The sequence below is a fragment of the Pantoea jilinensis genome, from assembly GCF_019104105.1.
In the GTDB taxonomy this organism is placed as follows: Bacteria; Pseudomonadota; Gammaproteobacteria; order Enterobacterales; family Enterobacteriaceae; genus Pantoea; species Pantoea eucalypti.
Map to the genome: position 1 here is coordinate 2,581,464 of NZ_CP077746.1, position 230,686 is coordinate 2,812,149.

General features: G+C 54.8%; 218 protein-coding genes, 5 tRNA genes and 2 pseudogenes (2 of these 225 only partly in view). 88 read left to right on the forward strand and 137 right to left on the reverse strand.

Annotation, left to right across the window (positions count from 1 at the left end):
- The 5 genes in view from KTJ90_RS12150 to flgB are tightly spaced (at most 26 nt apart) and all read right to left on the reverse strand, a layout consistent with a single transcriptional unit that may run on beyond the window.
- Positions 1–498 carry the 5' portion of a flagellar basal body rod protein FlgF gene (locus tag KTJ90_RS12150; protein WP_008925926.1) on the reverse strand. The gene continues 258 nt to the left of window position 1, outside the view, so the window shows 498 of its 756 coding nt (coding positions 1–498); its start codon is at positions 496–498; the stop codon falls past the left edge of the window.
- Positions 499–518: 20 nt separating this feature from the next.
- Positions 519–1,775, reverse strand: coding sequence for a flagellar hook protein FlgE (flgE, locus tag KTJ90_RS12155; protein WP_499024756.1), 1,257 nt, complete (start codon positions 1,773–1,775; stop codon positions 519–521).
- Between the two features lie 26 nt (positions 1,776–1,801).
- A complete protein-coding gene (gene flgD / locus KTJ90_RS12160; RefSeq protein WP_003849885.1) occupies positions 1,802–2,476 on the reverse strand; it encodes a flagellar hook assembly protein FlgD in 675 nt (224 codons plus the stop codon).
- 12 nt (positions 2,477–2,488) lie between these two features.
- Positions 2,489–2,893 carry a flagellar basal body rod protein FlgC gene (flgC, locus tag KTJ90_RS12165; RefSeq protein WP_003849888.1) on the reverse strand — a complete coding sequence of 135 codons (405 nt, stop codon included), beginning with the start codon at positions 2,891–2,893 and terminating at the stop codon, positions 2,489–2,491.
- 2 nt (positions 2,894–2,895) lie between these two features.
- Positions 2,896–3,309: a flagellar basal body rod protein FlgB gene (gene flgB, locus KTJ90_RS12170; RefSeq protein WP_003849889.1), complete on the reverse strand. Its 414-nt coding sequence runs from the start codon at positions 3,307–3,309 to the stop codon at positions 2,896–2,898.
- Between the two features lie 154 nt (positions 3,310–3,463).
- On the opposite strand from flgB, the gene flgA reads away from it, so the two are divergent.
- The 3 genes from flgA to flgN all read left to right on the forward strand — a co-directional run bounded on the left by flgA (position 3,464) and on the right by flgN (position 4,974).
- Positions 3,464–4,123 carry a flagellar basal body P-ring formation chaperone FlgA gene (gene flgA, locus KTJ90_RS12175; RefSeq protein WP_008925924.1) on the forward strand — a complete coding sequence of 220 codons (660 nt, stop codon included), beginning with the start codon at positions 3,464–3,466 and terminating at the stop codon, positions 4,121–4,123.
- A gap of 105 nt (positions 4,124–4,228) precedes the next feature.
- Positions 4,229–4,537 carry a flagellar biosynthesis anti-sigma factor FlgM gene (flgM, locus tag KTJ90_RS12180; RefSeq protein ID WP_003849894.1) on the forward strand — a complete coding sequence of 103 codons (309 nt, stop codon included), beginning with the start codon at positions 4,229–4,231 and terminating at the stop codon, positions 4,535–4,537.
- 5 nt (positions 4,538–4,542) lie between these two features.
- A complete protein-coding gene (gene flgN / locus KTJ90_RS12185; RefSeq protein ID WP_003849895.1) occupies positions 4,543–4,974 on the forward strand; it encodes a flagellar export chaperone FlgN in 432 nt (143 codons plus the stop codon).
- A gap of 308 nt (positions 4,975–5,282) precedes the next feature.
- Here the strand turns inward: flgN and murJ are convergent, their stop codons facing one another.
- From murJ to rimJ, 4 genes are all read right to left on the reverse strand, one after another.
- A complete protein-coding gene (gene murJ, locus KTJ90_RS12190) occupies positions 5,283–6,821 on the reverse strand; it encodes a murein biosynthesis integral membrane protein MurJ (RefSeq protein WP_003849898.1) in 1,539 nt (512 codons plus the stop codon).
- A gap of 121 nt (positions 6,822–6,942) precedes the next feature.
- Positions 6,943–7,863, reverse strand: a complete 921-nt coding sequence (locus tag KTJ90_RS12195) for a Gfo/Idh/MocA family protein (RefSeq protein WP_033761815.1) — start codon at positions 7,861–7,863, stop codon at positions 6,943–6,945.
- A gap of 1 nt (position 7,864) precedes the next feature.
- On the reverse strand, positions 7,865–8,503 hold the full coding sequence (locus tag KTJ90_RS12200) for a DUF480 domain-containing protein (RefSeq protein WP_008925922.1): 639 nt from the start codon (positions 8,501–8,503) through the stop codon (positions 7,865–7,867).
- A 16-nt stretch (positions 8,504–8,519) separates the two neighbouring features.
- On the reverse strand, positions 8,520–9,110 hold the full coding sequence (gene rimJ / locus KTJ90_RS12205) for a ribosomal protein S5-alanine N-acetyltransferase (protein ID WP_003849899.1): 591 nt from the start codon (positions 9,108–9,110) through the stop codon (positions 8,520–8,522).
- 299 nt (positions 9,111–9,409) lie between these two features.
- Between rimJ and grxB the strand changes: the two genes are divergently transcribed.
- The 9 genes from grxB to KTJ90_RS12250 all read left to right on the forward strand — a co-directional run bounded on the left by grxB (position 9,410) and on the right by KTJ90_RS12250 (position 15,795).
- Positions 9,410–10,057 (forward strand): glutaredoxin 2, encoded by a 648-nt coding sequence (gene grxB / locus KTJ90_RS12210; RefSeq protein ID WP_003849902.1) that lies wholly within the window; start codon positions 9,410–9,412, stop codon positions 10,055–10,057.
- A 115-nt stretch (positions 10,058–10,172) separates the two neighbouring features.
- Positions 10,173–10,736 (forward strand): lipoprotein, encoded by a 564-nt coding sequence (locus KTJ90_RS12215; protein ID WP_003849904.1) that lies wholly within the window; start codon positions 10,173–10,175, stop codon positions 10,734–10,736.
- A 134-nt stretch (positions 10,737–10,870) separates the two neighbouring features.
- A complete protein-coding gene (gene pyrC / locus KTJ90_RS12220) occupies positions 10,871–11,914 on the forward strand; it encodes a dihydroorotase (RefSeq protein ID WP_003849906.1) in 1,044 nt (347 codons plus the stop codon).
- Positions 11,915–11,976: 62 nt separating this feature from the next.
- The gene (gene dinI, locus KTJ90_RS12225; protein WP_003849907.1) at positions 11,977–12,222 is read left to right on the forward strand and encodes a DNA damage-inducible protein I; all 246 of its coding nucleotides are present in this window, start codon (positions 11,977–11,979) and stop codon (positions 12,220–12,222) included.
- A 144-nt stretch (positions 12,223–12,366) separates the two neighbouring features.
- The gene (locus tag KTJ90_RS12230) at positions 12,367–12,639 is read left to right on the forward strand and encodes a hypothetical protein (RefSeq protein ID WP_003849909.1); all 273 of its coding nucleotides are present in this window, start codon (positions 12,367–12,369) and stop codon (positions 12,637–12,639) included.
- 246 nt (positions 12,640–12,885) lie between these two features.
- The gene (bssS, locus tag KTJ90_RS12235; RefSeq protein WP_003849911.1) at positions 12,886–13,140 is read left to right on the forward strand and encodes a biofilm formation regulator BssS; all 255 of its coding nucleotides are present in this window, start codon (positions 12,886–12,888) and stop codon (positions 13,138–13,140) included.
- 94 nt (positions 13,141–13,234) lie between these two features.
- Positions 13,235–14,347, forward strand: a complete 1,113-nt coding sequence (gene solA, locus KTJ90_RS12240; RefSeq protein WP_457171753.1) for an N-methyl-L-tryptophan oxidase — start codon at positions 13,235–13,237, stop codon at positions 14,345–14,347.
- Positions 14,348–14,642: 295 nt separating this feature from the next.
- Entirely contained in the window at positions 14,643–15,218 is a 576-nt protein-coding gene (locus tag KTJ90_RS12245; RefSeq protein ID WP_003849915.1) for a cytochrome b, read from the forward strand.
- Position 15,219: 1 nt separating this feature from the next.
- The gene (locus KTJ90_RS12250; protein WP_078804271.1) at positions 15,220–15,795 is read left to right on the forward strand and encodes a YceI family protein; all 576 of its coding nucleotides are present in this window, start codon (positions 15,220–15,222) and stop codon (positions 15,793–15,795) included.
- A 39-nt stretch (positions 15,796–15,834) separates the two neighbouring features.
- On the opposite strand, the gene trhO is transcribed toward KTJ90_RS12250, so the two are convergent.
- Positions 15,835–16,884, reverse strand: coding sequence for an oxygen-dependent tRNA uridine(34) hydroxylase TrhO (gene trhO, locus KTJ90_RS12255; protein ID WP_003849918.1), 1,050 nt, complete (start codon positions 16,882–16,884; stop codon positions 15,835–15,837).
- 253 nt (positions 16,885–17,137) lie between these two features.
- On the opposite strand from trhO, the gene KTJ90_RS12260 reads away from it, so the two are divergent.
- The 3 genes from KTJ90_RS12260 to KTJ90_RS12270 all read left to right on the forward strand — a co-directional run bounded on the left by KTJ90_RS12260 (position 17,138) and on the right by KTJ90_RS12270 (position 19,398).
- A complete protein-coding gene (locus KTJ90_RS12260; RefSeq protein WP_008925917.1) occupies positions 17,138–18,061 on the forward strand; it encodes a Kdo(2)-lipid IV(A) acyltransferase in 924 nt (307 codons plus the stop codon).
- A 537-nt stretch (positions 18,062–18,598) separates the two neighbouring features.
- Positions 18,599–18,865, forward strand: coding sequence for a hypothetical protein (locus KTJ90_RS12265; RefSeq protein WP_182630174.1), 267 nt, complete (start codon positions 18,599–18,601; stop codon positions 18,863–18,865).
- A 131-nt stretch (positions 18,866–18,996) separates the two neighbouring features.
- Complete coding sequence (locus KTJ90_RS12270; protein WP_003849925.1) at positions 18,997–19,398, forward strand: MysB family protein; 402 nt, start codon at positions 18,997–18,999, stop codon at positions 19,396–19,398.
- On the opposite strand, the gene KTJ90_RS12275 is transcribed toward KTJ90_RS12270, so the two are convergent.
- The 3 genes from KTJ90_RS12275 to KTJ90_RS12285 all read right to left on the reverse strand — a co-directional run bounded on the left by KTJ90_RS12275 (position 19,389) and on the right by KTJ90_RS12285 (position 23,837).
- A complete protein-coding gene (locus KTJ90_RS12275; protein WP_033743162.1) occupies positions 19,389–19,628 on the reverse strand; it encodes a YceK/YidQ family lipoprotein in 240 nt (79 codons plus the stop codon). The two genes, KTJ90_RS12270 and KTJ90_RS12275, sit on opposite strands and share 10 nt — an antisense overlap.
- 128 nt (positions 19,629–19,756) lie before the next feature.
- Positions 19,757–22,309, reverse strand: coding sequence for a glucans biosynthesis glucosyltransferase MdoH (gene mdoH / locus KTJ90_RS12280; protein WP_182630173.1), 2,553 nt, complete (start codon positions 22,307–22,309; stop codon positions 19,757–19,759).
- Entirely contained in the window at positions 22,302–23,837 is a 1,536-nt protein-coding gene (locus tag KTJ90_RS12285; RefSeq protein WP_175501468.1) for a glucan biosynthesis protein G, read from the reverse strand. Before KTJ90_RS12285 ends, mdoH begins: the two co-directional genes overlap by 8 nt.
- 268 nt (positions 23,838–24,105) lie before the next feature.
- Here KTJ90_RS12285 and mdoC point away from each other — a divergent pair, with 268 nt between their 5' ends.
- Entirely contained in the window at positions 24,106–25,239 is a 1,134-nt protein-coding gene (gene mdoC / locus KTJ90_RS12290; protein WP_003849931.1) for a glucans biosynthesis protein MdoC, read from the forward strand.
- Positions 25,240–25,535: 296 nt separating this feature from the next.
- Here the strand turns inward: mdoC and KTJ90_RS12295 are convergent, their stop codons facing one another.
- Positions 25,536–26,996 (reverse strand): phospholipase D family protein, encoded by a 1,461-nt coding sequence (locus tag KTJ90_RS12295; RefSeq protein WP_003849932.1) that lies wholly within the window; start codon positions 26,994–26,996, stop codon positions 25,536–25,538.
- Between the two features lie 156 nt (positions 26,997–27,152).
- Here KTJ90_RS12295 and KTJ90_RS12300 point away from each other — a divergent pair, with 156 nt between their 5' ends.
- Positions 27,153–28,310, forward strand: a complete 1,158-nt coding sequence (locus tag KTJ90_RS12300) for a glycoside hydrolase family 1 protein (protein WP_078804269.1) — start codon at positions 27,153–27,155, stop codon at positions 28,308–28,310.
- Here KTJ90_RS12300 and KTJ90_RS12305 read toward each other — a convergent pair whose 3' ends face one another.
- The 23 genes from KTJ90_RS12305 to KTJ90_RS12415 form a co-directional block, all read right to left on the reverse strand.
- Complete coding sequence (locus tag KTJ90_RS12305) at positions 28,311–28,484, reverse strand: hypothetical protein (RefSeq protein ID WP_003849936.1); 174 nt, start codon at positions 28,482–28,484, stop codon at positions 28,311–28,313.
- Between the two features lie 39 nt (positions 28,485–28,523).
- A complete protein-coding gene (locus KTJ90_RS12310) occupies positions 28,524–28,667 on the reverse strand; it encodes a hypothetical protein (RefSeq protein ID WP_003849938.1) in 144 nt (47 codons plus the stop codon).
- 131 nt (positions 28,668–28,798) lie between these two features.
- Positions 28,799–30,034 (reverse strand): beta-ketoacyl-ACP synthase, encoded by a 1,236-nt coding sequence (locus KTJ90_RS12315; protein WP_008925911.1) that lies wholly within the window; start codon positions 30,032–30,034, stop codon positions 28,799–28,801.
- Complete coding sequence (locus tag KTJ90_RS12320) at positions 30,031–30,762, reverse strand: 3-ketoacyl-ACP reductase FabG2 (protein WP_105099323.1); 732 nt, start codon at positions 30,760–30,762, stop codon at positions 30,031–30,033. Before KTJ90_RS12320 ends, KTJ90_RS12315 begins: the two co-directional genes overlap by 4 nt.
- Entirely contained in the window at positions 30,759–31,235 is a 477-nt protein-coding gene (locus KTJ90_RS12325; protein WP_078804268.1) for a hotdog family protein, read from the reverse strand. Before KTJ90_RS12325 ends, KTJ90_RS12320 begins: the two co-directional genes overlap by 4 nt.
- Positions 31,225–32,385 carry a beta-ketoacyl-[acyl-carrier-protein] synthase family protein gene (locus KTJ90_RS12330; protein WP_078804267.1) on the reverse strand — a complete coding sequence of 387 codons (1,161 nt, stop codon included), beginning with the start codon at positions 32,383–32,385 and terminating at the stop codon, positions 31,225–31,227. Before KTJ90_RS12330 ends, KTJ90_RS12325 begins: the two co-directional genes overlap by 11 nt.
- Positions 32,382–32,954 (reverse strand): DUF3261 domain-containing protein, encoded by a 573-nt coding sequence (locus KTJ90_RS12335; protein WP_499024780.1) that lies wholly within the window; start codon positions 32,952–32,954, stop codon positions 32,382–32,384. Before KTJ90_RS12335 ends, KTJ90_RS12330 begins: the two co-directional genes overlap by 4 nt.
- Positions 32,951–35,257: an MMPL family transporter gene (locus tag KTJ90_RS12340; protein ID WP_499024783.1), complete on the reverse strand. Its 2,307-nt coding sequence runs from the start codon at positions 35,255–35,257 to the stop codon at positions 32,951–32,953. The genes KTJ90_RS12335 and KTJ90_RS12340 overlap by 4 nt, the downstream gene beginning before the upstream one ends.
- The gene (locus KTJ90_RS12345; protein WP_003849945.1) at positions 35,244–35,852 is read right to left on the reverse strand and encodes a LolA family protein; all 609 of its coding nucleotides are present in this window, start codon (positions 35,850–35,852) and stop codon (positions 35,244–35,246) included. The genes KTJ90_RS12340 and KTJ90_RS12345 overlap by 14 nt, the downstream gene beginning before the upstream one ends.
- Complete coding sequence (locus KTJ90_RS12350; protein WP_003849946.1) at positions 35,846–36,259, reverse strand: acyl-CoA thioesterase; 414 nt, start codon at positions 36,257–36,259, stop codon at positions 35,846–35,848. The genes KTJ90_RS12345 and KTJ90_RS12350 overlap by 7 nt, the downstream gene beginning before the upstream one ends.
- Positions 36,252–37,901 carry a glycosyltransferase family 2 protein gene (locus tag KTJ90_RS12355; protein ID WP_499026517.1) on the reverse strand — a complete coding sequence of 550 codons (1,650 nt, stop codon included), beginning with the start codon at positions 37,899–37,901 and terminating at the stop codon, positions 36,252–36,254. Before KTJ90_RS12355 ends, KTJ90_RS12350 begins: the two co-directional genes overlap by 8 nt.
- 53 nt (positions 37,902–37,954) lie before the next feature.
- Positions 37,955–38,302, reverse strand: a complete 348-nt coding sequence (locus KTJ90_RS12360; protein WP_003849948.1) for an ApeI family dehydratase — start codon at positions 38,300–38,302, stop codon at positions 37,955–37,957.
- Positions 38,289–39,608, reverse strand: a complete 1,320-nt coding sequence (locus tag KTJ90_RS12365) for an AMP-binding protein (RefSeq protein WP_182630168.1) — start codon at positions 39,606–39,608, stop codon at positions 38,289–38,291. The genes KTJ90_RS12360 and KTJ90_RS12365 overlap by 14 nt, the downstream gene beginning before the upstream one ends.
- Positions 39,605–40,168: a COG4648 family protein gene (locus tag KTJ90_RS12370; RefSeq protein WP_457171757.1), complete on the reverse strand. Its 564-nt coding sequence runs from the start codon at positions 40,166–40,168 to the stop codon at positions 39,605–39,607. Before KTJ90_RS12370 ends, KTJ90_RS12365 begins: the two co-directional genes overlap by 4 nt.
- Positions 40,169–40,174: 6 nt before the next feature.
- Positions 40,175–40,429: an acyl carrier protein gene (locus KTJ90_RS12375; protein ID WP_003849951.1), complete on the reverse strand. Its 255-nt coding sequence runs from the start codon at positions 40,427–40,429 to the stop codon at positions 40,175–40,177.
- A 16-nt stretch (positions 40,430–40,445) separates the two neighbouring features.
- On the reverse strand, positions 40,446–40,703 hold the full coding sequence (locus KTJ90_RS12380; protein ID WP_003849953.1) for a phosphopantetheine-binding protein: 258 nt from the start codon (positions 40,701–40,703) through the stop codon (positions 40,446–40,448).
- A 13-nt stretch (positions 40,704–40,716) separates the two neighbouring features.
- Positions 40,717–41,517 (reverse strand): lysophospholipid acyltransferase family protein, encoded by an 801-nt coding sequence (locus KTJ90_RS12385; RefSeq protein WP_003849954.1) that lies wholly within the window; start codon positions 41,515–41,517, stop codon positions 40,717–40,719.
- Positions 41,510–42,241 carry a beta-ketoacyl synthase chain length factor gene (locus tag KTJ90_RS12390; protein WP_039660992.1) on the reverse strand — a complete coding sequence of 244 codons (732 nt, stop codon included), beginning with the start codon at positions 42,239–42,241 and terminating at the stop codon, positions 41,510–41,512. Before KTJ90_RS12390 ends, KTJ90_RS12385 begins: the two co-directional genes overlap by 8 nt.
- A 228-nt stretch (positions 42,242–42,469) precedes the next feature.
- On the reverse strand, positions 42,470–42,736 hold the full coding sequence (locus KTJ90_RS12395) for a hypothetical protein (RefSeq protein ID WP_008925902.1): 267 nt from the start codon (positions 42,734–42,736) through the stop codon (positions 42,470–42,472).
- A gap of 389 nt (positions 42,737–43,125) precedes the next feature.
- Entirely contained in the window at positions 43,126–44,508 is a 1,383-nt protein-coding gene (locus KTJ90_RS12400; RefSeq protein ID WP_033743179.1) for an efflux transporter outer membrane subunit, read from the reverse strand.
- Entirely contained in the window at positions 44,508–45,602 is a 1,095-nt protein-coding gene (locus KTJ90_RS12405; protein ID WP_003849960.1) for an HlyD family secretion protein, read from the reverse strand. The genes KTJ90_RS12400 and KTJ90_RS12405 overlap by 1 nt, the downstream gene beginning before the upstream one ends.
- Positions 45,599–47,284: an MFS transporter gene (locus KTJ90_RS12410; protein ID WP_008925900.1), complete on the reverse strand. Its 1,686-nt coding sequence runs from the start codon at positions 47,282–47,284 to the stop codon at positions 45,599–45,601. Before KTJ90_RS12410 ends, KTJ90_RS12405 begins: the two co-directional genes overlap by 4 nt.
- Before the next feature lie 2 nt (positions 47,285–47,286).
- A complete protein-coding gene (locus tag KTJ90_RS12415; protein ID WP_003849964.1) occupies positions 47,287–47,718 on the reverse strand; it encodes a MarR family winged helix-turn-helix transcriptional regulator in 432 nt (143 codons plus the stop codon).
- Between the two features lie 145 nt (positions 47,719–47,863).
- On the opposite strand from KTJ90_RS12415, the pseudogene KTJ90_RS12420 reads away from it, so the two are divergent.
- The 4 genes and pseudogenes from KTJ90_RS12420 to KTJ90_RS12435 all read left to right on the forward strand — a co-directional run.
- A pseudogene (locus KTJ90_RS12420) lies at positions 47,864–48,545 on the forward strand (AraC family ligand binding domain-containing protein); the annotation flags it as partial.
- Positions 48,534–48,617 (forward strand): annotated as a pseudogene (locus KTJ90_RS12425) (DUF2000 domain-containing protein); the annotation flags it as partial. The pseudogenes KTJ90_RS12420 and KTJ90_RS12425, both read left to right, overlap by 12 nt.
- Before the next feature lie 392 nt (positions 48,618–49,009).
- Positions 49,010–49,270, forward strand: a complete 261-nt coding sequence (locus KTJ90_RS12430) for a biofilm/acid-resistance regulator YmgB/AriR (RefSeq protein WP_003849968.1) — start codon at positions 49,010–49,012, stop codon at positions 49,268–49,270.
- A 137-nt stretch (positions 49,271–49,407) separates the two neighbouring features.
- Positions 49,408–50,913: a SulP family inorganic anion transporter gene (locus tag KTJ90_RS12435; protein WP_457171758.1), complete on the forward strand. Its 1,506-nt coding sequence runs from the start codon at positions 49,408–49,410 to the stop codon at positions 50,911–50,913.
- A 35-nt stretch (positions 50,914–50,948) separates the two neighbouring features.
- Here KTJ90_RS12435 and KTJ90_RS12440 read toward each other — a convergent pair whose 3' ends face one another.
- Entirely contained in the window at positions 50,949–51,149 is a 201-nt protein-coding gene (locus tag KTJ90_RS12440; RefSeq protein ID WP_003849972.1) for a DUF6404 family protein, read from the reverse strand.
- Positions 51,150–51,342: 193 nt separating this feature from the next.
- On the opposite strand from KTJ90_RS12440, the gene KTJ90_RS12445 reads away from it, so the two are divergent.
- The gene (locus KTJ90_RS12445; protein ID WP_003849973.1) at positions 51,343–51,537 is read left to right on the forward strand and encodes a hypothetical protein; all 195 of its coding nucleotides are present in this window, start codon (positions 51,343–51,345) and stop codon (positions 51,535–51,537) included.
- 31 nt (positions 51,538–51,568) lie between these two features.
- Here the strand turns inward: KTJ90_RS12445 and KTJ90_RS12450 are convergent, their stop codons facing one another.
- The 7 genes from KTJ90_RS12450 to uvrY all read right to left on the reverse strand — a co-directional run bounded on the left by KTJ90_RS12450 (position 51,569) and on the right by uvrY (position 56,257).
- On the reverse strand, positions 51,569–52,414 hold the full coding sequence (locus tag KTJ90_RS12450) for a substrate-binding domain-containing protein (protein ID WP_457171760.1): 846 nt from the start codon (positions 52,412–52,414) through the stop codon (positions 51,569–51,571).
- 301 nt (positions 52,415–52,715) lie between these two features.
- Positions 52,716–52,802: transfer RNA gene (locus tag KTJ90_RS12455), tRNA-Leu, on the reverse strand.
- Positions 52,803–52,812: 10 nt separating this feature from the next.
- Positions 52,813–52,886: transfer RNA gene (locus KTJ90_RS12460), tRNA-Cys, on the reverse strand.
- A 40-nt stretch (positions 52,887–52,926) separates the two neighbouring features.
- Positions 52,927–53,002 (reverse strand) — tRNA-Gly (locus KTJ90_RS12465).
- A 152-nt stretch (positions 53,003–53,154) separates the two neighbouring features.
- Positions 53,155–53,703, reverse strand: a complete 549-nt coding sequence (pgsA, locus tag KTJ90_RS12470) for a CDP-diacylglycerol--glycerol-3-phosphate 3-phosphatidyltransferase (protein WP_008925896.1) — start codon at positions 53,701–53,703, stop codon at positions 53,155–53,157.
- A gap of 69 nt (positions 53,704–53,772) precedes the next feature.
- On the reverse strand, positions 53,773–55,605 hold the full coding sequence (uvrC, locus tag KTJ90_RS12475; RefSeq protein WP_039660976.1) for an excinuclease ABC subunit UvrC: 1,833 nt from the start codon (positions 55,603–55,605) through the stop codon (positions 53,773–53,775).
- Positions 55,598–56,257, reverse strand: a complete 660-nt coding sequence (uvrY, locus tag KTJ90_RS12480; protein WP_039660975.1) for a UvrY/SirA/GacA family response regulator transcription factor — start codon at positions 56,255–56,257, stop codon at positions 55,598–55,600. Before uvrY ends, uvrC begins: the two co-directional genes overlap by 8 nt.
- 431 nt (positions 56,258–56,688) lie before the next feature.
- Between uvrY and KTJ90_RS12485 the strand changes: the two genes are divergently transcribed.
- Entirely contained in the window at positions 56,689–56,913 is a 225-nt protein-coding gene (locus KTJ90_RS12485; protein ID WP_003849983.1) for a DUF2594 family protein, read from the forward strand.
- 32 nt (positions 56,914–56,945) lie between these two features.
- Here KTJ90_RS12485 and KTJ90_RS12490 read toward each other — a convergent pair whose 3' ends face one another.
- From KTJ90_RS12490 to KTJ90_RS12500, 3 genes are all read right to left on the reverse strand, one after another.
- On the reverse strand, positions 56,946–57,557 hold the full coding sequence (locus KTJ90_RS12490; protein WP_003849985.1) for an acyl-homoserine-lactone synthase: 612 nt from the start codon (positions 57,555–57,557) through the stop codon (positions 56,946–56,948).
- A gap of 122 nt (positions 57,558–57,679) precedes the next feature.
- A complete protein-coding gene (locus KTJ90_RS12495) occupies positions 57,680–58,402 on the reverse strand; it encodes an autoinducer binding domain-containing protein (RefSeq protein WP_003849987.1) in 723 nt (240 codons plus the stop codon).
- 1,143 nt (positions 58,403–59,545) lie between these two features.
- Positions 59,546–60,241 (reverse strand): extensin-like domain-containing protein, encoded by a 696-nt coding sequence (locus tag KTJ90_RS12500; protein WP_154926041.1) that lies wholly within the window; start codon positions 60,239–60,241, stop codon positions 59,546–59,548.
- 285 nt (positions 60,242–60,526) lie between these two features.
- Between KTJ90_RS12500 and cycA the strand changes: the two genes are divergently transcribed.
- Positions 60,527–61,921 carry a D-serine/D-alanine/glycine transporter gene (gene cycA / locus KTJ90_RS12505; protein ID WP_499024797.1) on the forward strand — a complete coding sequence of 465 codons (1,395 nt, stop codon included), beginning with the start codon at positions 60,527–60,529 and terminating at the stop codon, positions 61,919–61,921.
- 44 nt (positions 61,922–61,965) lie between these two features.
- Here cycA and KTJ90_RS12510 read toward each other — a convergent pair whose 3' ends face one another.
- Positions 61,966–62,940: a metal-dependent hydrolase gene (locus KTJ90_RS12510; RefSeq protein ID WP_499024799.1), complete on the reverse strand. Its 975-nt coding sequence runs from the start codon at positions 62,938–62,940 to the stop codon at positions 61,966–61,968.
- A gap of 38 nt (positions 62,941–62,978) precedes the next feature.
- Entirely contained in the window at positions 62,979–63,614 is a 636-nt protein-coding gene (rutR, locus tag KTJ90_RS12515; RefSeq protein ID WP_003849991.1) for an HTH-type transcriptional regulator RutR, read from the reverse strand.
- Positions 63,615–63,920: 306 nt separating this feature from the next.
- Between rutR and rutA the strand changes: the two genes are divergently transcribed.
- Genes rutA through rutG form a run of 6 tightly spaced genes read left to right on the forward strand, consistent with a single transcriptional unit; the run spans position 63,921 to position 68,860 of the window.
- Entirely contained in the window at positions 63,921–65,012 is a 1,092-nt protein-coding gene (rutA, locus tag KTJ90_RS12520; RefSeq protein ID WP_003849992.1) for a pyrimidine utilization protein A, read from the forward strand.
- The gene (rutB, locus tag KTJ90_RS12525) at positions 65,012–65,725 is read left to right on the forward strand and encodes a pyrimidine utilization protein B (protein ID WP_033743177.1); all 714 of its coding nucleotides are present in this window, start codon (positions 65,012–65,014) and stop codon (positions 65,723–65,725) included. Before rutA ends, rutB begins: the two co-directional genes overlap by 1 nt.
- A gap of 20 nt (positions 65,726–65,745) precedes the next feature.
- On the forward strand, positions 65,746–66,141 hold the full coding sequence (gene rutC, locus KTJ90_RS12530; RefSeq protein WP_003849994.1) for a pyrimidine utilization protein C: 396 nt from the start codon (positions 65,746–65,748) through the stop codon (positions 66,139–66,141).
- Complete coding sequence (rutD, locus tag KTJ90_RS12535; RefSeq protein WP_008925889.1) at positions 66,141–66,950, forward strand: pyrimidine utilization protein D; 810 nt, start codon at positions 66,141–66,143, stop codon at positions 66,948–66,950. Before rutC ends, rutD begins: the two co-directional genes overlap by 1 nt.
- Positions 66,951–66,969: 19 nt before the next feature.
- Positions 66,970–67,485: an NADH-dependent FMN reductase RutF gene (gene rutF, locus KTJ90_RS12540; RefSeq protein ID WP_140033546.1), complete on the forward strand. Its 516-nt coding sequence runs from the start codon at positions 66,970–66,972 to the stop codon at positions 67,483–67,485.
- A gap of 46 nt (positions 67,486–67,531) precedes the next feature.
- The gene (gene rutG / locus KTJ90_RS12545; protein ID WP_008925887.1) at positions 67,532–68,860 is read left to right on the forward strand and encodes a pyrimidine utilization transport protein G; all 1,329 of its coding nucleotides are present in this window, start codon (positions 67,532–67,534) and stop codon (positions 68,858–68,860) included.
- On the opposite strand, the gene KTJ90_RS12550 is transcribed toward rutG, so the two are convergent.
- Complete coding sequence (locus KTJ90_RS12550) at positions 68,861–69,775, reverse strand: DMT family transporter (protein ID WP_008925886.1); 915 nt, start codon at positions 69,773–69,775, stop codon at positions 68,861–68,863. It lies immediately after the preceding gene.
- 97 nt (positions 69,776–69,872) lie between these two features.
- The gene (locus KTJ90_RS12555; RefSeq protein WP_003850002.1) at positions 69,873–70,046 is read right to left on the reverse strand and encodes a con-10 family general stress protein; all 174 of its coding nucleotides are present in this window, start codon (positions 70,044–70,046) and stop codon (positions 69,873–69,875) included.
- Positions 70,047–70,339: 293 nt separating this feature from the next.
- Here KTJ90_RS12555 and wrbA point away from each other — a divergent pair, with 293 nt between their 5' ends.
- From wrbA to KTJ90_RS12570, 3 genes are read left to right on the forward strand one after another with little or no spacing between them, the layout of a single operon-like run.
- Positions 70,340–70,939, forward strand: coding sequence for an NAD(P)H:quinone oxidoreductase (gene wrbA / locus KTJ90_RS12560; protein WP_003850004.1), 600 nt, complete (start codon positions 70,340–70,342; stop codon positions 70,937–70,939).
- A 19-nt stretch (positions 70,940–70,958) separates the two neighbouring features.
- Positions 70,959–71,189, forward strand: a complete 231-nt coding sequence (locus KTJ90_RS12565) for a YccJ family protein (RefSeq protein ID WP_003850006.1) — start codon at positions 70,959–70,961, stop codon at positions 71,187–71,189.
- Between the two features lie 54 nt (positions 71,190–71,243).
- On the forward strand, positions 71,244–72,617 hold the full coding sequence (locus KTJ90_RS12570) for an NAD-dependent succinate-semialdehyde dehydrogenase (RefSeq protein WP_192377507.1): 1,374 nt from the start codon (positions 71,244–71,246) through the stop codon (positions 72,615–72,617).
- A 66-nt stretch (positions 72,618–72,683) separates the two neighbouring features.
- On the opposite strand, the gene agp is transcribed toward KTJ90_RS12570, so the two are convergent.
- From agp to KTJ90_RS12585, 3 genes are all read right to left on the reverse strand, one after another.
- Positions 72,684–74,339 carry a bifunctional glucose-1-phosphatase/inositol phosphatase gene (gene agp, locus KTJ90_RS12575; protein ID WP_154926035.1) on the reverse strand — a complete coding sequence of 552 codons (1,656 nt, stop codon included), beginning with the start codon at positions 74,337–74,339 and terminating at the stop codon, positions 72,684–72,686.
- 270 nt (positions 74,340–74,609) lie between these two features.
- A tRNA-Ser gene (locus KTJ90_RS12580) sits at positions 74,610–74,697 on the reverse strand.
- Between the two features lie 68 nt (positions 74,698–74,765).
- Positions 74,766–74,853 (reverse strand) — tRNA-Ser (locus KTJ90_RS12585).
- Positions 74,854–75,088: 235 nt separating this feature from the next.
- On the opposite strand from KTJ90_RS12585, the gene yccA reads away from it, so the two are divergent.
- Together yccA and tusE are read left to right on the forward strand one after the other, a co-directional pair.
- Positions 75,089–75,742: an FtsH protease modulator YccA gene (gene yccA, locus KTJ90_RS12590; RefSeq protein ID WP_003850014.1), complete on the forward strand. Its 654-nt coding sequence runs from the start codon at positions 75,089–75,091 to the stop codon at positions 75,740–75,742.
- A 105-nt stretch (positions 75,743–75,847) separates the two neighbouring features.
- Entirely contained in the window at positions 75,848–76,174 is a 327-nt protein-coding gene (gene tusE / locus KTJ90_RS12595) for a sulfurtransferase TusE (protein WP_457171763.1), read from the forward strand.
- On the opposite strand, the gene yccX is transcribed toward tusE, so the two are convergent.
- Entirely contained in the window at positions 76,175–76,453 is a 279-nt protein-coding gene (yccX, locus tag KTJ90_RS12600) for an acylphosphatase (protein ID WP_003850019.1), read from the reverse strand.
- An 85-nt stretch (positions 76,454–76,538) separates the two neighbouring features.
- On the opposite strand from yccX, the gene rlmI reads away from it, so the two are divergent.
- Together rlmI and hspQ are read left to right on the forward strand one after the other, a co-directional pair.
- Complete coding sequence (gene rlmI / locus KTJ90_RS12605) at positions 76,539–77,729, forward strand: 23S rRNA (cytosine(1962)-C(5))-methyltransferase RlmI (protein ID WP_003850021.1); 1,191 nt, start codon at positions 76,539–76,541, stop codon at positions 77,727–77,729.
- Between the two features lie 73 nt (positions 77,730–77,802).
- Positions 77,803–78,120, forward strand: coding sequence for a heat shock protein HspQ (gene hspQ, locus KTJ90_RS12610; protein WP_010246651.1), 318 nt, complete (start codon positions 77,803–77,805; stop codon positions 78,118–78,120).
- A 33-nt stretch (positions 78,121–78,153) separates the two neighbouring features.
- On the opposite strand, the gene KTJ90_RS12615 is transcribed toward hspQ, so the two are convergent.
- The gene (locus KTJ90_RS12615) at positions 78,154–78,567 is read right to left on the reverse strand and encodes a CoA-binding protein (protein ID WP_003850025.1); all 414 of its coding nucleotides are present in this window, start codon (positions 78,565–78,567) and stop codon (positions 78,154–78,156) included.
- A gap of 176 nt (positions 78,568–78,743) precedes the next feature.
- Here KTJ90_RS12615 and KTJ90_RS12620 point away from each other — a divergent pair, with 176 nt between their 5' ends.
- Complete coding sequence (locus KTJ90_RS12620; protein WP_008925883.1) at positions 78,744–79,385, forward strand: YccT family protein; 642 nt, start codon at positions 78,744–78,746, stop codon at positions 79,383–79,385.
- Positions 79,386–79,454: 69 nt separating this feature from the next.
- Positions 79,455–79,913: a methylglyoxal synthase gene (gene mgsA, locus KTJ90_RS12625; protein ID WP_003850029.1), complete on the forward strand. Its 459-nt coding sequence runs from the start codon at positions 79,455–79,457 to the stop codon at positions 79,911–79,913.
- Position 79,914: 1 nt separating this feature from the next.
- On the opposite strand, the gene helD is transcribed toward mgsA, so the two are convergent.
- Positions 79,915–81,969, reverse strand: coding sequence for a DNA helicase IV (gene helD, locus KTJ90_RS12630; protein ID WP_033743159.1), 2,055 nt, complete (start codon positions 81,967–81,969; stop codon positions 79,915–79,917).
- 123 nt (positions 81,970–82,092) lie between these two features.
- On the opposite strand from helD, the gene KTJ90_RS12635 reads away from it, so the two are divergent.
- On the forward strand, positions 82,093–82,533 hold the full coding sequence (locus tag KTJ90_RS12635; protein ID WP_003850033.1) for a YccF domain-containing protein: 441 nt from the start codon (positions 82,093–82,095) through the stop codon (positions 82,531–82,533).
- Positions 82,517–84,676, forward strand: a complete 2,160-nt coding sequence (gene yccS / locus KTJ90_RS12640; RefSeq protein ID WP_008925881.1) for a YccS family putative transporter — start codon at positions 82,517–82,519, stop codon at positions 84,674–84,676. The genes KTJ90_RS12635 and yccS overlap by 17 nt, the downstream gene beginning before the upstream one ends.
- Here the strand turns inward: yccS and KTJ90_RS12645 are convergent.
- Positions 84,673–85,302 carry a TfoX/Sxy family DNA transformation protein gene (locus tag KTJ90_RS12645; protein WP_003850036.1) on the reverse strand — a complete coding sequence of 210 codons (630 nt, stop codon included), beginning with the start codon at positions 85,300–85,302 and terminating at the stop codon, positions 84,673–84,675. The two genes, yccS and KTJ90_RS12645, sit on opposite strands and share 4 nt — an antisense overlap.
- Before the next feature lie 210 nt (positions 85,303–85,512).
- Here KTJ90_RS12645 and sulA point away from each other — a divergent pair, with 210 nt between their 5' ends.
- The gene (sulA, locus tag KTJ90_RS12650) at positions 85,513–86,004 is read left to right on the forward strand and encodes an SOS-induced cell division inhibitor SulA (protein ID WP_003850038.1); all 492 of its coding nucleotides are present in this window, start codon (positions 85,513–85,515) and stop codon (positions 86,002–86,004) included.
- A 350-nt stretch (positions 86,005–86,354) separates the two neighbouring features.
- On the forward strand, positions 86,355–87,425 hold the full coding sequence (gene ompA / locus KTJ90_RS12655; RefSeq protein WP_008925879.1) for a porin OmpA: 1,071 nt from the start codon (positions 86,355–86,357) through the stop codon (positions 87,423–87,425).
- 97 nt (positions 87,426–87,522) lie between these two features.
- On the opposite strand, the gene matP is transcribed toward ompA, so the two are convergent.
- On the reverse strand, positions 87,523–87,990 hold the full coding sequence (gene matP / locus KTJ90_RS12660; protein WP_008925878.1) for a macrodomain Ter protein MatP: 468 nt from the start codon (positions 87,988–87,990) through the stop codon (positions 87,523–87,525).
- Between the two features lie 53 nt (positions 87,991–88,043).
- Between matP and KTJ90_RS12665 the strand changes: the two genes are divergently transcribed.
- Both KTJ90_RS12665 and fabA read left to right on the forward strand, forming a co-directional pair.
- Positions 88,044–89,915, forward strand: coding sequence for an AAA family ATPase (locus KTJ90_RS12665; RefSeq protein WP_052250658.1), 1,872 nt, complete (start codon positions 88,044–88,046; stop codon positions 89,913–89,915).
- 68 nt (positions 89,916–89,983) lie between these two features.
- Complete coding sequence (fabA, locus tag KTJ90_RS12670; RefSeq protein WP_008925876.1) at positions 89,984–90,502, forward strand: bifunctional 3-hydroxydecanoyl-ACP dehydratase/trans-2-decenoyl-ACP isomerase; 519 nt, start codon at positions 89,984–89,986, stop codon at positions 90,500–90,502.
- A 68-nt stretch (positions 90,503–90,570) separates the two neighbouring features.
- On the opposite strand, the gene rmf is transcribed toward fabA, so the two are convergent.
- From rmf to rlmKL, 6 genes are all read right to left on the reverse strand, one after another.
- A complete protein-coding gene (gene rmf, locus KTJ90_RS12675) occupies positions 90,571–90,738 on the reverse strand; it encodes a ribosome modulation factor (protein WP_008925875.1) in 168 nt (55 codons plus the stop codon).
- 279 nt (positions 90,739–91,017) lie between these two features.
- Positions 91,018–91,587, reverse strand: coding sequence for a membrane integrity-associated transporter subunit PqiC (pqiC, locus tag KTJ90_RS12680; protein WP_008925874.1), 570 nt, complete (start codon positions 91,585–91,587; stop codon positions 91,018–91,020).
- Positions 91,584–93,227 (reverse strand): intermembrane transport protein PqiB, encoded by a 1,644-nt coding sequence (pqiB, locus tag KTJ90_RS12685; protein WP_008925873.1) that lies wholly within the window; start codon positions 93,225–93,227, stop codon positions 91,584–91,586. The genes pqiC and pqiB overlap by 4 nt, the downstream gene beginning before the upstream one ends.
- Complete coding sequence (gene pqiA, locus KTJ90_RS12690; RefSeq protein ID WP_008925872.1) at positions 93,214–94,482, reverse strand: membrane integrity-associated transporter subunit PqiA; 1,269 nt, start codon at positions 94,480–94,482, stop codon at positions 93,214–93,216. Before pqiA ends, pqiB begins: the two co-directional genes overlap by 14 nt.
- A gap of 14 nt (positions 94,483–94,496) precedes the next feature.
- Entirely contained in the window at positions 94,497–96,413 is a 1,917-nt protein-coding gene (locus tag KTJ90_RS12695) for an ABC transporter ATP-binding protein (RefSeq protein WP_140915854.1), read from the reverse strand.
- 6 nt (positions 96,414–96,419) lie between these two features.
- On the reverse strand, positions 96,420–98,534 hold the full coding sequence (gene rlmKL, locus KTJ90_RS12700) for a 23S rRNA (guanine(2445)-N(2))/(guanine(2069)-N(7))-methyltransferase (RefSeq protein ID WP_499024819.1): 2,115 nt from the start codon (positions 98,532–98,534) through the stop codon (positions 96,420–96,422).
- Positions 98,535–98,644: 110 nt separating this feature from the next.
- On the opposite strand from rlmKL, the gene KTJ90_RS12705 reads away from it, so the two are divergent.
- Complete coding sequence (locus KTJ90_RS12705; protein ID WP_499024821.1) at positions 98,645–99,754, forward strand: YcbX family protein; 1,110 nt, start codon at positions 98,645–98,647, stop codon at positions 99,752–99,754.
- On the opposite strand, the gene KTJ90_RS12710 is transcribed toward KTJ90_RS12705, so the two are convergent.
- From KTJ90_RS12710 to KTJ90_RS12725, 4 genes are all read right to left on the reverse strand, one after another.
- Positions 99,755–100,297 carry a cell division protein ZapC gene (locus KTJ90_RS12710; protein WP_008925868.1) on the reverse strand — a complete coding sequence of 181 codons (543 nt, stop codon included), beginning with the start codon at positions 100,295–100,297 and terminating at the stop codon, positions 99,755–99,757.
- A gap of 152 nt (positions 100,298–100,449) precedes the next feature.
- Entirely contained in the window at positions 100,450–101,460 is a 1,011-nt protein-coding gene (gene pyrD / locus KTJ90_RS12715; RefSeq protein WP_008925867.1) for a quinone-dependent dihydroorotate dehydrogenase, read from the reverse strand.
- A gap of 134 nt (positions 101,461–101,594) precedes the next feature.
- Positions 101,595–102,896 (reverse strand): flippase, encoded by a 1,302-nt coding sequence (locus tag KTJ90_RS12720; RefSeq protein ID WP_039660951.1) that lies wholly within the window; start codon positions 102,894–102,896, stop codon positions 101,595–101,597.
- Positions 102,897–102,997: 101 nt separating this feature from the next.
- Positions 102,998–103,978, reverse strand: a complete 981-nt coding sequence (locus KTJ90_RS12725; protein WP_008925865.1) for a glycosyltransferase family 2 protein — start codon at positions 103,976–103,978, stop codon at positions 102,998–103,000.
- 749 nt (positions 103,979–104,727) lie between these two features.
- On the opposite strand from KTJ90_RS12725, the gene ssuE reads away from it, so the two are divergent.
- Genes ssuE through ssuB form a run of 5 tightly spaced genes read left to right on the forward strand, consistent with a single transcriptional unit; the run spans position 104,728 to position 108,992 of the window.
- Positions 104,728–105,279 (forward strand): NAD(P)H-dependent FMN reductase, encoded by a 552-nt coding sequence (ssuE, locus tag KTJ90_RS12730; protein ID WP_499026521.1) that lies wholly within the window; start codon positions 104,728–104,730, stop codon positions 105,277–105,279.
- A gap of 11 nt (positions 105,280–105,290) precedes the next feature.
- Positions 105,291–106,244 (forward strand): sulfonate ABC transporter substrate-binding protein, encoded by a 954-nt coding sequence (locus KTJ90_RS12735; protein WP_039660948.1) that lies wholly within the window; start codon positions 105,291–105,293, stop codon positions 106,242–106,244.
- 12 nt (positions 106,245–106,256) lie between these two features.
- Entirely contained in the window at positions 106,257–107,405 is a 1,149-nt protein-coding gene (ssuD, locus tag KTJ90_RS12740) for an FMNH2-dependent alkanesulfonate monooxygenase (RefSeq protein ID WP_039660947.1), read from the forward strand.
- Between the two features lie 10 nt (positions 107,406–107,415).
- Positions 107,416–108,207 (forward strand): aliphatic sulfonate ABC transporter permease SsuC, encoded by a 792-nt coding sequence (ssuC, locus tag KTJ90_RS12745; RefSeq protein ID WP_008925861.1) that lies wholly within the window; start codon positions 107,416–107,418, stop codon positions 108,205–108,207.
- Positions 108,204–108,992 carry an aliphatic sulfonates ABC transporter ATP-binding protein gene (gene ssuB, locus KTJ90_RS12750; protein ID WP_039660944.1) on the forward strand — a complete coding sequence of 263 codons (789 nt, stop codon included), beginning with the start codon at positions 108,204–108,206 and terminating at the stop codon, positions 108,990–108,992. Before ssuC ends, ssuB begins: the two co-directional genes overlap by 4 nt.
- 73 nt (positions 108,993–109,065) lie before the next feature.
- On the opposite strand, the gene pepN is transcribed toward ssuB, so the two are convergent.
- Positions 109,066–111,681, reverse strand: a complete 2,616-nt coding sequence (gene pepN / locus KTJ90_RS12755) for an aminopeptidase N (RefSeq protein ID WP_105099342.1) — start codon at positions 111,679–111,681, stop codon at positions 109,066–109,068.
- A gap of 243 nt (positions 111,682–111,924) precedes the next feature.
- On the opposite strand from pepN, the gene pncB reads away from it, so the two are divergent.
- The 4 genes from pncB (at position 111,925) to KTJ90_RS12775 (ending at position 117,535) form a co-directional block, all read left to right on the forward strand.
- Positions 111,925–113,130, forward strand: coding sequence for a nicotinate phosphoribosyltransferase (pncB, locus tag KTJ90_RS12760; protein ID WP_008925858.1), 1,206 nt, complete (start codon positions 111,925–111,927; stop codon positions 113,128–113,130).
- A gap of 156 nt (positions 113,131–113,286) precedes the next feature.
- On the forward strand, positions 113,287–114,687 hold the full coding sequence (asnS, locus tag KTJ90_RS12765) for an asparagine--tRNA ligase (protein WP_008925857.1): 1,401 nt from the start codon (positions 113,287–113,289) through the stop codon (positions 114,685–114,687).
- A gap of 299 nt (positions 114,688–114,986) precedes the next feature.
- Positions 114,987–116,111: a porin OmpF gene (gene ompF / locus KTJ90_RS12770; protein ID WP_039660940.1), complete on the forward strand. Its 1,125-nt coding sequence runs from the start codon at positions 114,987–114,989 to the stop codon at positions 116,109–116,111.
- 233 nt (positions 116,112–116,344) lie between these two features.
- On the forward strand, positions 116,345–117,535 hold the full coding sequence (locus KTJ90_RS12775; protein WP_008925855.1) for an amino acid aminotransferase: 1,191 nt from the start codon (positions 116,345–116,347) through the stop codon (positions 117,533–117,535).
- 65 nt (positions 117,536–117,600) lie between these two features.
- On the opposite strand, the gene KTJ90_RS12780 is transcribed toward KTJ90_RS12775, so the two are convergent.
- From KTJ90_RS12780 to cmoM, 7 genes are all read right to left on the reverse strand, one after another.
- Positions 117,601–118,230 (reverse strand): MBL fold metallo-hydrolase, encoded by a 630-nt coding sequence (locus KTJ90_RS12780; RefSeq protein WP_110411571.1) that lies wholly within the window; start codon positions 118,228–118,230, stop codon positions 117,601–117,603.
- A gap of 39 nt (positions 118,231–118,269) precedes the next feature.
- Positions 118,270–118,818 carry a peptidoglycan L,D-endopeptidase MepK gene (mepK, locus tag KTJ90_RS12785; RefSeq protein WP_003849393.1) on the reverse strand — a complete coding sequence of 183 codons (549 nt, stop codon included), beginning with the start codon at positions 118,816–118,818 and terminating at the stop codon, positions 118,270–118,272.
- A gap of 185 nt (positions 118,819–119,003) precedes the next feature.
- Positions 119,004–120,815 (reverse strand): murein L,D-transpeptidase, encoded by a 1,812-nt coding sequence (gene ldtD, locus KTJ90_RS12790; protein WP_499024830.1) that lies wholly within the window; start codon positions 120,813–120,815, stop codon positions 119,004–119,006.
- A 147-nt stretch (positions 120,816–120,962) separates the two neighbouring features.
- Complete coding sequence (mukB, locus tag KTJ90_RS12795; protein ID WP_140033561.1) at positions 120,963–125,450, reverse strand: chromosome partition protein MukB; 4,488 nt, start codon at positions 125,448–125,450, stop codon at positions 120,963–120,965.
- Positions 125,447–126,172: a chromosome partition protein MukE gene (gene mukE, locus KTJ90_RS12800; RefSeq protein WP_008925852.1), complete on the reverse strand. Its 726-nt coding sequence runs from the start codon at positions 126,170–126,172 to the stop codon at positions 125,447–125,449. Before mukE ends, mukB begins: the two co-directional genes overlap by 4 nt.
- Positions 126,153–127,475: a chromosome partition protein MukF gene (gene mukF, locus KTJ90_RS12805; protein WP_003849384.1), complete on the reverse strand. Its 1,323-nt coding sequence runs from the start codon at positions 127,473–127,475 to the stop codon at positions 126,153–126,155. The genes mukE and mukF overlap by 20 nt, the downstream gene beginning before the upstream one ends.
- Positions 127,472–128,257, reverse strand: coding sequence for a tRNA uridine 5-oxyacetic acid(34) methyltransferase CmoM (gene cmoM, locus KTJ90_RS12810; protein WP_003849381.1), 786 nt, complete (start codon positions 128,255–128,257; stop codon positions 127,472–127,474). Before cmoM ends, mukF begins: the two co-directional genes overlap by 4 nt.
- 125 nt (positions 128,258–128,382) lie before the next feature.
- On the opposite strand from cmoM, the gene elyC reads away from it, so the two are divergent.
- Positions 128,383–129,165 (forward strand): envelope biogenesis factor ElyC, encoded by a 783-nt coding sequence (gene elyC, locus KTJ90_RS12815; RefSeq protein ID WP_003849380.1) that lies wholly within the window; start codon positions 128,383–128,385, stop codon positions 129,163–129,165.
- Here the strand turns inward: elyC and KTJ90_RS12820 are convergent.
- The 12 genes from KTJ90_RS12820 to serC form a co-directional block, all read right to left on the reverse strand.
- Entirely contained in the window at positions 129,145–130,038 is an 894-nt protein-coding gene (locus KTJ90_RS12820) for a phosphotransferase (RefSeq protein WP_003849378.1), read from the reverse strand. The genes elyC and KTJ90_RS12820 overlap by 21 nt on opposite strands.
- Before the next feature lie 111 nt (positions 130,039–130,149).
- Positions 130,150–130,899 carry a 3-deoxy-manno-octulosonate cytidylyltransferase gene (gene kdsB / locus KTJ90_RS12825; RefSeq protein ID WP_003849376.1) on the reverse strand — a complete coding sequence of 250 codons (750 nt, stop codon included), beginning with the start codon at positions 130,897–130,899 and terminating at the stop codon, positions 130,150–130,152.
- Complete coding sequence (locus KTJ90_RS12830) at positions 130,896–131,078, reverse strand: Trm112 family protein (RefSeq protein WP_003849374.1); 183 nt, start codon at positions 131,076–131,078, stop codon at positions 130,896–130,898. Before KTJ90_RS12830 ends, kdsB begins: the two co-directional genes overlap by 4 nt.
- Before the next feature lie 105 nt (positions 131,079–131,183).
- Positions 131,184–132,398 (reverse strand): winged helix-turn-helix domain-containing protein, encoded by a 1,215-nt coding sequence (locus KTJ90_RS12835; RefSeq protein WP_008925847.1) that lies wholly within the window; start codon positions 132,396–132,398, stop codon positions 131,184–131,186.
- Between the two features lie 39 nt (positions 132,399–132,437).
- Positions 132,438–133,424 carry a tetraacyldisaccharide 4'-kinase gene (lpxK, locus tag KTJ90_RS12840; protein ID WP_140033564.1) on the reverse strand — a complete coding sequence of 329 codons (987 nt, stop codon included), beginning with the start codon at positions 133,422–133,424 and terminating at the stop codon, positions 132,438–132,440.
- The gene (msbA, locus tag KTJ90_RS12845) at positions 133,421–135,169 is read right to left on the reverse strand and encodes a lipid A ABC transporter ATP-binding protein/permease MsbA (RefSeq protein ID WP_003849365.1); all 1,749 of its coding nucleotides are present in this window, start codon (positions 135,167–135,169) and stop codon (positions 133,421–133,423) included. The genes lpxK and msbA overlap by 4 nt, the downstream gene beginning before the upstream one ends.
- A 34-nt stretch (positions 135,170–135,203) precedes the next feature.
- Entirely contained in the window at positions 135,204–137,459 is a 2,256-nt protein-coding gene (locus KTJ90_RS12850) for an MBL fold metallo-hydrolase (RefSeq protein ID WP_499024836.1), read from the reverse strand.
- 204 nt (positions 137,460–137,663) lie between these two features.
- Positions 137,664–137,948, reverse strand: a complete 285-nt coding sequence (gene ihfB, locus KTJ90_RS12855; protein ID WP_003849360.1) for an integration host factor subunit beta — start codon at positions 137,946–137,948, stop codon at positions 137,664–137,666.
- Positions 137,949–138,030: 82 nt separating this feature from the next.
- Positions 138,031–139,704 (reverse strand): 30S ribosomal protein S1, encoded by a 1,674-nt coding sequence (gene rpsA / locus KTJ90_RS12860; protein WP_003849352.1) that lies wholly within the window; start codon positions 139,702–139,704, stop codon positions 138,031–138,033.
- A gap of 108 nt (positions 139,705–139,812) precedes the next feature.
- Positions 139,813–140,499, reverse strand: coding sequence for a (d)CMP kinase (cmk, locus tag KTJ90_RS12865; protein ID WP_105099345.1), 687 nt, complete (start codon positions 140,497–140,499; stop codon positions 139,813–139,815).
- 200 nt (positions 140,500–140,699) lie between these two features.
- On the reverse strand, positions 140,700–141,986 hold the full coding sequence (aroA, locus tag KTJ90_RS12870; protein ID WP_003849347.1) for a 3-phosphoshikimate 1-carboxyvinyltransferase: 1,287 nt from the start codon (positions 141,984–141,986) through the stop codon (positions 140,700–140,702).
- Positions 141,987–142,067: 81 nt separating this feature from the next.
- Positions 142,068–143,153: a 3-phosphoserine/phosphohydroxythreonine transaminase gene (gene serC / locus KTJ90_RS12875; RefSeq protein ID WP_003849345.1), complete on the reverse strand. Its 1,086-nt coding sequence runs from the start codon at positions 143,151–143,153 to the stop codon at positions 142,068–142,070.
- Positions 143,154–143,466: 313 nt separating this feature from the next.
- On the opposite strand from serC, the gene ycaO reads away from it, so the two are divergent.
- The 4 genes from ycaO (at position 143,467) to pflA (ending at position 149,720) form a co-directional block, all read left to right on the forward strand.
- A complete protein-coding gene (gene ycaO / locus KTJ90_RS12880; RefSeq protein ID WP_003849343.1) occupies positions 143,467–145,230 on the forward strand; it encodes a 30S ribosomal protein S12 methylthiotransferase accessory factor YcaO in 1,764 nt (587 codons plus the stop codon).
- A 370-nt stretch (positions 145,231–145,600) separates the two neighbouring features.
- Positions 145,601–146,452: a formate/nitrite transporter family protein gene (gene focA, locus KTJ90_RS12885; RefSeq protein ID WP_499024840.1), complete on the forward strand. Its 852-nt coding sequence runs from the start codon at positions 145,601–145,603 to the stop codon at positions 146,450–146,452.
- Between the two features lie 79 nt (positions 146,453–146,531).
- Entirely contained in the window at positions 146,532–148,814 is a 2,283-nt protein-coding gene (gene pflB / locus KTJ90_RS12890; protein ID WP_033761664.1) for a formate C-acetyltransferase, read from the forward strand.
- Between the two features lie 165 nt (positions 148,815–148,979).
- A complete protein-coding gene (gene pflA / locus KTJ90_RS12895) occupies positions 148,980–149,720 on the forward strand; it encodes a pyruvate formate lyase 1-activating protein (protein WP_008925842.1) in 741 nt (246 codons plus the stop codon).
- Between the two features lie 51 nt (positions 149,721–149,771).
- On the opposite strand, the gene KTJ90_RS12900 is transcribed toward pflA, so the two are convergent.
- From KTJ90_RS12900 to lrp, 6 genes are all read right to left on the reverse strand, one after another.
- Positions 149,772–150,923 (reverse strand): MFS transporter, encoded by a 1,152-nt coding sequence (locus tag KTJ90_RS12900; RefSeq protein ID WP_003849339.1) that lies wholly within the window; start codon positions 150,921–150,923, stop codon positions 149,772–149,774.
- Between the two features lie 318 nt (positions 150,924–151,241).
- Positions 151,242–152,534, reverse strand: coding sequence for a serine--tRNA ligase (gene serS, locus KTJ90_RS12905; protein ID WP_008925841.1), 1,293 nt, complete (start codon positions 152,532–152,534; stop codon positions 151,242–151,244).
- A 92-nt stretch (positions 152,535–152,626) separates the two neighbouring features.
- Positions 152,627–153,970 (reverse strand): replication-associated recombination protein A, encoded by a 1,344-nt coding sequence (locus KTJ90_RS12910; protein WP_003849336.1) that lies wholly within the window; start codon positions 153,968–153,970, stop codon positions 152,627–152,629.
- Positions 153,971–153,977: 7 nt separating this feature from the next.
- Positions 153,978–154,589: an outer membrane lipoprotein periplasmic chaperone LolA gene (lolA, locus tag KTJ90_RS12915; protein WP_003849334.1), complete on the reverse strand. Its 612-nt coding sequence runs from the start codon at positions 154,587–154,589 to the stop codon at positions 153,978–153,980.
- Between the two features lie 178 nt (positions 154,590–154,767).
- Positions 154,768–158,307: a DNA translocase FtsK 4TM domain-containing protein gene (locus KTJ90_RS12920; RefSeq protein ID WP_008925840.1), complete on the reverse strand. Its 3,540-nt coding sequence runs from the start codon at positions 158,305–158,307 to the stop codon at positions 154,768–154,770.
- Positions 158,308–158,425: 118 nt separating this feature from the next.
- Complete coding sequence (gene lrp / locus KTJ90_RS12925) at positions 158,426–158,920, reverse strand: leucine-responsive transcriptional regulator Lrp (protein ID WP_006118610.1); 495 nt, start codon at positions 158,918–158,920, stop codon at positions 158,426–158,428.
- Between the two features lie 520 nt (positions 158,921–159,440).
- Here lrp and trxB point away from each other — a divergent pair.
- The 5 genes from trxB to infA all read left to right on the forward strand — a co-directional run bounded on the left by trxB (position 159,441) and on the right by infA (position 165,342).
- Positions 159,441–160,409: a thioredoxin-disulfide reductase gene (gene trxB, locus KTJ90_RS12930; protein ID WP_003849329.1), complete on the forward strand. Its 969-nt coding sequence runs from the start codon at positions 159,441–159,443 to the stop codon at positions 160,407–160,409.
- Between the two features lie 143 nt (positions 160,410–160,552).
- On the forward strand, positions 160,553–162,322 hold the full coding sequence (cydD, locus tag KTJ90_RS12935; protein WP_375150641.1) for a heme ABC transporter permease/ATP-binding protein CydD: 1,770 nt from the start codon (positions 160,553–160,555) through the stop codon (positions 162,320–162,322).
- Positions 162,322–164,052, forward strand: a complete 1,731-nt coding sequence (cydC, locus tag KTJ90_RS12940; RefSeq protein WP_499024846.1) for a cysteine/glutathione ABC transporter ATP-binding protein/permease CydC — start codon at positions 162,322–162,324, stop codon at positions 164,050–164,052. Before cydD ends, cydC begins: the two co-directional genes overlap by 1 nt.
- 33 nt (positions 164,053–164,085) lie before the next feature.
- Positions 164,086–164,778 carry a leucyl/phenylalanyl-tRNA--protein transferase gene (gene aat / locus KTJ90_RS12945; RefSeq protein ID WP_187512720.1) on the forward strand — a complete coding sequence of 231 codons (693 nt, stop codon included), beginning with the start codon at positions 164,086–164,088 and terminating at the stop codon, positions 164,776–164,778.
- Positions 164,779–165,123: 345 nt separating this feature from the next.
- On the forward strand, positions 165,124–165,342 hold the full coding sequence (gene infA / locus KTJ90_RS12950) for a translation initiation factor IF-1 (RefSeq protein ID WP_002211347.1): 219 nt from the start codon (positions 165,124–165,126) through the stop codon (positions 165,340–165,342).
- Positions 165,343–165,430: 88 nt separating this feature from the next.
- On the opposite strand, the gene clpA is transcribed toward infA, so the two are convergent.
- Complete coding sequence (gene clpA / locus KTJ90_RS12955) at positions 165,431–167,707, reverse strand: ATP-dependent Clp protease ATP-binding subunit ClpA (RefSeq protein WP_003849320.1); 2,277 nt, start codon at positions 167,705–167,707, stop codon at positions 165,431–165,433.
- Between the two features lie 52 nt (positions 167,708–167,759).
- A complete protein-coding gene (clpS, locus tag KTJ90_RS12960) occupies positions 167,760–168,080 on the reverse strand; it encodes an ATP-dependent Clp protease adapter ClpS (protein ID WP_003849318.1) in 321 nt (106 codons plus the stop codon).
- A gap of 316 nt (positions 168,081–168,396) precedes the next feature.
- On the opposite strand from clpS, the gene cspD reads away from it, so the two are divergent.
- Positions 168,397–168,621 carry a cold shock-like protein CspD gene (gene cspD / locus KTJ90_RS12965; protein WP_003849316.1) on the forward strand — a complete coding sequence of 75 codons (225 nt, stop codon included), beginning with the start codon at positions 168,397–168,399 and terminating at the stop codon, positions 168,619–168,621.
- A gap of 87 nt (positions 168,622–168,708) precedes the next feature.
- Here cspD and KTJ90_RS12970 read toward each other — a convergent pair whose 3' ends face one another.
- Positions 168,709–170,346, reverse strand: a complete 1,638-nt coding sequence (locus tag KTJ90_RS12970; RefSeq protein ID WP_078804219.1) for an ATP-dependent nuclease — start codon at positions 170,344–170,346, stop codon at positions 168,709–168,711.
- 128 nt (positions 170,347–170,474) lie between these two features.
- Between KTJ90_RS12970 and KTJ90_RS12975 the strand changes: the two genes are divergently transcribed.
- From KTJ90_RS12975 to ltaE, 3 genes are all read left to right on the forward strand, one after another.
- Positions 170,475–171,374 (forward strand): LysO family transporter, encoded by a 900-nt coding sequence (locus tag KTJ90_RS12975; protein ID WP_003849311.1) that lies wholly within the window; start codon positions 170,475–170,477, stop codon positions 171,372–171,374.
- 130 nt (positions 171,375–171,504) lie between these two features.
- A complete protein-coding gene (gene poxB, locus KTJ90_RS12980) occupies positions 171,505–173,226 on the forward strand; it encodes a pyruvate oxidase (protein ID WP_499024852.1) in 1,722 nt (573 codons plus the stop codon).
- Between the two features lie 71 nt (positions 173,227–173,297).
- Positions 173,298–174,299: a low-specificity L-threonine aldolase gene (ltaE, locus tag KTJ90_RS12985; RefSeq protein WP_003849308.1), complete on the forward strand. Its 1,002-nt coding sequence runs from the start codon at positions 173,298–173,300 to the stop codon at positions 174,297–174,299.
- Positions 174,300–174,303: 4 nt separating this feature from the next.
- Here ltaE and KTJ90_RS12990 read toward each other — a convergent pair whose 3' ends face one another.
- Entirely contained in the window at positions 174,304–175,128 is an 825-nt protein-coding gene (locus KTJ90_RS12990) for an N-acetylmuramoyl-L-alanine amidase (protein ID WP_499024855.1), read from the reverse strand.
- Positions 175,125–175,445: a heavy metal-binding domain-containing protein gene (locus tag KTJ90_RS12995; protein ID WP_003849304.1), complete on the reverse strand. Its 321-nt coding sequence runs from the start codon at positions 175,443–175,445 to the stop codon at positions 175,125–175,127. The genes KTJ90_RS12990 and KTJ90_RS12995 overlap by 4 nt, the downstream gene beginning before the upstream one ends.
- A gap of 105 nt (positions 175,446–175,550) precedes the next feature.
- Between KTJ90_RS12995 and KTJ90_RS13000 the strand changes: the two genes are divergently transcribed.
- The 6 genes from KTJ90_RS13000 to artJ (KTJ90_RS13025) all read left to right on the forward strand — a co-directional run bounded on the left by KTJ90_RS13000 (position 175,551) and on the right by artJ (KTJ90_RS13025) (position 180,027).
- Positions 175,551–176,090: a lipoprotein gene (locus KTJ90_RS13000; RefSeq protein ID WP_003849298.1), complete on the forward strand. Its 540-nt coding sequence runs from the start codon at positions 175,551–175,553 to the stop codon at positions 176,088–176,090.
- Positions 176,091–176,313: 223 nt separating this feature from the next.
- Positions 176,314–177,042: an arginine ABC transporter ATP-binding protein ArtP gene (gene artP, locus KTJ90_RS13005; RefSeq protein ID WP_499024862.1), complete on the forward strand. Its 729-nt coding sequence runs from the start codon at positions 176,314–176,316 to the stop codon at positions 177,040–177,042.
- A 15-nt stretch (positions 177,043–177,057) separates the two neighbouring features.
- The gene (gene artJ, locus KTJ90_RS13010) at positions 177,058–177,789 is read left to right on the forward strand and encodes an arginine ABC transporter substrate-binding protein (RefSeq protein WP_003849295.1); all 732 of its coding nucleotides are present in this window, start codon (positions 177,058–177,060) and stop codon (positions 177,787–177,789) included.
- A 6-nt stretch (positions 177,790–177,795) separates the two neighbouring features.
- The gene (artQ, locus tag KTJ90_RS13015; protein ID WP_003849293.1) at positions 177,796–178,512 is read left to right on the forward strand and encodes an arginine ABC transporter permease ArtQ; all 717 of its coding nucleotides are present in this window, start codon (positions 177,796–177,798) and stop codon (positions 178,510–178,512) included.
- A complete protein-coding gene (gene artM / locus KTJ90_RS13020; protein ID WP_003849291.1) occupies positions 178,512–179,180 on the forward strand; it encodes an arginine ABC transporter permease ArtM in 669 nt (222 codons plus the stop codon). Before artQ ends, artM begins: the two co-directional genes overlap by 1 nt.
- 115 nt (positions 179,181–179,295) lie before the next feature.
- Positions 179,296–180,027, forward strand: a complete 732-nt coding sequence (gene artJ, locus KTJ90_RS13025; RefSeq protein WP_485522317.1) for an arginine ABC transporter substrate-binding protein — start codon at positions 179,296–179,298, stop codon at positions 180,025–180,027.
- Between the two features lie 20 nt (positions 180,028–180,047).
- Here artJ (KTJ90_RS13025) and rlmC read toward each other — a convergent pair whose 3' ends face one another.
- From rlmC to KTJ90_RS13075, 10 genes are all read right to left on the reverse strand, one after another.
- Positions 180,048–181,178 (reverse strand): 23S rRNA (uracil(747)-C(5))-methyltransferase RlmC, encoded by a 1,131-nt coding sequence (gene rlmC / locus KTJ90_RS13030; protein ID WP_078804217.1) that lies wholly within the window; start codon positions 181,176–181,178, stop codon positions 180,048–180,050.
- Between the two features lie 41 nt (positions 181,179–181,219).
- A complete protein-coding gene (locus tag KTJ90_RS13035; RefSeq protein WP_008925827.1) occupies positions 181,220–181,687 on the reverse strand; it encodes a YbjO family protein in 468 nt (155 codons plus the stop codon).
- Positions 181,688–181,762: 75 nt separating this feature from the next.
- On the reverse strand, positions 181,763–182,608 hold the full coding sequence (potI, locus tag KTJ90_RS13040; protein WP_078804216.1) for a putrescine ABC transporter permease PotI: 846 nt from the start codon (positions 182,606–182,608) through the stop codon (positions 181,763–181,765).
- Positions 182,605–183,567: a putrescine ABC transporter permease PotH gene (gene potH / locus KTJ90_RS13045; RefSeq protein ID WP_003849283.1), complete on the reverse strand. Its 963-nt coding sequence runs from the start codon at positions 183,565–183,567 to the stop codon at positions 182,605–182,607. Before potH ends, potI begins: the two co-directional genes overlap by 4 nt.
- A gap of 9 nt (positions 183,568–183,576) precedes the next feature.
- Entirely contained in the window at positions 183,577–184,710 is a 1,134-nt protein-coding gene (gene potG, locus KTJ90_RS13050) for a putrescine ABC transporter ATP-binding subunit PotG (protein ID WP_003849280.1), read from the reverse strand.
- A 123-nt stretch (positions 184,711–184,833) separates the two neighbouring features.
- On the reverse strand, positions 184,834–185,943 hold the full coding sequence (gene potF, locus KTJ90_RS13055; RefSeq protein ID WP_003849278.1) for a spermidine/putrescine ABC transporter substrate-binding protein PotF: 1,110 nt from the start codon (positions 185,941–185,943) through the stop codon (positions 184,834–184,836).
- Positions 185,944–186,327: 384 nt separating this feature from the next.
- Positions 186,328–186,807 carry a YbjN domain-containing protein gene (locus KTJ90_RS13060; protein ID WP_003849273.1) on the reverse strand — a complete coding sequence of 160 codons (480 nt, stop codon included), beginning with the start codon at positions 186,805–186,807 and terminating at the stop codon, positions 186,328–186,330.
- Between the two features lie 87 nt (positions 186,808–186,894).
- Positions 186,895–187,797 carry a 30S ribosomal protein S6--L-glutamate ligase gene (gene rimK / locus KTJ90_RS13065; protein WP_003849271.1) on the reverse strand — a complete coding sequence of 301 codons (903 nt, stop codon included), beginning with the start codon at positions 187,795–187,797 and terminating at the stop codon, positions 186,895–186,897.
- A gap of 20 nt (positions 187,798–187,817) precedes the next feature.
- The gene (gene nfsA / locus KTJ90_RS13070) at positions 187,818–188,540 is read right to left on the reverse strand and encodes an oxygen-insensitive NADPH nitroreductase (protein ID WP_003849269.1); all 723 of its coding nucleotides are present in this window, start codon (positions 188,538–188,540) and stop codon (positions 187,818–187,820) included.
- A gap of 16 nt (positions 188,541–188,556) precedes the next feature.
- Positions 188,557–188,808: a DUF1418 family protein gene (locus KTJ90_RS13075; RefSeq protein ID WP_003849267.1), complete on the reverse strand. Its 252-nt coding sequence runs from the start codon at positions 188,806–188,808 to the stop codon at positions 188,557–188,559.
- 255 nt (positions 188,809–189,063) lie between these two features.
- Between KTJ90_RS13075 and KTJ90_RS13080 the strand changes: the two genes are divergently transcribed.
- Complete coding sequence (locus KTJ90_RS13080) at positions 189,064–189,327, forward strand: GrxA family glutaredoxin (RefSeq protein ID WP_003849263.1); 264 nt, start codon at positions 189,064–189,066, stop codon at positions 189,325–189,327.
- Between the two features lie 88 nt (positions 189,328–189,415).
- Here the strand turns inward: KTJ90_RS13080 and ybjM are convergent, their stop codons facing one another.
- Positions 189,416–189,781, reverse strand: a complete 366-nt coding sequence (gene ybjM / locus KTJ90_RS13085) for an inner membrane protein YbjM (RefSeq protein WP_003849260.1) — start codon at positions 189,779–189,781, stop codon at positions 189,416–189,418.
- A 258-nt stretch (positions 189,782–190,039) separates the two neighbouring features.
- Here ybjM and KTJ90_RS13090 point away from each other — a divergent pair, with 258 nt between their 5' ends.
- Together KTJ90_RS13090 and ybjG are read left to right on the forward strand one after the other, a co-directional pair.
- Positions 190,040–191,728, forward strand: coding sequence for an aspartate:alanine antiporter (locus KTJ90_RS13090; RefSeq protein ID WP_003849258.1), 1,689 nt, complete (start codon positions 190,040–190,042; stop codon positions 191,726–191,728).
- A gap of 303 nt (positions 191,729–192,031) precedes the next feature.
- Positions 192,032–192,637, forward strand: a complete 606-nt coding sequence (gene ybjG / locus KTJ90_RS13095; RefSeq protein ID WP_003849253.1) for an undecaprenyl-diphosphate phosphatase — start codon at positions 192,032–192,034, stop codon at positions 192,635–192,637.
- Between the two features lie 418 nt (positions 192,638–193,055).
- Here the strand turns inward: ybjG and KTJ90_RS13100 are convergent, their stop codons facing one another.
- On the reverse strand, positions 193,056–194,258 hold the full coding sequence (locus tag KTJ90_RS13100; protein WP_039659304.1) for a serine hydrolase: 1,203 nt from the start codon (positions 194,256–194,258) through the stop codon (positions 193,056–193,058).
- A gap of 272 nt (positions 194,259–194,530) precedes the next feature.
- On the opposite strand from KTJ90_RS13100, the gene KTJ90_RS13105 reads away from it, so the two are divergent.
- Positions 194,531–195,187: an HAD family hydrolase gene (locus KTJ90_RS13105; protein ID WP_003852323.1), complete on the forward strand. Its 657-nt coding sequence runs from the start codon at positions 194,531–194,533 to the stop codon at positions 195,185–195,187.
- A gap of 138 nt (positions 195,188–195,325) precedes the next feature.
- Here KTJ90_RS13105 and KTJ90_RS13110 read toward each other — a convergent pair whose 3' ends face one another.
- From KTJ90_RS13110 to KTJ90_RS13145, 8 genes are all read right to left on the reverse strand, one after another.
- Positions 195,326–196,462: a PQQ-dependent sugar dehydrogenase gene (locus KTJ90_RS13110; RefSeq protein ID WP_499024886.1), complete on the reverse strand. Its 1,137-nt coding sequence runs from the start codon at positions 196,460–196,462 to the stop codon at positions 195,326–195,328.
- 118 nt (positions 196,463–196,580) lie between these two features.
- A complete protein-coding gene (locus tag KTJ90_RS13115) occupies positions 196,581–197,216 on the reverse strand; it encodes a carbonic anhydrase (RefSeq protein WP_003852320.1) in 636 nt (211 codons plus the stop codon).
- A gap of 395 nt (positions 197,217–197,611) precedes the next feature.
- Positions 197,612–198,061, reverse strand: coding sequence for a DUF4385 domain-containing protein (locus KTJ90_RS13120; protein WP_003852318.1), 450 nt, complete (start codon positions 198,059–198,061; stop codon positions 197,612–197,614).
- Complete coding sequence (gene gsiD, locus KTJ90_RS13125; protein ID WP_003852316.1) at positions 198,058–198,963, reverse strand: glutathione ABC transporter permease GsiD; 906 nt, start codon at positions 198,961–198,963, stop codon at positions 198,058–198,060. Before gsiD ends, KTJ90_RS13120 begins: the two co-directional genes overlap by 4 nt.
- Positions 198,960–199,889, reverse strand: coding sequence for a glutathione ABC transporter permease GsiC (gsiC, locus tag KTJ90_RS13130; RefSeq protein ID WP_003852314.1), 930 nt, complete (start codon positions 199,887–199,889; stop codon positions 198,960–198,962). The genes gsiD and gsiC overlap by 4 nt, the downstream gene beginning before the upstream one ends.
- Before the next feature lie 46 nt (positions 199,890–199,935).
- Positions 199,936–201,471 (reverse strand): glutathione ABC transporter substrate-binding protein GsiB, encoded by a 1,536-nt coding sequence (gsiB, locus tag KTJ90_RS13135; protein ID WP_140033576.1) that lies wholly within the window; start codon positions 201,469–201,471, stop codon positions 199,936–199,938.
- 54 nt (positions 201,472–201,525) lie between these two features.
- Positions 201,526–203,382 (reverse strand): dipeptide ABC transporter ATP-binding protein, encoded by a 1,857-nt coding sequence (locus tag KTJ90_RS13140; RefSeq protein ID WP_105099360.1) that lies wholly within the window; start codon positions 203,380–203,382, stop codon positions 201,526–201,528.
- Between the two features lie 9 nt (positions 203,383–203,391).
- A complete protein-coding gene (locus KTJ90_RS13145; protein ID WP_003852309.1) occupies positions 203,392–204,351 on the reverse strand; it encodes an isoaspartyl peptidase/L-asparaginase family protein in 960 nt (319 codons plus the stop codon).
- Between the two features lie 256 nt (positions 204,352–204,607).
- Between KTJ90_RS13145 and moeA the strand changes: the two genes are divergently transcribed.
- Both moeA and moeB read left to right on the forward strand, forming a co-directional pair.
- Positions 204,608–205,843 (forward strand): molybdopterin molybdotransferase MoeA, encoded by a 1,236-nt coding sequence (gene moeA, locus KTJ90_RS13150; protein ID WP_078804211.1) that lies wholly within the window; start codon positions 204,608–204,610, stop codon positions 205,841–205,843.
- The gene (gene moeB / locus KTJ90_RS13155) at positions 205,844–206,602 is read left to right on the forward strand and encodes a molybdopterin-synthase adenylyltransferase MoeB (RefSeq protein WP_039659275.1); all 759 of its coding nucleotides are present in this window, start codon (positions 205,844–205,846) and stop codon (positions 206,600–206,602) included. It begins immediately after the preceding gene.
- Between the two features lie 526 nt (positions 206,603–207,128).
- Here moeB and KTJ90_RS13160 read toward each other — a convergent pair.
- From KTJ90_RS13160 to mntR, 7 genes are all read right to left on the reverse strand, one after another.
- Positions 207,129–208,721: an ABC-F family ATPase gene (locus KTJ90_RS13160; protein WP_008925818.1), complete on the reverse strand. Its 1,593-nt coding sequence runs from the start codon at positions 208,719–208,721 to the stop codon at positions 207,129–207,131.
- Positions 208,722–208,899: 178 nt separating this feature from the next.
- Positions 208,900–209,301 carry an H-NS family histone-like protein gene (locus KTJ90_RS13165; protein WP_003850507.1) on the reverse strand — a complete coding sequence of 134 codons (402 nt, stop codon included), beginning with the start codon at positions 209,299–209,301 and terminating at the stop codon, positions 208,900–208,902.
- Positions 209,302–210,157: 856 nt separating this feature from the next.
- Positions 210,158–211,687 (reverse strand): efflux transporter outer membrane subunit, encoded by a 1,530-nt coding sequence (locus tag KTJ90_RS13170; RefSeq protein WP_003850508.1) that lies wholly within the window; start codon positions 211,685–211,687, stop codon positions 210,158–210,160.
- Position 211,688: 1 nt separating this feature from the next.
- Complete coding sequence (locus KTJ90_RS13175) at positions 211,689–213,257, reverse strand: DHA2 family efflux MFS transporter permease subunit (protein ID WP_003850509.1); 1,569 nt, start codon at positions 213,255–213,257, stop codon at positions 211,689–211,691.
- Positions 213,254–214,399, reverse strand: coding sequence for an HlyD family secretion protein (locus KTJ90_RS13180; RefSeq protein WP_003850510.1), 1,146 nt, complete (start codon positions 214,397–214,399; stop codon positions 213,254–213,256). Before KTJ90_RS13180 ends, KTJ90_RS13175 begins: the two co-directional genes overlap by 4 nt.
- 149 nt (positions 214,400–214,548) lie before the next feature.
- Positions 214,549–215,658, reverse strand: a complete 1,110-nt coding sequence (locus KTJ90_RS13185) for an SLC13 family permease (RefSeq protein WP_286866546.1) — start codon at positions 215,656–215,658, stop codon at positions 214,549–214,551.
- A 20-nt stretch (positions 215,659–215,678) separates the two neighbouring features.
- Positions 215,679–216,137 (reverse strand): manganese-binding transcriptional regulator MntR, encoded by a 459-nt coding sequence (gene mntR / locus KTJ90_RS13190; protein ID WP_003850512.1) that lies wholly within the window; start codon positions 216,135–216,137, stop codon positions 215,679–215,681.
- A 252-nt stretch (positions 216,138–216,389) separates the two neighbouring features.
- On the opposite strand from mntR, the gene KTJ90_RS13195 reads away from it, so the two are divergent.
- Positions 216,390–216,581, forward strand: a complete 192-nt coding sequence (locus KTJ90_RS13195) for a hypothetical protein (protein ID WP_283543394.1) — start codon at positions 216,390–216,392, stop codon at positions 216,579–216,581.
- Positions 216,582–216,817: 236 nt separating this feature from the next.
- On the opposite strand, the gene ompX is transcribed toward KTJ90_RS13195, so the two are convergent.
- Complete coding sequence (ompX, locus tag KTJ90_RS13200; protein ID WP_008925816.1) at positions 216,818–217,330, reverse strand: outer membrane protein OmpX; 513 nt, start codon at positions 217,328–217,330, stop codon at positions 216,818–216,820.
- A 368-nt stretch (positions 217,331–217,698) separates the two neighbouring features.
- Here ompX and rhtA point away from each other — a divergent pair, with 368 nt between their 5' ends.
- From rhtA to glnQ, 5 genes are all read left to right on the forward strand, one after another.
- Positions 217,699–218,613, forward strand: a complete 915-nt coding sequence (rhtA, locus tag KTJ90_RS13205; RefSeq protein WP_003851733.1) for a threonine/homoserine exporter RhtA — start codon at positions 217,699–217,701, stop codon at positions 218,611–218,613.
- Positions 218,614–218,938: 325 nt separating this feature from the next.
- Positions 218,939–219,442: a DNA starvation/stationary phase protection protein Dps gene (gene dps / locus KTJ90_RS13210; protein WP_003851735.1), complete on the forward strand. Its 504-nt coding sequence runs from the start codon at positions 218,939–218,941 to the stop codon at positions 219,440–219,442.
- A 319-nt stretch (positions 219,443–219,761) separates the two neighbouring features.
- Positions 219,762–220,508, forward strand: a complete 747-nt coding sequence (gene glnH / locus KTJ90_RS13215; RefSeq protein WP_003851738.1) for a glutamine ABC transporter substrate-binding protein GlnH — start codon at positions 219,762–219,764, stop codon at positions 220,506–220,508.
- A gap of 78 nt (positions 220,509–220,586) precedes the next feature.
- Positions 220,587–221,246 (forward strand): glutamine ABC transporter permease GlnP, encoded by a 660-nt coding sequence (gene glnP / locus KTJ90_RS13220; protein ID WP_003851740.1) that lies wholly within the window; start codon positions 220,587–220,589, stop codon positions 221,244–221,246.
- Positions 221,243–221,965 (forward strand): glutamine ABC transporter ATP-binding protein GlnQ, encoded by a 723-nt coding sequence (glnQ, locus tag KTJ90_RS13225; protein ID WP_003851741.1) that lies wholly within the window; start codon positions 221,243–221,245, stop codon positions 221,963–221,965. Before glnP ends, glnQ begins: the two co-directional genes overlap by 4 nt.
- A gap of 75 nt (positions 221,966–222,040) precedes the next feature.
- Here glnQ and rlmF read toward each other — a convergent pair whose 3' ends face one another.
- Entirely contained in the window at positions 222,041–222,973 is a 933-nt protein-coding gene (gene rlmF / locus KTJ90_RS13230) for a 23S rRNA (adenine(1618)-N(6))-methyltransferase RlmF (protein ID WP_105099366.1), read from the reverse strand.
- A gap of 141 nt (positions 222,974–223,114) precedes the next feature.
- Here rlmF and KTJ90_RS13235 point away from each other — a divergent pair, with 141 nt between their 5' ends.
- Entirely contained in the window at positions 223,115–223,747 is a 633-nt protein-coding gene (locus KTJ90_RS13235) for a flavin reductase family protein (protein WP_039659265.1), read from the forward strand.
- Between the two features lie 3 nt (positions 223,748–223,750).
- Here KTJ90_RS13235 and hutH read toward each other — a convergent pair whose 3' ends face one another.
- The 7 genes from hutH to hutI all read right to left on the reverse strand — a co-directional run.
- On the reverse strand, positions 223,751–225,256 hold the full coding sequence (gene hutH, locus KTJ90_RS13240) for a histidine ammonia-lyase (protein ID WP_039659302.1): 1,506 nt from the start codon (positions 225,254–225,256) through the stop codon (positions 223,751–223,753).
- A gap of 8 nt (positions 225,257–225,264) precedes the next feature.
- The gene (locus tag KTJ90_RS13245) at positions 225,265–226,059 is read right to left on the reverse strand and encodes an ABC transporter ATP-binding protein (protein ID WP_003851746.1); all 795 of its coding nucleotides are present in this window, start codon (positions 226,057–226,059) and stop codon (positions 225,265–225,267) included.
- Positions 226,052–226,792, reverse strand: a complete 741-nt coding sequence (locus KTJ90_RS13250; RefSeq protein ID WP_008925091.1) for an ABC transporter permease — start codon at positions 226,790–226,792, stop codon at positions 226,052–226,054. The genes KTJ90_RS13245 and KTJ90_RS13250 overlap by 8 nt, the downstream gene beginning before the upstream one ends.
- A gap of 8 nt (positions 226,793–226,800) precedes the next feature.
- Complete coding sequence (locus KTJ90_RS13255; protein ID WP_003851749.1) at positions 226,801–227,520, reverse strand: ABC transporter permease; 720 nt, start codon at positions 227,518–227,520, stop codon at positions 226,801–226,803.
- A 12-nt stretch (positions 227,521–227,532) separates the two neighbouring features.
- Positions 227,533–228,381, reverse strand: a complete 849-nt coding sequence (locus KTJ90_RS13260; protein ID WP_008925090.1) for a transporter substrate-binding domain-containing protein — start codon at positions 228,379–228,381, stop codon at positions 227,533–227,535.
- Between the two features lie 307 nt (positions 228,382–228,688).
- On the reverse strand, positions 228,689–229,480 hold the full coding sequence (gene hutG / locus KTJ90_RS13265) for an N-formylglutamate deformylase (RefSeq protein WP_008925089.1): 792 nt from the start codon (positions 229,478–229,480) through the stop codon (positions 228,689–228,691).
- On the reverse strand, positions 229,477–230,686 hold the 3' portion of the coding sequence (gene hutI / locus KTJ90_RS13270; RefSeq protein ID WP_039659260.1) for an imidazolonepropionase. 8 nt of this gene lie beyond the right edge of the window; the window shows 1,210 of its 1,218 coding nt (coding positions 9–1,218); the start codon falls outside the window, past its right edge — the gene reads right to left on this strand; the stop codon is at positions 229,477–229,479. Before hutI ends, hutG begins: the two co-directional genes overlap by 4 nt.

Genomic DNA, 230,686 nt, shown 5'->3' on the forward strand with positions numbered 1-230,686 from the left:
TGCCCTGACCAGCTTCAGCTTGCCCAGCTGGACCGTGGCGTTCGGGGAATCACCGGCATTCAGCCCGGTGATCGAACCGTCAGCAGCAATGGTGATTTCAGTGCCCTGCGGGATCACAATCGGACCGCCATCGCCCATCACAGGATTGCCCTGAACCGTCAGCGTACCGGTCGGACTGATTTGCATATTGCCGTTACGCGTGTAGGCTTCGCTGCCGTCAGCGGTGCGTACCGCCAGCCAACCATCCTGCTGCACCGCCACATCAAGCGGACGCTCGGTGTAATCCATCGCGCCCTGACTCATGTCGGCGCCGGGTGTAGAGGCGGCGACCAGCGTACGGGTCGGCAGCGACCAGCCACTCACCGGCACTGCGCGCAGCGCATTCAGCTGCGCACGAAAACCCGGTGTAGAGGCGTTGGCGAGGTTGCTGGCGGTCACCGCCTGCTGATCCAGCGTCTGGCTGGCCGCGCCCATCGCGGTATATATCGCGTGATCCATATGGCAATCCTGTTAGCGAATTAACGTAAGTTAACCAGCGTGTTGAGAATCTGGTCCTGAGTTTTGATGGTCTGCGCATTCGCCTGATAGTTACGCTGCGCCACGATCATGTTCACCAGCTCTTTACTCATGTCGACGTTGGAAGATTCCAGTGCGCCGGCGGTCAGTGAACCAAAGGTGCCGGTGTTAGCCAGACCAATGGCTGCCTGACCGGATGCGCTTGACGCCTGCCAGACGTTATCGCCTTTCGACTGCAGACCTTCCGGGTTCGAGAAGCTTGACAGGACGATCTGACCCAGCAGCTGGGTTTTCTGGTTTGAGTAGCTGCCAGTGATGGTGCCGTCATTATTGATCGCGTAGCTGGTCAGATCGCCAGGGGCATAACCATCCTGGGTCGGGCTGCCAAAGTTGGTGGCGCCGGTGTTCTGCTGCAGGCTGCCCAGCATGCTCATAGTGATGGGCTGATTGGCGACCGCGCCATTGGCACCGCCCACGTTCAGCGTCAGGCCAACAGTGCCATCGGTGGTGGTGCTCGCTACCGTACCGTTTGCATTCAGTTTAGAGACGCTGGTCAGCTTACCGCTGGTGTCAAACGCCATTCTGAAATCGCCCGCTGAAAGGCCGGTATTGCCATCAATGGTGCGCACGGTCCAGCTGTTGCTGGCGGTGTCTTTCGCGAAATACATGTCGAGCGCGTGGTCATTACCCTGCGAGTCGAACACGGTTGCCGTGGTTTTCTTGTTGTAGCTGTCTGCGTTCGCCGTCGAGAAGGTAGGCACGGATGGCGTGGTATCCGTTGAGTTCAGGTTGGCAACCAGACCGGCGGTGGTAGTCGCGCGGGCGGGCATCTGCTCAGTAGGAATACGCAGTGCAACCGGGTTAGCACCTGCCTGGATGGTAGCCGGTGAACCGCTGGCCGGATAGCCGGTCACGTTCAGACCCTGGGTGTTGACCAGGTTACGGTTGGCATCCAGCGTTAACTGGCCATTGCGTGAATAGAAGACGCCGCCGCTGCTGTCGGTCATACGGAAGAAACCGTTACCGCTCAGCGCAACGTCCAGGCCACGGCTGGTGGTGGTGGTCGCGCCATCGTTAAAGTTCTGGATTACCGCAGCGACTTTGGTGCCGAGGCCGACGTTAGAACCGGCAAACATATCGGCAAACGCGATGGTGCTCGATTTAAAGCCCGCAGTGGCGGAGTTAGCAATGTTGTTACCGATGACATCAAGGTTACTTGAAGCAGCACCAAGGCCGCTGACCGCTTGGGAAAATGACATGTGTTTGTTTCCTGTCTACAGGTTAATCAGAGAATCTGACGTACGTCGTCAAGGGTGGCGGAGCCCATGGTGCCGAGATCCAGTTTTGTGGTGTTGTTCGCTGTACTCACCCCATTGACGTAGGCGTAGTTAAGCGGTTGTGCCACCAGTTGTGTGTTGCCATTGCTTGCGGCAATCGCAACGCTGTATTTACCATCTGGCGCAACGGAGCCATCGGTGAGCTTGCCGTCCCACGAGAAGGTGTGCACGCCCGCGCTCAGCGCGCCCAGATCGACGGTGTTGATTACCGAGCCATTGGCATCTGTAATGGTGGCGGTTGCGCCGGTTGAGGCAGAGGCCAGTTCAACGCCAAATGGCGTCGTGGTGCCTTTGCCGACCAGAATCTGTCCGCCATTGACCATTACGCCATGCCCAATCAGCGTGGAGCTCTGCAGTGACTGGCTGGTGTTGATCTGGCCGGAGATCGATCCCAGCGTGGTATTCAGTTTTTCAATGCCGCTCAGGGTATTGATCTGTGCCAGCTGCGTGGTGAGCTGGCTGTTATCCATAGGATTCGTAGGATCCTGGTTCTTTAACTGCGTCACCAGCATGGTCAGGAACTGGTTCTGCAGATCCTGTGCATTGTTGCCCGTGCCACTGGTGTTAGAAGAGCTAAGAACCGTGGGGTCCAGCTTGTCGTTAACGCCTACCGCGATAGCCATAAATTTTCTCCGTTATTGCCCAAGGGTCAGGGTTTTCATCATCATCGACTTCACGGTGTTGAGCACTTCAACGTTGGCCTGGTAACTGCGTGACGCCGACATGGTGTTGACGCTTTCAGAAACCACATCCACGTTCGGCATCTTCACGTAGCCTTTGGCATCAGCCATGGGATTGCCCGGGTCATACACCAGCTTCGCGGGTGTGGGATCATCCACGACCTTTGCCACTTTCACACCGCCGGTGGCGGAGCCGGGTGCCGCATCGGTCTGGAAGACCACCTGCTTAGCAACATAAGGCTTACCATCTGGGCCGGTGACGCTGTCGGCGTTCGCCAGGTTACTGGCACTGACGTTTAATCGCTGTGATTGCGCGGTCATCGCTGAGCCGGCAATGTCAAAAATATTCAGCAAGGCCATAATTATTGCCCTTGTAACACGCTCATCATGCCTTTGATCTGGCTACTGATGAGGGTGAGGTCGGTTTGATATTTCAGGCTGTTATCCGCGAACTGCGTACGCTCACGGTCCATATCTACGGTGTTGCCGTCGGCAGAAGGCTGATCGGGAATGCGATAAAGCATATCCATCGATGGTGCGCCGTTTGTCTGTGCTTCAATGTGCCGGGCTGACGTGACTTTTAGCGCCATGCTGCTGCCTTCCGCACGACCATTGGACATCACCCGACTCAGCTCGCTTGCAAAGTCGATATCCCGGGCCTGATATCCAGGGGTATCGGCGTTGGCAATATTTGACGCCAGGATCTCCTGACGTTGAGCACGCAGGTTGAGGGCCTCCGTACCAAATTTCAGCGCCGCATCCAGTTTGTCGAGCATGTTTCCTCCGCGTATGAGAATTTCGAGCTCGCAGCTTAATTTGAAAAAGCAAGACGTCATCGTCTGAATAGCGACTTAAATGGCCGCTATTTTGACAATTGAGGATTTTTCTTAAAGGTTACACTCGTCGCCATCATCAGTGAGGAAATGCACAATGCGTCGATATCTGACCCTGCTGACCAGTCTGCTGGTCGTGATTGCCCTGCCAGCTTCTGCCGGGGATCTCAATGCACAACTGAATCAATTTTTTAAAGCGCGTGACGCCCAGCATGCTGCTGGCATGGTCGTAGTGGTTCGCACGCCGAAAGAACAGTGGCCAGCCTGTGAGGCGCCACAGTTCACGCTGCCCGGCAACAGCCGGTTGTGGGGCAATATGAGCGTGGCGGCAAATTGCGGTGAGAATCGCCGTTATATCCAGGTACAGGTCCAGGTCACCGGCTCTTATCTGGTGGCGAACCGGCTGCTGAGTCAGGGCAGTAGCGTTAGCGAGAGTGATTTCACGCTGCAGACCGGCCGCCTGGACACCCTGCCCGCCCGCGCCCTGCTGAATGCGGACTCGGTCGCCGATGCTGTGGTGCTGCGCGATATCCAGCCCGGACAGCCGATTAATCCGTCCACGCTGCGTCAGCCGTGGCGGGTTAAGGCGGGTCAGAATGTGATGGTGATTGCCAGCGGTGATGGATTTGACGCCAGCGGTGAGGGCAAGGCGCTGAACAATGCCGCCCGTTCGCAGTCGGTCCGTGTCCGGATGGGAAATGGCCAGGTTGTCAGCGGTAAGGTCCGGGAGGATGGGAATATTCTTATAACGCTGTAAAGTGTTAAAGAAGCCCTAAGTGCTGCCGATAGAAGAATCAACAAAGCGATAACGCTATTATGATTCAGGTGGCAGACTTCCCCCTGACCGTACAGGAGCCCGAATATGAGCATTGACAGAACGCAACCGCTGAAACCCGCCAGCACCGTACAGAGCCGCGATAGCAGTGAGTCCGGTAACAGCAAAGTGCGCCAGAGCGCCAGCCCGGTGGCAGCCGCCACGACCCCTGCAGCAGCCCAGGTCAGCCTGAGCAGCGCGCAGGCGCAATTGATGCAGCCGAGCAGCAAAGATATTAACGTCGAGCGCGTTGAACAACTGAAAACCGCCATTCGTAATGGCGAACTGAAGATGGATACCGGCAAAATCGCCGATGCGCTGATTGCCGACACCAAGGCGTATTTAGAGGGTAACTAATTCCCATGAGTAATTTGCAGACCACATTAGATAAGATGCAGGACGTGCTGGCATCGCTGTCAGCCGTGCTGGAAGAAGAGCAGCAGCAGCTGGCAGCTGGCAGCATTAACAGCAACCTGCTGCAGCGTATCACCGAAGATAAAAGCGCGCTGCTCAGTACGCTCAACTATCTGGATGAGATGCGTCGCGCCGCTGAACAGAGTCAGGCGACATCAGCACCTTATCGTGGTCAGAACGACATGGCTCGCCGCTGGGATACGATCCAGCAGCATTCCCGTCGTCTGCAGGATGCCAATGTCCACAATGGCCTGCTGCTGCAACATCAGATTCGTTACACCGAAAATGCACTTGAAGTGCTGAAGCCGCATCAGACGCAGGCCTTTTATGGCCCGGATGGGATGGGTAAAGGCCAGGCGACGTTAAGCCGTAAAGCCTGAGTCGAAAAGTAGCGTAAAAAATCCCGCCAGGTGCGGGATTTTTTTATTGGTGCGTTATTTTCTTTATCACGATTCGCTTTGAGATTGTGCCTGTACAGGGAACCGGGTCAGATCGGAAAGACGCAAAAGCTGTCATCCATGACACGCTCGGCCCACGCGATTACGCACCTCATCCCTGAGGTGCGCCCGTTGCCGGGCCAACGCTTCGCGTTGTTCAAAAACGCTCCCGGCGTTTTTGTCCATGGCGTGGGACGCTTTCCTCCTATGCCCCCGTTCCCTGCACATTGAATTTCTCATGGCTGCAAACCTTACACAGTCGTGCGCCGAGCATAGTCGCGCAACCGGAAGCCCAGCAGCCCCAGCGCCAGGAAATAGGCCCCGCCGCCAACTGCACAGACCGCCGCCAGACGCAGCAGTCGCCACAGCATCGGGCCCTGCTCCCATGCGGGCATCCACTGCAGCATGGCGAACAGTGCACCAGCCATGACCACCACCGCGACCAGCAGGCGGATCAGGAAGCTGCTCCAGCCTGGCTGCGGGTTAAAGATATTCTTCTTACGCAACTGCCAGTAAAGCAGCGACGCATTGAGACAGGCTGCCAGACCAATCGACAGTGACAGACCGGCATGTTTCAGCGGACCAATAAACGCCAGGTTCATTACCTGCGTCATGATCAGAGTAATAATCGCGATTTTAACCGGCGTTTTGATGTCCTGACGGGAATAGAAGCCCGGTGCCAGCACTTTAACCACAATCAGTCCCATCAGGCCGACAGAGTAAGCAATCAGGGCACGCTGCGTCATCAATGCATCAAAAGCGGTAAATTTACCGTACTGAAACAGTGCCACGGTCAGCGGGCCGGAGAGCATACCCAGGGCTACGGCGCTGGGCAGGGCCAGCAGGAAGCACAGGCGCAGACCCCAGTCCATTAGTCGGGAATATTCATCATGGTTGCCACTGGCAAAACTTTTAGCCAGCGATGGCAGCAGAATAGTGCCCAACGCCACGCCGAGCACACCAGAGGGAAACTCCATCAGACGGTCAGCATAGTACATCCAGGAGACTGAACCTGAGACCAGGAACGAGGCGAAAATGGTATTGATGATCAGGGAAATCTGGCTGACAGAAACGCCCAGAATGGCAGGCCCCATTTGACGCATAACCCGCCAGACACCCGCATCACGCAGATTCAGGCGGGGAAGCACCAGCATCCCCAGCTTCTTCAGGTGCGGCAGCTGATAGCCAAGTTGCAGTACGCCGCCAGCCACCACGGCCCAGGCCAGCGCCATCACCGGTGGATGGAAGTGCGGCGCAGCAAACAGCGCAAAACCAATCATACTCACGTTCAGCAGAGTCGGCGCAAAGGCTGGCACCGAGAAACGGTTCCAGGTGTTGAGTACCGCACCCGCCAGCGACGCCAGCGAAATCAGCATAATGTAGGGGAAGGTTACCCGCAGCAGCGAGCTGGTCAGCGCGAACTTATCGGGACTGTCAGCAAAGCCGGGCGCCGTGACCATGATGACCCAGGGCGCAGCGATCATGCCCGCCACGGTGACCAGCGCCAGCGCCAGCGTCAGCAGACCCGAGACGTAAGCCAGGAAGAGTCTGGTCGCCTCTTCGCCCTGCTTACTTTTGTATTCAGCCAGAATCGGCACGAAAGCCTGAGAAAATGCACCTTCAGCAAAAATACGCCGCAGCAGATTGGGCAGTTTAAACGCAACAAAGAACGCATCGGTCGCCATTCCGGCGCCAAACACCCGCGCCACAATGGCATCACGGGCAAAGCCCAGTACGCGGGAAAACAGGGTCATAGAACTGACCGCTGCCAGCGATTTCAACAAATTCATAATTGACGGCGCATCCTGAAAAGAATCAGCAAAAAAGGAAAATTAGCGCGGGCACCTGAGGATGCCCGGCGACAGTCTACTGCCACAGAGGGAAATGACCAGCACGGAGTGTTACAAGGCGTTATTCGCGGGTGGCCTCGCGCCACAGTTTTTCCACGACACGCTGCGCCATCAGCGCCTGTTCACCGCTGGTTTCAGGCTTCGTCTGATTTTGTACACAGTCAATGAAATGGTGCGCCGCGCCGCTGAAACCGCGCTGAGCAAGATGGCTCTGCCAGGCGGGTGGCTGCGTAATTATCAGGCCATCACTCTGCTCTTCGTGCCAGTCGCGCATCTCGCTGATGTCGATGCATTTACCGTCACATACCGCACTGACCCGCTCGCGCTGACTGCCTGCGCGGCGGTGCATGCTGGTGGAGATCGTTAATCCTTCAACATTGAAATGGTGCTCAGCATAGAGCATCTGTCCCTGTTCGTTGGTGTCGATACGTCCCTGAACCTGGCGAAACGGTTTGCCGCCCAGCCAGAGTGCGGTGTCCACCACATGCAGGTAATCGTCGAGCAGGGTAAAGCGAAGATCCTGTGGCCCGACGCTATCGCTGCGATGCTTTTCAATCCGCAGAGAGGCAGCGTCGGTCATCTTCGCCCGCAGCTGCTGATAGCGCGGCGCGAATCGACGGTTAAACGCCACCATCAGTTTACGCTGACGTTTTTCCGCCAGCGCCACCAGCGACTCAGCCTGCTCCAGAGTTTCAGCCAGCGGCTTGTCCACACAGACATCTTTTCCGGCCAGCAGCAGTGCCCTGACCACGTCGTAATGCGTAGCGGTGCTGCTGTGGACAAAGACCGCGTCGCAGGCAGCCGCTAAATCATTTAACGAACCAAAATTTGAGATGCGATAACTGTCGCAGATTGGGCGGGCTTTGGCCTGATTCGGGGAGAATGCGCCCACCAGCGTCCAGTCTGTTGCTGCAGAAAGCACAGGCAACCAGGCTTTCTGCGCGATACCGCCTAATCCCACCACACCAATACGTAGTGTCATTTCAGCGCTCCGTTTGCAGCAGTTGGGTGAGTTGGGCCTGAAGCGCCGCGACCTGCTGCTCCAGCAGGGTAATGCGCGTCGCCAGGTCGCCCTGCTCTTCCGGCGCGTCAGCGGCCTGCGGCTGATCGCTCTCATCACTCAGCAGATGCATAAAGCGGCTTTCACGCTTACCCGGCTCTCGCGCCAGGCGCATCACCTGTGCACTGTCGTCACGCTGCATCAGGCCTTCCAGCGTCTGCTCGACCTCGCTGACGTCACTGAACTCATGCAGACGACCGCTGCGGGTACGCAGTTCGCCAGGTGTTTGTGGCCCGCGCAGCAGCAGCAGCGTCAGCAGGGCGACTTCCGCGCTGTTGAGCTTCAGCGCACCAAACGCAGAGTTACAGAAACGCTGCTCATATTTCACTACCCGTTGCCCGGCGGCGCTGCTGGCGGTGATCAGATGCCGTTTTTCCAGCAGATCGAGCTGATTCTGAACCTCGCTTTCGCTTAGCTCCATGACCGGATCGCGATTCGATTTCTGATTACAGGCAACCACAACACCATTCAGTGACAGCGGATACTGCTCCGGCGTGGTGACCTGCTTCTCCAGCAGACAGCCCAGTACGCGCAACGCCTGCGCCGATAAAACCATCTTCATGCTCGCATCCTCATCATTATCCACGCCGGTCAGGCGTCCATTCCCGCAGAGTTAACGCTGTCAGCACGTGATCCTGCCAGCGCCCATCAATTAGCAGATAATCTTTCGCGTATCCCTCTTTCTCAAAACCCAGTCGCGCCAGAAGATCGCCGCTGCGCTGGTTGTGCGGCATGTAGTTCGCCATGATGCGATGAATATGCTGCTGGCGCTGCATATAGCGGATAGCCGCCTGCAACGCCTCAAACATCAGCCCTTGTCCCTGCCACTTTTCACCCAGTGAATAGCCAAGGTAACAGGCGTGAAACGATCCGCGCAGCACGTTGCTGAAATTTGCCACGCCCCGCACCTCGGTTTCATCGCTGTCCATGAGAATAAAATAGAAGGCGGAACCCTGCTTATGCATGTCCGAAATCAGTCCGAGCCTTGCCTGCCACCCTGAGGGATAGCAGTGGCTGTCATCGCGCACCGGTTCCCAGGGTTTTAAAAACTGGCGATTTTCCGAATAGTAATCTGCCATTCGCCAGGCATCACGTTCGTGAACCAGACGGACCACCAGTCTATCGGTGGTTAATCGCACCCTGGGCGCGGCAGAACGATAGCCAAACATCCTGACTCCTGAAATCAATGGCTGATGAAGATGAGCCGTCATTAACCGGCTTTCACTATAACCGTCGCCTGGGCTGCGGTAAAACGTTACAGCTTTTTCGCCATAAAGAGGTTGATTTTGCTCTGTTATCACCGCTTTCATTCATCAGAATGGCTGGTTTAAGCGGCGGTTCCTGTGATGCCTCTGCCAGGTGAGTTTGCCCTGTTGAGTAATCTCTTCCATACTTTTCACACGCCCGAAAACAGAAAGAATTGATTCGTTCTGTTTAACAATAACCCTCTGAAACCCGGGAGATCAGGATGAAGCTCTATATCTATGACCACTGTCCTTTCTGCGTTAAAGCGCGAATGATTTTTGGCCTGAAGAACAAACCGGTTGAGCTGGTGGTGATGCTAAACGACGACGAGGAGACGCCGAACCGGCTGATTGGGCAGAAAATGGCGCCGATTCTGCAGAAGCAGGATGGCAGCGCGATGCCTGAGAGTATGGATATTGTGCATTATGTCGATCAGCAGGATCGCGAGCCGCTGATTACCGGCGCGCTGAATCCGGCAATCGCTGACTGGCTGCGTCATATGAATAGCTATGTCAACAAACTGCTACTGCCGCGCATTGCTGAGTCGGCGTTTGCCGAATTCGCTACCCCGGAGGCGCGTGACTATTTCCGCACCAAAAAGCAGGCAAGCATCGGTGATTTTGACGCGCTGAAAAGTCACTCGGCCGGGCTGATTAAAAATGTCAGCCAGGATCTGCGCAAGCTGGACAAATTAATCGAACAGCCCAATGCGGTGAACGGCGAGCTGTCAGAAGATGATTTTAATCTCTTTCCACTGCTGCGCTCACTGACGCTGGTGGCGGGTATCGACTGGCCAGCACGGGTCGCTGACTACCGCGATAATATGGCTAAACAGACCCAGGTAAATCTTCTCTCTTCAATATCCCACTAACCCTGCCGCGATGAGAGACGCTGCGGCGTTTCTCATCCCTTTCCTGATGACACCCGCCCCGCATTCAGGCAGGCTATAGCCTGTTTACTGGCTCTGATATTCAGGATAAAGATCGATGAAAAAGGCATTTTTCGGGCTGACGGCCCTGTTGATTGCGCTGCTGGTGAGCGGATGTAATCAACTGACCCAATACACCATCAGCGAACAGGAAGTGAATCAGGCGCTGCAGAAGCATAACAACTATGAGAAAGACATTGGCGTATCCGGACTGGTTAACGCGCATATTGTGCTGAACAACCTGACCAGTCAGATTGGGCGCGAAGAGCCAGGAAAGGTGACACTTTCCGGCAATGCAAAAATTAACGTCACCTCACTGTTTGGTCCTCAGCAGGCCGATATGCAATTGAAGATGCGTGCTCAGCCGGTTTATGAGCCGCAGCAGGGCGCCATCTATCTTCGCGATCTGGAGATTGTCGATACGCAGGTTGCCCCGGAAAAAATGGCGTCAATTATGAAGACGCTGACGCCATACCTGAATCAGTCACTCAAAAGCTATTTTGATCAAAATCCTGCTTATGTACTGAGTGCTGACCGCAGTAAAGGCGAGTCGCTGGCGAAGAAATTTGCCAAAGGACTGGAAGTGAAACCGGGAGAACTGGTCATTCCGTTCACACAGTAATCCCGATCTCCGCGCCTTATGGCGCGGATTTTCTTTATCGACATAAAAAGCAGGTGCAAACGGTTGCCTGAATCCTTATGCTTAGACCCCGGCCAAAACATGCCTTTTGTTTCCCTTCTGCCGGAGCTTCACTGATGACAGCACAACCTCAGCAACTTACCCTGCGTCGCCCTGACGACTGGCATATTCATCTGCGTGATGATGAGATGCTCAACACGGTCCTGCCCTATACCAGCGCGGTGAATGGTCGTGCCATTGTCATGCCGAACCTGGTGCCGCCGGTAACCAGCGTGGCGGCAGGTGAAGCGTACCGCGATCGTATCCTGGCGGCGCTGCCCGCCGGGCACGCTTTTACGCCGCTGATGACCTGCTATCTGACCGACTCACTGGATCCTGATGAGCTGGAGCGCGGTTTTACCTCGGGGTTGTTCACCGCGGCCAAGCTCTATCCTGCGCACGCCACCACCAACTCCAGCCATGGCGTCACCAACATCGCGTCGATTGCCCGCGTGCTGGAGCGTATGCAGAAGCTCGGTATGCCGCTGCTGATCCACGGTGAAGTTACCGATGCACACGTTGATATTTTTGACCGTGAAGCCCGGTTTATCGAAACCGTAATGGTGCCGCTGCGCAGCCAGTTTCCGGCATTGAAGGTGGTGATGGAGCACATTACCACGCAGGACGCCGCTGACTATGTCGCCGCCGCCGATGAGACGCTGGGCGCAACCATTACCCCGCAGCATCTGATGTTTAACCGCAACCATATGCTGGTGGGCGGTATTCGTCCGCACCTCTACTGCCTGCCGATCCTTAAGCGCAACGTGCATCAGGAAGCGCTGCGTAAGGTGGTAGCAAGCGGAAACCCACGATTCTTCCTCGGCACTGACACTGCGCCGCATCTGCGCCATCTCAAAGAAGCCAGCTGCGGCTGCGCTGGCGTGTTTAATGCGCCAACGTCATTGCCCGCTTACGCCACCGTTTTCGAAGAGCTGAACGCGCTGGAACATTTCGAAGCGTTCTGTTCTGAGAATGGGCCGCGTTTCTACGGCCTGCCGCTGAATGAAGGGACGATTACGCTGGTGCGTGAGCCCTGGCAGGTGCCTGAATCAATCGCGCTCGGCAGCCACGCTCTGGTGCCGTTCCTGGCGGGTGAAACACTGAACTGGCGCATCGCATAATTTTACTTGCCTCCGGCCCGCAGATACTGTAAATATATACAGTATCTTAACCGGAGGCTATTATGCGCGTTGAAATTACCGTATCCAATACCCGACCTCTTCCTGCAGGCGCGATTGAAGCGTTAAGCGATGAATTATCGCGCCGCATTGATGAACAGTTCCCTGACTCGACCAATCACGTCAAGGTACGTTACGCCAGTGCCAATAATCTCAGCGTGCTGGGCGGTGGAAAAGAGACGCGCGACCAGATCAGCGAAATCCTGCAGCAGACGTGGGAAAGTGCTGATGACTGGTTCATTACTGATTAACCGCCACTGTGCTTTTTTTCCGGGTGTCGCCACCCGGTTTTTTTATCTTTTCTTCCCTCTCGCACTTCCCCCTCTCTGCATCTAGACTCTTAATGATCAATGCCCTATCCTTGCGCTCGTCACGCATAACAGGAGGTGCGCACCATGACTACTGATAAACCGGAAGAGGCGATGACCTTTGGTGAGTTGTTAGCACTGATTGGTGATCAACAGCGTCGTTTGACGGTGCTGGAAAATGCCTTTTCCAGTCTGATTTTCTGTCTTGACGATCGCGCCAGTCAGCTGCTGGTGCACAATCTGTCGCTGGAAGCCCAAAATCAAAACCATGATGAACAACTTCAGCAGCACTTTGCCCGTCTGGCAGAAACACTGCAGAAACGCGGCGGCGGCATCGTGCCAGAAAGCCCGACACTTTAAGCAGGCTCACGTGGCTGAAGCCACTTTTTGCCTGCCCAATGAATAGTGATTAAAATGCCTGCCTGCCAGGCATTTTATTTTTTCCTCCGCGCCTTTCAAACGCAAATATTCTGTGAGAAGCTGACTCACGGCCTTTTAAAAGTCATGATTCCCTGGTTTACTGTTATAATAGTTTCGCTATTGGAATAAAAAAGCCGCATTGAACCTCACCATGCACTTCGTTTAACGAGTAATAAGGAGGTTATAATGGACAGAAGAAAAGACGTTATTCAGACTCATCCGCTGGTGGGCTGGGATATCAGTACCGTTGATAGCTATGACGCCATGATGATCCGCCTGCACTCGCTGTCGTCGCAGGATCAAAAAGAAGAAGAAGCGGATGTTGGCCCTACTTACTGGCTGACAACGGATGTGGCAAGGCAGTTTATCTCGATACTCGAAGCGGGCATCGCCAAGATAGAATCAGCCGAGCAGATAGAACGACTCCTCAATAAGCATTAATCTCTGCCGCATCAAAGAGGCGCCCTCAGGGGTGCCTTTTTCGTTTCTGTTTCTGGTATTCTTTTGATTATCTTACTCTTAGAGCACAGTTATCATGATTTATGATCTTATCGTCGTCGGCAGCGGCTCAGTGGGCGCGGCGGCAGGCTACTATGCTACCCAGGCGGGTTTATCGGTGCTGATGATCGACAGTGCACATCCTCCCCACAATCAGGGCACGCATCACGGCGAAAGTCGATTGATCCGTCACGCTTATGGCGAAGGCGAACGTTACGTTCCCCTGGTCCTGCGAGCGCAGACGCTGTGGGATGAACTGGAACAGCGCGCCGGTGAGCGCATTATGCATCGCAGCGGCGTACTTAACCTTGCGCCAATTCAGTCACCTTTTATTCAGAACGTCATCGACAGCGCCGCTCGCTGGCAACTCAACATTGAGGTAATGCAGCCCGATGACGTGCGAAAGCGCTGGCCGCAAATTAACGTGCCTGAGGGTTATCTGGGCGTCTTTGAGCCGGACTCCGGCTATCTGAAGTGCGAACAGGCGCTTCGCAGCTGGATTCAGCTGGCGGAGCAGGCGGGCTGTGCACAGCTGTTTAACTGTCCGGTCACCGAGCTGGGACGTGATGGCGATCTGCAGCAGGTCACCACCCTGGACGGTATCTATCGGGGTCGCAAAATGCTGGTCAGTGCCGGCACCTGGGTCGGTAAATTAGTTCCTGACCTGCCAGTGGCCCCCACCCGAAAAGTGTTTGCCTGGTATCAGGCTGATGGTCGCTACAGCGAAAACAATAAGTTTCCCGGCTTTACGGTAGAAATGACGAATGGCAGCCAGTTCTATGGCTTCCCGGCGGATAATAACGCGTTGAAGGTGGGGCGTCATGATGGCGGACAGCCGATGCAGCAGCCAGAGGATCGTAAACCTTTTGGTGCGGTCGCGGCCGATGGCAGTGAAGCCTTTGGTTTCCTGCGTCAGTTTTTACCCGGCGTGGGTGTCTGTCTGCATGGTGAAGCCTGCAGCTACGATTTCAGCCCGGATGAGGACTTTATTATTGATACGCTGCCAGGTGAACCTGACCGTTTATTGATTACCGGACTCAGCGGACACGGGTTTAAATTTGCCAGTGTATTAGGTGAACTGGCTGCAGAATTTGCTCAGAAAAAACCGTTCTCATTTGATCTGACCCCTTTCCGCCTTTCGCGCTTCTGACGCTGAAAATGGGTGGCATCAAGTGGGCGCCACCCATTGACATTAACTGACGTAAACTGAATTTTGCTGACATAATGACACGGTTTTATTCCGCACTTCAGGTTAATTCGCCGCCTTATTCGTTGACGAGCCCTTTGCCACAAATAACTCATTCAGAAATATTGCGCATCTTCACCTCCTTTTATTCAGCCATTTCATATTAAAAAATAAAATTTATAGAAACGTAAGGGCAATTGCTTTTATATTTCATAATGTAGATTCTTATTTCATATTATTTCTTTTTTGAAACGACATCATGTTATTACGCAATTCATCTCATCAGTTTGGACTGATTGCCGTGCTGCTGCACTGGTGTATGGCGCTGGCGATTTATGCCATGTTTGCGCTGGGGTTATGGATGGTCGGCCTGGGCTACTACGATAGCTGGTATCACGACGCGCCGGAAATTCATAAAAGCATTGGCGTGATGCTGCTGCTGGCGTTGATTGTTCGTCTGGTGTGGCGTGTTATTTCGCCGCCGCCAAAACCGCTGAGCAGTTATTCCCCGCTGGTGCGTATCAGTTCAATGGTTGCGCACCTTTTGCTGTACACCCTGCTGCTGACCATTTTAATCAGTGGCTATCTGATCTCAACCGCCGATGGCAAACCGATATCTGTATTTAGCTGGTTTACCCTGCCTGCGCTGTTCAGCGGTGCAGGCGCGCAGGCTGACCTGGCGGGCGACATTCACCTCTGGCTGGCCTGGACGGTTGTGATCCTCTCGGTACTGCATGGTCTGGCTGCGTTAAAACATCATTTTATCGATCGTGATATCACCCTAAAACGGATGTCAGGTTTACGCATCCCTTCTCCCTCTGAAAAGGATAAATAATATGTTCAAAAAGACTCTGCTGGCGATGACCGGTGCCAGCCTGCTGCTCAGTTCGATGACCGCCAATGCTGCAGACTATAAAATCGATAAAGAGGGCCAGCACGCGTTTATTCAGTTCCGTATTCAGCATCTGGGTTACAGCTGGCTCTACGGCACCTTTAAAGATTTCGATGGCAGCTTCACTTTTGATGAGAAGAACCCTGCAGCAGACAAAGTCGACGTCACCATTAACACCAGCAGCGTCGATACCAATCACGCTGAACGTGACAAGCACCTGCGCAGCGCTGACTTCCTGAACACCAGTAAAAACCCGCAGGCCACGTTTACATCCACAGAGGTAAAAAAAGAGGGTGATGAGCTGAAGATTACCGGCAATCTGACGCTGAATGGCGTGACGAAACCGGTGACGCTGGAGGCGAAAATGCTGGGTGAAGGTAAAGATCCGTGGGGCGGTTACCGCGCTGGCTTTGAGGCCGAAGGGGAAATTGCACTGAAAGATTTCAACATCACTAAAGATCTGGGGCCCGCTTCGCAGAAGGTGCAGCTGATGATCTCAGTTGAAGGTGTACGTCAGTAAAACAACACGCCGCCTGAAGCTCACTTCAGGCGGCCACGTTTATTTCTTCACTGGCGAAGGAATAGTCATATTTAACAGGCCACGTGACTTGTTAAAGATCTTATTGCCATTCTCACGTCCCGCCCGGCGAGCGCGCTGCTCTTCCGGAGAGAGTTTTGCTTCTTCCTGACAGATTGGGCTGCAGCAGTTCTCAAACTTCTCTGCGCAGCTTTTGCACTGAATAAACAGCAGATGACAGCCGTCATTGACGCAATTGACGTGGGTATCACAGGGTTCGCCGCACTGATGACAGTTCGACAGCACGTCGTCAGAAATACGTTCACCCATCCGCTCATCAAAGACAAAGTTTTTGCCTTTGAAGCGTACCGGTAACCCCTGCTCACGCGCGCGGCGGGCATACTCGATGATCCCGCCTTCAATGTGATAGACATCCTCAAAGCCGTTGTGCCGCATCCAGGCGCTGGCTTTTTCACAGCGGATCCCGCCGGTGCAGTACATTACGATCTTTTTGTCTTTCTGATCCTGCAGCATATCAACCGCCATCGGCAATTGATCGCGGAAGGTGTCAGCAGGCACTTCCAGCGCATTATCAAAACGCCCCACTTCATATTCGTAGTGGTTTCGCATATCCACGAACAGCGCGTCAGGATCGTCCAGCATCGCGTTAACGTCTGCTGCTTTAAGATACTGACCCACATTGCTGGCATCGAAACTGCTGTCTTCAATACCGTCTGCAACAATGCGATCACGCACTTTCAGACGCAGCACCCAGAACGATTTTCCATCATCGTCCAGGGCAATGTTCATGCGAAGATTATTCAGCGCCGGATCAAAGCTATAGAGCCACGCTTTCATCTTTTCATACTGACTGGCGGGCACGCTGATTTGCGCATTAATCCCTTCGTGCGCCACATAGACGCGGCCAAACACCTTGAGTGCTGTCAGGCCAACGTAGAGCGCATCACGGAATGCTTTTGGATCGGCAATCTGGAAATATTTGTAAAAAGAGACAGTGGTGCGCGGCTCAGTTTCAGCCAGCATGCGCGCCTTCAGCTCTTTATTGGAAACGAGGTTATGTAACACTGGCATGGTGTTCTTTCCTGTTATCAATAGGAGAATTTTAGCGGGCACATGATACCTGATTTCAGCAGGATGCAAAGGCCAGTGTAAGAACCGATCATCTTGTGCTGTTTTTTCCGCCAATATCTGGAGAGTTTACATCCGCCTGCAGTAGCCTGTTCCGTCAGTGATATTTATACGCTCGATAAAAACTGGCACAATGGCAGAAATTAATGAGATATCAGCACCGCACGGTGCGCGACGCAGGAAAATTAACCTTCATATGACCCAGTTGCCTCAGTTTTCACGAGAACTGCTTCACCCGCGCTATTGGTTGACCTGGGTGGGTGTCGCTTTTCTTTATCTTTTGGTGCTACTTCCCTATCCCCTGCTTTATGTTCTCGGCTGCAATATTGGTCGTATCGGGATGCGTTTTATGAAGCACCGCGTCAGTGTCGCCCGACGTAATCTGGAATTATGTTTTCCGGAAATGCCGATCAATGAACGTGAAGCGATGGTAAAACACAATTTCGAATCGGTTGGCATGGGATTGATCGAGACCGGGATGGCATGGTTCTGGCCTGACTGGCGCATCAATAAATGGCATAAGCCTTCAGGTCTGGAGCATATTCAGCAGGCGCGGGATAGTCAGCGTGGTGTCCTGCTTATTGGCATGCACTTTCTGACACTGGAAATTGGGGCGCGCATGTTTGGTATCCATAATCCAGGCATTGGCGTCTATCGCCCTAATGACAACAAATTGATCGACTGGCTGCAGGTTAAAGGCCGGATGCGTTCAAATAAAAGTATGATTGACCGCAAAGATCTTAAAGGAATGATTCGCGCGCTGAAAAACGGCGACATTATCTGGTACGCACCCGACCATGATTATGGCCCACGCAGCAGCGTTTTTGCGCCCTTCTTTGCTGTGGAAAAAGCGGCAACCACGGTGGGCACCCATTTGCTGATTCGTACTGGTAAACCGGCGGTTATTCCCTTTGTGCCGCGTCGTCTGCCTGGTGGTCGTGGTTATGAACTGATGATACTGCCTGACATCAGCGACGAATTTACGCTGGAGAGCGATGTTGTCACCGCTGCCAGAATGAACAAAGTGGTTGAAGAAGGCGTGTTGCTGGCACCGGAACAGTATATGTGGCTTCATCGTCGCTTTAAAACCCGCCCCGAAGGCGAACCCTCCCGTTATTAATCCTTTCGCGCTAAATGTCTTTCTGGCATTTAGCGCTTTTCTTACTCTATGCTCTGCTGAATAAATCAGTCGCTCGTGGCGGGTTCATCGTTTCATCGAATTTTCAGGACCGTTAATTAATCAACCATGAAGTTCAAAATAGTTTATTTATCTATTTAAAATTCGATTTTATAATCAAAAACCTTACTAATAGGCGCTATTCTGCCTGATTTTCTTTTTAGTCATTAATTTTCAGTGTACTGTATTTAATGTTATCTGGTGCTAATTAACTTTCAAACCAGGCCTAATCCTATTTAGCCAGGCTTAACGATGTATTCTGGCTAATAGATCGATTAAAATTAACTTATATTACAAGCTTTTGCCTTGTTAATTTGACCTATATTCCTTTTTACATTTTTTTAACAGCCTGATAGACCGTTATGGCATTTGAAGAAGTTAAAGCTAATCGGTAGTTTCTTTCGTGACAGTCAGATCTTTAACCGCTCTGACAAAAATTATAAAAAGACAACACAGCAAACCTCTATCGGGACATATTATATGAACAAAGGTCTCTACTATTACGTCACAATTGGTACCGATCAGGAAAATTATCATTTCCTTCATCGTAAAGGGTGTAAGCGAATGCCAGATAAAGATGAAGTCATCTTCATTGGCACTTTATATAACCTGAACCAGGCGCTTTCCATCGCCAGAATTAATTTTAAGAAAGTTAAGCCCTGTATAAAATGCTGTATCCGCTACTCAGCGCCGGTGATTCATGACTCTGTTCAACCCGTTCTGCACTTTCCACAAAAGATGATCTGACCCTGACTGGCGGGAAATGGTTTATTTCCCGCCAGTTGCACTGACCCGCCCTTTCCCTCCCCTGAATTTCGTCTATCCTTCACTGAAATCAAATGAATCTGCAGTTAATGAACCCGGTAAGGAGAAGATTGATGAGCATGTACAGTACGTTAGAGGAAGCGATTGATGCTGCACGTGAAGAGTACCTCGCTAACAATCCTGAGGTGGATGAAGAAGAAGCATCGATCAGTCAGTTTGGCCTGCAAAAGTATGTCATGCAGGATGGCGATATTATGTGGCAGGCTGAGTTCCTGACCGATGAAGGTGAAGCGGGCGAATGCCTGCCCTTCCGCAGCGGTGACGCCGCACAGGCCATCTTTGATGCTGACTTTGACGAAGTTGAACTGCGTCAGGAGTGGTTAGCAGAAAATACCCTGCACGAGTGGGATGACGGCGAATTCCAGCTTGAGCCGCCGCTGGACACCGAAGAGGGTGAAGCCGCCGCGCAAGAGTGGGAAGATGATAACAGCGACTCCGATCGCAGTTATTCGTAAGGACCGTGACTGGCATCCACCGGTAACAACAGGGTGTCAACCACCAGCGACAGTGGCAAATCGAGGATCGTTAAGACTCGCCAGCCGCTGTCGCGTACATCCCACTGTACGCCGGGATAATACTGATTGCCGTGTCCCTGTCCCGGCAGGGTGCGACTGATGATACTGCCGCATCCGCTTAAGCAAAGCACCGCAGCTACAACAACGCCTGCCTTTAAAAATGCTTTCACCACTGATACCCGCTATGAACTGCCATTGAGAACGTCACGCGCTGCTCACGGTGACTGCCAGCAAACAATTTATCAGCGTATCGCTGTTTTAATCCCATAAAAAAGCGGCATCGCTGCCGCTTTTCAGATTACGCGTTTTTTGCCAGCGCGTTAGGGTTGAGGTTAAGTTTCTGATAACTCTCTACCCACTGATGATACTTATCCGCATTTTCCCACAGTCGGGTATGAACACGGGCCAGTACCACCGGATCGCTGATTAACTGCAGTCGCTGCTCGCGGCCCAGTTTATCCGGTGCATCGCTCAGTGCCTGATCCACACGACGGTCACGTGCATAGTCCAGCAGCTGACTCTGCTTATGGCGCGATGTCGCCAGTGCCGTTGCGAGTGCGTTAAACGCAGGATGGAACAGGGCATGCATAAAACCATTTTCCAGCGCACGTTCGCGGTTTAGCAGCACATAACGATCGGTATCCACCAGCTCCTGCGGCGGCGAGTACTCTTCCGGGATCAGGAACAATTTGGCTTTCTTGCTCTTAAGACCCAGTGTTGAGCGGCTCGACATCACAGAAACAAACGGAGACAGAATCAGCGAGAAGACAATCGGGGCCAGCCACCACAGGAAGTTAAGATCCAGCAGTCCCATACCCGTTGCCCACACCAGACCCAATGCCATCTGCGAACCGTGACGTTTAAATGCCTCGCTCCACGGTGTCGCATCGTCATCACGTTGCGGAGAGTTCCACACCACTTCCCAGCCGAGGAAGGCACTGACAACAAACACCGTATGGAACAGCATACGTACCGGCGCCAGCAGCACTGAGAACAGCGTTTCCAGCACCAGTGAAGCCAGCAGGCGCAGAGGACCTCCGTAGGCTTTTGACCCTTTGAACCAGATCAACACCACACTCAGCATCTTCGGCAGGAACAACAGCACCATGGTGGTCGAGAAGAGCGCTATCGCCAGCTCCGGACGCCACTGCGGCCAGACCGGGAACAGCTGCCGCGGTTGCAGGAAGTAGGTCGGTTCCATCAGCGTATGCACCACCTGCAAGGCAGTTGAAAGCGCAAGGAACATAAACCACAGCGGAGCAGACAGGTAGGACATAACCCCTGTCAGGAAGACCGCACGGTGGACCGGGTGCATCCCTTTTACCAGGAACAGGCGGAAGTTCATCAGGTTACCGTGACACCAGCGGCGGTCACGCTTCAGCTCATCCAGCAGGTTCGGTGGCAGCTCTTCATAGGATCCCGGCAGGTCATAGGCAATCCAGACGCCCCAGCCAGCACGACGCATCAGCGCAGCTTCCACAAAGTCATGGGACATGATCGACCCGGCAAAAGAGCCCTCACCCGGTAACGGAGCCAGTGCACAGTGCTCAATAAAGGGTTTTACGCGAATAATAGCGTTGTGACCCCAATAGTGAGATTCGCCCAGTTGCCAGAAGTGAAGACCGGCCGTAAACAGCGGACCGTATACACGCGTGGCAAATTGCTGACAGCGCGCATACAGCGTATCCATACCCGATGCTTTCGGCGACGACTGGATGATCCCGGCATTCGGGTTAGCATCCATCATGCGTACCAGACCGGTGAGACACTCACCGCTCATCACGCTATCCGCATCCAGCACGACCATGTAGCTATAGTTGCTGCCCCAGCGACGGCAGAAGTCATCGATGTTGCCGCTTTTACGCTTCACACGACGACGACGACGGCGATAGAAAATCTTGCCTGCGCCGCCAACATCCCGCACCAGCTCCATCCAGGCTTTCTGCTCGGCAATGGCGATATCCGCATCGTAACTGTCGCTGAGGATGTAAACGTCAAAGTGTTCAGCGTTACCGGTGCGAACCACGGATTCCCATGTCGCACGCAGACCGGCGTAAACACGCTCAACGTCTTCATTACAGATCGGCATAATCAGCGCAGTACGATGTTCCGGATTTAGCGGCTCATCTCCGACCGTTGAATAAGAGATACTGTATTTGTCACGTCCAATCAGCAGCTGCAGGAAGCCCATCAGTGCTGTCCAGAAGCCAGCAGAGACCCAGCAGAAGAGTATGGCGAACAGGAACAGGATACCGGTCTGCAATAAGTAAGGCAGAATCTGCATCACTGACTGCTGCCAGTTCTGATTGATCATCTCCATCGGATCCAGAAGCGTCCAGCCCTGATAAGGCAGAATACTCTTCATGTACCAGGTGGCGACCACCGTCTGAAATATGGTCAGGATCAGCAGGATGTAGCGACGAATTGAACCGACATGACGCCACTTCTCTTCGGCACGACGCTCTTCCGCATTGGCATAACGCGGAACCGATTTGTGTCCACGAAGTGAGTCCCAGGCACGGGCGACCGGGTTGGTCCGCCACGCTTCCGGGAACATCAGTGAGCGTTTGACCTTCGGCATCGCTTTCAGCGTGGTGCGGTCGAGATAATCTTTGCCCAGCTGCTGACCGTCGGCCAATGAATCAGGCCAGGCCATTTCAACCCGCGATGAGACCGATTTTAACGGCGCATCATCCGGACGATCACTGGCTGCGACATCCCTTCCCAGCGCATCATGGATGAAGTGGAACTCGCCGGCATTCTGCAAGGAGACGCTCAGGCGTGCCTTCTCTGCCGCATCCAGCGGCAGAGATTCCACATAACGTTGAGGTGTAAAAGTCGATTTATTCATTGGCAGGTAACTGATAGCTCCAGGTTTCCGTCAATGTCTTGTCGCCGCTTACCAGGGCCGCACGCATTTCCGTGGACTGTTTGGCATCTTTCACACGCAGACGCAACACCAGACGCCAGCCTTTGGTGACCGGGTTATAACGTACGCTCTGCTCAACCACATCAGCATTTTTACCGACGCTGACCTGAGGTGCCACCTGACTGTTTTCCGCCATCTTACTCATGTCTTTACCCACGAAGTCGATGGTGAAAGCCACGGTGCCATCCGGCTGACGCACCAGATTAGATTGCTTCACGTCACCCGCTGAACGCAGGGTATTTTTGACCCAGGCGGTATCATCGGAGTGCAGCTGGTTTTCGTCGCGCGAGAAGTGCAGACGATATTTGAAGTTCATCTCTTTACCAGGCTCTGGCAGCGTCTCTGGCGTCCAGAAAGCAACGATGTTGTCGTTGGTTTCATCTGCCGTCGGGATTTCAACCAGTTCAACCCGGCCTTTACCCCAGTCGCCGATTGGCTCAACCCAGCCGCTTGGACGCAGGTCATAGCGGTCGTCCAGATCCTGGTAGTTGTCAAAGTCACGCCCACGTTGCAGCAGACCAAAACCTTTCGGATTCTCAATGGTGAACGTGCTCACCGCCAGATGACGCGGGTTATTCAGCGGACGCCAAATCCACTCTCCGTTGCCATTATGGATAGAGAGTCCATCAGAGTCGTGCAGTGCCGGACGGAAGTTGTTCACCGTCGACGGCTGGTTCTGACCAAACAGGAACATACTGGTCAGTGGTGCGATCCCCAGTTTGCCGACGTTATCACGCAGGTAAACTTTAGACTGCACATCAACCGTTGACGCTTCACCCGGATGCAGCACAAAGCGATACGCGCCCGCCGCACGCGGCGAATCAAGCAGTGCGTAGATCACCAGTTGCTTGTCCTGCGGTTTAGGACGCTGAATCCAGAATTCTTTGAAACGCGGGAACTCTTCACCGGATGGCAACGCCGTATCGATGGCAAGGCCACGCGCCGACAGGCCATAAACCTGGCCAGCACCGATCACACGGAAGTAGCTTGCACCCAGGAAGCTGGCGATCTCATCGTTTTTACCCTTGTTGTTGAGTGGGTAAAGCACTTTGAAACCCGCAAATCCGAGGTTTTTTACCGCTTCTGCGTCATGTTTTACGTTACCGAAATTAAAATAGTCGGGGTTGTATTTAATCTCGCGTACCGCGCTGCCCGTCACTTCGTTGATCTGCACCGGGGTATCGAAATACATGCCCTGATGATAGAACTCCAGCTTGAATGGCGTGCGCAGTTTGCCCCAATACGCTTTATCGTGGTTAAACTGGATCTGCTGATAATCAGCAAATTTCATTTCACGAAATTGAGAGGGTAAATTGCTTTTAGGCGCTTCAAAGCTTTTCCCTGCCAACGCTTTGGCTTGTTTGGCTACATCATCGATGTTAAACGCCCAACTGTTATTGGCGTACAACGCCAGCAGAACTGCAGTACCAATCCAGCGTACCTTCATCAGTCCGGCTTTATTTTTTTCTTTAGTCGGCACATCCCCCCCTTTCGTGTGCTTAAATCAAACCCGTTTATCTTAAAGGATTATTCGGTTTTCCGACAGCTTATGCGCAACATTGTTCCCGCATTTCGTCTGGGTTAACGCTACTTTTAGGACAATTAGACACTACGGATTCCACTGATAGTATACCTGGTTTATCCCAGGTAGACTTTTCACAGAACATAATCCGGTTTCAGGGTGAAACCGGCCATACGTACTAACGAACTGGAACTTTATGAGTACTGTAAAACCTGAACGTGAATACTTTCTCGATTCCATACGCGCGTATCTGATGTTACTGGGGGTACCTTTTCATGTTTCCCTCATTTACTCCGCGCAAAAATGGGCCGTCAACAGTCATGAGGCCTCGTTATGGCTGACGCTGCTGAATGACTTTATTCATGCATTTCGTATGCAGGTGTTTTTTGTCATTTCAGGATACTTCTCCTACATGTTGTATCTGCGCTATCAGCCACGTCGCTTCCTGAAAGTGCGTCTGGAGCGTGTGGGGATCCCGCTACTCACCGCCGTTCCGCTGCTCACGCTGCCGCAATTTTTCATGCTGAAGGCCTGGACAGATAAGCTGGCTGACTGGCCGCGATTCACGCCGTATCAGAAATTCAATAACCTGATGTGGGAGCTGATTTCACACCTGTGGTTCCTGGTGGTGCTGGTGATGCTGACCACGCTCGGCATGGTCACGTTCCGCTGGTTGCGCGATCAGCACCGCACCATTGATTATACGCGGGTGGGCTGGGGAGCGTTGACCGCGGGTGTACTGACATGGGCGCTGGTGTGGTGTGTGTTCCGCCGTCTGGTGTTTATATTCCAGCCAGCCTGGCTGATGGATGGCTTATTCAGCATTGTGGTTATGCAAACGCTTTTCTATCTGCCGTTCTTTATGCTGGGGGCGCTGGCATGGAAACATCCGCCGCTGAAGCAGTTGTTTGTGCGGTTTAATCCGGTGATGTGGATCGGCGCGGTGGTGATGTTTGTTGCCTACTGCACAAATCAGCGTCTCAGCAGCGGCGATGGCTGGTTATATGAGCTGGATGCGATTATCACCACACTGATGGGTCTCTGCATGCTGAACGTCTGCTTCTGCTTTGGTCATAAGCTGCTGAATTCGCATTCGCCACGCATCATGTATCTGGTGAATGCGTCGCTGTTTATCTATCTGGTGCACCATCCGCTGACGCTCTTGTATGGTATTTATGTCACACCACGGATTGAAAACAACACGCTGGGCTTCTTTGTGGGCCTGCTGATGGTGTTTGGCATCGCGTTTCTGCTGTATGAGATTCACCTGCGCATCCCGCTGCTGCGCTTCCTGTTCTCGGGGAAATTTGAGCGTAAACAAACACAATGACAGGCGATCACTGATCTCAGGCCATCAGTGAGGTCAGGCTATAAATGATGTGTCTCACAGACAGCTTAAGCGTTTAAAGCGATGGGAGCATACACACGTAGCAAAGCATAGCGGGCCAGGGACACAAACGTCGGGAGCGTTTTTGAACAACGCAACGCGTTGGCCCGGCAACGGGCGCACCTCAGAGATGAGGTGCGTAATCGCCCGCGCTGAGCGAGCCAGGGATGGCGGGTTTTGCGTCTTTGCGGAGGGCGTATGTTTCCTGAGCCAGCGCCTGAACCAAGGCAAGGTCCGGTTTACAGCAGCCACTCAATCGGCAGTCGCCACACCAGCCTTACCTGAAGACGTTGCCACCACGAGCAACCCGGTTCGTGTTTATGCACAATCTGCTGCGGCTCATCCGGATACTCCAGCCAGTTAACCCTTCCCCACTTATCCAGCCGCAGCGTCCATGCCCGATCGCGCATCGAGTGGCTGAAACGCTGATGCGTCTCTGCGGCCAGCGCCGCACTCTCAATGACCAGCCCCATCTCGGTATTCAACACGGCAGAACGCGGATCGAAGTTAAACGAACCGATAAACAGCGTCTGTTGATCTACCGAAAAGGTTTTGGCATGCAGGCTGGAGCCCGAGTTACCGGTTAATCCCCGGTCGTGCGGGGCATCAGGCACGCCCGCCTGTGGTTTAAGTTCATAGAGCGCGATGCCGTGACGCAGCAGTTTTTTGCGCCACTTAGCATAGCCGGCATGGACAATTGAGACATCGTTGGCCGCCAGCGAGTTGGTCAGAATGGCAATTTTTACCCCTTTGCGCTTCAGCGCCAGCAACTGAGCGACGCCAGCGCGTGTCGGCACAAAATAGGCAGAGATGATGTCGAACTGCTCCTGCGGCGTACCAATCACCTCCATCATCCGCTGCGGCAGCAGGCTTCTGGCGCGTGCTTTACCCAGTCCTTTACGCGGATCATCACTGAGCAGTCGCGCTTTCGCCCAGGTCAGGTCCAGCGTGCCCTCTTCCAGCTCCTGTAGCAGTGACGAATTTTCCAGCCGCTGAAGGTAACGCTGTACCGGTTCACTGTGACGCCATTCTGCTGGCAGGCTCACACTGTCCTCTTCGGATTCCTCTTCATCCAGCACCTGCTGCAGCTTTGATACCGGCTTACTGCGCCAGTAACGCTCAAAATCCTCTGCGACTTCTTTCACCACCGGGCCTATCGCCATCACGTCCAGATCGGCAAACAACGGTTCATTGCCGGTGCCGAAATATTCGTCGCCGATATTACGCCCGCCGACCACAGTCGTGACACCGTCCACGGTAAAGCTCTTGTTGTGCATGCGGCGATTCAGACGGGTAAAGTCAGTGAGATATCCCAGTGCGCGCAGGGTACGAAACGAGAAGGGATTAAACAGCCGCACTTCAATGTTGGGATGGCGATTAAGCTGGGCGAGCGTATCGTCCAGGCCCGGCGTATTGTTGTCATCCAGCAGCAGCCGCACTTTCACGCCACGACGGGCCGCCTCCAGCACCGCGCTGAACAGCAACCGTCCCGACAGATCGTTTTGCCAGATGTAGTACTGAATATCGAGTGAACGTTCCGCTTTTTGCATCAGCAGATAGCGTGCGGCAAAGGCATCCAGCCCGTCGCTCAGCTGATGGACACCGCTCATTCCCGGATGACGCTGACACTCTGGCTCCAGCTGCGTTTCCAGCCAGCTGGTACGTTCCGATGACTGGGAGAGCTCAAACGCTTCGGTCATGACAATTCCCTGTAAAATGCAGTTATTTTTTATTATTCCCCGGCCCGCCCTCTGACACCATACCTCTGTTCCGAATGCGTGGGCAGTTATGGGCGTTTTTTAGTCTAGACTTAACCGGACGATCTGTGACCGGCATTAACCCGGCAGGAGAGGAATATGTCTCATCAATCCCTTACAGATGCCCGCCAGCGCTACCATCCCAGCCTGTTTCGCAGCTTTTTTCAGGGCAGTTTTCCCTGCTCCACCGCCTGCCGTACACCGGGTAAACGGCTCGATATGGTTTTCAGCAGTGGCCACGATATGCTGCTGGAAAAAGATTATGCTGCCCTGACTGAACAGCATCTGCTCACCGCCCGTGACGGTGCACGCTGGCATCTGATTGAAAAGATCCCCGGCCAGTATGACTGGCAAAGTTTTCTGCCGATGATAGAAGCTTCACAGCGTCAGCAGATGGAGATCATCTGGGAGCTGGCGCACTTTGGTTATCCCGATCATCTTAATATCTGGAAAGCCGAATTCGTTGAGCATTTTAGTCGTTTCGCCCGTGCGATGGCACAACTGATGCGCGATCAGGGCATCGAACGCCCCTTCTTTACGCCGGTAAATCAAATTTCATTCTGGTCATGGGCTGGAGCCGATGTGGCCTGGTTCAATCCCCATGCCGCTAATCGCGGTAAAGAACTGAAGCGACAGCTGGTCCGTGCCTCGCTGGCAGCGATTCACGCCATTCGCGAAGTCTATCCGGAAGCACGTTTTGTTCTGACCGATCCGCTGGTACAGATTGCCCATCATCCCGATAATCCAGACAGCAAACCTTACGCGGATGCGCAGCATCAGGCGCAGTTCGAGGCCTGGGATATGCTGGCCGGTCGCGTTGATAAAGAGTTAGGCGGCAGTGAAGATTGCCTGGATATCCTGGGCCTGAACTACTATCCCGATAACCACTGGTTTTTCCCCGACCAGCCGATGTCACTGGAGGATCCGGCACGAACTCCACTGCACATTTTGCTGGCGCAGTGCTGGCAACGCTACCAGCGCCCGATGTTAATTGCCGAAACCGGCGCAGAGGGTGACGCGCGCGCCCCCTGGCTGCAGGAGATCAGTGAAAACGTGGCGGTAGCGCTGGATCACGGCATTGCAGTGGAGGGCATTTCGCTCTATCCGGTGGTGGAGTATCCCGCCTGGGCTGACGACCGGCGTTCACCCGGTCCGCTGCTGGGATTAGCTGATCCTAATGGCAACCGCAAGCTGCATGAAGCGCTGGCGCTGGTTCTGCGCAGTCAGCAGATTAAGTTCACCACTCGTAACGCATAATCAGGCATGCTGAGAAGGATGGTTCTTCGGGTAACAGGAGCGAACATCAAGAGAGGGATCGGCAGGATGACGAACGTCGGTCAGCCAGACCATGGTAAACAGGAAAGTGACCCCGATCAGGCAGGCCGCCAGCAAACCGATAATTGCGATTAATTTGTCATCTCCGGAGTCCATCGCCTTCTCCTTATGCCATCCGACGAATCCCTGGGCGTGTCAGCTCATCCAGAGCGTAACTATCAGGACAAAGATTATAAGCGTTACCGAGGTCACCGCAAGCACCACTATCGCAAAGTGCGCATCGTCAAGTGACTGGCGAATTGGCTCATCGTGATCGTCGGGTGGCAAGGGCAAAGACATAACTATCCTGTGGAAAATAGGGCCGCAGGGCGTAATGCGGTGAGTGACAGTGTAAATGAAAGGTTGTTTATCGTCCGGTTTTTTCGTTCGGAAAATAAACTGGCCCGTGTCAGTACCGCACGGACCGGATATCAGACGCCGCGCCAGCGTCTGAAGATCAGAGATGTGTTAATGCCACCAAAGGCAAAATTGTTGCTCTGGATATAGTCGGTTTCAATCTCTCGCGGCTCACCCATGATGTAATCCAGCTGACCGCCATCAGCGGCCGGTTGCGTCAGGTTAAGCGTGGGCGCAAACCACCCTTCCCGCATCATCTCAATGCTCATCCAGGCTTCCAGCGCCCCGCAGGCACCCAGCGTATGGCCAAAATAGGATTTCAGAGAGGAGATCGGCGTTGACTCGCCAAACACCGCTGCCGTCGCCAGACTTTCTGCCATATCACCCCGCTCAGTGGCCGTGCCGTGCGCATTCACATAACCGACTTCTGATGCGGTAATACCGGCGCTCTGCAATGCCCGCTCAATGCAGATCTGCATGGTTTCCCGCTGCGGCTGCGTGATATGGGCGGCATCGCAGTTGGTGTGGAAGCCCGTGATTTCAGCATAAATCGTGGCACCACGCGCCAGGGCATGATCCAGCGACTCCAGGATCAACGTGCCGGCCCCTTCGCCAATCACCAGGCCATCGCGTTGCTGATCAAAAGGCGCTGGCGTGGTGTGTGGCGCGTCATTGCGCTGGCTGGTTGCAAAGAGGGTATCGAACACCGCCGCTTCGGACGGACAGAGCTCCTCCGCACCACCCGCCACCATCACCGTCTGATATCCATGACGAATCGCCTCCCAGGCATAGCCAATAGCCTGGCTGCCTGACGTACAGGCGCTGGAGGTCGGGATCACCCGGCCGCGCAGGCCGAAAAAGAGCCCGGCATTCACGGCGGTGGTATGCGGCATCATCTGCACGTACGTCGTGCCGGTAATATTGTTGGTGTGCTTTTCGGTCAGCATGGTGGCGAACTCGCTGACCGGCCCGGTGCTGCCGGTAGAGGAGCCGTAGGCGATGCCCGTCTCTCCGCAGGTCAGCACCGGATGGTCAATCAGCCCTGCCTGGGTCAGCGCCAGTTCGGTGGCACGCGTTGCCAGCAGCGAAACGCGGCCCATGGCGCGGATACGCTTGCGGGTATAATGCGCAGGCAGTTCAAAGTTATCCACGGGCGCGCCGAGCAGGGTATGCAGTCCGTCATAGATCTGCCACTCCGGCATAAAGCGTACCGCGTTGCGCCCGGCACGAATACGCGCCGAAACCTCAGCCCAGGATTCACCAAAGGCCGTTACGCCGCCCATACCGGTTACGACTACCCGCTGGATCACAGCATGCCTCCATTAATTGAAATCACCTGACGCGTTACGTAACCGGCGATATCGGACATCAGATAGCTCGCCAGTCCGGCGACTTCGTCGGCCGTGCCCATGCGCTTCATCGGCACGATCTTCATCGCTTCTTCAATCACCTGAGGTTCGAGCCCCTCCATGCCGGTATCAATCAGACCGGGCGCGATGCAGTTAACGGTGATTTTGCGTTTAGCCAGTTCAATCGCCAGCGCCTTGGTGGCCCCGATAATGCCCGCTTTCGCCGCGCTGTAGTTGACCTGACCGCGATTGCCCATCATCCCGGAGACCGAAGAGAGGGTAATAATGCGACCACCGCGGCGCAGGCCGATCATCGGCATCACGCAGGGCTGGATAACGTTGTAAAAACTGTCGAGGTTGGTGTGGATGACACTGTCCCACTCCTCATCCGTCAGGGCGGGAAACGCTGCATCACGGGTGATACCAGCATTGCTCACCACGCCATAGTAGGCCCCGTGTTGCGCTATATCCGCTTCCAGCGCGGCACGGGTGGCTGCCCGGTCAGCCACATCAAATCCCAGCACACGACCACTGCCGCCTGCAGATTCGATCTGCTGCAGGCACTGCTCAGCCCCCGCGCGGTCGCGGTTAAAATGAACGATAACCTGATAGCCATCCTGGGCGAGACGCAGCGCAATCGCGCGGCCAATGCCTTTACTGGCGCCCGTGACTAATACCGACCTTGTCATGGCTGATTTCCTTGTGACATTAATTGCTTTAACTCTGTTTCATTGGGTTGCCAGGTGTTGAGACGACCGCTGGCAAGCCGTTGCGGGCCGTAACAAATATCGCCCTCAAAGCTGCCCATACGGTCATCGCGCATCAGCAACGTCATTCTGATATCCAGCGTGACGTTCGCGGGAAAGTACGGTTGATCTGCCCGCCAGCCGCGTCCACCCAGCAGCATGCCGGGCGGGACAAGGGTTGCGCCACCCTGCTTTGCATGCCAGCCCGACCAGACGCCTACGGTTTGAGCCATCATCTCGACGCCAAACCAGGCAGGCAGTTCGCCCTGTGGGGTCAGAAACGGCGCCAGTACGCCATCGGCACAGGTCGATACCTGACAGTGAACGTGCTCTTCATCAACGGCAATCAGCTGATCAAGCAGTAGCATCGGTGCAGCATGCGGCAGCCAGAGTGCCGCGGGAGAATTAATGTCCATCAAGGCGTCCCAGAATCAGGCAGGTGTTGTTGCCACCAAAGGCGAATGAATTAGAGGCGATGACCGGCCGTTGCAGCGCCTGTGGCTGTAACAGCAATCCGCAATCCGGCAGCGTCTCATCCTGCGCCGCCGCGCTAAAATCCTGCGCAGGCAGCGGCAGATTGTTCTGCAGGATCAACGCGCTGAGCGCAGCTTCGCACACGCCCGCCGCGCCGAGCGTATGGCCGGTCAGATGTTTGGTTGAGCTGCATGGCACCGCATTGCCAAACAAACGATGAATCACCGCGGCTTCCATCTGATCGTTCAGCGGCGTGGCTGTGCCATGCAGATTGATATACCCCACCTGCTGCGGCAACAGATTCGCCTGTTGCAGCGCCATTCGCATCGCCCGTTCAGCGCCTTCGCCCTGCGGATGAGGCGCAGACATGTGCCAGGCGTCGGAGGATTCACCCGCACCCAACAGCGCCAGCGGCTGCGGTTCCCGCGTCAGCAGCATCAGCGCGGCTCCTTCGCCAATCGAGATGCCGTCACGCTCGCGGCTGAACGGCGCGCAGCGACGCTCAGAGAGCGATTCCAGACTGTCGAAGCCGTTGATCGGCATCCGACTCAGCGAGTCTGCACCGCCCACCAGCGCGACATCCGCCAGCCCTGCCGCGATCAGCCGCTCACCACTGATAATGGCGCGGGCGCTGGAAGAGCAGGCGGTAGAAATGGTATAGGCCGGGCCATCGAGCTGCAGGTAGTGCGCCAGAAAACGTGACGGATCGCCAAGCTCCTGCATCTGGTAGTGATAATCGGGCTGGCCGCCGCAAATCTGCTGATCCCCCTCATCCACCCCCGAGGTGCTGGTCCCCAGTACAATTGCCACTCTGCTGGCGCCATAGCGTGCAATCGCCGCGTCAAGCGTCGGACGGATTTGTATCAGCGCGGCCAGCAGCAGCTGGTTGTTTCGGGTGTTATGCGCGCTAAGGACAGCAGGAATCGCTGGCAGCTCACCTTCAACTCTGCCAAGCCAACAGGCGCGATCACCGCTCAGCCAGCCATGACGCAACTGCATACCGGGTGCCTCACCTTTTTTCAGGCTGGCCGCAATCTGCTGGCTGTCATTTCCCAGGGCATTCAGCATGCCGATAGCAGAGATATAAATCATGAGGCGTCCAGATGTTGAATGCGGATCTGATAGCCAAAGGCATGCTGCAGAATGCTGACTGGCTGGCGCTGATTATCCCGTTGCAGATAATCAATCTCCGTTACCAGCTGGTTATCGGCATCCATTAGCTGGCGCTTTAATCCCTTATCCTGCAGCTTCCAGCCTGGCGGCAGCTGTTTTTGCCAGGCATCCAGCGGCCAGTAGCTGAGCATGATGTCTGCCAGTACCTGACTCGCGGGCGGCATCTGTGGCAGCGGCATCAACTGCTGGGTATGAATACCGCTGGCATCATAGCGCAGACTGAAGAGTCGAATACCCACTGAAGAGAGCCCCGCCAGATCAATTTGCTGTTCATCAGCACTGAGCAGCACCAGCAGTGACTGACTCTGACCTTTAACCTGGCCGGTCAGCAACTGCTGCTGTTGAAAGGCGGGACGGATGCCTGGCGGCGGCAGCGTCACCTTCACGCCCGGTTTCAGCCAGGCGGTGGGACGGCTGCTGTCGGGTGCCGGTCCGGCACAGGCGCTGAGCAGCAGAGCCGTCAGCAGAATACAGGTGGCGCGGATCATCGTTTACTCCTTGATCGGGTGGGTCGCATCGCCAGCGGTGACAGCAGGAAAGCGCTGAAGATGCCGCTGCATAATACGGTGCCAAAACTGGCAATCGCGCTGGTGCTGCTGAATACCAGCATGCCCAGCGTCAGTAAGGTGGTGATCATCGCCAGCGATACCGCCAGCAACGAAGTCATTGGTGTACCCTGTGGATTGCTGAAAAAGAGCGTGTAGTTAATGCCGATCCCCAGCACCAGAATCAGCGCCAGCAGCGCAAACAGGTTCAGCGATGCGCCGATCCAGCCCAGCGTTGCCAGCGCCATCGCCAGCGACAGCACCGACGGCAGCGCGCTGCGTAAGCCCGCCTTTAATCCCAGGCGCAGTACAAAACTCAGGGTGATCAGCAGCAGCGCCAGTGCCAGTAATCCGCCGAGCAGGGTACGCCAGAAACTGAACAGCGCATCGTAACTCGCCTTGCGATCGATCCAGCTGACGCCAGGATGCTGCTTAGCCAGCTCTGCGAGTGCGGCGCTATTTTTTACGCCGCTGGTGGGGATCAGAACACCGCTCTGCCCGTCCGGCAGCGTCAGCCACAGCAGACGCCAGCCCTCACTCAGCGGACCCGACAGCCAGGCATCGGGTGTTACCGGCATTGGCGTCAGATCCGGCGCGGCAAGGGCAATTCCCGCCTGCTGCAGGCGGGCCGTAATCGTCGGAACGGCCTGTTTCAGCAGCTGCAGATCCTGCTGTTGCTGCGCCAGCGACTTCAGCGGCAGCAGACGATAATGTTGCAGCCAGCCCTGCTGCTGTGCCTGATGGAGATCCGGTGCCAGTTTTTCCAGCCGCTGCAGCGTCTGCTGAGCATCATCGCCCCAGACCACAAACCAGGTCTGATCGGCACGCTGGCCGGTCAGAGTAGCGAGCTGGCGATCCTGTTCAAGCAGCTGTGCGGGGGCACTTTGCAGATGCGCGATGTCATCATCTACCTTTAACTGAGCGATTCCGGTCAGGGCGAAGATGGCCATCAATACAGGTAATCCGACACGCAACCCGCGCTGGCGACGCCAGGCGGCAAGCCAGCACGCCAGCGGCACCATCAGCGGCACCGGACGCACCGGTAATCCACGTACCAGCCACGGCGTGATCAGAATTACCGTCAGACAGGATGCGGTTAATCCGCTGGCGGCAAACACCGCCAGCTGACGCAGTCCGGGAAAGGGCGCGAGCAGCATCAGCAGCCAGGCAATCGCGGTGGTCGCAAGCGCCAGTAGCAGCGTACCGCGGACTTTGCGCAGGCTCTGCCACGGTGACTGCTGTTCGCCGTGAACCATACGCTCAGTGAGATAATAGAGCGTGTAATCCGCCGAGATGCCGACAATACTCAGACTCATCACCAGCGTCATCAGATGCAGCTCACCGAAGCAAAGCAGCGTCACCACTGTGCCTGCCATCGCGCCTACCGCCACAGACGTCACCGTCAGCAGCAATGGACGCAGTGATCGGAAGACCAGCAGCACCAGCAGGACGACGCCACCCAGCGTTACACTCCCCAGGGTTTTAACATCGTGCTGCGCACGCTGGCTGGCGTTGTCGCTGAACAGGACAGTACCCCGCGTCAGCAGTTTCGCCTGCGGCCAGCGGCTTTTAAGCTGCTGCTCCAGCGCGCTAAGCCGGGTCACCAGCGCATGGCTCTGCTGCATACTGAAAGCATTGTTCGCCAGTTCGCCATGCAGAAAATACCACTGCTTACCCTGCTCGTCTTTTACGGTCAGCCAGCCATCATGCAGCGTCATACGTCCGGCATTCTGAGCCAGCGCCAGCTGTGAACTGCGCACCAGCATCAAAGGATCGCCCTGCAACTCTCTGCTGCTGACGCCCGAGAAGGCTGAAAAAAGCTGCGCCAGCAGCCAGTCTGCCTGCGCCTCACCCCCGTTCTGCAAGCGGCTGCGTGTCGACTCATCAAGCAGACCATTGCGGTGTTGCCAGGCGAAACGGCCCCACTGCTGCTGCTGCTGTGCATCAAGATCGCCCTGCACAAGCTTCAGGTTAGGCAGCGCACGCAACTGCGCCAGCCACCAGGCAGCGACCTGCGGATCGTCCTGCTCACCGGGTGAAACCAGCCACACCATCTGGCGATCCAGCCGCTGCATAAAAGCCTGCTGTAGCGCAGGCGGTGCTGCGCCCAGATTCTGTTGCGGCAGCAAAGCCAGCACGCTGCTGTTGAGCTGGCTGCGCGGCAACAGAAAAGCGAGCGCCGCCGCCAGCAGCAGACAGATGGCCAGCCACAGGATCGCCAGCAGCCGATCGTTACGGCCCGGCAAAACGTGCCTGCTCCTCGTCGCTTAACTGCGGCGGTTCAATGCGGGTGTTACTGAGCTGAATCTCGGTTTTATCGCCCTGCTTATCATCCAGGTTGATGCTGTCCAGGAAGGTATTACCCGCCAGCGAGATACGGTTGAAGATTTTGTTGAGCGGCGCAGCTTTGGGCGTCAGGTCCAGCGTCCAGGCGCCGTTGCCACGATCGCTGAAGGCCACGCTGAAATTTTCGTTAAGGACCTTCTGGTCAGCCTGGAACAGCGCCCGCAGCAAATGATTGAACTGGAACATCTGCGGATTGCTGTCAGCGGTGATCACCTGGGGCTTCTGGCCGTTAAGGCTTTGCACCATGCGCTTATCATCCAGCAGCAGTGTCATCACAAACGGCGTCTGCTGATGCCACCATAACCCCTGCTCACGGGCGATCAGCATTTGACCGTGCGACACCAGCGGCTGACGCATACCTGAAATGGTGCGCGTCTGGGTAAAGTCGGCCCGGATCACTGGCTGGCTGGCAAAACGCTGCTGCAGCTGATCCAGTGTGACTGCGCTGGCCGCACTGGCCCACAATAGCAGGCCGGTAAGCACTATTTTCAGCATCCTTTTACTCCTAAACGTTCCAGTAAAATATCGGGCGAAACAAAGCACAGCGCCTGACTCTCCTGCTCAACCGCAACCTGCAGCGTATGCGCTTTAGTGGTGATCTGATCGGCCGCGTTTCGCACCTCATAGTCGATGCGCAGGCGGTTCTCATATTCTGTAATCCGGGCACTGACGCGAATCGTCTCTTCACAGCGCAGGGGATGGCGATATTTAACCCGGGTATCGACCACCGGCCAGACGTAGCCACTGGCAGCCATCTCGGCATAACTGTAATTGATGCTGCGCAGCAGGGCTTCGCGTGCCACTTCGAAGAAGCGGAAATAGTTACCGTGCCAGACCACACCCATGGGATCACAGTCGTGGAATGAAACGGTCAGCACGACTTCAGCATGATGTTCAGTCATGGTCAGACTCCTTGTGGTGCGCCTGGTGATCAGGCAACGTCCAGAAATCGAAAAAGTTGAACCAGTCCAGCGGGGCCAGCAGCGCATAATGCGCCAGCCGTTGCGCATAGCGATCGACCGCCTGTTGCAGCGCCTGCTGACGTTGTGCACGGGGCAGCAGCAGCGGATCGGCAAACGGCTCACAGTGGATAAGCAGTTTACCCTGTTGCCGCAGGGCAAACATGAGCAGCACCGGACAGCGTAACGCAGCCGCCAGCACAAACGGCCCCTGTGGAAACGGTGCTGCCCGACCCAGAAAATCGCTCCAGATGACCCGACGCTCGCCGCCGCGTTGCGGATTGACCGCCGTACGATCCCCGACAATCGCCACCCATTCGCCCGCATCCAGCTTCTGTTGCAGCAGGATTGCTGTCTCCGGCCCGATATCACTGACCGGCATCAGATTGACCCCCGCCTGCGGGGCGATAGTTTCCAGTACCGCCCGAAAGCGCCGGGCATTGTCGGTAAACACCAGTGCATTAATCACCAGTCCGCTGACCTGCTGCGCCATCGCGCGACAGGCTTCAATGTCGCCAAGATGGGAGGCCAGGATCAGCTTGCCCTGGGGTGTGGGTGCGCGGATTATCGCTTCTGCGCCCGGCGCGAAATCGATATCCCGTCCCCAATGCAAATCCCCGCGCCAGCTGGCGACTTTATCCAGCATCGCCCCGGCGAAGCGCAGAAAATGGCGGTAGCTGTTAAGCCGCGGCGGTAATGCAACCTGCCGCTGCTGTGCGGCGACGGTGACCTGCGCCAGCCATTGCCGTGAAGCGCTTCGCGCGCGCTGACCGCTCAGCCAGTAGACCGCGACGACCGGCCAGAGCAGCAGCGTAAAGGGCAGCCGCCCGCCATAGCGATACACCGCCAGCATAAAACGTAATCCCCACTGTCCGCGCCGCTCCGTTTCCACAGACCAGTGTGCTGGCGCGTTACGCATCGCCAGCAGACGCGGGATCCGCGGCAGCATGCCGAAGAACAGACGGGTATGCATCCAGGAGATGCGCAGATTGTCGTAGAGCGCATCGAAGTGCGACAGCCCGCTGGCGGGATAGGTGACGCGGGTCGGGATAAAGCGACTGCGTATGCCCTGCCAGTAGAGCCGCACCATGATCTCAGTATCGAAATCCATGCGCTGACCGATGGCACGGCGATCGCACAGCGCCAGCGTGGGGGCCAGCGGATAGACACGAAAGCCGCACATGCTGTCGCGGATCGACAGCGACAGCGTTTCAATCCAGACCCAGAAGTGTGTGATATAGCGACCGTAAAGACGTGATTTAGGGATCGAATCGTCATAAATCGGCTGTCCGGAGATCAGCGCGTCGGGATAGCGCTCAGCTTCCGCCAGCATCAGCGGCAGATCTTTTGCCTGATGCTGACCGTCCGCATCAAGCTGCACGGCATGGGTGAATCCGCGTGCCGCCGCAGCGCGCAGACCATGAATCACCGCCGCACCTTTACCCTGATTGCTGTCGAGTCGCAGCACAGTGAGCTCTGCGGCGTACAGCGTCGCCAGCTGAAGCTGAGTCGCCGTGTCGCTGCCATCATCCACGACGATAACCGGCAGATTAAACGGTGCCAGCCGGGCCAGTACCGATGCCATCATCGCACCATGGTTGTAACACGGGATCACTACGCAAGGCGTAAACGGCAGGGTTAGCACAGCGTGATCTTCCCGATGCTGGCGCTCGGCTCGCCGTCGTGACTGAGCAGGCTGTAACGGAAACTCAGGCGCGACTTTTCAGCATCCCAGTCAAGACGCAGTTGCAGAAGTGAGTCAGGCAGCACCGGCTGCTGAAATTTGATGTTTTCAATGGCGGCAAACTGCTTACCCGGCGCGAGCAGTGACACGCCGTAGTGCATCACCCAGTCCAGTTGAGCCACGCCAGGCAGAATAGGCAGCGTCTGAAAGTGGCCCTGGAACCAGAACAGTCCGGCTTCAACCTGCAGAATCAGCGTGGCGCTGTCAGCCTGCAACTCCCGGCTTCGTTCAATCGGCAACATGAAAAAGTTCCTCTATTTGCGGCCAGGCGCGTTTACTTTGGGGGGTAACCGGAATGGTGGCAACAATCCGCCAGTAGCGCGGCATCGCCAGCGGTTCCAGCCAGCACTGCAGCTGGCGTTTCCATTGCTGTCTGTGCTGGTGCAGAGCCGCTTCATCCAGCGTGCTGGTGAGCGACAGCACGACGCCAATTGCCTGACGATCATGACGCGTGACCACCAGCGCCACGGCATCGTCAATTTCCGGCAGATCGGTCAGTCGGCGCTCTATCTCACTTAATGAGATGCGCTTGTCTCCAATTTTCACGATGCGATCGTGACGTCCTGCCAGCTGAAATCCGCCATCGGGCTGCATATTCAGGCGGTCGTCCAGCGCAAGGCCGTTATCACCCGCAATCAGCGGCGACCAGACCTGCCAGCGTTCGGGCGTCACCTGCTCAAGCCTGACGCCAGAAAAACTTCGCCACGGGGCATCGGCCCGATCGCACTGACGCCAGGCCAGAATGCCGGTTTCGGTGCTACCGTAGATTTCACTGACCGGGCAGCCAAAGCGCTGCCAGACCTGTTCTGCATCCAGCCCGCGCAGGGTGCCACCGGCAGAGACAATCAGTTCACAGCCGGGCGCGTCGAGCGTACTGTCCAGCCGCGATAAAAAAGCCGGGCTGCTGATAAAAGCATAGCGACAGTCGCGCGGCAGCTGGGCCAGCTGCTCGCCGTAGAACAGCGGCTGAGCGGAAAACGGCAGCCTGAGCGTCATTGGCAGGAAAAGTCGGAACGATAAACCGTAAAGATGCTGATGGCTGACCGAGGCAATCACCCTGCAGCCTTGCAGCTGTTCGCCCCACAGAGCGCTGAGCCAGCGGCTCTCCTGCTCCATCACCGTCAGTGACTTCACCACCTGACGCGGTGCGCCGGTGGACCCCGAGGTAAAGAGTATCAGCGCTGAGCTCGCAGGCAGTGGTGGCAGCTGGCCCTGGGCTTCTGCCTCATCCCACGTCAGCAGCGGCAGGCTGACCGCCAGCGGCATGTCGCACAGCACCCCATCAAGCTGCTCCTGCATCTCATTCAGTAGCGCGGCGCGGCTATGACCCGGCATCACCGGCGTTTTACCGGCATACCAGCAGGCCAGCAGCGCCACACAGAAACGATAACTGTCGTCAAAACAGAGCCCCCAGTGCGTGCCCGGCTGTGCCGCTAAGCGCAGGCTAAGTGCCTGCACCTGACGACGCATCGCGCCGAGCATCAAGGGTTGATCGCCTCGCCAGGCGACTTCACGATCGGCGCCTGTCAGCCACTCTGCCACGCTCATGCTTTTCGCCTCACACGCTGACGAACCAGCCACTCAGCGCCCATCAGCACGCCGATCAACAGGTAGCTGATGCCACCGTTCCACAGCGTCCAGAGCCGCAGATCGCTCTGCAGACAGGTATAGAACGCCATGCTGCCATTGCCGATAAAAAACAGGCACCAGATCTGCGTGACGCGACGGGTGTAAGGCACTGCGGCGGCAGGAAGTTCTGGCTCACGCAGCCGGGCAATACGCTCCACCAGCGGCATCGCGCTCCAGAGTGAAGCACCGAACACCAGCAGCATCGCCAGATTGACCGCCACCGGATACCACAGCAACAGATGCTGAACGCGTAACAGCTGGCTGCTGATACAGAGCAGCGCGCCGAGCAGCGCCAGCCAGCCCATGACCGCGCCCAGCGCGTTCTGCTGACGACGCAGTTGCAGCCAGCGCAGGCCAAACAGCAGCGCCAGCAGCCAGAAGAGTCCCTGCCAGCGCGGCTGGGTCAGTGCCAGCCAGACCAGCAAGGGCCAGGCCAGCAGCGTAAGCAGATTGAGCAGGCGAAGCGTAGCAGCAGGCACGACGGATCAGGCGTCTTCGCGCATCAGTTGTTCCACCGCATCCACGACATCCTGCACAGTTCGGACCGCGCGGAAGGTTTCCGGTTTGATTTTACGGCCGGTACGTTTTTGCAGGTGCACGACCATATCGACAGCATCAATGCTGTCGAGCTCGAGATCTTCATACAGACGCGCCTCGGGGTGGATATCCTCGGGCGCAATTTCAAACAGGCTGGTGAGCAGCGAAGTCACTTCCTGATAAATCTCTTCTTTGTTCATCATAAGATTGTCTCCGCTTTCAGCCGCGCTGTTGGTTGACGAACGCGGCCAGCGTCGCGACAGAGAAGAAGTGGGCACGCAGGGTTTCACTTTCCGCAGAGAGCGTCACGCCGTAGCGATTTTTCACTGCCAGGCCAAGTTCCAGTGCATCAATTGAGTCCAGCCCCAGCCCGTCGCCAAACAGGGCAGCGTCAGTCTCAATATCATCGGGGCTGAGATCTTCAAGGTTCAGCGTGTCGATAATCATCTGTTTGATATCGTTAATTAATGAATCCATACCGGTTTTCGTCTTACCTGTTCTGGGGGACCAGCGCCTGCTCTAAGTGGCGGGTCAGGCGACGCGCGGCCAGTGGCTGCGCATCGGGATTGCTTTCACAAAATGACTGACTGTCGATTCGTGACTTTACTCGCACGGTAAACAGCGGTTTAACCGGCGGAATCTGATACCAGCGGCTCTGTTTATCAAGCATACGCTGGCTGCAGGTGATGTGAACCACGCGCAGATCGCATCCGGCGCGCACCGCAATATTGGCGGCTCCGCGCTGCAGAGTCAGCGGCTGACCGTAACGGGTACGGGTGCCTTCCGGAAAAATCAGGATATTGTCGCCGCGCGCCAGTCTCTGCTGACTGTCCGGCAGCAGCGTCTCCGCTTCACTGTTGATCAGATAATCGGCGGCGCGAATCACCCCACGTATAAAGGGATTTTTTTGCAGATCGGCCTTTACCAGACAATCCATCTCTGGCAGTACCGACGCGATCATCACGTAGTCGATCAGCGACGGATGATTGGCGACAATCAGGCATCCGCGATCCTGTTGCAGCAGCTCTGCGCCTTCAATGCGGTAGTCGTAAACGCCCGTCATCCGGCAGAAACGCAGAAAGCAGCGGAAGCTAAAGGCGATAGCGCGTCGGGCCAGCAGCCGGCGGCGCAGAGAATCGCGCTGAATCAGGAGTAGCAGGTTGAAGCCAATCAGTGACAGCAGCAGTCCGCCCAGCCCAAACAGCGTAAAATTGACGGCCGTCATCACCAGTCGCCAGCAGTAGTTAAGGCGGCTGCCTGAGTGCTGAGCGGGTTGTGAGCAATCAGCCATGACTTCTCTCCCAGTGCCATGTCAGGCGTTCGCCTGCCAGGCTGAAGGTGGGCGAAGCCGCCAGCCATTGCTGCAGAAAACGCAGGCTCTGCGGTAACAGCGTTTCTGCCCTCTTCTCTTCGCCTTTACAGCCAGTGCAATACAGTTGTTCGCCCGCACGCAGCAGCAGTGCCACCGCATAAGGAAAATTCACGCGCTGATCCGCCAGCCACGGCAGATAATAGTCCGGCACGATGCCGTCGAAGTCGACCAGCAGCACCTGCTGATAACCCGCCTGATGCAGAGCGCTGACTTCAATCAATCCCTGCTGAAAAGAGTCCATGCCTGCCGCAATGGAGGTCGAAACCAGCGGCGCTTTTGCCGCAATGGTCAGGCTGCCAACCGCCGAATTGTGAACTGACATGGCAAAGTCTGTAGGTGACATTGACTGTTGATCTGCAAGGGTATTAAGAATACGCAGATTACGCTCCAGTTCACCGTGACGGCTGGTAAACACGATAGCGTCTGCCTTCTGCCGTGCCAGAAGCGCCAGCCCACACTCTACCGCCGCACGGCTGCCGCCGCTCAGACGACGCGACGTCATCATCGGTAAGTATTGCGGCTTTGCCATCGCCGCTAAGGGGTCGATGGCCCTGCTCTGTTGCGCCCAGTCCTGCCAGGCTTCTGGCGCGCTTAAACCCGGAGCCATTGCCTGCCAGTCGACCAGTGAGTAAGCGAGTTTCATCTCAACACTCTTTTCATCATACGTGTGGAGTCGGCGTTCATTGGATCGTCACTCCTGCCTTCTGCAAAAAAAGTGCGTACCGGAAAACCTGCCGAACCCTAATCAGGTTCTCACGGTAGAGGTTTACTCAAGGATTCATCAATAGCAGCTCATCTGATTTGTCGGCCGGCTGCCGCAGAACTTTATGCTTAGCGAGTCTGTCGACCCATTATTGCAACAGCACGCCGATCACCGGGCGGCCAGGGCCGACAGCCGCAACTGAATATCCTGATCGAGATTGGCCATCCAGTCGTTGTCGTTATTGAGGATCACACCCTGTCCCGCTCTCAGGTTTTCACTGCCGACAGACTCAATGCGGTAATTCTGTCTGGTGTAAGTAATGCGGATGGTCGCCACAACATCACGCTGGGCCAGACGACCATTGATTACACCAGGCGAAACGGGTGTCATCAGCTGTTTCCGGCCAATACCCGCCTCAATGATCGCCAGTTTCATCTGATTATCACTGTCATGCTGAGTGAGGGCCTGATTCACGTTATGAATCGGCGGCGTGCATGCGCAGCCGGTTAATCATGCAGCGACCACAGCCAGCGCAAAAATTGTTTTTTTGATCATAACGAGTCCCTTCTTTGATCTTTTTTATCAGTGAGTTAAACGTAAAAATCATCCAACACCAGCTTAACATTACGTGCATTTTTCCGGCTGGCTGGTTCAAAACCCGCGCATGATACCATCGAATGTAAAGACAGGTAAGCAGAAGTATGTATAGGTTTTGGGTGGTTATTTGAGGGATTAACGCGAGGTAAAATGCGCAGTCGCGGCGTCTGCGCAGAGGCCGATCCCGGCCGCAGAAACTCTTACTGCGGCTGGATCGGCCCGGACAGTCATTGTGTGGAGGCGGGTGCCCAGCCACCGCCCAGTGCGCGATAGAGATCGATCTGCGCCAGCAACAGATTATTTTTAACGGCCACCCGATTCAGCTGAGTTGAAAACAGGGTTCGCTGCGCATCCAGTTCATCCAGATAGGAAGCGTAGCCATTTTGATAGCGGTTGCGGGCAATGCGCAGCGCCTCGGTTACGTAAGTTTCCTGCTTTTGCAGTTCCTGAAGCTGTGCCTCACGCTGTCGGATAGCGTCCAGGGCATCATTGACTTCCGAGAAGGCGTTGCGCACCACTTTTTCATAGCCGTACAGCGCCTGATTGCGCGTTGCCATTGAGACATCAACCTGTGCCGTCAGCGCTTCACGGTTCAGCAACGGTGCCAGAATGCTGCCGCCCACGCTCCAGAGCCGGAATGGATTGTCTGCGAGCTGGTGCAGCACCGAACTCTGCAGGGTGCCGGTGGCAGTGAGGTTCAGCCCTGGCAGCAGCTTAGCGCGCGATGAGGCAAGGCTGGCATCTGCGGCCAGTAACTGACGCTGCGCCTGCACAATATCCGGGCGGCGATTAAGCAGTTCGGACGGCAGCAGCGACGGCATCTGCTGCGGTAGAATCTGGTCAAACTGCTGACGACGGGCAATGCTACGCGGGTTCATGCCCACCAGGATGCTCAGCGCATTCTCCTGCTGCGCGATCTGATGCTGCAGCTGCGGTATCTGTGCTTTCGCCGACTGATATTCAGAAGCGGCCTGCATCCACTCCAGCCTTGAGGTGTAGCCGCTCTCAAACTGACGCTGGGCTAGCTTCAGTGAATTGTTGCGGGTCGCCAGCGTCGCCTCGGTGACCCGCAGCTGTTCATCCAGCGCGCACAGGTTGAGATAACCCGATGCCACTGAGCTGGCAATGGTCAGCTCTGCAGCAGACGCGGCGGCCTGCTGCGCCGCTAAGCTTGCCTGCGACGCCGAGACGCTATTGCTACGCGCCCCCCAGAGATCAACCTCGTAATTTGCCTGTAACAACCCCTGAAAAACATCGGTTTCATAGGGCTGGCCCGTCACTGACGAGAGCGTTCGCTCACGGGTCGCCGCTACGCCGGCGCTGAGGGTCGGAAATTCATCACCCTGCGTGGCGCGCAGCTGGGCGCGATACTGATCCACTCTGGAACGCGCGGTGAGAATATCAGGATTGTTGCGCAGCGCCTGTGTGACCAGCCGGTTGAGATACGCATCATGAAACGCGCGCCACCACTCCGCTTCCGGCGCAGCAGCAGGCCCGACACTGTTGCGCCAGGCGGCGGGGATCGGCAGAGAGGACGGTGCCTTTTCAACCTGCGTGGCGCAGCCGGTCAGCGCCAGCATCAGCGCACTTACCAGTAAGCCGCGACGCATCATTGTGCGCCCTCATCGGCGGCCTGGGCTGCGGTATCGATATCGACTTCAACCGACATGCCCGGGCGCAGCTGCTGCATATCCTGCTCGTTGATACGGATCCGAACCGGAATACGCTGCGCAATTTTAACGAAGTTACCCGTGGCATTGTCAGGTGAAATAGCGCTGAACTCTGAGCCGGCTGCCGGCGAGATAAATTCCACCTGCCCGTTAAAGCGTTTGCCATCCAGTGCATCGACCCGAATCGTCACCGGCAGGCCAGGCCGGATATGGGCCAGTTGAGTCTCTTTCAGGTTCGCGATGATCCATTTGTGATTGGGCACTACCGAGGTCAGGCGCGTACCGGCCGTGACATAGGCGCCGGTTCGCACTGACAGCTGACCGAGCTGGCCATCATCAGGCGCGGTAATCCGGGTATTCGCCAGATCGATCTCCGCCAGCTCCAGCGCGGCGCGGGCGCTCTCGACATCCCCCTCCAGCGCGTCGCGATTAACGATAACGGTTTGCAGGTTCTGCTGCGCGACGGCGATCTGCGCGGCAGCCTGGCGGACCTGGGCCTGGGCCTGAGCGTTTGCTGCGCGGGCGGCGTCGCGCTCACGTACCGACAGCGATCCATCCGCCGCAAGATTCTCAACGCGTTTGAGATCAAAGCCGCTTTTCAGTGCCTGCGCTTTCGCGTTTTCCAGCGCCGCTTTATTGCTCTGGATGGTCGCTTCTGCGCTGCGCCGCTGCTGCAGATTGTTTTTCAGAGCCGCCTGCTTCATCGCCAGTTGCGCCTGCGCCTGATGCACCCGCTGACGATAGATTCGATCATCAATCGTCATCAGCAACTGCCCTTTCTTCACCGGCTGCAGATCGATGACCTTTACCGAGGTGAGATAGCCATTCACCTGCGGACTGATAAAGGTCACCTGACCGCGCACATAGGCATTCTCGGTGCTTTGTATTGCGCTGGTAAAAGGCCAAAGCTGCCAAGCATACAGGATAACCAGTACGCCAATCACTACAATACCGCTGCCAGCGGCTATCGAAAGAATACGTCGACGGTTTGCACGTTCGCGTTCTGCCGCCTGAAGCTCATCCTGCTGACTCATTGTTTCTCCGTTGATTCCTGTAACGCAGCCAGCTGTTGCTGCTCACGCAGATTAAATTGTGCCTGACGCCAGTCAAGATAACGACGCCGGGTTAAACGCCAGATGACCCACATCAGAGTCACCAGAGCCAGCGCAGCGGTTAACAGATAGGTATCGTTGTAGGCGAGCACATTAGCCTGTAGCGTGGCGACCGTCTGTAACTGGGTGGTGCTCTGCGCACCGCGCAGAACGTCGTCACCCACCAGTGAATTAAATAGCGCGTTGTACTGGCTTAGCCGTTCGGTAACGTTAGGATCGAGCAGTGAGAGTTGATCGCCCAGCAGGCTGGAGTGATATTTTTCCCGCCAGACCTGAAAAGTGCCAAGGATCGCTGAGCCGATCAGTCCACCCAGGTTCTGACTCATGCCAAACAGCACCACAAAGCTCACCAGGTTTTTTGGCTGGGTCACCACGCTACCAATGCCCATCAGCATCGCCGGTGCCATGAAAAAGGCGCTGCTGAAGCCCAGCAAAAACTGGCTCAGATACATTTCGGGGCCACGGGTCAGCGGACTGGATTGCGCATCCATCAGCGAGGCGATAATCATCACCACCAGCGAGGCGACAATCGGCCAGTTGAGATGATTGGGTTTGATGGTGAGTGCGCTGGCGGCGATGCCCACGATAACCCCGGCCATGATCGCCAGTGCCAGACCGCGCATTTGATCGTTCTGCAAACCCATCTGCTGCAAAAAGCCGATCGCGCCGGTGTTCTGTTCCGCCAGTACGATACGGATCATGACCATGACAATGCCAAGCCGCACCATCATGCCGCTGCTCAGCCAGCGGGTGTTAATCAGGGGGTTACGCCGGTTATGCTCAATAACAATCGCCGCGACAATCAGCGTCAGGGCAATTGCAGTACAGATTCCCAACCACGGCGTGGTGAACCACCATTCAATGCGACCCAGCGTCAGCACGCCGCACAGCAGCGCCATGCCAGGCGCCAGCAGAACGAAGGTCAGGAAATCCATCTTTTCAAAGGTTTTAATGCGATCGCCTGGTGGCAGTTTCACCAGCAGCACCCCACCCAGCGCGATCAGTGCCAGACCGAGTTCAAACAGATAAAGGCCACGCCACTCGTTGAGCTGCAGTAATTCTGACGAAAATAAGCGGGCCAGCGGAATAGCCAGCTGAGAGACCGTCAGGCCAATCACCAGCGCTTTCAGGCGATGTTTTGCGGGCCAGGCCTGAACCTGATAGTAGATGCCCAGTGAGCTGAGCGCCGCCGCCACCATGCCATGGGCGGTGCGCACAATGATCGCCGAGCTCAGGTCGTTAGCGAATAAATGAAAGAATGCGACCAGTACATAAAGCACCAGAAAGGCTTCAGTAAAGACACGCAGGCCAAACTGCTGTCGGAATTTTACCAGCAGCAGATTTATAGAGATGTTGCCCATCACGTAGACCGCAGGTAACCACGCAATCTCATTCGACCAGGCTCCAAAGGTGCCCTGCAGATTAACCAGGTTCGCGGTGACCAGTGCGTTGCTTAACGCGCCGGTCAGCGAAATCAGTAAGCCGATCAGGCCAAATGCCAGACGCTTTGGCATGGGATGCAGCGGCGTCGAGGGCGAACCCGGCAACATCGGTTTTTCGTGCGGTAACCACTCGCGTGCTGCGTAGGGATTTCGCTTTGCCACTGCTACATGCTTCCCATTCGGCTCAGCAGTTGTTGCAGGACGCGCTCGGTGACGGCCAGATCCCCGGGATCAATATCAGCCAGCATTTCAGTACGGAGAGCATCAGCCTCGGTTTTCACTTTGGCGAAGGCTTCATTGCCTTTATCGGTCAGCACCAGGTGACGTTTACGGCGATCTTCTGGCGGTTGTACCCGCGTCAGCAGCGACTGTTTCACCAGCCGATCCACCAGCGGCACCATACTGGCATCTTCCAGCCCCAGCAGTTGCGCCAGTTCGGTCTGCGTCATGCGCTGCGGCTCACTGGCAATCAGCCCGATGGCCATCCAGCTGCTCATGCTTAAGCCGCTATCTTTAAGGTGACGATCAACCGCCAGGCGCCAGGCATGGGCGGTCAGATGCAGTAAGTGGGTAAAGGTACGCGTATGCTCAGACAAATGTTAGCAGCCTAATAGTAAGATATCTAATTGAGTGGAGGCGTTATTATACGCAAAGCGAAACGCGATTGAAAAGCGTCCGGTCTGTTAAAAATTAGTGGATCGCGTCAGAATGTCCAGAGGCCGCAATCAGGAGCCGGATAACATGAATCAGGCATCAGCAAACTGGATCGATTTGCGCCGTGACGCCGTTAGCGGTATTGAGGCATTGCGCGCCCATTTCACTGGCCACGCCTGGGATCCCCACTGGCACGACAGCTATCTTATTGGCGTGACCGAGCAAGGTGTACAGCAGTTTCATTCGCGGCGCAAACAGCATCAAAGCCGTCCCGGCACGGCTTTTATGCTGGAGCCTGAGGAGTTGCATGATGGCGATGCTATCAACCACAGCGGCTTCACCTATCGTATGCTCTATCTTTCACCGCAACAGATTGCGCAGCAGCTTACGCCTAATCAGGCTGATGACCCCTTGCCGCGTGAACTCCGCTTTGCAACCACACTGCGCGACGACCGCCCATTGGCTTATGCTGTCTGGCACGCGTTTGATGCACTGTGGTACAACCATCCCGCGATCATCAAAGAGGCGGCGATGGATCGGATGTTCAGTCAGCTCACCTCGCACCGGCAATGGTCACTGCCCGCTCAGCCCGTCGATAAAGATGCCAGGCTGGCTTTGCAGGCGCGTGACTGGCTGATTGCCCATCATGCGGAAATCCCGGCCTGCTGCAGATGGCGCAGCAGCTGCAGGTGTATCGCTTCCGGTTATCACGCCTGTTCCAACGCACTGGGGTTTGCCGCCTCACGCCTGGCTGGTGCAATGGCGGCTGCTGGGCATTGCCATCGTCGGCGATAAAAAAAACCTGCGTAAGCTGACGGCTAAACTGGTGTTGTTCAGCTAATTTGTTCCCGGGAAGCTGGCCACGGCTTCCCGGCTTTTTCCACCCGGTTCGCCAATCCCGCCATCTGTATAGGTTATTTGTACAACTTTTGTGTCGGAATAATCCTTATAACCCCTTGATAAGTTGTGAATGGCACATTTTGCTAAAGAATTCGATTTTACAGATAGTTATTCATTGTATAAGTTTACTGCCACGAGTTGTATGCGACTCTGTAACGAATGATGCATTTGCGTCGCCTCTGAAGGTGTCAGTGGATTTCCACCTTCAGAGGTTAATTTTTGTTTGCTCAATTTGTGGCACTGGTACCATCGCATCTGTCCATGCGGTGGTTTTTTTGATCGCTTTTGTCCTGACATCCGAACCGGAATCGGGCTGTTCTGAAGGGCTTACACATGCAATATATTATTCCCCGGACCAATCAGGAAATCGCTGATTATTTTAACCCTGCGGCCAACAAGCCAGCCAGCGAGATGGAAATGCTGGGTATCCTGATTGCAGAAATTTTGCAGTCAGGCATGCCAGTGAATAATAAAGCCATTATTTCCAAACTCATTCATCGGCTTGAACTGGAAAGTGACAGGGAAATGCTGGATAGCTACCGCCAGCTGCTCGACCTCGTGGTCCACAAGACCCCGGATGATTTTTCGCTGTAAGACTGACTCCATGGAGGGAGTTCCCCCCTTTTTCTGGCATCTTTGCCCGTCGCCCGGTACTATCTGCCCCTCACCATGAGCCTGATCTTCCCGCCCCTCGCGCGGGAGCAAAACAACTAAAGAGCCTGCAGACCTTTATGACTCAAACCAATGATGTTGCCGCAACCGACGTTGTGGCGGGCGATATCAGTGTGGGGCGCGTTCTGCGTTCGCCTGCGCTGCTGACCCGCGAATGCCTTGCCGGAGTAATTACCGCGCTGGCATTAATCCCTGAAGTGATCTCCTTTTCCGTTATTGCCGGTGTAGACCCTAAAGTGAGTCTCATCGCCTCGGTCGTGCTCTGCCTGACCCTGTCGATACTCGGCGGACGCCCGGCGATGGTTACGGCGGCTGCCGGTTCTGTCGCACTGGTTATCGGACCGATGGTTCATCTGCACGGTGTTGAATATATTCTTCCCGCGGTAGTCATGGGCGGCGTGATTCAGATTCTGTTTGGCGTGGCCGGTCTGGCACGCATGATGCGCTACATCCCCCGCTCGGTGATGCTGGGATTTGTGAATGCGCTGGGCGTGCTGATTTTCTTTGCTCAGGTGCCGCACGTATGGGGCCAGTCATCACTGGTGTGGATCTTCTTTGCCGCGACCCTGGCAATCGTGCTGTTGTTACCGCGTCTGTTAAAGAGTGTTCCTTCTCCGCTGGTTGCCATTGTAGTGGTGACGGGCGTCGCGCTATTAATGGGCTATCGCATGCCGAACGTGGGCGATGAAGGACCGATGAGTCCTGGCCTGCCCGGTTTTAACAGCCTGCTGGTACCGCTTAACCTGCAGACTCTGCAGATTATCTGGCCCACCGCACTGAGTATCGCCTTTGTCGGGCTGATGGAGTCGCTGCTGACCGCCAAACTGGTCGATGACCTGACTGATACCCCGTCCAGTAAGCGCCGCGAATCCTGGGGTCTGGGTGTGGCAAATATCCTTGCGGGATTTTATGGCGGTATCGCCGGATGCGCGATGATAGGTCAGACTATCGTCAACGTTGAGCTGGGCCGTGCGCGCAGCCGCGTTTCAACCGTGGCTGCGGGTCTGGTGCTGCTGCTGCTGGTGACCGGACTGAGCCGGATAATGGCGCAAATTCCGATGGTAGTATTGGCCGGTATCATGATGGTGGTGGCAGTGAAAACCGTTAACTGGCATAGCCTGCAGCCCAACACACTGAAACGTATGCCGTGGTCAGAGACGCTGATTATGGTGCTGACAGTGGCGGTAACGGTCTGGACAGGAAATCTGGCACTGGGCGTACTCGCTGGAGTGATCCTGGCGATGCTGTTGTTTGCCCGCCGTATTGCACATGTCATTCATGCTGAACGTCAGCTGAGTGAAGATGGTAAGTCGGTACGCTATGAGGTACGCGGTCCGCTGTTCTTTGCCAGCAGCAACGATCTGTTTGAGCATTTTGATTATGCGCATGACCCGAAAAAAGTGACGATTGACTTAACGCACGCGCAGATCTGGGATGCATCCAGCGTCGCAGCGCTGGATGGTATTGAATATCGCTATCAGCGTTATGGTGCAGAAGTGATGATTGAAGGGCTGGATCCGCGCAGCACTGATTTCCACCAGCGCCTTACCGGTAATTTCGGATAAATAGCTCCATTCTGCTGCCTCTCCGGCAGCAGACTTTACTCTGCCTGTTGCCGCCGCGCCCGATAGCGGCCAACCATAGTAATCAGCGCCTGATAGATTAAACCAGCATAGAGACTTGTCAGAATCGCCAGGCCTGGCTCTTTTCCCTGCTGATGCCATGACATAAACCACATGAATACGCCCCACAGTACAGAGAACACCAGCCATCCGCGGACGAACTTCATAATGCCATTCATAACGACTCCTCTTAAATAATGAACCACCTTAACCTGCTCCGGCCCAAAAAGCATCGCCCGTTTATTCGGGTTGAGAGACGTCTCATATAATCGTCACGAACTCTCTCTCTGGCTCGGACATGTTACCTCGTCCAGGTAATTTTACGGCGATTCTCTATACTCAACGTTCCGCTTACCTGATCAGGGAATTACGATGAAACGTATTGCTTACCTGTTATCGATGCTGGCTATACTTGCGACACTCACTGCCTGTGCACCACCACCGCCGGGCAGAGATGCACCACCGCCACCGCCGCCAGGCAAAGAGGCTCCACCACCCCCTCCGGGCGGGCAGCAGCCAGTTGGCGCACCAGGCGGTGTTGGCCCGGCAGGACAACCGCAGGGATAGTCTGTTTCAGCCAGTCTGCGTTGCAGGCTGGCTAATGCCGAAAGGCGCAGCCGCAGGCTGACATTTCTCCTGGCGCAATTTTGCCAAAATGGGAGTGGCGACGCGCTAATTGCCCCTGCACTTGACTGCTGACAGCGTGCAGCCCCAACCAGCGATCTAACGCGTTGCCCATAATTTGCCTGATATCAGGTGACCAGCTGGTAAGATGCCAGGTAGAGCTCCGGGCTTCTTCACTGTCTCCAAATCCCGCCACCGCAATGTGGGCACCCTGACCAAAATCACGGATTGCCTGTATCGCACCAAAGGCCAGGAGATCGCTTTCACAGAAGAGTGCCTGAATACGATCGGCGGCACGGGTCTTTTTCAAATAATCCATCATCGCCTGATACGCGCCATCACGATCATCTGCCTCTGAAGTCAGCACAGCATTCAGCACCCTGCCCGCCGCCTGTAGTGCCGTGCTATAGCCCTGCTTTTGCGCGCTTTCAACAGGCTGGCTTTGCATAAAGCCAAACCGCTGATGCCCTTCCGCGAGCAGTAATTCCGATGTTACTTCCCCTGCCCGCCGCGCATCCGCTTGCAGTTCAGGCTCCGCGTCAATCTCAAGCACCGGCAAATTGCAGGTATCTGTAATGCGGTTGCCGGGTAGCAGTATCAACCCCCGCGTCGCAAGCGGTTTCGCCTGCCGGATGAGTGCTGTCAGAGCTTCTTCGCTATCGGCACTCAACAGCACGGTGATAGCACCGCGAACATTAAGTTGCCACGTTACCTCGTCCAGCATTTTCTGTTGATACGGATTGAGCAACTGGCTGGCGACAATACCAATAACCGGCGGTAAAGCCGAAAGGGCTGAGTCATGTTTGAAAGATCTGGTCATTGACGTTAACGTCTCTGCAACGGCAAATAATACCCACCACTTTACGATAAACCAACCTGTTTCAACAGGTTATGAAATTCGACTCAGGCCGCAAAAATGAATGAAATCAGATGTAATCAGGTTTGAATTGGCAAAGCAGTGACACGGATAATGAACGGTTATTCAGCACTGAGACGTGATGCCAGTCGAAAAGCATAAGGATGTGAGGTGCCAGCCATGCCAGATTCCGGGCACAAAAAAACCGCCTCTAAAGGGCGGCTTGACGACACTGCTTATCATTGATTTTATTGGTAAAGCGATATGGTGCCCGGGGCGGGACTTGAACCCGCACAGCCTTACAGCCGAGGGATTTTAAATCCCTTGTGTCTACCGATTTCACCACCCGGGCTGGGTGTAACTGGAGGCGCGTCCCGGAGTCGAACCGAGGTACACGGATTTGCAATCCGCTGCATAGCCACTCTGCCAACGCGCCTTAAACTATGATGCCGCCAGGCTAACCTGACATGCGAATCTGGAGCGGGAAACGAGACTCGAACTCGCGACCCCGACCTTGGCAAGGTCGTGCTCTACCAACTGAGCTATTCCCGCAATTTTCAGCAATCTTATCGAACCTGCTGATTTTGTTTATCTTCTGGCAGCCTGGCTGCCGTTCGATGCGATGCATTCTACTTAGATGACGCAATGAGTCAATAAAATTATCCTCACAGACCATCCGTTTGCTGCTTTTTAAATCGTATCGATCACGGTTCGAGCAAATCACCGCGCGCCGCGCTTAAATACTGGAACATCGACCAGAAAGTCAGCACTGCAGCAATGTATAACGCCACCACGCCAATCGCTACAACGGTGGCATCTGGGCGCCACAGCAGTGCGAAGAGAGACAACATTTGCGCAGTCGTTTTGACTTTACCAATCCAGGAAACAGAAACACTACTGCGCTTGCCAATCTCCGCCATCCATTCACGCAGCGCAGAGATAATGATCTCGCGGGCAATCATGGTTGCCGCTGGCAGAGTAATCCACCATGCGTGAAAATGTTCTGCCACCAGCACCAGCGCTATCGCGACCAGCACTTTATCAGCAACCGGATCGAGGAATGCGCCAAAGCGCGTCGTCTGCTTCCAGCGGCGCGCCAGAAAGCCATCAAACCAGTCGGTAACAGCAGCAAAAATAAAGATCAGTGCAGTAGCCAGCGGCGCCCAAATGAACGGCAGATAGAAAGCCAGCACAAAGAACGGGATGAGCACGACTCGAAACAGGGTGAGACACGTCGGGATGTTTAATTGCATATGCCGGTAACTGTCTGGATATAGGTAGAATTTAACCTATGTTCCTACATTGCCCCCCCCGTTTCAATGTTAGTGTTTCAAGGAATAGTATATTTTTTCTGCCAGCGCATGCGAGATGCCTGGTACATTTGCGATCTCCTCCACCGAGGCATTCATTAACGGTTGCAGGCCTCCCATGTACTTAAGCAGTTGCTGACGTCGTTTCGGCCCGACGCCTTCGATGCTTTCCAGTGCACTGGTGTTCTTCACTTTGGCCCGTTTTTTTCGGTGACCTGAAATTGCATGATTGTGAGCGTCATCACGAATGTGTTGAATCACATGCAGTGCAGGTGCATCAGGTGGCATCGAAACGCCCTCCCCTTCAGCCTCAAAGAACAGCGTTTCCAGACCGGCTTTACGGTCGCTGCCTTTAGCAACGCCGAGTAAAATGGGCTGGTTTTTATCCCAGGGCACATCCAGCTCGGCAAAGACCTGTATCGCCTGTGACAGCTGACCTTTACCGCCATCAATCAAAATCACGTCGGGGATCTTATCTTCTTCAATCGCTTTGCCATACCGGCGTCGCAACACCTGGTTCATGGCGGCGTAGTCATCTCCCGGCGTAATGCCGGTAATGTTGTAGCGACGATAGTCGGCACGCAGCGGACCATTCTGGTCAAACACCACGCAGGAGGCGATGGTCTGCTCACCCATGGTGTGACTGATATCAAAACACTCCATGCGTGTGATCTTGTCGAGCTCAAGAAACTCTGCCAGCGCATTCAGCCGCTGGTGGATGGTAGAGTGCTGAGACAGACGCGTGGTTAACGCTGTCGCGGCGTTGGTGCGCGCCAGCTTGAGATAGCGGGCGCGATCGCCGCGTGGCTTGCTTTGAATGTTAACCCGACGTCCCGCCAGTTCACTTAGGGACTCTGCCAGCAACTCGCGCTCTGGCAAGGTAAAGTCCAGCAGGATGTCGCCAGGCAGCGTACGTGCTTCACTGCCCTGCAGGTAGAACTGCCCGACGAAGGTCTGCACGACTTCGGCCAAATCAGTGTCCACAGGCACCTTCGGGAAGTAGCTGCGGCTGCCCAGCACTTTGCCCTGACGAATGAACAGCACGTGAAGACAGGCCATGCCCGCCTCATAAGCCACACCCATCACATCCAGGTCATCGCCCTGATTGGAGACAAACTGTTTTTCGGTGATGCGCCGCACGGCCTGAATCTGATCGCGCAGCCGGGCCGCTTCTTCGAAACGCAGGCCAATGCTCGCCTCTTCCATACGTTTAACCAGCTGGTTAAGCACCTGATCATCTTTACCGGCCAGGAACAGGCGCACATAGTCGGTCTGCTGCGCATACTCTTCCTCACTGACCAGCCCGGCAACACAGGGGCCGAGACAGCGACCAATCTGATATTGCAGACAGGGCCGGGAGCGATTGCGGTAGACGCTATTTTCGCACTGGCGAATGGGGAAAACTTTTTGCAACAGTCCCAGCGTTTCACGCACCGCATAGCCGTTCGGGAACGGGCCAAAATATTCGCCTTTGGCATGCTTTGCCCCACGGTGCATCGCCAGTCGCGGATGAGTATCGCTGCTGAGAAAGATGTAGGGATACGATTTATCGTCGCGCAGCAGAACGTTATAGCGCGGCTGGTAGAGCTTGATGTAGTTGTGTTCAAGCAGCAGCGCTTCGGTTTCGGTGTGGGTGACGGTGACATCGATGTGCTGGATATTGCTGACCAGCGCTTCGGTTTTTCGGCTGCCGACCTGAACGCGGAAGTAACTGGTCAGACGCTTCTTCAGGTCTTTGGCTTTGCCTACATAGATGACGGTGCCTGAGGCGTCATACATGCGGTAAACACCGGGCTTGCTGGTTACCGTACTCAAAAAGGCTTTGGAATCAAAAACGTCATTCACTACTGATTAACGGCTCCGCATTATAGAGGCCATGTCGAATGGCCAGATGCGTTAACTCTACATCGCCACTGATATTCAGCTTACTGAACATCCGATAGCGGTAACTGTTAACGGTTTTAGGACTGAGATTTAACTGCTCTGAAATTTCCGTCACCTTTTGTCCCCGGGTGATCATCAGCATAATCTGCAATTCCCTTTCCGACAAACAGCTAAAGGGGGATTCCGCTTTTTGCGGCTCAATCTGACTCAGGGCCATCTGCTGAGCGATGTCTGATGCGATATATCGCTGTCCGGCATTCACCGAGCGAATTGCATTGACCACTTCCTGGGGTGCTGCCCCTTTACTGAGGTAGCCTGCTGCCCCCGCCTGCATAACTTTAGCAGGCAGCGGACTTTCCGTATGAATAGTCAGCATAATGATTTTGATATCGGGATTGTAACGCACGATTTTGCGCGTCGCCTCCAGTCCGCCGATGCCAGGCATGTTCATGTCCATCAGGATCACATCAACCTGGTTAGCACGGCACCACTTAGCCGCATCCTCACCACAGTTGGCCTCTCCGACCACGGCCAGACCTTTAACATCCTCCAGGATGCGACGGATGCCGGTACGGACAAGTTCATGGTCATCAACAAGAAGCACACTGATCAACGGGGAAACTCCAGAGGCTGAAAAAGAGGAAGCGACTAACGATTTCAAGCGATAATCATACCCGCTTTTACCTCAAAAGCACATCAACAAAGTAAAACAGTCCTGGCTTAGCCTGTTCACTTTTAGCCTGGCCCAGCCTGAGTTCTCAGACATTTACTGAAACAGAAAGCACCGTCAAACAATCCTTAAAGTCTCACTATTTCATGACATTAACAACTGGTACTACGGTTACCCGGCGCTGCAGTGACAGGTAATATCAGGTGGAAAGCTCTCGTTGATTACTTTCTGCGATTGATTAGTTGCACTGGACAAACCTGCTGTTTCAGACGAAACGAACCGGCTGCATCAGCAACATACTGACGCTGTGATATACTCACGCACTGCTGTTCGGACAGATTGCCGACACGTTGTCATTCACCAAGGAGATACACATGAGCGATGAAGATTTTGCAACTTCGCAGGAAGCCCGGAAATTAGCGGATGAAATCGCGGGGCTGAAGATGATGATCACCCTGATCCTGAAAGGTATGGGCCAGGCTGATGCTGGAAAAGTGATTATCAATATGGAACGCTATGTACAGACGCTGGGTGACAAGCCTCAGGCGGAAGTGTTCAGCAACACCATTAAGCAGATTAAAACGGCCTACCGTCAGTAATTCTTTTGCCCCCAGTGGCGGGGGCATATACGCTAACTGTGCGCCTGCCAGTTAACGGAAACGCCCAGCGTTGGCAGTACCTCTTCCGGACTGAAACGCCTTGTTCCCCGATACTTCTCTGCCAGCGCTGGCTGTTCCACCGGAATCCTGATCGCAAACAGATTATCTTCTGACAGAATAAGTCCCGGCGTTAGCGGCTCATACACCACCCCATGCTGTTCAAACATCTTTTCCAGCATCGGCGTTGCTGAACTAATGATGTACTCCATGCCATTGAGTTCTGCCATCTGCACCGCGTGCCAGAGAATATTCAGCGGCAGTTCGGCGTCGACCTCCAGCCGGGCCGAGAAGCGCGACATTTCCCACACTCTCTCATGGCTGAAAGGCAGCACAATGCCTTCGCTCTGCTCAGGTTCAAACCAGGGCATCAGACGTGCACAGCCGCTGATTCCTTCACGCGCATTCCATGCGATTAACCAGGTCACATCTGAACGATCATAGCGATCATATTCCTGTCCTGGCGTACTCAGACGGGGCGGTATTGACCACCCTTCGCCGCGCGCAAAGACGCTGTAACGGTAGCTGCCGAGTTCGGCAAGCAACGAGGATGGCATATCCTTTAATTGCGTTTGCACTATTTTCATCATGCGCCTCTGACATCCCCATTTTTACAATGATTTCTTTGCGCCAGCCTGACACAGTCCCGGCGCAGGGTAGACAACAGACCTGTACAAAGGAACTGCCAAATGTAGCAGTTGTTTTATGTTCAAATCAGTCCGATTGCTGCTGCGTAGCAGGCAATCTGCGTTTTATTGGAAACATTGAAACGCTTTTGCATATTTTTTTGGTGAAAATTAACGGTATGTTCAGAGATGGATAAAATAAGAGAAATTTCGACCGCCGTTTTTCCTTCACCCGTCCATTTCAGAATTTCCAGCTCACGCTGACTAAACTCTTTTTTCAGTACCATCATTGCATCATCGCTAAAGCGTTCCAGCGTATCCAGGCTTAGTTCCGCTAAAAGGTGCAGTTTTACTTCAAGCTCTTCGTGGCAGAGCTTGAGAGGAATGGGCTGTTGCGATGATATAGATAATATACCAAGCGCGCGATTTGGTGCCATTGCAGAGCAAGAAAATCCGCTCTGCAGCCCATACTCTCTTGCCTCACGCCACAGATTGCCGGCACCAGCGAACATTTCTTCTGTCCACATCAACCCTCTTCCCGGTCGCTGACACAGCGAGAGTACCGGATCGACAGCGTAATAATTCTGCTTCTCATAACGTTTAACCCATAATTTGGGATAGGTGCTATGCAGATGAATACGCGGCCGGCTAAAGGGCACCGGATGCTGAATCAAAAAAGCGAAATAATCGAAACCTAATGACTCAGTAAATTGTTGCAATAATGGCTTCAAATCAGAACATGCCATTAATGCCTGAAATTGTTGTTTCACCTCACTTCGCCAGGCGAAATAATTTTCAGTACTCATATTGCCTCAACGTTAATTTCACTCGCTCTTGCGGAAATATTCATTCGGATTCATCGGATAAATTAAATTAGCATAAGTCATTTAATTCATCGTCAGGGATGAACCCGTCGCCCTGCGGGGCCAATTAACCTTTCACCTTGTGAGCGGAGTGAAAAAGCTTGCTGGCAATGGTAATGTGAGGTCGATCACAGCAATTTCAATCACCCCATGAGAATAAGATTTTTCTGATAGGATTTCAATCCCCGACATCGGGCATCACTTTATCATTTGCCAGTAATTTCAGATAAAGATATTCAATAACGCGTCACATCGCTGAGTAAATAACGAGTAAACAATGTGTTAAATAGCGATTATAAGCGAGACGGCAGGCCTGGTTGACTGACATATTTTTCATCAGGAAATAAGCGCAGCTTAGTTATTGTCGCCTTAAGTCCAGGCACTGGCAGCCAGTTATGTGGCTGTTTTACTCATCTTCACGACAGATTCCCGGCTTCCGGCAGGTATTCAGCAGGTCATGATGGCACATCTACCTTCATTTTTTGCCTCTCTTCATCAGGCCTGGCCATGCGCTGTTAATAAGAACATTCTGCTCATGCATTGCATGGCGATATTCTCTTCTGAACCCTTCCCATCACGGCAGGATTTTTCTTATCTGCCCTCACTAAGCCCTGGCCGGTAAAATCAGCTTCACTCCTCTCCCGGTGTCAATAATGCTATAGCACAAAACACTATTTATAGCATCTGTACATCAATTACTGATTCTCTTTTAATCAATTAAATCAATTTATCGATAGCCATAAACCGGAACCACATAAAATAGATTTACGGAATAAAAATCGCCCATCACGCTTAAGACAAATTCATATTAATACGATTATTCTTACAAGTAAGATCGTGAAAAAATTTCATTATAACGTGGAGCCTGTTAGCACCATCGATGCTGAAAAATCGCGCAATCCATTAACCCCGCAGGCGTAGATTTATTTTAAATAATGGACCTGAAAAAGGCGCTTTTTCGGCACCCTAATCTGTCGTCAGGCTAAATCCCGTGTGATTCGGGTTCTGCGATGAAAACTGGGTGGGTTTTGCAAACGCTGTCAGAACATTTCTTAACCAAACACGGTATTAATCCTGTCTGATGATTTATCGGCAGTACCCTGCTCCTCGCATACCCAGATGAAAATGTGAGGCATGTGCAGCATTGTAATCCGGGCCGAGCGCATTGCCGAACACCTCACAGCCGCCACGCCACAACGTATGTAACATCGCCGCCTTTTCTTCTGGCTGTTGCCAGTGACGACTGACCTCAAGCCGCTGACCATCAGCCAGCTGAAAGCCTGTGACATCCCACGCATCGGCGGTGGCATGCTCGCTAAGCCGCCCTTGTGTGCGGTGATAGATGTTACGACAGGCATAGCTGCCGACATGCGTAATTCGTACCAGCGGACTGTGCATATCCCTGGCGGTCTGTTCACGACTGTGAAGCGCATACATCGTACTGGCGACCGCCATAGGGCAACTGGCGAGAAAACTGCTGCTGAGGCTGATCGGACCGAATTTCTGGATCCTCAACGGATGAGTAAGCGGGCATTTACCTGTTACAGGTGGACGCTCAGTGAAACTGACCCAGCCCGCCTGTTGAGCACGACGCATCACCGCCAGACACGCCTCAGGATTGCTGGCCAGCCTTTTCATTTTGATCTGCGTCATCCAGCCCGGCGGGTCGGTGACAGAGAGCGGTATAAACGGATTGAACTGCGGCGGCAGATGCTGCTTAAGCCAGGGTAAGCTGCCCCACCCCAGCGCGATTAACAGCAGAAACAGGATAAGCGTACGCATAGTCCCCTGTGCAGCATGATGATAAGCAAAAAAAAAGTGTAGGGGCAAAAAACCCTTTACGCCGTCTGCCTGACATTACGTGATGAATCATTACTCAGACTGACGCAGTAATAACCAGAATGACCCGCTGCCACCGTCATTGCGCCTGACCGGTATCACATCAGGTAAAAAATTGTTACCGGCTTTGGGGTGACTTCCTCTATCTTATCCGACTTGCCCTCAGGCAGATGCCTTAACTAACAGCCAGCAGAGCTGACACAACATCAAGACAGGAAAGACAATTCTATGGTTGATCAATCTAAAGAAACCGCACGCACCCAGGATGCGCCTGATAAATTACAGCGCAACCTGCACAACCGTCACATCCAGCTAATCGCCATCGGTGGCGCTATCGGCACCGGCCTGTTTATGGGTTCCGGTAAAACCATCAGTCTGGCCGGTCCCTCGATCATTTTTGTCTACATGATTATCGGCTTTATGCTGTTCTTTGTGATGCGCGCCATGGGGGAGTTGCTGCTCTCCAACCTTGAGTACAAATCTTTTAGCGATTTTGCGGCTGACCTGCTTGGTCCGTGGGCGGGATATTTTACTGGCTGGACTTACTGGTTTTGTTGGGTGGTGACAGGCATCGCTGACGTGGTGGCCATCAGCGCCTATTTCCAGCTCTGGTTTCCGGGCTTCTCAATCTGGATGAGCGCTCTGCTCTGCGTAGTGGTTTTTCTGGCGCTGAACATTGCCACCGTCAAGCTGTTTGGCGAAATGGAGTTCTGGTTCGCAATCATTAAAATCGTCGCCATTGTGGCGCTGATTGTGACCGGGATTGTGCTGGTGTCTGTTCACTATCCTTCACCGGGTGGCGGCACGGCGGCACTGAGCAACATCTGGGATCACGGCGGGATGTTCCCGAAAGGTCTCAGCGGCTTCTTTGCCGGGTTTCAGATTGCGGTGTTTGCCTTTGTCGGTATTGAACTGGTGGGCACGGCAGCAGCTGAAACCCACAATCCGCATAAAGTCTTACCGCGTGCTATCAATGCGATTCCACTCAGGGTGATCATGTTCTACGTGCTGGCACTGATGGTCATTATGGCGGTAACGCCGTGGACCCAGGTCATGGCCGATCGCAGTCCGTTTGTTGAGATGTTCGTCCTGATTGGTCTGCCCGCTGCGGCAAGTATCGTCAACTTTGTGGTGCTGACCTCTGCCGCCTCTTCAGCCAACAGCGGTATCTTCTCCACCAGCCGTATGCTCTATGGCCTGTCGCAGCAGGGTGTCGCCAGTCGCGCGTTTGGCCGGCTTTCCGCCCGCGCGGTCCCTACCACGGGTCTGTTTTTCTCCTGTCTCTGCCTGCTGATTGGCGTAGCGTTGATCTATTTGATCCCGGATGTCATGAAGGTCTTTACGCTGGTGACGACCGTCTCCGCCATCCTGTTTATGTTCGTCTGGACCATCATTCTGTGCAGCTACCTGGCCTACCGTAAAAAGCATACGCAGCGCCATGCGGAGTCGGCCTTTAAGATGCCGCTCGGCAAATTCATGTGCTGGGTTTGCATGGCCTTCTTCGCCTTTGTGCTGGTGCTGCTGACGCTACAGGAAGATACGCGCCAGGCGCTGATGGTTACGCCACTCTGGTTTGCCCTGCTGGGTGTGGGCTGGATGCTGCGTAATCGTCGCAGCCGCTAATCGGTAACAGCATGGAAAAAGCCCGGTCATCTGACCGGGCTTTTTTACAGGCGCTCGCCAAGTGACGAGAAAATGGCGGATAAAGAGGGGCGTTCATAAGGTAAACGCTGTGGCCGTGCATCGGGATGCTGAGGCGAGCCCAGACCAAAGGTGAACGTATAGCTATCGCCTTCGCCCATACGAAGGTCGGCAATTGTCGTCTCTCCATCCTGCTCACGCAGGGCGTAAAAACCGTGGCTGAACCAGGCGACACGTTCTGCATACCAGCTGCCCCGAAAAGCGTCAAACAGCTCAGGATGCCGCGGATACCATGTCACCTGCAGGGGACGCGACGGCGAGAGCAGTGACCAGTAAGCTTCGCCGTAGCGTTCCGGCGTCATAATCACGCTGCGCCAGACCAGCGTATTAAACGCAGTGGGCGTTACCAGCACGTGATTAGCCGCAATCCCCTGTGTCGTCAGCGACGCCCGAATTTGCCAGCCTGCCACGCCCTGAATCACCACGCTCCAGACCAGATACAGTGTACTCAGCGTCAGTCCGACACGGTTACCGCGGATGCCTTTGTCACCGCGACGCCAGAGCGCAACGCCCAGCCCTGTCAGCAGTGGAAATGTATAAAGGGGATCAACGATATAAATACTGCCGATGGCATAGGGATAATCGGTGAGTGGCAGACCAAGCTGGGTACCATAAACCGTCATCAAATCAAGCAGCGGATGGGTAATCAGAGCCAGCCAGATCGCAGGCCACCATGCCAGCCACTTCACCCGCTGACGACACAGTGCTGCTACGAGCCAGGCAATCAGTGGCGATGCCAGCGTAAGCCAGAGCAACGCATGCGTTTCTGTGCGATGCAGCGTTATGTTGCGTATCGCATCGCCGTGGTCAATAAACACATCCAGATCGGGTAAGGTGCCGCAGACACCGCCCACCAGCGCGGCCTGCCAGATCGGCGCCCGTCGTCCCATCACGGCAACACTAACTGAGGCACCCAGTACGAACTGCGAAACAGAATCCATTAATTCACTCCGTTACCGAACGATGAATGTGTCCCCATCTAGCGTACGCGAATTCCTTCAATGATCATGCGCTGAACATTATCAACAGCCTGGTCGAAAAACGCCGGATCGCTGAGTGTCTGACCGGTGACAGCCTCAACCTGGGTAGCAAAATCGGCGTAATGCTGTGTGGTGGCCCACAGCATAAAGATCAGATGCTGCGGCTGAACGCCTGCCAGCCGTCCCTCATCAATCCAGCGTTCAATAATGGCCGCCTTGTCATCCACCAGTTGCTTGAGATCGCCCGCCAGCTCACCTTTCAGCAGCGGTGCGCCCTGCAGCATTTCCAGACAGAACAGCCGCGAAGCCTGAGGATGATCGCGCGACACTTCCAGCTTCAGCCGGATGTAGCGCCGAATAGCGACGAGCGGATCCTGATCGTGGGCCAGGGCACGCAACGGCGCCAGCCAGACATCCAGAATCTGCTTAAGCACCGCCACATAAAGCACTTCTTTTGAGGGAAAATAGTAGAGCAGATTGGTTTTAGAGACATCGGCCAGCTCAGCCACCTTATCGAGGCTGGTGCCGTGAATGCCAAACTGTGAAAAGAATGTTAACGCCGCTTCCAGTATAGCGGCCCGCTTCGCTGCAACCGCACGCGATCGACGCGTTGGTTTTTTTTCATCGGTATTCACAGGTTTACCTCATCCATCTGGTGTCAGCGCATCATAGCAAAGGGATTCATCGCTGCCCAATCCACTCCCTGCACCTTTTTTGCCCAGGTTGCATGTAAAACGTGCAGCGAATTTTGACCAGATGGTCCGAAATGGACCAGTGACTCCACTTACCTCTTTCGGGTTAAATTTAACTCATTGTTATTTAAAACAATAAAAAATGTGGCACACAGTTTGCAGAATTGTGACTGAGCGCAGCCCACAAGGACGTAGCAGGATGCAGTGCAGCGCGTGAAATACCTTTCCCCCATCGCAACGAGGTTTCACATGAAGATAGGCGTCTTTATTCCGATTGGTAACAATGGCTGGCTGATTTCGTCCAATGCGCCGCAGTACATGCCAACGTTTGAACTGAACAAAGCCATTGTGCTGAAAGCAGAGCATTACCATTTCGACTTTGCGCTCTCGATGATCAAACTGCGCGGCTTTGGCGGTAAAACAGAATTCTGGGATCATAACCTGGAGTCATTCACGCTGATGGCAGGCCTGGCTGCTGTCACGTCACGTATTGAGATCTATGCCACTGCGGCCACCCTGACGCTGCCTCCGGCCATTGTGGCGCGCATGGCGTCCACCATTGATTCCATTTCAGGCGGTCGTTTCGGTGTCAACCTGGTAACCGGCTGGCAGAAACCAGAATATGAACAAATGGGAATGTGGCCTGGCGATGAGTACTTCGGCAGCCGTTATTCTTATCTGACCGAGTACGTTACCGTGCTGCGTGACCTGTGGGGCACCGGAAAATCGGACTTTAAAGGTGAGTTCTTCACCATGAACGACTGCCGCGTCAGTCCGCAGCCACAGCGCCCGATGAAAGTTATCTGCGCCGGACAGAGCGATGCCGGCATGGCCTTCTCTGCTCAGCACGCCGATTACAACTTCTGCTTCGGCAAAGGTGTGAACACCCCTTCTGCATTCAGCTCGACCTCGATTCGCATGAAGCAGGCCGCTGAAAAAGCGGGTCGCGATGTCGGCTCCTATGTGCTGTTTATGATCATTGCTGCCGAAACAGACGAAGAAGCGCGGGCTAAGTGGGAACACTACAAAGCGGGAGCGGATGAAGAGGCGCTTTCATGGCTTACCACCCAGAGTCAGCAGGACACCAAATCGGGCAGTGACACCAATGTACGTCAGATGGCGGATCCGACCTCAGCGGTCAATATCAACATGGGCACCCTGGTCGGTTCATACGCAAACGTAGCGCGGATGCTGGATGAAGTGGCGCAGGTTGAAGGCACGCACGGCGTGCTGCTGACCTTTGATGATTTCCTGGAAGGTATCGAAAACTTCGGTCAGCACATTCAGCCCCTCATGACCTGTCGTAGTGCCCTGCTTGATGCACAGCAGGAGGTGGCATGATGAGTACCGTTTATTGCGCCCATACTCAGGCGCTTCCTCAGGTCGAACTGCCTGCCCGTCCAGAGCCGATCGCCTTTCCGCCAGGTCAGACAGCGCTGATTGTTGTGGATATGCAGAATGCCTACGCCACTGAAGGAGGTTACCTCGATCTGGCCGGGTTTGATGTGTCTGCCACGAAACCGGTGATTGCGAAAATTCATCAGGCGGTGACCGCGGCCCGTGCCGCTGGCGTTCAAATCATCTGGTTCCAGAACGGCTGGGACAGTGACTATGTTGAAGCGGGTGATGCCGGTTCCCCTAACTTCCACAAATCGAATGCGCTAAAAACCATGCGCAAACGGCCTGAACTGCAGGGCACGCTGCTGTCGAAGGGCGGCTGGGATTACGCACTGGTGGATGAACTGGTGCCGCAGCCGGGTGACATTGTGCTGCCAAAATCGCGCTACAGCGGTTTCTATAACACCTCACTGGACAGCACGCTGCGCAGTCGCGGGATCCGGCATCTGATTTTCACCGGCATCGCCACCAACGTCTGTGTCGAATCGACACTACGCGACGGCTTCTTCCTGGAATATTTCGGTGTGGTGCTGGAAGACGCCACCTACCAGGCGGGTCCGCCCTTTGCACAGCAGGCGGCCCTGTTCAATATCGAAACCTTTTTTGGCTGGGTATCGGATGTCGATACCTTCTGCGAAAGCCTGAATACCCGCTAATCCACTAAAAGGACGTCACTATGCCGAAAAGTATCATTGTTCCGCCAGGCACCACCACACCTATCGCCCCGTTTGTCCCCGGCACGCTGGCGGATGGCGTGGTCTATGTCTCAGGTACGTTGCCGTTTGATGGTGACAACAATGTCGTCCATGTGGGTGACGCCGCCGCGCAGACCCGCCACGTGCTGGACACGATTAAAAAGGTGATTGAGACCGCCGGTGGCAGCATGGCTGATGTGACTTTTAACTCGATCTTCATCACCGACTGGTCGAATTACGCCGCGGTGAATGAGGTTTACGCCGAATACTTCCCGGGTGAAAAACCGGCACGTTTCTGCATTCAGTGCGGACTGGTCAAGCCTGACGCGCTGATTGAAATCGCCAGCGTGGCGCACATCGGCAAACCGGAGGTCTGATGCAGCTGGATTTTCTGGGTCTGCAAAACCCTGAGGCACCGACGCTGGTGCTCTCTTCGGGTCTGGGCGGGGTGGCGGGTTTCTGGCAGCCACAGCTGGCGGCACTGACCGCACGCTATCGGGTCGTGCTCTATGACCAGCGCGGGACCGGTCGCAGCGCGGAGAGTTTACCGGAAGGTTACAGCATGGCGATGATGGCCGCAGAGCTGGCCGAGGCGCTGGCGCAGCACGGCATCCTGCGCTTCAGCCTGATCGGTCACGCGCTGGGCGGTCTGGTGGGGATGCAGCTGGCGCTGGATTATCCGGATCGGATTGAAAGGATCGTGGTAATTAACGGCTGGCTGACACTGCATCCGCATACCCGCCGCTGCTTCCAGGTACGGCAGGATCTGCTGCTCAATGTCGGCGTCGAGGCTTTTGTTCGTGCTCAGCCGCTGTTTCTCTATCCTGCGGAGTGGATGGCAGAGCATCAGACGCGGCTGGAGCAGGAGGATAGCCATCACATCACCCATTTTCAGGGGATGGAAAACCTGATGCGTCGGCTGCACGCCCTGATGAGCGCCGATTTCAGCGCACGGGCCGCCGCCATTCCGCAACCGGTGCTGGTGATTGCCAGCCAGGACGATCTGCTGGTGCCGTGGAGCTGCTCAACCGAGCTGGCCGCGACGCTGCCGAATGCCACTGAACAGATGATGGCCTGGGGCGGCCACGCCATGAGCGTCACCGACCCTGAAAAATTTAATGCCCTGCTGCTGCAGTGGCTGGATCAGACTGATGACGTGCAGCCGCTGCAGCGCGTCGCAGGATAACCCTTTCGCGGAGAACACTATGAGCCTGGAAACCCTTACCCCAGCCGTTGAGAAAACTGAGTTTCGTAATGCGATGTCGCGGCTGGGTGCTGCGGTCAACATCATTACCACTGAAGGACCGGCTGGCCGCGCAGGCTTTACCGCTTCTGCTGTGTGCAGCGTCACTGATTCGCCACCGACGCTGCTGGTCTGCCTGAATCGCTCTGCCTCGGTTTACTCTGTATTCCGCGAAAACATGCAGCTCTGCGTCAACACGCTGGCTGCAGGACACGAAACGCTTTCCAATCTTTTCGGCGGAAAAACGCCAATGGCTGATCGTTTCATTGCGGCTGAGTGGTCAACGGCCGTGACCGGATCGCCGGTACTGAGCGGCGCAGTGGCCTCCTTTGACTGTCGTATCACGCAGATTGTCAGCGTCGGTACGCATGACACGCTGTTCTGTGAAGTCGTGGGCCTGGTTCGTAACGATGATACCCACGGCCTGGCATGGTTTGACCGGGGATATCATCCCCTGATGCGGCAGGATGACTGTTAACACTTCCCTGTAACCCACCGGCATTCATCACGCTCTGGAGTAGACGATGGCACGATCCTGGTTTCCGCAATGGCAAAAGAAGTCGGCACTAACAGAAAACGGTATTATCGCCCCGGATGAGACACTCCCTCTGGGACAAACGCTGGTGCTGGGTTTACAGCATGCGGTGGCGATGTTTGGCGCAACGGTGCTGATGCCGCTGCTGATGGGGCTGGATCCCAATCTGGCGATTCTGGTCTCGGGTATTGGCACGCTGCTGTTCTTCTTTATTACCGGTGGTCGGGTACCCAGTTATCTTGGGTCAAGCGCCGCCTTTGTTGGCGTGGTGATTGCGGTAACCGGCTTCAGTGGTCAGGGACTGAATCCAAATCTCAGCGTGGCGCTGGGCGGTGTCATCGCCTGTGGCGTTCTTTACACGCTGATTGGGCTGGTGGTAATGAAGTCAGGCACGCGCTGGATCGAAAACCTGATGCCGCCGGTAGTGACAGGCGCGGTGGTGATGGCGATCGGGCTGAATCTGGCTCCAATCGCGGTTCACAGCGTCTCTGCCTCTTCATTCGACAGCTGGGTCGCGGTGATGACCGTGCTCTGTATCGGTCTGGTGGCGGTGTTTACCCACGGGATGATTCAGCGTCTGCTGATTCTGGTCGGCCTGATTCTGGCGTGGGCGATCTATGCGATTCTGACCAACGGTCTCGGACTGGGCAAACCGGTCGATTTTACGATGCTGTCACAGGCTGCCTGGTTTGGCCTGCCGCACACCACCGCACCCACTTTTGATCTGCAGGCGATGGTGCTGATTGCGCCGGTGGCGATCATTCTGGTGGCTGAAAACCTCGGGCATCTGAAAGCGGTGGCGGGCATGACCGGCCGTAACCTCGATCCTTACATGGGACGTGCTTTTGTCGGGGATGGACTGGCCACCATGCTCTCTGGTTCGATCGGCGGAAGTGGCGTGACGACCTATGCCGAGAATATTGGCGTGATGGCCGTGACTAAAGTCTACTCCACGCTGGCATTTGTTGCGGCGGCCATCATCGCTATCCTCGCCGGTTTCTCGCCGAAGTTTGGTGCGCTGATCCACACCATTCCGGCCCCGGTAATTGGCGGCGCATCCATTGTGGTGTTCGGACTGATTGCGGTGGCAGGCGCACGCATCTGGGTGCAGAACCATGTTGATTTAGGTCAGAACAGCAACCTGATTATGGTCGCTACCACGCTGGTTCTTGGTGCAGGGGATTTCGCGCTGAAAATCGGCTCTTTCACACTTGGTGGAATCGGTACCGCCACGTTTGGCGCGATTATCCTGAATGCCATTCTGCGACGCCGCAGTGGGGCATCGCAGGAAAAGCCGCTTGCGCGGCAGCAGGGTTAACTACTCCAGCGGTGTGGCTACAGGCTGCACCGCTTTTTTTCGTTTCAGCCGCAGTTCACTGACGATCACCCCGCAGACGATCAGCGCCCCACCCAGTAACGCAAGCGCAGGCAGGCGCTCACCCGCAATACGTCCTACTACCCCAGCCCATACTGGCTCTCCGGCATAAATTACCGTGGCACGGGTTGGCGAAACGCTGCGTTGCGCCCAGTTCATGGTGACCTGAATCAGCGCACTGGCCGCACCCAGTCCCAGAGCACTGAGCAGCAGTGGTGTTGATATTGCGGGCACCGTCTCGCCATTGGGGACCATCAAAACAAAGGCAGACACAGACGCCACCGCCAGCTGGATCAACGTCACGCGGCGTACATCGACCTTGCCGGCATAACGACTGATCAGGATGATCTCGGCGGCAATTGCCAGCGTGCTGAGCAGCGTCGCTATTTCACCGGCATTCAGGCTAATACGGCCATCCTGCGGCCCGGCCACCAGCAGTAATCCGGTAAACGCCAGCACAATCCCCAGCCATGACATGATGCCCGGCGGACGGCGTAAAAACAGCCACTGTAGCAACGGCACCACCGGAACATAAAGTGCGGTAAGGAAAGCAGATTGACTGCTGGAGATGGTCTGCATTCCCCAGGTCTGCAGGCCATAGCCACCGGCGATCGACAGGCCTATCAGCGTGCCTGCTTTCACCTCCAGCCAGGTCATGCCCGCCAGATACCGCCGGAAAAAAAAGGCCAGCAGTAGCGCGGCGGTGGCAAAACGCAGGCCAACAAAGAAGAACGGGCCGGAGTGCTGCATCGCCCGATGCACCACCAGAAAGGTGCCGCCCCAGATCATGGTGATAAAAAGTAATACCAGCTCCTGCCGCGTCAGGCGCAGGGTTAAACCGCGGGGTGTGTCCGACATAATTCACCTGATGATGTGTCCGGACGATATTGTGGGGAGAGCGAGGAGGAAAAGCAACGACGTTCACCGCCGGTAAGCGCCGGCGGTGAACGCCAGGTTATGCGTCCGCTTTTTTAGGGCTGCTGCGTCCCCCTTTCTCACCGGCGCGTGCTGCGCGCTGCGGATCATTTTTAAAATTACCGCCGCTGTTTTTTCCGCCTTTACGTCCCGCTTCAGCGGCACGCTCACGGTTTTCAGCAAAATTTCCTGAACCTCCACGATGTGCTGTCATGATTTGCTCCTTTCGCGTAGTGCGATTAATAAAGAACCAAAAGCAGAAGGCTGAAGTGCGAAACCAGCCCATGCTTAAATAATAGCCAGACTCAGCATAAACTCATCATGCAGTCACATTTCGCAACAGAGTAATCACCAGTAATTTGCTTAAAGAACGAACATTACGCCGGTTTATCACCGATTATCTGCAGGATTATTGCCCGATTCATTCGTCACGATGTCTGTATCGCCTGCGTAAAACAAAAGCTCTTCTATACTTTTTCTGGACGTCAAAACCACCTGGAGAGATTTATGGCCAAGATTCTGGTGCTCTACTACTCGATGTACGGACATATTGAAACAATGGCGAACGCAGTTGCAGAAGGCGCTCGTCGGGTTCCCGGCGCGGAAGTGGATATCCTGCGGGTACCAGAAACAATGGAGGCCGATCGCTTTGCACAGGTGGGCGGCAAAACCAATCAGCAGGCTGCAGAAGCTTCGCCTGAGATGCTGCCGCACTATGACGCAATTATCGTCGGTACCCCGACCCGCTTTGGCAACATGGCCGGGCAGATGCGGACGTTCTGGGATCGCACTGGCGGTCTCTGGGCATCGGGTGCACTGTTTGGCAAGGTTGCCAGTGTCTTTACCTCAACCGGTACTGGCGGCGGTCAGGAACAGACTATTACGTCAGTCTGGACCACTCTGGCCCATCACGGCATGGTCATCGTCCCTATCGGCTACGGAACCAAAGAGCTGTTTGATATTTCTCAGGTTCGTGGTGGCACACCCTATGGTGCGACCACGCTGGCGGGCGGCGATGGCTCGCGTCAGCCTACAGAGGCGGAACTCAATATTGCCCGTTTTCAGGGTGAACATGTTGCCGGACTGACTGTGAAACTGCAGGACTGATTTAATCAAGGAGAAAAGTATGTCTACTGAACAATCGAAAGCACATCACGTTGGCGAATGGGCAAGTTTGCGTCATACCTCCCCTGAAATTGCCGAGGCCATTTTCGAAGTGGCGAATTACGATGAAAGACTGGCAGAAGAGATCTGGCGTCAGCAAGGCAGCGACGATGTGCTCATTCGCGCCTTTGAAAAGACCGATAAAGATCTCCTGACCTGGGATGATAAGCCCGTAGAACGTAAGAACGTCTGATTCAGGGGCGGGAATTTCCCGCCCTCACTTTTTTAGCTCACCAAGGAGTACGTTATGTCTTCCTATCAAAGCATTAATCCCGCAAACAATGAATTGCTGAAAAGCTGGCCTTCACATGATGAATCGGCTGTCAGCCATGCGCTGGACGTGGCCGATCGTCTTTTCCACTCTTCATGGAGCAAAGGTGAAATTCAGCCACGTCTGCAGGTATTGAAAAAACTGGCTGACCTGATTGATAGCCGCGCGGAAGAGCTGGCAACCATCGCCAGTAAAGAGATGGGTAAGCTGATTGGTCAGAGTCGTGGCGAAGTGAAAATCTGTTCACAGATTGCCCGCTACTACGCAGAGCATGCCGAACGTATTCTGCAGCCGCAGGCCTATCCCAGCGAGCTGGGCGAGGCCTGGGTTGAGTATCACCCGATTGGCGTGTTAGTTGCCGTCGAGCCGTGGAACTTCCCTTACTATCAGCTGATGCGCGTACTGGCACCTAACCTGGCGCTGGGCAACCCTGTTCTGGTGAAACATGCCAATATTGTGCCGCATTGTGCCGATGTGTTTGAAAAACTGGTTCGTGAAGCGGGTGCGCCTGAAGGGGCCTGGACTAACCTGTTTATATCAAACGAGCAGGTTGCCGATCTGATTGCTGACGATCGCGTGCAGGGTGTTGCCCTGACCGGTTCAGAGCGCGCAGGCAGCGCCGTTGCTGAGCAGGCTGGTAAGTATCTTAAGAAATCGACGCTGGAACTGGGCGGCAATGATGTGTTTGTGGTGCTGGATGATGCGGATCTTGACGAAGCCGTGCGTCAGGGCGTGCAGGCACGTCTCAGCAATTGCGGTCAGGTTTGTACTGCCGCAAAACGCTTTATTTTGCATGAGAAAATTGCCGATCGCTTTATCAGCCAGTTCAGTGCTGCGCTGAGTTCTGCAACGCTGGGCGATCCGCTGGATGAGAAAACCACACTTGGCCCGCTCTCTTCTGCTGATGCACGTGACCGCCTGGTGAAACAGGTCGATGAAGCGGTCGCTAATGGCGCAACACTGGTGACAGGCGGTAAAGCGGCAGAGGGCGCGGGTTGCTTCTATCAGCCAACCATTCTCACTGGCATCACCCCGGATAATCCTGCTTATTATCAGGAGTTCTTCGGTCCTGTGGCGCAGGTTTATGTCGTCGGCGACGATAATGCGGCTGTGGCGCTGGCAAACGACTCGCACTACGGTCTGGGTGGCTCAGTCTGGACGCGGGATACGGCTCGCGGTCGTAAACTGGCTTCCGCCATTGAAACCGGGATGGTGTTTATCAACTCACAGAGCGACACCTCAGCGGAACTGCCTTTTGGTGGTGTGAAACGTTCAGGCTATGGCCGTGAACTCTCTGATCTGGGTATCAAAGAGTTTGCTAACCAGAAACTGGTCGTTGTGGCGGGTTAATCGCCCTGCAGCCATAAAAAAACCCCGTTTCGACGGGGTTTTTTATTATGGGTCGCTACAGCGCAATTACTGCGTTGCCGCTGACTTTGATTCGTCGTTGTGCACTGTGGCAGGCTTATTCGCAGCGTTAGCCTGGTCAGCTTTCGCGTCACTGGCTGAGGCTGCTTTGTCTTCCTTCGCTTTCTCAGCAGCGGCTTTATCCGCTTTTGCCTTTTCAGCAGCGGCTTTTTCCGCTGCCGCTTTATCCGCTTTAGCCTTCTCAGATGCTTCTTTATCCGCTTTTGCTTTCTCAGCAGCCGCTTTATCTGCTTCAGACTTCTCAGCGGCAGCTTTGTCGGCTTCAGCTTTCGCTTTGGCTGCGGTCGCTTTATCCGCTTCAGCTTTATCAGCAGCAGCGTCATTCGTCGCTGCGGCTTTTGCGCTGTCGTCGTCAGACTGTGCTGCCGGTTGTGGTGCCGCCGCAGGTTGCATTGGCGTGCCCTGCAGCGCAGCATTCAGCGCCTGAGCGAACTGATCCCAGCTGCAATAGCCGTTTGCATCCGTCTCACAACCCGCCAGTTGCAGCGTAACGCGCTTCGGTGGGTTTTTCAGATTCAGCACGTCAGCGTTGCGCAGCTGATCGGCCGTCTGATAGACATACTCGACTTTGAGCAGGTCTTTATCCGTTTTCGCATCATGCCAGCGTTCGAAAACAACCTGGCCGCCAATCGGCGTTTTTTCGTAAGTATCAGGCAGCTCATAAGGTTTGACCTGCAACGCGCTCAGCAGCGAGGCGATATTCGAGTCATGACCCACCATCAGCGTGATTTTCGGCGCGTTGGCTTTGTCCTGATCCACTAACTGACTGCGGATGTAATCCACCAGTGGGGCCGCCACTTCACGGGAAACGTCCGGGCTGGTGAACAGGGCGTCCTGATAACCATTTTTAATGGCTGACAGCTCTTTCCACTGTTCAGGCGTCTTGATCTGGCCCCATGCAACCTGATCCAGCGGGAATCCTTCATAATACTGCAGCGTAAACGCATCCATCAGGGAGTTACCCACTTTCAGCGGGCCACTGACAGTTGGCTCTTTACCGTTTTCAGCGCTGAAGGTGTTCTGGCCGCTGCTGAGATCGCACTGCTTTTTATTGTTGCAGGCAGGCGATGCTTTATAGTCGACAATCTTTTCCAGGCGCTGGAAAGCAGGTTTCAGCGACAGTTTTTCATTTGCTGCGGTCATCGCGGCCAGTGCTTTCTTATTGAAAGCATCGCTGCCATCGGTGATGACCGGATTAAAGATAGGATCCATGGAGCCCATTTCATCCTGGTGTGTGACCGCGACGTCACAGCCTGGGAAGGCACCATTAACAAAGAACTGAGCCGTCGCAACGGTGCGTTGCAGGCTGTTAGCGTAGACAAAGACGTTATTACTGTCAGGACAGCTGCCGTTCTTCACCAGGCCCTGCTGTGCCAGCCACTGACGGGTGTAATTACCCATGTAGACTTCCAGCACGCCACCTTTGGTGGTCAGCTGTCCGCCGGGAACATCCCACTGCGGCCAGCTTTTTTTGGTGGACTGTTCCAGCACGCTGCCATTATCGGCCAGTGGCGCACGCAGATTGTGACGACTCAACATCAGCACCTGTTGCAGCTGCATGTCACCCTCAGCAGCAAATGCTACCGTTCCGACCGGCAATGCAGCGAGCACTGACAATGCGCAAAGACTCAGTTTCTTGATCATTGTGCCTATTCCATTTATTCAGTAAAGAAACACTCTGGCTATCAACCGATTAGCTCGCCTCAGAGCGAAGTAATCAACAGTGTAACTCAGCTCGCCTCGGAAAAGCGCCAGATGTTTGCAAAAACAGTGAGTGGACTATAGCAGAGATGCATCGAACAGATGAATGCGCAGCCGCGCGTCAGCAGCAGAGACGTGGTTTTTCGGACTGGAGGAAGAAGCTGGAAAGTCAGAAACGAAACAGGCCAGCACGGAGTGCTGGCCTGTAAAATGTGGCGGAGGAGGAGAGATTCGAACTCTCGGATGGTTTCCCATCGGCGGTTTTCAAGACCGCTGCCTTAAGCCGCTCGGCCACCCCTCCGTTTTGAAACTGTACTGCATCGGCAAAACTATTGATTTTTACCGCTTTATTGCCCGTGGCAGATAAAGTGGCGGAGGAGGAGAGATTCGAACTCTCGGATGGTTTCCCATCGGCGGTTTTCAAGACCGCTGCCTTAAGCCGCTCGGCCACCCCTCCGCAATGACGCGCACTATAAACACCCCGTTTAGGGATGTAAAGCATCTATCTGTTTATTCGCCTGAAAAACAGCCAGATTGTGATTTTTTGGTGTCAAAATCGCCACTCTGCTCAAACAATTAGCAGATTAGCGCGTAAAGAAGGGTAAAACGCCTTTTCCCTCTTTAATGGGCTGCGTATTCTCGGCACATATTTAACGATCTGCTTATTAGTGTTCTGCTTAAAGGAGCGCAACATGGAAAGAATTGTCACCTCATCGCAGTCGTCACTGCTTTCAACGCACAGAGTTCTGCGCAATACCTATTTTCTGCTTGGGCTGACTCTGGCCTTTTCGGCGGTTACAGCTACCGCCAGCACCCTGCTTGCCTTGCCTGCGCCGGGCCTGATCCTGATGCTGGTCGGCTTCTATGGTTTGATGTTTTTAACCTACCGCCTGGCTAACAGCCCGATGGGTATTCTTGCCGCGTTTGCGTTTACCGGCTTCCTGGGATACTGCCTGGGCCCTATTCTGAGCTCCTTCTTAACCGCAGGCATGGGCGACGTGATCGCACTGGCGCTGGGCGGTACGGCGCTGGTGTTCTTCTGCTGTTCTGCCTACGTGCTGACAACCCGTCGTGATATGTCCTTCCTGGGTGGCATGATGATGGCAGGTTTTGTGGTACTGCTGGTTGCGGTGGTCGCCAACATCTTCCTGCAGTTGCCTGCCTTGCATCTGGCTATCAGCGCCCTGTTTATTCTGTTTTCAGCCGGTGCGATTTTGTGGGAAACCAGCAACATCATTCATGGTGGCGAAACCAACTACATCCGCGCGACGGTAAGCCTCTATGTTTCGTTGTATAACATCTTCGTCAGCCTGCTTAGCCTGCTGGGTTTCGCCCGCAGCAACTAACCGGCAATGACATTCGGCCTGTAAAACCCCGCTTCGGCGGGGTTTTTGCTTTTACTGCCGGCCAGGTTTGCTAAACTGCGCCGTCATTTACAGAGAGGAGATCACGTGAATTTTAACGGTAACGAAATCGCCGTCGATGCCGAAGGCTATCTGAAGAGTACCGACGACTGGAGTGAAGCGCTGGCGGCATACATTGCTGAGCGGGAAGGCCTCACCATGACCGAAGCACACTGGGAAGTGGTCCATTTTGTGCGCGCGTTTTATCTGGAATTTAATACCTCACCCGCCGTGCGGATGCTGGTAAAGGCAATGGCGAAGAAATACGGGGAAGAGAAAGGCAACAGCCGCTACCTCTTCCGCCTGTTTCCTGAAGGGCCGGCTAAACAGGCAACGAAAATTGCCGGCCTGCCTAAACCGGCAAAGTGTCTGTGATTAACCGGTTGTAAAATCGCGGGGTGGCTCTGCGGGCTGGTGCGGTTCCACCAGCACCTTATCAACGCGCGCACTGCGGGGCCCGCCCGCTTTAAGCCAGGCGATTAGCGCTTCGACCTTCTCCGCGTCGCCCCAGGCCAGCACCTCGACGCTGCCGTCATCCAGATTCCGCGCGTAGCCCAGCACGCCCAGCGTCCTGGCTTCTGCCTGCGTACTGTAACGAAACCCGACGCCCTGGACGCGGCCATGAACCCATGCTTTAAAACAGGCTGCTGACATTATTCTCTCCTGCTGCTGTTCGTTGCAATTTCCCGTTATCCACCGGACAATGGCGCCTCATTTTTTCAGGTAAGCATAGCAAACTATGACAGTCAGATTGATTCTCGCAAAGGGACGTGAAAAGTCCCTGCTCCGTCGCCATCCATGGGTCTTTTCAGGTGCCGTTGCACGTCTGGAAGGTAAAGCACAACGGGGTGAAACCCTTGACGTTTGTGACAGCAACGGCAAATGGCTGGCTCGCGCCGCATATTCACCCGAGTCGCAGATTCGCGCCCGCGTCTGGAGCTGGCAGGCCGATGAATCCATCGATATCGCTTTCTTTGTCCGCCGTTTCGAACAGGCGCAGCAGTGGCGTAAATGGCTGGCGGCCCGTGATGGTCTGGACAGTTATCGCCTGATTGCCGGTGAGTCTGATAATTTGCCCGGCGTCACTATTGATCGTTTTGGCAACTTTTTAGTAATGCAGCTGCTCTCGGCTGGCGCGGAATATCAGCGTGCGGCGATTATCACCGCCCTGCAGCAGTGTTTCCCTGGCTGCGCCATCTATGACCGTTCTGACGTGGCCGTGCGTAAGAAAGAAGGTCTGGAGCTGACACAAGGCCCCGTCACCGGTGAACTGCCACCGCCCCTGCTGCCGATCACAGAACATGGCATGAAGCTGCTGGTTGATATCCAGGGCGGCCATAAAACGGGCTATTACCTTGATCAGCGTGACAGTCGTCTTGCTACGCGTCGTTATGCCCAGGATGCACGTGTACTGAACTGCTTCTCTTACACAGGCGGATTCGCTGTTTCTGCGCTGATGGGTGGGTGTAAAGAAGTCATCAGTGTGGATACCTCTCAGGAAGCGCTGGACGTAGCCCGTCAGAACGTTGAACTGAACGAGCTGGATCTTTCTCGCGCCCGTTTTGAGCGTGATGATGTGTTCAAACTACTGCGCCGCTATCGTGACAGTGGCGAGAAATTTGATCTGATCATTATGGATCCGCCCAAATTCGTCGAAAACAAAAGCCAGTTAATGGGTGCCTGTCGCGGCTATAAAGATATTAATATGCTTGCCATTCAGTTACTGAATCCGGGCGGGGTCCTGATGACCTTCTCCTGCTCCGGTCTGATGGCTACCGAACTGTTCCAGAAGATTATTGCCGATGCCGCGCTGGATGCGGGACGCGAAGTGCAGTTTATCGAACAGTTCCGTCAGGCAGCGGATCATCCGGTCATCGCCAGCTATCCGGAAGGCCTCTATCTGAAAGGTTTTGCCTGCCGCGTGATGTGACTTGAAAAATGGGCTCCTGACCCCATATTGGTAGGAGAGCTTTTTTTCGGAGGTCACTATGATTGCCAGTAAAATGATTGCCAGTAAATTTGGTATTGGTCAGCAGGTTCGTCATCGTTTGTCCGGCGTACTGGGCGTTATCGTTGATGTCGATCCTGAGTACTCGTTAGACGAGCCTAAAATTGAAGATGTTGGCGCAGAAGAAAAGATGCGTACCGCACCCTGGTATCATGTGGTGATGGAAGATGAGGAAGGCGATCAGGTTCATACCTATGTCGCTGAGATACAGCTTTCAGGTGAAACCAGCATTGAACATCCTGAGCAACCGTCAATGGATGAGCTCGCTGCATCCGTACGTCAGCAATTGCAGGCACCTCATCTGCGACACTAATCTGTGGCGGCACGCTCTGCCGCCACCCCTGATTTAGCGCGTAATCCCCAGACGTGGAATTTCAATCTTCGGGCAACGATCCATAATGACCGTCATGCCTGCATCCTGAGCCAGCACAGCCGCCTGTTCATTAATCACGCCGAGTTGCAGCCATAATGTCTTTGCCCCGACGGCTATAGCCTCCTGGGCGACACCCCATGCGGCTTCAGAATTGCGGAAGACATCCACCATATCAATCCCGCCGGGTACATCCGCCAGACTGGCATAACCCTGTTGCCCCAGCACTGTTTTCCCTGCAAGTTTCGGGCTGACCGGGATCACGTCATAGCCCTGATCAAGCAGATACTTCATCACACCGTAACTGGGACGTTCGGGGCGATCACTTGCTCCAACTAAGGCGATACGTTGGGTTCGCGTCAGCACGTCACGAATTGTCTGGTCGTTCATGTTTCTCTCCTTTCAGGCCAGCGTTGAGTGTAGATGGGTGCGCTTGTTAACGGGTAAGTCCTGAGCACAATTAATTGAACCCGCGCACGAATAAATATGTTTAAATGTAAATTAACTGCCATAATGTAAGAATTTGCTACACATCCCCTTTCGTGTCATCAGTTACCGGAGTTGAAATGAAGCTGTCGCTGGCTGTAACGGGGTTACTTACACTCCTCGTTTCGGCGTCCTGTTCTGCCATCACATTAAAGCTTGATCCGCAAATCGAGCTACTGGTGCTGGATGGTCGAAAAATTTCAGGCTCGCTCCTCAAAGGAGCTGACAGCCTGGAGCTGGATCGCGGTCAGCATCAGTTTCTGTTCCGGGTAGAGCATCAGCGCAAAGGGCTGAAAGAGAATGTCATTGCCTATCAGTCTCTGCCGATGATTGTCACGTTCACTGCTGTAGCCAAAACCATTACTATTCGGCTGCCCGCGCTGGAGACAAAACGCGAGCGTTATCATTTTGACCGCAGCCTTAACTTCCAGCTGGTGGATGAAAAAGGCACGGAGATTACCAGCGTGCGTGACCACCTGCCGGCCATCACAACCGCCGACATGGAAAAAGCGATGCTGAATTATAACCGCACCCGCCAGATCGCCTCTGTGCCCCGGTTTGCAAATTCCGCTTCTGCTCCCCCCTCTTCCGTCAGGCTTACCGCCGACCTGGACTGGACTTCACAGGCCGAACTGCCCTCGCTGCACCGCTGGTTTCATCGTTTCGATGAAGCGACGCGCCAGCAATTTATGACACTGGTCAAAATGCTACGTACGAGTTGATAGCGTTAATGGGCCAGAGGTAAACTCAGGATCCCTCTCATTGCGCATGAGCCTTATCAGGACGCCTCTATGGAACAGACTGTTCGCACCCTTGGCACCATAAAACATATCGCGCTGGTCGCCCATGACCACTGCAAAGCCGCACTGCTTGACTGGGTTAAACAGAATCAGCCCGCGCTGGAACAACACATCCTCTATGCGACCGGGACGACCGGAAATCTGATTAATCGTGATACCGGCCTGAACGTGACAGCCATGCTGAGCGGTCCGATGGGCGGTGATCAGCAGGTGGGTGCGCTGATTTCAGAAGGAAAAATTGATGCACTGATTTTTTTCTGGGATCCGCTTAACGCCGTGCCGCACGATCCGGATGTCAAAGCGCTGCTGCGTCTGGCAACCGTCTGGAATATTCCGGTTGCCACAAATCGCTCCACAGCGGACTTTATTATTCAGTCGCCGCTGTTTGCGCAAAGCCTGGAGATTATGATTCCCGATTATCAGCGCTATCTGGCCGATCGCCTGAAATAACTCAGGCTTTACGCAGTACTGGCACACCGAGCTCGCGGAAGTCATCGACAAACGGTGACGGCGCTGCTTTATCGAACAGTAAAAAGACCTGCTGACGCGCTCGCGTCAGTGCCACATAGGCCAGACGGCGCTCCTCCGCATGCGGGAAAGGTTCGGGCTGCGGCAGTAAGCCCTGTTCAATAACTGACTCGCGAACTTCCGCCGGGAACCCCTCTTTGCCCTGCTGTAAACCCAGCAGAATGACATAATCCGCCTGCTGGCCTTTGCTGGCGTGGATCGTCATAAAGTCCAGATTGAGTTTCGGCCAGCGGGTTCGGGCTTTATCCAGTATGTCTGGCCGCAGATAGTGATAGCGCGCCAGCAGCAGAATACGCTCATCCGGTTGCGCATAACCACTGAGCTTGTTCAGCAGGGCGTCCAGCTGATCCTCTGCCAGCAATGCAATCGATTTCTTATTGCCTTTGGTGACGCTATTCAGTGGTTTTGCCAGCTGTTGAGGATTCTGCTGGATAAAACGATTAGCAATATCGCCAATGCGATCGTTAAAGCGGTAGGTGGTGTCGAGCACGCAACGATCACCCTCACCAAAATAGTGATGGAATGCGGTCGTCAGCGTCATCTCTGCGCCGCTGAAGCGATAGATAGCCTGCCAGTCATCGCCAACCGCAAACAGGGCGGTGCGCTTATTCTGCTGGCGGAGTGCGCTGAGCAAGGCGGCACGCTGAGGTGAAATATCCTGGAACTCATCCACCAGTATGTGTTTCCACGGACTAATAAACCGCCCTTTTTCCAGAACGGCTATTGCCTGATGAATCAGACCCGAAAAGTCGACCGCGCCCTCCTCTTTCAACGCACTCTTCCACGCTTTCAACAACGGTGCCATCAGTTTGATGCGTTTACTGAAGAGATCCCGGACCTCTTCCGGCACATCCGCGATCATAGCTGCCTGTGCACCTCCGTGCATGCGCATCAGGCCGAGCCAGCGCTCCAGTCGTGACGCCAGCCGCTTTGCCAGCCTGTCGTCCTCCCAGAAAGGCCCCTCCGGTAATTCCCACTGCAGTTCGTCACGCAGCCACTGACGCCAGCCGTTTGCCATCGCTTTCTTCTCATGGCACTGCTGCTGCCATTCCCGGATCAATAACGCGCGACGCGCATCCGCATCACTCTCCAGCTTGCTGATAACCGGCTGCTTATTACTGCCTTCACGAATAATATGCAGCGCCAGAGAATGGAAGGTTCTCGCCTGGATGTCATCCGCGGAGAGCCGTGACTGGATACGCTCGTTCATCTCTTTGGCAGCCTCGCGGCCAAATGCCAGTAACAGGATTTGATCGGCGCTGGCCAGCTTGCGCTGCATTAACCAGCCTGCCCGGGCCACCAGCACTGACGTTTTACCGCTACCGGCGCCAGCCAGCACCAGCAATGAATTTTCGCCGTTGACCACCGCCTCACACTGCGACTGATTCAGTGGCGTGCTCTCGACGCTGGCAAAGAATGCCTGATAACGGCTTAACATAGCGGCCGTCCAGTCGCGGTTTCGCTGCTGCAAGGCCGCGTCACCCTGATCCAGCCAGCGCTGACAAAACGCCCAGTTCTCGCGGCAGTCAGCAAACTCTTTTAAGCGGATAAGAGGCATTGGCAACGCATCGAACTGTTTGAGAATTTTTGTTTTCAGCCCCTGCAGTTCGTGGCGGTTGAGCCAGCGATCCTGCGCGCCAAAGGTCTCGATTTCATCATGCAGCGACTGGAGTACCTCACGGCAGACTGCGCTCATCTCCAGACTCCAGCTCTGCCAGGCCTGCATCAGATAGTGGTGAAAGCGCTGCGTCTCCTGCCATTCCGTTCCGTGCAGCCGAACCACTTTTTCATCGGCCAGCAAAAATTCCAGTTCGCCCCATACCAGCCCACGCTTGCAGGCAATATCCAGTAACTGGTTAAAGGGGATCAGATACTCGTGCTTATCGCCACTGACTTCGACGCCCGCCGCCATCAGGCGGACACGATTATAAGGATGCTGGGCAAGTCGTTTGCCCATCGAGGTTGCTTTCAGTTCCACGCCGACACCAACGTCAGATAACAGGATTAAGGGGAGTTTACCTGTCAGACCCTTAGCGCTCCAGCCTTAAAACAAGCTAAACTTGGCGTCACATCTTGCGGAATGCAAAAGGAAAAGACGATCATGCGCACCGTTTTAAATATTCTTAATTTTGTCCTGGGTGGCTTTTTCACCACGCTGAGCTGGCTGTTTGCCACTTTAATCAGTGTCGTGCTGATTTTTACCCTGCCACTGACCCGCTCCTGCTGGGAAATTACAAAGCTCTCGCTGCTGCCGTTTGGCAACGAGGCGGTGCATGTCGATGTGCTTCGTCCTGAAAGTAAGAGTCATATTCTGAATACCGGCGGAACTTTCCTGAATATTTTCTGGCTGATTTTCTTTGGCTGGTGGCTCTGCCTTTCACATATCTCGGTGGGGATTGTGCAATGCATCAGCATCATCGGTATTCCAACAGGGATTGCGAACTTTAAGATTGCCGCTATCGCCCTCTGGCCGGTTGGACGCCGCGTGGTGTCCGTGGAAGAGGCGCGCGCCGCGCGCGAAGCCAATGCCCGCCGCTATTAATATGATGTCGGATGCAGTGCCTGGCTGGCGAAAATATCTGTTTAATAGTACGTGGCGCTATCTGCTGCGGATTTTGTTTGCGCTGAGTGGCTGCGCTGCCATCCCCTGGTGGCTGCATCAGATTGAGTGGACGATTCCCTTAACGCTGGGGGTGGTCGCGGCTGCGCTGGCCGATCTCGATGATCGCCTGGCCGGTCGTCTGAAGAATCTGCTGATTACCCTGCTTTGCTTCTGCATCGCCTCCGTTTCAGTAGAACTCCTGTTTCCCTATCCGTTCGCCTTTATTGTCGGGCTGGCGATCTCGACATGGGGCTTTATTCTGCTGGGTGCCCTGGGCCAGCGCTACGCCACTATCGCGTTTGGTGCGCTGCTGATTGCGGTCTATACCATGCTCGGCATCGGGCTGTTCAGTCAGTGGTATATGCAGCCGATGCTGCTGCTGGTCGGCGCGCTGTGGTACAACCTGCTGACGCTGCTGGGTCATCTAATGTTTCCGGTCCGGCCGGTGCAGGAACAGCTGGCTGGCAGCTTTTCACAACTGGCGCGTTACCTGGATGCCAAAGGGAATCTCTTCGATCCGGATGCTGGCGAGCAGGATGACGCCGCGTTTATCGATGCGGCGATGGTCAACAGCCAGTTAGTGGCGCAGCTCAACCTGACCAAAACTACGCTGCAGAGTCGACTGCGTGGCGATCGCGGATCACGCGGTACCCGCCGTAGTCTGCACTACTATTTTGTGGCGCAGGACATTCATGAACGGGCCAGCTCGTCCCATTTGCAATATCATCTGCTGCGCGGTGACTGGCGCTATAACGAAATTCTGTTTCGCTTCCAGCGTCTTCTTAACATGCAGGCACAAGCCTGTCGCCAGCTGGCACACTGCATTCTGATGCGTGAAAGATGGGTGCATGACAGTCGATTTGAGCGCGCGTTTGAACGATTACAAAAAGCAATTGAACGTCTGGAGCAGCGCGAGCCTGAGGCCGAGCATACCCGTGCCCTTTTCTGGCTGCTGCGCAATCTGCGCGCCATTGATGCCCACCTTGCCTCCATCGAATCTGAACAGACGCTGGCCGGTGAAGATCCTCAGCACAGCGATAATCTGCTGTCACGCGAAGGATTAAGTGGCTGGAGTGACATCAGGCTGCGCTTTAGCCGTCATCTCTCTCCCTCATCGGCGCTATTCCGGCATGCAGTTCGCATGTCAGTCGTGCTCTGTATCGGCTATGGCTTCATTAAGATCACCGGACTCGAGCGGGGATACTGGATTTTGCTGACCAGCCTGTTTGTCTGCCAGCCCAACTACAACGCAACGCAGCGGCGACTGGCCTTACGTATCGGCGGAACACTGGCGGGCATTGCTATTGGTCTGCCCGTTTTATGGCTGGTGCCCTCAATTGAAGGGCAGTTAATCCTGATTGTGATTTCCGGCGTGCTGTTCTTCGCTTTCAGGCAGGTACAGTATGCGCAGGCCACGCTGTTTATCACATTGCTGGTTCTGCTCTGCTTTAACCTGTTAGGGGAAGGCTTTGAGGTCGCCCTGCCACGCGTAGTGGACACCTTACTCGGCTGTGGCCTGGCCTGGCTGGCTGTGGCGTTTATCTGGCCAGACTGGCGCTTTCGTCAGTTGCCGGCGGTGGCTGAACGAACCCTGAAAGCGAACTGCCGCTATCTGGATGCGATCATGGAACAGTATCATCAGGGCAAGGATAACCGTCTCGCCTATCGCATTGCCCGCCGTGACGCACACAATGCAGATGCCGAGCTGGCATCCGTGGTTTCAAACATGAGCAGTGAAAGTCGCACCAGTCAGAAACTGCGCGAATCGGCTTTTCAGCTGCTTTGCTCAAACCACTCGTTTCTGAGTTACATTTCTGCACTCGGCGCGCACCGTGACAAAATTACGGCACCAGAACTGCTGACCTTGCTGGATGATACAGTTTGTTATGTTGAGGATGTGCTTCAGACGGACGTAGTCAGCGATGAGCATGTTGAAACAATGCGCCATCAACTGGCTCATCGCATCAGCCAGTTGGCCGCAGATGCGGATGTGCGTGCGCCGCTGGTGCTTCAGCAACTCGGACTGCTGGTAGCCTTAATGCCTGATGTGGCTCGCCTGCGCCGCACGCTTATTGCTGATTAGCCTTCTTCGCCTCTGAAGTCTGGTTTCGATAAAAGCGTGCGTTGAAACCATGCATTCAGCTCGGCACGGGTGGCCAGTGGCAGTGCGGCCGCATGGTGGCCCGTAATCGCACCCTGCAGCGCCAGTAGTGTCTGAAATCCAACGTGCTGGTTGATCGCTTTTAACTTCAGCCAGCACTGTTTGGCTCCCATCTGGTAAAGATGATTGACACTCATCACGCCCGCCTCGTACAACATGACTTCCATGCGTACACTGAGATTAGGCAGATCTTTCAAACGCGGAGAGGCTTGTCTGTGCTGCAACTCGCGCTGTGCCGTTTCTAAAGAGGCCGCGGAGAGCGTCAGAAGATGGTCAGGATCCCGCCATAAGGCTTCATCGACCTGAAAGTAATCAAGCTTCACTGACTTGCCCCGTTTGCGAAAAATCAGGGGCTGGAGCGGACGGTCGGTAATGTAATCCCGCAAGGGTTCACTGGCCCGCAGGTAGAGTTCATCTTTATTAATTAACGCGAAAACCACGCTTTCGACAGCCAGTGCATAGCCACCAAACTGGGTCCGGGACTCAATTGTTCCCAACGGGCCCAGGTGCGCTCTGGAGCGCTCGACAACCGGATTAATCTTTTTCATTGCACCACCTCCATGTAAGAAATATCTGGTAAATTACGTTGTGTATCAGGTAATTAGAAGATAAAAAAAAGTGGCAGCGGGTTCAATGAATAAATAGTGCTTCAACTAATCTTGTCGCGTTTTTGCGAGGCGTTTTCAGAAATTTGGGTTGATCTTTATCCAGGATGACAGTACTGTATATTCATACAGTCCACTGCTGGTGATTAACTTATGCGAACACAACATCCTAATAATGCACGCTATGCTCATCATTATGCGTCCTCTTCTGTTCCGTCCACGCAGGGTGGTGGAATTACTGAGTTACGTTACAGCGAGCAGCCCGGTATGATGCAGATGATGCTGTTGCCGTTATTACAGCAACTGAGTCAGCAGTCACGCTGGCAGTTGTGGTTAACACCGGCACATAAACTGAACCGCACCTGGTTGCAGGAATCAGGCTTACCATTAGATAAAAGTATGCATATCGCCGATTCTGAACGTCTGAATGCGGTTGAGGCGATGGTTAAAGCGTTGCGTACGGGAAATTACAGCGTTGTTCTGGCATGGATTCCGTACGATCTTGATGAAAATGAGCGTCGTCAACTTGAAAATGCGGCAGCTGAGGGTGAAGCGCTGGGTTTGATTTTGCGGGCCAGTGGGACAACGGAAGCGCCTCTGAGACCGCAAAGTGCGATAAAAATTCAGTCGGATTTGTTTCATTAAGTAAAAATAAGAAGTTTCCCAGGCTATTATTCTTATCAGTTGTCGCTAAACCACTGATTCTGTTAGTTCGAGCTGTGACAATGGGTTAGCAGGTTTTTTGGGCTTTTTGCTGCGACGTTACGACCATCCTAATTGTTAGAAATTGTGTATAAACCGCTGTTTTTTTACAGTAGCGCCTCACATCATACTTGTAAGTTTCCAATCTCGTTGTAGACTTTAGCTCGCCAGGGTGCTCAATAACCTCCGTTTTTTGCGGTAGAGTCATAAGCGAGCGTTTTGACCCGGCGAAGGATTTAAACCAAGAGCAACCTTTTTGCTCATTGCCTATTTGGATGATAACGAGGCGCAAAATGAAAAAGACAGCTATCGCAATTGCAGTGGCACTGGCTGGCTTCGCTACCGTAGCGCAGGCCGCTCCGAAAGATAACACCTGGTACACCGGTGCTAAACTGGGCTGGTCTCAGTATCACGACACTGGCTACTACGGTCACGGTTACGAGAACAATGACGGTCCAACTCATGAAAGCCAGCTGGGCGCAGGTGCGTTCGTTGGTTATCAGGCAAACCCATACCTGGGCTTCGAGATGGGCTATGACTGGCTGGGTCGCATGCCTAATAAAGGCAATGTGACTAACGGCGCATTCAAAGCACAGGGCGTTCAGCTGGCTGCTAAACTGAGCTACCCAATTAATGACGATCTGGACGTGTATACTCGTCTGGGCGGCATGGTATGGCGTGCAGATGCAACGCAGACTAACCAAACTACTGGCCGCATCAGCGACCACGACACCGGCGTATCTCCGCTGGCTGCAGTTGGTGTTGAGTATGCGCTGACTCAGAACTGGGCTACCCGTCTGGATTACCAGTGGGTTAACAACATCGGTGATGCACAGACCGTTGGTGCTCGTCCAGACAATGGCATGCTGAGCGTAGGCGTTTCATACCGCTTCGGTCAGGATGACGTCGCTGCTCCGGCACCAGCTCCGGCTCCAGCACCAGCGCCAGTTGTTGAAACCAAGCGTTTCACTCTGAAGTCTGACGTTCTGTTCACCTTCAACAAATCTACCCTGAAGCCAGAAGGCCAGCAGGCTCTGGATCAGCTGTACAGCCAGCTGAGCTCAATGGATCCTAAAGATGGTTCCGTTGTCGTACTGGGCTTCACCGACCGCATCGGTTCAGAGCAGTACAACCAGAAACTGTCTGAGAAACGTGCTCAGTCAGTCGTAGATTACCTGGTCTCTAAAGGTATCCCTTCTAACAAGATCTCTGCACGTGGCATGGGTAAATCTAACCCAGTTACCGGCAATACCTGTGACAGCGTGAAAGGCCGTAATGCCCTGATCGATTGCCTGTCTCCGGATCGTCGCGTAGAAATCGATGTTAAAGGCATCAAAGACGTTGTAACTCAGCCACAGGCTTAAGTTTACATGTCATAAAAAACCCCGCCAAGGCGGGGTTTTTTTATGCCAGTAATAAAGCTGGCATCAGGCGTTCAGGGATGACATTGCTCCCGTTACGTTACTCGCTTTCAGAGCCTGAATTACCCAGGATCGCCTGCAAATCCTGTTTCAGGCTGGACATCTGAGTGGCATATTTCTCTTTACGTTCTGCATCTTCTATCAACTGAACAATTGTTTCAGAAAGCGTGCAGCCGCGCCGCTGTGCCAGTCCCGCCAGTCGTTGCCAGACCAGATATTCAAGGTCGATGGATTTTTTACGGGTGTGCTGATGTTCAGCATTGAAATGGCGTTTTCGCCGGGCACGGATAGTCTGTTTCAGCCGATTATCCAGATCAGAATGGATATGTTCCGCGATCCATTCATTCACCGTGACCGGATTATTTTCCATCGCCAGAAGCTTATCGACTGCAGCCTGCGCCGCACTTAATTCAAGGTGACGCGTGATCAGTTCACCTTCCCGATGTTTTTTCACCAGGTATTTCCACTTCCATCCACATTCAAGATTTTCGAGTTGCTGGTATTTCATCGGAATCTCATCGTGATCACGTAACGAACTAAGAATAACAGCTTTTTTCCCGGATGCAGCAACGAAAAACATGCTGTCATCATCACATCTTCAACAGGAAGTCTGCAGTGCTTAACAAGGGTGATTCCTGTATAATCTCGCTTTTCTTAATACAGACAAATGCGATTATTTTGACCAGCACCCAACTTACGTGGCAGACCTTACAGCCGGATAGCGCGCAATACCAATCCGTTTTCTCCCGAATTGCTGATGAAGAAACTGATGCTCTGGCAACGGTACAGCCCCGTTTGCTGAATGCACTTGCGCATTTACACCATCAGACGCAAGGGTTCCCATTACTGCTGGTTCGTAGCCAGGAGAATCGCGATTATCTGGCATTCATTGCCCAGGCCGCACAACGGGTTATGGCCGACAGTACCACGCTGTATGGTGGTGATTACCATATCATGGCAGATAATGTCACGCTCCAGCCTCCCTCCGATCCGCAACGCCCGTTCACCAGTCAGGGTGGTATTCACTTTGCTGAGTGGATTGAGATGGAACAGTTGTTTGGCTGCGTGCGCCAGTATAAAGATCGCATCCAGCTCGACCCGGGCCTGATACATCGCGCTAACGGCGGCACGCTGGTGCTCTCCTTGCAAAGCCTGATGACGCAGCCCATTCTCTGGTTGCGCCTGAAAAAGTGTATTGAACAGGGCTATGTCGAGTGGACATCCCAGGACGAACGCCAGCCGCTGCCGGTTTCTATTCCGCCTCTGCCACTCAGCCTCAATCTGGTCCTGTGTGGCGAACGTGAAACGCTGGCAGATTTTCAGGAGCTCGACCCTGAAGCACACGAAATGGCCATCTATACTGAGTTTGAAGAGAATATTCAGATTCTGGATGAGGATGACATGCTTGCCTGGTGTCGCTGGAACGCAGAACTGGCACAGCAGGCGGGGCTGCCCCTGCCGGAAGAGGACTTCTGGCCCGAGCTGATTAAAGAAGGCGCTCGCTATAGCGGCGATCAGGATACCCTGCCACTTTGTCCCCGCTGGCTCCAGCGTCAGATGCGCGAGTCAGCCCTGATGGGCGATGAACAACTCAATGCTGAAGCGCTACGTGATGCGTTGGAAGCGCGCTTATGGCGCGAGAATTATCTCAATGAACGGATGCGTGATGAGATCCTGCTGCGGCAGATTCTGATTGAAACCGAAGGTGAAGTTGTCGGTCAGATTAATGGTCTGTCAGTGGTGGAATTTCCTGGCCACCCGCGCGCCTGGGGCGATACTTCTCGCATTACCTGCGTGGTCCATCCTGGTGATGGTGAGTTCATGGATATCGAACGCAAAGCGGAGCTGGGCGGGAATATCCATGCCAAAGGTATGATGATTATGCAGGCTTACCTCACTGCCGAGCTGGAACTTGATCAGCAACTGCCCTTCTCGGCCTCAATGGTGTTTGAACAATCTTATTCCGAAGTGGATGGTGACAGCGCCTCGCTGGCTGAACTCTGTGCCTTAATAAGCGCATTGGCAAATCAGCCCATCAATCAGCAAATTGCTGTCACCGGCTCGGTCGATCAATTCGGCAACGTGCAACCTGTGGGCGGGCTGAATGAGAAGATCGAAGGCTTCTTTGATATTTGCCATCAGCGAGAACTGACGGGCCAGCAGGGAGTGATTATTCCTGCCTGCAATGTGCGTCATCTTAGTCTGAACCAGGCTGTTGTCACGGCGGTTGAGCAGGGTCGCTTCCACATCTGGGCCATTGACCAGGCCGAGGAAGCACTGCCGCTGCTGACGGGGAAAATCTGGAGTACCGAGGATGGTCTGGGTGATTGCCTGCTGAATACCATCCAGGAACGCATTAGCCTGTTCAACCAGCCGGACGGTCCGCAACGTCCCTGGGCGCTGCGCTGGCTTAACTGGTTTAACCACCGTTAATCCGATTTGCTCAGCGTACAACTGTTCGCTAATATTCGTGATTCACTAAAACAAGGCTTATTGAAAACATGGTAGATAAACGCGAATCCTATACCAAAGAAGATCTGATTCTGTCAGGTCGTGGTGAACTGTTTGGCGAAAATGGTCCGCCGCTTCCATCCGGCAACATGCTGATGATGGACCGCGTGGTCAAAATGACCGAAGACGGCGGCAAATATGACAAAGGCTTTGTTGAAGCGGAGCTGGATATCAATCCCGATCTCTGGTTCTTCGGTTGCCACTTCATTGGCGATCCGGTGATGCCGGGCTGCCTGGGCCTGGATGCCATGTGGCAGCTGGTTGGTTTCTATCTGGGCTGGCTGGGCGGCGAAGGTAAAGGCCGTGCACTGGGCGTGGGTGAAGTGAAATTCACCGGTCAGGTGTTGCCAGAAGCGAAGAAAGTTACTTACCGCATTCACTTCAAACGCGTGATCAACCGTAAACTGGTGATGGGCGTGGCAGATGGTGAAGTGCTGGTTGACGGTAATCTGATCTATACCGCCAGCGATCTGAAAGTCGGCCTGTTTAAAGATACCGCCGCTTTCTAAGCGTTTCCTCCGGAAACAAAAACCTCCGCGCATGGCGGAGGTTATATTCCCTTTTCAGTGACATCCGGTTATGCAGCTACCGACCTGTCCTCCATGGCTTGTCGCCAACCTCCCAACCAGTGAGACTTAGCGTCAATCAACTGATACGGACACATCTCTTTTGAGCGTCCAGTAATGCCTGCCTGATAACCACGTGAATGGGCGCGTTCGAGGCGGTCTCGTTTCTGTCTCTTCATACTCCGTGTCCCTCATGTAAGGTCTGTGGAATCTGGTGGAAAGAAAAGTGGTGATTTAATGTTCAACCACCCTTATGTTCTACCTCCTGCGAATCCAAAGATCAATGCTCAATCTTCATGCCAGTGTCATAAATGTGACCTTAATCGGTAAAAATAACGGCGTTTTGTGATGCACACATCAACACCATCTCTCTGATTAAGCTAATAAAAAAGCCCCTGGCCGGCGTCGAAAAATCACGACAACCGGACAGGGGCTTAGCTTATTTATTCACATTAATCTTAATTTAACGCAACCACACTGTTGGCAATCTTCTGCGCAGTCTGTTGCCAGCCCGCCGCCAGCGTACGGACCATAGCATCATAGCCATCTTCGGTTTGCGGCAGAACCAGATTAAACGCCTGCTTAGTCAGACGGCCCTGATGTTCCAGCGTCCATTCACCACTGACGATCGCTTTGCCATCGTAACGTCCCTGGAAGCCGGTGACCGTCACGTTAAGCGTATCGTGTTGCGCACCTAACGGTGAACCGGCCACCAGCCGGCCTGGCAACGCCTTGCTCAGGTTAGTGATCAGCGTCTGCTGCAACTGCTGATCGAGCGGACTGGCCCAGAGATTATTTGTGGCGATGACATATTTGACATCGCTGGTCTGATAAACCAGTCCATTGCCTGCCAGATAATCCGGCACCGTCACCTGCTGCACCCACAACATGGGCTGCGCTTCATTCAGCTGGCTGCTGCTGACCTGCATGGATGCCGCCCCGGAGGGCAGCTGATACCAGGTATTGTCAACGCTGCTACTGCACGCACTTAACACCAGCGCGGCACAAAGTATCAATCCTTTCTTCACTGTTTCGCCCTCTTCGGCTGGGGATCCTGTCCCGGTTTCGCCTCAAATACCAGCGCATTGCTCTTATTGTTGAGCGTTCTCAGTACCGGCTGAAGTTCACGCAGTACCTGATCCAGTCGCTGCATATCGCCTACCACTTTGGTGTAAGCTGGCGAACCTGGCTGCAGGCCCTTCATGCTGCGGTTCAGCTCGCGCAATGTCTGCTGCAGATCTTCCGGCAGCGTTTTCATCGCCGGACTGCCAGTGACTTTGTTGATGTTGTCGATGGTGCGCTGCAGATCACGCATCGTTTTCTGGCTCTCTTTCAGTGTACCTGTGGCTTCGTTAACCATGCCGTTCAGTGGAAGACTGTTGATTTTATCCAGTGCCGCCATCAGCTTCTGCTGAATCTGGCTCAGGCCACCACTGACCGTTGGGATCACTTCATAGCCAGAGACTTTCTGTGGTCCTTTATAGGCTGGCGCATTGTCATAGAAGTCGAGATCGACATAGAGTGCGCCCGACAGCAGGTTGCCCGTTTTCAGCGTGGCACGCAGACCGCGTTTCTTACCATCCTGCAGATGCTGTTCAAGATCGAAATTTTCACCCAGCCGGCTGATAAAGCGATCCGGCTCAATACGAATCAGTACCGGTACGCGGTAATCATTATTCAGCGCCTGATCCAGGCCTGCTTTCATCAATGGCGCTTCAGAAACGGTACCCAGACGAATACCCCGGAACTCAACCGGCGCGCCTGCCTGAAGACCACGAATCGAGTCGGTGAAGAACATCAGGTAATCAATATGGTTGGTATAAAGTGAGTCCTGAATACTGCGCTGATCGTCAAACAGATGATAATCAGATTTGTTCTGCGCAGGCTCACCCAGTTCCCAGCCATCCGGCACATCAAAACTGACGCCACCACTGAAGAGCGTCGTGAGCGAACCCATTTCTACGCGCATGCCAGAGGCAGACATATCCACGGCGATACCGCTGTCCTTCCAGAAACGCACGTTGGTCGTCACCAGGCGGTCGTAAGGCGCAGCGACAAACAGCTGATAGGTCATCATACGTTTATCAGTATCAAAAACGCTGGTCTCAACCGTACCGACGCGATAGCCGCGGAACAGCACCGGATCGCCCGGATTAAGCTGACCCGCTTTTTTGCTGTCGAGAATAATGCGGATACCTTTCGCATCTGGCGGCGCTAAAGGAGGGGCATCGAGCAGGTTAAACTGTTCTGGCGCTTCACTTTTGGTGCCGGGCTGTAATTCAATGTAGGCACCTGACAGCAGCGTTCCCAGCCCGCTGATGCCTTCACGTCCTATTTGCGGTTTCACTACCCAGAAAACACTGTCTTTATGCAGCAGTTTTCCCATACCCGCATTAAGACGGGCCTTAATTTCTACATGGTGGAGATCGTCGCTTAACACCGCGCTCTCCACGATACCGACATCCACGCTGCGACTTTTAATTGTGGTTTTACCCGCAACAATGCCTTCGGCGTTTTCGGTGATTAAGGTGACTTCAGGCCCCTGATGGCTGAAATGGTAGAACAGGATCCACCCGCCAATTAACAGCGTAACGATGGGGACAATCCAGACCGGCGACCAGCGCTTAATCTGTTCCACCTTTGCATGGCCGTGGTTAGTTTCCGTCAAGGCGCGACTCCTTCATATTGTTTTCGCGTACACGATCCCAGGTTAATCGCGGGTCAAAGGTCATGGCAGCAATCATGGTGATAATCACCACCATCGCAAACAGTACTGCCCCCCACGCGGGATAAACATTCATTAATTGCCCCATACGCACCAGCGCAGAGAGCACGGCAATCACAAACACGTCAATCATTGACCAGCGGCCAACAAATTCAACCACTTCATAAATTTTGTGCATCCTGTGGCTGTCACGCCGTCCGCGCCCGCTGGCATCCCAGCAGAGCCAGCCAATCGCCAGCATTTTTAGCGTAGGCACCATAATGCTGGCGATAAAAATCACCAGCGCTACCGGATAAGAACCGTCATCCCACAGCACAATCACCCCCGCCATAATATTAGAGGGATACGCTGTGCCGAGGGTTTCCGTCACCATGATCGGCAACAGGTTGGCGGGGATATAAAGCAGTATGGAGGTAAACAACAGCGCCAGCGTCCACTGCAGGCTGTGCTTTCGTCGCGCCTGCGCCGTTACGCCGCAGCGCGGACAGGTATGCTCAGCTTCAGGCAGAATGGCCGTACAGCATGGGCAGGAACGCAGGCCCTGCTCTAAACCACTGATGCCCACTTCGGGCAGATGAGGTAGCGCGGGTCGGGGGGAGAGACTCTCCCACAACTCGCGCCGGTCAACGCACTGAAAGGCCCGAAGTTGTAACAGACAAAACAGCACCCACGGCCAGAAACTGGTCTCCAGGCCAATCTCACCGTAGGCCATCAGTTTGACGAAGCTGACCAGCACGCCCGCCATAAAAATTTCTGCCATGCCCCAGTTACGCAGCTGAAACAGGATGCGTGCCAGACCAATTTTAAGTCGGGTTGGAAAAGGAACCGGATTGACCAGCAGTATAATGGTGATCATGCAGAAAGCCGGGACCGCCTGCACAAAGAGCAGGAACAGCGTCGCCAGGCTGCTGTAATCTTCCGTCACCATGACCTTGGGGATCTGCGAAAGTGTAATCTGGCTGGTCAGCCCCGCAACTTTCATTGAGACGAAAGGAAACAGATTCGCCAGCAGCAGCATAAAGAGTGCTGCCAGCGCATAGCCCGTCGGTCGTTTGCGCGGCTCGTGCCAGTTGGCCGTCAGGGAGGTGTGGCAGCGCGGGCATGATGCACGGCTGCCAACGGGAATGTCCGGCAGCTTAATCATTAAATCGCATTGTGGACAAAGTATCCACGCGTTACTTTTCACTGCTGAACACATCCGTTAGCCCTGCCCTACGCGCCGTTTTTCAGTGACTCAAGCTCTTCCCAGCGCGCAAAAGCGGTTTCCAGCTCCTGCTCAGCCTGCGCCAGATTATCCAGCACCGGCTGTGTCTGATCGTGTGCCTGACTGAAGAAGTCCGGGTGACTCATCTTCGCCTGCAGTTCGCCGATGCGCGCCTCCAGCTGCTCCAGTTTTTGCGGCAACTGTTCCAGCTCTCGCGCCAGGTTGTAGCTGAGTTTATTTACGTTACGCTTCGCATCACTCTTCTCTGCGGCAGGCTTAGCGGTATTAGCCGTCGCTTTTGCGGGTGTGGCAGCTCTGTGCTGACGGTAGGCGGCGCGCTGCTGCTGAGCATCGTGATAACCGCCCACAAAGGTGCCGATTTCGCCGTTACCTTCAAAAATCCAGCACTCAGTGACGGTATTGTCGACGAACTGACGATCGTGACTGACCAGTAAGACAGTGCCCTGATAACCATCAATCAGCTCTTCCAGCAGCTCCAGCGTTTCGACGTCGAGGTCGTTGGTTGGTTCATCCAGAATCATCAGGTTGCTGGGACGCAGGAACAGACGCGCCAGCAACAGGCGGTTACGTTCACCACCCGAAAGTGCGCGCACCGGCGTCATGGCACGTTTAGGATGGAACAGGAAGTCCTGTAGATAGCCCAGCACGTGGCGCGGTTTGCCGTTAACCAGCACTTCCTGCTTGCCTTCGGCCAGGTTGTCCATCACGGTGCGATCCGGATCCAGTTCAGCGCGATGCTGGTCAAAGTAGGCCACTTCCAGCTTGGTGCCGGAATGCACGCGGCCATGATCCGCTTTTAATTGCTGCAGCATCAGACGCAGTAAGGTGGTTTTACCGCAACCGTTCGGTCCAATCAGCGCAATTTTGTCGCCACGCTGAACCTGGGTTGAGAAATCCTTCACCAGCACTTTGCCGTCGACCGCGTAGTCGACATGTTCCAGCTCAAACACAATTTTGCCGGAGCGGGACGCTTCGCCCACCTGCATGTTGGCTTTGCCCATGACTTCGCGACGTTCCGAATGCTCACGACGCAGCGCTTTCAGCGCACGCACACGGCCTTCGTTACGTGTACGACGGGCTTTGATGCCCTGACGGATCCACACCTCTTCCTGCGCAAGCTTGCGGTCGAATTCTGCGTTCTGCATCTCTTCAACGCGCAAGGCTTCTTCTTTGCCTTCCAGATAGAGATCGTAGTTGCCCGGCCAGGAGACCAGCTTGCCGCGGTCGAGATCGACGATACGTGTCGCCATGTTGCGGATAAACGAACGGTCATGCGAAATAAAGATGATGCTGCCGGTGAAGTTCTTCAGGAACGTTTCCAGCCAGTCGATGGTTTCAATATCGAGGTGGTTGGTTGGCTCATCCAGCATCAGCACGCGCGGGTTACTTACCAGCGCACGGCCCAGCGCCGCTTTACGCAGCCAGCCGCCAGAGAGCGACGACAGTTCGGTATCGGGCTGCAGACCAATCTGCTCCAGCACGTCATGGATGCGACTTTCCAGCTGCCACAAATTCTGATGGTCGAGAATACTCTGCAGACGCGCCATCTCATTGAGGTTTTTATCGCTTGGATCGTCCATCACCACATGGGAAATGGCGTGATAGGCTTTCAGATGCTCAGCCTGCTCTTCAACGCCCTCAGCCACGAAGTCATAGACCGAACCGGTGATGTTACGCGGTGGATCCTGTTGCAGACGCGCAACCACCAGATCGGTTTCATAAATAATGCGGCCATCATCCAGCGGCTGTTCGCCGTTGATGATTTTCATCAGTGTGGATTTACCTGCACCGTTACGGCCCACCAGACAGACGCGTTCGTTCTCTTCAATGTGCAGTTCGGTGTTGTCTAGCAGCGGCGCATCGCTGAAGGAGAGATAAGCGCCGTGGATACTGATTAATGACATGTAATCTTATTCCTTACCGGCGTGAGTGATCAGCCAGCAGTTGTGAATTTGACGGTTACGCGCGAAGTCCTGCGACTGTGTTTTCTGGGTAATATCCTGCGCCTGCAGGCCCAGTGCTTTCAGGCCATCCATGTCCATTTTGAAACCGCGTTTGTTATTGGAGAACATGATGGTGCCGCCGCGTCGCAGCAGGCGCTTCAGGTTACGCATCAGCATCATATGATCGCGCTGAACGTCAAAGCTCTCTTCCATACGTTTTGAGTTGGAGAAGGTTGGCGGATCGATAAAGATCAGGTCAAAATTCTCGTCACTCTCATTCAGCCAGCTCAGGCAGTCTGCCTGCATCAGGCGGTGCTGACGCCCGGTCAGTCCGTTAAGACGCAGGTTGCGCTCCGCCCACTCCAGATAGGTCCGCGACATATCTACCGTGGTGGTCGAACGCGCCCCACCCAGACCGGCATGCACACTGGCGGTGCCGGTATAGGCAAACAGGTTCAGGAAATCTTTGCCCTGGCTCATCTGGCCGAGCATTTTACGGGCAATGCGGTGATCGAGGAACAGGCCGGTATCGAGATAGTCGGTCAGATTCACCCAGAAATGCGCATTAAACTCTTTAACTTCGAAATAGTCGCCCTTTTCGCTGAGCTTCTGATACTGCGCTTTGCCTTTCTGACGCTCACGCGTTTTCATAATCAGACGGTCGGCAGGCAGTTCCAGTACGCTCAGGGTCGCGCTGATCACATCGAACAGGCGCTGACGCGCTTTGTTCGGATCGATCGTTTTCGGTGGCGCGTATTCCTGGATAATCACCCAGTCGCCATAGCGATCGACAGCGACGTTGTAGTCTGGCAGATCGGCGTCATAAATGCGGTAGCATTCAATGCCTTCCTGACGCGCCCACTTCTCCAGCTTTTTCACATTTTTACGCAGACGGTTCGCGTAATCTTCCGCAATCTGACCGGCGCTTTCATGGCTGTTGACCGCCAGCTGATAATTTTTCTGAACGCAATCCAGCGGACCGTTTTTCGCTTTGAACTGGCGGTCGGCACGCAGTTGCAGGCAGCTCAGCAGTTCAGGCGAGGCGCTGAACAGCGACAGATTCCAGCCGCCAAAATGCTGCTTCATCAGACGTCCAAGCTGGCTGTGCAGCGCAATGAGGGCGGGTTCGCTCTCCAGACGTTCACCGTAAGGCGGATTGCTCAGCACCGTGCCATGCACAGCCGGATCGACCGGATTGGTCAGCTTCAGCAGGTCCTGTTGAGCAAAGGTAAAGAGTTCATAAACGCCTGCGCGACGGGCATTCGACTGCGCCCACTCCAGTACACGGCCATTATTATCATAGCCAAAGAAGCGCGCCTGGGTGGCGGCGGTGCCCGCACGGGCACGCGCCTGCGCCTCGGCTTTCACATCCTGCCACAGAGCAGCATTAAACTGACTCCAGGCGGTGAAGCCCCAGTGCTTGCGCAGCAGGCCTGGTGCGCGATCGCAGGCGATCAGTGCGGCTTCAATCAGCAGCGTACCGGAACCACACATCGGATCGATCAGCGGCGTGGTCGGCTCCCAGCCAGAACGCTGCACAATCGCTGCGGCCAGCGTCTCTTTCAACGGTGCCTGACCGGTTTGCTGCCGATAGCCGCGCTGATGCAGCGAACTGCCGCTGAGATCCAGCGCAATACTGGCACGATCGTCATTCAGCCAGACGTTGACACGGATATCCGCCTGCTCACGATCGACATTCGGCCGCTCGAGGTTTTGACGGGTAAAGCTGTCCACGATGGCATCTTTCACTTTCAGCGCGCCAAACTGGCTATTACGAATCGAGTCGTTGGTGCCGCTGAAATGCACGACAAACGTTTTGTCGCTGCCGAACATCGTCGGCCAGTCCACGCTCTGTACACCCAGATAGAGATCAAGATCGCTGTAGACGCCAAACTCTCCCAGCGGCAACAGGATGCGTGATGCTAAACGACTCCACATCAGACTTTGGTACATGGCGCGATCGTCGGCTTCGTAGTGAACGCCTCCCTGCACCACTTGCAAATCCTGCGCGCCCAGCGCGTCCAGCTCACTTTTTAACAGCTCTTCGAGCCCACGCGCCGTGCTGGCAAACAGAGAATTCATATCGTCACTTTTTAACTCTTGAGAAAATTGTCGCGCATTATAGCGAATCGGAGACCTATGTCATAAAGTTAGCTTCTTTTGTGTCGCGCGTCGGGTTCAAGGAGAACACCATGATCACGCTTTCCCGCTTATTTATTCATCCTGTGAAGTCGATGCGGGGATTAGCGTTATCACACGCGCTGGTCACTGACAGCGGACTGGCGTTTGATCGTCTGTTTATGGTGACCGAACCTGATGGCACCTTTATTACCGCCCGCCAGCACCCGGAGATGGTGCGCTTTACGCCCGCGATTCTGCCGGATGGCCTGTTGCTGGCGGCGCCAGATGGCAGTCAGTCCCTGATCCGCTTCAGCGATTTCGATGAGCAGGATCATCCCACCGAAGTCTGGGGTAATCATTTTACCGCGCGCATAGCGCCCCTTGCGATAAATCAGTGGCTGAGCCAGTTCTTCCCGCGCGACGTTCAGTTGCGCTGGGTCGGGCCACAACCCAGCCGCCGGGTCAAAAAGTTTGATCATATTCCGCTTAGCTTTGCCGATGGCTTTCCGTTTTTACTGATCAACAACGCGTCGCTGCATGATCTGCAACAACACTGCCCGGCCAGCGTCCGAGCCGAACAGTTTCGTCCGAATCTGGTCGTCAGCGGTGCTGCCGCATGGGATGAAGATAGCTGGGCAGAAATTCAGATTGGCGACGTGATATTCGAGGTGCCAAAGCCCTGCAGTCGCTGTGTGCTCACCACGGTCAGCACCGAGACCGGCGTTAAGCATCCCACCGGTCATCCGCTGGCGACGTTGCAGACTTTTCGTACCGCTCAGGATGGCAGTGGTGACATCGATTTCGGCCTGAACTTAGTGGCGCGTAGCAGCGGCGTGGTGCGTGCGGGTGATGAAATGATTGTCCTGAAACGTCATGCATCGCGCAGGTATGGGGCGGGTGAAGTGGTTGAAATGTTGAAACCAGAAAAACAGGCGCCTGAAACCGTGAACATTACTTATCAGGGTCAGACATTCACCGGGGATAATCAGCAGGTGTTACTGGATCAACTGGAGATGCAGGGCTTTCGCATACCCTATTCCTGTCGTGCAGGTCTCTGTGGCAGTTGCAAGCTGAATCTGGTCGCAGGTGAGGTGAAGGCGCTGAAACAGAGTGCCCTGCGTCAGGACGGCACACTGTTAAGCTGTAGCTGTATTCCGGCGGGCGATGTTGAACTGAGATGATCAGACAGCGCGGGCGAAAGGTGCAGCAACGTCCTCATGCCAGGGCTGCAGGCGATCGTTCATCACTTTGATGGCATCGCCGAGCACCATGTTTTTTCCCGCCAGCGTGAGACCTTGCTGCGCCAGCAGACAGAGCGCCGCATTATCACCACTTTCAACCACCAGCAGACGTGCCTGTGTTCCCTCTTCAGCCAGCGTAACCTGTACCATTTCGCCAGGACGAGGCTGCATGGCCGGGGCATATGAGGTGAAATGCCAGCTTTTAGGCATCAGGGGTTTGAGAAAGCGGGCAGCGACCAGTGCGTTTAACACCAACTCAGCACGGTGACTGCCACTGAGTTTGCAATGACGGCAGGTCTCTTCAAACGTGTAATAAAGAGCAGCGTCATCGACACAAAAGCCCGATTCAGCGAAAGCGTCCGGTGTGAGCATTTTGCGGGAATAGCGGGAACGAAACAGCATACCGTCGGCCAGATCGAGCATCATTCGATCGTGGCTGCTGTCAAAATACCAACGCCAGTTATCATCGGGTTTAATTTTCATCGTGTGCCCTGTATTTACCGCTGCGCCAAAAATCACGCAGAATTCAGCGAAAAAGAAACATAAGGAAAAGCTGAAAAAGCGTGCAACAGGACAAAATATAAACGAGCCGAGGGGATAAATAAAGCCCCCGGCCCGTCATTGTGAGAATTGTCTTAGATATTGGTAACGATATCTTTAATTAAGCCCGGTCCCTGATAAATAAAACCTGAATAAATCTGAACTAATGTTGCCCCGGCGGCGATTTTTTCACGTGCGGCCGTTAAAGAATCAATGCCACCAACGCCAATAATCGGCAGGCGTCCCTGCAGTTCCTGAGAGAGGCGCTGGATAACCGCTGTGCTCCGGGACTGAACTGGCCGGCCACTTAATCCGCCTGCTTCCTCAGCATATTTGAGTCCACTAACCAGCGAACGATCGAGGGTGGTATTGCAGGCAATAACACCATCAATCTGATGACGAATTAAACTGTCTGCGACCTGAATTAACTCCTCTTCCGAGAGATCGGGCGCAATTTTCACGGCCAGCGGAACATATTTAAGGTGACGCTGTTCCAGCTCTTTTTGTTTTTGTTTGATTGAGGAGAGCAGATCATCCAGCGCCTCGCCATATTGCAGCGAACGCAAACCTGGCGTGTTAGGGGAGGAAATATTGATGGCGATATAACCGGCGTGGGCATAGACCTTCTCCATGCAGATCAGATAATCATCTTTGCCCTGCTCGACTGGCGTATCTTTATTTTTACCGATATTGATTCCCAGCACGCCGTTAAAACGCGCTTTTTTCACGTTTTCAACCAGATGATCGACACCCAGATTATTAAATCCCATCCGATTGATAATTCCGCCTGCTTCCACCAGCCGAAACATGCGTGGCTTATCATTACCCGCCTGAGGGCGCGGCGTGACGGTACCGACTTCAACAAAACCAAAGCCCATCGCGGCAAACGCATCAATACACTCTGCGTTCTTATCCAGCCCGGCGGCCAGGCCCAGGGCGTTCTTAAAGGTCAGTCCCATACAGGTAACCGGACGCGACGGCAGAGTCTGGCGATAGAACATCTCAAGTGGCGTGCCGCTCATAAAGCGTAGTTGCTGAAAGGTGAGTTCGTGTGCGCGTTCGGGGTCGAGTTTAAACAGCGCCGGTCGGACGATAGGATAAAACATGCACTCTCCTGAAGGACGGAAGCGATCGTGGAAGTCGGTGCACGGGAAAATGTGCGCCAGAATGGTAAAGTGCTCTGGCGCAAAAGTAAATCGAACTGCGGGGTGGTGGGAAGTTAACTGAAAGTCCCTTGATCTTACGCAGCGGAATCGTTTACGGGGTGATTTTCCACCTGCGAGGGGAACAGATATTCCCGGAGGATCCCGTGACGCTGCATGATGCCAAAAATACCGATGCAGACGAACGCTTCTGCCCCGACCATCGACCATGCGGCCCCGATCGCACCAAACTTCCACGCCAGGAAACAGCACAGCGGCACGTTAATCACACCCGCGGCCATCATCACCCACATACGCTGACGCGCTAAACCATGTGGAATCAGAATCTGTAATCCGGCCGGATAAGCAATGTTGCCAAACAGGAAGCAGAGCACAAAGACACGCAGCACATCCGCCGACGGAATAAAGTCCTTACCCAGTAAGATTGAAACCACCAGGTCAGCAAAGAACCAGGTAAAGATCACAATCGACAGACTCAGGGAAAACGACAGCAGCAGGCTTTTGCGCGTCGCTGCAATGGCAGCCCGTTTATCCCGGCCAAACAGATGACTGACGCGCGGGAAGAAGGCGCTGCCAATCTGCTCTGGCACAGAGTTAGCGGCTTTACGCAGACGATCCGCACCGTTATAGATACCCACCATATAGGTGGAGGTAAAGGAAGCGAGAATCACGACGTTGACGCTGTTGAACAGATTGGCACCGGCAATGGCGATAAAGACATCCATGCTGTCGGTGATGCGCTGTTTGATTTCACGGGGCTCAAAGCGATAACGGCCAATGACCTTCATCTCCAGCACAAACTTCAGCGTAATCGCTGCACTGATGATCGAGACAGTGCCAGGGATCAGGGCAGCCAGCCAGGTATCCTGCGGGGATTTCACCAGTAAAAACGTTAGCGGAATCGCACAGAAGTTCCCGAAGGTAGCGATCATTGCCGTCTTACCCAACTTCTCAAAGCCCTGCATCAGCCAGCCAAATGAAAACAACGAGCCTATCAGCGTGGTGCAGTTCGCCAGGATGATAAAGAACAACGGATGCCAGGCAGGATTGAACCAGGTCGCGGTCAGCAGCGTACCGCTGGTCACCACCAGCAGCATCAGCTTGGCGTTAAATGTTGACCAGAAAAGCTGAGTGACGCGTTCTTTGTCATCACGATGGTGAGCAATATCTTTGGTGGTAAAGACATTGAATCCCCAGTCAGAGATGGTACTGCAATAGAGCACACAGGCGATCGCCAGTGCCAGCGTACCCATCTGCTCTACACCCAGAACACGGGCAAGATAGGGCAGCGTCGCCAGCGGAAAAAGAAACGACGCACCACGATAGGCCAGCAGGGAGAAAATATTAATAATCAGACTTTTATCAAGAACTTTTGCCATGACGCAACAACCTTATACACATTGCATGTCTCACCTTCTCATTTCGCTAAGGCATAAACAATATCGCTTCACATTTTTCAGAATCAGGCTGTTTTTTGTGATCAGGCCGCGTTTTTCAACTCTTTTTTGACTTTGTAATGCTGCAGCGCAATAAACAGTTCAGGACGATTAAACAATAACCGCTCTTTAAAGCTCTCTGCTTTTACATTACGTCCCAAAAAGCGAATAGCATTCAGCACATATTCAGGAACAGGTGTTCGATTGTAGAGCGATAAATAGATCATCAGACGAAACGAGTGAACTAAATAGGCTTTTTCCAGGGTGTCACGCCATGCTGATTTAACCATCGATCCGGTTAACGTGTTGTAGGCATGCATAAAAGCGTCATAGCGCTGATGGAAAAACTCATTGCTTTTAGTACTGTTGGTCAGTGAACCGTTGCGAATACGCTGTTTATAATAGACCTGATGACTGACCCAGGCCTGCTGACTTTTCATAAAACAGGAAAGGGTAAAATTGTGGTCTTCATGAACACGTTTAACAAAGCGCAATTTATGCTGCTCAATAACGCGTTTGCTGATGACATAACTCCAGGCCGCCGAGGTATAGCTGCCATTACGCAGCAGCGCCAGCAGGACCTCCTGTGGCTTTTGCTGGCCAAAGAGTTCGTGCCTCACTTTTGGTGAAGTGATGTCAATCTGACCATCGCGGAATACACACGATTTAAAACAGAACAGGTCCGTTTCAGGATGCGTTTCCGCCACCCTGGCCAGCTCGGCCACCAGGCCGTCCGCCACGACGTCGTCCGGATCACAGAAAAAGAGAAACTGTCCCTTCGCCTGTGCAATGCCCACATCCCGGGCCTGACCGGCGCCTCCATTTTCAGTGGTAATTATTTTCACCTGAGGAAGATGCGCATAATTCTGTTCAAGTAAGGCTAATGTTCCATCGGTGGAACCATCATTCACAATGAGTATTTCATTGGGCGCTTTAACCTGACGTAATAATGAATCGACGCACTCCACAATATATTTTTCAACATTGTAAGTTGGAATAATTACAGATAATAGAGTGTCAGACATAGGCAATTCTCTGCTGTTAGAAAAAAGACAATACGCGTCACCTGCCAGATGCAGGTCCTGACCAGAGGCGAAACGTCGAAAAGAGTAATGCGCTATTATTATGATAGCTTTCATTTGGCCTGATTATCTTAAACCGGTAATGCGAATAAAGACCAGTCGTAAAAATTATCTTAACGTTTCCTGTGAAAATCACTGTTAATGAAAGTGCATCTATAGTCCGCGTAAATGTTAAAACCGTTGATGATCGATTTAAAATAGCCCGGCAAAGCAGACGTAACCATGTTCAGGAATGTGTAAGAGAACATCTGTAATAGTGAATAACTTCACCATTACTTCATTTTCATTGCAGTTTTCTTTCTGCGATTAATCTTAGCTTCAGGCAGGGGCTTCCGCAGACAGGCAGATTCTGTGCCGCTCAGAGGGGCTGTTATGCTCACCGCTTCGCTTTAACGCTGTATGACTCTCAGGAAGATTGATTAAGCAATCAGACGAAAACGATTTTTTTCAGCACCCTCTCCCGTTTTGACCATCTCGTATCAAACTCCTTAATCAATTCACCGCCTGCCGGAACCTAAATTAAGAATTATCGGAAGCTTATGCGTTCCCTTCTGCAGCGGCGTCTTCTATTTGCATTTTTCACCCTTACTTTGCCGGATAAATCATTTAAGCCCACTCCGTAGCTCTGACAGTATGAAGCCATTAGTTCTCAACTTTAGATAATCAATAACTTTTAGTTATAAGGAGTGATGATGCGCGTTATTACGCTGGCTGGCAGCCCACGATTTCCTTCCCGCTCGACTTCATTACTGACGCTGTGTCAGCACAAGCTGGAAGCGCGTGGCATTGAAGTCATTCCCTGGAATATTCACAACTTTCAGCCTGACGATCTGACCAATGCACGTTTTGATGCACCCGCACTCCTGGCCCTCCGTGAAGACCTCGCGTCTGCTGATGGCCTGATCGTGGCGACACCTGTTTATAAGGCGTCCTTTTCAGGCGCGCTGAAAACCCTGCTCGATTTGCTACCTGAACGTGCACTCGAGCACAAGGTTGTGTTGCCGCTGGCCAGCGGCGGCAGTGTCGGCCACATGCTGGCGCTGGATTACGCCCTGAAACCGGTTCTTAACGCCTTAAAGGCGCAGGAGATCCTGCACGGTGTTTATGCCGAGGACAGCCAGATTACCCACTACGATCGTCAGCCGGTTTTACAGGATTCACTGTCACAGCGTCTGGATGAAGCCGTCACTGCGTTCTGGCTGGCGCTGACCCGTCACCACCACCCCGTTGCACAAGCGGTATAAGGAAGAGTTCGATGAAGCAAATAGTTGGAAAGTGGCTGGTGGCAGGCCTTTTACTCATCGCCCCTCTGGTTCAGGCCGCCGAATCCGATCCGGCTGAGATTCGTATCGGCTATCAGAAAGGTTCAGTCAGCATGGTGCTGGCAAAATCACATCAGTTACTGGAGAAGCGTTTTCCCCATACTCAGATTAAGTGGATCGAGTTTCCGGCGGGTCCACAAATGCTGGAAGCGCTGAACATCAACAGTATTGACCTCGGCAGCACCGGTGACCTTCCGCCATTGTTTGCCCAGGCCGCTGGCGCGGATCTGCTTTATGTCGGCTCCGAGCCGCCAAAGCCCAAAGCAGAAGTGATTCTGGTCCCAAAAGAGAGTCCTCTGAAACAGGTCGCAGACCTGAAAGGGAAAAAGGTCGCGTTCCAGAAAGGCTCCAGCTCGCACAATTTACTGCTTCGCGCCTTACAGCAGGCGGGCCTGAGTTTTAAAGATATTACACCGGTTTATCTGACACCCGCCGATGCGCGCGCCGCCTTCCAGCAGGGAGATGTTGATGCCTGGGCAATCTGGGACCCCTACTACTCCTCGGTGCTGTTGCAGGGTCATTCGCGTCTGCTGACTGATGGCAGCGCACTTAATCTGACTGGCTCATTCTATTTAGCGACCCGCAGCTATGCCGAAGCCCATGGCGCCTTTATCCAGCAGGTTCTCGATACCTTTAGCGCGGCCGATGCGCTGACAATCAGCCAGCGTCAGCAGAGCACCACACTGCTGGCGCAGGCAATGGGTCTGCCTGAGCCGGTTATCGCCAGCTATCTCAGCCATCGGCCACCAACCCGGATTTCACCAGTGAGCGCTGAAACCGCTGCGGCTCAGCAGCGCACCGCTGACCTGTTCTATGCCAATCATCTGTTGCCCGTAAAAGTGACGATTCAGGATCGCATCTGGCAACCGCATACCGTAACGCAATAAGGAGCAACAATAATGAGCGTATCCATTTTCTGGTTTCTGCCGACGCATGGCGACGGCCACTATCTTGGTACTGCCGAAGGGGCGCGACCGGTTGATCACGCCTATCTGCAACAGGTGGCACAGGCCGCCGACCGCCTCGGCTTCGGTGGCGTATTAATCCCGACCGGCCGTTCATGCGAAGATGCCTGGCTGGTTGCCGCCTCGCTAATTCCGGTCACTCAGCGTCTGCGCTTCCTGGTGGCGCTGCGCCCCGGCGTGATTTCACCGACTCAGGCGGCGCGTCAGGCTGCCACTCTGGATCGGCTCTCCAATGGCCGCGCGCTGTTCAATCTGGTGACCGGCGGCGATCCGGAAGAGCTGGCGGGCGACGGTGTGTTCCTGGATCACCGTGAGCGTTACGCAGAGTCTGCCGAGTTTACCCGTGTCTGGCGTCGGGTGCTGGAAGGCGAAACCGTCGATTATGAAGGCAGGCACGTGAAGGTTCGCGGCGCGCGTCTGATGTTTAAACCGGTACAACAGCCTCGTCCTCCCCTCTGGTTCGGTGGCTCTTCTGAACCGGCCCAGGAGCTGGCGGCCGAACAGGTCGATGTTTATCTCACCTGGGGTGAGCCGCCTGCACAGGTCAAAGAGAAGATTGACCAGGTGCGCGCCAAAGCCGCTGCTCAGGGACGCACCGTACGCTTCGGCATCCGTCTGCATGTGATTGTGCGTGAAACCAATGAAGAAGCCTGGCAGGCCGCTGACCGGCTGATTGCCAATGTCGATGACGCCACTATCGCGAAAGCACAGGCAGCGTTCCAGCGGGCAGATTCTGTGGGTCAGCGCCGGATGGCCGCCCTGCACGGCGGTCGACGCGACAAGCTCGAAATCAGCCCGAACCTGTGGGCCGGCGTGGGCCTGGTGCGCAGCGGAGCCGGTACGGCGCTGGTCGGCGATGGTCCGACGGTTGCCGCACGTATCAGGGAGTATGAAGCGCTGGGCATCGAGACCTTTATCCTGTCGGGGTATCCGCATCTGGAAGAGGCGTATCGCGTTGGCGAACTGCTGTTCCCGCATCTGGATCTGCAGGTTCCCCTGGTGCCTCAGCCGCGGGTGGTTCAGGCGCACGGTGAAGCGGTCGCCAACGATTTTACCCCTGAGAAAAAAGTCGCCCGGGGCTGAGGAGAGCATGATGGCCAGAACCCGAAAACGCCTTGCTGATACGTTGCTACCCTGGCTCCTGCCAACGCTGCTGGTCGTGGTGTGGCAGATAGCCTCACAGACCGGCTGGTTATCAAACCGCATTCTGCCCGCACCGGAGAAGATCGTGACCACCTTCTGGCAGCTGACCGCCAGCGGTGAACTCTGGCAGCACCTGGCGATCAGCAGCTGGCGGGCGCTGATCGGCTTCAGCATCGGTGGATCTCTCGGCCTGCTGCTGGGCTTGATCACGGGCACCTCAAAAACCGGTGAGCGGTTGCTGGATACCTCGCTGCAGATGCTGCGTAATGTGCCGCATCTGGCACTGATCCCGCTGGTGATCCTCTGGTTCGGCATTGATGAATCCGCCAAAATCTTTCTGGTGGCGCTGGGCACGCTGTTCCCGATCTACCTGAATACTTATCATGGCATCCGCAACATTGATCGCGGGCTGGTTGAGATGGCCCGCAGCTATGGCCTCTCCGGCTGGAGCCTGTTTATTCAGGTGATCCTGCCCGGTGCGCTGCCCAATATTATGGTCGGCGTACGGTTCGCGCTGGGTCTGATGTGGCTGACGCTGATTGTCGCCGAGACTATCTCCGCCAGTTCTGGCATCGGCTATCTGGCGATGAATGCGCGTGAATTCCTGCAGACCGATGTGGTGGTGGTGGCCATTATTCTCTACGCCCTGCTCGGCAAACTGGCGGATGTCGCCGCGTTGTTACTGGAACGTGTCTGGCTGCGCTGGCATCCCGCTTACCAACTGAAGGAGGAGAACGCATGAGCCAGACTTTCTCACCGGCCCGCCTCAACACCGGTACGCCGGTTGGCGTCAACGGCGTCAGCAAACAGTATGGCAGTCGCACCATACTCAATAAGATCGACCTGCATATTCCTTCAGGTCAGTTTGTGGCGGTAGTGGGTCGCAGCGGCTGTGGCAAAAGCACTCTGCTGCGTCTGCTGGCGGGACTTGAACAGAGTTCCAGCGGTGAACTGCTGGCGGGCAATGCGCCGCTGCAGTCAGCGCGAGAAGATACCCGCCTGATGTTTCAGGATGCGCGACTGCTGCCGTGGAAAAAAGTGATCGATAACGTCGGTCTGGGCCTGCGCGGACGCGAATGGCGCAGCGCGGCAATGGATGCCCTGGCGGCGGTAGGACTGGCCGATCGGGCCAGTGAGTGGCCGGCTGCACTCTCTGGCGGTCAGAAACAGCGCGTGGCACTGGCCAGGGCGCTGATCCATCGACCGGGTTTGCTGCTGCTGGATGAACCGCTGGGCGCACTGGATGCCCTGACGCGCATTGAAATGCAGGGATTGATTGAGTCACTGTGGCAACAGCATCATTTTACTGTGTTGCTGGTCACACATGATGTCAGTGAAGCGGTGGCAATGGCGGATCGCGTGCTGTTGATTGAAGAGGGCGAGATCGGTCTGGATCTGCTGGTGGACCTGCCCCGTCCGCGGCGTCGTGGATCTGCGCGGCTGGCCGAACTGGAAGCGGAGGTACTGGATCGGGTGATGCAGCGCACGGAACGACCGCAGCCCGTCCGTTACGCGCAGCAGCGCTGAAATAAAAAACGCCTGATGCAGAGCATCAGGCGTTTTAACAGCATAGCGTGTCAACCTATGCCAGGACGGGTCATCAGGCGTTCAGTGCCCGGGTAATTTTCTCGTAAAGATCACCAGAGAGCTTATCCAGCTGCAGCAACTGCTCAAGCGCCTGGCGCATCATCGCCTGACGGTCTTCGTCATAACGTTTCAGACGAATCAGCGGTTCTACCATTCGCGCCGCGACCTGCGGATTACGGGTGTTCAGGTCGGTAAGCATCTCCACCAGGAACTTATAACCGCTGCCATCTTTCGCATGGAACGCGGCCGGGTTAGCCGAGGCAAAGGCCCCCACCAGCGAGCGAACGCGGTTCGGGTTACTCATGGTAAAGGAGCGATGAGTCAGAAGCTGACGCACATTACGCATCACGTTGGCAGCCGGACTGGTGGCCTGCAGAACAAACCATTTGTCCATCACCAGACCATCCTGATGCCAGCGCTCATCGTAGGCCGCCAGCAGCGCATCACGGCACGGCAACTGAGCCGCCACAGCCGCGGAAAGCGCCGCCAGCGCATCCGTCATGTTGGTCGCCTGGTGGTACTGCGTCTGTACCAGCTTGTCTGCCAACTGCGCATCGCTAAAGGCAAGATAGGTCAGGCAGGTATTTTTCAGGCTGCGCTGACCAATCGCATCATGCTCCACGCGGTATTCAGGCTGCTGATTGGCGTTGTAGATGGCAAAAAACTCATCGGCCAGTTCGCGGGCCAGCGTGCGTTGCAGAGCGTCACGCACCAGCGCAATCGCCTGCGGATCGATGGTATCGAACAGCTCGGCAATCTCATTTTCCGACGGCAGGGTCAGGATCAGCGCCGTCAGGGCCGGATCGCAGTCGGTATCCAGTAATACTGCACGGAAGGCGTCGGCGACATGCAGCGGCAGCGACAGATGCTGACCCTGCTGATAGCGTGCAACGTTCAGACGGATGTAGGTCGCCAGCAGGCTCTGCGCCGCATCCCAGCGGGAGAAGTCGTTGCGGGCATGGCGCATCAGGAAGGTGAGCTGCGCATCACTCCATTTATAATCGAGTTTCACTGGCGCAGAGAATTCGCGCAGCAGTGACGGCACCGGCTGGAAGTAGACGTTATCGAAAATAAAGGTCTGGAACTCTTCGGTGACATTCAGCACATGGTGCACCGGATGGCCGTTGTTCTGTAGCGGGATCACCTTGCCTTCACCGTCATAGAGTTCAATATCCAGCGGGATATGCAGGGGCAGCTTCTCTTTCTGATCGGCGGTCGCTGGCGTGTGCTGCGTGACGTGTAGCGTGTACTGCTCCAGTTCCGGATTGTAATCGTCGCGCACCGTCAGTACCGGCGTACCGGACTGGCTGTACCAGCGGCGGAACTGCGACAGATCGACGTTTGAGGCATCTTCCATCGCCTGCACAAAATCATCACAGGTGGCGGCGCTGCCGTCATGACGATCAAAGTAGAGCTTCATGCCTTTCTGGAAATTCTCTTCACCCAGCAGGGTATGCATCATACGGATCACTTCTGACCCTTTCTCATACACCGTCAGGGTGTAGAAGTTGTTCATCTCAATAACCTGATCCGGACGGATCGGGTGTGCCATTGGGCTGGCATCTTCGGCGAACTGCGCCCCACGCACGATACGCACATTATCGATGCGGTTCACGGCACGTGAACCCAGATCAGAGCTGAACTCCTGATCGCGGAACACGGTCAGTCCCTCTTTCAGGCTGAGCTGGAACCAGTCGCGGCAGGTCACGCGGTTGCCCGTCCAGTTGTGGAAATATTCGTGGCCGATAACGGCTTCAATACCCAGATAATCTTTGTCGGTCGCCGTTTCCGCTTTCGCCAGTACATATTTGGCGTTGAAGACGTTCAGGCCTTTATTCTCCATTGCGCCCATATTGAAGAAGTCCACCGCCACGATCATAAAGATGTCGAGGTCATACTCCAGGCCGAAACGCTCTTCATCCCACTTCATGCTGTTTTTCAGCGAGGTCATCGCCCAGTCGGCACGGTCGAGATTACCGCGATCGACGAAGATCTCCAGCGCCACATCACGGCCTGAACGGGTGGTAAAACTGTCACGCAACACGTCGAAATCGCCTGCCACCAGCGCAAACAGGTAACAAGGTTTCGGGAACGGATCTTCCCACTTCACCCAGCTGCGGCCCTGCTCATCCCGGCCGCTGTCAATGCGGTTACCGTTGGAGAGCAGGAATGGATAGCGTTCACCGTCGGCATAAATGGTGGTGGTAAAGCGCGCCAGCACATCCGGTCGATCGAGGTACCAGGTAATATGGCGGAAGCCTTCAGCTTCACATTGGGTGCAGAGCGCCTCGCCCGATTTGTACAACCCTTCCAGCGCGGTGTTCTGATCCGGATGAATATCATTGATGATTTTCAGGGTGAAGCTTTCCGGCAGCTGGCCGATCACCAGTGCGCCCTCTTCTTCACGGTAAGCCGTCCAGGGTTGCCCGTCGATCTCCAGCGCAATCAGCGTTAACGCTTCGCCGTCCAGTCGCAGCTCAGCCTGGCTGTCGCCCAGTCGTTTAACCTGGCTGATGGCCGTAACACGGGTGGTGGACGCATCCAGTTCAAAGGTTAAATCGATATCGGTGATGGTGTAATCAGGCGCACGATAATCGTGGCGATACTTGATTTGGGGCTGTTGCGTCATATTGCGTCTCGCGTTGTTATAAGTTTACCGGCAAAGTCTAAGCTTGTTACTACAAGCTTGCCACGCACAATGCACCTAAAAGGTGAAATGGCTACAGTTTGTTAACAAAGGCACAGATTGGCCTCGACCCACCCGACTGAAATATGCTGTGATCGGGTTCAGATAGTGAATTATACTTTCGCGTCTTTATGACTGTGTACAACACCGGGCTCTGCGCCACCGAACAGGATGCTGAAACGCGCCATGACAGGACATGCTTCCCCGATACTGACCTCGCTGCTGGATACGGACGCCTATAAGCTCCATATGCAGCAGGCCGTTTTCCACCGCTATCATGACGTAACGGTGGCGGCGGAGTTTCGCTGCCGCGGCGACGAACTGCTGGGTCTCTACGCTGACGAAATTCGTGACGCGATAACCGCTATGCAACACCTGGCGCTGACTGATGATGAAGCGACCTGGCTGTCTCACCTCCCCTTCTTCCAGCAGGATTACCTCAGCTGGTTACGCCAGTTCCGCTATAACCCGGATCAGGTTGAGGTGCGCAATCACCATGGCAAACTGGATATCCGTATTCAGGGGCCGTGGCGGGAAGTCATTATGTGGGAGGTGCCGCTGCTGGCGCTAATCAGCGAGATTGTGCATCGTCATCGCACACCGCAGGTCACCACCCAGCAGGCAATTGACCATTTACACCAGAAACTCGGCGACTTTAAGACGCAGGTAGCTGACCTGGATATGTCACGCTTCCGCCTGATGGATTTCGGCACCCGTCGTCGCTACTCGCAGGATGTGCAGCAGTCGATCGTCTCAACGCTGAAACAGGATTTCCCGTGGCTGATTGGCACCAGTAACTATGATCTGGCGCGCCGTCTGTCACTGACGCCGGTCGGGACGCAGGCACATGAGTGGTTCCAGGCCTTCCAGCAGATCAGCCCGGTCCTTGCTAATAGCCAGCGCGCGGCGCTGCAGGCGTGGCTCGATGAGTATGACGATCAACTGGGCATTGCGCTGACCGATTGTATTGCCATGGACGCCTTCCTGCGCGATTTCGGTCCGTTGTTTGCCCGTCGCTATCAGGGACTGCGCCATGACTCCGGCGATCCGGTTGAATGGGGCGAGAAAGCCCTTGCCCACTATCAGAGCCTGGGTATCGATCCGCAAAGCAAACACCTGGTCTTTTCTGACAACTTAAACCTCGACAAAGCCCTGGCGTTATACCGCCACTTTGGCCAGCGGACGAATGTTGTGTTCGGCATCGGTACCCGTCTGACCTGCGACATTCCGGGCGTAACGCCACTGAATATCGTTATTAAGCTGGTGCAGTGCAATGGTAAACCGGTGGCGAAACTCTCAGACAGCCCCGGCAAAACTATCTGTCAGGATAAAGCCTTTGTAAAAGCCCTGCGAAAAGCCTTCGATCTGCCGCTGGTGAAAAAAGCGAGTTAATCCTCTTCTTATCGGGGCGTTGATGCGCCCCGCCTCTGCTGTAATAAATCTGCATTCCCCCTGAATTTTGCTTGTTTCCTGAAGACTCGCAAGTAACATAGCAAAACCCCGGATGGGGCAACTTTTAACTCACTTCTTCTATATAGAGAGATATTTATGAGCGTAGTGCCTGTAGCGGACGTACTGCACGGTCGCGTCGCGGTTGACAGTGAAGTCACCGTACGTGGTTGGGTGCGTACCCGAAGAGATTCCAAAGCCGGTCTTTCCTTCATCGCTGTCTATGACGGCTCCTGCTTTAATCCCGTTCAGGCTGTCGTCAATAATTCTCTGAATAATTATCAGGATGAAGTGCTGCGTCTGACCACCGGCTGTTCCGTTATCGTCACCGGTAAAGTGGTGGCATCGCCGGGTCAGGGCCAGGCGTTTGAGATTCAGGCAACCAGCCTGGAAGTGGTGGGCTGGGTGGAAGATCCGGACAGCTATCCGATGGCGGCGAAACGTCACAGCATTGAGTATCTGCGTGAAGTGGCGCACCTGCGTCCACGCACCAACCTGATTGGCGCAGTGGCCCGCGTTCGCCATACCCTGGCGCAGGCACTGCATCGCTTCTTCCATGAAAATGGCTATTTCTGGGTCTCCACCCCGCTGATTACCGCCTCCGACACCGAAGGTGCAGGTGAAATGTTCCGTGTCTCTACGCTGGATATGGAAAACCTGCCGCGCAACGATCAGGGCAAAGTCGATTTCAGCGAAGATTTCTTTGGCAAAGAAGCTTTCCTGACCGTTTCCGGTCAGCTGAACGGTGAAACCTATGCCAGCGCCCTGTCGAAGATCTACACCTTTGGCCCGACGTTTCGCGCAGAGAACTCCAACACCAGCCGTCATCTGGCAGAATTCTGGATGCTGGAGCCGGAAATTGCGTTTGCGACACTGGATGATGCCGCCGCACTGGCCGAGTCAATGCTGAAGTATGTGTTCAATGCGGTGCTGGAAGAGCGCGCCGATGACATGGCCTTCTTCGCTGAGCGCGTCGATAAAGAAGCTGTAGAACGCCTCCAGCGTTTCATTACCACTGATTTTGCCCAGGTCGACTACACCGACGCGGTTGAAATCCTGATGAATTGCGGTCAGACCTTCGAAAACCCGGTTTCCTGGGGAATCGACCTCTCTTCTGAGCATGAGCGTTACCTGGCAGAGAAACATTTTAAAGCGCCAGTGGTGGTGAAAAACTATCCGAAAGACATTAAAGCGTTCTATATGCGTCTGAACGACGATGGCAAAACCGTGGCGGCAATGGATGTCCTGGCGCCTGGCATTGGTGAGATCATCGGTGGTTCACAGCGTGAAGAGCGTCTGGATGTGCTGGATGCACGACTCGAAGAGATGGGTCTGAATAAAGAAGATTACTGGTGGTATCGTGATCTGCGTCGCTACGGTACCGTGCCACATTCTGGATTTGGTTTGGGCTTTGAACGTTTAATCGCCTATGTCACTGGCGTACAAAATGTAAGGGATGTTATCCCCTTCCCGCGCACGCCACGCAACGCGAGTTTCTGATTTCGGCATTAAATATAAGAAATTCATATATATAACGAGGTCGGCACTGCCGGCCTTTTTTTATTTTTGTAAATTTTGAGTTCACTCACAAAGTTCCGTGTTTTTTACATTTTGTAATACATATTTTCCTGCTGAAACAAGATTACGAGTTTAGTAGCATTTAAGCGCTAGAATTACGGCGGGTGGGATGGAAAGATGCGTGCAGACACAGGAAGACACCAAACTTCGTTAAGGGTTCTGTAAAGATTTCCTGACGGCAGTGGCAGGTGTACAAATAACTCCAATGAGGGTAATGAATAATGATGAAGCGCAATATTCTTGCAGTGGTTATCCCTGCTCTGTTAGCCGCCAGCGCAGCAAATGCTGCAGAAATCTATAACAAAGACGGCAACAAACTGGACCTGTACGGTAAAGCTGTTGGCCTGCATTATTTTTCTGATAACGATGGCTCAGATGGCGACGGCAACAACGGCGACAAATCTTACGTTCGTTTCGGCTTTAAAGGCGAAACCCAGATTAATGACCAGCTGACCGGTTACGGCCAGTGGGAATACAACATTCAGGCGAATAACTCTGAAGGTTCTGACGCACAAAACGGCAACAAAACCCGTCTGGGCTTTGCCGGTCTGAAATTCGGCGACGCTGGCTCAATCGACTACGGCCGTAACTACGGTGTGGTTTATGATGCAATCGGCTGGACCGATATGCTGCCAGAGTTCGGTGGCGACTCAGGATACTCAGATAACTTCATGAACGGTCGTAGCACCGGCCTGCTGACCTACCGCAACACCAACTTCTTTGGTCTGGTAGATGGCTGGGACTTCGCACTTCAGTATCAGGGTAAAAACGAGCGTACCGACACGCGTCGTGCTAACGGCGACGGCTGGGGCGCATCAACCAGCTATACCTCACCAATCGGTGTTGGTGTTGTTGGCGCATACAGCAGCAGCGATCGCACAAACTCTCAGGCAGACGGCACTACCGATATCAATGGTAACGTTGTTGGCCAGGGCAAACGTGCTGAAAACTGGGCAACTGCTCTGAAATATGATGCAAATAATGTTTACCTGGCAGCGATGTACGGTGAAACCCGTAACTCTACACCAATCTCTGTTGTGACTGGTCTGAACAACACCACCAGCGCTGCTTCTGCTAACAAAGCACAGAACATTGAACTGGTTGCACAGTATCAGTTCGACTTCGGTCTGCGCCCATCCATTGCTTATGTTCAGTCTAAAGGCAAGGATATCGAAGGCGTTGGCGATGCTGACCTGATTAAATACATCGACGTTGGCGCGACTTACTACTTCAACAAAAACATGTCTACCTACGTGGATTATCAGATCAACCAGCTGGATGACAATAACGCGCTGGGTCTGAACACCGATGACACTGTAGCAGTAGGCCTGGTTTACCAGTTCTAATCCTGCTTCAGACGCGTTAAAAAACGGGGCCTCGGCCCCGTTTTTTTATGGCTGTCATTCCTGAAATCTGCCCGACACTCCGCTTTTTACTTCGCCTGAAATTCAGCTTCTCCTCGTCGTGAAATGAACACGGTAAAATTGATGATTTTGTCTCGCAAACGGTTGGCATTTCCCTGGCCGGACGTTAACCTGACAGCTCTTTCCGCTAACGTTCACGCTAATGGACCTGACACATGTTTGAATCGATCTCTGCTGCACCCGCCGATCCTATTCTTGGGCTGGCCGATCTGTTTCGTGCTGATGACCGCCCTGAAAAAATCAATCTGGGTATCGGCGTCTACAAAGACGAAACCGGCAAGACCCCGGTGCTGACCAGTGTTAAAAAAGCTGAGCAATACCTGCTGGAAAACGAAACCACCAAAAACTATCTGAGCATTGATGGCCTGGCTGATTTCGCCCGCTGCACACAGGTCCTGCTGTTCGGTAATCAAAGCCCGCTGATCACGGCAGGCCGCGCCCGTACGGCGCAGACGCCAGGTGGCACTGGTGCGTTACGTGTGGCAGCAGATTTCCTCGCGACGCAGACCTCCGTGAAGCGGGTCTGGATCAGCAATCCGAGCTGGCCTAACCACAACAACGTGTTTAATGCGGCCGGTCTTGAAGTCTGTGAATACCACTATTATGACGCGGCAAACCATACGCTGGATTTTGAAGGCATGCTGACGTCGCTGCAGCAGGTTCAGCCAGGTGATGTGGTGCTGTTCCACGGCTGCTGCCATAACCCGACCGGTATTGACCCAACCGCTGAGCAGTGGCAACAGCTGGCGGAATTGTCACAGGCCAATGGGTGGCTGCCGTTGTTTGACTTCGCCTACCAGGGCTTTGCCCGTGGTCTGGATGAAGATGCAGAAGGCCTGCGCATTTTTGCCGCCTCGCATCAGGAACTGATCGTCGCCAGCTCCTACTCCAAGAACTTTGGTCTGTATAACGAGCGTGTCGGTGCCATCACCGTGGTGGCGGCTGAAGCCAGCGTGGCAGATACGGCGTTCAGTCAGGTGAAATACACCATCCGCGCTAACTACTCCAATCCGCCGGCGCATGGTGCCGCTATCGTCGCCACTATTCTGGGCAACGATACACTGCGAACCATCTGGGAGCAGGAGCTGTCAGATATGCGCCAGCGCATTCAGCGCATGCGTCAGCTGTTTGTGAACACCCTTGCAGAGAAAGGCGCTCAGCGTGACTTCAGCTTTATTATTAAGCAAAACGGTATGTTCTCGTTCAGTGGCTTAACCAAAGACCAGGTAATTCGCCTGCGTGAAGAGTTCGGTGTCTATGCCGTTAACTCAGGCCGGGTGAATGTGGCAGGCATGACGCCAGACAATATGTCGGCACTGTGCGAAGCGATTGTCGCGGTGCTGTAACGCTGACGACGAAACAAAAATGGGCCTGATGGCCCATTTTTTATTGCAGGAAAGATCGCTGATTTTTACTGCAGAAAAGGGTTACTCACGCGCTCATGTCCCAGCGTAGAAATCGGACCGTGACCGGGCAGAAACGTCACATCATCGCCCAGCGGCAGTAATTTTGTGCGGATAGCATTGATAAGCTGCTGATGATCGCCCTGCGGGAAGTCTGTGCGTCCCACCCCGCCATTAAAGATAACGTCGCCTGAAATCAGCAATCGTCCCTGACGGTCAAAGAAGACCACGTGGCCAGGTGAATGTCCCGGACAGTGCAGGACTTCGAGCGTGGTCAACCCGACCTGAACGCTCTCCCCCTCTTCCAGCCAGCGATCGGGGGTAAAAGGTGCGCACTCGTCCAGGCCGAACATCCGGCTCTGGGTAGGCAGCGCTTCCAGCCAGAAAGCATCGCGCTTTTGCGGGCCGATAATCGGAATCTGCCAGAAGGCAGCCAGTTCAACGGCAGCCCCGACGTGATCAAGATGTCCATGCGTCAGCAGAATCTGAGCAGGTTTAAGTCCGAGTTGTTCCAGCGTTTGTTTGACAAGTTCGGCATCGCCGCCGGGATCGACCAGCGCGGCTTCGCGCGTGGAGTCGCACCAGATCACTGAGCAGTTCTGGGCAAACGCTGTAACAGGAATAATGTGGTAATTCATAACGCTCCATGACCGGCTCACGCAGCGTTGCCGGTGTCGTTACCAGTGCCTGATCGGCCCGGTATCAATATGTACAAAGTTACTGCGGGGATAATATCCTACACCACCTGCGCGCAGAGATAACGCCGCTTTGCGTACATTGGCGAGCGAAACGCCTTCGATATGAAAATCCATCGCCTGACCCTTGGTGTGATAGCTGTGCTTTGCCACACCTGGACCACTCTCACGTAGCATGTTGTTGGTTGCCAGTGAGCGATAGCCGGACACCAGCTGAATCGGTTTACGCATACCCAGCAGCGCCTGCAGGCGAAAAATCTGATCAAACAGGTGCGGATCGATGCTTTTCACTTTATTGGCGCGATAGTCCCGGAAAAAGTGATTTAATCGTGACAACTCATCCTTGTCGTAACTCTTACCATTAAAAAACTCAGTTTTAAGGGTTTCACCGGTGTGAAGATTATTAAGCATCAATACACGCGGACGAGACGTAGAAAGCGAGGCCCTTGCGGAAGCAGGCAATAAAGCCAGTCCGGCGGCGGCACTACCACACAGCAGTAGTTTGCGACGAGAAGAATCAATAGTAGACATGTAACGATTTACCTGAGAATGAAGCCCGAGAAATGTGCAAAAAGCGCACAGGCCGAACCATAACTTTCTCTCAGAGAAGCGTCAACCCATCTGCCCATGGTTTGTGAGGCGATCCCCGGAGGGATCGCCATTTGAAAATATTAGTGTAAATGACCGGGACGCTGCTAACGATTTAAAATCAATCACTAGAGCAGTAACTGCTCAGCCCGACTGAGAGCCTGACTGCCCGAACGGGCGGTGTCATCATAATTGTAAATATCTGTGCGGAACTGGGGTATGCCATCATCAGCGACCCACGCCGTAAGATAATAGAGATTCACTGGAATGCGATGGCGAATCGGAACATAGCGGGTGTCGCCCTCTTTTAACGTGCTGGAAATACGCGCATCGTTCCAGCCCGCGTCCTGCAGTAATAATCCCGCCAGTTCAGATGCTTTATTCACCCGGACACAGCCGGAGCTGAGCGCGCGGATATCACGCTGGAACAGATTATGGTTTGGCGTGTCATGCAGGTAGATCGCATCTGAGCTTGGCATATTAAATTTATAACGGCCCAGCGCATTCGCCTCCCCCGGTGCCTGAATCAGGCGATAAGGGAATGATGAGGCGGTGACCATACGCCAGTCGATCATGCTGGGATCAATCACTTCAGCGTCAGCACTCCAGCCCGACAGCAGGGTATAACCATGCTTGTAAAGATAGGTCGGATCCAGTTTCACTTTTGGAATAATATCTTTTCGCACCAGTGTTGTTGGCACATTCCACGGCGGATTCAGCACCACATTATTGAGTGCGCTGCGCATCAACGGCGTTTTACGGTCCGGACGTCCGACGATGACGCGTGATGAGAGGATCTTATTGCCATTGTTGTAGTAAATCAGCGAGTAGTTGGCGATGTTCACCATGATGCCGTTATGCATATCGTCCGGCAGCAGGCGGAGACGCTGAATGTTCAGCGCGAGTAACGACGCACGCATCTGCGGAGAGACGTTAAGCCACTGACGGGTTCTGGCACCGATAGCCCCATCACCATCCAGTCCCTGCCACTGCTGGAAACGCTTCACCGCCGCCACCAGCGTCTCATCATAAATATTGGCGGTATTTCCTTCCAGCGTCTGACTCTGTACGTTACCCGGTGATTGTGGTGATGGGGTGAGCAGATTGCTGACTGGCGCGGCAGAAGGACTGACTGCAACAGGCTGATCGCTGTGCGTTACTGGCGAGGCGGCAACGGGTACCGCATCGTCATTGGGTGTCGGCGCGTTAACCTGCGCCGTTAACATGCCGCTGCGCTGCAAAATTTCGCGTAGCGCAGGCACGTCATCACTGACCTGGCCCGGACGCAGTGTTTCACTGCTTTTCAGCTGCGGCCAGGGCTGCTTATCGCTAAGCAGGGTGATAAGCGCAGCATGCATGGGCTGATACTGTGGATGCTGCGGCTGTAAGGAGGCAATAAATGCATTGTCAGAACCGGCATTGACCGCATTCTGCCACTGATTAACCACCGCCACGGAGGGCTGGGTCAGCCTGTAGGGAATATTGCTGTAGAGCCAGGTTTCACCCTGCGTCGGCACATTCGACACAAATTGCAGATAACCCAGCATCGCATCAGACAACGCAATATCCCGGGCAAAGCCGGTAATGGCGGGGTTGGTCAGACGCTCAATCCAGCGCGTGAACTGCGGCTGAACGCCAGACAGCGCCACTTCTGCCAGCTGCTGCTGAAATTTTTGCACCGCCTGAGGATCCTGCCAGAGCGGTTGCATATGACGGGATGCATAAAGCGTTGCCAGCGGTCCCAGATAAAATGGCTGGTCGGCGCTGGAGAACGCCTGCCGAATGCGCTGCTGACTGTCGGATACGGAGATGGCCGCCTGGCTAGTTCCAGGCAAAGCGGCGATGACAGCAGCCTGCGGTAGCGTAAATGGAACAACGGATAGCGCCAGCGCCAGCAATGATACAACGCGATGATGATGTAATTTTTTTACCCGCAACATCCCTGCCTCCTTATTTTTCAACTTCGCAGCGTTCCCTGTATCCGCTGCGACCGCGCTGTGACTCATCATGTGAGTATACAAACAAAAACGGCATTTGCCTCATGCGACAAATGCCGTAACCAGATTAACGAATGGTTCAGTTTTTGACTACGTTTCCGCCTGTGATTTTTCAGCCGTTAAATCGGGCAATGCATCGGCTTCGCTTCCCGCACGCACCGGCGAAGGATCCGCAGCAAAACCACGCAGGCCAACCACATGCACATGCTCGGTGTTATTAAACACTTTACGCACCAGTTTGTAGGTCGTGCCTTTCTCAGGGCTGATGTTCTCTGGCGCGGCAATCACCAGTTGCATCTCCAGTCGTTCACATAGTTCAAACAGCGTGGCGATGGAGCGGGCATCCAGACGGGCCGCTTCATCAAGGAACAGCAGTCGGCATGGCGAAATGTCTTTGCCGCGCAGACGACGGGATTCCTCTTCCCAGCTCTGCACCACCATCACCAGAATGGACATACCGGTACCAATCGCTTCACCGGTTGAGAGCGCACCGCTCTCTGCGCGCAGCCAGCCATCGGAACCCCGGTTAACTTCCACTTCCATCTCCAGATAGTTGCGGTAGTCCAGCAGCTCTTCACCAATGGTCTGCGGCGTGCGCTGCCCCATGTCGATGTGCGGATTAAGACGCTGATAAAGCTTCGCCAGCGCTTCGGAGAAGGTCAGGCGATTACTGTTAAACAGATCCTGATGCTGCTCGTGCTCCTCCGACAGTGTGTCCAGCAGCATGGCATGCGTTTCACGCACATTCACGTTAAGCCGCACGCTGTGCACCTGACCAAAGCTGACGGTCTGCAAGCCCTGGTTGAGCTGACGGATGCGATTCTGTTCGCGCTGGATTGTTTTACGGATGATATTGGCCGCACTGCGCGAACTGATCGCCAGCATCTGCTCACGTGCCGTCAGCTCTTCGGTCAGACGGTTCAGTTCGATTTCCATCTGCTCAATCGCTTCGACCGGATCGTCAGTACGAATAATATCCTGACGGATACGCTCACGCAGATGCTGATAAACCGCAATAAAGAACTGAATCTTACGTTCCGGACGTTTTGGATCTTCCGACAACCGCAGCACGTCGCGCAGATGTTCGTTATCCGCTACCGCCAGACGCAGCGCACCCAATGCTTTATCCGACATCGAGCGCAGTTCATCGCCGCTCAGGTAGGCCAGTTCACGGCGATGCAGACGACGCTCAACGCCATTCTCTTTCACCAGACGCAGTACGGTACACCAGCCCGCTTTGGCACTGACCACCTGCTCCCGCACCAGATGATATTGACGCTCCAGCTGACGCAGTCGCTTCTGCAGGTTATCCATCTCCGCTTCGCAGAAAGTGAGTTGTTTCTCCAGCTGATTGCGGCGGGCACGGTTGTGGCTGAGTGCTGTGTACAGTTCGTCACGGCGAACGCGCGCGCGCGCTTCTGCACTGCTGTCAGCCTGGACGCCAATGTCCTGCATTTCCTGCTGCAGCTCTTTCAGCATGTCGCGTTTCGCGTCATAAGCGCTTTTCAGCGAGGCGAGCACCTGCGAGTATTGTGTCAGCTGCGCCTGATGTTCACGCAGGCGATCACGACTGCGACTACGTTCACCTTCAGCCTGCTCCAGACGCTGACGCAGCTTATCGCTGAGGTCATTGTTGCCGTTGAGCATGCTGGCTGAGTCGTCATAGCTGAAGTGGGCGCGACGCTGCACCACTTCGGTCAGGGCAAAGGCCTGCTGACGGGCATTGCGCTGTTGCTGCTGTGCCTGCTGATAATCCGCCTGCAGCTGCTCGTGCTGTTCCGGGTCGCTCTGCAACACGGCGATAATTGGCTCAAGTTTCGCCAGTTTCGCGCCGTGCTGATGCAGAAAGCGCGCCGCATCCTGCGCCGCATCGACCTGCTCACGAATCTCTTCGCAACGATCGCCCAGCGTATCATCCAGCAGCAGGTTAACGCGTGGCAGCAGTCGGTTAAGTTGTGACACGCCCTCTTTCGCCAGCTCATACTGCTGGCGCTGCTGCTGATTATTGCTCTCGTGCTGATTCAGCGCCCGTTCCAGTTCAGCCCGGCGTGCGCCCAGCTGACGGATCTGCGCTTCCGGGTCAGCGTCAAACGCCACGGCCAGATGACTGCCGATAAAACGGCTGAACGACTGATGCAGACGTTGCGTTTTCTGCACGTCAAACGACAGCGTCGCGTAGCGTTCGGCCAGCTTGTCGCGTTCAAGATGCAGCAGCTCCAGCTGATTTTCACGCGCAGCACGGCCAAACAGCGGTATTTTCGGGAAGCGGGAGTAGCGCCACTGACGCTCAGCTACCTTCACAACCACCGCATTCTGCAGCTCATCCACGCTGAAGACGCTGTCATCGAACGACTGCGGATCACCTTCGATCAGATAGAGATCTTCCGGGCAATCCTCGAGCCCGTCCAGCAACTCACGAACACGTGACAGATCCGGCACCACGATCGCATGACGTGACGGACCGTAGAGTGCGGAGAAGTACGGCGCATCATCCAGTGTGACATCATCATAAATTTCAGACAGTAAGACGCCGCCAAAACGTTCCGCCAGCTGGGTCAGTCGCGCATCTTCCGCACCGCCTGGCTGGCTGAGTCGTTCAATCTGCTGCTCGATATCGCGTTTTTGGGCGGCCACTTCGTCGCGCTCGACGGTGGTTTCACGCTCACGCTCCAGCAGCTGCTGCATATATTCGGTGACGTCCTGGCTGCTGTTCAGCGCCTGGCCAGTCTGTTCGCTGAGCTGCGTCAGAATCTCCTGCGCCGCCAGCCAGTGTGGCGCACGGGCGGTAAGGCTGGTGATGCGTTCACGCAGCTGTTCCAGCTCCTGACGCATCATCATGCGCTGCTCACCGGCGTCCGAGACGCTGCTGTTCAGCTGTTCAATCTGTGCTTCCAGTTCCTGCTGCAGGCCAGCCAGCGCATCGGCTTCATAATGCTGCCCCTGGCGCTTGCAGAACTCGGCCAGCAGACGCTCCGCCTCATGCTGTTCGCGCAGGCGCTGTTCCAGCTCATTGAGACGCAGACGCAGCGATGAGAGCTGTTCAGCGTGATGACGCTGATTGCTGGCATCACGCAGCAGTTCGCGACCGGTTTGCCAGGCATCCTGACGGGACACATCACCGGCAATGCTGGTCACCAGCGCCAGCGCCTGTTCGAACTGACTGTGTGCCGCTTCCGCGACGCTCAGCTTCTGTTCCAGACGCAGCAGGCGTTCTGTCGCCTCTTCCTCTTTGGCCTGGAAACTTTCCTGCCATTCAGCGGCATTGTCGATGGTCAGATCGGGCAGCTGGCAGAGCGTGCGGGCGCGTTCCAGCGCCTGCAAGGCCTGCTGATACTGGATGGCGCGGGTTTGCTGCACGTCGAGTGCCTGCTGGAAATCGGCCAGCTGACTTTTCAGCTCATCCACTTCCAGCTCAGCGGCTTCGGCACGCGCTTCATTCTCTTCCTGAATTTCACGCGCTTCGGCGACCACTTCGGTCTGCTCTTCCAGACGCAGCGTCAGATCTTCGATATCGGCATCGTAACGCTCAATCTTCTCCTGCTGACGCATCGCCGTCTGCACCAGATTCAGGTGATCGCTGGCGGCCTGATAATCGACTTCGAGATCATTCTCTGCGCCACTGTGCTCAGCCAGTTCGCGCGCCATCTCAACATGACGATACTGCTCGGTGGCGAGCTGCTTGCGACTGCTGAACAGCTCACTGCGCAGTTGTAACGCACTGTCGAGATGCCCCCGACGCTCGTTGGCGTGGCGCATATAGTCAGCCGAAACGTAGCTGGTCGCCTCGGAGATCAGATGCTTAAAGAGATCGCGGTCAGACTGGGTAACGCGGATTGCCTCCAGCGTCATGCGGTTTTCGCGCAGCGCCGCTTCCATATCCTGAAACGCTTTACGCACGCCGCTGTTTTCAGGCAGCAGGTAATCGCGCAGCGATCGGGTGATGGCGCTGGAGATACCGCCATACAGTGAGGCTTCAATCAGGCGATAAAACTTGCTGCGATCGCTGGCAGAACGCAGACGTCGCGGCACCACGCCCAGATCAAACATCATGGCGTGATAATCGGTGATCGAGTTATAAGCGCGGAACTGTACGCCTTCCTGCGCCTCAACCCGCTCTTTCACCTCATTCAGCGGCAATACGCGTGCCTGACGGCTGTTAAGCACTTCCGTCAGCATATCGGTCGGGTTGGTATCGGTTGGCAGGCCATGGATACTGAAAGGTTTAATATCGACCTTTTTATCGCGTCCGGCGACCTGTTGCAGACGGACACCGACCACCACACGCTGATGGCGTGAATTCACGACATCCAGCATGGAGTAACAGACGCCAGCCCGCAGCTTCCCGTGCAGACCTTTGTCACGTGATCCCGACGTTGCGCCCGCTTCGGTGGTATTACGGAAGTGCAGCAATGTTAAATCGGGGATCAGCGCGGTCACAAATGCCGCCATGGTGGTGGACTTACCCGCACCGTTACCGCCTGACAGCGTGGTCACTAATTCATCGAGATCAAAAGTACGGGCAAAAAAGCCGTTCCAGTTGATCAGCGTAAGCGAACGAAACTTTCCGCGCTCAATCATGCCTGTTCTTCCTCTGCGTTCTCACTCGCGTCGCCTTCCTGACCGTCACCTTCGTCGGTGTCGACCGGTGCTGTCGCGTTTTCCAGTAGCATCGCTTCGCCATCACGAATCAGGCGAAGCTGCGCTTCACGGGCGTCATCACCGCTGCGCACGTCGGCACCAAAGCGGAACACGGATTCAGTGATGCGGAATTTGCTGCTGTCGTTACCGTAAAACCACACCATACCCAGACGGCGCAGACGGCTCAGAGAGGCGCGCACTTTCTCCTGCAGTTTGGTGCGATCCAGATCCGAACCGGTGGAACGCTGGTTAACCAGCTTCAGCAGGCGATTCTCGTCCGCCAGCGAGAGCAGCTCGTCGTAGAGCTCCTGCTGGGTAAAAATCCCTTCATTGGCCAGACGTTCCGGGCTGAGGTAGAGATAGCAAAGAATCTTCCCGACCATCATGTCCAGCTCAGAGAGCACGGAACGCGGAATCAACGTCGTTGAACGCGGACGCAGATAGAAAAAGCCTTCCGGCGCACGAATCAACTCAACGTGATAACGGCTGTAAAACTCTTCGAGAAACGACTGGTAGTCCATCAGAAACGCATGATTATCCAGCTCTTCGATACCGATATGACGTCCGGCGCGTAACTGGCTATCCAGCGCGGGAAAAATTGGGTTGGCCAGTGCCTGTGCCAGCTTAACCGGCATCACTTGTTCAATATTTGTCGATGACATGTGCCTGCACCTTGGCTCCGTAATCATTGATGGCTTGCCATTCCACAGGCAAACCGGCTAAATCAGCTTCTGCTACGCCAAGGCGCACCGCCTGATCCACCACAATGCGTGCCAGATCGAAATGGCGGGCGCGTGGATACTGGGCCAGGTAGTCGCGCATCACTGACGCGAGGTTGAGCGGTTTTTGTTGCGATTTATAGACCTGCAGCGCTTCTTCAATCATCGCTGCCAGCTGTTCGCGAATTTCGTTGATCTCTTCGTATTCCATCTCCGGCGGCAGTTCGCCCATCACTTCGTCATTCCGCAGCGTCAGCGCTTCATCACGCATGTCATACAGACGGTCGGCGTTGGCGTAGGTCAGCGCCCAGGGCGCGTCGAAGTAATTCTGTACTGATACCCGCAGGCGCTGCGCAAAGACGCGGTTCTTATCCATGTCGATGGCGGTACGGATGAATTTATGGACGTGGCGGTCATAGCCGATCCACAGGTCGATTGCCTGCTGGCCCCAGCTGGTAATCCGGTCGAGTTTGCTTTGCAGATCAAACACCAGCTTATCGACGAAGCCCAGGTCCGGGCTGTCCAGCGTGGCATCCTGAATCCGCAGCAGGTTTTCCTGAAGTTTGTCGCCCGCAGCTTCCAGCGTATCCTGCAGTTCACGCAACGTCCCTGACGTTTCGGAAAGCAGCATTTCACAGCTGGAGATAGCCGCGCGCCAGTCTTTGTTCAGCAGTTCAGCAATATCGTTTTTCACCGCCTGTTGCTGTTCATCCATCAGACGCTGGGTCATATCAATGCTGTCGAAGATCTCCGCCACCGAATATTTCAGCGGCGCAAAAACATTGCGATGCCAGTGGAACTCGTCGCCGTTTTCCTGCGCCGCATCGGCTGCTCGCTTAAGCTCATTGGCCACAATCGACAGCTGCATAGACAGGCGCAGCGTCGAAAATTCTCGCTGACGGATGTAATAGTCAGTGATGCCGATGGCCAGCGGCGTCAGGCGATAGATAGCATTGCCTTCGGTCAGTTCGCTGGTAAAGCGGTTAAGCAGGCGCTGTCGCACCATGTCATTGATGGCGTTGTTGGCGCGAACCAACACGGTTTCGTGGGTTTGTTCGAAAGCTTTACTGACGTGACGGAATGCATCAATCAGATCGCCTTCACTCATTTCGCCATCCATCCGCTCACCATTAAGGGTGGCGATAGCCAGCAAAAAGGCCAGACGTTCCACTGGCAGCGCAAGGGAAAAGTCATTTTTGCGCGCCCAGGAGACCAGTTCAGGTACCGTCTGGGAAAATTCACTCATAATTCGTCCTTCTGCCCGGGTTTACGCGCGGTCACGTGGATGTAACGCCCTAAGCTCAAAAAGGGTTCCTGACGGCAGTAACGCCGCTCCATCTCAATAATTTCGTCGTCGCTTTTTGGTTCGCCCTTCGGCGGCTTCATGTAATCACTGAATACCCGGATCCCGGCACGCTGTTCAATCACAAAACCACACGCCTCCAGCCAGCGATAAACCTGTTCAGGGTCGCGCGGATAATCAGGCGACAGCGTTCGCTTTTTGCGTTTGGTCAGATTGGTGCGCAGATAGCCGAAATTACCCAGCGTTAAGGTGCGCAGTGTCAGGCCGTGCAGATTGTAAAACATCAGCGACATGACGCCTCCCGGACGCAGCAGATCGAACAGCGCTTTCAGCACCGTCTCCGGTTCAGCGACCCATTCAAGCACAGCGTGGAACAATACCAGATCCACCGGCTTATCCAAATGTTCGCCCACCTGCTGAGCGCTAATTTGTCTGAATTGCATGTTATGGCTCACACCCTGCGACACCGCATTTTCCTCTGCCCGGCGTAGCATCTCACCAGAGAGATCGCACAGCAGAACCTGATGGCCCTGTGCCGCAAGCCTGCTGGAGACCTGGCCAATACCGCCGCCCGCGTCCAGCACCGACAGCGGGTGTGACGACAGATCGGGCAGTATCTTCTCCAGCTCGTCCCAAAGAATGGCCTGCCGTATTTTCCCTTTAGTGGTGCCGTAAATATTTTGCGAAAATTTATCCGCGAGATCGTCAAAGTTACGATCCTGCATGGCATGCGCTCCGGTATGCTGCGGTGAGACTTATGCTATTTTGTCACAGGCATCAGAAGAATGAACCTTTCATCCCCATCTTCCCTTCCGGGTGCTCTATTTTCGGACAACAGGACGCATTTTTGATGTTATTTACCCTGAAAAAAGTCATTGGCGGGCTGCTTTTACCCCTGCCGTTTCTGCTTTTGTTGATGGCGCTTGGTATTTTACTGGTTTGGTTTACTGGCTGGCAGAAAAGCGGCAAAACCGTGATCTCGGTCAGCTGGCTGCTCCTTCTGTTGCTGAGTCTGCAGCCGCTGGCGGATCGTCTGCTGCTGCCACTGGACAGCCGCTATCCGACCTGGAACGGCGCAGAGAAGGTGGACTATATTGTGGTACTGGGTGGAGGCTACACCTTTAATCCGGGATGGGCGCCCAGCTCGAACCTGTTGAATAACAGCCTGCCCCGCGTGGCAGAGGGTGTGCGCCAGTGGCGGCGTAATCCGCAGTCGACCCTGATTTTTACCGGTGCAGCGGGCGGCACCAATCCGAAGAGCAGCGCCTGGGTAGCGGCACAGGTGGCGGAAAGTCTGGGCGTTCCCCATGAACATATTCAGATCCTTGACCAGCCACGCGATACCGCAGACGAAGCGCAGGCAGTTAAAACTGTGGCAGGCAATCGCCCGCTAATGCTGGTGACCTCCGCGAATCATATGCCACGGGCAATACGCTTTTTCCACGCGGTCGGGTTGAAGCCCATTGCCGCGCCCGCCAATCAGCTTGCGATTACCTCACCGCTGAATGGCTGGGAACGGGCCATCCCGTCATCGATCTGGCTAAGTCACAGCGAACGTGCCGTTTATGAAACGCTGGGCACGTTATTGCAACGGCTGAAAACCGAGGATGGCTCAGCCGAGCCAGGGAAGTAACTGTGCGCGAGCATGGTCAAAGCGCGGCCGATCAAAGGTGCCGGTCTGGATAAGCGTGTCGATGCAGTCCCACAGCTGATAAACCCACCGACGCCAGATAAAACCCTCTGAGACCGGCGCCCGTTGCAGGTAATGATGCAGTAGCGCCGTTTCGGCTGGCGATGCATCCATATGGATCAGGTCATATTCACGCGGTGCCCAGAGAATCGTGCCGGGCTGTGTCATCGCGATTAACTGGTCACTGCGGCTGTTTTTCAGCATGCTCTGCAGCCGCACGTTGCCATGAACCATCACGCAGGGATCATCGAAGCCGCGAAACAGATGCGCCAGTCGCGCGCGGCAGCGGAACAGCACCTGGCGATCGTCCAGTGTAAAGGTGGGTGGACGCAGATAGCTCAGGGTCGCCCACAACACTTCAACCCGCTGTGCATACCAGGCGGGCCAGCGGTTCTGCTGCGTGCTGTCCACTGTGCCGACCAGGCCGTGGCTATCAAGCCGGTGCCAGGCCAGGAGTCCCTCGACGACCTGTTCGCAGAACTGTTGCCAGCGCTGAGCATCCCGCGCCGGTGCTTCCGCCGTCACACCATTCAGTCGCGCCATCAGAAGCATTTCATGCACTGGCGGCTGCTGGCTCAGCACCAGACCATAGACCGCGGGTACGGCGACCAGCCCGGCCTGCCCCAGCAACGCCAGTTTTCTGGCTTCCATCGCCGCCCTGCCCTGGTGACGAAAATATTTCGCCACCACTGGCATAGGAAGGCCGTCACGATTGTATAACGCATAGAGCCGGGTGGGTGGATGTTCACTGATCATTTCGAGGCGGCTGATGGTTTCACCCAGCGCCAGCGTGAGTTCTGATTTAAGCTGTTCCATGCGGCATCCTCCTCAGATGAATATCACCCTATCCTGAAGGAAGTGTTGGCCATAAGTTTAGCGGCGGATCAATAACGTGGTGCTGAAACGGGGAGACAGGCTCCCCGCTTGTCAGGCCTGCATGGCAATACGAACACGTTGCAAATCGTCTGGCGTATCCACACCCACGCTCGGGATGGTTTTCGCCACGGCGACATGAATTTTCTCGCCGTACCACAAAACGCGCAATTGCTCGAGCAGCTCAATCTGTTCCAGAGGGCAAGGCGCCCAGGCAACATAGCGGCGAATAAAACCGGCACGATAAGCGTAGATGCCAATGTGCCGCAGCAGCGTGTCACCGATCTGCTCGCGCGAGGCTGCATAGCGTTCACGATCCCACGGAATGGTAGCCCGTGAGAAATAGAGCGCGTAGCCATTCACATCCATGACCACTTTCACCGCATTCGGATTAAAAGCTTCTTCCGCATCCGTAATTGGCACCGCCAGCGTCGCCATGCCCGCTGCTGACCCCGCCAGATTGGTCGCCACCTGACGCACAATCTCTGCCGGGATCATCGGCTCATCGCCCTGGACGTTGACGATGATTTCGTCATCGGCAAACTGATATTTCTCGATCACTTCCGCCAGCCGCTCCGTGCCGGACTGGTGATCGGCGCGCGTCATGCAGACTTCGCCGCCTGCCGCCTCGACGGCCTTTGCCACGTCAGGATGATCGGTAGCAACGATGACACGGCTGGCACCCGATTCACGGGCGCGCTCCATCACATGCACGACCATCGGTTTACCATGGATATCAAGCAGTGGCTTGCCCGGTAAGCGGGTTGACGCATAACGCGCAGGAATGATGGCCGTAAAACTCATGGATGAATCTCTTCGACGGAGAGCGTGCGGGCTTCCGTTTCCAGCAGCACCGGAATGCCGTCACGAACCGGGAAGGCCAGGCCATCAGGTTTGCAGATCAGCTCCTGCTGTGCATTGTTGAAGTAGAGTTTGCCATTGCACACCGGGCAGGCAACGATTTCGAGTAAACGGTGATCCATATGTCCTCCATCAGGGACCGAATGCGTAAGGGTTCAAGCATACCATAGCGCGGCGTATGCGGGATGGAGTAAAACACCATCCCACAGCGGCTGCCGAAAATTTGATTAATCCAGCGTCCACAGGGCTGGCCAGTGCGCTTTAAGCGCATCGGGTACCTGCAGGATGGCGACGCTTTCTGCGCCCTGCCAGGCTGCGAAGCGTTCAATCGCGCGCCGGATATCTGCTGCAAAACGCGCCGTGACACGGGTTTTCTCTTCCAGCCAGAGTTTTTTAATCTCCAGCTGTTTTGACTGACGCAGCATACGGGCATCAAGCCGGCCTTTTATTTGCCCGCGATGGAGGATGGGCAACACAAAATAGCCAAACTTGCGCTTCTCCTCGGGGGTATAGCACTCGATACGGTAGTCGAAGTTAAACAGCTCAAGCGCGCGTTTGCGATCCCAGACCACCGGATCAAACGGAGAAAGCACTGTGCTGTGCGTCGCCTGCAGCGGCGTCTCCAGCAACGGCAGCAGGTCACGATGCAGCCACATCTCGCCCAGACCCTCTGTATTGACGGCGACCAGATCGCCCGCAGCCTCGGCGTCAGCGATAAAGTCTTTTACGGGTGTCCGCTTCAGGCGATAGTAATCCGCCAGCCAGGCCGCGCGGAAAACCCCTAAGCTGCGGGCGCTGTTCATCAGCATCTGACGGGTCGCTTCGGCTTCGCTGATACCATGCAGTTCATCCTGCCAGTCAGGCATTACGCGGCTGCGCAGATCGTAGACGCGCTGAAAATTGCGGCGTTCTGCGACCATCAGCTCACCGGCGCTGAAGAGATTTTCCAGATGACGTTTGTGCGGTTTCCATGCCCACCAGCCTGACTTCGGGTTATCGGCGTGCGTAAAATCGGCGGCGCGCACCGGGCCATTTTCCCGGATCTGCTGCAATAGTTCAGCAATCGCCTGCTGGTGGTCAGCAACCCATTGCGCGTTGTATTTCCAGCCCAGACGTTCAGGCGACAACATGCGATGACGAAGCAGTCTGTAATCGGCGCGGGGAATAAAACAGGCTTCATGCGCCCAGTATTCAAAGAGTTCACCCTGCGCCAGCGCCTGCTCCAGCCATGCCTGAGGATAATTACCCAGGCGACTGAACAGCACCAGATAGGGACTGCGGGCCACCACATGAATGGTATCGATTTGGAGCAGCGACATGCGGGAGATGCAGTTGATCAGATCCTGATACACCGCGCGTTTTGCCGGCGCACGCAGCAGGCCCTGCGCGGCGAGATGAAGGTGACGTGCTTGCTGTAACGAAAGTGAATGCGGGCTGTTCATCCTCTTCCTTATCAGGCATCACCTGAATGGGTGCGGGTATCAGAGCGTGCGGCGACAGAGTTGTTCAATATCAGCCAGTAATGGCGTGACGGATTTACCGGTCAGGTGAGCATCGACCGGCAGATACCACCAGTCAGGCTGAGCAAAGTCGCGGCATTTCACCGCGTCTTTTTCGGTCATCAACAGCTGCTGGCCTGTCTGGAGTAATCGGGTCAGCTCATCCTCGCTGTAGGCATGATGATCGGCAAAGGCGATCTCTGCAACTGGCGTGATGCCCTGCTTTTTCAGCGTGGTGAAAAAACGGGGAGGATGGCCTATACCGGCCATCGCAACTACCGCACCCAGTTGCTCAGCTGGACAGGTTTCCCCGGTCAGGAGATTGGTGGCCAGCCCGGGCTGAAGCTGCATGGCAATCTCGTCGGGCTGCGCGTCGCCACCGTTGATGATGACGGCATCAACCTGCCGCAGACGAGAAGCGCGTTCGCGCATCGGACCTGCGGGCAACCACCAGCCATTGCCAAAGCGGCGTACGCCATCCACCACCACGATCTCGCGATCGCGCTGCAGGGCGTAATGTTGCAGGCCGTCATCAGTGATGACCACATCCAGCGAGCCCTGTTGCAGTAATGCTTCAATCGCCTGTCGCCTTCTGGGCGCCACCGCGACCGGCGCCCCGGTGCGCTGAGCGATTAAAACCGGCTCATCACCGGCCTGTTCCGTGCTGGTCTGTGCGGTGACCAGCAAGGGATACTGATCCGCCTTGCCGCCATACCCTCTGGAGACGACGCCAGCACGCAGGCCGCGCTGCTGCAACGCCTCAACCAGCCAGATCACCACCGGCGTCTTTCCGTTGCCGCCGGCAGTGAGGTTACCCACCACCACGACCGGCAAAGGCGCGCGCCAGCTTTTACGCCAGCCACGCCTGTAACTGAAACGTATCAGGGCCGTGATCGCACCATACAGCAGGCTGAATGGCCATAGCAGTAGCCATAGCGGTGAGCGACCACTCCAGATACGTTCAATCATTGGCCGAATTGCATCTTATGCAGTTGTGCATAGGCACCGCGTTCTGCCAGCAACACCTGATGCGTACCGCGTTCAACAATCTGACCATCTTCAATGACCACGATTTCATCCGCTTTTTCAATGGTTGAGAGACGGTGCGCAATCACCAGCGAAGTACGGTTCTTCTGCAACTCATCGAGTGCAGACTGAATGGCGCGTTCTGACTCAGTATCCAGCGCAGAGGTCGCTTCATCCAGGATCAGAATCGGACAATCACGCAGCAGTGCGCGGGCAATGGCGATACGCTGACGCTGACCGCCAGATAGCAGCACGCCATTCTCGCCAATCACTGTATCCAGGCCTTTATCCATCTTATTGATAAAGTCCATGGCATGCGCCATGGTGGCTGCCTGCTCGATCTCTGCACGGCTATACTGCTCACTCCGCGCATAAGCGATGTTATTGGCAATGGTGTCGTTAAAGAGATGCACATTCTGCGACACCAGCGCGACCTGATTACGCAGCGAACGCAGGCTGTACTCTCTCAGGTCATGTCCGTCCAGCAGGATTTCGCCCTGCTGAATGTCATAAAAGCGGGTCAGCAGGCTCGCCATCGTCGACTTACCAGAACCTGAACGGCCCACCAGCGCCACCGTTTTTCCTGCTGGCAGTGACAGATTGATATTACGCAGTGCCGGAATATCACGGCCCGGATAGGTAAAGGTCACATCACGGAATTCGATATCGCCTTTCGCCCGGGTCATTTCGCGTGTGCCGTTGTCCACTTCCTGCTCACTGTCCAGAATAGAGAACAGCGTCTGACAGGCCGCCATGCCACGCTGGAACTGGGCATTAACGTTGGTCAGAGACTTAAGCGGGCGCATCAGGGCAATCATCGAGGAGAAGACCACGGTAATCGTCCCGGCGGTCAGCGTATCCATGACGCTTGGGAAGCTGGCGGCATAAAGTACAAACGCCAGTGCCAGCGATGCGATGAGCTGAATAATGGGATCAGAAATGGAGGATGCTGATACCAGCTTCATTCCCTGCTGACGCATACGGTTACTGACGCGGGAAAAGCGCTCCGATTCGATTTCCTGACCGCCAAAAATCAGCACTTCTTTGTGACCTTTCAGCATCTGCTCAGCGCTGGTTGTCACCTGCCCCATGGTGTTCTGCATACTTTTGCTGATGGTGCGGAAACGCTTTGAAACGGTGCGAATCGCAAATGAGACAATGGGTGCCAGAACAATCAGGATCAACGACAGCTGCCAGCTGTAGTAGAACATCATAACAAACAGGCCAATAATGGAAGCACCTTCACGCACCACCGTCACCAGCGCGCCGGAAGAAGAGGAGGCGACCTGCTCGGAATCGTAAGTAATGCGTGACAACAGGGTGCCCGTCGACTGCTGGTCAAAGAATGAAACCGGCATCCCCATCATATGGCTGAACAGCCGACGGCGGATATTCATCACGACATTGCCTGAGACCCAGGAGATGCAGTAGCTGGAGATATAACTGGTCACGCCGCGTACCAGCATCAGGCCAATGACCACTAACGGCAGCCATAGCATCACCGACCTGTCAGCTTTACCAAAACCATCATCCAGTAATGGTTTCAACAGTGAGAGCATTAAGGCGTCGCCCGCAGCATTGATAATCAGGGCGACTGAAGCCGCAATTAATCCCGCTTTATTAGGCGCGATCATCGGCCAGAGTCGGCGAAACGTCTGCCACGTAGAGAGATCTTTATCTTGATGCATTATTTATTCACGCTGTTGGAAATAGCCGGCCATTCTACCTGGATTCGCGTTTGACGCCAAACCACTGATGATACCAACGGGGCATTAATTGTTCCCGTAGGGTGTAAACCTGCACGCTGCCCTGCTCTACCCTGATACTGATTTGTCCTGACTGGCCCGTATCCAGCCATGTAAAACCGGCTGTTCGATAGTTTTCCAGAACACTTTTCGCGGGCATACGCCATGCGTTGTAGCGTGCGAGCGAGGCAATCGCGATGTGTACGCCGGTTTTGCGCAGCAGCAATGAGGTCGACGAGGTACGGCTGCCGTGATGCGGTACCTGCAGAATATCCACCTTTAGCCCCTGCTTTTCCAGCGCCACCAACTGACGTTCCGCTTTCGCTTCAATATCGCCGGTTAACATCAGCCGGACCTGACCATCATCAACGATTACCACACAGGAATCGTTATTGTCACCCGGCAAAGGTGCCGTTAGCGGCCAGACTACCTGAAAGTGGAGTTGCCGCCAGCGCCACTGCGTGCCGCGTACGCAGGGTAAATGCGTTTTCTCTGCCAGCGCGCTTCTGACTTCTACCGCTGGCCAGCGTTGCATAATCGCCTCCAGTCCGCCGGTATGATCGAGATGTTTATGACTCAGGATGATCTGTTTTAACCGTAACTGTTTGCGCTCCAGCCATGGAATGATTACCCGACTCCCCGCGTTATCGTTCTGCCAGCGCGGCCCTGTGTCATACATCACCGCCTCCTTGCCCTGACTGATCACCAGGCTTAATCCGTGCCCGATATCCAGCATATCGATGCGCCAGCCCGGCTCCTGATGGGACTGGCGACTCCATATCATCGCCAGCGCCAACACAAAGCTGCTCAATGGCAAAGAAAAGAAGAACTGCGCACGCCAGAGAATCAGACTTCCCCATACCATAATCGTAAACCAGGTTGTGCCACTCAGCGGCCACCATCCTGGCGGCAGTAAAGCCAGACAATGAAACAGTGCACGCACAGAAAGATCGGCCGCCCCCCAGAAGAAGCCCGATACAGGCGCTATCGGCAGCAGCAAAGCAAACGTTATCAATGGCATGGTAATGAACGAGATGACCGGAATTGCCACCAGATTTGCCAGCAGTGCGGTCAGGCTGATCCCGTTGAATATCGCTACCTGCAACGGCACCATTAAAATCATCATGCCCATCTGCAAATGCAGCAGTTGTACCGGAATCCATCGCTTTTGATGACGGAATCGTGCAGGCAAGGGAAACCAGTGGTACCAGACCAGCAGCATGCCTACAGCCAGAACCGAGAGCCAGAAACTGTCAGACAAAACGGTCAGCGGATCCGTCACCAGCAGCAATCCAATACAGAAGGTCCAGACCTGCCAGCTATTGAGTTGTACACCTGCAAACCGTGTTATTGCCCACAGCGTCAGGGCCAGCAATGCACGCGCTGCGGGAGGCTGTGCTCCTGAGAGCCAGGTATAGGTTGCAGCAAATAGCCAGCTTACGATAAGCGGAAGGAGATAGCCGATACGCCGGGCTGGCAGGATAAATTGCACCCCACGCGTAATGATCCAGCCGGTGCTGGCGGCCAGGGCGATATGCATGCCCGATATCGCCATTAAATGCGCAGTACCGGTATCCCGAAGTAACTGGCGAGTCTGCTGGCTCATTTCATCCCTGATGCCAAAGGAGAGTGCCTCCAGCGTGGCACGTGCAGGCATGGAGTGGGTCCTGTCGCGATGCCATAAAATAAATCGCCAGCGTCCATTACACTGTTCGCTAACGGCAACCTGATTAAGGATCCTGCCCTGGAGCGGCGTATTATTAGCCAGAGCAAAACGCTGCGCATCGAAATCGCCCTCATTGAGACGAGCATGGACTGGTCTCAAACGAAGTCGCATCGTCCAGCGTTGTCCCGGACAATAAGTTTCCTGATCAGTATCGAAATAAAGCCAGGCATAGCGGGGAGGGAATATCATTCTGCCCTCTTCTTCCAGCAGCCGAACCCGGATTTGCTTTCTCTCTTTCCGCAGTTCACTGATCTCAAGCGTAAAGGTGGCGGGACGTACGGAGAGCTGTTCAATATCCCGCACCATCAGACGGGCATCGTTAAAAGCCCATGCCAGCAACAGCAGCGTAATACCGGTCCAGCGAACGGATGGGTAATGGCAATGGAGCAGAGCGAGGCCCATCAGTACCAGCATCACCATCATCTTACCTGAGGGCAGTTGGGCCATCAGCAATAGCGGTAATGTTGCAACGATCACCAGTCGCGCCAGAACGGTCCATGTCAGCATAATCGTATCCATTGTTTCAGTTCGATTATTCTGGGCAATTGAGGTGAAACTAACAGGGAACAATCAGGCAGGCTGGAGCGCCCTCACAAACAGAATGCGGCCTTGCAGTGTTGACGACAGTAATCTGGATATCAGTGCTCAGCCTGAATAGCAGGCAAAAAAAAACGACATCCGGAGATGTCGTTTATTGGGTTCGGTATCGGCTTAGCCGTAGATGTTTGCGCGATCGCGCAGCTCTTTGCCTGGCTTAAAGTGGGGAACGTATTTACCTTCCAGATCCACTTTGTCACCCGTTTTCGGGTTACGTCCAGTACGCGGAGCGCGATAGTGCAAAGAAAAGCTGCCGAATCCCCGGATTTCGATGCGCTCGCCCTGTGCCAGCGTAGTGGCCATGTGCTCAAGCATCTCTTTGACTGCATCCTCAACGACTTTCGCCGGTATATGAGTATGCTGTCCCGCCAGTCTTTCGATCAGTTCTGACTTGGTCATGTAACCTCCGGTTTATCCCTACAGGAATGTATGACAGCTTTTACCGAAACCGGGTGGTTGCCCACCCGGTGCTTCAGGTCGATTACTCGCCTTTAGCCGCTTTGAACGCTTCAGCCATAGCGCTAGAGAAATTGCCTTCTTCCTGTTTGGTGTTAACAGTATTGATAGCTTCTTTCTCATCAGCCTGGTCTTTCGCACGGACAGACAGGCTTACGACACGGTTTTTACGATCAACGCCGGTGAACTTAGCTTCAACGTCGTCGCCAACGTTCAGAACCAGAGTTGCATCTTCAATGCGGTCCAGTGAAGCTTCAGAAGCGCGCAGGTAACCCTCAACGCCGTCTGCTAATTCAACTGTAGCACCTTTAGCATCAACTGCAGTCACTTTACCGGTGACGATGGCACCTTTCTTGTTCAAAGTGATGTAGTTGTTGAACGGATCTTCTGCCAGCTGTTTAACGCCCAGAGAGATACGCTCGCGCTCTGCATCAACCTGCAGTACAACGGCAGCGATTTCGTCGCCTTTTTTGTACTCACGAACGGCTTCTTCGCCAGTCGCGTTCCAGGAGATGTCAGACAGGTGAACCAGACCGTCGATGCCGCCATCCAGGCCGATGAAGATACCGAAGTCAGTGATTGACTTAATTTTACCTTCAACACGATCGCCTTTGTTGTGCGTCTCAGCGAACAGCTGCCATGGGTTAGATTTACACTGCTTCAGACCCAGGGAGATACGACGACGCTCTTCGTCAATGTCCAGAACCATAACTTCAACAACATCGCCTACGTTAACAACTTTAGACGGATGGATGTTTTTGTTGGTCCAGTCCATTTCAGACACGTGTACCAGACCTTCAACGCCTTCTTCGATTTCCACGAAGCAGCCGTAATCAGTCAGGTTGGTAACACGACCGGTCAGGCGGGTGCCTTCCGGATAGCGTTTAGCGATAGCAACCCATGGATCTTCGCCCAGCTGCTTCAGACCCAGAGAAACACGGGTACGCTCGCGGTCGAACTTCAGCACCTTAACGGTGATTTCGTCGCCCACGTTAACGATTTCGCTTGGATGCTTAACGCGTTTCCATGCCATGTCAGTGATGTGCAGCAGGCCATCAACGCCGCCCAGATCAACGAATGCACCGTAGTCAGTGAGGTTCTTAACGATACCTTTAACTTCCATGCCTTCCTGCAGGTTTTCCAGCAGCTGATCGCGCTCTGCGCTGTTTTCGGATTCGATAACCGCACGACGTGAAACCACGACGTTGTTGCGTTTCTGATCCAGCTTGATCACTTTGAATTCAAGCTCTTTGCCTTCCAGGTGCAGCGTATCGCGCACCGGACGCACATCTACCAGTGAACCTGGCAGGAACGCACGGATACCGTTGAGCTCAACTGTGAAGCCGCCTTTAACTTTGCCGTTGATAACACCGGTAACAGTTTCAGCGTCTTCGTAAGCTTTCTCCAGCGTGATCCATGCTTCATGGCGCTTCGCTTTCTCACGGGACAGCAGGGTTTCACCGAAGCCGTCTTCCACTGCATCCAGAGCAACATCAACTTCGTCGCCTACCTGGATTTCCAGTTCGCCGGCTGCGTTCTTGAACTGCTCTGCAGGAATTGCAGATTCAGATTTCAGACCCGCATCAACCAGAACGACATCTTTGTCGATAGAAACGACGATGCCACGAACGATAGAACCCGGGCGGGTTTCGATTGTTTTTAAGGATTCTTCAAATAGTTGAGCAAAAGATTCAGTCATATTGATAATCTTCAGGATTCTTCAATTTAACGTCCATCTGACTTCATGTCGGATGGGGTTGTTTCACATGCCCGGCACCTGATCCATGGTACAGGGTGATAAATTCAGTTAAGCCGAAATACCCAGCTTCTCGCGGGCATAGTGTAGCGCTTTTTCGATGACTTGATCGATAGACATCTCGGTAGAGTCCAGAACCAGTGCATCGCCAGCGGCTACTAAAGGTGCGATTGCGCGGTTGCGATCGCGGTCGTCGCGTTCTTTTATCTCGGCTAAAAGGCGGTCAAAGTTAACATTAAAGCCATTGTCCTGCAACTGTAGCATACGGCGCTGAGCACGTTCTTCCGGACTGGCATCCAGGAAAATTTTCACTGGCGCCTCCGGGAAAACCACGGTGCCCATGTCTCGTCCATCAGCAATTAATCCCGGCAGCTCGCGGAAACCGCGCTGGCGGCGTAATAACGCTTCGCGCACCCGTGGAAACGCGGCAACACGTGACGCGGTGTTGCTGACCTCCTGAGTACGGATTTCACCGGTAACATCTTCACCTTCAAGGATGACCTGCATGTCACCATTTTGTGACACAAAGCGCACATCGAGGTGTGCAGCAATCGGCACAAGCGCTTCTTCAGATTCGATGTCGACCTGATGATGCAACGCGGCTAATGCCAGCACGCGATAAATAGCACCGGAGTCCAGCAGATGCCACTGCAGCGATTCTGCCATCGCTTTACACAGTGTTCCTTTTCCCGCTCCACTTGGCCCATCAATAGTTATGACCGGGGCAGTTACTGTCATTATTCCCTCCTGTTGCTGCGTGCTTCCTGACCTTTCGGTCACCATTAATGACTCGCATTATACGCTGCATAGCGCGGCTTGGTTACTGTTTCGCACTAACCGGGTTCGTAATTTTAGTTAATTCAGAGGATCGCTGGGCCGTTACAGCCAGATTAAATCCGGGGAGATCCGGTGCGGAACCGCACCGGAAGAGAGAGATATCAGGCGCTCTGGCTGATTTTAGCCAGCTGAACGAAGTAGTCCGGGAAGGTTTTAGCTGTACAGCCAGGATCAAGAATGGTCACTGGCGTATCTGACAGTGCTACCAGAGAAAAGCACATTGCCATACGGTGATCATTGTAGGTGCCAATATCAGCATGCTTTAGCGTCGCAGGTGGGGTAATACGGATGTAGTCATGACCCTCTTCGACTTCCGCGCCGACTTTACGCAGCTCTGTCGCCATTGCGCTCAATCGATCGGTCTCTTTTACCCGCCAGTTATAAATATTACGTAACTGGGTGGTGCCTTCTGCAAACAGCGCCGTGGTGGCAATGGTCATTGCAGCATCCGGGATATGGTTCATGTCCATATCAATGGCCTGCAGCTTTCCAGCCGTACAGGCAATGTAATCATCGCCCCATTCGATCGCAGCACCCATCTTTTCCAGCACGTCAGCAAACCGAATGTCACCCTGCATACTCTGGCGTCCGATACCGGTGACCCGGACCGTTCCGCCTTTTATGGCTGCAGCCGCCAGGAAATAAGAAGCGGAAGAGGCATCACCTTCCACCAGGTAATCGCCCGGTGACTGATACTGCTGCTGTCCCTTAATCAGGAAACGCTGATAGCTCTGATTCTCAACGTCGACGCCAAAGCACTGCATAAGATTGAGCGTAATGTCGATGTAAGGTTTGGAAACCAAATCACCTTTAATCGTGATGCAGGTATCCTGCTGCGCCAGCGGCGCGGTCATCAGCAGCGCCGTCAGGAACTGACTGGAAACACTGCCATCCACACTGACATCACCGCCGGTAAAACCACCGCGTAAACGCAGCGGCGGATAGTTTTCGTTTTCCAGGTACTCAATGGTTGCGCCACCCTGACGAAGCGCATCGACCAGATGCCCGATTGGACGCTCTTTCATGCGGGGTTCGCCGGTCAGTTCGATATCGTGCTCGCCCAGGCAAAGTGCTGCGGCCAATGGACGCATAGCGGTGCCGGCGTTGCCCAGAAACAGTGACAGCGGTTGAGATGCGTTCAGTGGTCCTGCATTCCCCGTGACTTCACACACGGTACGATCGTCTGAAAGCGTATAGCTTACGCCCAGCGCGGTCAGCGCATTCAGCATATGCTTTACATCGTCGCTGTCGAGCAGGTTGGTGAGACGGGTAGTGCCTTTAGCCAGCGCAGCCAGCAGCAATGCGCGATTAGAAACGCTCTTAGAACCTGGCAGGTTCACGGTGCCATCGACACGCGAAATGGGTTGGAGAGTCAGGGAGTCCTGCATGTGAAACGAAATCCTCAAAAATACAGAGACCTCGCCGTGTGACGAGGTCTGGCATCAGCATTAGTGCTGATATTTTAATAATCAGCCGTGGCGACGTTCAAAATCGACCATGAAATCGGTCAGCGCTTTCACACCTTCCAGCGGCATCGCATTATAGATAGAGGCGCGCATACCGCCTACTACACGATGTCCTTTAAGCGCATGCAATCCCGCCTTAAATGACTCTTCCAGGAACAGCGCATCCAGTGACGCATCCGCCAGCTGGAAAGGAATGTTCATGCGTGAACGGTTTTCTGTCGCCACATCATTACGGTAAAAACCACTGTGATCGATGACGCCATAAAGCAGGTCAGATTTTGCCTGATTAATACGATCAATTTCAGCGACACCGCCCTTCTCTTTCAGCCATTTAAATACCAGCCCCGACAGATACCATGCAAACGTCGGTGGGGTGTTAAACATCGAATCGTTATCGGCCAGTACTTTGTAATCGAGGATTGAAGGCACTGAGGCATGCGCCTGGCCCAGCAGATCTTCACGCACAACCACCAGCGTTAATCCGGCCGGGCCTACATTTTTCTGCGCACCCGCATAAATCACGCCATAACGACTCACATCGATCGGACGAGACAGAATGGTAGAGGAGAAATCAGCAACAACGGTTTTACTGCCGAAGTCAGGCTGTTCATCAATGGCGATGCCATCAATGGTTTCATTCGGGCAAAAATGCAGGTAAGCGGATGCCTCACTTACCGCCCATTCGCTCATCGGCAGGATAGCGCGTTTACCGTCGCGGGTTGTTTTGACATCCAGCGTGCGTGGGGAACAATACTTTTCCGCTTCTTTTATTGCGCTATGCGCCCAGTAGCCGCCATCAACATAGTCAGCAGTTGTCGCCTGACCCAGCAGATTACCGGGTACAGCAGCAAACTGCGCGCGCGCGCCGCCATGACAGAATAAAACTTTGTAATTGGCCGGTATTTTTAGCAGATCACGGAAGTCCTGCTCTGCTTCTTCAGCTACCTGAATAAACTCTTTACTGCGGTGACTGATCTCCATTACAGAGGTACCCAGACCGCGCCAGTTCGTCAGTTCCTGTTCTGCACGACGAAGGACTTCAACCGGTAGCATCGCCGGGCCAGAGCTAAAATTATAAACTTGCGTCATTTCCCCTCACCACTGTCATATCGAACGGTTATGAATAACCATTCGGTTTTATCACTGCATACTGATAGCTGCAATCATAAATCAGGGCGCGGTCACATTTTCTGAATATGCCTCGCCGGAGGTTATGTTACCAATGCAAACCAGCGCGGAATTTTGTGAGGCTTCATCCAGCACCATTAATCCACGTTTGGCCTGAGAGCCGATGTGATAAAAACTAAGCCGGTAAAAATGTCCCGCCCTGATAGCGGTCTGTAAGCAAAATCCGTATCATTGCGCGCTTTACGCACCCCATGACAACAGAGAGAGCGGCACTATGACGCAAACATTTATCCCGGGCAAAGATGCCGCACTGGAAGACTCCATTGCGCGTTTCCAGAACAAGCTGCAGGATCTCGGCTTTAACATTGAAGAAGCTTCCTGGCTGAATCCTGTTCCCCATGTCTGGTCAGTGCATATCCGCGACCGCGATTGCCCGCTCTGCTTTACCAACGGCAAGGGCGCCAGTAAAAAAGCTGCGCTGGCCTCTGCACTGGGCGAATATTTTGAGCGTCTCTCAACTAACTACTTTTTTGCTGACTTCTGGCTGGGCAAAAAGATCGCGAACGGCGACTTTGTTCACTATCCCAATGAAAAATGGTTCGCGTTACCTGAGGATGATTCCTTACCTGAAGGCATTCTGGATGCGCGCCTGAACGCGTTTTACGATCCCGACAATGCTCTGACGGCTTCCGGCCTGATTGATCTGCAGTCTGGCAATGCTGAGCGCGGTATCTGCGCCCTGCCGTTTACCCGCCAGTCGGATCAGCAAACGGTTTACATCCCGATGAATATCATCGGCAACCTCTATGTCTCAAATGGCATGTCCGCAGGAAACACCGCGAATGAAGCGCGTGTTCAGGGCCTGTCCGAAGTGTTTGAGCGCTACATCAAGAACCGCATCATCGCGGAAGCAATCAGCCTGCCAGCGATCCCTGATGAGGTAATGCAGCGTTATCCAGAGGTGATCGAGGCAATTGCCCGCCTTGAAGCGGAAGGCTTCCCGATTTTCGCTTATGACGCCTCGCTGGGCGGTAAATATCCGGTGATTTGTGTGGTGCTGTTTAACCCGACCAACGGAACCTGTTTTGCCTCCTTTGGTGCCCACCCCGATTTTGGTGTGGCACTGGAACGAACTGTCACTGAGCTGCTGCAGGGCCGAAGCCTGAAAGATCTTGATGTGTTCACGCCACCGACTTTTGATGATGAAGAAGTCGCTGAACATGCCAATCTGGAGACCCATTTCATTGATTCAAGCGGTCTTATCTCATGGGATCTGTTTAAAGAAACAGCGGACTATCCCTTTGTTGACTGGTCATTTGCAGGCAGCACCGAGCAGGAATTCTCCACACTGATGGCCATCTTTGCCTCGGAAGATCAGGAAGTCTATATTGCTGACTACGAGCATCTGGGTGTCTATGCCTGCCGCATCATCGTACCGGGGATGTCTGATATCTACCCTGCCGAAGATCTCTTCCTGGCGAATAACAGCATGGGCGCTGGCATTCGTGAAACCCTGCTGGCCCTGCCTGAAAGCAACTGGAATCCGGAAGAGTATCTGGATCTGATTGGACAGCTTGATGATGAAGGTTTTGACGACTTCACTCGCGTTCGCGAACTGCTGGGTCTGGCAACCGGTAAAGACAACGGCTGGTACACACTGCGTGTTGGCGAATTAAAAGCGATGCTGGCGCTGGCGGGTGGCGATCTGGATCAGGCACTGATATGGACAGAGTGGACAATGGAGTTTAACAGCTCAATCTTTACGCCAGAGCGGGCTAACTACTATCGTTGCCTGCAGACTCTGCTGTTACTGGCAATGGAAGATGAGCGTGATCCGCTGCAGTATCATCACGCCTTCCTGCGTATGTACGGTGAAAGCGCGATGGAAGCAGCCTCAGCCGCCATCAGTGGTGAACATCCATTTAACGGTCTGCAGGCCGTTGATGATGAACTGCAGGCATTCCCGGCTCATCAGTCCCTGCTTGCTGCTTACGAAAAACTGCAGGCGGCTAAGCGTCTCTACTGGAAAAATGCGTAAGTTATAACGCGACTGATCCAAAAAGAGGATTAACATGGCACCGGAGTTTTCTGGTGCCATAATTTTCTGCCTTCCTTGTGGAACATTAGCTGTATTAAAATCCATTCAATTACATCAAATCATTTTAATTAACATATCAGCCATTAATTACTCATCAGGCAGGCCCTTCAAAAAGAGTAAGTCTTTTTACATTAAAAAAATTTTGCATTTTTAAAATTTATTTAACTAAATAAATTCAAAAAGTTAGAGATTTATTTCGCTTTTCCTCTGCGATTTACAGGCTGCCACGTCGGCAAACATGATCCATATCAATTCCTGACCTATACTCCTTTGTTAGTATTTTTCCAGACAACTTCTGGAGTAAGTTAGTGTGAAAACTGACAACCCTTTTAATCTTTTATTACCAGCCGCAATGGCGAAAGTGGCCGAAGACGCCGGTATTTATAAAGCAACCAAACATCCCTTCACCACCTTCTTTCTGGCGATAAACGCTGGCGTATTTATCTCCATCGCATTCGTTTTTTATATTACAGCGACCACCGGCAGCGGCACGATGCCCTATGGCATAGCCAAACTGATTGGCGGTGTCTGTTTCTCACTCGGCCTGATGCTGGTCGTCGTGTGTGGCGCTGACCTCTTTACTTCTACTGTCTTAATCGTCGTCGCCAAAGCCAGTGGCCGCATCAGCTGGGGACAGCTGGCCCGCAACTGGATTAACGTTTACGCCGGTAACCTTGCAGGTGCCCTCTTCTTTGTCGCCCTGATGTGGTTTGCCGGACAGCATACGGTCGCGAATGGCGCCTGGGGATTGAATGTCCTGGAAACCGCCGATCACAAAATGCATCACACATTCATCGAAGCGGTTTGTCTGGGTACGCTGGCGAATTTGCTGGTCTGCCTCGCCGTCTGGATGAGTTACTCCGGCCGTACCCTGACCGATAAGCTGGTGGTAATGATTTTGCCTGTTGGCATGTTTGTCGCCAGCGGTTTCGAGCACAGCATCGCCAATATGTTTCTGATTCCTTATGCCATTGTCATTCGCGACTTCGCGGCACCTGAATTCTGGCAGGCTGCTGGCACCACGGCGGCACAGTTTCACTCGCTTACCGTGAGCAACTTTATTCTCGACAACCTGATTCCTGTGACCATTGGCAACATCATTGGCGGCGGCATTCTGGTTGGGTTGACCTACTGGGTTATCTATCTCCGTAAAGGTGACTAGGTCCATTAAACACATTTTGACGGCACAGGACGTTGACTGTGCCCGACCGTAAAGTCTCTTCATATAAGGCAGGTATATTATGACCGAACTTAATGCAAAACTGGCTTCAGCATGGGAAGGATTTGCTGAAGGCGAATGGCAGAATAGCGTCAATGTGCGCGACTTCATTCAGAAAAACTACACTCCTTATGAAGGTGATGAGTCGTTCCTGGCGGGCGCAACTGAAGCGACCACTAAACTGTGGGAAAGCGTGCTGGAAGGCATCAAAATTGAAAACCGCACCCACGCGCCAGTTGACTTCGACACCGACCTCGCCTCAACGATTACCTCGCACGACGCAGGCTACATCAATAAGTCGCTGGAAAAAATCGTTGGTCTGCAGACTGAGGCACCATTAAAACGCGCGCTGATTCCTTTTGGCGGCATCAAAATGGTCGAAGGTTCATGCAAAGTCTATGGCCGTGAACTCGATCCTTCACTGAAAAAAATCTTCACCGAATACCGTAAAACGCATAATCAGGGCGTGTTCGACGTTTACACCCCGGACATCATGCGCTGCCGTAAATCAGGTATCCTGACCGGTTTACCCGATGCCTATGGACGTGGCCGCATCATCGGTGACTATCGTCGCGTGGCTCTCTACGGCATCGATTTCCTGATGGCGGATAAATTCTCCCAGTTCGCCTCTCTGCAGAACGATTTAGAGAATGGCGTGAATCTGGAAGCGACCATTCGTCTGCGTGAAGAGATCTCGGATCAGCATCGTGCGCTGGCGCAGATTAAAGAGATGGCCGCAAAATATGGCCACGACATTTCGGGCCCGGCAACCAATGCCGTTGAAGCCGTACAGTGGACTTATTACGGCTACCTTGCTGCCGTTAAATCACAAAACGGTGCTGCCATGTCCTTTGGCCGCGTCTCAACCTTCCTGGATGTTTACATCGAGCGTGACCTTAAAGCCGGTAAACTGACTGAAGAACAGGCACAGGAACTGATTGACCATCTGGTCATGAAACTGCGTATGGTTCGCTTCCTGCGTACTCCTGAATATGATGAGCTGTTCTCAGGTGACCCAATCTGGGCAACCGAATCACTGGCAGGTATGGGCGTTGATGGCCGTACTCTGGTTTCAAAAAGTACCTTCCGCTTCCTGAATACCCTGTACACCATGGGTCCTTCACCTGAGCCGAACATGACCATTCTGTGGTCAGAAAAACTGCCAATTAATTTCAAAAAATATGCCGCTAAAGTCTCAATCGACACCTCATCTCTGCAGTATGAGAACGATGACCTGATGCGTCCTGATTTCGACAATGATGACTATGCCATCGCCTGCTGCGTCAGCCCGATGATTGTCGGCAAACAAATGCAGTTCTTTGGTGCACGTGCCAACCTGGCGAAAACCCTGCTCTACGCAATCAACGGCGGCGTGGATGAAAAACTGAAAATGCAGGTTGGACCGAAAGGCGACAAAATCAGCGATGATGTGCTGGACTTCGACACCGTCATGGAGCGTATGGATCACTTCATGGACTGGCTGGCAAAACAGTATGTGACTTCGCTGAACATCATTCACTACATGCATGATAAGTACAGCTACGAAGCCGCGCTGATGGCCCTGCATGACCGTGACGTCTATCGCACCATGGCGTGTGGTATCGCTGGTCTCTCCGTTGCTGCGGATTCACTGTCTGCGATTAAATATGCCAAAGTGAAACCGATTCGTGATGAAGATGGTCTGGCGATCGACTTCGACATCGAAGGTGAATATCCTCAGTTCGGTAACAACGACTCCCGCGTTGATGACCTGGCCTGCGATCTGGTTGAACGCTTCATGAAGAAAATTCAGCAGCTGACCACCTATCGTAATGCCGTGCCGACACAGTCTGTTCTGACCATCACCTCAAACGTGGTGTATGGTAAGAAAACCGGTAACACACCGGATGGACGTCGCGCTGGTGCACCGTTTGGACCCGGTGCTAACCCAATGCATGGCCGTGACCAGAAAGGTGCGGTGGCTTCACTGACTTCCGTCGCGAAACTGCCGTTTGCCTATGCGAAAGATGGCATCTCTTATACCTTCTCAATCGTGCCAAACGCGCTGGGTAAAGATGATAACGTGCGTAAAACTAACCTTGCCGGTCTGATGGATGGTTACTTCCATCATGAAGCGAGCATCGAAGGCGGTCAGCACCTTAACGTCAATGTCATGAACCGTGAAATGCTGCTGGACGCGATGGAGCATCCAGAGAAGTATCCGCAGCTGACCATCCGCGTTTCCGGTTATGCTGTGCGCTTTAACTCCCTGACTAAAGAGCAGCAGCAGGATGTGATTACCCGTACCTTCACACAGTCACTGTAATCACGGCTCAACCCGATATAAAAAGGCTCCTCGCGGAGCCTTTTCCTTAAAAGTCTGTTTTGTTGGTCATCTTTATCAAGGTTCCCACCAGAATCGATTTCCTGCCCTGAGCGCAACAGAGATTGCGCCGTCTGTCCCGGCAGACTTACTGGAGAACACATCGCAATGTCAGTTAATGGTCGTATCCACTCATTTGAATCCTGCGGCACCGTCGATGGTCCCGGCATCCGTTTTATCACCTTCTTTCAGGGCTGCCTGATGCGCTGCCTCTACTGCCACAACCGCGACACCTGGGATACCCACGGCGGCAAAGAGATCAGCGTTGAAGCGCTGATGGCGGATGTGCTTTCCTATCGCCATTTTATGAACGCCTCTGGCGGCGGTGTTACGGCCTCTGGTGGTGAAGCGATTCTTCAGGCTGAATTTGTGCGCGACTGGTTTCGCGCCTGTAAAGCGGAAGGCATTCATACCTGTCTCGACACGAACGGTTTCGTACGCCGCTATGATCCGGTGATCGATGAACTGCTTGATGTTACTGACTTAGTGATGCTCGACCTGAAACAGATGAATGACGATGTGCATCAGATTCTGGTGGGGGTCTCTAATCACCGTACCCTGGACTTTGCCCGTTATCTGCAGAAAAAAGGCAAGAGAACCTGGATCCGTTTCGTTGTCGTACCGGGCTATTCCGATGACGATGACACCGCGCATCGCCTGGGCGAATTCACCCGTGATATGCAGAACGTTGAGAAGATTGAATTGCTGCCCTATCACGAACTGGGTAAGCATAAATGGATTGCGATGGGTGAAGAGTACAAGCTGGATGGCGTAAAGCCGCCGGGTAAAGAGACGATGGAGCGCGTGAAAAACATTCTCGCCAGTTACGGCCACGAAGTGATGTACTAACAATCGGCCACAAAAAAGGGAGCTTAATGCTCCCTTTTGGCCAAATGGCGATCAGGCATGTGCCACTGGCGTAGCCTGATGATTCGTTTTGCGCAGCAGCATAACCAGATAAATCAGCGCCACAGCCGCGATCATCACGAACAATAGCTGGTCAGAATAATTCTGCATCAGAACAGAGGTCATTGCCGGTCCAGCCAGACTGCCTACGGTATAACTCATCAGCAACGCCTGGTTCATTGCAACCAGCTCATGGTGGGCGACCGTCTCACAAGCCCAGGACATCGCCACCGGATAGAGTGTGAAGCCTGCCAGGCCCAGCACAAACAGCGCAGGCGCCATCGCGGCATTGGTCAACATGGCCATCGCGCCCAGGATAACGACAAAAACCTGAACCCGTAGCACCAGCATGCGACCAAAACGATCGGCCAGGCGGCCAACGGGCCACTGGCCCACAATACCTGCGCTGACCAGCAACGCCATCCAGTAACCGACATTTGCGTCACTCATTCCCTGATGTGACAGGTAAAGCGGCATCAGGCCATAAAGCGAGCCCAGAAGGATGCCAGAGATGATGCAGCCATTAATACCCAGGCGGGAACTACGACGACGCAGCATCGGCCAGATGCGGGCCGGAGCCGCCTCTGTCGCTTCACCATTACTGGAAACGCGGGTAAAGACCAGCGGCAGCACGGCGCAGAAGACCAGCGAGGTTACCCACGGGATCACGCTGAGTAATTCCGTAGAGAGTTTGCTGACCAGTAACTGGCCGGTCACAGTACCGATGTAATAGACAACCATGTAGGCCGCCAGCAGTTGTCCGCGATTACGCACCGTGCCGCTGCACAGAAGTGCGCTCTCAACCACCACCCACATCAGCGCACAGCCGACACCCGCGATGAATCGCATTGAACTCCAGGCCCAGAAGCCCGACATCATCGCCAGGCACAGGGTCGCGACGGCAAACATCACGGTAGCCAGGTAATAGCTGCGATTGAAGCCGTACTGTCTGATTAACCAGCCAGCCAGCAGCGTGCCTGCGAGATTACCGGTGTAATAAGACGAACTTACTATACCCACCTGCCAGGTTGTCAGTAAGTCATGCGTCAGCCACAGTGGAACGAGCGTATTCAGCACGGCAATTGCGACAGTCATTAACATCAGGCCGCAAAGCAGCAGTATCACGGGGCGTGACCAGGTTGACATAGGGGATAGAAACCAGAGCAAATGAAGGAAATTGCGCGCAGTTTGCCATTAGCTTTTTTAAAGTCAATGGAAGGAATTTAACGGCAGCACATTTTGCTGGCCGACAATTTAATTTACTAATCTTCAGTGGGTTACAATCGTCTTGGGCGACATGCGGCTAAATGCTATCTCTATGAAAAATTAGGTTTTTAAGCACTCCAGCACATCTGTTATCGATAACGTTTATTTGTGATTAAATCAGCGCGACATAAATCCTATTTTTCAGATGCAGGACATAAAAAAACCCGGCCATGGCCGGGTCTTAAGATGCCTGATTGCTTAGCCGATAATTTCGACGCCCTTCATGTAAGGGCGTAAAACTTCCGGTACGGCGATACGACCATCTTCCTGCTGATAGTTTTCCAGCACTGCCACCAGGGTACGGCCGACGGCCAGACCTGAACCGTTCAGGGTATGAACCAGACGCGGCTTCTTATCCTGTTTGTTACGGCAACGCGCCTGCATACGACGCGCCTGGAAATCACCCATGTTGGAACAGGATGAGATCTCGCGGTAGGTGTTCTGCGCCGGTAACCAGACTTCCAGATCGTAGGTTTTAGTCGCTCCGAAACCCATATCGCCGGTACAGAGTAAAACCTTGCGGTATGGCAGGTTCAGCAGCTGCAGAACTTTTTCAGCGTGGCCGGTCAGCTCTTCAAGCGCCTCCATAGACTGTTCCGGGGTAACGATCTGCACCATCTCAACTTTGTCGAACTGGTGCATACGGATCAGACCGCGTGTATCACGACCGTAAGAACCCGCTTCGGAACGGAAGCACGGTGTATGTGCGGTGAGTTTAACCGGCAGGGTATCCTCTTCGAGGATCTCGTCACGCACCAGGTTGGTCAGCGGCACTTCCGCGGTAGGAATCAGTGCATAGTTGCTGCTGTCTGACTCCTCTTCCAGCGGACGGGTGTGGAACAGGTCTTCGCCAAACTTAGGCAACTGTCCGGTACCGTAAAGGGTTGCGTGGTTAACCAGGTAAGGCACGGAGGTTTCAAGGTAGCCATGCTGCTCAGTGTGCAGGTCAATCATAAACTGACTCAGTGCACGGTGCAGGCGGGCAATCTGCCCCTGCATGACAACAAAGCGCGAACCGGTCAGTTTCACGGCAGCCGCAAAATCCAGGCCTTTAGCCGCTTCACCCAGCTCAACGTGATCTTTAACCTGGAAACTGAACTCGCGCGGCGTACCCCAGCGGCTCACTTCCTGGTTTTCGCTGTCATCTTTGCCCAGCGGCACTTCGTCTGCTGGAATGTTCGGCATTGCCAGCGCGAAGTCACGAATTTGATTCTGCAGTTCGTCCAGTTCTGCTTTAGCGGCATCCAGGCGTTCGCCCAGCGCATTCACTTCCTGGCGCAGCGGCTCGATGTCTTCCCCACGTGCTTTGGCCTGACCGATGGATTTGGATCGGGAGTTACGCTCTGCCTGCAAATTTTCTGTTTCCACCTGCAGTACTTTGCGACGCTCTTCAAGCGAACGCAGCGTTTCCACATCCAGTTTGTATCCCCGGCGTGCCAGTTTTTCTGCGACTGCGTCTGGCTCGTTACGCAGCAGATTGGGATCGAGCATGCTTATCCTGTGTATAAAAAGTTGGTTGAAAGAAGGGACGCATTCCTGTGGAATGCGTTGAAAACATTGCCCACATTACCGTAAGGTCTGTTTCAGCGGTAGCGTTTTGTCGGGCTATTTTGATCCTGCTCAGCCAGCCAGCTTAGCTTTTCACCAATCTTACCCTCAAGCCCGCGCTGGGTTGGCGTGTAATAGCGCGTGCTGGCCAGTTCCTTTGGAAAATAGACTTCACCGGCAGCATAGGCGTTGGTTTCATCATGAGCATAACGGTACTCTTTGCCCAGCCCCATCTCTTTCATCAGCTTAGTCGGCGCGTTGCGCAAATGTTCCGGCACATCGTAATCAGGATTATCACGCGCATCACGCATCGCAGCTTTAAAGGCGTTATAGACCGCGTTACTTTTCGGCGCACAGGCCAGATATACAATGGCCTGAGCGATGGCGCGCTCCCCTTCTGCCGGACCGACGCGCGTGAAGCAATCCCAGGCTGCAATCGCCACCTGCATACCGCGTGGATCGGCATTGCCGACATCTTCGGAGGCGATAGCCAGCAGCCGGCGTGCCACATAGAGCGGATCGCCGCCTGCGGTGATGATGCGCGCATACCAGTAGAGCGCTGCATCTGGCGCGGAGCCGCGAACCGATTTGTGCAGCGCCGAAATCAGATCGTAAAAACGATCGCCTTTGTTATCAAAACGCGCGGATCGCTCACCCGAGACTTCGTTAAGCAACTGAGGCGTCAGTTCACGCTGACCTGAGGCGGTGGTTTCGGCCATATCTGCCATCATTTCCAGCGTATTCAATGCCCGGCGTGCATCACCATTAACCAGTTCAGCAATCATCCTGCGGGTATTATCCGGCAGCACGATGTCACTCTCGCCATAACCTCGCGCTTTATCCTGCATCGCCTGATCCAGCACCTGCTCAATATCTTCGAGCGTCAGTGATTTCAGCAGGTAAACGCGGGCGCGTGACAGCAATGCGGAGTTAAGTTCGAAAGAGGGATTTTCGGTGGTGGCACCAATAAAGGTGATGGTGCCATCTTCAATATGGGGCAGAAAAGCATCCTGCTGGCTCTTGTTGAACCGATGGACCTCGTCCACAAACAGAATAGTGCGCCGTCCGGCATGTTTGTTCTGTCGGGCACGCTCAATCGCTTCACGGATCTCTTTTACGCCGGAGGTCACTGCAGAGATACGCTCCACATCGGCATTACCGTAATGCGCGATGATCTCAGCCAGCGTGGTTTTGCCGGTCCCGGGCGGTCCCCATAAGATCATTGAATGCAGATGCCCGGCTTCAATCGCACGCGGCAGCGGTTTACCCGCGCCCAGCAGATGCTGCTGACCAATGTACTGTTTCAACGTTTCTGGCCGCATACGTGCGGCCAGAGGTTTGAAATTCTCGGTGGAAAAATCCAGGGACAGGTTACTCACCGTGACCTCACTGACGTTGGTCGTCCACCGTCACGCCTTTTGGCGGTGTGAACGTGAATTTATCCGGGCTGATCGCGCCATTCTGCTGGCTTTTCAGCTGGTAATCGCTGCGCTGACCATCCTGCTCAATCGCGCTGAAGCGGTTAATGGTGCCGCTGGACGTCACCTGAATAGTGAACTGTTTCAGGTTGCCGTCGCTGTTTTTCGGCGTCAGTTCGAAATTGTCACCCTGCTGTTTGATGTTGTATTGCTTCCAGTCGTTTGACTGGTTACGGGCAATCAGCATAAACGGCGTGTTGCTGGTGGCATTCTGCAGCAGGCTGACAGTAGCCTGTTCAACAAACGGGTTGTAGAACCAAAGCGATTTGCCGTCGGAGATGATGATACTTTCGTCCGGTGCGGTCATGTGCCAGTTAAACAGGCTGGGACGTTTAACCCACAACTCGCCTTCGCCGTCCTGCACATTGGCGCCGCTGCTGTCGGTCACTTTTTGCGTGAAGCTGGCGTGGAAGCTGCTGACCTTATTCAGGCGCTGCTGCAGATCACTGGAAGCATCAGCCAATACGCTGGCTGAAGAAAAGGTGGCCAACAGGCCCAGAGCGATTACGCGTAATTTCATCTGCTTCAATTCCTTATTTAAACGTTCCCATCGATAACTGCATTAAGCCTGGTCGCCGTTCCGCCATCAGAACAGAAGAAAAAACCGAAAGCTGATTCAGATATGGGGCTTAACCGTATAAAAAACAATGAGCCAGTCGGAACTGGCTCAGTGAGTAGTGTTTCAAAACATTTAACTGCTACATGTCGTGTGGGGGCGGAGACAGGACTTCACGGTTACCATTGTGGCCTGGTGCAGAGACAATGCCCTGCGCTTCCATCTGCTCAATGATACGTGCCGCACGGTTATAACCAATGCGGAACTGACGCTGAACGCCTGAAATCGATGCTCGACGTTTATCAACCACAAAGCCGACTGCCTGGTCGAACAGCGGATCGAGCTCTTCATCACTGTCGATGCCACCGGCACTTTCGCTCTCTTCGCCCGCGGTAATGCTGTCGATATATTGCGGACGTCCACGCGCTTTCCAGTCCTGAACCACGGCATGCACTTCCTGGTCACGAACAAAGGCACCGTGCACACGAATAGGCAGGGAGGAGTTTGGCGGCATATAGAGCATGTCACCCATCCCCAGCAGTGACTCCGCGCCGCCCTGATCGAGAATGGTACGTGAGTCAATCTTGCTCGACACGGTAAAGGCGATACGCGTCGGGATGTTCGCTTTGATCAGGCCAGTAATCACATCCACGGATGGGCGCTGTGTTGCCAGCACCAGGTGGATACCTGCGGCTCGGGCTTTCTGTGCCAGACGCGCAATCAACTCTTCAACTTTTTTACCCACTGCCATGATCAGGTCGGCAAACTCATCGACCATTACCACGATGTAAGGCAGTTTTTCCAGGACCGGCGGCGTCATATCCATACTGTCGCCCGGCTTCCAGAACGGATCGGGAATCGGACGGCCCATCGCTTCAGCCTGTTCCACTTTCTCGTTGTAACCTGCCAGATTACGCACGCCCAGCGCCGACATCAGCTTATAGCGACGCTCCATTTCGCCAACACTCCAGCGCAGCGCATTGGCGGCATCTTTCATGTCTGTGACGACTTCGGTCAGCAGGTGTGGGATGCCTTCGTAGACCGACAGCTCCAGCATTTTCGGGTCGATCATGATGAAGCGAACTTCTTCCGGCGTCGCCTTATAAAGCATGCTGATAATCATGGCGTTCACACCCACAGATTTACCGGAACCGGTGGTACCGGCTACCAGTAAGTGCGGCATTTTCGCCAGATCGGCGACGACAGGCTGACCCGCAATATCTTTACCCAGCACAACAGCCAGCGGTGACGGATTGTCGCGGAATTTAGGGCAATCCAGTACTTCACGCAGATAGACTGTCTGACGATGCTTGTTAGGCAGTTCCAGACCCACGTAAGGCTTGCCTGGAATCACTTCCACCACACGAACCGCAACCGTGGACAGCGAACGTGCTAAATCACGCGACAGGTTTGAAATACGCGCCGCTTTCACGCCAGGTGCCAGGTCGAGTTCAAAACGGGTAATAACCGGGCCAGGCGAGATGCCAACCACTTCCGCTTTCACACGATAATCACCCAGGCGAGACTCAACCAGACGGGCGGTCTGCTCCAGCGAAAACATGTCCACCGGCTCTTCTTCTTCAGGTGGCGCAGTCAGCAGATCCAGTGAAGGCAGTGGTGTAGACGGTTTCTCCAGAGGCTGTTCATGGCGCATCAGGAACGGATGAATCAGGCTGTCATGCAGCGAAGGTTTCGCTTCTTCAACCGGCTGAGCCGGCACGGCGGCTGGCGAACCATAAGCGGGAGCAGAATAAGCCGGAGCCTGAGAAGCCACTGGCGCACCATAAGCGGGCGCAGAGGGTGCTGCAGGCGCTGCATACACAGGCTCAGACGAGGCTGCTGGCGTACTGTAATCTGATTCTGCCGGGATAAAGCGGTCAGGTGCAGGAACCTGAGCCGGAGCCTGAGGTTGTGAAACCTCACTCACCTGCTGCCATGGTTCGTGTGAAACCGCAGGAGCTTCCGGTTCTGGCGTCGCGGCAATCGTAAACAGCGGTTCAGACGGGCCGTCATCCACCAGATCTTTCATCGGTGAAAAATCAAACGCAGAGGCGGTATCAATATTAAATACCGGATCTTTTTTCACTTCAGGTTCATAGCGCTGTTGCTGCTGCTCGGCGAACTGACGTGCCAGTGCATCCTGATGCTGAGCATCCTGCTCATCTTCCTCGTCCTGCTGCCAGCTGGTGCCATAACGCTGCTGCTGTTCAGACTGGAAGGCCTGACGCAGTTCAGCCTGCTGCAGCGCCTCTTCAGCATCAGGTGCAGCAGAAACTGATCCAGCCGGGGCCGTTTCGCTCTCTTCCGTTTTTGCTTTCTCTTCAGCCATGCGCTGAGAAGGCAATTTAATGCCATAAGAGGCCAGCTCACGACGGGTTGGCAGTTTTACCGGGTTAGGACGCGGTAGCGCCGGTCCGATGCCCTGCTTAACCTGCGGGTTGGGATTGGTTTCAGGGGCTAAATCGAAAACAGGGGCAGTACGCGTGGTCGCCTGGGCCGCAGTGGCAGCGACGGCGGCCGCAGCTGCAGGAGCCGCAGGCATTGCTGGTGTGTCGCGCCAGTTCCCCATTTTAGGTTCATCGTCGTCGTAAGCACTGAACGACGGCGCAGCCGGGGCCTCGTCCGGCATTTCAAAGTGATAAAGCGGTGGTGAGGTCGCAGGTGCAGAAGCACTCTGCGCCGGAGTCGGAGCCGTTGCTGCACCATAGGATGCTGGCGCGCTCTGCACGGCCGCAGGCGCGGGTTGTGCCGTCGGCGATGCTGGCATAGCTGCAGGCGCAGATGCCGCCGCAGAAGACGCTGCAACAGCGGCAGGCGTTACCGGAGCGGCCGGCGCGAGCGTCACCTCTGCGGCTTCCGCCGTTGCCGCTACCGCCGCGCTGGTTGCTGCTGCCGCTTTAGCCAGCAGAGGATCCGGCTGTGACGCCGCAGGCTGGGCGGCTGCACGTGGAGCAGAAAGCAGCACATCTTCATCTTCATCCTGATCGGCAGCATGCAGTTCAGGCACATCCGCGTATTCATGCGCGTCCTGCTCGTCATCCTCTTCCTGCCAGGGTTCATCGTGACGTGAACGGTTGCTGGCAAACGTCAGCACACCCATCACCACGCCACCAATTCTTTCTGCGATGGTGAGCCATGACCAGCCGGTGTAAAGGGTAATGCCCGCCGCCCAGACGCAAAGCAGCATAAGCGTGCCACCCGCTGGACTGAACCAGGGGGCAATCGCATTACTCACCAGGCTACCAATCACGCCGCCTGAGGCGAAGTACCAGATATCATCGGCATTTAGCGCCGCCATACCACAGGTCGTCACCACCAGTGCCAGGACGCCAATTAAGCGCAGCCCGACAGCAAAGTAGTCAAAGTAGTCCTGGCTGTCGCGCTGACGGAAAGCAATCCAGCACAGACCCAGGATGACGGGCGGAATGGCGTACGCCATCACACCAAAGATGAAGAGTAAGGTGTCAGCCAGCCAGGCACCGACGCTGCCGCCGATATTGTGGATAGGTTCATGCCAGGCCGTTTGCGACCAGCTCGGGTCGGAAGGGTTAAAACTGACTAAAGAAACCATCAGGTAGATGGCAAACAACGCCACCAGAATAAGCAACGCTTCCAGCAGACGACGTCCACTGCTCAGCGATTGTAACGAAACGTCTTTATCTTCTGTATATTCCTGGCTCAAGAGGACTCTCCAGGTGCCTGTAAAGTAAGAAGCAACAGCGCCGGGCGAGCCCGACGCTGATCCTGTATGAATTCACAGGAGTGTACCGAAATCTAACAGGTTTTGCACCTGCCCCGCATCAGCGGGTTTTGATCACCAGTCGATTGCTCTGTTTGACCTCTTCCATCACCACGTAAGTTCGCGTGTCGTTTACGCCTGGCAGGCGCAACAGGGTTTCACCCAGCAACTTACGGTAGGCAGACATATCAGGTACGCGCGTTTTCAGCAGGTAGTCGAAATCGCCGGAAACGAGGTGACACTCTTGAGTTTCCTCAAGTTTTTGCACAGCGGCGTTAAATTGCTCAAACACATCCGGCGCACCACGATTCAGAGTAATCTCAACGAATACCAGTAGAGATGCATCAAGGTAGTGCGGGTTCAACTGCGCGGTATAGCCAAGAATAAATCCCTGACGTTCAAGACGACGCACGCGTTCAAGACATGGCGTAGGCGATAAGCCTACGCGTTTGGAAAGCTCTACGTTTGAAATGCGACCATCTTTCTGAAGTTCATTCAGAATGTTCCTGTCAATTCTGTCGAGATCTTTTCCGGGGCGTTTCTTATTGTCTACCATTATTATTGTCTCTCTTAATTCCTTCCCTTTACCTGCCACGCCCTGAAAACGCTCATTGTTCGGGGCATTTCTGAAGTGAGCTAACAGAGCCTGTGTTCTGAAATCTATCGACATGACGCATATTGTCTGTCCACATCATGCGTCATTATCCATATCAGGCTGCTTTTATTCGGCGTTAAGTGCAAAACAGGCGAGGAAAACCTGTTTTGTTCCGATAAATGTTATTCGCTTCTGATAATGTTTTCGCAAAAGCGCAGGCGATTGTCAAAGTAAAATCACCAAATTCAGGACAAGATGCCAGACAGTTAGCTGGGTATCTGTTTTTAAATGAGTATTTTTGCACTTTTGCACCCATTCAGCCCGAGTTTTGCCCCCTTTTGGCGCATTCGCCAGGCAAAAATGCCGTTCATCGTCTACGCCATTTGCAGCTATCGTTAACAAAATTGGCTAAGCCTTGTCATTGTCGCCGGATATTCCCTACAATCGCAGGCTATGTCAGCCGAATGAAACTGAGGAACGCATGAGTACGGCCAAACACAGTAAGTTACTCATTCTGGGCTCTGGCCCAGCGGGTTATACCGCAGCCGTTTATGCTGCACGCGCCAACCTGAACCCCGTATTGATCACGGGTCTGGAAAAAGGCGGACAGCTGACCACGACCACTGAAGTGGAAAACTGGCCGGGCGACCCGCACGATCTGACAGGTCCATCGCTGATGGAGCGCATGCACGAGCATGCCGAAAAATTCAATACTGAGATCATTTTTGATCACATCCACACGGTGGATCTGCAGAATCGTCCGTTCCGCCTCACTGGCGATAGCGGCGAATACACAGCAGATGCGCTTATCATCGCAACGGGTGCGTCGGCACGTTATCTGGGCCTGCCATCTGAAGAGGCGTTCAAAGGCAAAGGCGTTTCTGCCTGCGCAACCTGTGACGGCTTTTTCTATCGCAATCAGAAAGTCGCGGTGATTGGCGGTGGCAACACGGCCGTTGAAGAAGCACTTTATCTGGCGAACATTGCCGCTGAAGTGCACCTGATTCACCGTCGTGACAGCTTCCGCGCTGAGAAGATCCTGATTGACCGCCTGATGGAAAAAGTGCGTAACGGCAATATCGTGCTGCACACTCATCGCACGCTTGAAGAAGTGGTAGGCGATCAGATGGGCGTGACAGGTCTGACGCTGCGTTCTACCCAGAACAGTGATGAGACGGAAGCACTGGAAGTGGCGGGTCTGTTTGTTGCTATCGGGCACAGCCCGAATACGGCCATCTTTGAAGGTCAGCTGGCGCTGGAGAACGGATACATCAAAGTTCAGTCCGGTTTACACGGCAACGCCACCCAGACCAGCATCCCTGGCGTTTTTGCAGCAGGTGATGTGATGGACCATATCTATCGTCAGGCGATTACCTCTGCGGGCACTGGCTGCATGGCTGCGTTAGACGCTGAGCGTTTTCTTGACGGGTTAGTTAAAAACGATCAGTAAGTTGTTAACCCTCTGATCTCAAATGTTCCAGGCGACGGTTTTTCCGTCGCCTTTTTTATTGCTCTCATGCTAGATTCTTGCGCCTGAAGAGATGGAAATGTCTTTCCATTTTCCCCCATCATCGATATTTATCATGGTCTCGCATGGACAAATCGCGGCAGCAGCATCTTACCCGCTGGCTTCGTCAGCAACGTCGTTTCGCCGGTCGCTGGTTGCGACTCAACACGCTGCTCGGCACGGCGAGTGCACTGCTGATCATTGCCCAGGCCGGTTTACTGGCCTCGCTGCTTCAGGCGCTGATTATTGATCAACAGCCGCGCGAAACGCTGACGGTCAGCATCCTGCTATTACTGCTCTGCTTTGTGCTCCGTGCCCTGATTAACTACGCCCGCGAACTGACCGGTTACCGTGCCGGGCAGGCTATCCGCCAGGCTTTACGACAGCAGGTTCTTGACCGGTTATCTGATCTCGGCCCGGCGTGGATTCAGGGAAGGCCAGCCGGTAGCTGGGCAACGCTGTTGCTGGAACAGATCGAAGAGATGCAGGAGTATTACGCCCGTTATCTGCCGCAGATGACACTGGCAGTCGTGATCCCCTGCTGCATTCTGCTGACCATTTTCCCGTTGAACTGGACGGCAGGTCTGATTCTTTTTGCCACCGCGCCGTTGATACCGCTGTTTATGGCGCTGGCTGGAATGGGTGCTGCCGAGGCCAACCGCCGAAACTTTCTGGTACTGGCTCGCCTGAGCGGGAATTTTCTGGACCGCCTGCGCGGCAGAGAGACGCTGCGACTGTTTCATCGTGGTGAAGCAGAGCAGCAGGCCGTTGCCGCCGCCACCACCGATTTTCGCCAGCACACCATGGAAGTGCTGCGCCTCGCCTTTCTCTCCTCCGCCGTACTGGAGTTTTTTGCCTCGTTAGCGATTGCCGTGGTGGCCGTCTATTTTGGTTTCTCCTATCTGGGCGAATTGCATTTCGGTGATTATGGCCAGGGCGTGACGCTGTTTGCCGGCTTCCTGGTGCTGATCCTTGCCCCGGAGTTTTTCCAGCCACTGCGCGATCTCGGTGCGTTCTATCACGCCAAAGCGCAGGCGGTGGGCGGTGCCGATGCGCTTGAAGCCTTTATGCAGGCGACGCCCGACGCCGCGCCGCAGAGAGGCCAGCGCCCTTTCACTACCGATCACGCCATCGCGATAAGCGCTGACGATCTGTGTGTCTGCGCACCTGATGGCCAGGTGCTGTGTGGCCCTCTTACTTTTACCATTGCCGCGGGTGAGCAGATTGCGCTGGTCGGTCAAAGCGGGGCGGGTAAAACGGCACTGATGAACGCTCTGCTCGGGTTTCTGCCCTATCAGGGCTCGCTGAAAGCCAATGGCGTCGAACTGCGCGATATACGACGGAGCGACTGGCATCAGCAACTGAGTTGGGTAGGACAGAATCCTCAATTACCGGCCAGCACCTTGCGCGACAACATCCTGATGAATACCACCTGGGACAGCGAGCGCTTTGCAGCACTGCTGGAAGCGTGCGGCATTAATGAGTTCCTGCCGCGTCTGCCCCTGGGCATTGAGACCCCGCCTGGCGATGGCGGTCATCAGCTGTCGGTGGGCCAGGCGCAACGGGTCGCGGTTGCACGTGCACTCTATAAAACCTCACATTTTTTGCTGCTTGATGAACCGGCCGCCAGCCTGGATGCACTCAGCGAACGCCATGTGATGCTGGCGCTGAACGAGGCGGCAGATCGGCAGACCACACTGATGATTACTCATCAGATCGATACGCTGAGCCGCTGGCAGAGCCTATGGGTGATGGAAGCGGGTAAGCTGGTTCAACAGGGTAACTGGCAGCAGCTGTCACAACAGCCAGGTGCCTTTAGCGAGATGCTGAAGCATCGCCAACAGGAGATCCGCTGATGTCCGCCTTGCGTCCTTTTCTTCGTCTCTGGTTGCGCCACCCTTTTCGCCTGACGCTGGGCATCGTGCTGGCGATTGTTACCCTGCTGGCCAGCATTGGCCTGCTGACGCTCTCTGGCTGGTTTCTGGCCGCCTCGTCAGTGGCCGGTGTCGCGGGTCTCTATACCTTTAACTACATGCTGCCTGCGGCGGGCGTCCGTGGCGCAGCCATCATTCGCACCGCCGCACGCTATGCTGAGCGGCTGGTCAGCCACGATGCAACGTTCAGGGTGCTTCAGCATCTGCGTGTCCACACGTTCAGCCGTCTGATGGCCCTTTCTCCCGGCCAGCTCTCGCGATTCCGGCAGGCGGACCTGCTCAACCGCTTTGTGGCTGATGTCGATACGCTGGATCATCTCTATCTGCGCGTCATCTCGCCACTGCTTGGCGCTTTTATCGTGAGTGTCGTGGTGACCTTCGGGATGAGTTTTATCAATTTTCATCTGGCACTGACGCTGGGCGGCATCATGTTGAGTACGCTGGTACTGATGCCAGCCCTGTTTTATCGTCTGGGATCGCCGGCAGGTGTTGCCATTGCCCAGGGTCGTGCCCACTGGCGCTTACAACTGATGCAGTGGCTGGCGGCCCAGGCTGAACTGACATTGTACGGTGCCTCGCAGGGATGGCGACAGCAACTCGATGAAGATGAACAGCGCTGGCAGCAGGCACAAAGTCAACAACAACGCTTACAGGCCGCCGCACAGAGTCTGCTGCTGCTGATCAGCGGTGTAACGGTCACACTGCTGCTCTGGCTGAGTGCCGCCACCATCAGCGAACAGCAGTTACCCGGTTCGCTGATTGCGCTGGTGGTGTTTTGCGCCCTGGCCGCCTTTGAAGCGCTGGCACCGGTAGCAGGCGCCTTCCTGCCTATGTCACAGGTGATAAACGCCGCTCAGAGAGTCAATGACATTATCGACCAGTCTCCTGCGATCACTTTCCCGGCACATTCCGAGGCCCGACCGGGACCTCTTTCGATCGGGATCGATCAGCTCGACTTCAGCTATCCCGACCGTCCGGATAAGGTGCTAAACCGCTGTACCCTCTCCATAGCAGCCGGTGAGCATATTGCGCTGCTGGGGCCGACCGGCTGCGGAAAATCAACATTGCTGGCGCTGTTAACCCGTGGCTGGGAGAGCCAGCACGGCGTTATCAGTTTAAATGATCGGCCGATTCGCGAATGGTCAGAACCCGCGTTGCGCCAGCGCATCAGCGTGGTAACGCAGCGGGTTCACCTCTTCAGCCAGAGCCTGCGCGATAATTTACTGCTGGCTTGCCCTGATGCCAGTGATGAGCAGTTAACTCGCGCACTCAACGACGTCGGCCTGCAGCGCCTGCTTGAAAATCAGGAAGGCCTGAACGCCTGGATGGGGGAAGGCGGTCGCCCGCTGTCAGGCGGCGAACTGCGGCGGCTGGCGCTGGCGCGCGCATTATTGCACGATGGCGATCTCTGGCTGCTGGATGAACCTACTGAAGGGCTGGATGCCACTACCGAGCAGCATATTCTGACGCTGCTCCAGGAGTTGACCGCCGGGAAGACGATGATCATGGTCACGCATCGTCTCAGCGGCCTGGAGCTGATGGATCGCATCTGCGTAATGGATAATGGTGCCATTGTTGAACAGGGTAGCCATGCGGAATTAATCTCAAAAGCGGGCCGCTACTGGCGTTTCCGGCAGCGGATTGCGTTATAGTCATAGCGAAATGCTGATGAGTAACGCAACGCGATGAGACTGGTACAACTGTCACGGGAATCTCTGCAATTTCCCCCACCTGAAATGGCACTTCGTGAGCCAAATGGCTTACTGGCTATGGGTGGGGATCTCTCCCCTGCCCGGCTGCTAAATGCTTATCAGTGCGGCATCTTTCCATGGTTTTCCCCCGGCGATCCCATCCTCTGGTGGTCACCCGATCCCCGAGCAGTCCTGTTGCCCGAGCAGTTTCACCTGAGTCGTAGCATGAAACGCTTTCACAGCCGTTCACCTTATCGGGTAACGATGAACGAGTCATTCGACGAGGTGATCGAGGGCTGCGCTACCGGTCGCGAAGAAGGCACCTGGATTACTTTTGAAATGAAGCGCGCCTGGTTGCGATTGTATGAGCTGGGCCATGCCCACTCCATTGAAGTGTGGGATGAACATCAGCTGGTGGGTGGCATGTACGGGCTGGCGATGGGGCAAATCTTCTGCGGCGAATCGATGTTCAGCCGTCAGCAGAATGCCTCTAAAACCGCACTTTGGGTATTTTGTCAGCATTTTATCCGACATCAGGGCCGTCTGGTGGATTGCCAGGTGCTTAATCCCCACACCGCGTCATTAGGCGCGCAGGAGATCCCGCGCGCTGATTATCTGCTATATGTACAAAGCCTTGCCAGTCAGCCGGTCAGCGATGGATGCTGGCAGACACAAACGCTTTTTTAGTGCTACTGAGATGTTTTGCACACATAAAGGCGCATAAGTGGTATAATAGTCGAGTTTGGTATGTCGTCCGCGCTTCGCAATAACGAGCCGGAATTGCCAGGCTGGGAATCTCAACGCACTCTCGGAACTGTTTTCAATCGTGCGCGTGTTACCGGTTGATACAGATTCTTAGCCCGCTAATCCCCTGCAGACGCCACCATAAACACCCTAATTTTACCGGATGCACGTAACTGACGTGCACCCCGGCAAAGCGTTGGCAAAATCGCCGACGGTTCTTTACATAAATCGTTGAATTGGGCATTATCTTGCCGGTTCAACTGAAAGGTAGTACACCCAGAGGATTCGATGGCCAAAGAAGACAATATTGAAATGCAAGGTACCGTACTGGATACGTTACCTAACACCATGTTCCGCGTAGAACTTGAGAACGGACACGTGGTCACTGCTCACATCTCCGGTAAAATGCGCAAAAACTACATCCGCATCCTGACGGGTGACAAAGTGACCGTTGAGTTGACCCCGTACGACCTGAGCAAAGGCCGCATTGTCTTCCGTAGTCGCTAATTTGCAGTAACTTCATCGCTCTGCATGTTGAAGCGATAAAAAAGGCCGGATATCAATATCCGGCCTTTTTCACATCTGCAGCAAGTGATTAGTGCACAGTGCCTTCGGTTTTGCGTTTCTCAGCACTCAGGAAGTGATAGGTCAGTTCACCTTTCTCACGATCCAGCGCAACAGATACTGAGCCACCATCCACCAGCGAACCAAACAGCAGTTCATTGGCTAACGGTTTCTTCAGGCTGTCCTGCACGGTGCGCGCCATCGGACGTGCACCCATCGCTTTGTCATAGCCCTTCTCAGCCAGCCAGTCGCGCGCTTCATCGCTGACTTCCAGCGACACACCTTTCGCATCCAGCTGCGCCTGCAACTCGACAATAAACTTGTCGACCACCTGATGGATCACCGCTGGTGACAGGTGACTGAACCAGATGATGTTGTCGAGACGGTTACGGAACTCTGGCGTAAAGATCTTTTTGATCTCTTCCATCGCATCGGTGCTGTTGTCCTGATGAATCAGGCCAATCGACTTACGTTCCGTCTCACGCACACCGGCGTTGGTGGTCATCACCAGCACCACGTTGCGGAAGTCCGCTTTGCGACCGTTGTTATCTGTCAGCATGCCGTTATCCATCACCTGCAGCAGCAGGTTGAAGACATCCGGGTGCGCTTTCTCGATCTCATCCAGTAACACCACCGCATGTGGATGCTTGATCACCGCATCCGTCAGCAGACCGCCCTGATCAAAACCGACGTAGCCCGGAGGTGCACCAATCAGACGACTGACGGTGTGACGCTCCATGTACTCGGACATATCAAAACGCAGCAGCTCAATACCCAGCGCTTTCGCCAGCTGCACAGTCACTTCCGTTTTACCCACACCGGTTGGCCCGGCAAACAGGAAGGAACCAACTGGCTTGCGATCCTGACCCAGACCGGCGCGGCTCATTTTGATCGCTTCCGTCAGCACCTCAATGGCTTTGTCCTGTCCAAACACCAGCATCTTGAGCCGTTCGCCCAGATTTCTCAGTGTATCGCGATCGGTTGCTGACACACTTTGTTCAGGAATACGGGCAATGCGGGCCACCACAGTTTCAATGTCAGAAACATTGATGGTTTTCTTACGTTTGCTGGCAGGCATCAGGCGCGCACGCGCACCCGCTTCATCAATCACGTCAATCGCCTTGTCAGGCAGATGACGGTCGTTGATATATTTCACTGCCAGTTCCACCGCTGCACGCACCGCTTTCGCGGTATACCGCACATCATGGTGGGCTTCATACTTGGTCTTCAGGCCGCTCAGGATCTGCACGGTTTCTTCAACAGAAGGCTCAGTGATATCGATCTTCTGGAAACGACGCGCCAGAGCACGATCTTTTTCGAAGATGTTGCTGAATTCCTGATACGTGGTAGACCCCATTACCCGAATCTTACCGCCAGAAAGTAACGGTTTAATCAGGTTCGCTGCGTCTACCTGGCCACCTGATGCCGCACCCGCACCAATGATGGTATGGATCTCATCAATAAACAGAATGCTGTGTTCGTCCTGCTCCAGCTGTTTCAGTAGCGCTTTGAAGCGTTTCTCAAAGTCACCACGATATTTGGTGCCTGCCAGCAGTGAACCAATATCCAGCGAGTAGATAGTGCAATCTTTCATCACTTCCGGTACATCGCCCTGCTCGATACGCCAGGCGAGACCTTCTGCGATAGCCGTTTTACCGACACCGGATTCCCCCACCAGCAGCGGGTTGTTTTTACGGCGACGGCACAGCACCTGAATAGTACGTTCCAGCTCTCTGTCGCGACCAATCAGTGGATCAATCCCACCGACGCGAGCAAGCTGATTAAGATTGGTGGTGAAGTTTTCCATACGATCCTCCCCGCCTGCTTGCTCTTCGTTAACCGGGTTTTCAGCGCCTGGCGCCTGGCCCGGTTCGTCTTTGCGCGTACCGTGAGAGATGAAATTCACCACATCAAGGCGGCTGACTTCATGTTTGCGTAACAGATAGGCCGCTTGCGACTCCTGCTCGCTGAAGATGGCGACCAGCACATTCGCCCCGGTGACTTCACTGCGACCGGATGACTGGACATGGAAAACCGCGCGCTGCAGAACGCGCTGGAAGCTGAGCGTTGGTTGAGTATCACGCTCCTCCTCACTGGCAGGCAGCACCGGTGTGGTTTGTTCGATGAAGGCTTCGAGTTCCTGCCGCAGAGCCACCATGTCCACCGTACAGGCTTCCAGTGCCTCTCTGGCCGACGGGTTACTGAGCAATGCCAGTAACAGATGCTCGACGGTCATAAACTCATGACGGTGCTCACGCGCTCTGGCGAAAGCCATATTTAAACTGAGTTCCAGTTCTTGATTGAGCATTAGGCACCTCCCCCAATTATCGCCCTTACCTGTTTCCTATATGGAGACGGGCTCAGGCTTTTTCCAGCGTACACAGCAACGGATGATGGTTTTCCCGCGCATAATTGTTCACCTGGGCCGCTTTTGTTTCGGCGACTTCTGCAGTAAATACACCACAGATCGCCTTGCCGTGATAGTGAACTTTCAACATCAGCTGCGTTGCACGTTCAACATCATAAGAAAAGAACTTTTGCACGACGTCAATAACAAATTCCATAGGTGTATAATCGTCATTATTCAGAATGACTTTATACATAGAAGGCGGCTTTAACCCTTCACGTACTTTGTCTTCGGCCAGATGTTCAAAGTTAAGCCAGTCGTTTGTGTTTGCCATAGTGTTCCGTTGAGATTTTGCTTTTAGCCTTTAAGTGGCTACATGTTGAGAGTTTAACATGCCTGTCAAGCTGCGGGCCGCTGCTGAAAATTTATTCAGAAATAACCTTGCGCGACCTGCATCACAAAATTTGCAATAGCGTTAACTGCCTCAAATTTTGATGATTTTTTCCCCATCCGGCCCGGTGGTTTGCTTGACGCCAGCGGCGCTTTCTCTACATTCTACCTGCACAGGCTGATTGAGTTTTAATCAAATCCGACTCACAGCTTCAAAGACCTCACCTACTTATAAAATGTCTTGCGAGGGAAGTAAAAGCATGGAGACGGGCACCGTTAAATGGTTCAATAATTCCAAAGGCTTTGGCTTTATCTGTCCGGTTGGTGGTGGCGAAGATATTTTTGCGCACTACTCCACCATTCAGATGGAAGGCTACCGAACGCTAAAGGCAGGCCAGCAGGTTCAGTTCGATGTGCATGAAGGTCCGAAAGGCAATCACGCCAGCCTCATCGTGCCGGTTGTTGAGGTACAGGCCGTGGCCTGATACTGAACCCACCTCTGTACAGAGCCCTAAAAATGCCAGCCAGTGCCGCTGGCATTTTTCATTTTTGACAGGCCATGTTTGACAGGCTTAGTCCGCCTGACCCTGCGCCAGCCCAATCACCCGGGCAAACATCTGCCGCATTAACGGCGGGATGGCTTCCGGCCCGCGTTCCGCCGCCGATGTCGCCACTGCGATCGCCAGTTCCGGCTTGGAGCTCTGGTGAATCGCTTTGGTAATAATACGCCTGGAACTCATCGGCGCGTTTAACGGCAGGTGCGCCATTTGATGATAAACATCCTGAAACCCCTGGTGATAGAGAAAGTTTTCCATATCCAGCGCGGGTAACTGCGTCAGAAAACGCGGCTCAGGATCACCCGGCTGTAACTGCGTGCGCGCCGTGCTGGCATATTTATTACCCGCCTGATCGCCATCTGTCAGCACGTGCCAGGCGATCCCCATGCGTCGGGCAAATTTCAGCAGCGGCTTCAGGCCCGATTGCGCAAACTCAATCACTTTCACCCCTTCCGCCGCGAAGTTGTAACCACACTGCTGCGCCAGCTCATTCATAATCCAGACCTCGGTTTCACCTTCGACCAGCAGCCAGCAACGGGCAAACAGGGCCGCCGGTCGATTGACGCGAATATGAAAGCCGATACGCCGACTCTCTTCGGCACTCAGACCTTCCGGACCGATGCGCCAGGCTGCTACGCGTGAGGACTGACGCACCAGACGGCAGACGTTTTCTACCGGCACCTGCGACAGCAGTTCAGCTGAATTGGTCGTGACGATTTTCTGTAGCGGCAGCAGCTTCAGCAGGTTCCAGGCCACGGACAGCATAATCGGATGCAGGCGGGTTTCCGGATCTTCAATCAGCAGCAGCGGCCGCGCACCGGCAGCTAGCGGAACGTCGCCTCGTGCTTCGATCAACAGGGTAAACATCTGCAGCAAAATCAGCTGACGGCTGCGGGAGTCAGTTCCGGCAATCAGCTGATTCAGATGATCCAGCGCCCGCCATCCCTGCACCCCATCGCGCATCTGCGGATCCCGTGACCGGGCCTCACTGCCTGCACCAGGCGGTTGCACCAGAAAATAGTGCTGCATCAATTGCTGCATCGTCTTGAGGCCCTGTCTCAGCACCTCATCGCTGAGTTGCTGAGGATGTTGCTCCAGATCGCGCGCCAGCGTCTCCATGCCCGCCAGCAGCTCAGGATGGGGACCGGTCACGGGCGCACGGTTCCGCGTTCGCTTGCTGAAACGCGCGTCGCGCAACCGCAATACCGGATAACGCGTCAGCAACAGGTCGATTGCGTCCGCACAATTCTGCTCAGGCAACAGCTGGGCATTTACGTCAACGAAACGGCGACGGGTGTCGATGCCGCCGTCACGCCAGGTGGCGCTGACGCTGTAATAAAGCCGACGCTGGCCCTGCGCATCACGCTGCCAGAAGGTCGAGAGCACCGCGTCCGGATCGCTTCCGTCATCCCGAAAGTGGAACACCACTGAAATACGGCGCATCGGATCGGTCACATCACCCGGTGTAAAATGGAAATCCGCCCCAGTAAAAACATAGGCCGGTTCATGAGGAGAGAGCAGCAGGCTCATGACATCCAGCAGGCTGGATTTACCCCAGGCATTCTCACCAATCAGCAGAGTGGTGTGCGTTAAAGGCAGTGAGAGCTTATTGATACCGCGGAAGCCGCGAATGTCGATATGTTCCAGAATCATAGGCGTCCATCCTCAGTTTATAGACAGCATGGTTGTCGCCCGCGCGCCGGTCAAGCCGCTTTATCAGGGTTTACTCCGTTATGCTTTTTCGCTAGCGTGTGACCTCTTCTCCCAGGGATGGCAATGATATGTACTCCGGACTTCTGATTATTCTGCTGCCGCTTATCGCAGGCTGGCTGTTACCCTTCCGTAAAACCGCCACCCTGCGTCGGGTAAATCAACTGCTGGGCTGGATGGTTTACGTCATTCTGTTCTTTATGGGCATCAGCCTGGCCTTTCTCGACAACCTGAGCAGCAATCTGCTGGCCGTTTTTCATACGGCTCTGGTGGCGGCGTTCTGCATTCTGCTGTGCAATGTACTGGCGTTGCGCGGGCTGGAGAAATATGCACCGTGGCAGCATGCGCACCGGCAGGAGAAGCTTCCCTCGCGGCTGCATATGGCACTGGACTCGCTGAAGCTATGTGGCGTGGTTGTCATCGGTTTTCTGCTAGGTCTGACCCAGTGGTCACTGCTGCACCACGCCTCGACGGCCAGTGAATATGCGCTGATCTTCCTGCTGTTCCTCGTGGGGATTCAGCTGCGCGGCAGTGGAATGACTCTGCGTCAGATTATCCTGAACCGTCGCGGTCTGCTGGTTGCCAGTGTGGTGCTGGTCAGCGCGCTGGCAGGTGGCATGATCGCGGCATTACTGCTGGGTGTTCCGCTAAAAACCGGTCTGGCGCTAGCCAGCGGCTTTGGCTGGTACTCTCTCTCTGGCATATTGATGACCGAAGCTTTTGGCCCGGTCATTGGCAGCGCCGCCTTCTTCAACGATCTGGTGCGTGAACTGGTCGCAATCATGCTGATCCCCGCGCTGATTGGCCGTCATCGTTCCAGCGCGCTGGGGCTGTGCGGTGCCACCTCAATGGACTTTACCCTGCCGGTACTGCAGCGGGCGGGCGGCAACGAGATTGTCCCTGCCGCTATTGTGCACGGTTTTGTGATGAGCCTGCTGGCCCCGATTCTGATCGCCCTCTTCTCTGCCTGAATTCGGTCTGAGATGTGCTGAGCTCTGCCAGCGCATTTTTTCACGCCTGCTTTTCTGCCGTGTCGTCTACGCTTCTTTTTTCGATTCTGGTCACGTCACTCTTCATGGCGGGCCGACAAAGGAGAAGATCATGAAACAAACCGTGGCGGCGCTGGTCGCCAAAACGCTGGAAAGCGCGGGCGTAAAACGCATCTGGGGCGTCACCGGAGATTCCCTTAACGGCCTGAGCGATAGCCTGAATCGCATGGGCACTATTGAATGGATGCCGACACGCCATGAAGAGGTCGCCGCCTTTGCGGCGGGTGCGGAAGCGCACATCAGCGGCGAACTGGCGGTCTGCGCCGGCTCCTGCGGACCAGGCAACTTACACCTCATCAACGGCTTGTTCGACTGCCATCGTAACCGCGTCCCGGTGCTGGCGATTGCGGCACACATTCCCTCCAGCGAAATCGGCAGCGGTTATTTCCAGGAAACTCATCCCCAGGAGCTGTTCCGCGAATGCAGCCACTACTGTGAGCTGGTCTCGAATCCTGAGCAGTTACCGCAGGTGCTGGGCATCGCGATGCGCAAAGCCATTCTCAATCGCGGTGTCTCAGTCGTGGTGCTGCCGGGTGATATCGCCCTGAAACTGGCGCCAGAAAGCGCCCGCACTGAGTGGTATCCACCGCAGTTGCCGCAGGTCCTGCCGCAGACTGACGAACTGACCCGGCTGGCACAGACGCTGAACGACGCCTCTGACATCACGCTGCTGTGCGGCAGTGGCTGTGCCGGTGCGCATCAGGAGGTGGTGGCGCTGGCTGAAGCGCTTAAAGCGCCAATTGTGCATGCGCTGCGTGGCAAAGAACACATCGAATATGACAACCCTTATGATGTTGGCATGACCGGTCTGATCGGTTTCTCATCCGGCTTCCACGCCATGATGAATGCCGGGACGCTGGTATTGCTGGGCACCCAGTTCCCCTATCGCGCATTCTATCCGGAAAACGCGAAGATCATTCAGATTGACATCAACCCGGGCAGCCTGGGATCGCATTGTCATGTCGATGAAGCGTATGTCGGCGATGTGAAAAGCACGCTTCAGGCGCTGCTACCGCAACTGACGACCAAAAGCGATCGCAAACATCTCGACAGTGCGGTTAAACACTATGGCGAGGCGCGCAAAAGTCTCGACGAACTGGCGCAGTCCAACGACAAACAGCCAATTCATCCGCAATATCTGGCACAGCAGATCAGTCACTACGCCAGCGATGACGCTATTTTTACCTGCGATGTCGGCACCCCAACCGTGTGGGCGGCGCGCTATCTGAAGATGAACGGCCGACGTCGCCTGCTGGGTTCGTTTAACCACGGCTCGATGGCGAATGCGATGCCACAGGCGCTGGGTGCGCAGTCGATCAATCGCAATCGTCAGGTTGTCGCGCTGTGCGGCGACGGCGGCTTCAGCATGCTGATGGGTGATTTTATCTCGCTGGCGCAGCTGAAAATGCCGGTGAAACTGGTGATTTTCAACAACAGCGTGCTGGGCTTTGTGGCGATGGAGATGAAAGCGGGCGGCTATCTTACCGACGGCACCGAGCTGGAAAATCCTGACTTTGCCGCTATCGCCCAGGCCTGTGGCATCCGGGGTATCCGGGTGGAAAAGGCCTCAGAACTCAATGGTGCGCTGGAGCAGGCATTTGCCCACGATGGCCCGGTTCTGGTGGATGTGATTACCGCCAAAGAGGAGCTGGCAATGCCGCCGCAGATCAAAATGGAGCAGGCCAAAGGCTTCAGTCTCTACATGCTGCGCGCCATCATGAATGGTCGTGGTGACGAGGTGGTAGAACTGGCGAAAACCAACTGGCTACGGTAAAACAGAGGTTCCATCCAGGCGGGCGCGATGCCCGCCTTTTTTTTCTCTTCCGCCACATCCAGGAGCATAAGGTGATCGATTTACGCAGTGATACCGTGACCCGGCCCAGCGCCGCCATGCTAAACGCGATGATGTCTGCCGAAACCGGCGATGATGTCTACCGTGACGATCCTACCGTCAATGCGCTGGAAGCAGAAGCCGCACGATTAAGCGGCAAAGCAGCAGCACTGTTTTTCCCTACCGGCACTCAGGCAAATCTGGTGGCATTGCTCAGCCACTGCGAACGCGGCGATGAATATATCGTCGGTCAGCAGGCGCACAACTACAAGTATGAAGCAGGTGGCGCGGCGGTGCTGGGGAGCATTCAGCCTCAACCGGTGCTGGCCGCCGACGATGGCACTCTGCCGCTCGACGTGGTGGCGGCTGCCATCAAGCCGGACGATATTCACTTCGCCCGCACCCGCCTGCTGAGTCTGGAAAACACCCATCATGGTAAAGTCCTGCCGCTGGCGTATCTGGAACAGGCGTGGACTTTTACCCGTGAGCATAAGCTGGCGCTGCACATTGATGGCGCACGTATTTTCAATGCGGTGGTGGCGCAAAAAACCACGCTGGCTGCGATGGCCCGCTATTGCGACACCCTGACCATCTGTCTCTCAAAAGGCCTGGGCACGCCGGTGGGTTCACTGCTGTGTGGCGATACAGCGCTGATTGAGCGCGCCCGTCGCTGGCGTAAAATGACCGGTGGCGGCATGCGTCAGACCGGTATTCTGGCGGCGGCGGGTCTCTACGCATTGGAACACAACGTGACGCGACTCCAGGAGGATCATGACAATGCTGCCTGGCTGGGACAGCAGCTGCATGAGCTGGGCGTCAGCGTTATCGATCAACAGACCAACATGCTGTTTGTGGCGGTGCCGGAAGCACAGGTCAAACCATTAGGTGAGTGGATGAAAGCGCGCGGCGTGTTAATCAGCGTGGGGACACGTACCCGGCTGGTCACCCATCTGGATGCTGATCGTGCGGCACTGGAGCAGGTTGTCGCCCACTGGAAAGCGTTTCTGCAACAGTAATCCGCTATTCCGCCGCGCCATACTTCTCCAGTAGCGCGGCCGCTATCGCGGCGGTTTCGGCATCGGGCTGACCGCGATAATCCGCAGGCCGGAAGTGCATCTGAAACGCGGCAATCACTTTCTGCTGCTCACGCTTACTCATCTCCGCCGTCGCCGCATAACCGAAGCGCTGCAGGTTTTCCATGAGTGGCTGCACCGGCACCTGTGCGTGTGGATCCTGACCCGCTAAATAAAACTGCACCCGTCCGGCATCAGGCCATGCGCCCAGTCCGCGCTGCGCCAGCTGGTGCCACGGGAAAAGTGGACCCGGATCCTGCTTGCGCTGCGGCGCGATATCGCTGTGACCGACAATATTTTCCGGTGGGATGCCGTAGCGCTGTGCAATATCACGCACCAGGGCCTCCAGCGTGATGATCTGCGCGGCGGTAAAGGGCTGCCATTCAAGACCGGTCAGCGTCCGGCGATATCCCCGGTTCACCAGCTCAATGCCAATCGAGGTGTCGTTGATGCGACTGGCTCCGCGCCAGAAACTGGGCCCGGCATGCCAGGCAAGTTGCTGCTCCGGCACCAGCTGCCAGACAATGCCTTTGCCGGCGCGCTGAGGCGGCTGACGGGGGATCAGATAATGGACGCTGACCTCCCGATCGGTGAGGGTCGCCAGCGACAAAGAAAAATCTTCGGCGGTATAGTGGATGACAATCACCTTAACCCGCGGTCGCGCCCCCTGAGCGGGATGCCGCAGATCGGCCCAGTAGCCGTCACGGGATTCTATCCCGGAGTGGCAGCCCGCCAGCAGCAGTGCCAGTATCAGCAACAGCCCGCGTTTCAACGAATAATCACTGCCGTGCCGCTGACGCTGACCATCAGCATACTGCCATCTTTGCCGACCGTTTCGTAATCGATATCAATACCGACCACCGCGTTGGCACCCAGCGCTTTTGCCTGTTCTTCCAGCTCTTCAAACGCAATCTCGCGTGCTTTACGCAGCTCTTTCTCATACGCGCCGGAACGGCCGCCGACCACATCACGGATGCCCGCAAAAAAATCACGGAAAATGTTCGCACCAAGAATCGCTTCGCCAGTGACCACACCACAATATTCACTGATGCTGTGGCCTTCCAGCGTCGGGGTTGTTGAAAATTTCATCGCATTCTCCTTGTTGAAATCAGGCTAAGGCTCTTTCGACTAAAAAGCACAGCTATACTCTATGCTAAAAAGGGCACCTTGCCAGAGAACCATAAGGAAATCGAGATGAGAAACAACGCGTTTGCGCTAATGATCCCGGCGGCCCTGCTGCTTAGCGCCTGTACCACCGTTGAGCCAGTCATTAAGGATAATGGCCCGCGAACCGCCCCCTGCATTGAAGGCGGTCCTGACCAGGTTGCCCAACAGTTTTATGACCTGCGTGTTGAACAGCCCACGCAGGGTCTGCCTGACAGCAACACACTGGCAAAATATCGCCCTTACCTGAGTGATGCGCTTTACCACTCCCTGCAGGCGGCCAGCGGCAGCAATGCCGGCGCACAGTGGCGGAACGGTGATCTTTTCTCCAGCCTGTCACAGGGCCCGACAGCCGCCAGCGTTGCTGATGCATCTACTATTCCAAACCGTGATGCACGCAACATCCCGCTGCGGGTAAAACTGAGCCGCGACGGAAAGGAGTGGCAGGATGAAGTGCTGATGATTCATCAGGGCACTTGCTGGGTCGTTGACGACGTGCGCTACATGGCGAACCCTGTGCATGCCGAGGGTGGAAGCCTGAGCCAGATGCTTGAAAAGTCAAAAAAATAACCTGATATTTTAGCGCTATGAAAAGCGCAGCCACCTCAGGTGACTGCGCTTTTTTATTGCCGCAGCCTGCCCCACGGCATCGGGCTGGCGCCAGACACTGCATGATATTGTGCTAAGCTTTTGCTGTTTACCTGTTGTTTTACAAATTTTAACCCACCTTATTTGCATAACTATTCTGGTGACGTTAAAATCCGCGACACTAATAGCTATTCAAATCTGGCGCATGAGTATTCAACTAAACGCAATAAACTGCTTCTACGGTGCTCATCAGGCGCTGTTCGACATCAACCTTGAGTGTCCGCAAGGCGAAACCCTGGTACTGCTTGGCCCAAGCGGTGCGGGCAAGAGTTCGCTGCTGCGGGTTCTTAACCTGCTGGAGCAGCCTCGTTCAGGTCAGTTGCAGATTGCCGGCAATCAGTTCGACTTCACTCAGAAACCCTCTGACGCCGCGATTCGCGAACTGCGCCAGAACGTCGGTATGGTGTTCCAGCAATATAATCTCTGGCCGCATCTCACCGTGCTGCAGAATCTGATTGAAGCGCCCTGCCGGGTGCTGGGCCTCAGCAAAAGTGAAGCGCGTGCCCGCGCCGACAGGCTGCTTGATCGTCTGCGCCTCACGCCTTACAGCGATCGCTTCCCGCTGCACCTCTCTGGTGGTCAGCAGCAGCGTGTGGCGATTGCCCGCGCGCTGATGATGGAGCCGCAGGTGCTCCTGTTCGATGAGCCAACAGCCGCGCTGGACCCTGAAATTACCGCACAGATTGTCAGTATCATTCGCGAACTGGCGCAGACCCGCATTACCCAGGTGATTGTGACCCATGAAGTGGAAGTGGCACGTAAAACGGCCAGCCGCGTTGTTTACATGGAGAACGGTCGCATTGTGGAACAGGGCGACGCCAGCCGCTTTACACAGCCGCAAACCGACGCGTTTGCTCACTATCTTTCGCACTAAGTCAGGATGCTAAAAATGAAAAAAATGGTACTTGCTGCACTGCTTGCCGGTTTTAGCCTGAGCGCTACCGCGGCACAGACAATTCGTTTTGCGACCGAAGCCTCTTATCCTCCTTTTGAGTATGTGGATGCAGATAACAAGATTCAGGGCTTTGATGTTGATCTGGCTAACGCACTGTGTAAAGAGATCGACGCGACCTGCACCTTCACTAACCAGGCGTTCGACAGCCTGATCCCAAGCCTGAAATTCCGTCGCTTTGATGCGGTGATGGCGGGCATGGATATCACGCCGGATCGTGAAAAGCAGGTCCTGTTCACCAAGCCTTACTACGACAACTCGGCGCTGTTTGTGGCCCAGAAAGGTAAAGTCGCCAGTGTTGAAGCGCTAAAAGGCAAGCGCGTTGGCGTCCAGAACGGCACCACACATCAGAAATACCTGACGGATAAACACAGCGACATCACCATCGTTCCTTACGACAGCTATCAGAACGCGGTGCTGGATCTGAAAAATGGCCGCATTGATGCCGTATTTGGTGACACCGCCGTGGTTAACGAGTGGCTGAAGCAGAATGCTGCGCTGGCTGCTGTCGGCGATAAAGTTACAGATAAAGCCTACTTTGGTACTGGCCTGGGTATTGCGGTTCGCACCGGTAACACCGAGCTGCAGACCAAATTCAATGGCGCGCTGGATAAAATCAAAGCGGATGGTACCTACAAGACCATCTACAGCAAATGGTTCCAGCAGTAATCTCCGATGAATGAAATGATGACCCTCGCAAGCGCCGCCGGGATGACCGTCGGCCTTGCTGTTTGTGCTCTCATCGCTGGCCTGGTGCTGGCGATGATTTTCGCTGGCTGGGAGTCACTGCGCCTGAGACCACTGGCGTGGATTGGCACCGGCCTGGTGACGCTGATCCGTGGCCTGCCGGAAATTCTGGTGGTGCTGTTTATCTATTTTGGCGCATCACAGCTGCTGCTCACTCTCTCTGATGGTTTCACACTGAACTTCGGACTGTTTACGCTGCCGGTTCAGATGCAGATTGAGAACTTTGATGTCAGTCCTTTCCTGTGTGGTGTGATTGCGCTGGCGATGCTCTATGCCGCCTACGCCTCACAGACGCTGCGCGGCGCACTTAAAGCGGTGCCTGTTGGTCAGTGGGAATCGGGACAGGCGCTGGGCATGAAAAAATCGGCCATATTTCTGCGGCTGATTATGCCCCAGATGTGGCGTCACGCCCTGCCCGGTCTGGGCAATCAGTGGCTGGTGCTGCTAAAAGATACCGCACTGGTCTCGCTGATCAGCGTCAACGATCTGATGCTGCAAACCAAAAGTATTGCCACCCGAACGCAGGAGCCCTTTACCTGGTTCCTGGTGGCGGCCGCGATCTACCTGGTGATTACGCTGTTCAGCCAGGCGGTGTTACGCCGCATTGAACTGCGCACGACCCGCTTTGAACGGGGGAACAGCTGATGCTGGCCTATCTGCCTGAACTTCTGAAAGGGCTGCACACCAGCCTGACGCTGACGGCGGCCTCGCTGGTGGTGGCGCTGCTGCTTGCACTGATCTTCACCGTGGTGCTGTCGCTGAAAACGCCGGTGTTTAATCCGCTGGTGAAGGGCTTTATCACACTGTTTACCGGCACGCCGCTGCTGGTACAGATCTTCCTGATCTACTACGGTCCGGGACAGTTTCCGTCGATCCAGCAGATCCCCTGGCTGTGGCATCTCCTGTCGCAGCCGTGGCTGTGCGCGATGCTGGCGCTGTCGCTGAACAGCGCGGCTTACACCACGCAACTGTTTTACGGTGCGGTCCGGGCGATTCCTTCCGGACAGTGGCAATCGTGCGCGGCACTTGGCATGGGTCGCAAAGACACCCTGCGCATCCTGCTGCCCTATGCATTTAAACGCGCCCTCTCCTCTTACTCCAATGAAGTGGTGCTGGTGTTTAAAGGCACCTCGCTGGCCTACACCATCACTCTGATGGAAGTCATGGGCCACGGCCAGTTGCTCTATGGCCGCACCTACGACATCACGGTCTATGCCGCGGCAGGTCTGATTTATCTCTGCGTTAACGGTTTACTGACGCTGATGATGCGACTGATCGAAAGACGCGCGCTGGCATTTGAGCGGCGTAACTGAATTCCGGGCGAGGCCTCTCGCCCTTTCCGCCTGAAAAATCACCCTAATTGCATAAAAATTCATTTTATGGCAGGGTATTGCCCTCTCTGGCTGACCACATCACAGGAATCATAAAATGAAAAAATGGATTATTGCCGCTGCGCTGGCAACGCTTACGATCAACGCGCAGGCCGCGGAAAAGATCCGCTTCGCCGCCTCAGCAACCTATCCACCGTTTGAAACGCTGGATCGGGAAAATAATCTGGTGGGGTTTGATATCGATCTGGCCAAAGCGCTGTGTCAGCAGATGAAAGCAGAGTGCACTTTTACCAACAACGCCTTCGACAGCCTGATTCCGTCACTGAAGTTTCGCCGCTATGACGCGGTCATTTCCGGCATGGATATCACCGCTGAACGTAGCAAGCAGGTCGATTTTACCCAGCCTTATTACGCTAACTCCGCCATTGTGATCGCGCAGAAGGGCAAGTTCAGCAGCTTCAGCGATCTGAAAGACAAACGCATCGGCGTTGAAAACGGCACCACTCACCAGAAGTACCTGCAGGATAAGCATCCGGAAGTGAAAGTAGTCGCGTATGACAGCTATCAGAATGCGATTCTGGATATGAAGAATGGCCGACTGGATGGCGTATTCGGCGACAGCGCGGTGGTGAATCAGTGGCTGAAGACCAATCCGGATCTCGCCACGGTCGGTGAACATGTGACGGATGCAGACTACTTTGGCACCGGCCTGGGCATTGCGGTGCGGAAAGGCAATACTGCGCTTCGCGATCAGTTCAATCAGGCGCTGACCGAACTGAAAGCTAACGGCAGCTGGCAGCAGCTTAATCAGAAGTGGTTCCCGGAGTAATGCCGGGAATTTCACCGGACTCAGTGGTGACGGCGGGTTAACAGCGTCAGCACTTCAAAATGGGCGGTATGCGGGAACATATCAAACAGCTGTACCTTTGTGACCTCATACGCACTCAGCCGGGCAATATCCTGCGCCATGGTCTGCGGATTACAGCTTGAATAAAGCAGATAATCCGGGGCCATCTGACTGAGATAATCACACAACGCCTCACCAATCCCCCGGCGCGGCGGGTTCACCAGCACCAGCTGCGGCACCGCGTCGCGCCCGGTCGCAAACGACGTAGAGTCCAGCGCCGCAAACTGCACTTTCTCCAGCCCCAGCATCTCAGCGGAACGTTGGGCGCATTTAATCGCCTCAGCGCTAATCTCAATGCCGGTCAGTTCCATCTCTGGTGTCGCGCAATGCAGGCCAAAACCGCCTACGCCACAGAAGAGATCCCACATACTGTTAACCGGCAGCGCACGCACCCAGTCGCGTGCGGTGGCATAGAGTGCACTGGCAACCTGCGGATTGGTCTGGAAGAAGCTCTGCGGGCGGATCCACAGCGGCACGCCGTTGAAGTTCTCTGCCAGCGACTGCGCGGGCGTCAGCGCAATCTCCTCATCCCCTTCCAGAATCGCCATATGCACCGGCTGAATATTGGCAGAGATCACCGCCAGCTGCGGCAACTGCTGTTGCAGCCAGGGCAATGCCGCACGCAGCTGTTCCAGTTTAGCGGTTGAGCGCAGGACAAAACGGAGCATGATGCCGCCCTGCTGGCTCTCAGTGATCAGCAGGAATTTCAGTTCGCCGCGTTTACGTGCCACGTTATAAGGCGTCAGGCCGGCACGGGCAATAAAGGGTTTTAGCGCCGTAAACACCGGCTGGAAGCTGGCGGGATAGAGCGGACAGTCGCACAGATCGACAGCCTCGCCATCACGATGGATAAGCCCCAGCACCGGACGCTCAACACTGCCGCTGACCACCATTTTGGCTTTGTTACGGAATGCCTGTTGTGGTGAGGTTACCGGCGGCAGCCAGGCTGTAACCGGCTGCTCAGCCAGTAACTGCTCAAGCATCGACTGCTTGTCGCTCAGTTGAATGGGATAGGGTTTTTCCAGCCACTGACAGGAGCGGCAACGATTAGCGTCATAAAGCGCGCAGTGCATGGTAAAGCCTTAACGATGGGGTCGGGCGGAGCGCGATTGTATCATCGCTTCCTGAAAAAAGCGCGGCTGCTGGCAGGCAGAAACAGCAGCATCAGCACCAGCAGGTCGGGAATTTTCTGCGACAGCGTATGGTGGATTATCTGGACATTATTGTCGCCATCAATGCTGAAAATTTCCGGGTAGATTCCCCCCAGCGAAGCGAACAGCATATAGATCAGCACAATCACCTGTGTCGCCACATAGCCCCAGCGTCCACGGTTACTACCGCGCATCAGAATAAAGGCGCAGCGCAGTTCGAACAGGAAGATCAGCTGGCTGGCGATAAAGATGAGTGTAGAGTCCCAGGACTGGGCGCTGCGGTGCACAAAGTTGGCGAGTTCGCTGTAACCCAGCTCGTTTGCCAGCATCAGAACGCTCAGGCAGCGGGTCGCGATAATAGCAATGCCCGCAACCGTCACCGGAACCGGTGCGCCTGAGAGCGTAGCGCTGCTTTTGAAGATGTCTGACATAGTCCGTGACTCCACCTGATCGAAAAACGGGCCGGTTAAACCGGCCCGTTTATATAGTGGCAAAACTCAGGGATTTCAGCCACGTTTAGCTTTCTGAATATCGCTTAAACGCTGTTTTTCTTCGTGCGCCATAAATCGCCAGGCGATAAAACCGACTAAACCGACCACAAACAGGATCAATGAAGCCAGCGCATTGATCTCCGGGTTAACGCCGCGTCGTACGGTGGCGAAAATCGCCATCGGCAATGTCGTCGCGCCCGGTCCGGTCACGAAGCTGGCAATCACCAGATCGTCGAGCGACAGGGTAAACGCCAGCAGCCAGCCGGTGACAATCGCTGGCGCAATCATTGGCACGGTAATCACGAAAAAGACCTTCAGTGGCGTGGCACCCAAATCCATCGCAGCCTCTTCAATTGAGCGGTCCAGCTCACGCAGACGCGAGTTAATCACCACCGCCACATAGGCGGTACAGAAGGTGACGTGTGCCAGCCAGATGGTCAGCATGCCGCGTTCGCTCGGCCAGCCAAACGCGTTACCCATTGCGACGAACAGCAGCAGCAGTGACAGCCCGGTGATCACATCGGGCATCACCAGCGGCGCGGTCAGCATAAACGCAAAACCGTTGTGTCCCCGGAAGCGACCAAAGCGAACGATAATCACTGCTGCCAGCGTGCCCAACACCACCGCCATCGTGGCAGAAAGTCCGGCGATGCTCAGACTCAGCACCACCGCGTCGATCATCGCGCTGTCCTGGAACAACACCCTGTACCAGTGGAACGAAAAGCTCTCCCATACCGTCACGAGCGGGGAGCGGTTGAAGGAGTAAACCACCAGCAGCAGCATCGGCGCATAAAGGAACAGGAAGCAGCAGGCCAGAATAGCGGTACGCCATGGCGAGCGAATAGTTGGCAAATTATTCATGCCTTCTCTCCCATTTCACGGTTTTGATGCTTATGGAACCAGATGATCGGCAGAATCAGGATCAGCAGAATGATCACCGCCAGCGCGGAAGCCACCGGCCAGTCGCGGTTGTTAAAGAACTCCTGCCACAGGATACGGCCAATCATGATGCTGTCCGGGCCGCCCAGCAGTTCAGGAATCACGTACTCCCCTACCGCCGGGATAAAGACCAGCATCGATCCGGCGATGATGCCGCCTTTAGTCAGCGGCACAATCACGCTGAAAAAGGTCTTCAGCGGACGCGCGCCCAGGTCCAGTGAGGCTTCCACCAGCGAGTAGTCGATACGGGTCAGCGCGGTGTAGATTGGCAGCACCATAAACGGCAGATAGCAGTAGACGATACCGATATAGACCGCGGTATTGGTGTAGAGGATCACCAGCGGATGATCGATTACGCCCAGCCACAGCAGGAAGCGGTTCAGAATGCCGTTGTTGTTCAGCAAGCCCATCCAGGCGTAGACGCGAACCAGAAACGAAGTCCACGACGGCAGAATGACCAGCAGCAACAGAATGGTGCGCATCGACGGCTTACTGTGCGCCACGGCCCAGGCGAGTGGATAGCCAATCAGCAGACAGATGACCGTGGAGATCGCCGCTACTTTCAATGACTGCAGATAGGCGTCGATGTAGAGCGGATCGTCAGTCAGCGTCAGATAGTTGCCGAAATTGAGCACAATGCTGAACTGGTCATCTGCCCAGCTCACCAGCTCGGTGTAAGGGGGAATCGCTCGCGCTATGTCTGCGAAGCTGATCTTCAGCACCGTCAGAAACGGCAGCAGGAATAACAGCACCAGCCAGACATAAGGCAGTGCGATCACCAGCTTGCGGCCATGCTGCATTTTTACCCGCGTGGCCCAGCGTTGCAGCGGCGTGCCGACCAGTCGGGCAGGCGCTTTAGCGCGTTGGAAAATCTGGCTCATAGCCGCTCCTTAAACCGTCAACACCACGCAACTGTCGCTTTCCCAGCAGAGGCGGACTTCATCGCCCCAGGTTGGCAACCCTTTGCGGTAGCGATGCGCGTTTTGCAACTGTGCGCTAATCATCTGTCCACTGTGCAGACGGACATGGAAAATAGAGAGGTCGCCGAGATAAGCGATGTGAACCACTTCTCCCACCGCAAAGTTATAGCCATCGGCGGGTACTTCATCGCACAGCATGACTTTTTCAGGACGCAGCGCCACATGCACCGGCACGTTATCGACCACCGAGACATCGGAATCGACTTTCAGCGGATGCATCAGGCCGGGACTGTCGATCACCAGGCCATCCGCCTGACGTTCACGCAGTAACCCTTCGAAGACGTTAACCGAACCGATAAACTCCGCGCTGTAACGGCTGGTCGGATGCTCATAGATCTCTTCCGGCTCGCCAATCTGCACGAATTTACCGCGATTCATAATCGCAATGCGCCCCGCCATGGTCATCGCCTCTTCCTGGTCGTGCGTCACCATCACGCAGGTCGCGCCAACGCGCTCCAGAATATCAACCACTTCCAGCTGCATTCTGTCGCGCAGTTTCTTGTCCAGAGCACCCATTGGCTCATCCAGCAGCAGCAGTTTTGGGCGTTTCGCCAGGCTGCGGGCCAGTGCCACGCGCTGACGCTGACCACCGGAGAGCTGATGCGGTTTGCGTTTCGCAAACTCCTGCATGTGCACCAGCGCCAGCATTTCGGCGACCCGACTGTTTATCTCCCCTTTCGGCAGCCGGTCCTGCTTCAGACCAAAGGCGATATTCTGCTCCACCGTCATGTGCGGAAATAGCGCGTAGGACTGGAACATCATGTTAATCGGGCGCTGATAGGGAGCAACGTGCGACAGATCCTGTCCATCCAGCACAATCTGGCCGCTGGTGGGCGGCTCGAAACCGGCCAGCATGCGCAGCAGCGTGGATTTGCCACAGCCCGATGCACCCAGCAGGGCAAAGATCTCACCTTTATAGATAGTCAGGCTGACATCATCCACGGCGTGCTGGCCGTCAAAGGATTTGGTCAGATTGCGAATTTCCAGCAGCGGCGTTAACGCTTTTGCGGTTTTATTTTGAGGACGGGGAATGGCATCGTTCACAAAGGGTTCTCTCCGGAGCCAGGCGGAACATTGCGGCAAAATTTGCCGCTAAAAATGGCACAACAGAGGCCGGTATTGCGCCTCTGTTGCTGATGCGTGACAGGTCAATCCGTTAAGGACGAACTACTTACCACTTTTTACTTTAGTCCATGCACGCGTACGCACACGATCCAGTTTCGGATCCTGGACTTTCAGCACGAACAATTTCGACATCGCTTCAGGTGTCGGGAAGATACCTGGATTGTTACGGACATCAGCATTGATCAGCGGCAGCGACGCTTTGTTGCCGTTGGCGTAGTTCATTTTGTTAGAGACATCGGCGATCACTTTCGGATCCATGATGTAGTTCAGCCAGGCGTAAGCACCGTCGAGGTTTTTCGCATCTTTCGGGATCGCCATCATATCGAAGAAGGCCAGTGCGCCCTCTTTCGGTACGCTGTAGCCCAGGTGCACCCCGTTTTTCGCGGCATCAGCACGGTTTTTCGCCTGCAGAATATCGCCCGACCAGCCGATGGCGACACAGATGTTACCGTTAGCCAGATCGTTGATGTACTGCGACGAGTGGAAGTAGCGGATATTCGGACGCAGTTTCAGCAGCAGGTCAGTGGCCGCGCCGGAATACTCTTTAGCATCAGAGGAGTTCGGATCTTTGCCCAGATAGTTCAGTACCGTGGCGAAAATCTCTTCTGGTGCATCCAGGAAGGAAACGCCACAGCTTTTCAGTTTCTCCAGGTTTTCTGGCTTCAGCACCAGATCCCAGCTGTTGACTGGCGCATCGGCGCCCAGTGCGGCTTTAACTTTATCGATGTTATAGCCAATACCCGTGGTGCCCCACAGATATGGAATGGCATATTTGTTACCCGGATCGTGTTGCGCCACTTTTTCCATTAGTGCCGGATCGAGGTTTTTATAGTTAGGCAGTTTGCTCTTATCCAGCGGCTGGAATACCCCGGACTGCAGCTGACGCGCCAGGAAACTGGAAGATGGCACCACAACATCGTAGCCGGTACTGCCCGCCATCAGTTTGCCTTCCAGCACTTCGTTGGAGTCAAACACATCGTAGACCACTTTGATGCCGGACTGCTTTTCAAAGTTCGGCACGGTATCTGGCGAAATATAATCGGACCAGTTGTAGACGTGCAGCGTTTTATCTTCCGCCATGCTGCTGGCCGACGCGGCCATCAGCGCAGCAGCTACCACAGCTGACAGCCATTTCTGACGTGAGTTGAACATATTTTTCCATCCTCCTGAGCGGGTCATTACAACGCTGCAAATCAGAGATCCCTGCATTGCGTTCCGGACAAAACGTCAGTGACACAATGAATCATTATTCAGCGGGAGTTTAATAGCAAAAACCTATAGCTGAGACGCAGTTACGCGCCTGTTACAGCCCCGCAAGCATAGCCCCACCCGTCATGCTGTACCAGACCTCAGCGTAAAAAACGCCTGAAACCGATATTTTATGCATGTTTAAGCTATGAGGTTCGGCTTTGATGGCATAAACCACGACAAATATCTGGCGTTAAAGGGCAAAGTGCAGAATAAAAAAAGGCGGCGGCGGATAGCGGGCATAAAAAAGCCGTCTCAGGGACGGCTTAGTGGGCGACCCTGTCGGGCTTAGTGCAGCACAGAATGGACGCTGGTCACCGGAACGTGCTCTTCTTCTTCGCCCACAATCAGCAAATTGTTGGCAAAGGCTTCCAGAATGACCATGGAGATCTGCTCTTCACTCTGCTTCATAAAGTGTGAGAACTGACCAAACGTTAATCCTGCCGTGGTGGTCATTGACTGACAGACAATGAGCTTCGGCAGATTATCATCCTGAATGTCGATAAATGCTTTCACCGTCAGTGAACTGGCATTGATTTGCGACAAATCGCCGACCAGCGGAATCAGCGCCGTTGGCTTCACTTCAGCCAGCGCCGAAAACAGAATGACGTTGTCGACCAGATCGATTTTGGCGTCAAACACCCCATCAAAGTTTTGCATGTGAGGCAGATGAAGTGCCTGACAGGCATCGCATTCGAACCAGGTGATATTTTGCTGATCCAGCCAGCGACGCAGCAGGTCGATATCCGGAACGACAAGAGAATCCATCGTAAAATCCCAGTGGGGTGATAAACAGGCGACTTAGCTTACGGAAAAATGCGCGGCGATGCCACGAAAACTGCTGAAAAGCGCGCGTCAGCCAGCGGTTTTAGGACGGAGCCCGGGGATAGCCTGCTGCTCGATCCGCTGGATCATTAACGCGGCGATGTTAAGGTCGCTGCTGGTTTCGATGCCCTCCAGACCTGGCGAGGCGTTAACTTCCATCACCAGTGGGCCACGATGAGCGCGCAGAATATCGACGCCCGCCACTTCCAGTCCCAGTGTGGCTGCCGCTTTCACGGCCATCTGCCGCTCCTGTGACGTGATCTCGACGGGATACGCTTTGCCACCACGATGCAGGTTGGAACGGAAATCGCCCTCTTTCGCGACACGCTCAATCGCGGCCACGACCTGATTGCCGATCACCAGACAGCGAATGTCACGTCCCTGCGCTTCTTTAATAAACTCCTGCACCAGAATATGGGCATTCAGGCCGCGAAAGGCATCAATAACACTCTCTGCCGCCTGACGTGTTTCGGCCAGCACGACACCAATGCCCTGGGTTCCTTCTACCAGCTTGACCACCAGCGGTGCGCCGCCCACCATGGCAATCAAATCATCGGTATCATCGGGCGAAGAGGCAAAGCCGGTCACCGGCATGTCGATGCCTTCTCGTGCCAGCAGCTGCAGCGAGCGCAATTTGTCACGGGTGCGGGTAATGGCGGCGGACTCATTCAGCGGATAGCTGCCACACATTTCAAACTGCCGCAGTACCGCCGCGCCATAAAAAGTGATGGCGTTACCAATGCGCGGGATAACGGCATCGAAATGACCCAGCGGTTCACCACAATAGTGAACCGCTGGCGAGGCAGGATTGATATTCATATAGCAGGAGAGCGGATCGATGACCTGTACTTCGTGGTCGCGCGCAGCGGCCTCATCACGCAATCGTCGGCTGGAATAGAGCGTTTCGTCACGTGACAGGATGGCTATCTTCATCGCTGCTCTCCCTTTCTGAATTAACGCGTGGCCCAGCCCTGTTGATGCAGATAATCGAGCATAAACGGACGCGTCTCTTTAATGATCAGCCGCTGGATTAGCTCGCTCCAGGTTTCACTACGCTGGTTACTGTCGCGCTGCTGATAATAGAGTTCTGTGCGGCTATCGTATTCTGCCAGCACCGCCGGATCCAGTGGCTGATAGCGATTCTCATGTACCAGCATCGCATGTGGCATACGCGGTTTGACGTCCGGCTTCGATTCCGGATGACCCAGGCAGAAACCAAACAGCGGCAGCACAAACTTCGGCAGGCCCAGCAGTTCTGTCACTTCCGCAATGCTGTTACGAATCCCGCCGATAAAGACGCCGCCCAGATCCAGTGATTCCGCTGCGACCATGGCATTCTGCCCCATCAGCGCGGTGTCGACACAGCCCAGCAGCAATTGCTCGGCACGGCCCAGTTGTGCATCCGGGCAAATCTGCAGGTGGCGATTAAAGTCCGCGCAGAAAATCCAGAACTCAGGCGCATCTGCGACCCACGTCTGCCCGCCGGTCAGCGTTACCAGCTTGTCACGCAGCGCTTTGTCGGTGATACGGATAATAGAAGAGCACTGTAAAAAGCTGGATGTGGACGCCGATTGCGCCGAATTAATAATCGCTTCACGCTGCTCTTCGCTGACCGGCTGGTCAGTAAAGGCGCGGATCGAACGGTGGCTGCACAGTAAATCAATGGTCGGTGTCATAAAGTCTCCAGCAAAATTATCTTTTTTTATCAATCTGATTGAACAGCTGTGGTGCTATCGCTTTCGCGGTGCGCCACATTAACAGCCACGCAGCAGGCAGCATCAGAACCACGCCGGCGATGAACAGCACAGTGGCCAGCGTTTTCACGTCAGCCATGTCTGGCAGCGGAAGCCAGTGGTTGATCAGCAGCAGCGCGCCTAAAATCAACAGGCCACCTGCCGCCTCCATCACCACCACAAACCGGGGCAATCTGGCTACACTCTGCATCACATCCTCCTGCCTTAGCGGCTTACTGAGCGTCAATTATGGTCAACAACCCAAAAATTGCGCGGGATATAGAGGCCGCTGCTGCGAAAAAGCCCCTGTTTCAGATGCTTCCTGAACGCGCGGCAATAGCGTGCGGGCATCAGACTAACAGGCAAATCCTGCTTTCCTTAAGCGATACGAGCGGGCATGATGGTGCCCATTCTCTGTTTCGTTGTGTGACATACATCACATAATAGTCGCTGCAAGGAGTTCTTTATGATTGCTGTTATTTTTGGTCGTCCGGGCTGTCCTTACTGTGTGCGTGCCCACGAACTGGCCGATAAACTGACCGCTGAGCGCGATGATTTTAGCTACCAGTACGTTGATATTAACGCAGAAGGCATTACAAAAGCCGATCTGGAAGCCAGCGCCGGTAAACCGGTCAGCACCGTCCCACAGATTTTCGTGGACGAAAAACATATAGGTGGCTACACCGAGTTCGCTGCATGGACTAAAGAGAATCTGGGATTTGTCGCGTAAGCGCAAAGGGCCGGAATGAAAAAGGCGAGGCAGAAAATTCTGTCTCGCCTTTTTTGCTCTCTGGCTGTGGGAAATCAAACGGCACCCTTCAGTTGAGTGACGCCATGACAATCTGCATCAATCGCACCAGCAATGCCCCGCAACCTGCCCAGAACAGGGCGCTCAGGCTCCAGGCCACTAAAAAGAATCCGCTACTGTGAATAAACAGGCTGTTGTTTAACAGCAGTGCTGCCAGTAACGTTCCCCAGAGTCCCATCAGCAGCGTGCTTTTTAGCGGGCTTTCCACCTGCATCAACGCCATCACAATACCGGGCAACATAAAGAGCAGTAATTCGGGCTGACCACGAAGCGGGCCGGGACCGACTTGCCAGAAACGACAGGTAAAAACAAACACCAGACTATACAACACCACGCCGCACAGGCGGGTTGTCCAGAGATAAGAGCGCTGCGGCATACTACCCCACTGATTAAAAATAACCCCGACAATAACCTGCTGATATCCCTGATGCGTTCAGATGGAAATAAAAAGAAACAGTTCGTTGTGGCAACGAATGAAAACAGCCAATGGCTGAGAAAGATAATTGTGATTAGAATAGCGCCGCGGTAAAGGTTCCATTTACAGCATTGATACAACAGAACCTCAACGGCCTGCTCACGATAACGAAAAACAGGCTACTCTTCAATAGCTTACATGTAAACAAGAAGTTAAACAGTGAATATTAACGTCGCAGGATTGTTAAGCGGAAATGACATTTTGTTATTATTTGTCGTTTTAGCGCTTGGCCTTTGTCTGGGTAAGTTGCGTCTTGGCTCAGTTCAGCTGGGAAATTCGATTGGCGTATTAGTCGTTTCGCTCTTATTAGGCCAGCAACACTTCACGATCAATACCGATGCATTGAGCCTGGGCTTTATGCTGTTTATTTTTTGTGTCGGCGTTGAAGCCGGTCCCAACTTTTTTTCCATTTTCTTCCGCGACGGCAAAAATTATTTCATGCTCGCCATCGTCATGGTGGTCAGCGCACTGCTGCTGGCGCTGGGGCTGGGCAAACTCTTTGGCTGGGATATTGGCCTCACCGCTGGCATGCTGGCCGGTTCGATGACCTCAACGCCGGTACTGGTCGGCGCGGGTGATACCCTGCGGCAAAGCATCACCGATCCAAAGCAGCTCGCACTCATGCAGGATCAGCTGAGCCTCGGCTATGCCGTAACCTATCTGATTGGCCTGGTGAGTCTGATTTTTGGCGCACGCTACCTGCCCCGTCTGCAACATCAGGATCTGCCCACCTGTGCCCAGCAAATTGCCCGGGAACGCGGTCTGGATGCGGACAGCCAGCGCAAAGTCTTTCTTCCCGTCATTCGCGCCTATCGCGTGGGCGCGGAACTGGTGGCGTGGAGCGGGGGCAAAAACCTGCGTGAACTGGGCATCTATCGTCAGACCGGTTGCTACATTGAGCGTATTCGCCGCAACGGTATTCTCGCCAGTCCCGATGGGGATGCGGTACTGCAGCTGGGTGATGATATCTCGCTGGTCGGCTATCCCGACGCACATGCCCGGCTCGACCCCAGCTTTCGTAATGGTAAAGAGGTGTTTGACCGCGATCTGCTGGATATGCGCATCGTTACCGAAGAGATCGTGGTGAAGAACCATAATGCGGTAAACAAGCGCCTGAGCAAGTTAAACCTCACCGATCACGGCTGCTTCCTGAACCGGGTGATACGCAGTCAGATTGAGATGCCGATCGATGACAGCATCATACTGAACAAAGGTGATGTGCTGCAGGTCAGCGGTGAGGCACGACGGGTCAAAAGTGTGGCCGATCGCATTGGTTTCATCGCGATTCACAGTCAGATGACCGATCTTTTAGCTTTCTGCGCCTTCTTTATCGTGGGTCTGATGATTGGCCTGATTACTTTCCAGTTCAGCAATTTCAGTTTTGGTATTGGTAACGCAGCGGGTCTGCTGTTCGCCGGTATCATGCTCGGCTTCCTCCGTGCCAACCATCCGACCTTTGGTTATATTCCGCAGGGCGCGCTGACGATGGTGAAAGAGTTCGGGCTGATGGTGTTTATGGCGGGAGTAGGATTAAGCGCTGGCAGCGGCATTAATCACGGCCTGAGCAGTGACGGTGCCCTGATGCTACTTTGCGGCCTGCTGGTGAGCCTGATTCCGGTGATCATCTGCTATCTGTTTGGTGCCTATGTGTTGCGGATGAACCGCGCCCTGCTGTTTGGTGCCATCATGGGTGCGCGAACCTGTGCACCGGCCATGGAGATTATCAGTGATACCGCACGCAGCAATATTCCGGCGCTGGGGTATGCCGGAACCTATGCCATTGCCAACGTATTGCTCACGCTGGCGGGGACACTGATTGTGATCATCTGGCCAATTTTGCCTTTATAAAATTTTTTTGCCTGCGTCCAGAACTTTATAGTTAAGCGATAGTCATAATAAGTGCCACTGCTTTTCTTTGAAATCCCCAAATTGTGGAGCCCGCTGGTCTTTTTCCTGGCGGGTTTTTTTATGCCCTTTTTTCCTCCCTGCGCCACTCACCAGCACCACAAACTGACCCGAAACGGTCATAAAACTTAAACAGTTGTGCAACTCATTATCAGATTCGGAGCCTTTCCGTAGACGAATTGCGTCTTAAAAAGCAGGATGGTGCGCTGTTAAGTTAGCTATTTGTGCTGAGGAATGTATCCCGAAATGGAAGAGCTGAACCACTCACTGTTTACTGCCATCAATGCCACTCCGGCGTCACCCGCCTGGTTAATACACCTCGCGACCTTTATTGCCAAAGACCTGATTGCCATTGTGCCGCTGTTAATTGTGGCGATGTGGCTCTGGGGACCGCGCGATCAGGTTTCTTCACAACGGGCGCTGGTTCTGAAAACCGGTATGGCGCTGATTTATGCGCTGGCAATCTCCTGGTGTGTCGGCCATCTGCTGCCGCATCCCCGCCCTTTTGCCATTGGTTACGGCTATCAGTTCCTGCACCACGCCGCCGATGACTCCTATCCCAGCGATCACGGCACCACGATTTTCACCTTTGCGCTGGCCTTTATCTTCTGGCATCGCCTCTGGTCGGGCGTAGTGCTGATGATAGGGGGTTGCGCTATCGCCTGGTCGCGGGTCTACCTGGGCGTTCACTGGCCAATGGATATGCTGGGTGGGTTCCTGGTGGGTCTGCTGAGTTGTCTGGCGTCGCATCTGGCGTGGCAGTTCTATGGCGAGCGGATGCTGGCGGTGATCAACCCGCTCTACAGGGCGCTGTTTGCCGTACCGATTCGTAAAGGCTGGACGCAGGATTAAAAAGGGACATGTTAGCGTTCCTGAGATTGCTGACAAAGTCTGGACTGGTTGCTGTAAGACTGAGCCTGCACAGGAAACACGCTCGGATCGGAAAGACGCAAAAACTGCCATCCATGGCTCGCTCCGCCCGCGCGATTACGCCCCTCATCCCTGAGGGGCGCCCGTAAAGGGGCCAACGCGTTGCGTTGTTCAAAAACGCTCCCGGCGTTTTTAGTACGCACCTCATCCCTGAGGGGCGCCCGTAAAGGGGCCAACGCGTTGCGTTGTTCAAAAACGCTCCCGGCGTTTTTGTCCATGGCGCGGGACGCTTGCCTCCTTTGACCGTGTTCCCTGCACGTTAAGCTAATTCATTGCTGCCAGATGCATCCTGATTTGGGTTTGCCAGCAGTCAGCAGGGACGCCTCAGCGTCCCTCAGACTTATGAAAACCACTTCCCGAACCAGCCGTTGAACTTCATCATCACGAAATCAATCATCCGGCTGAAGAAGCCGCCTTCCGGCACGTCCTGCAGCACCACCAGCGGACGCTGCTCAATCGTTTTGCCATCAAGCTGGAAGTCGATGGTGCCGACCACCTGATTCTTCTTCAGCGGCGCTTCAAGCTGCGGCGCATTGAGTTTGAAACTCGCCTTCAGGTTCTTCATCTGCCCTTTTGGAATGGTCAGTGCGGCATCTTTCGCCACACCCAGATTCACCTGACTCTTGTCACCAAACCAGACCCGCTGCTGCGCAAACGGCGCATCCGCTTTTATCGGCGTTACTGTTTCAAAGAAACGGAAGCCCCACGTCAGCAGCTTTTCACTTTCACGAAAACGAATCGCATCGCTGGCGGTGCCGAGTACCACCGAGATCAGACGCATATCGCCTTCCGTCGCGGAGGCCACCAGGTTATTGCCTGCGCCTGAGGTATGGCCGGTTTTAACGCCATCCACTTTGAGGTTGGTGCTCCACAACAGACGGTTGCGGTTGATCTGACGAATATTGTTAAAGGTGAACTCTTTCTCTTTATTCAGGGCGTACTCTTCAGGCACATCGCGGATCAGCGCCTGAGCAATCAGCGCCATATCCCGCGCAGTGCTGTACTGCCCTTCTGCATCCAGACCATGCACCGTCATAAAGTGGGTGTTCTGCAGTCCCAGCGCCTTCACGTAGTTATTCATCAGGCCGATGAACGAATCCTGACTGCCTGCCACATAATCCGCCAGCGCGATACAGGCATCATTACCGGACTGAATCACAATTCCTTTATTCAGCTCATGCACCGGAATGCGGTCGCCAGGCTTGAGGAACATCAGCGAAGAGCCGCGCAGCTTAGGATTGCCAGTCGCCCAGGCATCCTGTCCGACGGTGACCAGATCATCCGGTTTGATTTTGCCTGCTTTAATTGCCTGACCCACTACGTAGCTCGTCATCATCTTAGTCAGACTGGCGGGATCGAGACGCTGATCGGCACTGGATTCAGTCAGCACTTTACCGCTGGCGTAGTCGATCAGAATCCACGCTTTAGCATCAATGCCGGGCGCGGCGGGAGCCTGCTCAGCAAAAACGCTGATGGGGGCAAGAATCAGTAATGAGGTGGCAGCAAAGTGCCGCAGGCGAGATGAGAAGCGAGTGTTTGTCATGAGCTTGGCCGGATTGTCCTTGTTAAATCGAAATTCCAGGGGCAGAAAATTCTCACTCAAACGCTACCCCCTGACGGCAGTGAAAAAAACCGTCGAATCGTAAAGTTTTTTAGAGTTTAGTAGAGTAACCCTGGCATAAACGCCGCGCGCGTGCCCCTTTTTTCCGATTCTGTCGCCACCAAAACTGCGTGAAATTCCGATTTTTCGCAGAAGAGTTAAGCCCGTCACAAATATCAGCTAACCTGAACGCCAGTCAGCCGAGGAGACCGACCATGGACTTAGCCCTTTTTGATCTTGATGAAACACTCATTTGTGAAGACAGCACCAGCCTGTGGCTGCGCTGGCTGGTATCACAGGGATTTGCTCCCAGCGAACTGATTGATCAGGAACAGGCATTAATGAATCAGTATTATGCCGGTACGCTTTCGATTGAAGAGTATATGAATAAGACGCTCTCACCGCTGGCGGGCATGGCGACGCTGACCGTTGAAGGCTGGGTGCGTCGCTTCATTCAGCGCGACATCCTGCCTCGTGTCTATCCGGCCGCCCGCGAGCGGATCGAATGGCATCGGGCGCGCGGCGACCGGGTGATGATCATCTCTGCCAGCGGCGAGCATCTGGTGGTGCCGATTGCTGAGAAACTCGGAGCCTGCGGCGCGCTGGCGATTGGTGTTGAAATCGTGGACGAGCGTTACAGCGGCAACACCTACGGCACCATGACCTATAAAGAGGGCAAAGTGACCCGACTGGGTGACTGGAAAGCGCTGCAGCAGCAGGAGCACTTTGAGCGCACCTGGGCCTACAGTGATTCAATGAACGACCTGCCGCTCCTGGAGCAGGCCGATCATGCCCATGTCATCAACCCGGATGCGCAGCTACACCAGGAAGCGTTAAACCGTGGATGGCAGGTTTATCACTGGGCTCGCTGATTCAGCGTCGTGTCCATCGGGCGTAATTTTTGCAGACAGCCCGGGCGCTGAACAATCGGAACGCACATGGAGTACGCGAGGGTTGCAAGCAGAGCCAGGTGCAGACTGAAAAATTAACTCACCTGATGGACAAGGTTTTTAGCCGCGGGATGCGCCAGCGTCCTGCGCTAATCCCACTCTCAACAGCTTGCCATTGGCCTCATCGGTCAGCACATAGAGATAGCCATCCGGCCCCTGTCGCACATCACGAATCCGCACATTCTGATCCCCCAGCAGCCGCTGCTGCTCCACCACTTTTTCGCCGTTAATACTCAGACGAATCAGGTTTTTCTCTTTCAGTGCACCGATGAATAGCGAGTTTTTCCACTGGGGAAAACGGGCGCTGTTATAAAACGCCATGCCGCTGATAGCCGGAGAAACTTTCCAGTGATACAGCGGCTGTTCGGTGCCCGCGACATGAGTGCCTTTTGACTCCGGCACGTTGTCGCCATTGTAGTCAATGCCGTACGTCGCCAGCGGCCAGCCGTAATTCTTGCCCCGGGCCATGATATTCACTTCATCGCCGCCTCGCGGGCCATGCTCGTTTTCCCATATCATGCCGGTCCAGGGGTTAAGCGCCAGTCCCTGCGGATTACGCAGACCATAGGCCCAGATTTCTGGCCGTGCGCCGGCCTTTTTCACAAACGGGTTATCGTCAGGCACGCTGCCATCAGCATTCAGCCGCAGCAGCTTGCCCTGAAGCTTATCGAGATCCTGCGCCGCACTGCTGACAAAATTATCGCCGAATGCAATCCAGAGATAACCCTGGGTATCAAAGGCCAGCCGGGTGCCGATATTGTTGCCGCTGGAGAGCATCGGCGTCTGCCGAATCACCTCACGAAAATCGCTGAGCTGCCGGTTATCCTGGCTCAGCGTCCCGACGCCCACTACCGCGCCCGCTTTGCCGCTGCTGTTCGCCTCGGTGTAGCTCAGCCAGACGCGACGGCTGGTCGCAAAATCGGGTGCCAGCACCACGTCCAGCAAACCACTCTGCCGTTGTGCCCAGACTGTCGGCACCCCTTTGATTGGCTGCGACAGACCGCTCTCCGGGCTCCAGCTGCGCAACTGTCCGCTACGTTCGGTAATCAGCAGGGTTTTGTTGTCGGGCAGAAAGGCAACGGACCATGGATGTTGTAACTTATCCTGTAATACCTCAACTTTCACGTCAGCGGCAAACAGCGGCGAAGCGCAGAATAGCGCGCTACTCAGCAGCAGAGCGGTCGAAAAACGGGACATAGGGATCTCCTGACAGGATGGCTTGACCTTAAGCGTAGTCATCCGTCGCGGGGTGAACCTGAGGATTTACAAAAGATTAAACAGGAAACCCGCTGCAGGACGCAGCGGGTGAAAGGCATTACTCGAAACAGGTATCCGGATTATCCGACAGGGTGATGAACTGCTTGCCACCCTGGGTCAGCGCCATAATGGTGCCGCTTTCGATATCGTAGACCCAGCCGTGCAGACGCAGCTTGCCATTACGCAGGGCAACGGAGACCGACGGATGGGTTTTCATGTTGTTGAGCTGGGCGATAACGTTCTCTTTGACCATTTCGTTCAGCTTCTTCTCTGGCGAGTCATACTGACGCTGCTCAACCACCGCTTTTGCCGCATCGGCATAACGCAGCCAGTGCTCAACCGCTGGCATGGTATCCATGCAGGCGCAGGAGGCGATGGCATTCATGGCACCACAGTTAGAGTGACCACAGATGATGATGTCGGAGACACCCAGTGCGACAACCGCATATTCGATAGTGGCAGAGACACCGCCTGGCTCCGGGCCGAATGAGGGAACGATGTTGCCCGCATTGCGGATAACGAACAGCTCTCCTGGCTCCTGCTGTGTTACCAGTTCAGGCACCAGACGGCTGTCTGAACAGGAGATGAACAGCGCTTTCGGATTTTGATTTGACGCCAGGCTTTTGAAAAGATCCTTCCTTTCAGGAAACACATTCTGCTGGAAATTCAGAAATCCGTTGATGATCTCTTTCATTATTTAGCTCTCACATTATCCATTTCATTACCTGAGGAGCATAGCCTCCTCAGTGGGGTTTGCTGGTTTATTATTAATGAAAACAAGTGAATATCAACCCGAGTTTTGCAGTCAGCCCTAGACCATCGCCACTGTCAGCGTTTCGCTTATCGGTCAGCCAGAAGCATCCTGGTTGATTTCTTTTTATAGCACGGGAAGTTACTGGAAAAGGTAACGTTTGATCCGTCTGCTTTTTTTACCTGAGATCGCGCTCCGCTTTTACGCGTTTTTTCACTACTTTACGCACGACATAGCAGGTGGACGTACTTTCACTTTTACGTCAGCGGCTGTGGCACACGCTGGAGGGCCGCCTGAACCGCAATGCTGCGCGACAGGCCGCCGGGGGGAATCAGCACTCAGCCATACTGTTGCTGATGCGCTTTTTTACGTTTCAGATAGTCCTCATCTTCCCGAAGTTTATCCCAGTACGCTTTGAAAATGGCCGCCGCTGCGGCTTTCTCTTCGTTGACGCCGCGCGGCAGCTCTTTGCCGTCTGCGTCATACTTGCGTCCGCCTTTATGATTGCTGTAGCGACGCGCTCGGGTATACCCCATCTGGATAAATTTGCGCGCCATATCCATACCGACAAAATCATCCTGACGCCGGTAATCCTCAAACAGCGCCATGATTTTCTCAGCCGACTCTTCAGCAATGGGGACAGTGCGAAAACGCCAGTGCGGCAGAATTTCGCTCTTATAAGGCTCGACCATCAGCACACCCTGCTCGCCTCGCCCGACCTGATAACGCTCGGGATGCTGGCGGAAATCAATCGTGCTGAAGTCCTGATCATAATCGAAAGGTTTCATCTCTTTAGTTTAGGATCAAGTGCGTCACGCAGCCCGTCTCCCAGTAAATTAAATGCCAGAACCGTGAAGAAAATGGCCAGACTGGGGAAAATCGCTACATGAGGCGCAATCACCATGTCGGCACGCGCCTCATTCAGCATCGCGCCCCACTCCGGTGTGGGCGGTTGTGCACCCAGCCCCAGAAACGACAGGCTGGCAGCGGTGATGATCGAAGTGCCGACCCGCATGGTGAAATAGACCACAATCGGCGATACCGTACCGGGCAGGATATGCCGCATCAGAATGGTCCAGTCAGACGCGCCAATACTGCGTGCTGACTCAATATAGGTCTGATGCTTCAGCACCAGCGTATTGCCGCGCACCAGGCGGGCAAAGGCGGGAATACTGAAGATAGCCACCGCCACAATCACGTTGCTCATGCCGCTGCCCATGATCGCCACCACCGCAATTGCCAGCAGGATGCCGGGAAACGCGAACAGCACGTCACAGATGCGCATGGTAATGCGGTCCCACCAGCCTTCGTAATACCCGGCAAGCAGCCCAAACAGCGTGCCAATCAATGCGCCGATCACCACCGAAAAGAAACCGGCAATCAGGGAAATACGCGTCCCGACCAGCACCCGGCTGAAAATATCACGACCCAGCGAATCGACACCAAACAGGTGAATCAGGGACGGGCCCTCATTGAGCCGGTCATAATCGAAGTAGTTCTCTGCGTCGAACGGCGCAATCCACGGAGCGATAACCGCCAGCACAATCAGCAGCAGTACAAACGCGCCGGCCAGCAGCGCCACCGGCTGCTGCCGGAAGCGCCGCCAGAACTCTCGCCATGGCGTACGAACCCGGTTCTCCGCAATCAGCGGCATTGTTTTCAGGGCCGCTTCACGTCGCCAGTTTTTCATCGCGACTCCTTAAAGCGAATAGCGGGATTGATCACCGCATAGAGCATGTCGACAAACAGATTGATCAGAATAAACTCCAGTGAAAACAGCAGCACCTCTGCCTGAATAACCGGATAGTCGCGCATCGCCACCGAGTCGACCAGCAGACGGCCCAGTCCCGGCCAGTTAAACACCACTTCGACGACGATCGATCCCCCAAGCAGAAAACCAAACTGCAGCCCCATCATCGTCACCACCGGGATCATCGCGTTGCGAAGGCCGTGTTTCACCACCACCAGCGACTCGCGTACCCCTTTAGCCCTGGCGGTGCGCATGTAATCTTCCTGCATCACCTCCACGAACGACGCGCGGGTAAAGCGTGCCATTACCGCCGCCACCGCCGCACCTAAGGTGATCGAGGGCAGAATGTAATGTTTCCAGCTGTCAGCACCGACGGTTGGCAGCCAGCCCAGCTCCACTGAGAAGACCTGCATCAGCAGCATGCCCAGCGCAAAGGCGGGAAACGAGATGCCCGATACCGCCAGCGTCATCCCCAGCCTGTCAGGCCAGCGGTTGCGCCAGACAGCCGAAACAATGCCGATGGTCATGCCAAAAATCACCGCCCAGATCATGCTGGCCAGCGTCAGCCACAGGGTCGGCATAAAGCGCGAGGCGATCTCATCCGCAACCGGCCGCTTTGAGACCATCGACTGGCCGAAATCACCCTGCAGCGCATTCAGCATAAAATGCCAGAACTGTTGCGGCAGCGGCTGATCCAACCCCAGTTCCTGACGCACCAGCGCCACCACGGAGGCATCAGCTTCCGGCCCGGCAATCAGGCGTGCCGGATCGCCCGGCAGCATATGAACAAACAGGAACACCAGCACCGCCACTATCAGCAGCGTTGGAATCAGCCCCAACAGTCGTTTAAGAAAATAGTTAAACATGCAACATCCTGCAGCTGCGGCCAGCCACGCAGGCTGGCCGGCTCCGTTACTTCAGAGTGGCCTCATCAAAATTGAATGAGGTATCGGGCATCACATAAAAACCGCTGAGGTTTTTGCTGTTGGCAGAAACCAGCTGCTCCACCACCAGCGGGATCCACGGATGGTCCTGCCAGATGGTGTCCTGCGCATCTTTATACAAGCGCGCTTTCTCTGCACGGTCAGTGGTTTTCAGCGCATCGGCCAGATCTTTATCCACCTTAGGATTGCTGTAAAACGCCGTGTTAAAGATCGCCGGTGGCCAGGCTGCGGTAGCAAACAGTGGCGTCAGCGCCCAGTCTGCTTCGCCCGTTGAAGCAGACCAGCCGGTGTAGAACATCCGCACGCCGCTCTCTTTCTGGCCCTTGCCCTCCACTTCTGCGGCACGCTGGCCCGCATCCATCGCCGTGACTTTTACCTTCACGCCAACCTGCGCCAGCTGCTGCTGAGTGAACTGCAACACTTTCTGCGCGGTGCTGTGGTTATGTGATGACCAAAGCGTAGTTTCAAACCCGTTCGGATAACCCGCCTCTTTCAGCAACGCACGGGCTTTGGCTGGATCGTAGCTGATGGCCGGATAGGTCTGTGCAAAGTCGACAGCGGACGGCACGATGCCGGTAGCGGGTGTGGCGTAACCGGAGAAAGCCACTTTCGCCAGCGCCTGACGGTTGATGGCATATTCCAGCGCCTCACGTACCTTCGGGTTGTCGAACGGCTTCTGAGTGACGTTGAGGCTGATATAACGCTGCATAATGGAAGGTGAGGTCACCACATCCAGCTTGCTGTTCTTTTCCAGCAGTTTCACCTGCTCATAAGGCACCGGGAAAGCAAAGTTTGCTTCGCCGGTCTGCAGCATCGCCGCACGGGTGTTGTTGTCCACCACCGGACGCCAGGTGATGCTGTCCAGCTTCGGATAGCCCGGCTTCCAGTAACCGTCCCACTTCTTCACTTTCACAAAATCGGTCTGGTTCCAGGTTTCAAACACAAACGGTCCGGTTCCTACCGGATGGAAACCGATCTCTTTGCCATATTTTTTCAGCGCGGCTGGCGAAATCATCGCCGCCGCCGGATGGGCCAGGTTGTTGATAAAGGCAGAGAACGGCTCTTTCAGCGTCACTTTTACCGTCGTCGGATCCACGACTTCCGTACTGGCGATGCGTTTAAACAGGTTGTAGCGCTTGAGATGGTTATCCGGGTTGCTGGCACGATCGAGGTTGACCTTTACCGCTTCCGCATTGAAATCCGTGCCATCCTGGAACTTCACGCCAGGACGCAGCTTGATGGTATACGTCAGGCCGTCGGCGCTGGCCTGATAGCTCTCTGCCAGCACGTTAGTCAGTTTCATATCCTTATCGAAGCCAAACAGACCCTGATAGAAGGATTTCGCGACCGCCTGCGACAGTGTGTCATTGGCGTCATAGGGATCGAGCGTGGTGAAGTTGGACGCGACGGCAATCACCGCATCCTGTGCTGCCCAGGCGGGCAATGTCATTGCGCTGCTTAACACGCCAGCTGCCAGTAACCCTTTACGCATCGTCATCTGCATCTTGTTCTCCTGTAATCCCTGTCGGGTTGGTCGCCGGGGCGACATTGTCACTGTTCAGGTCGCGCTGATAATGTGGCGGGCGACGAAATGGCCCGGAGCCACCTCCATCAGCGGCGCCACTTCAGGTTCATCCCCTAACGCATGGATCGGGCTGGGGATCTCATCGACCAGTAAGGCGCGTTCACGACGCCGGTGAGCCGGATCGGCGACCGGCACCGCTGCCATGAGTTTTCGGGTGTAGGGATGCTGAGGCTGTTCAAACACCGCCTGACGCGGCCCCATCTCGACAATCTGACCGAGATACATCACCGCCACGCGGTGGCTGATACGCTCCACCACCGCCATATCGTGGGAAATAAACAGGAAGGCGATGCCAAACTCGCGCTGCAGGTCGAGCATCAGATTAATAATCTGCGCCTGAATCGACACATCCAGCGCCGAGACGGACTCGTCGGCAATCACCACTTTGGGGTTCAGCGCCAGCGCGCGGGCTATACAGATGCGCTGACGCTGCCCGCCAGAAAATTCATGCGGATAACGCTGAGCATGTTCCGGCAGCAGTCCCACTTTATCCAGCAACCAGGCAACGCGCTGCTCCGCCTCGCGACGCGGCATCGCCTTGTGGACCAGCAGCGGCTCCATAATGGAGAAGCCGACCGTCAGCCGGGGATCCAGCGAGGCGTAGGGATCCTGGAAGATAAACTGAATATCACGCCGCAGATGGGCCAGCGCGGCACCGGATAGATGATCTATTCGCTGGCCGTCAAACGTCAGCGTGCCGCCCTGACTGGCCACCAGCTTCAGCAGCGAGCGGCCGGTGGTCGATTTACCACAGCCAGACTCCCCCACCAGTGCAAGCGTCTCACCGGCATAGAGATCAAAACTGACTTTTTCGACGGCATGAACCCGGCTTTTAACCCGATTTAGCAGACCACCGCGAATATCAAAGCGGGTGACCAGATCGCGCACCTGCAAAATCGGCGGCTGCAGGCGGCGTACCGTATCCTGCGGCACATCATCAACGGCATCACTGTGCAGCAAGGGGAATTTGGCGGGTAAAGGCTGCCCCTGCATCGAGCCGAGTTTTGGCACCGCCGCCAGCAGCGCCTGTGTATAGGGCTGCTGTGGTGCGCTGAACAGCTCGGCGACCGGAGCATTTTCCACTACTTCGCCGCGATACATCACCTGCACCCGGTCGGCCATTTCGGCGACCACGCCCATATCGTGAGTGATAAAAATCACCCCCATCTGCATCTCTTTTTGCAGCACGCGGATGAGCTGCAGAATCTGCGCCTGAATGGTGACGTCAAGCGCGGTGGTCGGTTCATCGGCAATCAGCAACGCCGGCTTGCAGCAGAGCGCCATCGCAATCATCACGCGCTGGCGCATCCCACCCGACAACTGATGCGGAAAGCGGGATAAGACATTCTGCGCATCGGGAATGCGCACCAGATCCAGCATCCGGCGCGCCTCTGCCAGCGCCCCGGCGTGGCTCAGGCCCTGGTGCAGACGAATGGATTCGGCAATCTGCTCGCCCACGGAGAAGACCGGATTCAGTGAGGTCATCGGCTCCTGAAAGATCATCGCCATATCCGCGCCGCGCACCCGGCGCATCTGACCTTTTGAGGCGCGCATCAGATCCAGCACGTCGCCGTTGCGACGGCGCAATTGCACTTCTCCGCTGACGATTCCGCCCGCCTGCTCAATCAGTCTCATCAGCGCCAGCGAGGTGACCGATTTCCCCGAACCTGACTCCCCCACCAGCGCCAGCGTTTCGCCCCGAAACAGATCGAGTGACAAATGACGCACCGCATCCGTGACGGTGTCTTCGTGCTGAAAACGCACATTGAGATCGCGCACCGCGAGTACCTGTTCAGGGGCCAGCGGCGGTAACGTTTGCCTGTCGCTCATCACTGCTCCTTAACTTTCGCGATATATCGCGACGTCCGCCGCTTCGCCGACGCGCCCAACACCCCGATACATGCCTTCGCTGTTAAACGGCAGCGCCACGTTACCTGCACGATCCACCGCAATCAGCCCGCCGCTGCCGCCCAGTTCCAGCACGCTGTCATGAATGACATTAACCGTAGCCTGCTGCAGCGAACGTCCGGCGTAGCGCATCTGCGCAGCCACATCGTAGGCCGCCAGCGTGCGCATAAAGACTTCACCGGTGCCGGTACAGGAGACGGCCACGCTGTCGTTGCTGGCGTAGCAGCCCGCACCCGGTAGCGGTGAGTCGCCGACCCGCCCGGCCTGTTTATTGGTCATACCGCCCGTTGAGGTAGCTGCAGCCAGGTTGCCTGCCAGATCCAGCGCGACGGCGCCTACCGTACCGAACTTGCGGTCCGGATCGAGCGGGTCGTCGCTGTGCGCGGCACCATCGTGGTCCAGCACCGCGGTATCGCTGTTCAGCGCGCGCTGCAACTGCTCCCAGCGTTCCGGCGTTGAGAAGTAATCTTGTGCAACCATTTCCAGCCCGTTCGCTACGGCAAACTGCTCTGCACCCTCGCCGATAAACAGCACATGCTCGCTTTTTTCCAGCACGGCACGTGCCGCCAGCACCGGATTACGCACCCGCGTCACGCCCGCGACCGCGCCCACATCCAGCGTACGCCCATCCATGATGCAGGCATCAAGTTCATGAGTGCCCTGATGGGTGAACACCGCGCCTTTACCGGCGTTGAAAAGTGGACACTCCTCCAGCAGTCGCACGGCCTCCGTCACCGCATCCAGTGCGCTGCCACCCTGAGCCAGTATCTGCTGACCCTGAGTAACAATATCGTGTAGCGCCTGACGATAGTGTTGTTCTTTTTCAGCGCTCATTGCTGCGCGCGAAATTGCACCCGCGCCGCCGTGAATGGCGATCACTGCATTGACCATAACGCTTTACCCTGTGGTTGCATCAGGACGAAAAACACTGATTTAAAATGGTTTTCACCCATTTTGGGTGATTTTTGACTATAGAAAGCCTGCTAAGTGTTGTAAAGCGGAAACTGTTCCTGTGGTTATAACCTTTTCTTACCACCCTGATTCATTTTTGCCATAACAACCGGCGCGTCTGACCGACACCGATGTGACTCAGCGGCTAATCCGACTCATAATAGGCAGCATCTGAGTTAACCAGGCTGGACTGTTTATGGAAAGTTTTACTGCAGGTTTGATCTCCCTTGAGGAGGCGCAACAAAAAATGCTGTCACAGCTGACGCCCGTTACCGACTCACTGAGCGTGTCGCTGGCCGACGCGGTCGGCCGCATCACGGCAAAAGCCGTCACCTCCCCGATCGCCGTGCCGCCCTTTGATAACTCTGCGATGGATGGCTACGCCGTCAGGCTGGCCGATGTCAGCAGCGGCCAGCCGTTACCCGTCGCGGGCAAAGCCTTTGCGGGCGCGCCGTTCAGCGGTGAGTGGCCGCAAGGCAGCGTGATTCGCATCATGACCGGTGCCCCAGTGCCCGCAGGCTGTGAAGCGGTGGTGATGCAGGAACAGACCGAATCTCAGGGCGATGCGATTGTGATTACCGCGCCCGTGCGTCCAGGACAAAACATCCGCCTGACCGGCGACGACATTCAGCCAGGTCATGTGGTGCTGGAAGCGGGAACACGTCTGGGTGCCGCCGAGCTGCCGCTGCTGGCTTCGCTGGGTATCGCACAGGTGAGCGTGCTACGTAAACTGCGGGTCGCTATCTTCTCCACCGGTGATGAGCTTCAGCCGGTCGGTGAGCCGCTGGCAGAGGGCCAGATTTACGACACTAACCGTTTTGCGGTCTCGCTGATGCTGCATAAGCTCAACTGTGAAGTCATCGACCTTGGCATCATCAAAGATGATCCTGCTGCCCTTCGCGCCGCATTTGAGGAAGCCGATCGGCAGGCGGATGTGGTGATCAGCACCGGCGGCGTCTCGGTCGGCGAAGCGGACTTCACTAAAAATATGCTGGAAGAGCTGGGCGCGATTAGTTTCTGGAAACTGGCGATTAAGCCTGGCAAACCATTTGCCTTTGGTCGTCTTAACAGCAGCTGGTTCTGCGGTCTGCCCGGCAATCCGGTCTCCGCCGCCGTGACCTTCTATCAGATGGTACAGCCGCTGCTTGCCACCCTTACCGGCCAGCAAAAATCCGCCTTGCCGCCCCGTCAGAAAGTGCGCAGCGCCTCGCGACTGAAAAAGTCGCCGGGCCGCCTCGACTTCCAGCGCGGCATCCTGCGCCAGAACGCACAGGGTGATCTGGAGGTGGAGACGACCGGAATGCAGGGTTCACACGTCTTCAGCTCTTTTGCCCAGGCGAACTGTTTCATCGTGCTGGAACGTGAACGCGGAAACGTTGAGCCGGGCGAATGGGTTGAGGTAGAACCGTTCAACGCCTTGCTGGAGGCATAAATGGTGCCTGAATTAAGCGATGAGGAGATACTGCGTTACAACCGGCAGATTGTCCTGCGCGGCTTTGATTTCGACGGTCAGGAGCGGCTCAAAGCGAGTCATGCGCTGGTTGTCGGGCTGGGGGGACTCGGCTGCGCCGCCGCGCCCTATCTGGCGTCTGCGGGCGTCGGCAACATGACACTGCTCGACTTCGATACCGTGTCGCACTCTAATCTGCAACGGCAGATTCTGCACCATGACGTGGATATTGGCCGCGCCAAAGTGGACTCTGCCGCGCAAAGCCTGGCCGCTATCAATCCGCACTGCCTGCTGCATCCGGTCAATGGACAGCTGGAGGACGCAGCGCTGCTGGCGTTGATTGCCCGGCAGCAGGTGGTGCTGGACTGCACCGACAATGTTGCGGTGCGTGAGCAGCTTAACCGGCTCTGTCGGCAGCAGCGGGTGCCACTGGTCTCGGGCGCCGCAATTCGGATGGAAGGTCAGATCAGCGTATTTAACTGGCAGCCCGGCACGCCCTGCTATCGCTGCATCAGCCGCCTGTTTGGCGAACAGACCCTGAGTTGCGTGGAAGCGGGCGTCATGGCCCCGCTGGTTGGCGTCATTGGTGCAATGCAGGCGATGGAAGCGATTAAAGTACTGACCGCCTTTGGCACACCCGCCACCAGCCGGTTGCTGATGTACGATGCGATGAGCGCGGAGTTCCGCAGCATGAAAGTCGCGCAGGACGCGCACTGTGAAGTGTGTGGCGGTGGAGATTAACCTTCTGCAGATATCCGTTCGCAGACAGCTCAAAACTTAAAGCGAAGGGAGCATACGCCTGTAGCAAAGCATCGCGCCGCCCGGATAAAAACGCCGGGAGCGTTTTTTGAACAACGCAATGCGTTGGCCGGGTTACGAGCGCACCTCAGGGATGAGGTGCGTAATCGCCCGCGCTGAGCATGCCAGGGATGGGGTCTTTTATGTCTTTGCGAAACACGTATGCTCCCTGAAGCCCGCTCAGCTGATAAGAGTGTGAATGCTTAGCGATCAGATTGAGATCTGCTTCAGGAACACGGGCAGATCGGAAAGTCGCTTAAACCATCCATGGATGCTCGGCCCACGCCGTCCCTGGCGCGGGACGCTTTCCTCCTCTGACCGTGTTCCCTGCGCCTTGAGCATTTGCGTTGCTGTCAGATAACCTATGAGCGTGGCATTCAGCCCAACCCACACCCTCTGACAATCAATAAGCATTCAGCTCTCTCATCAGCACCAAAAAAACGGGGTGGCCTGCGCCACCCCGTTTTTATCAGACGATACCCTGACTGCGCAGGTAATCTTCATAATTACCGGTGAAGTCCACCACCTTGTCTGCTTTCAGCTCAATCACGCGGGTTGCCAGCGAGCTGACAAATTCGCGGTCATGTGAAACAAACACCAGCGTGCCTTCATACATCTCCAGCGCCATATTGAGTGATTCAATCGACTCCATATCCAGGTGGTTGGTCGGCTCATCCATAATCAGAATGTTCGGTTTTTCCATCATCAGCTTACCGAACAGCATACGACCCTTCTCACCACCCGAAAGCACTTTCGCCGGCTTCTTAATATCATCCTGCGAAAACAGCAGACGACCCAGAATACCGCGAATGGTCTGCTCATCATCGCCAGGCTGTTTCCACTGACTCATCCAGTCAAATACTGTCAGGTCATTGGCAAAATCATCGGCGTGATCCTGAGCGTAATAACCAATGCGTGCGTTCTCTGACCATTTAACAGTGCCATTATCTGGCGTAAGCTGACCCACCAGCGATTTCAACAGCGTCGACTTACCAATACCGTTGGCACCGATGACCGCCAGTTTCTCACCGACTTCCAGCAGCAGATTTAAATTCTTAAACAGCGGACCGTTATCAAAGCCTTTCGTTAAACCTTCCACTTCCAGCGCATTACGGAACAACTTCTTGTCCTGCTCAAAGCGGATAAATGGGTTCTGACGACTGGAAGCTTTCACTTCATCCAGTTTAATTTTATCCATCTGCTTGGCGCGTGATGTCGCCTGACGCGATTTAGAGGCGTTAGCACTAAAACGACTGACGAACGATTGTAAGTCAGCAATCTGCGCTTTCTTCTTCGCGTTATCTGATAACAGACGTTCACGTGCCTGCGTTGCAGCGGTCATATATTCGTCATAATTACCGGAATAAACCCGCAGCTCGCCATAATCCAGATCGGCCATGTGAGTGCAGACCATATTAAGGAAATGACGGTCATGCGAAATGATAATCATGGTGCTGTCACGCTCGTTCAGCACCTGCTCCAGCCAGCGAATAGTGTCGATGTCCAGGTTGTTCGTCGGTTCGTCGAGTAACAAAATATCGGGATTTGAAAACAGCGCCTGTGCCAGCAACACACGCAATTTAAAGCCCGGCGCAATTTCGCTCATCGGGCCGTAATGTTGCTCAACCGGAATACCCACGCCGAGCAATAACTCACCGGCACGGGACTCGGCGCTATAGCCGTCCATCTCACCGTAGAGCGCTTCAAGATCGCCGACTTTATACCCCTCTTCTTCGCTCATCTCGGGCAAAGAATAAATACGGTCGCGCTCCTGCTTCACTTCCCATAATTCATGGTGACCCATGATTACGGTGTCCAGTACGCTGAATTCTTCAAAGGCAAACTGATCCTGACGCAGCTTACCGATACGCTCATTAGGATCGTAAGAGACGTTGCCGCCTGAAGGCACCAGATCGCCACCCAAAATCTTCATGAAGGTGGATTTTCCGCTGCCGTTCGCACCGATTAAACCGTAACGATTACCGCCGCCAAATTTAACGGAGATATTTTCGAACAGTGGCTTGCTGCCAAACTGCATGGTGATATTGCTGCTAACTAACACGGCATTGACCTTTGTGAAGAGAATGGATGAAAAAACGGCGGCTATTATGCCAGATGTGACGCAGCGCACGCCAGCGTCAGGCGTGGATTCCTGGCGGGGTGATTGATATCCCGGCAGAAATAAAAAAGCCGGAGGGCCATATTGGCCCCCCGGCTCCCACTTACAAGGATTGTGTTGATCAATCGATCAGGAAACTGTCCAGGCTTTTACCGGAATCCAGCGCTTTTTTAATCGCTGCCGGGGTACGGCCCTGGCCAGTCCAGGATTTCTGCTCACCATTTTCGTCGGTGTAAGAATATTTAGCCGGACGCGGCGCACGCTTGGTGCGTTTTTTTCCGCTCTCCAGCGCACCTAATAATTCATTAGGATCGATGCCATCAGCCAGCAGCATTTCGCGATATTTAGACAGCTTTTCTTCTTTTTCGCGATTCTGTGTCTCTTCCGCTTCTGCTTCTTCGCGGCGCTCAGTAACGACTACCGTTAATTTTTCCAGGATCTCTTCAAGATCGGTCAGTGGCAGTTCACGAGCCTGGGCACGTAATGTGCGAATATTGTTCAGTACCTTAAATGCGTCACTCATCACAATGTCCTTGATTAAGGGGGGTTAATAAAACTGTAGCGCCAAGACTACCTAATTCAAATAAAAAAATAAATTATTTTTACGCTACAGATAATTCCTAAGTTTTAATTTCAGTTAAAATCTTACTATTAAATCGGCAGTGGCTGGTAATTTATTAACGCTGAATTAACAACAAATCGCCCTTTTACTCAACCGATGAAAACGATTTCAGCCTTGTTATACCGGCAACAGGCGTTAACGATTTTCGCTAAACGCGCACTACAGCGCGTCATTAATTGCAATTAAAGGTTCGTTGATAGCTGATTAAACGCGTGCCCTGATTGAGATCTCTGTCACACCAGCTTACAGATCATGCCTGAAAAACCGCCTCCCCTACCTTAAATAGTGCAAAATTATTACCGCTCGCGTGTTTTTTTAATTATCCCTCAGCGTGCAGCCAGCCCTTTTTTAACGGTGAGATTTCCAGCAGCGTCAGATTATTCGCAGCCCGACCGGCTGTGCAATAACTGTAGGGTCTGGCTCCGCCTGGTGAATGATCACGTGCTCTCACCTTAACAGTCGTAAGTTGCATTAAAGAATCGTCAAAGAAATAAATTCAGAAAGGTGACACGGCTCAGAATCCAGGATGGCCGGTAACGTAAAAATAATTGCCGGTCAAAAGCGCTGATAATATTCCGGCTAAGACTGGCTGTTTATTTTCTGCAGTCCGGACCGGACGCGTTGGGGCTGCGATGTATGCTAATTCAACGGCTTAGACCATTGAGATTTACATTGAGTGGGTGAGAACCCTTAACTTAACGCGGTTAAAAGGGAGAGATAAAGCGGTCACTGCGCACAGGCAGCGACCGCGAAAGGATTAATTCGCCTGTGTGGCCGGACCAAATACCGGATATTGCGGCATCTCAACGTTCTGATACGTTTCCCATCCGCCGCCCAGCGCTTTATAAAGCGCCACTAAATCCAGAGCGCTCTGCATTCTCGCCTGAGTCGCCTGCTCCTGAGCCTGTGCCAGCTGGCGCTGCGCATCCAGCACGTCAAGGAAGGTCGAAAGCCCCTGGCGGTAACTGTCGCTGGCGAGGTTAAAGGCCCGCTGCAGGGCGCCGGTCGTCTCATCCAGCGCAGTCACGCGCTGCTGGTCGGCGCGGTAGCTGACCAGCGCATTCTCGACATCCTGTAACGCCGTCAGCACAGTTTGACGGTAATCCAGCGCGGCGCTGGCCTGCTGCGCCCGCGCTAACTTGACGCTCGATACCAGTTGTCCACCCTGGAAAATCGGGATCGAAAGCGAGGGGCCATAACTGTAGAAATGGCTGCTCCAGTTATCCAGATAACTGGCGTCAGTGTTGCGTACGCCCAGCTGTCCGGTCAGCGACAGGCTTGGGAAGAGCTGCGCAACAGACACGCCGATCTCCGCGGTTTGAGCATGCAGCGTCGCTTCAGCCTGGCGAATATCAGGACGACGACGTGCCAGCGTGGAGGGAATACCAACCGGTACAAACTGCGGCAACGGCGGTAAGGCTTTAGGTGTGCTGAGTTCAGCATCCAGTGCACCCGGTGTTTTGCCAAGCAGCACCGCTAATCCGTTCATCGCCTGCCGTGCCTGCGATTGATACTGCGGCAGCTGGGCCTGAAGCGTGCTGAGCTGGGCACGGGCATTTTCTACATCAGTTAACGGAGCCAGACCATTACGCTGCTGACTTTGCGTCAGCTCGGTCGTCTGCTGCGCCACATTAATCTGCTCCTGCAGAGTCTGAACGGTGCTCTGCGCGCCTCGCAGCTGCAGCCAGGCTCGCGCAACTTCGGCCTCAAGTGAGACCAGCGCATCGTTACGCTGCTCTATCGCTGCCTGCTGCTGGGCATTGGCGGCCTCAACCTGACGGCGAACTTTGCCCCACAGGTCAAGCTCCCAGCTGGCATCGAAGCTGCCCTGATAGAGGTTAACCGGCTGGGTCAGGCCATTGAGCTGGCTGGCCACGTTGCTGTCGAGTTGATCGGTGGCGCCATTGGACTCAAGCAAGCCTTTCAGGCCGAGCTGCTGACGGGTGACTTTAGCCGAACCGCTCAGACTGGGGAACAGGCTGCCCTGGGCCTGCGTCAGCTGTTCACGCGCGCCCGCAATCCGCAGCACTGTCTGCTGCAGGCTCAGGTTCCCCGCTATCGCCCGCTCAATCAGGCTGTCGAGCTGCGGATCGTTAAAGCTCCGCCACCAGCGGGAATTAATTGCGGCGTTTTGTGGCTTTGACGCCTCCTGCGAATCCAGCGTGTTGTAGCTACCTGGCACGGCAGGTTTCGGTGCCTGATAGTCAGGTCCGACAGCGCAGCCCGCCAGCCCCAGGGCCAGCAGTAAGCTCAGGGGTTTCAGGCGATGAGTATAAAAAACCTTCATGTTAGTGTGCTCCTGCACTGCCTTCGCTCTTGATCGGCGACAGCAGCCAACAAAATGGAATCAAAATCAGGGCGACAATACTCAGGCCTGAGAAGACATCGATGTATGCGAGAATACGCGACTGCGCAATCATCTCCTGATAGAGCTGACCGGTTGCCAGCGTAATGGGATCGCCCACCGCCGACGTGAAGTCGCGTATCGCCTGCGCCCAGTGCTCAAGCGTAATGTTGAACGGCTCGTTAAGCGGCGTCATGTTGTGCACCATATGCGCCGACCGCGCCTGTGCGCGCTCGGTAATGGCCGCGGTCGAAAGCGAGATCCCAATGGATCCGGCCACGTTACGGAACATGGTAAAGAGCGCGGAGGCGTCCGCGTTAAGTCGCTGAGGAATGGTGACAAAGGCAATCGTAGTCAGCGGAACAAACAGGAAACCCAGCCCGATCGACTGTGCGCTACGCATCATCACCAGCGTTTTGAAATCGACATTCGGCGTCAGGGTAGCAGAATAGAAAAACGCCATGGCCAGACAGCTGAAACCAAAGGCGATGATGTATCGCGTCTGCACAATCGGCATCAGTTTCAGCACCAGTGGTATGGTCAGCACAATAAGCACCGCGCCGGGCGACAACACCAGCCCTGACCAGGTGGCGGTATAACCCAGATCCTGCTGCGCCAGCTGTGGCAACACCACAGAACTGCCATACAGAATCATCGCCATTCCCGCCATCAACAGCCCGGCCACCCAGAAGTTCCGGTCTTTCATTACCAGAATATCGACCACCGGCTTACGCGCATACATCAGCCAGTAAATGGCGCCAACGATGCCAACCAGCGCCAGAACAGCGAACAGTACGATAAAGTGCGAAGCAAACCAGTCCTCATCTTCTCCGCGATCCAGCATCACCTGCAGACACCCCAAGCCTAAGGTAATCAGGCTGATCCCGATGTAATCGATCTTCAGCTTACCTTTGGCCCATTTACGCTCCCAAGGCGGATCTTCCAGCAGCTGATAGATCGCCAGCACAGTCAGCACGCCCACCGGAATGTTAATAAAGAACACCCAGCGCCAGCTGTAGTTGTCAGTGATCCAGCCACCCAATGTCGGGCCAATCACCGGCGCGACGATAATAGCGATGGAGGAGAGACCAAATGCCTTGCCGCGATCTTCTGCCTTGAAGTAGTCCAGCAGCACGGACTGCTGAACGGGCTGCAATCCGCCACCAAAAAAGCCCTGCAGCACGCGGAACAGAATGATTTGCCAGAGTTCAGTGGCGATGCCGCACAGGAACGAGCAAATGGTGAACATCACAATGCAAATCAGGAAAAACTGTTTACGGCCAAACAGCCGGCTGAAGAACGCAGAGATAGGCAGCACAATGCCGTTCGCCACCAGATAGGAGGTCAGCACCCAGGTTGACTCATCATAACTGGAGGAGAGCGAACCGGCGATGTGCGGCAGCGCCACGTTAACGATGGTGGTGTCGAGGATCTCCATAAACACCGCCAGCGTCACCGTGATTGCCACTAACCACGGATTACTGGCCGGTTTCCAGCTCTGCGCCGTACTCATTCCACTGTTACCTCGGGTTCAACGGAGAGACCCAGCGGCAGCGGATGGTTCGGATCCAGGCCCTTGTCGATAACGATTTTCACTGGCACACGCTGAACAATTTTCACGTAGTTACCGGTGGCGTTTTCTGACGGGAAGGTCGAGAAGCGTGAGCCGGAGCCCATCTGAATGCTGTCGACGTGTCCTTCCAGCTTCATGTCCGGCCATGCATCAACGCTGATTTTCACTTTATCGCCAGGATTCATGCGTTCCAGCTGAGACTCTTTGAAGTTCGCAGTAACCCAGATGTCAGGCGAAACCAGCGAGAACAGAGAGGAACCGGCCTGCACCAGCGTGCCCAGCTGAACGTTACGCTTGGTGATAAACCCGTCATAAGGCGCACGAACCTGGGTATAGGAGAGGTTAAGATCGGCCGTACTTAACTGTGCTTTCGCCTGCTCAACCTGTTGCTGACGCGCTTCAACATTGGTCTCCTGCTGACGAATCTGCAGGGCAACCTGTGAAGCGACTTCAACCTGGGCTTTCGCACTCTGTAACTGTGCCTGCGCCGAACGTAGCTGCGCAGACGCGCTGTCGATATTACGCTGGCTGGTCGCACGTGGATCGACGCCACGCTGGCGACGATAATCCGCCTGCGCATTCAGCATATTGGCTTCTGCTTTCGCCTGATCGGCCAGAGCCTGATCGCGCTGAGCCGGATACTGTACTTTTGACAGCGCCAGCTGGGCCTGCGCCTGATGCAGTTGTGCAACGGCTAAACCGAGCTGCGCGTTAGCCTGTTCACGCTGGGCACGGTTGTCGCTGGGATCAATCTCCACCAGCAGATCGCCCTTCTTCACCCGCTGGTTATCTTTCACCAGCAACTTCACGACATAGCCGGATGCTTTAGGCGCAATAGTAACGGCATCGCCTTCGGTAAAGGCGTCGTCGGTGGTTTCAATATTGCGGGTAGATAACCAGAACCAGAGACCGACAATCAGCATAATCACCACCACCACTGCCAGAATAATCAGCGGCTTTTTACCGGGGCGTTTACGCTCAGGCTGTTGGTCGTTGTCCTGATTTTCCTCTGACTGACGGTTTTGATCCGTCGTGTTTTCTGCGTCCTGCTGATGTGGATCGCGTTGATTGTTCTCGCTCATAGTTCCCATCACTGGCTAAGGCCCTGATTCCGGGCATAAAGGTCCTGTTAACCTTATATCGGAAATTGACAAAATCCAGTGCAACTTTACGAAACTTGAGGAATGCCGCACATCCTGCCACCTGACAGCGATAGCAGGATGTATCGGGCCTAATTGAGCAACCGCAGCAGTAGCCAGCCGCTGGCCATTGACCAGGCCAGCAAAGGAAGGGAAAAGAGATGAAATTGCCACCATACGGCACGATCTTTCGCCATACGCAGAGCAATCAGGTTAGCCAGTGAACCTGGCAGCAGACCGAATCCACCGATGTTGACCGCCCAGGCGAGCACATCGGTTGGCGGGACTTTTTGCAGCAGCAGAATCGTCGCCGGGACATTGCTGATCACCTGTGACAGACCAATCGCCAGCAGATAGAGCTGCCCCTGGCCGAAATGCGCCACCGCATCAAAGTGAGCCTGCATCACCGGCAGACGTGTCAGCAGGAAGACGTCAATAAACATGGCGATAAACACCGCCAGCAGGCTCCAGTCGATACGTTGCAGTACCGGACGCGCCATTACCAAAAAGGTGGCGAGGATAACCAGCAGTATCCAGCCGGTGATTTCCAGCTCCAGACCGGCGATAAACAGCAGGTATAACACCACGCTGACAATAAACAGCGGCTTCTGCCACTCCGGCTGCTCCGGGTTGTCATGTTTATCAATTGTCCGCTTTGAAAAGCTAAACCAGGTCAGCACGACCAGGCTCAGCAGCAGCCAGGCGGCCAGCGGCAGCATCTGCACAATGAATGCAATAACGCTGAGCTTGCCGTGACTCCACAGCAGAATGTTTTGCGGATTGCCGACCGGCGTCAGCAGCGACCCGGCATTCACTGCCAGCGCCTCGAAAATGATCAGTCGCGAGATAGGTAAATGAGAGAACTTCCGCAGCGTTAATGTCAGCGGCACCAGAATAAACAGCGCAACATCGTTGGTTAAAAACGTGGAGAGCAACGCGGCAGCCAGTACCATAAATAGCGCCAGCGCACGTTCGTGCCGGAAACGCGCAATCAGGCGTCCTCCCAGCACGTCAAAGTAGCCGCTGGTTTCCAGCCCTTTGGTCAGAATCAATAACCCGGTGAGTGTGATAATGGTATGCCAGTCTACGGCTCCGGGCAGATCGGCCCAGCGGAAATCCGCCAGGAATGCCAGAACTACACCAATCACGATTAATAAATGCAAAATTGAGTCATGCAAAAAAGATCGAAGCAGTTGTGGCATGGTGAGGGTACGCCTTAGCGTTAACGGGTTTCGGAGAACTTCTTAAATACAGCCAGAGTTTCATCACTGACGTGATGTTCAATACCTTCTGAATCGCGTCGGGCCGTTTCGGGGCTGATGCCTAACGCCAGCAGAAAACTTTCAACAATATGATGACGGGCGCGACTCTCCTCTGCCAGCTTCTCCCCTTCACTGGTCAGGAAGACACCGCGGTAAGGGACCTGCTCAACCAGCCCGGCACTGCCAAGTCGTTTCAGCATTTTAGCCACTGTCGGTTGCGAAACGCCCAGACGGGCTGCCATATCGACCTGACGTGCTTCGCCAAATTCACCAATTAAATCAGAGATTAACTCAACGTAGTCATCAATTAACTCCCGACGATGCGCTTCACGCACCTGCCGAAAACCTTCGACATGCTCTTCAATATCTTTCAGTGGTCCTTTCGGCGCAGAAACCACGCTTTTAGCACGACGACTCATTCAGCTTCCTCATTATTATTTCCCGTACTGACGCTGCTGTACGGATTTAGCTGCGCTCATTGTAAACCAGCCACAAAGAAGCTCAAATTTTTCGTCATTAGCCTTGGCTAAACGATATAGCCAGTGCTATCTTTGTTGATAATGTAAGCAGCCAACGCATGATCCCTAGTGATCTTCTGTTGCTCTGGTGATGATGACGCTCTCACCCCACGCTGCTGATTACCGCGTCGATCAGGATTGGGAGGTAATTCTATGAGCACTCTGAAATGTTGCTTAGATTGCAGCAAATGCTTCCAGACAGAGAAGAAAACAACCACGGATTTTAAATCCTGGCTGTGCCTGCTGACGCGTTCCCCTTTCACACTGCGTCTGATGCTGATTGAAAAACTGCTGGGCCATAAGCCTGCCGAACCTCGCTGTCCGAATCTTATCTGGCGCGGCTAATCCTGATTCAGAGCCTTTTTGCCTGCGGTTGAAAGGCTCACGCCCCTCTGTTTGTTCTCTTTGTTTTTTCCCCTCATAAGAAACTGCCCTGAGGCTGAAAGGGGCATGCCTGCAGATCAGCGTCTGCCAGAGAATGAGACGGGAGACCGACAGGTAAGTCGGGGTGGCGGGTAAAATCAGCACAATAAAAAACGGCCCACAAGGGGCCGTTTTTTTGCAGGTCAGCTAAGCTAAACTTAGAAGCTGTAACCTACGCCAGCAATCCAGGTACCGACGTCAACGCTACGGATACGGCTCTGCTCGTAACCAACGTCAAGTGCGATGTCCTGCATTGGGTTAAACTGCATGCCTGCGCCGTAAGAGAAACCTACGTCGCTGGTGTCAGTTTTATCACGTGATGCAGTTTCGTTGCCCTGGTATTTACCATAGCCGATACCGACAACACCATAGATGCTAGCCCAGTCGTTCAGACGGAAAGCTGGACCACCGGTCACACCGTAGTACTGGCCTTTGTTGTAAACGCCATCTTCGGTACGATCTTTTTCAGTGTAGGTGAATGAACCGATCCAACCCAGTGGGTTAGAACCGTCTTCGTAGCGGTATTTCAGGTTGAAGCCGTTAGCTTTGTTCGCTACGCCCTGATAATCGCTCTGAGCATAGCCACCAGTTACGGTGCTCTGTGCCATTGCTGAACCTGCAGATACTGCCAGTACACAGGCTAATGCTGAAAGACATGCAATTTTTTTCATAACCACCTCAAATGTGAAAATACTTCTCTCCTGACAACGCTGAAAATATAACAAAAAATAGCGAGAAACTCTGCCCGGATTTTGTTGTCTAACAGAAAGTTTGGTGTAACAGGACGTTAATGCGACATACTATGTCATTCATTTTTCTTATAAAATCCGTCATCTTCCTGCAATAATCTTTTTGTGCTCAATTTGCCGTTTAAGTTAATTCCTAAAAAAACCTGACATTTCTTTACCTAAATGGCACTGATTTTGGCCAAAATTTGCGCAGTTAAGGCAAATTAAAAACGCTGACTCATGATTTTTTGCCTGACATTTCCTTTACACTGGCCCACTCGTTACGTTGATGACCAGGAAAAGTACACAGGATGTCTGCCTCTCCCGCTTCTAAAAATCTTGCGCCAATCGTGTTGCCAATTGCCGTACTGCTGATTGCGATGCTGTCGCTGCAGGGCGGTGCTTCTCTGGCAAAAAGCCTGTTTCCTTCTGTTGGGGCGACGGGAATCACCGCGCTGCGTCTGGGCTTTGGCACCCTGATACTCTGTGTCATCTTTAAACCCTGGCGTTTACGCTTTAGCCGGGAACAACGTCTGCCTTTGCTGATGTATGGTCTGGCGTTGGGCACCATGAACTTCACATTCTATCTGGCGATTCGCACTGTGCCGCTGGGCGTGGCGGTGGGACTGGAGTTTACCGGTCCACTGGCGCTGGCGCTGTTTGGATCGCGCAGACCACTGGATTTTGTCTGGGTGCTGCTGGCGGTGATTGGTTTGTGGTTCCTGCTGCCGTTTGGGACAGGGATGACCGCGATTGATCCATTGGGCGCAGCACTGGCCGTGAGTGCGGGTGCCTGCTGGGCAATCTATATCCTGGCGGGACAGCGGGCAGGTGCAGAACATGGTCCTGCGACAGTGGCTATCGGTTCGCTGATTGCTTCGGTGATTTTTGTACCGCTGGGGCTGACGTTTGCAGAAAGTGGCATCTGGACATGGGCCGTGATGCCGATCGCATTGCTGGTTGCCCTGCTCTCCAGCGCGATACCCTACTCACTGGAGATGATCGCCCTTACCCGCTTACCGGCGCGCATCTTCGGCACGCTGATGAGTCTGGAACCCGCCATGGCCGCTTTTTCCGGCATGCTGTTTTTGGGCGAAACGCTGACCGGCCTACAGTGGCTGGCGCTACTGGCAATCATCATCGCTTCGGCAGGCTCAACGCTGACCATGCGACCGAAAAAGAGCCAGTTAAGCAGCGTGGAATTATCAGATTCTGGTCAGAAATAAACGCCTTTAGCCTGCCTTTGTGGTGGGCTAAATAACAATCATGCTCATCATGAGAATTATTCTTAACCATTCCCTGTCCAGGTTCTGACTATTTTGAAACAGACGCTTACCTGTTATTTACATACAAAATTAAAGTATTGATTTAATTGATTAAATACAAGCGCTTTTATTTTAACATTGCGTTAACCTCGTCTGTGCCTTCCCGCTTTTAATAAAGATCTGCACTATTTCATCTATCGATAAAGTCGTTTCTGCAAAGCTGAAAAGCGCTGCTATACTTATCCGGTACTTGATTAGGACAACCATCAAAGAGAGGACTGAAACGATGAGTACCGCTAAACTGGTTAAAACTAAATCTGCTGACCTGATTTATACCCGTAATGACGTGGCCGAAGATGAGAAGAAAGCCACCATCGCGGTGTTGAACCGTCTGGTAGTCGAGTTTATTGACCTGTCATTGATTACTAAGCAGGCGCACTGGAACATGCGCGGTGCTAACTTCATCGGTGTACATGAAATGCTGGACGGCTTCCGTACTGCAATCACCGAGCATCAGGACACCATTGCTGAGCGTGTGGTACAGCTGGGCGGCGTTGCACTGGGCACCACGCAGGTTGTTAACGATACGACGCCGCTGAAAAGCTATCCGCTGAATATTCACAGCGTTCAGGATCATCTGAAAGCGCTGGCAGACCGTTACAGCGTCGTGGCTAATGATACCCGTAAAGCCATTACTGAAGTGAAAGATGAAGATACCGCTGACATCTTTACTGCGGCATCACGTGACCTGGACAAATTCCTGTGGTTCATCGAAGCCAACATTGAATAAAACTCAATGCAGTCAATCAGGCGGGGAAACCCGCCTTTTTTACGTCTTCGTTACCGCATTTTTATGACCCTGTTAACAGTTCTTCCTTCCTTCGCTTCACAGCCTTAACATCTGAGGCACACTACCGCTTGCACCAAAACAGCCATATGCACCAAAACTGAGCACCTAAATGGTGCAAAGGCAGAATTAACTGCAAAATCGTGTCAGCTATGTTATTTAACTCTCTGATTTCGCGAAACTTGCAAAGTTGGCATAATTATTTCATATGACAAGCCGCAAACGCAGGCCCTGCCGCCTGGTAGTAAAAAAAGGAAAAATGATGAAGTCACTGTTAAAAGTTTCTGTGGCCGCGCTGGCGCTGGCCTTCTCCCTCTCTTCCACTGCAGCAGATAAGAAGCTGGTTGTCGCGACCGATACCGCCTTTGTTCCGTTCGAATTCAAACAGGGTGACAAATATGTCGGCTTTGATGTGGATCTGTGGGATGCCATTGCGAAAGAGCTGAAGCTGGATTATACCCTGAAGCCAATGGACTTCAGCGGCATTATCCCTGCACTGCAAACGCGCAATGTCGATCTGGCCCTTGCGGGCATCACCATTACCGAAGAACGTAAAAAAGCGATCGAGTTTTCTGATGGCTATTACAAAAGCGGTTTGCAGGTAATGGTGCGTAACAATGAAAACGACATCAAAGGCATCAGCGATCTGAACGGTAAAGTGGTTGCTGTGAAAAGCGGCACCGGCTCTGTGGAATACGCAAAAGCCCACATCAAATCTAAAGACCTGCGTCAGTTCCCGAACATCGACAGCGCCTACATGGAACTGGGCACTAACCGTGCGGACGCCGTGCTGCATGACACGCCAAACATTCTTTACTTCATCCACACCGCCGGTAAAGGCCGCTTTAAAGCGGTAGGCGATTCGATTGAAGCGCAGCAGTATGGTATCGCCTTCCCGAAAGGCAGCGACGATTTACGTGAAAAAGTAAACGGCGCACTGAAAACCCTGAAAGAGAACGGCACCTATAACACGCTCTATAAAAAATGGTTCGGCACCGAACCTAAATAATAATTTGCCCGTTATCTGATTTCAGCAGGGAAACTTTTTCCCTGCTTTTTTCCATCGCAACATATCTGGAGTGACACCATGGAGTTTGACTGGAGCGTCATCTGGCCCGCCATGCCAGCGCTGCTTGAAGGCGCTAAACTGACTTTAATAATCTCTGTTATTGGACTGGTTGGCGGCCTGTTTATCGGGCTGATTGCCGGTTTTGCCCGCGCTTACGGCGGCTGGATCACCAATAACATCGCACTGGTGTTTATCGAAATTATCCGCGGCACCCCTATCGTGGTGCAGGTGATGTTCATCTACTTTGCTCTGCCGATGGCGTTCCCCGACCTGCGCATTGATCCCTTCAGCGCAGCGGTAGTGACCATCATGATTAACTCTGGCGCTTATATCGCGGAGATTACGCGTGGTGCCGTGCTGTCGATTAATAAGGGCTTCCGCGAAGCCGGACTGGCGCTTGGCCTGTCGAGCCGTGAGACGCTGCGCTACGTGATTATGCCGCTGGCGCTTCGTCGTATGCTGCCACCGCTGGGCAACCAATGGATTGTCAGCATCAAAGATACCTCGCTGTTTATCGTTATTGGTGTGGCTGAACTGACGCGTCAGGGTCAGGAGATTATTGCCGGTAACTTCCGCGCTCTGGAAATCTGGAGCGCCGTCGCGATCATCTATCTGGTGATTACGCTGGTGCTGAGCTTTGTGCTGCGCCGCATTGAGAAAAGGGTGAAAATCCTGTGATTGAATTTAAAGATGTCTCCAAGCATTTTGGCCAGACCCAGGTGCTGCACAATATTGATCTGAAGATTAACCAGGGCGAAGTGGTGGTGATTATCGGCCCATCCGGTTCCGGTAAATCCACCCTTTTACGCTGCATTAACAAGCTGGAAGAGATCACCAGCGGCGAGCTGATTGTTGATGGCCTGCGCGTGAATGACCCGAAAGTTGATGACCGCCTGATTCGTCAGGAAGCGGGCATGGTATTCCAGCAGTTTCATCTGTTCCCACAGATGAGTGCGCTGGACAACGTTGCCTTTGGTCCTATCCGGGTGCGTGGCGCCAGTAAAGAAGCGGCACGCCAGCTGGCGCGTGAGTTGCTGGGCAAAGTGGGCCTGGCAGAGCGTGCACATCATTTTCCGTCTGAGCTGTCCGGCGGCCAGCAGCAGCGCGTGGCGATTGCCCGTGCGCTGGCGGTTAAGCCAAAGATGATGCTGTTCGATGAGCCAACCTCAGCGCTGGACCCGGAACTGCGTCATGAAGTCCTTAAAGTGATGCAGGATCTGGCGGAAGAAGGCATGACGATGGTGATTGTGACGCATGAAGTGGGCTTTGCACAGAAGGTCGCCTCGCGCCTGATCTTTATTGATAAAGGCCGGATTGCGGAAGATGGCGATCCTGACAGCCTGATCAGCAATCCACCCAGTGACCGTCTGCGCGAATTCCTGCAGCACGTCTCCTGATCAAAACGGGCCGCTAAGCGGCCCGTTTTTTTATGCCCCTGGCCGCAGTAATAGCGTGCCTGCACCGGGAAAACCCTAACTTCCCAGACGACTCAGCAGTTTGCTGCGCGGTGCGGCAGGCATAAAACTCCACGCCAGAAAGCGGCTCTGTTTCTGACCCTGGGCCATGTTCACCACCCGCACTTCAGCAACGTCGAGCGCCTGCAGCTGTTTTTCCAGTGCCGGCAAGTTCTCTTTGCGCGACACCAGCGAGGTAAACCAGCCGATCTGACGACCCAGCGCCACGCTCTCGGCGATCATCTTGCCGATAAACGCCTTTTCGCCACCGGGATACCACAGCTCATTGTGCTGCCCGCCAAAGTTAAGTGGCGCACTCTTGTCCAGTCCGAGATTGCGGACCTTGCGCTGCGAACCGGCCACTGCCTCATCCGGCGACGCGTGGAATGGCGGATTACACATCACCGCGCTGAAGAATTCCGTTTTGCTGACCACACCCGCCAGCACCGCATCGCTGTTTTTCTGACGACGCAGACGGATCTGGCGCGTCAGGCGTGGGTTAGCCGCAACGATGCGGTTAGCGGCTTTGATGGCGGCTTCATCAATTTCGGTGCCGGTAAAGCGCCAGCCATATTCTGCCGCACCAATCAGTGGATAGATGCAGTTTGCGCCGCAGCCAACATCGAGAATGTCCGCCATCGGGATAACGCCGTTGTTATCCAGCGCCAGCAGATCGGCCAGGTAGTGCAGATAATCGGCGCGTCCCGGTACTGGCGGGCAGAGTGAGCCGGGAGAAAGCTGCCAGTCGATGTCGTAAAAGAGTTTGATCAGCGCCTGGTTCAGCAGCATCACCGCCTCCGGGTCCGCAAAATCCACAGACTTCACGCCATAACCATTAGGCCGGACTTTAGCCTTCAGCGGCGGATGAGCAGCGGTTAACGCGGCAAAATCGTATTCGCCCTGATGGCGATTGCGGGCGTGGAAGGGCGACGTGCTGGCTGACTTTTTCATACGTTCTCTCAATTATTCAGGCGCGCGTACAATACGCTGTAGGCGGCGGAAAATAAACCCGCACCATCCGCTTACCGCTTTCCGATTCCGTCGGGTGATGCTGTCGGGCTAAGATAAATAAAATCACCTGCTGGAGACGTTATGACCCGGAAACGCTATTCCTATGAACCCCGTGCTGGTCACGGTCTGCCCCACGATCCGCTCAACGCCATTATCGGACCACGACCAATCGGCTGGATTAGCTCTGTCAGCGCCAGCGGCCAGCGCAATCTGGCCCCTTACAGCTTCTTTAACTGCTTCAACTATCATCCGCCAATTATCGGTTTCGCCAGCAGCGGCTGGAAAGACAGCGTGCAGAACATTGCGGACACCAAAGAGTTTGTCTGGAACCTGGCTACCCGCCCGCTGGCCGAAGCGATGAACGAAAGTTCTGCTTCACTGCCTGCCGATCAGGATGAGTTTGCTTTTGCCGGATTAACCCCGCTGTCAGCATCACAGGTTGGTGCAAGTCTGGTGGCGGAAAGCCCGGTCAACTTTGAGTGTCGTCTGACCCAGCTGATTCAGTTGCAGGATGCCAGTGGCAATCTGGTCGACAGCTGGCTGGTGCTGGGTGAAGCGGTCGCGATCCACATCGATGAATCGCTGCTGGAAGCGGGCATTTATCAGACCGCAAAAGCCGAGCCGATTCTGCGCGCAGGTGGTCCCAGCGCCTATTACGGCATCAGCGAAACACAACGCTTTGACCTGGTCCGTCCCGACGCACGCCCTAAATAATCCTCACCCCACAAGCGCATCGGTCCGGTGCGCCCTTATCTGCGCCACCGCACGGTCGATGTCGGGTGCCAGCCAGCGATCCTGCTGCCAGCGCTCAACCACCTGCCGCAGATGCTGCCAGGCGCGCCGCGTGCCGGCTGCCAGCTGTGATTCACCGTGAAACTCCAGCGCCTGCGCCGCCAGCAGATACTCAATCGCAATGATGTGATCGACGTTGCTGACCAGCTTCAGCAGCTTTAACGCCGAACCGGTGCCAAGACTGACGTGATCCTCCTGTAATCCTGAAGTGACATAGTTATCGAGTACCGCAGGCTGCGCCAGCTGACGGTTTTCCGCGCAGAGTGAGGCCGCGACGTACTGCGCAATCATCATGCCAGAATTGACGCCAGGCTCGGCCACCAGAAACGGCGGCAGGCCACTGACCAGCGGGTTTACCAGCCGATCCAGCCGTCGTTCGGCAATGCTCCCCAGTTCCGCCAGCGCAATCGCCAGCAGGTCACAGGCCATCGCCACCGATTCACCGTGCGGATGTGACTGTGACACCACGCGCCACTCCTGCGGCGTGCCCAGAATCAACGGATTGTCGGTACAGGCATTGAGTTCAGTCTCCACCTGACGTGCGGCGTGATCAAACTGATCGCGGCAGGCGCCGTGCACCTGCGGCATCGACCGCAGACTCATCGCATCCTGAGTGCGGATGCCGACACTCGCGTTCAGCAGCGGGCTGTCTCTCAGCAACTGGCGCAGACGTTCACCACTGCGCTGTATTCCCGGGCTGGCCTTGAGTGCCAGCACCTCTGGATCAAACGCCACCAGCTGACCGCGCAGCGCTTCAAAACTCATTGCGCCTGTCACATCCGCCCAGTCCAGCAGACGCCCGGCATCGTCCAGCGCCAGGCAGGCTAAGCCGGTCATGCAAGGCGTGCCGTTGACCAGGCTCAGTCCCTCTTTGGCACCTGGCCGGTAAGGCGCTAAGCCTGCCTGGGTTAGCGCCTGCTGCGCGGGCATGATTTCGCCGTGCCACTCCACCTCGCCGATGCCGATCAGGGCCAGACCGATATGCGCCATGTGGGTCAGATAGCCCACCGATCCCTGGGACGGCACCTGAGGGGTAATCTGCAGATTCAGTAGCGCCAGCAGCTGCTGCACCAGCGCTACTGACACACCCGATTTGCCATGACTGTAGTTGGCAATCGCGGCACACAGAATGGCGCGCACCTCCGCTTTTTTCAGCACCGGCCCGACACCACAGGCATGGCTCAGTAAGGTATTGCGCGACAGCTGGCTCAGTTCATCTTCGGAAAGAGTAATGTTGCACAACGCCCCTAATCCGGTATTGATGCCGTAGGCTACCTGCCCCGCCGCGACGATGTTGCCGACGATTTCACGGCTCCGGGCAATTCGCTGCCAGGCGCTGTCGCTCAGCGTCAGAGTCGCGCCATGCCGGGCGACCTGCACCAGCTCCTGCCATTTAAGCGGACCATCGCCCCAGACCCGCGTCTGACTCATGACGTCGCTCATACCACCGGCTCCACCTGATGATGGCTGGAAATAAACTGCTTAAAGCGCGCCGATCCCGCCTCGCCGAACATCGCCTCTGGCGTGCCCTGACAATCAATCGTGCCCTGATGCATAAACACGACCCGGTTTGAGACGTTGCGGGCAAAGCCCATCTCGTGCGTGACCACCAGCATGGTGCGCCCCTCTTCGGCCAGGCTGCGCATCACCTTCAGCACCTCACCCACCAGTTCCGGATCCAGTGCCGATGTCGGTTCATCAAACAGCATCACCTCCGGGTCCATCGCCAGCGCGCGGGCGATCGCCACCCGCTGCTGCTGGCCGCCCGAAAGCTGAGCGGGATAGAAGTCTTTGCGATTCAGCAGGCCAACCCGATCCAGCAGCTGTTCTGCCTGAGCGATGCAGGCTTTTTTATCGCGCTTCAGCACGTAGTGCGGCCCTTCAATAACGTTTTGCAGTACGGTGAGATGCGACCAGAGATTAAAGCTCTGAAACACCATCCCCAGCCGGGAACGCAGCCGTTCAATCTGACGCGGGTTAGCCGCCAGCTGGTGCCCGCGTGCATGACGCTTCATCTCAATGGTTTCACCGCCCACGCTGACGACGCCAGAATCAGGCGTCTCCAGCAGGTTGATACAGCGCAGAAGCGTACTTTTACCGGAGCCGCTGGCACCGAGAATAGAGATGACATCGCCCTGATGCGCCTGCAGCGAGATGCCCTTCAGCACCTCCATCGCGCCAAAGGATTTATGGATATCGCTGGCCGACAGCGTGACGGGTGGCAGTTCAGACATTTTTTTCTCCTCCGGGGATCGGCTTAGCGGCCGGTAACGGCTTTTTTTCCGGTTTATGAACCGGTGTCAGACGCCGCTCCAGCAGGGCATACAGTTGAACAATGATGAAGTTGAGGATCAGATAGATCGCCGCCGCACAGAGAAACACCTCCATAGTGCGGTAAGTACGCTGGATAATCTGCTGCGCGACCCCGGTGACATCCCACACCGTCACCAGACTCGCCAGCGCGGTTGATTTCACCAGCAGAATCGCTTCGGTGGAGTACGCAGGCAGCGCATAACGCAGCATCACCGGCGCGATAATGCGCCGCAGCAGCAGGCCGCGCGACATGCCGCATGCCATCCCCGCTTCCACCTGACCGGGCGGGACCGCCAGCAGCGCGCCGCGCAGGATCTCCGCCGTGTAGGCGGCGGTACAGAGGGACAGGGCCAGCACCGCGCAGGTAAAAGGCTCACGCAGGAACGGCCAGAAGACGCTGTGGCGGATCACCCCAAACTGTCCCAGCCCGTAGTAGATCAGGAACAACTGAATCATCAGCGGCGAGCCGCGAAACACCAGAATGTAGCCGCGGGCGAATGCACTCAGCAGCCGCCAGCGGCTCATGCGCAGCGCCAGAATACCGACCGCCAGCACGCCCCCGCAGAGAAAGGCGCTGATAAACAGGCCTAGCGTGACCGGCAGCGCCGCGCTGAGTTTCAGGAAGGTGTCAGTAAGGAACGCAAAATCAATCATAACTCTCCTTAATGCTGTGCAGCGGTGCGGCTTTGCCAGGCGCGACCCAGACGGGATTCGGCGCGCAGAAAGGCGCGATTCGACAGCAGCGTCAGCAGCAGATAACAGGCACCGCCCACCAGGTAAAAGGAGAAGTAGTCCCGGGTAGAACCGGCTGCTATCTGGCTGGCCCGCATGAGCTCGACAATGCCGGTCACCGATACCAGCGCGGAATCTTTCAGGCTCATCTGCCAGACGTTAGACAGGCCGGGCAGCGCATAGCGCGCCACCTGCGGCAACAGGATACGTTGCCGGATGCGCCAGCGCGGCATGCCAATGGCGACGGCGGCTTCGATCTCCCCTTTCGCCAGAGCCAGCCGCGCGGCACGATAGACTTCCGCCTGGTAAGAGCCGGAGATAAGCCCGATCGCCAATGCCCCGATCAGAAACGGCGGCGCTTCGATAAAACCGTCTGCGCCAAACAGTTGTCCGATCTGCGTGATCAGTCCCGATCCACCGAAGTAGAACAGGTAGATCACCAGCAATTCAGGGATACCCCGAAAGATCACCGAGTAGCTTTCACCCAGCCAGCGTACCGCCCGGTGCGGGGATAACTTTGCGGCGGCCACGCCCGATCCCACCACCGCGCCGACCAGCAGCGCGCAAAACGACAGCAGCAACGTGGTCAGCGTGGCACTCAGAATCAACCGTCCCCAGCCGTCCGGGCCAAAACTCAGCAGGCTTATCATCAGTTACCTCACTCAGGGTGTGACGTCAGTTTTGAACCACTTCTCACTCAGCTTTTTCACTGTGCCATCGGCCAGCGCGGCTTTAATCGCCTGATCCAGTCGGGCTTTCAGATCGTTGTCGGCCATGCGTACACCCATCGCCTCGCCCTCACCCCAGATTGGGCCGCCCAGCTGAGGACCGCTGAAACTGAGGTTGCGGTTATCCGGTCGTGCCAGCATCGACTGCGCGAACGTCACATCGTCAAACACCGCATCAATGCGTCCGGCCTGCAAATCAAGAATCGCATCGGCTGAGCTGGTGTATTCACGCACATCCGCCACCCCTTTGAAGTATTTGTCGATAAACGGCGTATAGACCGTGCCAGAGGCGATACCAATCGTTTTGCCCTTCAGCGCTGCTTTCAGGGGTGCGATGGCAGGCTCAATGGTTTTTTCATCGTCAGTGAGTTTGATGATCTTGCTGTCAGCGGGCAGCAGTGACCCTTTTACCGTGATAAAGGTGGCGGGTGTTGAGGCGTAAGGCACGGTGAAATTCACCACTTTTTTGCGGTCGGGCGTAATCACAATCGCATCCATGATGACGTCATATTTTCCGGCATTCAGTCCGGCGATCATCCCATCCCAGTTCTGCACCACCAGCTTGCACTGGATCGCCATGCGCTGGCAGAGATCCGCCATCAGCTCCGGTTCGAAACCGCCCAGCTTGCCGCCCGGCAGGGTGAGGTTCCAGGGTTCATAACTGCCTTCAGTGGCAATGGTGATCGACTTCCACTCTTTAGCCTGGGCGCTGACGCCACAGAGCAGCAGACTGGAAACCAGCGTAGTAAGACATAAACGACGAAGAGTCAGAGGGTGTGTCATACGGTTCTCCTGAAGTAGCGGCCTGGTGATCGCCCTGATGAGATTTAACATAAACCCCACAAGATGATATGTCATGTATATACAAGTTAACGCAACGCAGTTCATTGCCGGCTTTTTCATTTTGTGAGCCAGACGGAATTTATTCAGATAGAGCACGCACTGCAGTACTTGTACATACAACCAAGCTAAGGTTATGCCAGCTCTGAAAAAGCGAAGAATGGAGGCGGTAGCAAGGGAGCAGCCACACAGGCTGCCCTCACCTGCACCCGATTAGCGCAGCGCTGCACCGGCGTGGCGCATCGCTGATTTACTGCGGTTTAGCCTGCGCCAGCATGGCATGAATCATCGCCTTCAGCACTTTCTGTAACTGAGCGGCACGCGCCTGCTGCCAGGCGTAAGGAGGCATCTCATCCATGTAGTTGAGCTGCGCCAGCTCCAGCTGGACGGCTTCAATATGCTGCTGCGGCTGTCCATAAGCGCGGGTGATGTAGCCGCCTTTAAAGCGTCCGTTAATCACCCAGCTGTAGTCGTTCTGTGCGCTGCATACTGCTTCAATCGCCGCGCTCATGGCAGGTGTACAGCTTGCACCGTCGTTGGTGCCAACATTGATATCGGGCAGACGGCCCTCAAACAGGCGGGGAATTTCGCTGGCGATGGAGTGAGCATCAAACAGCAGCGCATAACCATGCAGCGCTTTAAGCCGCGCCAGCTCCTGCTGAATCTGCTGATGATAAGGCTGCCAGATCTGATCGATGTAGCCCTGACGCGCCGTGGCATCAGGCGTTTTACCTGGCGCAAAGGTCGGCGTGCCGTCGAACAGCGTTTCCGGGAACAGGCCAGTGGTGGCCGTCGTGTAGAGCGGCTGGTTATCGGGCGGACGGTTAAGATCAACCACAAAACGGGAGTAGCGGCCAATTAACACGCTGGCCCCGAGGTCACGCACAAAATCATACAGCAGCGGGATATGCCAGTCGGTGTCAGGCAGGCCGCGCGCGGCCTCACTTAATCCAGCCTCCACGTCGGGTGTCAGGTCGGTCCCGGCGTGAGGAATGCTGACCAGCAGCGGCAGGCTGCCCTGGGTGAAATAGAAAGGGTTCATTGTGGTTCTCCACGATAAATAACGGTACAGGGCAGCTCACCACCCAGCCAGTAAACCAGTTCCGCGGGACGAGCCAGCGGCCAGTGCACGAAGTTTGCCACTTTTCCCGCCTCCAGCGAGCCGTGACTGTCAGCCAGCCCCAGCGCTTTTGCTCCCCACAGGGTGACGCCCGCCAGCGCCTCTTCCGGTGTCATGCCAAACAGCGTGCAACCCATATTGAGCATCAGACGCAGCGACAGCGCAGGCGAGGTGCCAGGATTCGCATCGCTGGCCAGTGCCATCGGTACCCCATGTCGCCGGAAGCTTTCCACCGGCGGGCGCTGGGTCTCACGCAGCAGGTAAAACGCACCAGGCAGCAGCACCGCGACGGTGCCATGCTCTGCCATCACCCTGGCATCCTCTTCCGTGGCGTATTCAAGATGGTCCGCAGAGAGTGCGCCGTAGCGCGCCGCCAGTGCTGCGCCCCCCAGTGCCGAAAGCTGTTCCGCATGCAATTTCACCGGCATACCCAGCGCCACCGCCCGGTCAAACACCCGCGCCACCTGCGCAGGGGAAAAGGCGAGATGCTCACAGAACGCATCCACCGCATCCGCCAGCCCCAGCGCCTTCACCTGCGGCAGGAGTCGATCGCAGATGATATCGACCCAGCTATCCGGGTCGTGCTTAAACTCCGGCGGAAAGGCATGTGCTGCCAGACAGGTGGCACGCACATCGGCGGACACGCTCTCTCCCAGCTGGCGAATCGCCCGCAGCATCCGCAGTTCGCTCTCTTCATCCAGACCATAGCCGGACTTAATCTCCACGGTGGTGACGCCTTCGGCCAGCAGCCGATCGAGCCGCCAGCGAGCCGACGCCACCAGCTCCTCTTCCGTGGCCGCGCGGGTGGCGCGCACGGTGGAGAGAATGCCGCCGCCCTGCGCGGCGATCTCTGCGTAGCTGACGCCATTCAGGCGCTGTTCAAACTCCTGACTGCGGTCGCCGCCAAACACCAGATGGGTATGACAATCCACCAGCCCTGGCGTCACGATGCCGCCTGGCAGTTGATGATGCTGATCGGCGACGAACGCGGGCATCTCCGCCTGCGGGCCCACCCATACCAGTTTACCTGCCCGCACCACCAGCGCGCCTTGCGGAATCAGATGGTACTTTCCGTCACGCATGGTAACCAGGTCGGCCCCGGTCCATACCGTATCTACACGCATCTCT

Bases quoted from the DNA above. Each gene is read 5' to 3' on its own strand.
- lrp (WP_006118610.1), bottom strand. From the start codon at position 158,920: ATGGTAGACAATAAGAAACGCCCCGGAAAAGATCTCGACAGAATTGAC.
- KTJ90_RS13165 (WP_003850507.1), bottom strand. From the start codon at position 209,301: ATGAGTGACGCATTTAAGGTACTGAACAATATTCGCACATTACGTGCC.
- mepK (WP_003849393.1), bottom strand. From the start codon at position 118,818: ATGTCTACTATTGATTCTTCTCGTCGCAAACTACTGCTGTGTGGTAGT.
- mdoH (WP_182630173.1), bottom strand. From the start codon at position 22,309: ATGAATAAATCGACTTTTACACCTCAACGTTATGTGGAATCTCTGCCG.
- mukF (WP_003849384.1), bottom strand. From the start codon at position 127,475: ATGAGTGAATTTTCCCAGACGGTACCTGAACTGGTCTCCTGGGCGCGC.
- KTJ90_RS13255 (WP_003851749.1), bottom strand. From the start codon at position 227,520: ATGATAAGCCTGCTGAGTTTTGGCCCGGACGGCTGGGGACGGTTGATT.
- KTJ90_RS13105 (WP_003852323.1), top strand. From the start codon at position 194,531: ATGGACTTAGCCCTTTTTGATCTTGATGAAACACTCATTTGTGAAGAC.
- hutH (WP_039659302.1), bottom strand. From the start codon at position 225,256: ATGAGTCAGACGCGGGTCTGGGGCGATGGTCCGCTTAAATGGCAGGAG.
- KTJ90_RS12495 (WP_003849987.1), bottom strand. From the start codon at position 58,402: ATGAGTACTGAAAATTATTTCGCCTGGCGAAGTGAGGTGAAACAACAA.
- KTJ90_RS12305 (WP_003849936.1), bottom strand. From the start codon at position 28,484: ATGGACTCCGGAGATGACAAATTAATCGCAATTATCGGTTTGCTGGCG.
- pncB (WP_008925858.1), top strand. From the start codon at position 111,925: ATGACAGGACATGCTTCCCCGATACTGACCTCGCTGCTGGATACGGAC.
- rimK (WP_003849271.1), bottom strand. From the start codon at position 187,797: ATGAAGATAGCCATCCTGTCACGTGACGAAACGCTCTATTCCAGCCGA.
- poxB (WP_499024852.1), top strand. From the start codon at position 171,505: ATGAAACAAACCGTGGCGGCGCTGGTCGCCAAAACGCTGGAAAGCGCG.
- KTJ90_RS12615 (WP_003850025.1), bottom strand. From the start codon at position 78,567: ATGAACGACCAGACAATTCGTGACGTGCTGACGCGAACCCAACGTATC.
- hutG (WP_008925089.1), bottom strand. From the start codon at position 229,480: ATGAACCCTTTCTATTTCACCCAGGGCAGCCTGCCGCTGCTGGTCAGC.
- KTJ90_RS12385 (WP_003849954.1), bottom strand. From the start codon at position 41,517: ATGGCTGATTGCTCACAACCCGCTCAGCACTCAGGCAGCCGCCTTAAC.
- mdoC (WP_003849931.1), top strand. From the start codon at position 24,106: ATGAGTACTGTAAAACCTGAACGTGAATACTTTCTCGATTCCATACGC.
- KTJ90_RS12565 (WP_003850006.1), top strand. From the start codon at position 70,959: ATGTCTACTGAACAATCGAAAGCACATCACGTTGGCGAATGGGCAAGT.
- ssuB (WP_039660944.1), top strand. From the start codon at position 108,204: ATGAGCCAGACTTTCTCACCGGCCCGCCTCAACACCGGTACGCCGGTT.
- KTJ90_RS13110 (WP_499024886.1), bottom strand. From the start codon at position 196,462: ATGTCCCGTTTTTCGACCGCTCTGCTGCTGAGTAGCGCGCTATTCTGC.
- rutG (WP_008925887.1), top strand. From the start codon at position 67,532: ATGGCACGATCCTGGTTTCCGCAATGGCAAAAGAAGTCGGCACTAACA.
- cydD (WP_375150641.1), top strand. From the start codon at position 160,553: ATGGACAAATCGCGGCAGCAGCATCTTACCCGCTGGCTTCGTCAGCAA.
- bssS (WP_003849911.1), top strand. From the start codon at position 12,886: ATGGACAGAAGAAAAGACGTTATTCAGACTCATCCGCTGGTGGGCTGG.
- KTJ90_RS12435 (WP_457171758.1), top strand. From the start codon at position 49,408: ATGACTCAAACCAATGATGTTGCCGCAACCGACGTTGTGGCGGGCGAT.
- agp (WP_154926035.1), bottom strand. From the start codon at position 74,339: ATGATCAAGAAACTGAGTCTTTGCGCATTGTCAGTGCTCGCTGCATTG.
- ssuE (WP_499026521.1), top strand. From the start codon at position 104,728: ATGCGCGTTATTACGCTGGCTGGCAGCCCACGATTTCCTTCCCGCTCG.
- KTJ90_RS12510 (WP_499024799.1), bottom strand. From the start codon at position 62,940: ATGGATTCTGTTTCGCAGTTCGTACTGGGTGCCTCAGTTAGTGTTGCC.
- KTJ90_RS12330 (WP_078804267.1), bottom strand. From the start codon at position 32,385: ATGATTTATATCTCTGCTATCGGCATGCTGAATGCCCTGGGAAATGAC.
- serC (WP_003849345.1), bottom strand. From the start codon at position 143,153: ATGACGCAAGTTTATAATTTTAGCTCTGGCCCGGCGATGCTACCGGTT.
- lolA (WP_003849334.1), bottom strand. From the start codon at position 154,589: ATGAAATTACGCGTAATCGCTCTGGGCCTGTTGGCCACCTTTTCTTCA.
- KTJ90_RS12270 (WP_003849925.1), top strand. From the start codon at position 18,997: ATGAGCATGTACAGTACGTTAGAGGAAGCGATTGATGCTGCACGTGAA.
- KTJ90_RS12395 (WP_008925902.1), bottom strand. From the start codon at position 42,736: ATGAAACTGGCGATCATTGAGGCGGGTATTGGCCGGAAACAGCTGATG.
- KTJ90_RS13195 (WP_283543394.1), top strand. From the start codon at position 216,390: ATGAGCACTCTGAAATGTTGCTTAGATTGCAGCAAATGCTTCCAGACA.
- KTJ90_RS13175 (WP_003850509.1), bottom strand. From the start codon at position 213,257: ATGAGTACGGCGCAGAGCTGGAAACCGGCCAGTAATCCGTGGTTAGTG.
- KTJ90_RS12360 (WP_003849948.1), bottom strand. From the start codon at position 38,302: ATGTTGCCGATTGAACGAAGCCGGGAGTTGCAGGCTGACAGCGCCACG.
- KTJ90_RS12635 (WP_003850033.1), top strand. From the start codon at position 82,093: ATGCGCACCGTTTTAAATATTCTTAATTTTGTCCTGGGTGGCTTTTTC.
- KTJ90_RS12365 (WP_182630168.1), bottom strand. From the start codon at position 39,608: ATGAGCGTGGCAGAGTGGCTGACAGGCGCCGATCGTGAAGTCGCCTGG.
- KTJ90_RS13260 (WP_008925090.1), bottom strand. From the start codon at position 228,381: ATGACACACCCTCTGACTCTTCGTCGTTTATGTCTTACTACGCTGGTT.
- yccS (WP_008925881.1), top strand. From the start codon at position 82,517: ATGCCCGCCGCTATTAATATGATGTCGGATGCAGTGCCTGGCTGGCGA.
- gsiC (WP_003852314.1), bottom strand. From the start codon at position 199,889: ATGTTTAACTATTTTCTTAAACGACTGTTGGGGCTGATTCCAACGCTG.
- KTJ90_RS13180 (WP_003850510.1), bottom strand. From the start codon at position 214,399: ATGAGCGAGAACAATCAACGCGATCCACATCAGCAGGACGCAGAAAAC.
- msbA (WP_003849365.1), bottom strand. From the start codon at position 135,169: ATGCATCAAGATAAAGATCTCTCTACGTGGCAGACGTTTCGCCGACTC.
- KTJ90_RS12445 (WP_003849973.1), top strand. From the start codon at position 51,343: ATGAAACGTATTGCTTACCTGTTATCGATGCTGGCTATACTTGCGACA.
- KTJ90_RS12310 (WP_003849938.1), bottom strand. From the start codon at position 28,667: ATGTCTTTGCCCTTGCCACCCGACGATCACGATGAGCCAATTCGCCAG.
- cmoM (WP_003849381.1), bottom strand. From the start codon at position 128,257: ATGCAGGATCGTAACTTTGACGATCTCGCGGATAAATTTTCGCAAAAT.
- cspD (WP_003849316.1), top strand. From the start codon at position 168,397: ATGGAGACGGGCACCGTTAAATGGTTCAATAATTCCAAAGGCTTTGGC.
- KTJ90_RS13120 (WP_003852318.1), bottom strand. From the start codon at position 198,061: ATGAAACCTTTCGATTATGATCAGGACTTCAGCACGATTGATTTCCGC.
- gsiD (WP_003852316.1), bottom strand. From the start codon at position 198,963: ATGAAAAACTGGCGACGTGAAGCGGCCCTGAAAACAATGCCGCTGATT.
- KTJ90_RS12245 (WP_003849915.1), top strand. From the start codon at position 14,643: ATGTTATTACGCAATTCATCTCATCAGTTTGGACTGATTGCCGTGCTG.
- rutB (WP_033743177.1), top strand. From the start codon at position 65,012: ATGAGTACCGTTTATTGCGCCCATACTCAGGCGCTTCCTCAGGTCGAA.
- ompX (WP_008925816.1), bottom strand. From the start codon at position 217,330: ATGAAAAAAATTGCATGTCTTTCAGCATTAGCCTGTGTACTGGCAGTA.
- KTJ90_RS12345 (WP_003849945.1), bottom strand. From the start codon at position 35,852: ATGCTGAAAATAGTGCTTACCGGCCTGCTATTGTGGGCCAGTGCGGCC.
- KTJ90_RS12320 (WP_105099323.1), bottom strand. From the start codon at position 30,762: ATGACAAGGTCGGTATTAGTCACGGGCGCCAGTAAAGGCATTGGCCGC.
- ompF (WP_039660940.1), top strand. From the start codon at position 114,987: ATGATGAAGCGCAATATTCTTGCAGTGGTTATCCCTGCTCTGTTAGCC.
- KTJ90_RS13235 (WP_039659265.1), top strand. From the start codon at position 223,115: ATGACCCGGAAACGCTATTCCTATGAACCCCGTGCTGGTCACGGTCTG.
- rutF (WP_140033546.1), top strand. From the start codon at position 66,970: ATGAGCCTGGAAACCCTTACCCCAGCCGTTGAGAAAACTGAGTTTCGT.
- flgN (WP_003849895.1), top strand. From the start codon at position 4,543: ATGAGTAATTTGCAGACCACATTAGATAAGATGCAGGACGTGCTGGCA.
- cmk (WP_105099345.1), bottom strand. From the start codon at position 140,499: ATGACAGTAACTGCCCCGGTCATAACTATTGATGGGCCAAGTGGAGCG.
- KTJ90_RS12710 (WP_008925868.1), bottom strand. From the start codon at position 100,297: ATGAAAATTAAACCCGATGATAACTGGCGTTGGTATTTTGACAGCAGC.
- yccX (WP_003850019.1), bottom strand. From the start codon at position 76,453: ATGTCAGCAGCCTGTTTTAAAGCATGGGTTCATGGCCGCGTCCAGGGC.
- KTJ90_RS12405 (WP_003849960.1), bottom strand. From the start codon at position 45,602: ATGAGTCAGCAGGATGAGCTTCAGGCGGCAGAACGCGAACGTGCAAAC.
- infA (WP_002211347.1), top strand. From the start codon at position 165,124: ATGGCCAAAGAAGACAATATTGAAATGCAAGGTACCGTACTGGATACG.
- dinI (WP_003849907.1), top strand. From the start codon at position 11,977: ATGCGCGTTGAAATTACCGTATCCAATACCCGACCTCTTCCTGCAGGC.
- cydC (WP_499024846.1), top strand. From the start codon at position 162,322: ATGTCCGCCTTGCGTCCTTTTCTTCGTCTCTGGTTGCGCCACCCTTTT.
- cycA (WP_499024797.1), top strand. From the start codon at position 60,527: ATGGTTGATCAATCTAAAGAAACCGCACGCACCCAGGATGCGCCTGAT.
- pqiA (WP_008925872.1), bottom strand. From the start codon at position 94,482: ATGTGTTCAGCAGTGAAAAGTAACGCGTGGATACTTTGTCCACAATGC.
- artM (WP_003849291.1), top strand. From the start codon at position 178,512: ATGCTGGCCTATCTGCCTGAACTTCTGAAAGGGCTGCACACCAGCCTG.
- KTJ90_RS12450 (WP_457171760.1), bottom strand. From the start codon at position 52,414: ATGACCAGATCTTTCAAACATGACTCAGCCCTTTCGGCTTTACCGCCG.
- ssuD (WP_039660947.1), top strand. From the start codon at position 106,257: ATGAGCGTATCCATTTTCTGGTTTCTGCCGACGCATGGCGACGGCCAC.
- artQ (WP_003849293.1), top strand. From the start codon at position 177,796: ATGAATGAAATGATGACCCTCGCAAGCGCCGCCGGGATGACCGTCGGC.
- KTJ90_RS12780 (WP_110411571.1), bottom strand. From the start codon at position 118,230: ATGAATTACCACATTATTCCTGTTACAGCGTTTGCCCAGAACTGCTCA.
- elyC (WP_003849380.1), top strand. From the start codon at position 128,383: ATGTTATTTACCCTGAAAAAAGTCATTGGCGGGCTGCTTTTACCCCTG.
- KTJ90_RS12555 (WP_003850002.1), bottom strand. From the start codon at position 70,046: ATGACAGCACATCGTGGAGGTTCAGGAAATTTTGCTGAAAACCGTGAG.
- serS (WP_008925841.1), bottom strand. From the start codon at position 152,534: ATGCTCGATCCCAATCTGCTGCGTAACGAGCCAGACGCAGTCGCAGAA.
- grxB (WP_003849902.1), top strand. From the start codon at position 9,410: ATGAAGCTCTATATCTATGACCACTGTCCTTTCTGCGTTAAAGCGCGA.
- KTJ90_RS12380 (WP_003849953.1), bottom strand. From the start codon at position 40,703: ATGGATTCATTAATTAACGATATCAAACAGATGATTATCGACACGCTG.
- kdsB (WP_003849376.1), bottom strand. From the start codon at position 130,899: ATGAGTTTTACGGCCATCATTCCTGCGCGTTATGCGTCAACCCGCTTA.
- KTJ90_RS13250 (WP_008925091.1), bottom strand. From the start codon at position 226,792: ATGATTGATTTTGCGTTCCTTACTGACACCTTCCTGAAACTCAGCGCG.
- artJ (WP_003849295.1), top strand. From the start codon at position 177,058: ATGAAAAAAATGGTACTTGCTGCACTGCTTGCCGGTTTTAGCCTGAGC.
- nfsA (WP_003849269.1), bottom strand. From the start codon at position 188,540: ATGACACCGACCATTGATTTACTGTGCAGCCACCGTTCGATCCGCGCC.
- KTJ90_RS13075 (WP_003849267.1), bottom strand. From the start codon at position 188,808: ATGCAGAGTGTAGCCAGATTGCCCCGGTTTGTGGTGGTGATGGAGGCG.
- KTJ90_RS13080 (WP_003849263.1), top strand. From the start codon at position 189,064: ATGATTGCTGTTATTTTTGGTCGTCCGGGCTGTCCTTACTGTGTGCGT.
- pepN (WP_105099342.1), bottom strand. From the start codon at position 111,681: ATGACGCAACAGCCCCAAATCAAGTATCGCCACGATTATCGTGCGCCT.
- fabA (WP_008925876.1), top strand. From the start codon at position 89,984: ATGGTAGATAAACGCGAATCCTATACCAAAGAAGATCTGATTCTGTCA.
- moeB (WP_039659275.1), top strand. From the start codon at position 205,844: ATGGTGCCTGAATTAAGCGATGAGGAGATACTGCGTTACAACCGGCAG.
- KTJ90_RS12850 (WP_499024836.1), bottom strand. From the start codon at position 137,459: ATGCTGACATGGACCGTTCTGGCGCGACTGGTGATCGTTGCAACATTA.
- KTJ90_RS12390 (WP_039660992.1), bottom strand. From the start codon at position 42,241: ATGAAACTCGCTTACTCACTGGTCGACTGGCAGGCAATGGCTCCGGGT.
- KTJ90_RS12775 (WP_008925855.1), top strand. From the start codon at position 116,345: ATGTTTGAATCGATCTCTGCTGCACCCGCCGATCCTATTCTTGGGCTG.
- ihfB (WP_003849360.1), bottom strand. From the start codon at position 137,948: ATGACCAAGTCAGAACTGATCGAAAGACTGGCGGGACAGCATACTCAT.
- KTJ90_RS12705 (WP_499024821.1), top strand. From the start codon at position 98,645: ATGATCACGCTTTCCCGCTTATTTATTCATCCTGTGAAGTCGATGCGG.
- KTJ90_RS13100 (WP_039659304.1), bottom strand. From the start codon at position 194,258: ATGACAAACACTCGCTTCTCATCTCGCCTGCGGCACTTTGCTGCCACC.
- mukE (WP_008925852.1), bottom strand. From the start codon at position 126,172: ATGTCATCGACAAATATTGAACAAGTGATGCCGGTTAAGCTGGCACAG.
- pflA (WP_008925842.1), top strand. From the start codon at position 148,980: ATGTCAGTTAATGGTCGTATCCACTCATTTGAATCCTGCGGCACCGTC.
- KTJ90_RS12695 (WP_140915854.1), bottom strand. From the start codon at position 96,413: ATGTCATTAATCAGTATCCACGGCGCTTATCTCTCCTTCAGCGATGCG.
- rhtA (WP_003851733.1), top strand. From the start codon at position 217,699: ATGTCTGCCTCTCCCGCTTCTAAAAATCTTGCGCCAATCGTGTTGCCA.
- KTJ90_RS12325 (WP_078804268.1), bottom strand. From the start codon at position 31,235: ATGGACATTAATTCTCCCGCGGCACTCTGGCTGCCGCATGCTGCACCG.
- KTJ90_RS12355 (WP_499026517.1), bottom strand. From the start codon at position 37,901: ATGGCATCGGTACTGGCCCGGCTGGCACCGTTTAATCTGCCGGTTATC.
- yccA (WP_003850014.1), top strand. From the start codon at position 75,089: ATGGAAAGAATTGTCACCTCATCGCAGTCGTCACTGCTTTCAACGCAC.
- ybjM (WP_003849260.1), bottom strand. From the start codon at position 189,781: ATGCCGCAGCGCTCTTATCTCTGGACAACCCGCCTGTGCGGCGTGGTG.
- KTJ90_RS12830 (WP_003849374.1), bottom strand. From the start codon at position 131,078: ATGGATCACCGTTTACTCGAAATCGTTGCCTGCCCGGTGTGCAATGGC.
- KTJ90_RS12440 (WP_003849972.1), bottom strand. From the start codon at position 51,149: ATGAATGGCATTATGAAGTTCGTCCGCGGATGGCTGGTGTTCTCTGTA.
- pflB (WP_033761664.1), top strand. From the start codon at position 146,532: ATGACCGAACTTAATGCAAAACTGGCTTCAGCATGGGAAGGATTTGCT.
- KTJ90_RS12500 (WP_154926041.1), bottom strand. From the start codon at position 60,241: ATGCGTACGCTTATCCTGTTTCTGCTGTTAATCGCGCTGGGGTGGGGC.
- KTJ90_RS12260 (WP_008925917.1), top strand. From the start codon at position 17,138: ATGACCCAGTTGCCTCAGTTTTCACGAGAACTGCTTCACCCGCGCTAT.
- KTJ90_RS12215 (WP_003849904.1), top strand. From the start codon at position 10,173: ATGAAAAAGGCATTTTTCGGGCTGACGGCCCTGTTGATTGCGCTGCTG.
- KTJ90_RS13000 (WP_003849298.1), top strand. From the start codon at position 175,551: ATGAGAAACAACGCGTTTGCGCTAATGATCCCGGCGGCCCTGCTGCTT.
- aat (WP_187512720.1), top strand. From the start codon at position 164,086: ATGAGACTGGTACAACTGTCACGGGAATCTCTGCAATTTCCCCCACCT.
- mgsA (WP_003850029.1), top strand. From the start codon at position 79,455: ATGGAACAGACTGTTCGCACCCTTGGCACCATAAAACATATCGCGCTG.
- pgsA (WP_008925896.1), bottom strand. From the start codon at position 53,703: ATGCAATTAAACATCCCGACGTGTCTCACCCTGTTTCGAGTCGTGCTC.
- mukB (WP_140033561.1), bottom strand. From the start codon at position 125,450: ATGATTGAGCGCGGAAAGTTTCGTTCGCTTACGCTGATCAACTGGAAC.
- KTJ90_RS12375 (WP_003849951.1), bottom strand. From the start codon at position 40,429: ATGATGAACAAAGAAGAGATTTATCAGGAAGTGACTTCGCTGCTCACC.
- KTJ90_RS12645 (WP_003850036.1), bottom strand. From the start codon at position 85,302: ATGAAAAAGATTAATCCGGTTGTCGAGCGCTCCAGAGCGCACCTGGGC.
- rutD (WP_008925889.1), top strand. From the start codon at position 66,141: ATGCAGCTGGATTTTCTGGGTCTGCAAAACCCTGAGGCACCGACGCTG.
- potH (WP_003849283.1), bottom strand. From the start codon at position 183,567: ATGAGCCAGATTTTCCAACGCGCTAAAGCGCCTGCCCGACTGGTCGGC.
- KTJ90_RS12900 (WP_003849339.1), bottom strand. From the start codon at position 150,923: ATGTCAACCTGGTCACGCCCCGTGATACTGCTGCTTTGCGGCCTGATG.
- KTJ90_RS12300 (WP_078804269.1), top strand. From the start codon at position 27,153: ATGTCTCATCAATCCCTTACAGATGCCCGCCAGCGCTACCATCCCAGC.
- trhO (WP_003849918.1), bottom strand. From the start codon at position 16,884: ATGCCAGTGTTACATAACCTCGTTTCCAATAAAGAGCTGAAGGCGCGC.
- KTJ90_RS12250 (WP_078804271.1), top strand. From the start codon at position 15,220: ATGTTCAAAAAGACTCTGCTGGCGATGACCGGTGCCAGCCTGCTGCTC.
- rlmI (WP_003850021.1), top strand. From the start codon at position 76,539: ATGACAGTCAGATTGATTCTCGCAAAGGGACGTGAAAAGTCCCTGCTC.
- flgC (WP_003849888.1), bottom strand. From the start codon at position 2,893: ATGGCCTTGCTGAATATTTTTGACATTGCCGGCTCAGCGATGACCGCG.
- aroA (WP_003849347.1), bottom strand. From the start codon at position 141,986: ATGCAGGACTCCCTGACTCTCCAACCCATTTCGCGTGTCGATGGCACC.
- KTJ90_RS12265 (WP_182630174.1), top strand. From the start codon at position 18,599: ATGAACAAAGGTCTCTACTATTACGTCACAATTGGTACCGATCAGGAA.
- KTJ90_RS13145 (WP_003852309.1), bottom strand. From the start codon at position 204,351: ATGGTCAATGCAGTGATCGCCATTCACGGCGGCGCGGGTGCAATTTCG.
- hspQ (WP_010246651.1), top strand. From the start codon at position 77,803: ATGATTGCCAGTAAATTTGGTATTGGTCAGCAGGTTCGTCATCGTTTG.
- KTJ90_RS13185 (WP_286866546.1), bottom strand. From the start codon at position 215,658: ATGCCACAACTGCTTCGATCTTTTTTGCATGACTCAATTTTGCATTTA.
- matP (WP_008925878.1), bottom strand. From the start codon at position 87,990: ATGAAATACCAGCAACTCGAAAATCTTGAATGTGGATGGAAGTGGAAA.
- KTJ90_RS13060 (WP_003849273.1), bottom strand. From the start codon at position 186,807: ATGGATTCTCTTGTCGTTCCGGATATCGACCTGCTGCGTCGCTGGCTG.
- KTJ90_RS13140 (WP_105099360.1), bottom strand. From the start codon at position 203,382: ATGAGCGACAGGCAAACGTTACCGCCGCTGGCCCCTGAACAGGTACTC.
- KTJ90_RS12665 (WP_052250658.1), top strand. From the start codon at position 88,044: ATGCAGCAACGAAAAACATGCTGTCATCATCACATCTTCAACAGGAAG.
- rmf (WP_008925875.1), bottom strand. From the start codon at position 90,738: ATGAAGAGACAGAAACGAGACCGCCTCGAACGCGCCCATTCACGTGGT.
- gsiB (WP_140033576.1), bottom strand. From the start codon at position 201,471: ATGCAGATGACGATGCGTAAAGGGTTACTGGCAGCTGGCGTGTTAAGC.
- KTJ90_RS12725 (WP_008925865.1), bottom strand. From the start codon at position 103,978: ATGTCTGACACTCTATTATCTGTAATTATTCCAACTTACAATGTTGAA.
- KTJ90_RS12550 (WP_008925886.1), bottom strand. From the start codon at position 69,775: ATGTCGGACACACCCCGCGGTTTAACCCTGCGCCTGACGCGGCAGGAG.
- KTJ90_RS12570 (WP_192377507.1), top strand. From the start codon at position 71,244: ATGTCTTCCTATCAAAGCATTAATCCCGCAAACAATGAATTGCTGAAA.
- wrbA (WP_003850004.1), top strand. From the start codon at position 70,340: ATGGCCAAGATTCTGGTGCTCTACTACTCGATGTACGGACATATTGAA.
- trxB (WP_003849329.1), top strand. From the start codon at position 159,441: ATGAGTACGGCCAAACACAGTAAGTTACTCATTCTGGGCTCTGGCCCA.
- KTJ90_RS12820 (WP_003849378.1), bottom strand. From the start codon at position 130,038: ATGGAACAGCTTAAATCAGAACTCACGCTGGCGCTGGGTGAAACCATC.
- solA (WP_457171753.1), top strand. From the start codon at position 13,235: ATGATTTATGATCTTATCGTCGTCGGCAGCGGCTCAGTGGGCGCGGCG.
- KTJ90_RS12295 (WP_003849932.1), bottom strand. From the start codon at position 26,996: ATGACCGAAGCGTTTGAGCTCTCCCAGTCATCGGAACGTACCAGCTGG.
- KTJ90_RS12230 (WP_003849909.1), top strand. From the start codon at position 12,367: ATGACTACTGATAAACCGGAAGAGGCGATGACCTTTGGTGAGTTGTTA.
- KTJ90_RS12735 (WP_039660948.1), top strand. From the start codon at position 105,291: ATGAAGCAAATAGTTGGAAAGTGGCTGGTGGCAGGCCTTTTACTCATC.
- KTJ90_RS12490 (WP_003849985.1), bottom strand. From the start codon at position 57,557: ATGAAAATAGTGCAAACGCAATTAAAGGATATGCCATCCTCGTTGCTT.
- KTJ90_RS13245 (WP_003851746.1), bottom strand. From the start codon at position 226,059: ATGTCTGAACTGCCACCCGTCACGCTGTCGGCCAGCGATATCCATAAA.
- artP (WP_499024862.1), top strand. From the start codon at position 176,314: ATGAGTATTCAACTAAACGCAATAAACTGCTTCTACGGTGCTCATCAG.
- ybjG (WP_003849253.1), top strand. From the start codon at position 192,032: ATGGAAGAGCTGAACCACTCACTGTTTACTGCCATCAATGCCACTCCG.
- pyrD (WP_008925867.1), bottom strand. From the start codon at position 101,460: ATGTTTTATCCTATCGTCCGACCGGCGCTGTTTAAACTCGACCCCGAA.
- flgM (WP_003849894.1), top strand. From the start codon at position 4,229: ATGAGCATTGACAGAACGCAACCGCTGAAACCCGCCAGCACCGTACAG.
- KTJ90_RS12720 (WP_039660951.1), bottom strand. From the start codon at position 102,896: ATGGCAAAAGTTCTTGATAAAAGTCTGATTATTAATATTTTCTCCCTG.
- ycaO (WP_003849343.1), top strand. From the start codon at position 143,467: ATGACGCAAACATTTATCCCGGGCAAAGATGCCGCACTGGAAGACTCC.
- flgD (WP_003849885.1), bottom strand. From the start codon at position 2,476: ATGGCTATCGCGGTAGGCGTTAACGACAAGCTGGACCCCACGGTTCTT.
- KTJ90_RS12335 (WP_499024780.1), bottom strand. From the start codon at position 32,954: ATGATCCGCGCCACCTGTATTCTGCTGACGGCTCTGCTGCTCAGCGCC.
- mntR (WP_003850512.1), bottom strand. From the start codon at position 216,137: ATGAGTCGTCGTGCTAAAAGCGTGGTTTCTGCGCCGAAAGGACCACTG.
- rpsA (WP_003849352.1), bottom strand. From the start codon at position 139,704: ATGACTGAATCTTTTGCTCAACTATTTGAAGAATCCTTAAAAACAATC.
- KTJ90_RS12620 (WP_008925883.1), top strand. From the start codon at position 78,744: ATGAAGCTGTCGCTGGCTGTAACGGGGTTACTTACACTCCTCGTTTCG.
- ldtD (WP_499024830.1), bottom strand. From the start codon at position 120,815: ATGTTGCGGGTAAAAAAATTACATCATCATCGCGTTGTATCATTGCTG.
- KTJ90_RS12995 (WP_003849304.1), bottom strand. From the start codon at position 175,445: ATGAAATTTTCAACAACCCCGACGCTGGAAGGCCACAGCATCAGTGAA.
- KTJ90_RS13170 (WP_003850508.1), bottom strand. From the start codon at position 211,687: ATGAAGGTTTTTTATACTCATCGCCTGAAACCCCTGAGCTTACTGCTG.
- KTJ90_RS13035 (WP_008925827.1), bottom strand. From the start codon at position 181,687: ATGTCAGACATCTTCAAAAGCAGCGCTACGCTCTCAGGCGCACCGGTT.
- KTJ90_RS12430 (WP_003849968.1), top strand. From the start codon at position 49,010: ATGCAATATATTATTCCCCGGACCAATCAGGAAATCGCTGATTATTTT.
- rlmKL (WP_499024819.1), bottom strand. From the start codon at position 98,534: ATGAATTCTCTGTTTGCCAGCACGGCGCGTGGGCTCGAAGAGCTGTTA.
- KTJ90_RS12200 (WP_008925922.1), bottom strand. From the start codon at position 8,503: ATGAAGATGGTTTTATCGGCGCAGGCGTTGCGCGTACTGGGCTGTCTG.
- glnP (WP_003851740.1), top strand. From the start codon at position 220,587: ATGGAGTTTGACTGGAGCGTCATCTGGCCCGCCATGCCAGCGCTGCTT.
- ompA (WP_008925879.1), top strand. From the start codon at position 86,355: ATGAAAAAGACAGCTATCGCAATTGCAGTGGCACTGGCTGGCTTCGCT.
- clpS (WP_003849318.1), bottom strand. From the start codon at position 168,080: ATGGCAAACACAAACGACTGGCTTAACTTTGAACATCTGGCCGAAGAC.
- flgB (WP_003849889.1), bottom strand. From the start codon at position 3,309: ATGCTCGACAAACTGGATGCGGCGCTGAAATTTGGTACGGAGGCCCTC.
- KTJ90_RS12400 (WP_033743179.1), bottom strand. From the start codon at position 44,508: ATGCGTCGCGGCTTACTGGTAAGTGCGCTGATGCTGGCGCTGACCGGC.
- pyrC (WP_003849906.1), top strand. From the start codon at position 10,871: ATGACAGCACAACCTCAGCAACTTACCCTGCGTCGCCCTGACGACTGG.
- rimJ (WP_003849899.1), bottom strand. From the start codon at position 9,110: ATGTTTGGCTATCGTTCTGCCGCGCCCAGGGTGCGATTAACCACCGAT.
- artJ (WP_485522317.1), top strand. From the start codon at position 179,296: ATGAAAAAATGGATTATTGCCGCTGCGCTGGCAACGCTTACGATCAAC.
- lpxK (WP_140033564.1), bottom strand. From the start codon at position 133,424: ATGATTGAACGTATCTGGAGTGGTCGCTCACCGCTATGGCTACTGCTA.
- rlmF (WP_105099366.1), bottom strand. From the start codon at position 222,973: ATGAAAAAGTCAGCCAGCACGTCGCCCTTCCACGCCCGCAATCGCCAT.
- dps (WP_003851735.1), top strand. From the start codon at position 218,939: ATGAGTACCGCTAAACTGGTTAAAACTAAATCTGCTGACCTGATTTAT.
- KTJ90_RS12485 (WP_003849983.1), top strand. From the start codon at position 56,689: ATGAGCGATGAAGATTTTGCAACTTCGCAGGAAGCCCGGAAATTAGCG.
- KTJ90_RS12835 (WP_008925847.1), bottom strand. From the start codon at position 132,398: ATGAACAGCCCGCATTCACTTTCGTTACAGCAAGCACGTCACCTTCAT.
- rutA (WP_003849992.1), top strand. From the start codon at position 63,921: ATGAAGATAGGCGTCTTTATTCCGATTGGTAACAATGGCTGGCTGATT.
- sulA (WP_003850038.1), top strand. From the start codon at position 85,513: ATGCGAACACAACATCCTAATAATGCACGCTATGCTCATCATTATGCG.
- glnH (WP_003851738.1), top strand. From the start codon at position 219,762: ATGAAGTCACTGTTAAAAGTTTCTGTGGCCGCGCTGGCGCTGGCCTTC.
- KTJ90_RS12975 (WP_003849311.1), top strand. From the start codon at position 170,475: ATGTACTCCGGACTTCTGATTATTCTGCTGCCGCTTATCGCAGGCTGG.
- KTJ90_RS12970 (WP_078804219.1), bottom strand. From the start codon at position 170,346: ATGATTCTGGAACATATCGACATTCGCGGCTTCCGCGGTATCAATAAG.
- murJ (WP_003849898.1), bottom strand. From the start codon at position 6,821: ATGAATTTGTTGAAATCGCTGGCAGCGGTCAGTTCTATGACCCTGTTT.
- KTJ90_RS13115 (WP_003852320.1), bottom strand. From the start codon at position 197,216: ATGAAAGAGATCATCAACGGATTTCTGAATTTCCAGCAGAATGTGTTT.
- potF (WP_003849278.1), bottom strand. From the start codon at position 185,943: ATGTTCAACTCACGTCAGAAATGGCTGTCAGCTGTGGTAGCTGCTGCG.
- moeA (WP_078804211.1), top strand. From the start codon at position 204,608: ATGGAAAGTTTTACTGCAGGTTTGATCTCCCTTGAGGAGGCGCAACAA.
- flgE (WP_499024756.1), bottom strand. From the start codon at position 1,775: ATGTCATTTTCCCAAGCGGTCAGCGGCCTTGGTGCTGCTTCAAGTAAC.
- rutC (WP_003849994.1), top strand. From the start codon at position 65,746: ATGCCGAAAAGTATCATTGTTCCGCCAGGCACCACCACACCTATCGCC.
- rlmC (WP_078804217.1), bottom strand. From the start codon at position 181,178: ATGCACTGCGCGCTTTATGACGCTAATCGTTGCCGCTCCTGTCAGTGG.
- clpA (WP_003849320.1), bottom strand. From the start codon at position 167,707: ATGCTCAATCAAGAACTGGAACTCAGTTTAAATATGGCTTTCGCCAGA.
- flgA (WP_008925924.1), top strand. From the start codon at position 3,464: ATGCGTCGATATCTGACCCTGCTGACCAGTCTGCTGGTCGTGATTGCC.
- KTJ90_RS12195 (WP_033761815.1), bottom strand. From the start codon at position 7,863: ATGACACTACGTATTGGTGTGGTGGGATTAGGCGGTATCGCGCAGAAA.
- asnS (WP_008925857.1), top strand. From the start codon at position 113,287: ATGAGCGTAGTGCCTGTAGCGGACGTACTGCACGGTCGCGTCGCGGTT.
- potI (WP_078804216.1), bottom strand. From the start codon at position 182,608: ATGAATAATTTGCCAACTATTCGCTCGCCATGGCGTACCGCTATTCTG.
- KTJ90_RS12350 (WP_003849946.1), bottom strand. From the start codon at position 36,259: ATGACTGAACATCATGCTGAAGTCGTGCTGACCGTTTCATTCCACGAC.
- ssuC (WP_008925861.1), top strand. From the start codon at position 107,416: ATGGCCAGAACCCGAAAACGCCTTGCTGATACGTTGCTACCCTGGCTC.